This is a genomic window from Paracidovorax avenae ATCC 19860, assembly GCF_000176855.2.
GTDB lineage: Bacteria > Pseudomonadota > Gammaproteobacteria > Burkholderiales > Burkholderiaceae_C > Paracidovorax > Paracidovorax avenae.
The window spans coordinates 2,885,688-3,113,543 of sequence record NC_015138.1 but is presented as its reverse complement, the minus strand read 5'-3'; the positions used below and the strand labels follow the sequence as shown (position 1 = coordinate 3,113,543).

The following is a 227,856-nucleotide window of genomic DNA, read 5'->3' as shown; positions in this document are numbered from 1 at the left end:
GTCGTGGCCTTCAAGCGCGCGATCATCGCCGCCGGCTCGCAGGCCGTGCACCTGCCGTTCATGCCCCGGGACCCGCGCGTGGTGGATTCCACCGGCGCGCTGGAACTCAAGGAAGTGCCGAAGCGCATGCTGATCCTGGGTGGCGGCATCATCGGCCTGGAAATGGGCACCGTCTATTCCACCCTGGGTGCACGCCTGGACGTGGTCGAGATGATGGATGGCCTGATGCAGGGCGCGGACCGCGACCTGGTCAAGGTGTGGCAGAAGATGAATGCCCACCGCTTCGACAACATCATGCTCAAGACCAAGACGGTAGGGGCCGAGGCCACGCCCGAAGGCATCAAGGTCACTTTCGCCGCCGCGGAAGAGGGCGGCAAGGCGCCCGAGCCGCAGGTCTATGACCTGGTGCTGCAGGCCGTGGGCCGCACGCCCAACGGCAGGAAGATCGGCGCCGACAATGCCGGCGTGGCCGTGACCGACCGCGGCTTCATCGACGTGGACGTGCAGATGCGCACCAACGTGCCGCACATCTTCGCCATCGGCGACATCGTGGGCCAGCCCATGCTGGCGCACAAGGCGGTGCACGAGGCGCATGTGGCGGCCGAAGTGATTGCCGGCGAACTCACGGGCGACAAGGCGCTGGCCTCGGCAGCGTTCAACGCCCGCGTGATCCCGAGCGTGGCCTACACCGACCCCGAAGTCGCCTGGGTGGGCCTGACCGAGGACCAGGCCAAGGCCCAAGGCATCAAGGTGAAGAAGGGCCTGTTCCCCTGGACGGCTTCCGGCCGTGCCATCGCCAATGGCCGTGACGAGGGCTACACCAAGCTGCTGTTCGACGATTCGCCCGAGGCCCATGGCCACGGCAGGATCCTGGGCGGCGGCATCGTGGGCACCCATGCGGGTGACATGATCGGCGAGATCGCCCTGGCGATCGAGATGGGTGCGGACGCCGTGGACATCGGCAAGACCATCCACCCACACCCGACGCTGGGCGAGAGCATCGGCATGGCGGCGGAGATCGCGCACGGCTCCTGCACGGATGTGCCGCCGCAGAAGAAGTGAAGCCTGGAGCGTCGCGGCAGATACCGTGGCGCGTTCCGGAAAGCAGGGCGGCTCCGGCCGCCTTTTTCATTGGGAGCCGCCCTGTGGCCGAACCTGCTCGGGCCTCGGGCGAACTTGTCTGTCGCAGGAGATCGATGGGCTGAAGGCTGCGCGCATTGCCTTCTCGTCAAGACCGTCGCACGGGCAGGCCATCGGGAGCTGGAAATACGCATTCACTTGATGAATTTCATGGCCTCATCGATCACCAACTGCGCGCCTTTGTTGGACAGGTGATCGTCGTCGTAATAAAGCACCTCGTTTCCGATTTGCGTGACGCATCTGCCTGGAATGAGGGTGTCGCAGAATATCTTGTCCGGCCTGACGCGGATGAGGTTTTTCCTGTCGGGTATGGAGTCAAGTGTCGCTATGGCCGATTCATTCCTGGCTGCGAAGGAGGCATGGGAGGTGGTGAGGGGGGCGGCTTCCCTGCCATTGAATAATGATTTCTTGAGCTGGGTGACTGGCACATCCCACCCGACTTCCGGGATCGGGTAGATGATGATTACTTTTTTTCCGGATTGCAAGAGTTCTTCAATGGATGCGCGGTAATGCTGTTTTATTAATGATTTTCTTTCCGGCTCGTCGCTGGATTTCTTTTTGCCATTGACGACGACATCGACGAAACCATGCTCTCCATCTTCGATGCCACCTTCGCCATTGTCGTATTTTTTTCTTTCTAGGTATTGGGTCCATCTGGCTGATAGTATGACGTAATGGATGTTCTTGTTCTCTAGAAGAAATTTATACGTCTGCTGATTGTATTCAAAGCACCTGTTCGCCAAAGAGGTGTCTGCTCTGTAGATGCCTCGTATCGGTGGGCATCCACTGTAGGTAAGACTGAGGAATCCGATATTCTTCAACTTCAGTTCTTTCTCCAACTCAAAAGAAATGGCGTCAGCATGCGAGTCTCCAAGCAGTGCGCCTTGCAGATTTCTGGCGTCTCCCAGTATGCACGAATCCTGAGGTCGGGGAAATGTTGCCGCTCCGAAGTGGCATTCGGATTGTCTGGGATTCCTGTCGTTGATGGCAGAAAGGAATGGAGATGAGCTGGCAGGCAATCTCTGTGGGAATCCATCTGCGATATATCCGCAAACCCCCATAATGATGAAGAATGAGCTTCCGATGGCAGCATGAATGAATGTTTTCCTGCGGCTTCCGGGGCGCTGGGCTCTGAATGGCGTCTCGATGTATTTCCAGCTGATAAACCCAAGCAGGATGGACAGGAGGGTCAGCATTCCAAGCGTATAAATGCCTGGCTCGCTCATGCTCCTCAATCTCGCAAAGGCAAACAATGGCTGATGCCACAAGTATGCACTGTAGCTGACCAAGCCGATACCAACGAAAAACCTGCCTCCCAGCAGTCTTCCGACAAGGTTTCGCTGGCTCGAGAAAGCCAGGATGAGGGCAGCCCCTGTTGTGGGCAAGAGCGAGTACAGGCTGGGAGATGGAGTGTTTTCGTGGGATGAGAATATTGAATAAAGCACCAGTGCCAGCCCGCTCAGGCTGGCACATTCACTCATCGCATGGCCGGCTGGAGCGGAAGCATTTTTGTGTTTTGCATGCAATGATATCAATGCGCCAATAAGTATTTCAAACCCACGTGTCGGGAGCAGGTAGAATGTGAAAGACGGATGTGTTACCGCTCCCCATTGGGCGAGGAGCGTGCTGGCGACGACGGCCAGGAGAAGGAGGGATATAATCCATTTTTTGCCCAGTTTCCATGTCAGCATCAGGAAGGCGGGGAAAAGGATGTAGAACTGTTCTTCAACGGCCAGGCTCCACGTATGCAATAAAGGATTGAGCTTGGATGCTGCGCCAAAGTAACCGCTTGTCGGGTAGAAAAGAATATTGGAGACAAAAAGAGGGACAGCCACCAGGCTTTCCGAGAAGATTTTCAATTCGCGTGGCAGCATCCAAAACCACGCGAATGGAAGCGTGCACAGCATCATGAAGAAGAGGGCAGGAAGTATTCTTCGGATCCTGCGTTCGTAAAAACTAGACAAGGAGAACGTACCCTTGTCCATCTCTTCGACGATGATGGTGGTGATCAGGTAGCCGCTGATGACGAAGAAGATATCTACGCCTACAAATCCGCCACTGAATGCGGTAAATCCTGCATGGAAGAGGATGACAGGCAGAACGGCCAATGCCCTTAATCCATCTATTTCCTTCCTGTATTCCATCTGGCGGCAATCCTGTTAAGGCCTGGAAGCTTTCAAAGCAGCATGGCGGGCAATCACGCGCGTATTATGGCAAACGAGCGGTGAGGATTGGTGCGGATATCCGCGAAGACGGATGCCGCCGGGAAAGTCCGTAGAAATGAGGGACGGATTTTCAGAAAAGGAAAGCAGCGACGCCGTGCATGTATGCGCTTCTCTTGCGCGGCAAGGGCTTCGAGCCGGCCGGGCCCGCACGCGGTAGCCATCCCCCGGTGCGGAACGGGCGCTTCACGCCTCCGGACCCGCCGCAGGCGCCGCCTATGATGCTTGCGCATATCGCTTCCCCGGAGACAACCACCCATGCGCACTCGCCACTGCCTTCCCGCCTTGCTTCTGGCCCTTTGCGGTGCCGCCTCGGCCGCCTGGCCCGAGCGGCCCATCACCCTGGTCGTTCCCTTCCCCCCGGGCCAGGCCACGGACATCTTCGCGCGTGCCCTCGCGGAAAAGCTGGGCACCCGCCTGGGGCAGCCGCTGGTGGTGGACAACAAGGCGGGCGCCGGCAGCAACATCGGTACCGAGCAGGTGGTGCGTTCCAGGCCCGATGGCTACACGCTGGTGATGGCGGGCAGCGCCATGGCGGTGAACCAGACGCTCTACCGCAAGGTGAATTTCGACCCGCGCAAGGACCTGCAGGGCATCAGCCTGGTGGCCAAGGTGCCGCTGGTGTTCCTGGCCAACCCGGCGTCCGGCATCCGCAGCATGCAGGACCTGGTGGCCCGCGCGCGCGCGGAGCCCGGCAAGCTGAGCTATGCGAGCGCGGGCATCGGCGGCACGCAGCACCTGAGCGCGGAGATGGTGAAGGCGCGTGCCCGCATCGAGATCGAACACATCCCGTACAAGGGCAGCGGTCCCGCGCAGTCCGACTTCCTGGGTGGACAGGTACCTCTGATGGTGGATTCGGTCACGGCGGGTCTGGCCAACATCCAGGCGGGCAAGGCCGTGCCGCTGGGTGTGACCTCCGCCACGCGCTCCAGCCAGCTGCCCCAGGTGCCCACGATCGCCGAGAGCGGCCTGCCGGAGTTCAAGGGCTTCGAGGCCGTGGGCTGGCTCGGGCTGATGGCGCCCAAGGGCACGCCCCGGCCCGTCGTGGACCGACTGAACCGCGAGGTGGTCGACATCCTGAACAGTCCGGACATGCAGAAATTCATCCGTGACCGCGGCTCCGAGCCCGCGCCGACCACGCCCGAGGCGATGGACCAGTTCGTCGCCAGCGAGATCGTGGAGTGGGGCAAGGCGGTGAAGCAGTCCGGGGCCTCGGTCGATTGACGGTGGCTGATCGGGCAAGTGCCGGGCGGTGCCTCGGCACCTGCCCGGCACGGGGAACGCCGCCTGGCGGACCTTCTCAGGGAGTTTCCTTGCCGGGTGCCTCCGGCATGTGCGCTTGCAGTTGGCGCAGTGCACTGGAGAGCCGCTGCGACCGTGCCGTGGCTGCCGGACTTTCCGCCTGTGCTGTTTCGATGTCGGCCTCGATGGCCGCCTGCGCACGCTGCGCAAGTGCATGCCACGCGGGCGGGTCCAGCAACCGGTGCGCAGCCTGCAGCAGATCCATGCCGGGAGCGTAGGCGGCCGCGAGCTTGCGTACGGAGTTCAGCGCGAAAGGGGGGCATGCGAGGGCCTGGATGGCCACCGATCGGGCCACTGGGCGTGGTGAGTGTCCCTTGTCGCCATGCCGCCATGTCCACACGGCAGTCCATGCCGCAAAGAAGTAGATCATCCCTGCGGCAGCCAGTTGCACGGCCTCGCCAGGCCACACGAAAAGCGCTGATGGCAGCAGCAGGAACAGCGACGCGCCCAGCCCGTAGAGCGGCAGCACGAAATGGCGGAAGCTGTCGGCATGGGCCTGGAGGCGCCGAACCGCAGCGGCGTCGCCCGGCAGCCGGACCTGGTCCGGTTGCCAGCGCAGCTGGTACACGGGCTGGTGCGGAGACAACAGCGCAGGCCAGGCCAGATAGGCCCAGCGGACTTCGAAGCCCTGGGTGGCCAGCATGCCGCGCCAGCACGTGCGGCGGGGACGGCGTACCAGTCCGGCGCCTTCGGCCAGGGGCACGCAGGCGTCATACGCATAGAACGCGCAGATGGCCAGCATGACCTGCGCCTCGGGACTGATCAGCGGGAACACGGCAGTTTTTCAGACATCGGTGCTGCAATAAGCGGGAATAAGCGGGAACGGGACGCAGGGCCCGCCCCTTGCCGCTTCAGGCGTCTTTCTTGCGGCCGAAGAGCTTGCCGATGCCCGCCAGCAGGCCGGCCGCCCCGGCCAGCAGCAGCTTCCAGAACCCGGCGATGAAGCCGCCGATCACGGCCCACAGACCCTTTTTCGTGGCGACTGCGGCAGCGCCCCCCAGTACGAGAGCGCCCAGCCCGATCTGGGCGATCTTGTCGCCGTTCCTGAATTCGGCATAGGACTGGCCGCTGTTGTACTTGAAGCCGGTGAGCACCTGCTTGAATTCCTCGGTGTCCTGGGCGAGGGCATCGGGATCGGAAACGAGGACGGCGCTCATCACCCCAGTGCGCCCGAGAATGCGCGAGGTGTAGTTGATGGCTTTGTGGCCGCTTTCGTCGCGCAGGCGCAGGCCCCATTCCAGCCGCTTGCTCTGCGTGTCGTAATGCGGCTCGACCTGCCAGCCTTCCGTGTAGAGGGCCTCCATTCCCAGCTTCTTGCGTTGCTTGTTGCTCTGCACATCCGATGCCTTCATGGAGGACAGCAGTTCCGCGGCATTGATCTTCTCGTCGTCCTTGACGTAGCCGGTATCGTCGAAGGAGAACACGGCGAACCATTTCAGCGTGCCGGGCGCGATCAGGTAGTGGTCGGGTGACGGCGGGTTTCCGTAGAGTTCCAGCAGCTTGGCCGTGTCCTGTTCGCCCAGGAAGCGGTAGCCGCCTGGAATCCGGATCGTAGCCTGGCTGCCGATCTCGCCTTGCCCCTGGTCGATCCAGTGCAGCGCTTTCACTTTTGCCTCGATCTGCGCCTGCCGGTCCGATTCCGTGCCTTGCGCCCAGGCACCGATGGACAGGCCAATACCCATGATGGCCGCGGCCAACGTTTTTTTCATTGCTCTTCCCCTGTTATGGATTGGTTTTGGATGAGGGCGGCTCTTCGGAGCCGCTCCGTGGAACAGGCCGTGTCGGCCCGCGCCGCCAGCACTGTATCCGGTATGGCATGGCCGACTGCAGCGTTGTGTATCGCGCCCGTCCGCCATGGCCGCGGTAGCGCCTGCCGGATGCCGCGCTGCAGCGATATGAAAATGCTAGCGGTCCATCAAGGCAAAATCGATGCCCCAGCCACTTTTGCACCGGAACGCACTGCGCTTTCAGCGCGCGGCGAGCGACCGCCCCCTCCTTGATGGAACCCCTGCTGCATGCCATCGCCCACATGGCTCCGGGCCCGGACGCCCGGCGCATCTTCCACGGCCGGGGCGGCCTGTACCCGGGTTGCGAGCACTGGTCGCTGGATGCATATCCACCCGCCTTCGTGCTCACCAGCTTCCTGCCGATGGAAGAGGACGCCCTGGCCGCCATCGGTGCGGCGCTGCAGGCCCGCTGGGCGCAGATCGCTCCCGGGGAACCGTTGTGCTGGGTGTTCCAGTGCAGGTCTCCGGGAAAGACCGAAACGCGCCTGATGGCTGGCGAGGTGTCGGAGCCGCATGTGGTCACGGAGCAGGGCGCGCGCTATCGCGTGCATGTGCTGCGGGGCCAGAACCATGGCCTGTTCCTCGACATGGCCGAGGGCCGGCGCTGGGTGCGCGAATACGTGGCGGCGCGCCGGGCCGCCGATGGGCTCGGGCCGCGGGTGCTGAATCTTTTTGCCTACACCTGCGCTTTCTCCGTCGCGGCTTTGCAGGGCGGGGCGGTGCAGGTGGTCAACGTGGACATGGGGCAGGGCGCGATCTCCATCGGCCAGCAGAACCACCGGCTCAACGGGCTGGAGCAGGGCGCGAGTTTCCTGGCGCACGACGTGTTCACCAGCTGGGGCAAGATCGGCCGCGGCGGGCCCTATGACCTGGTCATCACCGATCCGCCGAGCTACCAGAAGGGCAGCTTCGTCGCGACGAAGGACTACGCGCGGCTCATGCGGCGCCTGCCCGGCCTGCTCGCACCCGGAGGGCATGCGCTGTTGTGCCTGAACGCGCCCGAACTGGGCACTGATTTCCTGCTGGGCCAGATGCGCGAGCAGGCGCCGGAACTGCGCTGGGTGGAGCGGGTCGCGAATCCGGCGGTGTTCGCGGACGTGGATGCCGAGCGGTCGCTCAAGGTGATGGTGTTCGCGCTGGATTGATCCGCCATCGGCGGGACCGTCAGTCCGTGCCGGCTTTCAGGCGGAAGATGGCGCCTTCGAAGGTGCCGCGCACCGTGCAGGACGGGACGCCGGCACCGGCGCCATCGGGGGCCATGTCCAGCCGGTAGCTGCCGGTTGCCACGGCACGGGCGCTCACCTGCCCATCCTTCGGAATCGTGCGGACCTCGGAGATGCGCAGTTCGCCCGTCCGGACGGCCCACGGCGGGGCGGGCTCGCGGAAGACGACCGCCGATCCGGTGCCGGGCTGTCGTTGTGTGCGGTCGGCACCGGATTCGGCGGCCAGCCGGAAAGTGCCTGCCAGTGATGCGATCTGGCCCGGACGCAGCTGGCCGGGCGAAGCCGTGAGATGGAATTGCACGCCCGTGGCTGCCGGCACGGCCTGATGTCCGGCGGGAATGCGCAATGCGATGACCAGTTCGTCGTCTCCGTCGAGCTGGGCTGCGTAGAGCGTGTCCCATCGGGTGTCGGTGTCCTCCCAGCGTTGAGGGACTCCGCACAGATGGATCGAGAAGCGGCTGGGGGCCGGCGGGGCATCGCATGCGGGAAGGGCGGCCAGAGGAAGGCTGGCCAGCATGCCGCGCAGTGCCCGGCGCGCGGGGTGTCGGGTCGGCTTCATGGGAACCAGCCTAGCAGGAACGACTCCCATCCGCAGGATGGTGGGGCCGCTTTCGCGGACCCGGTACCATCGCGCTCGCGGAATGTGCATCGGCAGCGTTGCCGTGCATGTCCCTTCCGCCGGGCCCGTCTGCCGCGATGCCGCGCCAGGCCGGCCCAACGCCCGCCCGCTGCGCCAATGGGTTTTTACCTCCTGACCGTGTGATTGCTTCCCTGCTCGCTTCCCTGCGCTCCTGGTTGTCCAGCGGGCCGTTTTCCTCGCTGGCCCGCCGTGCCGGCGCCGCGCTGCGCTGGTTCCTCGCCCGGCGGCCGGCCCGGATGCTGCTGTGGGCGCTGGCCGCCGTGCCGGCGGCGCTGGTGGTCTATACGCTGCTGCTCTGGCCCTTCACGCCCGCGATCAGCGACATCCGCAAAGCCAAGACCGAACAGCCGGCCCAGCTCGTGTCGGCCGACGGCCGCCTGCTGGCCGAGTACCGCTGGGTGAACCGGGAATGGGTGGCGCTGGAAGACATCGCACCGTCGGTGGTGGATGCGCTGATCGCTACCGAAGACCACCGCTTCTACGACCACTTCGGGCTGGACTGGCGGCGCACCGGTTCGGCCCTGATCCGCACCCTGGGGGGCGACAAGCAGGGCGGATCGACGATCACGCAGCAGCTTGCACGCAATCTCTACCCCGAGGACGTGGGCCGCGCCCCCACGCTGACGCGCAAGCTCAAGGAAGCGATCACGGCATTGAAGATCGAGGCGCTGTATTCCAAGGACGAAATCCTGGAAACCTATCTCAACACGGTGCCTTTCCTCTACAACGCCTATGGCATCGAGATGGCGGCGCGTACCTATTTCGACAAGTCGGCCGACAAGCTCACGGTGCTGGAGAGCGCGACGCTCATCGGCATGCTGAAGGGCACGAGCTACTACAACCCGGTACTGAATCCGGAGCGGGCCCAGGCGCGGCGCAACGTGGTGCTGGCGCAGATGGAAAAGCGCGGCAAGCTGTCGTCCAGGGATTTCGAGACCCTGTCGAAGCGGCCCCTGCGCATCCGGTTCGAGCGCCAGCTGGAGGCCGCGGGCCCGGCACCCCACCTGGCCCAGCAACTGCGCAAGCAGCTCATCGACTGGGCCGACCGCAATGGATACAGCCTGTACGCTGACGGCCTGGTGATCCGCACGACCATCGATTTCCGGTTGCAGACCCTGGCCAACCAGGCGGTGGCCCGGCAGGGCCGCCAGCTGCAATCCGTTGCCGACGGGGCGTGGGGGCCGCGGGTCTGGAATGCCAGGAGTCCCCTGGTGCAGGCGTTCGTGCGGGAGTCGCCCCAGTATGCCGCTGCCGTGGCGAAGGGCGCGTCCGAGGACGACGCCCTCAAGTCCCTGCTGGCGGATACGGACTTCATGCGCAAGCTGCGCCAGGAAAAGACCCGCGTGCAGGCGGGCTTCCTGGCAATGGATCCCCGCTCCGGCCAGATCCGCGCGTGGGTGGGCAGCCGTGATTTCGCGCAGGATCCGTTCGACCACGTGCAGGCGGCGCGGCGGCAGCCGGGCTCGACCTTCAAGCCCTTCGTCTATGGAGCTGCCTTCGCCAAGGGAGCGCTGCCTACCGATATGCTGATCGACCAGGCCGTGGAGATTCCGCTGGGTGGCGGCCGTGTATGGCGCCCCACGGACGAAGGCGCCGCGCCGAGCGGCGAGCCGATGACGCTGAGCGACGGGCTGGCCTATTCCAAGAACACGATCACGGCGCAGCTGATGCAGCAGGTCGGACCGGAACGCGTGGTCGACCTGGCGCGCGCCATGGGGGTGCGGGAATCCCCGCTGGATGCCGTGCCGTCCCTGGCGCTGGGCACAAGCCCTGTCACGCTCAAGGAAATGGTGGCGGCGTACGGAACCATCGCCGAAGCGGGCCGCTACATCGCACCCACGGTCATCACGCGCATCGAGGACAAGAACGGCAAGGTGCTGGAAGACTTCAGCCCGGCCGCCCCGGAGCGCGTGCTGGGGCTGGGGCCCGCGCAGATGCTGCGCAATGCGTTGCGCGCCGTGGTGGACAAGGGCACGGGCGCCGCCATCCGGTCGCGCTACGGCATCACCGCGGACGTTGCGGGCAAGACCGGCACGACGCAGGACGCCGCGGACGGATGGTTCCTGCTCATGCATCCGCAACTGGTGGCGGGCGCCTGGGCCGGCTTCAACGACGGGCGCGTGACGTTGCGCAGCGACTACTGGGGGCAGGGCGCGCACAGCGCGCTGCCGATGGTCGGCGACGTCTTCCAGCAGGCCCTGCGCTCGCGCGTGATCGACCCCGGAGAGAAATTCATCGACCAGGAGGAAAGCACCTGGGTCGGCCAGGCGGTGGACGGCGTGCGGCAGTGGGCACTTTCCGTCTATGACCTGTTCGGGCGGCGCACCGATGCGCAGGCGGGTGGACCGGGCACGGAGCCGCCGGCGAGGGCGCCTGCGCCGCCTTCCAGTGCACCGGCCAGCGCACCCGCGGATACGCGGCCCGAGATCACCGAGGCGCCATTGACGCCGCTGCAGGATGCTACGCCCAGCGTGCCGTATGTTCCCCCGGCAGAGGTGGACCTGCCCGCGGAAAACGGGGGCTCTGCGCCGCCCTCGGCCAACCCGGGCGGCAACGGAGCGCTGCCGCCCGTGACCACCGACCCGCCCGGGTCCACGGTACCGGGCACTGCGCCCGGGGGCGTGCCCGGGCCGTCCGGTGGTGCGGGTGGCTCGAACAGTCCGAATAATCCAAATGTTCCGAATGGTGCCGGTGGAGCCGGTGGAGCCGGTGGAGCCGGTGGAGCCGGTGCTGCGTCCAGCGTCGAGGTGGCTCCCGTCCAGCGCGGCACGGTCGTTCCGGGGGGAGCGCAGCAACCGTTCTTCGTCGAATCGCGCCCCTGAGGGTTCCGCAGGGCGGATCGGTGCCGGCGGAGGACGCCTCCTGCCCGGTGACTGCGTGTGTGTCGCGGTATGCTGGCGTTGCCCTTTCCTCCAACGCACCCACCCTGAGGCCCTTGCATGCAGCGCACGTCCGTCGCCACCCTCATTGCCACCGCTGCCCTGGCGGCCGCCGGCTTCCTGCAGGCCGCCCATGCCGGTCCCCGGCTCGACCGCATCATGGACAGCAAGGTGCTGCGCGTCGGCACGCCCGGCGACTACCGGCCCTTCGCGATCAAGGCCGATGGCGGCTATGCGGGCCACGACATCGACGTGGTCGAGGCCATGGCGAAGGAGCTGGGCGTGAAGATCGAATACGTCTCCACCACCTGGCCCAACCTGATGAAGGACATCCAGGCCGACAGGTTCGACGTGGCCGTGGGCGGCATCACGCGCAATGTCACGCGCATCCGCCAGATCGAAATGCTGCCGGGCTACGCGCCGTTCGGCAAGGTGGCGCTGGTGCGTGCCGCCGACAAGGACAGGTTCCGGACCCTGGCCGATCTCAACCGGCCGGGCGTGCGCGTCATCAAGAACCCGGGCGGCACCAATGAAGCCTTCGTGCTGGAGAGCCTGAAGGCGGCAGAAGTCAGCACGCACGACAAGAATGCCGAGATCCCCGCGCTCATCGCCGAGGGCAAGGGCGACGTGATGATCACCGAGACATACGAGGCCCTGTACTACGCCAAGGCCGATCCGCGCCTGTATGCGGCTTTCGTCGCCGCGCCGCTCACGCCGCAGAACACGCTGGGTTTCATGCTGCCCAAGGACGATGCGGACTATTCGCGCGTGATGGAGTTCGTCTGGGGCCTGATGGATGCCCGCGGCCAGCTGAAGCAGGCAGCCGACAAGTGGCTCAAGTGAGCTTCGACGGCATGCGCCTGTCGGCCGGGGCCTGCCTTCCGAAATAGGCTGCCGGCGTGCGGCCCAGTTCGCGCTTGAAGAGGGCGATGAAGGCGCTCACGCTGTCGTAGCCCAGGTCCAGCGCCACCTGCGTCACGGACTGGCCGTCTGCCAGCCACTCGAGCGATCGCAGCAGCCGCACACGCTGGGTCCAGGCCGTGAAGCTCAGGCTGGTTTCGGCCACGAAGCGCCTGCTGAGGGTGCGGGGCGACAGTGCCGCCCAGCCGGCCCATGCCTGCAGGCTCTGGCGCCGGGCCGGGTCTGCCAGCAGTCCACGCGCGATGCGCAGCAGGCGTGCATCGCTCGGCATGGGCAGGCCGAGCGGTCTGGGCACCATGCTTCGCAGTTCATCAAGGATGACGCCTGCCAGCCGATCCTGCACCGGATCGGGCAGGGCATTTGCGCGCTCGGCGCATCGCAGGGCGGCTTCCCACAGCAGCGGGCTGACGGCCACGGTGCAGGGGGAATCCGGCAGGCTCTGGCATGCGGGGCCCGCCACGTACAGCGACCAGCCGGTGAAGGGGCCATGCATACGCGACGAATGCGGCCGGCCCGGGGGCAGCCAGATCGCATGCCGCGCCGGAATCACCCAATGGCCGGTGTCGGCCCCGACGCTCAGCACGCCGCGCCTGCAGCCGATCAGCTGGCCGCGGCGGTGGCTGTGCGGGGCGGTATCGTGGTTCACCTGCGTGCCGGCGCGGCCGACCACGAGCGGGCCGGTGTCGTCGTCATGCAGGTCAATCCATGCGGCAGTGTCGGACATGGCGTGAGCGCGCTATCGAATGGCGCCGCGAGCTTAGCAGGCCGGCGAAGCGTTCCCTAGCATGGAGACATGACTTCTCAACCCGCCTCCCGTGCACCGGATGGTGCTCCAGCCATCGATCTGGACGCACTCTACAATCCTCCTTCCGACACCATCACCCGCAGCGTGCTGCCGGCGCTGACGCCCTTCCATGTCGAGTACCTGCGCGCCGCCACCTTCTTCTGTCTCGCAACGGCGGGCGGAGGCGGGCTGGATGCCTCGCCGCGGGGAGGGCCGCCCGGCTTCGTGCAGGCGCTGGATGAGCGCACCGTGGCCTTCGCCGACTGGCCGGGCAACAACCGCCTCGCCTCGCTGCGCAACCTGGGCGACGATGCGCGCGTGGCCATGCTGTTCCTGTTTCCGGGGCTGGATATCTTCCTGCGCATCAACGGGCGTGCGCAGCTGTCGCTGGCGCCGGACCTGCTGGCGAAGCTCGCGGAGCATGGCAAGCGCCCGAAGCTGGGGGTTGTCGTGGCCATCGACGAGACGCTGTTCCATTGTGGGAAGGCCATCCAGCGCGCGCAGTTGTGGACGCCGCAGTCCCACCTGGACCGCCGGTCGCTGCCCACGCCCGGTCGCATGAAGGCTGCGGTGCTGGGATGGAGCGAGGCCCAGGCCCTGGATGCGGATGCACATTACGCGCACGCCGTGCGACACGACCTGTATTGATCTTCCGGGGCGTCCGGTCAGCCGGCCGCCCACTGTGCGCAGCGCGCAGCCAGTGCCGCGGCATCGGGCCGTGCGGCCGGTTCCTCGTGCAGGCAGTCCCGGGCCAGGGCCGGGGCATCGCTTCCGGCCAGGGGATTATCGGCATGGGTGCACAGTTCGGCCAGGAGCACGCCGAACGCGCGCACATCCATGCGGCGCAGCGCGTCGCCCAGGGTTCCGGGCGGTGCGAAAGCGGCAGCGCCGAAATCCCCCAGCAGGCAGGTCGCCTGGCCGGCGGGGGCATCCGGGCGCCACAGCAGGTTGTGCGCGTACAGGTCGCCATGCACCAGCCCCTGGCCATGCAGGTGTGCCAGCGCCGAGGCCACATCCGCCGCGATGCGCAATGCCACGCTGGCCGGCAGCCGCAGGCCGGGCGGATAGACATCGCGTGTGCAGCTCTCGAAGCTGGGCGGACCGGCCAGCGTACGGTAGTCCGCGGAGATGCGTTCCATCACCAGGCCCTGTACGCCGTCCGGGTGGTCATCGAGCCTCCCCAGCACCGGGATCAGCCGCGGATGCTCCCCGGCGGCCAGGCTGGCAGCCATCTCGGTCAGTGGCCAGCCATCGCTCGTGACCTCGCCCTTGAACAGCTTGACGGCCACTTCCCGCATGCCGGTGGCACCCTCCAGCCTGCCCGCCATGATGCGGCCGGACGCGCCTTCTCCCAGCAGTTCGCCCAGTTGAAGGCGGCTCCAGCCCACAGGTCCGGCGGCCTGGCTGCAGCGCGCGAGTTCTTCGGCGGCTTCGTTGAACGCATTGCCACCGATGGCCAGCCAGGCGAGCAGGGGCAGGCTGGCCAGCCAGTCCGGCAGGGTTTCAATGCGGTTGGCGGCGATGCGCAGCAGTTCCAGTGACCTGCATTGCCCGAGCGTATCGGGCAGGGTGCGCAGCAGGTTGCCGGCCAGCATCAGCTTCTGCAGCCGGGGCCGTTCTCCCAGGGCACCGGGCAATTCCGTGATGGCGTTGTCCGTCAGGATCAGCCAGCGCAGCCGTTCAGGCAGCGCCCGGGCCGGCACGTGGGCGATGTGGTTGGCCTTGAAGCCCACCATCTCCAGCTGCGGGCAGTCGCCCAGCGCGGCGGGCAGTTCGGTGAACCGGTTGGACGAAGCGAAGAACACCTTCAGCCGGTGCAGCCGATGCAGGTCATCGGGCAGCGCCGAGAGGCGGTTGCCCGAGAGATCCAGCACCTCCAGCGTATCGGCCAGGTCGAAGACCTCGCGCGGAAAGTGTTCCAGGCCGGCAGCGATGCGCAGTACGCGCGCACCCGCGAGGTCGCCAGCGCGCAGGCGCTGCAGGTCATCGGTCATGGTGTCCGGGAAGCCGGGCCGCAGGGCGCCGGGTCAGTCAATCGATATCGACGCAGTGCATGCCGAAAGCGCCGGAGCGGCGGTCGGCGAAGTATTTCTCGAGCGTGACCTTGACCGTGCGGAAAGCGATCTCGTCCCACGGGATCTCGTCTTCCGCGAAGAGCCGGGCCTCGATGGTCTCGTACCCGGGGGCGAACTGGTCGCTGTCCAGGCGGGCGAGGTAGAACAGGTGCACCTGCCCCACGCGTGGCACGTTGAGCACGGAAAAGAGCGGTCCCATGGTGATCTGCGCGCCGGCCTCCTCGTCGGTTTCGCGGGCCGCACCCTCGGCGGTGGTCTCGTTCAGCTCCATGAAACCCGCCGGCAGGGTCCACTTGCCCCAGCGGGGCTCGATGTTGCGCTTGCACAGCAGCACCTTGTCTCCCAGCGCGGGCACCGTTCCGACCACGTTGAGCGGATTTTCGTAGTGGATGGTGTGGCAAGCCGGGCAGACGGCGCGCAGCTTGGTGTCGCCGTCGTCGGGCACGCGGTACTCCACGGCAACCCCGCATTCACGGCAGTGCTTGATCGGCCTGCGGGTGGTCATGTTCAGGCGATTTCCACGCGCAGGGTGCCCAGCCTGTCCACGCCGCCTTCCAGCACGTCGCCGCGCACCACCGCGCCCACGCCCTCGGGCGTGCCCGTGAAGATGAGGTCGCCGGGCTGCAGTTCCCAGGCGGCGGACAGGTGCTCGATGGTTTCGGCGATGTTCCAGATCAGCTGCGCGACCGTGCTGCGCTGCCGGTCGGCGCCGTTCACTTGCAGCCAGATGGGGGCCTTGGACACGTCGCCCGCCTGCGCGGCCGGCGTGATCGGACCGATGGGCGCGCTGTGCTCGAAACCCTTGCCGATGCACCAGGGGCGTCCCTGCTTCTTCATGTCGTTCTGCAGGTCCCGGCGGGTCATGTCGAGGCCGACGGCATAGCCGAAGATGTGCTGCAGGGCATCGGCCGCGCGGATGTCGCGTCCGCCCCGGCCGATGGCCACCACCAGTTCGATCTCATGGTGCAGGTTGGCCGTGAGCGTGGGGTAGGGCATGCGGCCCGTCTCGCCCGCCGCCACCGGGACGATGGCGTCCGCCGGCTTGAGGAAGAAGAACGGCGGCTCCCGGCCGGTGAAGCCCATTTCCTTGGCGTGCTCCTCGTAGTTGCGGCCGACGCAGTAGATGCGGTGCACCGGAAAGCGGTCAGTGGTGCCCGCCACGGGCACGCTGGGAATGGGCGCAGGAGGAATCACGTAGTTCATGGTGGATGTCAGGCCTTGTCTCGGTGGGGGGCGATGGCCTGTGCGCGCCGTGCTGGCGTCGGCAGGCCCCGGCCAGAGTGTGCCATGCACGGACGTTATGCTTGGCGGACCATGAAGCTGTTCAACTATTTCCGCTCTTCCGCGTCCTACCGGGTGCGCATCGCCCTGGCGCTGAAGGGGCTGCCCTACGAGTACGTGCCGGTGCACCTCGTGCGCGCGGAACACCGCGCACCCGGCTACGCGGACCGTGTCGGGGACGCGCTGGTGCCGGCGCTGGAACTGGGTGACGAGAGCACGCTCGTGCAGTCGATGGCGATCATCGAATACCTGGACGAAACGCATCCGCAGCCGCCGCTGCTGCCCGGCGACGCGCTCGGCCGGGCCCACGTGCGGGCACTGGCCCAGATGGTGGCCTGCGAGATCCACCCGGTCAACAACCTGCGGGTGCTCAAGTACCTCACCCAGACGCTGGGCCATGATGACGCGGAGAAGACCGCCTGGTACCGCCACTGGGCGCGCGGCGGCCTGGAGTCGTTCGAGCGGCAGCTCGGCCTGCTGGCCCGCGCCCGCGAGGCGGCGGGCCTGCCGCCATCGCGGCTGTGCTGGGGCGATGTCCCGACGCTCGCCGACTGCTGCCTGGTGCCGCAGATCTTCAATGCGCAGCGCTTCGAGGTCGATCTGGCCGGGCTGCCGCGCACCATGGCGGCCTGGGAGGCCGCATCCGCGCTGCCGGCTTTCCAGGCGGCCCATCCTTCCGCCTGCCCCGATGCCGGGAGCTAGCACCTTGCCGCCCGCGGCTGATTGCCTGCCGGACGGCTGGCTGCTGCCCGACTGGCCCGTGCCCGGCCACGTGCATGCGGTGTGCACGGCACGGCCGGGCGGCGTGAGTCGGGACGCATGGTCTGCGTTGAACCTGGGCGACCACGTCGGCGACGATCCGGATGCCGTCCTGGCCAACCGGGCGCACCTGCGCGCCCGCCTGGCGGACCTTGGGGGAGGGGCCGCGGTGGCACCCACCTTCCTGCGGCAGGTGCACGGGACGGCCGTGGCGGACCTGGACCGCGGCGTGCCGGACGGCACGGAGGCCGACGCCTGCATCGCCCGCCTGCCGGGCCGGGCCTGCACCATCATGGTCGCGGACTGCCTGCCCGTGCTGCTGACGGACCGCAAGGGTTCCGCCGTGGCGGCGGTGCATGCCGGCTGGCGCGGCCTGGCCGGTGGCGTGCTGGAACAGGCGCTCGCGCACCTGGATGCGGTTGGCGGCGTGCTGGCATGGCTGGGCCCGTGCATCGGGCCGTCCGCCTTCGAGGTGGGCGAAGAGGTCCGGGAAGCGTTCTGCGCACGGGATGCCGGGGCGACCACGCATTTTTCCCCGCAGGGCGGGAGCAAGTACCTGGCCGACCTGCCCGGACTGGCACGGCGGCGGCTCGGCGCGCTGGGCGTGGCGGGCGTGTGGGGCAACGACGGGGGGGACGGCTGGTGCACCGTGCGCCAGGCCTCACGGTTCTTTTCGCACCGCGCCTCCATGCAGCGGTTCGGCAGCACCGGCGGGCGGTTCGCCGCCTGCATCTGGCTCGGGCCGCGTGGCGGCTGAGGCCGCGTCCGCCGGAGGTGCTTCCCGACCCGCGGGGCGCGCGGCCCTTTCCCGCTCGTGCTGCTCCCTCTGCCGCAGGGCGCGCTTGCGGGCCGGTGTGCCGAGGATGTAGGCGACGATCGAGATGGGTACCAGCCCGTAGAGCACGAAGGTCACCGCCGCGCCCAGCAGGCTGCCCTGCGGACTGGCGGCCTCGGCGGCGGCCATCATCACGGTGACGTACAACCAGCCGATGATTACCAGATACATGGAGCCGTCTTCCCGAAAACTGAGCTATATCGTGAAAAAGCGAAAGTGGCATTGCTTCCGGACGTACCGCTCGGCAACAATGCCATGGCCATGGCGCGATTCCCTTCGGAAGCGCTGCCGGGATGGCATGATGGCTGGGTGTGAGGAGACACGTTCATGGATTTTGACGCAGGCTGGGCCGGCAATGCCCGGCAGATCCAGCAGAAACTGAGCGAAAGCTGGATGCAGGCGCTGGAAGCCTTCCGGCAGGCTGGCGGCCCTGCCGCTGCCGGCGCCGCTTCCGCGCAGGCCGGTCCGGCCATTGCCTTCTCCCCGGACAAGCTGGCCGGGCTGCAGCAGCAGTACCTGAAGGAAGCGTCCGAGCTCTGGAGCCAGGCGCTGCAGCCGGCCGCCATGAAAGACCGCCGCTTCAGCGCCCCCGCGTGGGCCGAGAGCCCCACGGCGGCCTTCGCCGCCGCGTCCTACCTGCTCAACGCCCGCACCCTGATGGGGCTGGCCGATGCGGTGGACACCGATCCCAAGACGCGCGCGCGCATCCGCTTCGGCGTGGAGCAGTGGATGGCGGCCATGGCACCCAGCAATTTCCTCGTCTTCAACCCCGAGGCGCAGAAGAAGGCCATCGATTCCCAGGGTGAGAGCCTGGCCAAGGGCATCGCCAACCTGCTGCACGACATGCGGCAGGGCCATGTGTCCATGACCGACGAAAGCGTCTTCGAGGTGGGCCGTAACGTGGCCACCTCCGAGGGTGCCGTGGTGTACGAGAACGCGCTTTTCCAGCTCATCGAGTACAAGCCGCTCACGCCCAAGGTGCACCAGCGCCCGCTGCTGGTCGTGCCGCCCTGCATCAACAAGTTCTACATCCTCGACCTGCAGCCCGAGAATTCGCTCATCCGGCATGCGGTGTCCGAAGGGCACCGCACTTTCGTGGTGAGCTGGCGCAATCCGGACCAGTCCCTGGCGAACGCCACCTGGGACGACTACATCGAGGACGCGGTACTCTGCGCCATCGACACCGTCCGCGAAATCTCCGGCAGCGACCAGATCAACGCGCTCGGCTTCTGCGTGGGCGGCACCATGCTGGCTACCGGCCTGGCCGTGCTGGCAGCCCGGGGCGAGGAGCCCGTGGCCAGCGCCACCTTCCTCACCACGTTCATCGATTTCGCCGAAACCGGCATCCTCGACGTCTTCATCGACGAGAGCTTCGTGCATTTCCGCGAACTGCAGATGGGGCAGGGCGGCCTGATGAAGGGGCAGGACCTCGCTTCCACGTTCAGCTTCCTGCGGCCCAACGACCTTGTCTGGACGTACGTGGTGGGCAACTACCTGAAGGGCGAGACGCCGCCTCCCTTCGACCTGCTCTACTGGAACAGCGACTCGACCAACCTGCCCGGGCCGTTCTACGCCTGGTACCTGCGCAATCTCTACCTCGAGAACAACCTCTGCAAGCCCGGCCGCCTGACCGTGTGCGGCGAGTCGATCGACCTGAACCTCGTGGACCTGCCCGTGTACATCTATGGCTCGCGCGAGGACCACATCGTCCCCGTCGATGCCGCGTATGCCTCCACCCAGGTCCTGCCCGGCGAGAAGCGCTTCGTGATGGGAGCCTCCGGCCACATCGCGGGCGTCATCAATCCCCCCGCCAAGAAAAAGCGCAGCCACTGGGTCCGCGAGGACGGCGCTCTGCCTGCCACGCTGCCCGAATGGCTGGACGGCGCGACGGAACAGCCCGGCAGCTGGTGGACCGACTGGGCCGCCTGGCTGCGCGGCCATGCCGGCCCGCTCGTGCCCGCGCCCAAGCGCTATGGCAAGGGCGCGCGGTTCTCGGCCATCGAGCCGGCACCGGGACGCTATGTACGCGAGCGGGCCTGAGGCGCCGCTCCACCCCTTTTCCCATCATTACCTTTGAGGATCGACATGGAAGACATCGTCATCGTTTCGGCTGTCCGCACGGCCGTGGGCAAGTTCGGCGGCGCGCTCGCCAAGACCCCGGCCACCGAACTGGGAGCCATCGTGATCAAGGAAGCGCTGGCCCGTGCCAACGTGCCGCTGGACCAGGTAGGTGAAGTGATCATGGGGCAGGTGCTCACGGCGGGCGTGGGCCAGAATCCCGCGCGCCAGGCCACGATGAAGGCCGGCGTGGCCAAGGAAACGCCGGCGCTGACCATCAACGCCGTCTGCGGCTCCGGCCTGAAGGCCGTGATGCTCGCGGCCCAGGCAGTCGCCACGGGCGACAGCGAGATCGTGGTCGCGGGCGGCCAGGAGAACATGAGCCTGGCGCCCCACGTGCTCAACGGCTCGCGCGAGGGCCAGCGCATGGGCGACTGGAAGATGACCGACTCGATGATCGTGGACGGCCTGTGGGACGTGTACAACCAGTACCACATGGGCATCACCGCCGAGAACGTCGCCCGGCAGGAGGGCGTGTCCCGCGAGCAGCAGGATGCGCTCGCCCTGGGCAGCCAGCAGAAAGCCGCCGCGGCGCAGGATGCAGGCCGCTTCAAGGACGAGATCGTCGGCGTGAGCCTGCCCCAGAAGAAGGGCGACCCCATCGTCTTCGAAGCCGACGAATACCTCAACCGCAAGACCAATGCCGAGGCGCTGGCAGGGCTGCGCCCGGCCTTCGACAAGGCCGGTACCGTGACGGCCGGCAATGCGTCCGGCCTCAATGACGGCGCGGCCGCCGTGGTGGTGATGAGCGCGAAGAAGGCCGCGGCCCTGGGGCTCAAGCCGCTGGCGCGCATCGCTGCCTACGCCACGAGCGGCCTCGACCCCGCCACCATGGGCCTGGGCCCCGTGCCCGCGACGCGCAAGGTGCTGCAGCGCGCCGGTTGGACCGCGGCCGACGTGGACCTGTTCGAGCTGAACGAAGCCTTCGCCGCCCAGGCCTGCGCCGTCAACCAGCAGTTGGGCATCGATCCCGCCAAGGTGAACGTGAACGGCGGGGCGATCGCCATCGGCCACCCGATCGGCGCCTCGGGCTGCCGCGTGCTCGTCACCCTGCTGCACGAACTGCAGCGCCGCGGCGCCCGCAAGGGTGTGGCCGCGTTGTGCATCGGCGGGGGCATGGGCGTCTCGCTCGCGGTGGAGCGGGTCTGAGTTTCCCGGACGGCCCGCCTTGCTGCAGCCGCACGTGGTGCGGCTTTTTTGCAGGCTGTGGCGGCGGGGCGCCATCCGGCGGCCACGTCTGTCCAGGAAGCTCGCGCACCAAGCCGCGGCTGGGTGTTTTCCTCAACCGTGGGGCGCGGAATCTTGGGTAGAGTGGTTGCGTGAATCGTTGACTAGGAGATAAATCACATGAATCAGAAAGTAGCGTATGTCACTGGGGGCATGGGTGGCATCGGAACGGCCATCTGCCAGCGGCTGCACAAGGATGGCTTCAAGGTCATCGCGGGCTGCGGCCCGACGCGGGACCACGCCAAGTGGCTGGCCGAGCAGAAGGCTCTGGGTTACACGTTCCACGCGTCCGTCGGCAACGTCGGCGACTGGGATTCCACCGTGGCGGCCTTCACCAAGGCCAAGGCCGAGCACGGCAGCATCGACGTGCTGGTGAACAACGCCGGCATCACGCGTGACCGCATGTTCGTGAAGATGTCCCGCGAGGACTGGGATGCGGTGATCGAGACCAATCTCAACAGCATGTTCAACGTGACCAAGCAGGTCGTGGGCGACATGGTGGAGAAGGGCTGGGGCCGCATCATCAACATCAGCAGCGTGAACGGCGAGAAGGGCCAGGCCGGCCAGACGAACTATTCTGCCGCGAAGGCTGGCATGCACGGTTTCTCGATGGCTCTGGCGCAGGAGCTCGCCACCAAGGGCGTGACGGTGAACACCGTCAGCCCGGGGTACATCGGTACCGACATGGTCAAGGCCATCCGGCCTGACGTGCTGGAGAAGATCGTCGCCACCGTGCCGGTCAAGCGCCTGGGCGAACCCAGCGAGATCGCCTCGATCATCGCTTGGCTGGCGTCGGAAGAAGGGGGCTACGCCACCGGGGCCGATTTCTCGGTCAACGGCGGCCTGCACATGGGCTGACGCCCTGGACTCCCCGGACGAAAAAGAACCCCGCCTCGGCGGGGTTCTTCATTGGGGGATGGGGTAGGAAGGGAATGGTACGAAGGTCAGGGTCCGCGCCCGCCGGGCTCGGCAGAACCCGTTGGGGATTCCGCCTGTGTCCGACTGCTGTCTGGTGCCTGCCTTTTCAGAAACGGCCGGGAGCGCGCTTGCGGTCGCGTTCGTCTTCAGGCCATGCGGACAGGATTGCAGAGGTGTTCATCGTTAGCTCCTTGGATGCATCCACAACGCGGCGTCTTCCTGGAGCGTTGACAGTAGAACGAAAAAAAATGCAACCAGCCGAAGGCTTTTCTTCTGCTCCTATAAAAGGAGCAATAAAGTTATAGGCTGTAACGTTGCCTGCAGGAAATTACAGGACGTCGTTACAGCATTTTACTTGTCCGCCCCTTGTTCCAGGGCCTCGATGGATTCGGAAAGTTCCAACCAACGTTCCTCCAGTTGCCCGGTTTCGTCCCCGCAGGCCTTGAGGCGGCGGCCGCAGTCGGCGATCTCGGCGGGGGGCAGGGGCTGGCTCAGGCGCTGCTCCAGGTCGGATTTCTCCGAGGCCAGGGCTGCCAGGCGCTGGTTGATCTGGTCGAGTTCGCGCCGCAAGGGGCGGGTCTTCTCCGCCAGCTGCTGCCGGGCCTGGGCCCCGAGCTTGCGTTGCTCCCGGGCATCCTTCTGTGCCACGGCGGGGGGGGCCGCAGGTGCGGGTACTGGCTGGGCCATCGGCTGAGGGTCGAGAGACCGGGCGGCAGCGTCTTCCCGGGGCGCCGGGGCCGAAGCCAATGCACGGGCCTCGTCGCGCAACCGCTTGGACTCGTCGAGCAGGTAGCGCTGGTAGTCGTCCAGGTCGCCGTCGAAGGGGCCCACGGCACCGCGTCCCACCAGCCAGAATTCGTCGCAGACGGCGCGCAGGAGCGCCCGGTCGTGGCTGACCAGCATCACCGTGCCCTCGAACTCGTTGAGCGCCATCGACAGCGCTTCGCGCGTGGCGAGGTCCAGGTGGTTGGTCGGCTCGTCGAGCAGCAGCAGGTTGGGGCGCTGCCAGACGATCATGGCCAGCACGAGCCGGGCCTTCTCGCCGCCGCTCATCGTGCCCACGGACTGCTTGACCATGTCGCCCGAGAAATTGAAGGTGCCGAGGTAGTTGCGCAGGTCCTGCTCGCGACTGGGCTCGCGCGACTGGGCGCCCAGTTCCTTCGCGAGGCGGATCATGTGTTCCAGCGGGTTGTCTGCGGGCCGCAGCACGTCGAGCTCCTGCTGCGCGAAGTAGCCGATGGACAGGCCCTTGCCTTCGGTCACGCTGCCGGCCAGCGGCCGCATGGTGCGCGCGATGGTCTTGACCAGCGTGGACTTGCCCTGGCCGTTCGCGCCGAGGATGCCGATGCGCTGGCCCGCCAGGACCGATCGGTTCACGTGGCGCAGGATGGTCTTGGGGGCGCCGCCGTCCTCGTCCAGGTAGCCGAAGGAGGCATCGGTGATCGCCAGCATCGGGTTGGGCAGGTTGGCAGGCTCCTTGAAGCTGAAGGTGAACTCCGCGCCCATGAGCACGGGCGCGATCTTCTCCATCCGCTCCAGGGCCTTGACCCGGCTCTGGGCCTGCTTGGCCTTGCTGGCCTTGGCCTTGAAGCGGTCGATGAACTTCTGCAGGTGGGCGATCTTGTCCTGCTGCTTGGCATAGCTGGCCGCCTGCAGTTCCATCTGCTGGGCGCGCAGTTCCTCGAAGCGGCTGTAGTTGCCGCCGTAGCGCGTCAGCCGCGCGTTGTCGATGTGCAGCGTGACCGTGGTGATGGCGTCCAGGAATTCCCGGTCGTGGCTGATGACGATCAGGGTGCCGGCATAGCGCTGCAGCCAGGCTTCCAGCCAGACGAGGGCATCGAGGTCCAGGTGGTTGGTGGGCTCGTCCAGCAGCAGCAGGTCGCTCGGGCACATGAGGGCCCGCGCGAGCTGCAGGCGCATGCGCCAGCCGCCGGAGAAGCTGTTCACCGGCCTGCCGAGTTCCTCCACCTTGAAGCCCAGGCCGAGGATGAGCGCCTGCGCGCGCGGCACGGCGTCGTGATCGCCGGCATCGCCGAGGTCCGCGTAGGCCTGGGCGATCGCCATGCCGTCGCCGGATTCTTCCGCGGCCTGCAGTTCGCCGCGCAGCGCGCTGAGGCGCGTGTCGCCGTTGAGCACGAAATCGGTGGCGGATTCCTCCGTCTCGGGCATGTGCTGCGCCACCTGGGCCATGCGCCAGGTCGGTGGCATCGAGAAGTCGCCGCCGTCCTCGTGGAGCGAGCCGTTGAGCAACGCGAAAAGGGTGGATTTGCCGGCGCCGTTACGTCCCACCAGGCCGACTTTCTCGCCGGGGTTGAGGGTGACGCTGGCGCTGTCCAGCAACACCTTGGCGCCGCGGCGCAAGGTGACATTGTTCAGAAGGATCATGATCGAATCACAGCGGGCCGCCCGTGGGGCCCGCGACAAAGCAACCGCGCATGGTAGCGGATGCGGTGGAATGCACGCCCGCGCGGACTGCGGCCTGCAGTCCGGGGGCGCTGGATGTGGGTCAGCCGGCGGAGGGCTGCGGGGCCAGCACGAGCGCCTCGCGCGTGAGCAGCAGGACCTGGTCCTCGCCCGCGCTGGTTTCGAGCCAGAAGGCCGGCAGGTGCGGGAAAGCGGCCTCGAAATGCGCGCGCTCGTTGCCGATCTCGAGGATGAGCACGCCGTCCTCGCGCAGTGCAGCCGGTGCATCCGCCAGCAGCCTGCGGACGAAATCCATGCCGTCGGCGCCGCCCGCCAGCGCCAGTTCCGGTTCGGCGCGGTACTCCTGCGGAAGCGCCGCCATGCTGGCCGCGTTCACGTAGGGCGGGTTGCAGAGGATGAGGTCCCACGGGCCGGGAACAGCCGAAAGGCCGTCCGAGAGGGCCAGCGCCACGCGGCCTTCGAGGCCGTGGCGCTCGACGTTGATGCGGGCCACATCCAGGGCATCCGGGGACAGGTCCGCGCCGGTCACGCGCACGTCGGGGTAGGCCATGGCCGCCAGCACGGCGAGGCTGCCGTTGCCGGTGCAGAGGTCGAGCACGTCGCGCGTGTGCTCTCCAAGGAAGCCGTCGATGCTGCCGTCCGCGAGCAGTTCGGCGATGAAGCTGCGCGGGACGATGGCGCGCTCATCGACGTAGAACGGCACACCCTGAAGCCAGGCCTCCCGCGTCAGGTAGGCCGCCGGCTTGCGGGTGGCGATGCGCTGCTCGATCAGCTCCGCGACCTGCGCCTGCCGGTCGGGCGCGACGCTGCCGGCATCTTCCAGCAGCGTGTCCAGCGGCAGGCCCAGGCGCCAGAGCACCAGCCAGGCGGCCTCGTCGTGCGCATTGGCGGTGCCGTGCCCGAAGGCCACGCCGGCGGCGTCCAGGCGCGCGGCCGCGCTCGCGACCAGTTCCGGCACGGTATCGCCGCGCACGGGGCCCCCGGGCGGGGCGGGGTGGGGCGTCATGTTCATGCTGCGGCGGCCTGTGCGTTCAGCCGCTCCAGCGTGCGGCGGTAGATGTTCTTGAGCGGCTCCACGTCGGCGACCACGACATGCTCGTCGATCTTGTGGATGGTGGCGTTGGGTGGGCCCAGTTCGATGACCTGCGGGCAGACGCGGGCGATGAAGCGCCCGTCGCTGGTGCCGCCCGTGGTGGACAGCTCGGTGGCGATCCCGGTTTCATCCGTGATCGCCTGCTGCACTGCGGCCACCAGTTCGCCGGGCGTCGTGAGGAAGGGCTGGCCTCCGAGCGTCCAGGTGAGGTCGTATTCGAGTCCGTGCCGGTCCAGCAGGTTGTGCACGCGGGTCTTCAGCCCTTCTGCCGTGGATTCGGTGCAGAAGCGGAAGTTGAAGTCCACCACCACGGTGCCGGGGATGACATTGGTCGCGCCGGTGCCGCCGTGGATGTTGCTGATCTGCCAGCTGGTGGGGGGGAAGTAGTCGTTGCCGCGGTCCCATTCCGTGGCGGCCAGCTCCGCAAGGGCCGGCAGCGCCTGGTGGATGGGGTTGCGGGCGAGCTGGGGATAGGCGATGTGGCCCTGGATGCCGCGCACGGTGAGCTTGCCCGACAAGGTGCCGCGGCGGCCGTTCTTGATCATGTCGCCGGTCTTGCGCACGGAGGTGGGCTCGCCCACGATGCACCAGTCCAGCGTCTCGCCGCGGGCGGCCAGTTGTTCCACCACCACCTTGGTGCCGTCCACCGAGGGGCCTTCCTCGTCGCTGGTCAGCAGGAAGGCCAGCGCGATGGATGGTTCGGGCGTGGCGGCCAGGAACTCCTCCACCGCCACGACGAAGGCGGCGATGGAGGTTTTCATGTCGCTGGCGCCCCGGCCGTAGAGCCGTCCTTCCCGGTGGGAGGGCGTGAACGGCGGGCTGCTCCACTGCTCCAGCGGGCCGGTGGGCACCACGTCGGTATGGCCCGCGAACACCAGGGTCCGTGCGGGGGCGGCACCGTCCGCCGCGGCGCGGCGTGCCCAGAGGTTGCTGACGCGGAAGCTGTCCGGCCCGCTGTCCATCCGCTCGCAGGTGAAACCCAGCGGGGCCAGCCGCTCGGCCAGCAGTTCGAGGCAGCCGGCATCTTCGGGCGTGATGGACGGACGGGAGATGAGCTGTTCGGCCAGGATCAGGGTACGGGACATCGTGGACGCGAAGCGCAATGGAACGCGCTCCGGGGGAAAGTTGGAGAAAACGTGCCGGCCGAGGCCCGCTCCACGGGCCCGGGACGGCGCACGGGATCACTGGGGCTTGACGTCCAGGACGATCTCGGTGAACGAGGGCTGGTCTTCGTCGTCCTGCGCGCCTGCGTCCTTGCGGTCGCGCGCGGCCTTGGCGGCGATCGAGAAATCGTTCTGCAGGCGCCACATCAGGTTGGTGGGCGAATCTGCGTAGGCCAGGCCTTCCTTGCGGTCGATGCGGCCTTCGATGACCAGGCGCGCCAGATCGTGCTCGAAGGTCTGCGAGCCCTCGGCCATGGATTTTTCCATGGCCTCGCGCACGCCGGAGAAATTGCCCTGCTCGATCATCTCGCCCACGAGCTTGGTGTTGAGCAGCACTTCCACCGCGGGCAGGCGCTCCCCGGCAGGCGAGCGCACCAGGCGCTGCGAGACGATGGCCTTCAGGGCCGAGGCCAGGTCGCCCAGCATGGTGGGGCGCACCTCGACCGGGTAGAAGCTGAGGATCCGGTTCAGCGCGTGGTAGCTGTTGTTGCCGTGCAGGGTGGCGAGGCACAGGTGGCCCGACTGCGCGTACGCGATGGCCGCGGACATTGTCTCGCGGTCACGGATCTCGCCGATCAGGATCACGTCGGGCGCCTGGCGCAGCGCGTTCTTCAGCGCCGTCTGCAGGGACTGGGTGTCGGAGCCGATCTCGCGCTGGTTGATGATCGACTTCTTGTTCTTGAACTGGTATTCGACCGGGTCTTCCACCGTGAGGATGTGGCCCGTGAGCTGTGCGTTACGGCTGTCGATCATCGAGGCGAGCGTGGTGCTCTTGCCCGAGCCCGTCGCCCCCACGACCAGCAGCAGGCCACGCTTCTCGAGGATCAACTCGCCGAGGATGGGCGGCAGGTTGAGGCTGGACAGCTCCGGGATGTGCTGCGCGATGAACCGCACGACCACCGCATAGCTGCCGCGCTGGCGCATGGCGCTCACGCGGAAGCGCCCCACGCCGGTGAGCGGCACGCCCATGTTGAGCTCGCCCGTTTCCTCCAGTTCCTCGATGCGGTCCGGCGGCACGATCTCGGCCAGCAGGTTCTTCGGTGCATCGAAGGGCAGCAGCTGGCTGTTGACGGGCACGCACTCGCCGTTGATCTTGATGAGGACCGGGGCATTGGCCGAGAGATAGACGTCCGAGGCCCGCTTTTCGGCCATCAGCCGGAGAATCCGCTCCATCGTGCTCATGGGGTGTCCCTTGCGAAGGTGGTGGAAGGGGCGGGTGGCCGCGGCCCGGCGGGTGCCGGGGGGCGCGGCGCCTGCCGTCAGTCGCGCAGCAGGTCGTTCAGGCTGGTGGTGGAGCGGGTCTTGGCATCCACCTTCTTGACGATGATGGCCGCGTACATGCTGTACTTGCCGTCGCCCTTGGGCAGGCTGCCGCTCACCACCACCGAGCCCGCCGGCACGCGGCCATAGCTCACGGTGTCGGTGGTGCGGTCGTAGATGGGAGTGCTCTGGCCGATGTACACGCCCATGGAGATGACGGAGTTCTCTTCGACGATCACGCCCTCGACGATCTCCGAGCGCGCGCCGATGAAGCAGTTGTCCTCGATGATGGTCGGGTTGGCCTGCAGGGGCTCCAGCACGCCGCCGAGGCCCACGCCGCCGGACAGGTGCACGTGCTTGCCCACCTGCGCGCAGGAGCCGACGGTGGCCCAGGTATCGACCATGGTGCCCTCGTCCACGTAGGCGCCGATGTTCACGTAGCTGGGCATGAGGATCGCGCCCCTGGCGATGAAGCTGCCGCGGCGCGCCACGGCCGGCGGCACCACGCGCACGCCGATGGCAGCCATCTCTTCGGCCGAGCGGCCTGCGAACTTGGTCGGCACCTTGTCGTAGAAGCCGAGGCTGCCGGCCTCGATCAGCTCGTTGTCCTTCAGGCGGAACGACAGCAGCACGGCCTTCTTGATCCACTGGTGCACGGTCCACTGGCCGACGCCCTCGCGGGTGGCCACGCGCAGCTTGCCGGCATCGAGTTCGGCGATCACGTGCTCGACGGCATCCTGCACTTCGCGCGGGGCGGCGGAGGGCGAGAGGCTGGCGCGGTTCTCCCAGGCGGTGTCGATGATGTTCTGCAGTTGTTGGGTCATGGTCCGTTCGGGAATCAGGGATGGGATTGGATGAATTGCACGATGCGGCGCGCGGCTTCGAGGCATTCCTCGACCTCGGCCACGAGCGCCATGCGCACGCGCCCGGCACCGGGATTGCGGTCGCCGGATTCGCGTGCGAGGTAGCTGCCCGGCAGCACGGTCACATTGTATTGAGCGAGCAGGGCGCGGGCGAATGCCGCGTCGTCCATCCCCAGGCGCTCGGGCACGCGGGCCCACAGGTAGAAGCCGGCGTCGGGCAGGGCGACGTCCATCACCTGCGCCAGCAGCGGCGTGACCTGCTCGAACTTGCGGCGGTACAGCTCGCGGTTCTCCTCGACGTGCGCCTCGTCGCTCCAGGCGGCGATGCTCGCGCCCTGTACGGCCGGCCCCATGGCGCTGCCGTGGTAGGTGCGGTAGAGCAGGAAAGCCTTCATGAGCGTGGCGTCACCCGCAACGAAGCCGCTGCGCAGGCCCGGCACGTTGCTGCGCTTGGAAAGGCTGGTGAAGGCCACGAGGTTGCGGAAATCCGTCCGTCCGAGCCGGGCGGCAGCCTCGAGCCCGCCGAGCGGGGGCTCGCCCTGGAAGTAGATCTCGCTGTAGCACTCGTCCGAGGCGATCACGAAGCCGTGGCGGTCGCTGAGCGCGAAGAGCTTTTCCCACTCGGCCAGCGGCATGACGGCACCCGTGGGGTTGCCCGGCGAGCAGACGAAGAGCAGTTGCGTGCGTTGCCATACGTCCTCGGGCACGCTGTCCCAGTCCACCGCGAAATTGCGCGCCGGATCGCTGGGGGCGTAGTACGGCTGCGCGCCCGACAGCAGCGCGGCGCCTTCGTAGATCTGGTAGAAGGGATTGGGGCAGACCACGGTGGCGCCTTCGCGCGTGGGGTCGATCACCGTCTGGGCGAACGCGAACAGGGCCTCGCGGGAGCCGTTCACGGGCAGGACCTGGGTCGCGGCGTCCACCGCGATGCCGTAGCGCCGGTGCAGCCATTGTGCGCAGGCTTCTCGCAGGCGGGGATCGCCTGCGGTGGCGGGGTAGCTGGCCAGGCCGCCCAGGTGGTCCGTCAGGGCCTGCTGGATGAAGGCTGGCGTGGGATGGCGGGGTTCGCCCATGCCGAGGCTGATCGCCGGAAGGCCGGCGGGGGGCTGCACCCCCGCGAAGAGCTGCCGCAGCCGCTCGAACGGGTAGGGCTGCAAATGGGTGAGCAGGGGATTCATGGGGCGCCATTATCGGTGCTGCGCGGAAGGCCGGCCGGGCCGGCTCGGCGTATTCCCTCCTTGTCAATCCGCCGTAAGTGCTCGCCAATACCATCCGGGGAGCACGAGCGATCCATAACCAGAAAGAGGAGACAAAGAGCATGGCTGCCTTCCTGCCGTTGCGCCCGGGCGTCCGGCTTCTGCGCGGACTGAGGATTCCCGCCAAGCTGGCGCTGTGCACGGGCTCGGCGCTGGCGGCGCTGGCCTTCACCGTGTGGGCCGGCGCTGCCGGGGGCGCGGCCGCCGGTGCCGGGGTGGCCTGTGCGTGCGGCCTGGTCCTGGTCTATCTCGGCCTGGCGCTGGCGGCGGGGCTCTCGGAAGACCTGGGCCGCGTGGCCGAGGCCATGGAGGCAGCCGCGCGCGGCGACCTGTCCCGCTCGGTGCCGGCCGGCGGGCGGGACGAGCCGGCGGTGCTGGCGCAGTCGCTGGCGCGCATGGTGGTGACGCTCTCCTCCATGGTGGCCGACATCCGGAGCAATGCAGCCCTGGTCGCGCATGCCGGCCACAGCCTGGCCGTGGACAACCGGGCCCTGGCCGAGCGCACGGAGCAGCAGGCCGCAAGCCTGGAGCAGACCGCCGCCAGCGTGGAGCAGCTGGTGGCCGCCGTGCAGCAGAACGCGCAGACGGCGCAGGCGGCGGACCGGCGGGCATCGGAGTTGCGCGCGGCGGCCGACGAAGGCACGCAGGCCATGGGCCGCGCGGTCGATTCGGTGCAGGCGATCCAGCAGGGCGCGCGGCGCATGGCGGAGATCACCGGCGTGATCGACTCCATCGCATTCCAGACCAATATCCTCGCGCTCAATGCCGCGGTGGAAGCCGCGCGGGCGGGCGAGCAGGGCCGGGGCTTCGCAGTGGTGGCGGCGGAGGTGCGCACGCTGGCGCAACGCTCGGGGCAGGCGGCGCGCGAGATCCGCGACCTGATCGGCGATTCGGTGCGGCAGGTGGAAGCGAGCGCCGCGCTCATGCGCGCCGCGGGCGATGGCATAGGCGGCATGGCCGAGGGCATCCGCGGCGTGGCCGCCCATGTGAGCGGGATTTCAGGCTCGGGCGCCCAGCAGAGTGCCGGCCTGGCGGAGATCAGTGCGGCCGTGCAGCAGATCGACGGAGTCACCCAGCACAACGCGCGCATGGTGGGACATGCCGTGCAGCAGGCCGAGGCGCTCGGCAGCCGCGCCGCCACGCTGGCGAAAGCGGTGCAGGCATTCCGGCTGCAGCAGGGCACGGCCGACGAGGCGCAGGCCCTGGTGGCGCGTGCCGCCGCGCAGCGCGCGGCCGCCGGGTCCCGGGAGGCCTTCCTGCGGCAACTGACCGATCCGGCCCAACCCTTCCATGACCGGGACATGTACGTCTTCGTGCTGGACCGGGCCGGCACCTACCTGGCTTTCAGCGGCAATCCCGCGAAGGTGGGCACCCGGGTGCAGGACATCCCCGGCATCGATGGCGCGCGGCTCGTGGAGGACATCGTGGCGCAGGCCGAGCGGGCCCCTGGCTGGGTGGAGTACGACATCACCAACCCGGCCACGGGCAAGGTGCAGACCAAGATGTCCTACGTGCAGGCGCTGGAGGGCGTGTACCTGGGGTGCGGCGTGTACAAGTCGCTCGCGGCCCGGGGATGAACCACGGCGCGCGCTCCGGCTGGTGCCCGGCGCGCGGTAGTCACTGCTGCCCGCCGCCCCGGCGCTCGCGGGCGCGTGCCATGGCCGCGGCGATGGCGGCGCGGCGGTCTTCGGCAGACGGCTGGGCGCTCGGGACCGGCGACGCAATGGGAGTGGCTTCCTGCACCGGCACATGGCCGGGCCGGAGCGCAGGCGCCGCGGCAGCAAGGGCCGGTTCCGGTGCGCAAGCCGCCGGGGACCGCTTTCCGTCCGATGCCTTGCGCAGGCGGTGTGCCTGGTAGCGCTGCCGGGCGTGGCCCGCCTGCGGGGCGGACCACGCGGCCCATCCCGTGGCATCGCCGGTGGCGTTCTCCATCGCGATGCAGTCCACCGGGCACACGGGGATGCAAAGCTCGCATCCGGTGCAATGCGCCTCGATCACGGTGTGCATGCGCTTGTGGGTGCCCAGGATCGCATCTGTCGGACAGGCCTTGATGCACAGGGTGCAGCCGATGCAGGCAAGTTCGTCGATCACGGCGAGGCCGCGGGGCCCTTCGGCGCCGCACTGCGGGTCAAGCGGTAGCGGATCGCGTCCGGTAAGGACTGCCAGGCGCGCGACGCCTTCGGCGCCGCCCGGCGGGCATCGGTTGATGTCCGCCGTTTCCCCGGCGATCGCATCTGCATAAGCGGCGCAATCGGGGTAGCCGCAGCGGGTGCACTGCGTCTGCGGCAGCGCCGCGTCGATCCGGGCCGCCAGGGCGCGCGTGGCGGCGGCTGCGGCAGGGGGCGCCGTCAAGCCTTCTTGGGCGCGCTGCGCCGGCTGCGCGCCTGCGGTGCTGCGGTGGCGGTCGGCAGTTCCTCGGACAACAGGTCCGCGGGCGCTGCGGCGGCTCCGGTGCGGCGGCGGGGCGCGTCTTCGCTGGGCACGGAGGCGCTGTCCACCGTGGTGGCGGGCTGCGGATCGTGGGCGAGGATGAAGTCGCGCACCTGCGGATAGACGATATCGCGCCACCGGCGGCCGCTGAAGATGCCATAGTGGCCCGCGCCCTTGACCTCGAAGTGGCGGCGGTCCTTCTCGGGGATGGCCGTGCACAGGCCGTGGGCGGCTTCCGTCTGGCCCGAGCCGGAGATGTCGTCCAGCTCGCCTTCGATGGTCAGCAGGGCGGTGCTGCGGATGTCCTGCGGGCGCACGCGCTCGGGCTGGCCCCCGGGCGAGCGCACGTCCCAGGTTCCGTTGACGAGGCTGTAGTCCTGGAAGACCGTCTTGATGGTCTCGAGGTAGTAGTCCGCGTCCATGTCGAGCACGGCGTTGTACTCGTCGTAGAACTTGCGGTGGGCCTCGGCGCTCGCATCGTCGCCCTTGACCAGGTCCTTGAAGTAGTCGTAGTGGCTCTTGGCGTGGCGGTCGGGGTTCATGGCCACGAAGCCCGTGTGCTGAAGGAAGCCCGGATACACGCGGCGCCCGGCACCAGGGAAACTGTCGGGCACGCGGTAGATGACGTTGTTCTCGAACCACTCGAAGCTGCGCTGGGTGGCGAGGTTGTTCACCGCCGTGGGGGATTTGCGCGCGTCGATCGGGCCGCCCATCATGGTCATGGACAGGGGCGTCTTCTCGCCGCGGCTGGCCATGAGGGAGACGGCCGCGAGCACCGGCACCGTGGGCTGGCACACGCTCATCACGTGGCAGTTGCCGTAGCGGGACTGCAGCAGGCGGATGAATTCCTGCACGTAGTTCACGTAGTCGTCGAGGTGGAACTCGCCTTCCGACAGGGGCACGAGGCGGGCATTCTTCCAGTCGGTGATGAAGACCTTGTGGCCCTGCAGCATGGTGCGCACGGTGTCGCGCAGCAGCGTGGCGTAGTGGCCGGACAGCGGGGCCACGATCAGCACCGCGGGCTGGCGCTTGATGGTCTCGAGCGTGCCGGGGTTGTCGCAGAAGCGCTTGAAGCGGCGCAGCTCGCAGAAGGGCTTGTCCAGCTCCACCCGTTCGTGGATGACCACCTCGTGGCCGTCCACCTGCACGGTGGAGATGCCGAACACCGGTTTCTCGTAGTCCTTGCCCAGCCGGTACAGCAGGTCGTAGCCGGCGGACATGCGCTGGGCATAGGTCGTGTGGCTGAACGGCGAGACCGGATTGCTGTAGATCTTGGAGACGGTCTGCGCGAGTTCCGCGAACGGCTCCATCAGGGAACGCTGCGTTTCGTAGAGGTTGTAGAGCATGGGGGCGGCTCGGCGAAAAAATGTTGCAGTGCAATATAGCAGCAGTTCGCGCCGGGCGTGTGGCGTGAAACTACGGATAAGGAGTCGCCAATGCGACAGTTGGATGTGCCCGCCCACCAACGGCTGCGCGCTATGGTTTCAATAGCTGTAAGCTGAAGTAACCACGCCGTGGGCGTGCCTTTTGGCCCTCCACGAGATCAGCCGTGGTCGCGCAGCCACGCTTCGAAGGCCTCGCGCGAGCTGTTGCGCAGCGCCCGCCGGAAGGTGGTGCGGTCGCCCAGATAGAGGCAGTGCCGTATCACCGTGTAGGCGTTGAAGCTGGTCTGCGGGTTGGCTTCCTCGAAATGCTGCTTGTAGCGCTTCACGGTGCCCAGCGTGGCCCGCAGCAGGGTGTTGAACCGCGCGCGGGTGATGCCGGGCGCCCAGCCCCGGATGTCCGCCACGAACAAGTCCACCTTGCGCGGATCGAAATCGCTGTCCTTGAAGAAATGGTTGGCGATCTTCAGGAAGGTGAAGGCGTTGAGTTCGCTGCCGGGGGAGGCCGGCCGCTCTTCCTGGGGCCCGGCCCCGGCGGCTTCCGGCCCCGTGGCATCCGGCGCCTCGGTCTCGTCCGGTGCGTGCCGCAGTCCGGCCTCGGTCTCGTCGCGGATCTGGCGGAACTCCCGGTCGGCGAGTTCGAACAGGGCCGAGAGCACGTTGATGCGGCGCTTGAGCTGGCCCGGAATGGCTTTCTTGTACTTGATCTTGTGGTCCAGCACGCTCCAGGAGTCCTGGATGATGGTGCGGACCTGCAGTTCGAAGGGCTGGGCGGCGTAGGCGGCATGTTCCGGCAGGCCGGCCTGGGCGGCGTTGAGGCGCAGGTCCAGGTGCAGCCCCTTGTAGCCGAAGGAGCCTTCGGTGCTTTCCATGGCCGATACCTTGTCGGTCACGTCGATCACGTCGAAGTGCGATCGCACGGCCTGGGCCACTTTTTCCAGCTCGTCCTCGTACAGGCAGACCACGCGCACCCCGATCAGGTCGGTGATGTAGTGCCGGATCTCATAGGGAGTGTTGCTTTCTTCCAGCGCCGCACGGTATTTGCGGGAGAACTTCGCGATACATTCCAGACGGTCCTTGACCCGGCCTTCCACTTTGGTGATGTCCAGGTGGGGCGTGCGCGAGAGGATGGACTGCAGCAGGGCGATATAGGAGGCGCAGGCATATTGCAGGGCGGGTAGCTCCTGCTCATAGAAGGCTTCGAAGCCTCTTTCTTCCCTGGAAAAATCGAGCGACGGCATGAAAAAGGCAAAAGTACCGGAACGAAGGCTCCAGGGCGAAGGATACCGCCTGCCGGAGGCAGGGCGCTGCAATCCATGCCGGGCACCCGCGCGTGCCGTTGCGCCGTTGCCCTGCGGGGGCTTGCCAGCGCAGGCCGGCCGTGCCACCCTGCGCTGCGCATGAGCCCCCTTCCATTCCTCCGCCGTCCGGGCCAGCCCTCCCCGAGCAGCCCGACGCGGTTCTGGCACGTGCGCCTGGCGTTCGCGCCGCTGCTGTCGGCGGCGCTGCTGGGAATCACCTACCTGTACTGGCACCACGCCGATCAGCTGCAGGAAACCCGGCGGCGCCAGAACTTCGACGCGGCGGCCGAGCGGGTGGTGTCGGCGCTGCGCGACCGCATGGGTGCCTACGAAATGGTGCTGCGCGGCCTCAAGGGCTACGTGGATGGCTCCACGGCCATCGAGCAGGGTGAATTCTCCGCCTACGTACATGCGCTGCAGATGGACCAGACACGGCCGGGGCTGCAGGCCCTGTGCCTGATCGAGCAGGTGCCGTACGACGGCCTGCGGACGCATGTGCAGACGATGCGGGCGCAAGGGCTGGACCGCTACGAGGTGCGTTCGCGCGGAGACCGCGGCTCCTATGCCGTCATCACCCGGGTGGAGCCGCGCACCCGGGGCAACCTGACCGCGCTGGGCTTCGACGTCGCCAGCCTGCCCGCCGCCCGCGAGGCCCTGGACCGCGCGCGCGATTCGGGTGCCCTGGCGCTGTCGGGCCTCTGGAGCGTGGCGGGCGAAGACGATCCTGGCCTCATGATGTTCCTGCCCGTCTATGCCGGCGGGGGAACGCCGGCCACGCAGGAAGCGCGGCGCGCGGCCATCCGTGGCTGGGTGGCCGCGCCGTTCCGCGTGGCGGCTGTGGCCGGTGCCCTGCTGGGCGAACTGGACCCGGGCGTGTCGCTGCGCATCCAGGATGGCCTGGCCGGCGGCGGTGCCGATGCGGACGCGGGGGAGCTCTACAACTCCCGCGACGCGGCAGAGCCGGCCCCGCATCTGTCCGGCGAGCGATTGCGGGCGGCGCGCGTGCTGATCGTGGGTGGCCGGCCCTGGACGCTCACCATGGAGCCCCTGCCGGCATTCGACCACCGCCTGGGCCGCGACAACTACGCGCTCATCGCCTGGCTGGGGGCCTTGTTCAGCGTGCTGGCGGGCTGGTTCATCGCCATGCAGGCCACCGGCCACCAGCGCGCGCTGGCCCTGGCCCAGTCGATGACGAGCGAACTGCGTACCGCGCGCGACAACCTGGAAGGCATCCTGCAGGCCGTTCCGGACCTGCTGTTCGAGCTGGATGCCGGTGGGCGCATCCATTACCACCGCTCGGCACGGTCCGACCTGTCTGCAGAATCCAGCCAGGCATTCGAAGGCCGGATGCTGGACGAGGTCCTGCCGCCGGGCGTGGCCTCGGAGTTCATGCAGGCACTGCACGAGGCCGAATCGCAGGGGGTGTCGCTGGGCCGGCAATACCACCAGGAAACGCCCATGGGACAGTTCTGGTTCGAACTGTCGGTGGCGCGCCGGCGCGGCGTGGGTGCTGACGCAGGGGAGGGCGGTGCGGCCTCCCGCTACGTGGCACTGGCGCGGGACATCACGGCCCGGCGCGATGCCGAGGCGGCCATGCACCGCATGGCCTACTATGACGCACTGACGGGCCTGCCCAACCGGCGCCTGCTTTTCGAGCAGTTGCAGGCCGCGCTGGACCAGGCCCGCAGCGGCGGGCGCATCGGCGCCCTGTTCTTCATCGACCTGGACAATTTCAAGCAGCTCAACGATGCCCGCGGGCATGCGGCGGGCGACCGCCTGCTGGTGCAGGTGGCGCGGCGGCTGGAGCGCCTGCTGCAGGGCTTCGGCAGCGTGGTGCGCATCGGGGGCGACGAGTTCGTGGTGCTCATCCCCCGCATCGCCAACGGCATGCAGGCCGGCGTGGATGCTGCAGGCGCCATGGCAGCGCGGCTGCGCGAGGGAATGGAGGCGCCGTACGACCTGGGCAGCACCTACTATTCGGTCACCGCCAGCACGGGGGTGACGCTGTTTCCCAAGGCAGGCGAAACCGTGGAGGATCTGCTGCGCGAGGCCGATACCGCGATGTACCGCGCGAAGTCCTCCGGCGCGCACCGCGTGCGCTTCTTCGAGGCCGACATGCAGGCCGCCGCGCAGGAGCGCCTGTCGCTGGAGCAGGACCTGGCGCAGGCGATCGCCGACGATGCGCTCGAGATCCACATCCATCCGCAGGTGGACCGGGACGGGGCCGTGTGCGGGGGCGAGCTCCTGCTGCGCTGGAGGCATCCGGCCCACGGCAACGTGTCGCCGGCCCGCTTCGTCGCCATCGCCGAGGAGTCCGGGTTGATCCTGCGCCTGGGCGCGCGCGTGATCCGCCGTGCCTGCGATGCCCTGGCACAGCTGCATGCCGCGGGGCTGGACATGACAATTTCCGTCAACGTGAGCGCCCGCCAGTTCCGCCAGGACGATTTCGTCGCCTACGTGCGCGATGCGCTGGCCTACAGTGGTGCGCCGGCGTCCCGGCTGATCCTGGAAGTCACCGAGACCCTGCTGGTGGAGAACTGGCAGGACACCGCGCAGCGCATGGCGGAACTGGTGCGCTTCGGGGTGCGCTTTTCCATCGATGATTTCGGCACGGGCTATTCGAGCCTGGCCTACCTGAAGCGGCTGCCGCTCTATGAGCTAAAGATCGACCGGAGCTTCGTGCAGGATGCGCCGGTGAACCCCAACGATGCGGCCATCGTGCGGGCCATCCTGTCCATGGCGCAGCACCTGCGCCTGCGCGTGGTGGCCGAAGGGGTGGAAACCGCGACCCAGGCGGAATTCCTGGCCCGGCACGGCTGTGACGCGATGCAGGGCTACCTGTATGCCCACCCCCTGCCGCTCAAGGAGTGGATTGATACGCAGGTGGGCGCCGCGGCGGTCTGATTCGCGGACCGCGGTGTTCAGCCGGCCAGCGCGTCCGCCGCCACCCGGGGCGGCGTGCGTGCGATGGCCATCACCTCGTGCGCAGGCAGGTGCTTGAGGCGGTGGTCGCTCCAGACCTGCCGCCACCGCCGTGCGCCGGGCAACCCGTTGCGCAAGCCCAGCATGTGGCGCGCGACGGAGTACCAGGAGGTGCCGTGCTGCGCCGCCTCGCGCGCCATGTAGTCCACCATGGCCTCTTCGGCGGCCTCCCGGGTGAGCCCGGAGGCGGCATCGCCGAAGTACAGCGCATCCCAGCGGGCAAGCCACCAGGGGTTGTGGTAGGCCTCGCGGCCGATCATCGCGCCGTCGAGTCCGCCGCCCAGCGCTTCCTGCACCGCGTCATCGGTCGCCAGGCCGCCGTTGATCGCGATCACGAGATCCGGGAACTCGGCCTTGAGCCGGTGCACCACGTCGTAGCGCAGCGGGGGGATTTCACGGTTCTCCTTGGGCGACAGTCCTTCGAGCCAGGCATTGCGCGCATGCACGATGAACACGCGGCAGCCGGCCTCGGCGACCGTACCCACGAAATCCCGCACGAAGGCGTACTCCTCGCTGCGGCCGATGCCGATACGGTGCTTGACGGTGACGGGAACGCTCACGGCATCCACCATCGCTTTCACGCAGTCGGCCACCAGCCGCGGCTCGTTCATGAGGCAGGCGCCGAAGGCCCCGCGCTGCACGCGCTCGCTGGGGCATCCGCAGTTGAGGTTGATTTCGCCGTAGCCCCAGCGTTCGCCGAGCCGCGCCGAATGCGCGAGGTCGGCAGGCTCGCTGCCGCCCAGCTGCAGCGCGACCGGGTGCTCCTCGGCATTGAAGCGCAGGTGCCGCTCCACGTTGCCATGCACCAGGGCGCCGGTCGTCACCATCTCGGTGTAGAGCAGGGCATGGCGGCTCAGCAGCCGGTGGAAGTAACGGCAGTGGCGGTCGGTCCAGTCCATCATGGGGGCGACGGACAGGCGCCAGGGACTGAACTCCGGCGGCTTTCCTTGTGAATGTACGGCTTGAGCCGGTTGCTGCAACATCTTGACCTGTTCTGTTTACCAAGGTTTCGCCATGGGCCGCCCCGTGCCGGATCACCGCCTGGCTTTCAAACAGGGACGGTCTCGAAGGAGAAGAGGGCAGTGGAGCCTTCGTGTGCGCACTGGTCCGTCCGGGAATGGCAACCGGTTCGCGCATACCGCAGGGGCCAGAGGCTCGTTCCTTCACCCAGCGTTGGTATCTACGCTGGCGGAAAAGCAGTGCGTGGCACGTGGCGCGCCCGCGGCTACCGGCCGAAGGACGGAAGGAAGAGCCGCGCCTGGGCGTTGGTGGCAGATTATGTCAGGCGGCGTGCCCGGATGCTGGCGGCTTCTGCGGAGCTTGCCGGGGCGGGGCCTGTTGCGGACCACAGGCGGGCATGGCGATTTCAGTCTGACGAGCCATCGTCTTGTCACGGAATGGTTACGTACTCTTTTCGAGAGAGTTGCACTGCAGGGTTTAATAACCTCGTTGCCTGATCAGATAACCTTTGACGTCTTGAGCAGAAGAGGTGCAATGTAGAAACCCTGTTGGGAGCGCGTGTTGCAGTCGAGTCGATTTTAAATTGAAAAATGCGCTTCCTTGGCAGGATGAATAATTAAATTCTCCATGGGAGGTCTGTCATGTTTCTGTCAAATTGGCCCCTGGCTCGCCGGCTTTCTCTGGCATTTGCTGGCGTGATCGGGATTTTTCTCACCGTCATCGGCGTGGCGATCAAGAGCCAGAACGAACTCAAGAAGGCTGACGAGATGAACCAGCACACCTATGTAGTGCTGGGCGTCGGGCAGGAGATGCTGCAGAGCATGGTGAACATGGAAACGGGCGCGCGAGGTTTCCTGCTGGCCGGGGAGGATCGATTTCTCGAGCCGTGGACCACCGGTATCAAGAGCTTCGATGCCGCCTGGAGCAAGGCAAAATCCCTCACTTCCGATAATCCGGCGCAGCAAAAGCGGCTGGAGGACATGCGGGCCCGGAAGGAAGAGTTCGTTTCCATTGTCGAGAAAATGCAAGGGCTGCGCAAGGAGGTCAATAGCGGCGCAGTTTCCTGGGATGATTTTCTGGCCGAGTTCAGGAAAGGTCTTGATAAAGCTGCCATGGATGGATTCCGTGCGCTCGAAGCGGATTTCAGCAAAATGGAGAGAGACCTGCTCGCGGTTCGCTCCGCCGCGTTGGACGGTGCCCGGCGCACGACGCTGATGCTCGAATTCGGAGGGTCGGCTCTGGCAGTGGCCATGGCTACTCTCCTGGGAATGTGGGTCATCCGGTCGATCACCAGGCCGGTTTCCCAGGCCCTCGGCGTCGCGCAGGCGGTGGCGGACGGCGACCTGACCACGCACATCGATGTCGCCGCCCGCGACGAGGTCGGCACCCTGCTGCTGAGTCTCAAATCCATGAACGAATCGCTGGCCCATGTCGTCACGCGGGTACGGGAGGGCAGCGAATCGGTGGCTGCCGCCAGCACCCAGATCGCCCAGGGAAATTCCGACCTTTCGGCCAGGACGGAACGGCAGGCGAGCGCCCTGCAGCAAACCGCCGCATCGATGGAGGAACTGGGCTCGACAGTCAAGCAGAATGCCGACCATGCCCGCCAGGCCAACCAGTTCGCCCAGGAAGCCAGCGTGGTGGCGACCCGTGGGGGCGAGGTCGTGTCGCAGGTGGTGCAGACGATGAAGGGCATCAGCGAGAGCTCGCGCAAGATCGCCGACATCATCAACGTCATCGATGGCATTGCATTCCAGACCAACATCCTCGCGCTGAATGCAGCGGTGGAGGCAGCCCGCGCGGGTGAGCAGGGCCGTGGTTTCGCGGTAGTGGCTGGAGAGGTGCGCAGCCTGGCCGTGCGAAGCGCCGAGGCGGCCAAGGAAATCAAGAATCTCATCGACACCAGCGTCGCGCGTGTCGAAATGGGCGAACAACTTGCGGACCGGGCTGGAACCACCATGGGGGAAGTGGCCGGCAGCATTCGCCGGGTGACCGATATCATGGGCGAAATCAGTGCCGCCAGCGGGGAGCAGAGCGCTGGCGTCAACCAGGTCGGCGAAGCCGTCATACAGATGGACCAGGTCACCCAGCAGAATGCCGCGCTGGTCGAAGAAATCGCGGCTGCAGCCGCCAGTCTCAAGGCTCAGGCGCAAGACCTGGTACACGCCGTTGGCATTTTCAAGCTGGACCACGCGGGCGTGGGCCAGCCCGTCTTTTCGAGCACTGAACGTGCGCTGGCGCCCTGGAGCAGCTGACACGACCCTTCTGGCCTCGTCGCCGGCTCCCGCCGCACCCTTGGGTTATTGCCTGCGATGCGACTCTCCGCCAGGGCCACGAACGCGCTCCGGCCGGTCCGCTCGTCCATATCCCACGGGGCGGTGATTCGCGAGTCACCTGTGTTGCATCCGCGGCGCCGGAAGGGGTTTGTCATCGGGAATCCAGTCGCGGGCGGTTACGCTCAGCCCGACTGTCGCATTGCATGTTGTCGATTCGGCTGCACTGGCGAATCGTCTTCATGTTCCTGTCTGCTTTTTCGCGCCTCCATCCGGCCTGCTATGCGCTGGTCGTCGATGACCATCCCATCGTCGCACAGGGCATGGCCGATTTTCTCGGCCTGCACGCTGCCATCGCCGAGACCCGCCATGCCTTGGATGCCACCAACGCGCTGCGCATCGTCGCCGCGCATGGCCCGCCCATGCTGGCGCTCGTGGATTTCTGGCTCGCCGAAGGTGCCTCGACATCGTTCGTCGCCAGCCTCCTGGCGATGTCTCCGGGAACCCGGGTGCTGGTGACGAGCGCGGACCCGCACCCGGCGATTGCCTTGAAAGCCCGTGCCAGCGGCGCCCATGGTTTCGTGCACAAGCGCGAATCGCCCGACACCTACCATGCTGCCGTGACATCGGTGCTCAGCGGCCAGGCCTGGTTCGATGCGGATGCGACAGCATTGCCTTCACGGCCTGCGGCCGGATCCATGGCACCTCGCGAGATACGCCTGGCGCCTGCCGACATCGGCCTGACGCCACGGCAGGGTGAAATCCTCGCGCTCGTCCTGGACGGCATGCCCAACAAGCCGATTGCTTCCGCGCTTCACCTCTCCGAGCACACCGTGAAGGAACACCTCACGGCGATCCTGCAGAAGCTCGAGGCCCGCAACCGTGTGGAACTCATCGCCAAGCTGCGCGGTGTCCGCGTCGATGGCACCTGAGCTGCCGGCGCGGCGTCAGGTGCGCGGCGGGCTAATATTTTACGAAGTAGGGTTCGGTGCATTCTGCGAACACGACGGCGCAGTTCGCTCTACCGCTGGCCTGGCAGTCCTTGAGGGCCCGGGAGCCGGCGACCTCCTTGTTCTTTCCCGTGTTCGTGAAAACGCCACGCTGGGCCGTAGAGCCCGAGACGGCAATGCACTGGTTGAAGAACGTCGCGTCCACCTTGCAGTCGGAGGCGCCCTGGGCCTGGCACCTTTTCAGGGCATCCTGGCGCGCGTCTTCTTCCGAGTCCCTGCCTTTGGAGGACCAGGCGCCGCCCGCCTGGTTGGAACTCACGAGGGCTCCCCAGGTTTTCACCCAGTGGCCAGTCGGCCGCGGAGGCGCGCTGTCTCCGCTGTCGCCGCTCGGACCGCAACGCGCGCTGCCCGCGGCCACGCCCGAGGGGCATGCGGTCTGGGCGTGCAGGTTCGAGGCCAGGAGGGCTGCGGCGAGAAGCAGCGGGCAGGTCGCCTGGAATTTCATGGACGGATTCTCCACTTCAGTCCTGCTTGGCTGTACCGGGTGCGGGAAGCTGGCACTGGGGGCTGCCTGCCTGCACGTGGCTGGCTTTCGCCTGGACCTGCACTTCCTTGAAACCCTCGCTGTAGAGGGCATCGAAGGTCGCCTGGGAGACGCCGTCCGCAAGGTAGAGCCGGCGTGCCTTTTCCTTGTGCGCATCGATCTGGGCCTGGTTGAGCTTGCCGCACACGAACGCCATCGCGGCGGCTTCGCCGGTGGACTTGATCGCCTCCTTGTTGAATTCGCTGGCGCCCTGTGCTTGCGCCAGTGGCACACAGGCGATCGTGAACAAGGCCATCAGGATGGGGCAGAGGTGGGACATCTGTAATTCCTCGGTGAACAGGTTGCGGTAGGGCTGTACAAGCCAGGCCCGGGGCCAGCGCTGCGCGGCATGTGCCGGTCGAAGGTGGGCATTAGAACCCGGGCGCTGGATGTGGATGCAACCAGATACAACAGAGATCCACCGCGTGCCCAGGCAGCCTGGGCGGTCTGTCGCTACCCCGGGCACGGGCAGCCCGGTCTTATCATGGCCCGAGACCATGACTACCATGCCACCCCATCGCTTTCCCTGGCCGACGGTATCGCGGATGTTTGCGCCGGTCGCCGTGGTGTTTGCCATGTCCTGGTCGGCCTGTGCGGGTGGTGCCACTGCGCAGCCTTCGGGCAGCCCGCAACCCCCGGAGCGCCCGTCGCCATCCGGAAGCGGTGGGTTGCAGCCGGGCGAGTACATGACGGAGTGGGGCTGGGGACGTCTTTTGATCCAGAGCGAGAAAGGCAAGGTGACTTTTTCGCTGGAAAGCACGACGGGGGACAGCCTGTGCACGCTCGATGGAAGCATCGACGGCGACCAGGGCATTGCCAGGCAGGACGGCGGGCGCTCTTCCTGCGTGGTGGGCTTTGGGCACAGCGCGCAGGGGATCGATGTCAAGGCGGCCACCCTCGCCGAGTGCAGGGATTTTTGCGGCTTTAACGGGAGTTTCGCAGGGCGTTATGTGCGGGTGAAGGAGGGTTGCGGCAGGGACGAAGTCGATCGCACGCGTGCCACCTTCCAGCGTCTTTATGACCGCAGGAATTTCAAGGCGGCCCTCGCCATCCTGTCTCCCGTGCTGGAGAACTGTTCGGTGACGCTGGACTGGGAAGACGAGGGAGCCATCCGCAACGACCTGGCCATCACGCAGTACCGCAACGGACTTCATGCGCAATGCCTGGCGACGCTCGCCAGATATGCAGGGGATGCCGCAAAGGACGATGATGCCGCGGTGGATGGCTGGGCGCCTGCCCTGGCGGAGCGCTATCTGGACATAGTGCGCGCAGCCCGGACGAACATCGGCCTGTGCCGCAAGGGGGCACAAAAGAGGGTGCCGTGATCGGCCTAGTACTTTCCGAAATAAGGATCGGTGCAGTCGGTACTGGCCCTGCCGTTCTGCCTGGCTTCCTGGCGGGGCCTGCCGGCGCGATGCGTCCTGGACCCGCCGAAACACTCTAGAATCCGCTCGCGAAAATCGCCTGCCCAGGAGCGCTGCCACGCGGCGCTCAGTGCAGTCCTGTGCAGCGTCCTGCCAAGGACTCTCGCCGCCAACGAAGCATTACCCCTCCTGACAATGGTTCGCCGGATCGTCATCGTCTTCATGCTGTTGCTGCTGCCGCTCCAATGGACGGCTGCGCAGTTCCATGAGTCGGCGTCGTCTGCCGGGTCCGTGGCGGCAGGGTACGCCTCGGCCCAGAAGAAAATCTCCGACGGGGCGAGCAGCCTTCATTTCTCCGAAGACCGCGGCGTTCCCTGCCCATTCCACAACGTCGCCCAACCTTCGTCGATCGGCGACCTGTGGAACCCGCGGTGCCCCGCGCAGCAGGCCTCGAATGCGTGGGTCGTTCCCAGGCATCTCCGGCACCAGGGCACCGGCGCCGCCAACGATATCGAGCGCCCCAAGTGGGCCTTCCACGCTCCATCGACGGTGGACGGCGGGGGAATGATCGCCTGATTGACTGCGCTCCTGTGGTCCACCGAAGTTTTCTTCACTTCGGAGACCCAGGTGTCCCATACCAGACCATTCATTGCAACGGCCTGCTCCGTCCTGCTGGCCGGCTTGCCCATCTTTCCTGCGCTCGCACATGCGCAGCCCCTGACCACCCCGCCCGGATCCACGTCCACTGAACCGGCGGCCCGTTCCCTGACGCTGGCGGAAGCCATTGCACTGGCGCTCGCAAGGAACACGGCCATCGCCGTGGCGCAGCGCGAGTTCGACGCGACGCGCGGCGCTGTCCTGCAGGCCGGTCTGCGCCCGAATCCCGAGCTGTCCGTCCAGCAGGAGGATTTCAAACATGGGCGGCGAACGTCCACCGTCCAGGTCACGCAATCGCTGGAGCTCGGCGGCAAGCGGACCCACCGAGCGGCCGTCGCCGAGCGGATCAGCGCGCAAGCTGCTGCCGACATCGAGCAGGCCCGCGCGGACGTGCGTTCCCAGGTCGTCGTCGCCTTTCATGAAGTGCTGGTCGGCCAGGAGCGATTGCGGCTGGCGCGGTCTTCGCTGCAGCTCGCCACCGGCGACGCGGAGATGGCCGGCAAGCGCGTGCAGGCGGGCAAGGTGGCCCCGCTGGAGGAAACGCGTGCGCAGGTCGCGCGCGCCGCGGCGGTGGCCGAGGTGGCCCAGGCGGAAGGGGCGCTGCGTGCCGGCCGCCAGAAGCTGTTCGCCCTCTGGGGCGATACGGGCCACCGCGAAACCACGCTGATCGGCCCTCTGGACCTGCCCGCAGAAGGCTTGGCCGACGAGGCCGTGTTCGCTCGGATGGCCACATCGCCGGTACTCCAGCGTGCGCGGCTGGAGCGGGAACGGGCCGAGGCTGCCGTGGCACTCGAGCGTTCGCGCCAGGTCGTGGATGTCGCGGTGTCCGTCGGTGTCAAGCGCAGCCAGGAGAACGGGGTGACGGCCGCCGTCGTGGGCCTGACCGTGCCTCTGCCGCTGTTCGACCGGAACCAGGGCAACCTCGCCGAAGCCCTGGCGCGGGAGGAGAAGGCCCGGGAGGAACTGAACGCGGCCGAGCTGCGGCTGGCGTCGGAGATCGCCCAGGTCCGCGAGCAGCTGCGGTCGGCCCGGGCCGAAGCGCAGACCCTGCAGCAGGACGCGATTCCCGGCGCGCGCGAGGCCTACCGCGTTGCATCGCAGGGCTTCCAGCTGGGCAAGTTCAGCTACCTGGAAACGCTGGATGCCCAGCGCACCCTGGTCGGCACGCAGGCCCAGTTCCTCCGTGCCTTGCTCGATACCTACCGCGCCGCAGCCGAACTGGAGCGCCTGCTCCACGTCACGGATGCGTCGTCCGGCCTCCTGAACCCCTCCAAGCCCTGAACGCCATGCAATCCCGTGTTGAAACTTCCGCCGGCAAGACCCAGAGCCGGCACGTCATCCTGGCCGTCGCGATCGTTGTTCTGGCGGCCATTGCCGGAGTTTTCATCCTCCGGCCCGCGAAACAACCCGGTGGCGCCGGCGGGCATGCGGCTGTCGCGCGGCCCGCCGACGAGCATGGCGAGGGCCATGCCGGGGAACCCGAGCAACACGGCCACGAGGATGGCCGTGAAGAGGGCCATGAAGAGAGCCATGAAAAAGGCCTCATCGCCTTCTCGGACGAACAGTTCGCGTCCTCCGGCGTGGTGGTCGAGACGAGCGCGCCGGGCGACATCGAAACCCGCACCCGGCTGCCCGGCGAAATCCGGTTCAACGAGGATCGCACGGCACACGTCGTTCCCCGCGTCGCTGGCGTCGTCGAGAGCGTCAATGCCGATCTCGGGCAGCGCGTACGCAAAGGTCAAGTACTGGCCGTCATCTCCAGCGTGGCGCTGTCCGAGCAGCGCAGCGAACTGCTGGCCGCACAGAAGCGCCTCGTGCTGGCGCGCACCACGGCGGACCGTGAGCGCAGGCTCTTTCAGGACAGGATCTCGGCCCAGCAGGACGTACTGCAGGCGGAGCAGGTCCTGCACGAAGCGGAGATCTCCGTCGCCAACGCCGGCCAGAAGCTGCGGGCCCTGGGCGCAACAGCCGTCTCTGGCGACCTGGCGCGCTTTGAACTGCGGGCTCCGTTCGACGGCATGGTGGTCGAGAAGCACATCGCGCTGGGCGAGTCGGTGAAGGAAGACGCGAATGTGTTCACCGTGTCGGACCTCTCCACGGTGTGGGCCCAGATCAGCGTGACGGCGGCCAACCTTCCGCTGGTGAAGGTCGGGGAGCCCGTGGCCATCCAGGCGACGGGCTTCCAGCATGAGGCGACGGGGAAGGTGTCGTATGTCGGCGCGCTCATCGGCGAGCAGACGCGCGCCGCCACGGCGCGCGTGACGCTGCCGAATCCCGAGATGGCGTGGCGTCCCGGGTTGTTCGTCACGGTGGAACTGGTCACCGGGAAGACGGCGGCCCCCGTCACCGTCGCGGCGGACGCGATCCAGATGGTGGAGAACCGCCCGACCGTGTATGCGAGGGTGGACGGCGGGTTCGAGGCGAGGCCCGTGAAGACGGGGCGTTCGGATGGCCAGCGCGTCGAAATCCTCGACGGCCTGGCCGACGGCACCGCATACGCCGGCAAGGGCAGCTTCGTCGTCAAGGCGCAGCAGGGCAAGGGCTCCTCGGGCCATGAACACTGAGATCCATCATGTTCGAGCGAATCATCCATTTCTCCATCGCCCATCGCTGGCTCGTGATGCTCGCCGTCGCGGGCATGGCGGCCCTGGGCATCTACAACTACCAGCGCCTGCCCATCGATGCGGTGCCGGACATCACCAATGTCCAGGTGCAGATCAACTCGGCGGCACCCGGCTATTCCCCGCTGGAGACGGAGCAGCGGGTCACCTATCCGATCGAAACGGTGATGGCGGGGCTGCCGGGACTGAAGCAGACCCGGTCCCTGTCGCGCTACGGGCTGTCGCAGGTCACGGTGATCTTCGAGGACGGCACGGACATCTATTTCGCCCGCCAACTGGTCAACGAGCGCATCCAGGCGGCGCGCGAGCAGTTGCCTGAAGGCGTGAGCCCCGTGATCGGACCGATTTCGACGGGCCTGGGCGAGATCTACCTGTGGACCGTGGAGGCCGAGGAGGACGCGCGGCGCCCGGACGGCAAGGAATACACGCCCACCGATCTGCGCGAGGTCCAGGACTGGATCATCAAGCCGCAGCTGCGCAATGTGAAGGGAGTGACCGAGATCAACAGCATCGGTGGATTCGCGAAGGAGTACCAGGTCGCGCCGAGTCCTGAAAAGCTCCATGCCCATGGCCTGACGCTCGCCGATGTCGTCACGGCCCTGGAGCGCAACAACGAGAACGTGGGGGCCGGCTACATCGAGCGCCGCGGCGAGCAGTACCTGATCCGGGCGCCCGGCCAGGTGCGGACCATCGAGGATGTGGGGAACATCGTCGTCAGCAACGTGGCGGGCGTTCCCATCCGCATCGGCGACGTGGGCGAGGTGATCGTCGGCAGGGAACTGCGCACCGGAGCCGCCACGGACAATGGCAAGGAAGTGGTGCTCGGCACGGTGTTCATGCTCATCGGAGAGAACAGCCGCACGGTGTCGCAGGCCGTGGACCGGAAGATGGAGGAAATCAACCGGACCCTGCCCGCGGGCGTGAAGGCCGTGACGGTCTATGACCGCACGGTGCTCGTGGACAAGGCGATCGCCACGGTGAAGAAAAACCTGCTCGAGGGGGCGTTCCTGGTGATCGCCGTGCTCTTCGCATTCCTCGGGAACATCCGCGCGGCGCTGATCACCGCCATGGTCATTCCGCTGGCGATGCTCTTCACGTTCACGGGAATGGTCTCGCAGAAAGTCAGCGCCAACCTCATGAGCCTCGGGGCCCTGGACTTCGGGATCATCGTGGACGGCGCAGTGGTGATCGTCGAGAACTGCATCCGGCGACTGGCCCATGCGCAGCACGCCGCGGGGCGCGCGCTCACCTTGAAGGAGCGGTTCTCCGAAGTGTTCGAGGCGGCCCGCGAAGCCCGGCGCCCGCTGGTCTTCGGCCAGCTCATCATCATGGTGGTCTATCTGCCGATCTTCGCCCTGGCGGGAGTGGAGGGCAAGATGTTCCACCCCATGGCCTTCACCGTCGTGATCGCGCTGCTCGGCGCCATGATCCTGTCGGTGACCTTCGTGCCGGTCGCGGTCGCGCTCTTCATCGGCAGGCATGTCGCGGAAAAGGAAAACCGGATGATGGCCTGGCTGCGCGCGCGCTATGAACCGCTGCTGGAGTGGGCGCTCGGCGCAAAGCTGGTGGTGCTCGCGGCGGCCATGGCGGCCATCGTGCTGTGCGGGCTCATGGCGACCCGCCTGGGCACCGAGTTCGCGCCGAACCTCAGCGAAGGAGACCTCGCGATCCAGGCCATCCGCATTCCGGGCACCAGCCTCAGCGAATCGGTCGCGATGCAGCAGAAGATCGAGATCGCCGTGAAGGCGAAATTCCCCGAGGTCCGGCGTGTCTTCGCGCGGACGGGAACCGCGGAGATCGCCTCCGATCCGATGCCGCCGAACATTTCCGACGGCTACATCATGCTGAACCCGGTGAGCGAGTGGCCCGAGCCGCGCAGGACCCCGGCGGAGCTGCGGGATGCCATCCAGGAGGAGGTCGAGAAGATCGCCGGCAACAGCTACGAGTTCTCACAGCCCATCCAGCTGCGGTTCAACGAGCTCATCTCCGGAATCCGCAGCGACGTCGCGGTCAAGATCTTCGGCGACGACATGGACGTGCTGAACAGGACGGCGGCCGAAGCGGCAGCGGTGCTCGCGCGGCTGGACGGCGCTTCGGAGGTGAAGGTCGAGCAGACCACGGGCCTTCCCGTCCTGACCGTGGGCATCGACCGCGCCAGGGCCGCGCGCTATGGCCTGAACATCGCGGATGTGCAGGCCACCCTGGCGACGGCCGTGGGCGGCCGGCGCGCGGGCACGATGTTCGAAGGCGACCGCCGCTTCGACATCCTGGTCCGCCTGCCGGAGAACGTCCGGACCGACCTGGAGGCGATCCGCCGGCTGCCCGTCGCCCTGCCGAGGAACGGCACTGCCGCGGCATCGTTCATCCCGCTGGGCGAGGTCGCTTCCCTGGACATCGCGCCGGGCCCCAACCAGGTGAGCCGAGAAAACGGCAAGCGCCGGATCGTCGTCAGCGCCAACGTGCGTTCGCGGGACCTCGGCTCCTTCGTGGCGGAGGCGCAGGCGGCGATCCGGCAGGTCGCGCTCCCCTCGGGCTACTGGGTGGAATGGGGCGGCCAGTTCGAGAACCTGCAGTCCGCGGCGAACCGCCTGAAGATCGTGGTGCCGGTATCGCTCGGCCTGGTGTTCGTGCTGCTGTTCGCCATGTTCGGCAACGCGCGGGACGGCCTGCTGGTGTTCACGGGGATACCGTTCGCACTGACGGGTGGTGTCCTGGCACTCTGGCTGCGCGACATCCCGCTGTCCATCTCCGCGGGCATCGGGTTCATCGCGCTTTCCGGGGTGGCGGTGCTCAACGGCCTGGTGATGCTGTCGTTCATCCGGCAATTGCGCGACGAGGGCATGCCGCTGCCCGAAGCCGTGCGGACCGGCGCGGTGCAACGCCTGCGGCCGGTGCTCATGACCGCCATGGTGGCATCTCTCGGCTTCATTCCCATGGCCCTGGCCACCGGGACGGGATCGGAGGTGCAGCGTCCGCTGGCGACGGTCGTGATCGGCGGCATCCTGTCTTCCACCGTCCTGACGCTGCTGGTGCTCCCGCTGATCTACAGCATGGCGCACCGCCGTGGCGGCATGGCCGGCAACGGCGGCCGGGAATTCGCGAACTGAAGGCGGGGCGCAACCTCGCTTGCGTCAATCGGCCCTGGAGGCGCCCCCGCCCGGCGCATCGGCAGTGTCGCTCCCGAAGCGCCGGCAGTGGTTCTTGCCATCCTGCTTGGCCTCGTACATCGCATGGTCGGCCTGCCGCAGCAGCAGGTCGGGCGTGTCGCCGTCGAGGGGGTAGAAGCTCAGGCCCATGCTGGCCGAGACGAAGCCCTGGCCCTTGGGCAGCGGCACGGGCTGGCGCACGGCGTGCAGGATGCGGTCGATGAGGGGCCTGCAGTCCCCGGGGGTCTGCAGGCCGTTGATGAGCACCACCATCTCGTCGCCGCCCAGGCGGGCGAGGGTGTCTTCCGCGCGCAGCTGGGACTGGATGCGCCGGCCCACCTCGATGAGGAGCTGGTCGCCGGCGGCATGGCCGTGCTGGTCGTTGACGCGCTTGAACCCATCCAGATCGAGATAGCACACGGCCAGGAGCTGGCGCCTGCGCTGCGCCTGCGCGATGCCCTGCACGAGGCGGTCCGCGAGCAGGCGGCGGTTGGGCAGGCCGGTGAGGCTGTCGTAGAGCGCGATGTGCTGCAGCTCCTGTTCGTGCGCCTTGATCTGGCTGATGTCGCTGATGACCACGATGTAGTGGTGCGGATGGCCTTCCTTGCCCAGCACGCTGGCGATGGAGATGCGCTGCGGCATGGCGATGCCCAGGCCGCGGCCCAGGATCTCGCCCTGCCAGTACCCTTGCGACTGGATGTTCCGCCAGATGGCCGCGAAACGGGGGCGTTCCGGCGTGCGGTCTTCCGCGGAGCCGTCCTCCGGGGCGTCTTCCGAGCCGGGATAGAGCTGTTCCACCGGCGTGCCGAGCAGGTCCTGCCGGCAGATGCCGGTCATGCGCTCGAACGCGGGGTTGGCATCCACGATGTGGTGGTCCGAGTCGAGGATCAGCACGGCCTCGTAGCTGTGCTCGAACACGCTGGCGGCGATGCCCAGGCGCATTTCGGCCTCCTTCACGCCGCGCAGGTCGATCAGGAAGCCGACGAACAGCGGGCCGTCGGGCGCATTGGCGCGTCCGATGGACAGGCGCAGCGGCAGGGCGCTGCCGTCGCGGTGCAGGCCCACCACCTCCCGGCCCGTGCCGATGATGCGGGCCTCGCCGGTGGCCAGGTAGCGCTGGAGGTAGCCGTCGTGGGCTTCGCTGTCGGGGGAGGGCATCAGCATGCGGATGTTGCGGCCCAGCACGTCGCCGGCGGTCCAGCCGAAGATGCGCTCGGCCGACTGGTTGAAGCTCTGGACGATGCCGCGCCCGTCGATGGTGATGATGCCGTCCACGGCCGTGTCCACCAGCGCGCGCAGGCGCGACTCGCTGCGGCGCACCTTGCGGTAGAGGTCGCGGTAGAGGACGAATCCGTTCACCGCGCCGGCGAACAGGCCCACGCAGGCGGTCACCAGGGTCACGGTGAGCGCGAGCATCTGCACCCATTCGCGGCCTTCGCCGCCGCCCGGCTCGGCCGTGCCGACGAAGCGGGCCGCGGCCATGGCGGTGTAGTGCATGCCCGAGATCGCGCAGCCCATGATGGCACCGCCGAGCAGGTTGGCCTTCCACGGCGCCATGCCGATGCGCCGCATGAGCATGAAGCGCACCCACAGCGCCGCATTGGCCAGCGCCACCGCGACCACCAGCGAGGCGGTGAACCACAGCGGGTCATAGCGTAGCAGCGGGGCCATGCGCATGGCCGCCATGCCCATGTAGTGCATGGTGCCGATGCCCGCGCCCACGAGCATGCCGCCGAGCACCAGCTGGCGCGGCCGCACGTCGGGGCGCGCCAGCAGCGACAGCGCCAGCCACGAAGCGCACATCGCGGGAAACATCGACAGCATCGTGAGCGCCACGTCGTAATGCACCGCGGCGCATAGCGTGAACGAGAGCATCCCGATGAAATGCATGGCCCAGATGCCTGCGCCGAGCGCCACGCCGGCGCTGGCCAGCGCGAGCACGCGCGACGAGGTGAACTGGGCGCCGCGGGCCTGGCCGGAGAGGTAGAGCGCGAGGGTGGAGGACAGCACCGCGACGGCCACCGAGAGGGCGACGAGCGCGGGATCGTGGCTGCCGGCGAGCAAGGCCCCCGCGGGCAGGCCGTCTGCCCCGTCCAGAAGAAAGAAACGCTCCAGTTCCAGCATGCGCAAGGCTCCTCCCAGGTGTCTGCGATGGCGGCAGGCCTCCTCGGGCGTGCCGCCGGCGGTGCCCCGTCCGCATCGCAGGCGGCGTTGCTTTTTCGCTCTCTGTCCCCAATGATGCGGGGAGCGCCGCCTCGCGACAAGTCATCGCCGCAATATCCCGTGCCGCGGCTTGCATGCACGCGACGCGGCAAGGTCCGCGTCAGCCACCGGGCCTAGGGAGATGGGGCGATCAGGCCGCGGCCTGCAGTCCCTGGCTGAAATGGTCCAGCATCGCGGCCGCGGCGCGGTCCCCGTCCCGGGCCTGCAGTGCGCCCAGGATGCCTGCGTGCTCGCGCAGCGACTCCGCAATGCGGCCCTGGCGCAGCAGGGAGTTGTGGCGGTTGAGCTTCATGACCTTGCGCAGGTCGGCGACCATCTGGTTGCGCCAGCGGTTGTCCGCCAGTTCGAGCAGGCGCATGTGGAACCGCTCGTTCACGCCGAAGAAGCGGTCCCGGTCGTCCACGCTCGCGGCCAGCTCGGCGTGCAGCGCCTCCAGTTCGCGCAGTTGCGCATCGGTGGCGCTTTCAGCAACCACGCGGGCGGCATCGCTCTCCAGCAGCGCCAGCAGGTGATAGACGTCGCGCAGGTCCTTGTCGGACACTTCGGTGACGTAGGCGCCGCGGCGCACCTTCATCGTCACGAGACCTTCGGCTGCGAGCACCTTGAGGGCTTCGCGCAGCGGCGTGCGGCTGATGCCGAATTCCTCCGCGATCTTCAGCTCGTCGATCCAGCTGCCGGGCTCCAGTTCGCGCCGGAAGATGCGCTGTCGCAATTGCTCCGCCACCTCCTCGTAGAGCGGGCGCGGCGTGAGCGGGGCAATGGACATGGCGCGGAATGGTACGACATAAAAATGATGAATTAATAATTACGGAATCGGCTAGACTAGTCTTTGCTTCCCGCGCTGCCCGGAGACAAGGCGGTGCGGAACCTCCGATCGACAAGCAAATCCCCGACGCGAGCCATCCATGAGCAGCAGCCAGACGCCCCCGCCCGAATTCCAGCCCGCCGATCTCGCCGCCTGGGCGAAGGCGGCGGCCAAGTCCGCACCGGGCGGCGATGTCTCCGCGCTGAACTGGGTCACGCCGGACGGGATCACCGTCAAGCCGCTCTATACGGCGGAGGACGTGGCGGGCCTGCCCCATGCCAACACCCTGCCGGGCTTCGAGCCCTACCTGCGCGGCCCGCAGGCCACCATGTATGCCGTGCGGCCCTGGACGATCCGGCAATACGCGGGCTTCTCCACCGCGGAAGAATCGAACGCCTTCTACCGCAAGGCGTTGGCCGCGGGCGGGCAGGGTGTCTCGGTGGCGTTCGACCTCGCCACCCACCGCGGCTATGACAGCGACCATCCGCGCGTGACCGGCGACGTGGGCAAGGCCGGGGTGGCCATCGACAGCGTGGAGGACATGAAGATCCTCTTCGACGGCATCCCGCTCGACAAGGTGAGCGTTTCCATGACGATGAACGGTGCCGTGCTGCCCGTGCTGGCCGGCTACGTGGTCGCGGCCGAAGAGCAGGGCGTGCGGCAGGACCAGCTTTCCGGGACCATCCAGAACGACATCCTCAAGGAGTTCATGGTCCGCAACACGTACATCTACCCGCCCAAGCCCTCGATGCGCATCATCGGCGACATCATCGGCTACACGGCGCGGAACATGCCGAAGTTCAATTCCATCTCCATCAGCGGCTACCACATGCAGGAGGCGGGAGCCAACCAGGCGCTGGAACTGGCCTTCACGCTGGCCGACGGCAAGGAGTACGTGAAGACGGCCATCGACTCGGGCCTGGATGTGGACGAGTTCGCCGGGCGGCTCTCGTTCTTCTGGGCGATCGGCATGAACTTCTACCTCGAAGTGGCCAAGATGCGCGCGGCGCGGTTGCTGTGGTGCCGCATCATGAAAGGCACGGGCGCGAAGAACCCCAAGAGTCTGATGCTGCGCACGCACTGCCAGACCTCGGGCTGGTCGCTCACCGAGCAGGATCCGTACAACAACGTGGTGCGCACCACCATCGAGGCGATGGCGGCCGTGTTCGGCGGCACGCAGAGCCTGCACACCAACAGCTTCGACGAGGCCATCGCGCTGCCCACCGAGTTCTCGGCCCGCATCGCACGCAACACGCAGCTGATCATCCAGGAAGAGACGCACATCACCAACGTGATCGACCCCTGGGCCGGCAGCTACATGATGGAGAAGCTCACCCAGGACATGGCCGATGCCGCCTGGAAGATCATCGAGGAGGTCGAGGCCATGGGTGGCATGACCGCCGCGGTGGACTCCGGCTGGGCCAAGCTCAAGATCGAGGCGGCTGCCGCGGAGAAGCAGGCGCGCATCGATTCCGGCAAGGACGTGATCGTGGGCGTGAACAAGTACCGCCTGGCCAAGGAAGACCCGGTGGACATCCTGCAGATCGACAACATGAAGGTGCGCGACGGACAGATCGCGCGGCTCGAACGCATCCGTGCCACGCGCGATGGCGCGGCAGTGCAGCAGGCGCTGGATGCCCTGACCGCGGCCGCGGAATCCGGCACCGGCAATCTGCTGGAGCTGTCCATCCAGGCGATCCGCCTGCGCGCCACGGTGGGCGAGGTGAGCGACGCGCTGGAGAAGGTATTCGGACGCCACCGTGCCGATACGCAGAAGGTGACCGGCGTCTATGCCGCCGCCTACGACTCGGCCGAGGGCTGGGAAAAGCTCAAGGGCGAGATCCACGCCTTCGCGGAAAGCGAGGGCCGCCGCCCGCGCGTGATGATCGCCAAGCTGGGCCAGGACGGCCACGACCGTGGCGCCAAGGTGGTGGCCACGGCCTTTGCCGACCTGGGGTTCGACGTGGACATGGGGCCGCTCTTCCAGACGCCCGAGGAATGCGCGCGCCAGGCGATCGAGAACGACGTGCACGCCGTGGGCGTCTCCACGCTCGCGGCGGGCCACAAGACGCTGGTGCCGGCCATCATCCAGGCGCTGAAGGAACAGGGCGCCGACGACATCATCGTGTTCGTGGGCGGCGTGATCCCGCAGCAGGACTACGACTTCCTTTATGAATCGGGCGTGAAGGGCATCTACGGCCCGGGCACGCCGATCCCGGCGAGTGCGAAGGATGTGCTGGAGCAGATCCGCAAGGCCGTGGCCGCCTGAGGATGCGTGCGCCCGCGATGCCTGTCGCCTCGTCGTCTTCACCACCGCCCGGACCCTCCGGGCTGGGCTGGGAGGCCGTCTCCGAAGGAGACTTTGCCGCCATGGCCGAGCTGCGGGCCGAGGCCCTGCGCGAGAGCCTGGAGCGGCTGGGCCGCTTCGATCCGGTGCGCGTGCGGGAGCGGCTGCGCGATGCCTTCGTGCCCGGAGGCATGCGCCACATCGTGCGGCACGGCGAGCGCATCGGCTACCTCACGCTGCTGCCGCGCGCGGCCGACGGCACGCTGCGGCTGCACCACCTCTACCTGCGGCCGGGCGCGCAGAACGCAGGCGCCGGCAGCTGGGCCATGGCCTGGGTCAAGGCGCAGGCCCTTGAGCGCAGCTGTGATGTGACGCTGTGCGCGCTCAAGGGCAGCGACGCCAACCGCTTCTACCTGCGCCACGGCTTCCGGCTGGTGGCCGAGGAGCCTTTCGACCTGGAGTACCGCTGGAGCCCGTCGTGGGACGGCCCTGCCCGGGGAGCGCGGCCATGAATGCCCCCCCGCATCCGCTCCTGGCCGGCATCACGGGCGAGCCCGGCCCCGTGCAGCGCCGCGCCATCGCCAAGGCCATCACGCTGCTCGAATCCACGCGCGCCGACCACCGCGCGCAGGGCGACGCATTGCTCACCGCGCTGCTGCCGCACACCGGCAAGGCCTTCCGCCTGGGCCTGAGCGGCGTGCCCGGCGTGGGCAAGTCCACTTTCATCGAGGCGCTGGGCCTGTACCTGATCGCGCAGGGCCATCGCGTGGCGGTGCTGACCATCGATCCGTCCTCCAGCGTGTCGGGCGGCTCCATCCTCGGCGACAAGACGCGCATGGAGCGCCTGTCGGTGCACGAGCAGGCCTACATCCGCCCGAGCCCTTCCAGCGGCACGCTGGGCGGCGTGGCGGAGAAGACACGCGAGGCCATGCTGGTCTGCGAGGCGGCCGGATACGACATCGTGATCGTGGAGACGGTGGGCGTGGGCCAGGGCGAGACCGCCGTGGCGGGCATGACGGACATGTTCGTGCTGATGCAACTGCCCAATGCCGGCGACGACCTGCAGGCCATCAAGAAGGGCGTGATGGAGATTGCGGACCTGGTGGCCATCAACAAGGCCGACATCGACGCCCATGCCGCCACGCGCGCCGAGGCGCAGATCACCTCCAGCCTGCGGCTGTTCAGCCAGCACGGCCACCCCGGGCATGCGCGGCACGACACGGCGCTGTGGCACCCGCGCGTGCTGCAGATCAGCGCGCTGCAGGGCCGCGGCGTGGACGCCTTCTGGGCAGCGGTGGACGACTACCGGCGCGTGCAGGCGGCCAACGGGCATCTCGCGGCGCGGCGCCGGCAGCAGGCGCAGTCCTGGATGTGGGAGCGCATCGACGCAGGCCTCAAGCAGGCGTTCCGCGCGCAGCCGCAGGTACAGGCGATGCTGCCGGGCCTGCGCGAGGACGTGCTCGCCGGGCGCGTCGCAGCATCGACGGCGGCCCGCAGCCTGCTGCAGGCGGGTGGGTTCGCACCCCCCTGACCAACCCCGCGCGTGCCACGGGCGCCACACGGACATCGCACAGACAACTTCACGGATCGTTGGAAGGAAGACCATGCAAGACATCCTGGAACAGCTGGAGAAAAAGCGCGAGCAGGCCCGCCAGGGCGGCGGCGCGAAGCGCATCGAGGCGCAGCACAAGAAGGGCAAGCTCACCGCGCGCGAGCGCATCGAGCTGCTGCTGGACGACGGCACCTTCGAGGAATGGGACATGTTCGTCGAGCACCGCTGCACCGACTTCGGCATGCAGGACCAGAAGATTCCCGGCGACGGCGTGGTGACGGGCTACGGCATGATCAATGGCCGGCTCGTCTTCGTCTTCAGCCAGGACTTCACCGTGTTCGGCGGCGCGCTGTCGGAAGCGCATGCCGAGAAGATCTGCAAGATCATGGACCAGGCCATGAAGGTCGGCGCCCCGGTGATCGGCCTGAACGACTCGGGTGGCGCGCGCATTCAGGAAGGCGTGGCGTCCCTGGGCGGCTATGCGGACGTGTTCCAGAAGAACGTGATGGCCTCGGGCGTGATCCCGCAGATCAGCATGGTGATGGGCCCCTGCGCGGGCGGCGCCGTGTATTCGCCCGCCATGACGGACTTCATCTTCATGGTGAAGGATTCGAGCTACATGTTCGTCACCGGGCCCGAGGTGGTCAAGACCGTGACGCATGAGGAGGTCACGGCGGAGGAGCTGGGCGGCGCCGTCACCCACACCACGCGCAGCGGCGTGGCCGACATGGCCTTCGAGAACGACGTGGAGGCGCTGATGATGCTGCGGCGCCTGTACAACTACCTGCCGCTCAACAACCGCGAGAAGCCCCCGGTGCGCAAGAGCACCGACCCGGCCGACCGCAAGGACCTGAGCCTGGACACCCTGGTGCCCGAGAACCCCAACAAGCCCTACGACATGAAGGAGCTGATCGCCAAGACGGTGGACGACGGCGACTTCTTCGAGCTGCAGCCCGACTACGCGCGCAACATCGTCGTGGGCTTCGGCCGCATGGACGGGCAGGTGGTGGGCATCGTGGCGAACCAGCCGCTGGTGCTGGCGGGCTGCCTGGACATCAAGTCCAGCATCAAGGCGGCGCGCTTCGTGCGCTTCTGCGATGCCTTCAACATCCCCATCGTGACTTACGTGGACGTGCCCGGCTTCATGCCCGGCACCAGCCAGGAATACGGCGGCATCATCAAGCACGGCGCCAAGCTGTTGTACGCATATGCCGAGGCCACCGTGCCCAAGATCACCGTGATCACGCGCAAGGCCTATGGCGGCGCCTATGACGTGATGGCCTCCAAGCACCTGCGTGGCGACGTGAACCTGGCCTGGCCCAACGCGGAGATCGCGGTGATGGGCGCCAAGGGCGCCGTGGAGATCATCTTCCGCGAGGACAAGAACGACCCCGCCAAGCTGGCCGCGCGCGAGGCCGAGTACAAGGCCCGTTTCGCCAACCCCTTCGTGGCGGGCAGCCGGGGCTTCATCGACGACGTGATCCTGCCGCACGAAACGAGGAAGCGCATCTGTCGCAGCCTGGTCATGCTGCAGAACAAGAAGATCGAGAACCCGTGGCGCAAGCACGGGAACATTCCTCTTTAAATGAGAGGTGCCTAGATGCGAGCTCAGGACCCTCAAGAACTGTTTAGGTTTGGTCAAGCTTTCAAGGCCTTGCAGTTGGCCGGAGCTGAAAGCAAATACAAAAATATAAAGAAGTATTTCGTCACAATTGAAGATTTCCTGGCGAAAAATGATTACAAAATCTCCAAGAAGGTTTTTTCGATTACGATGAAGCCTGTCTGGGATGATTTGGAGAAAAATTCGCCCAATGAGAAAATTGGTGATGCGCTAGACAGGCTTTCCACAGAGATGAGCAAGTTATTCCCCACCATCCGAGCAGAGTCTGAAAGCCAAAAGCTTTTCGCCATTGTTGAAAAGAGGTATAGCACAGATAAATTATTAAACGACGTCGGTAGCCTTTTTGCAAAAGATGTCTTTGTGGACTTGGATGAGATCGTCCGGTTTGATTTGAGGCAAGCATGCAAATGTATTGTTTTGGAATGCCCAACCGCAGCAGCATTCCATCTTATGCGTGCCTGCGAAAGCATAGTCGCGGCTTTATATCGAAAATTATCAGGGGATGCTGTTGTGCCAGGCAATGGAACCTGGGGAGACTATGAGAATAAGCTGAAATCTCTTCCAAACAAACCTTCTGACGAATATATGGAGCAATCCCGCCATATTAGAAAGAATTTCCGCAATCCAACGCAGCATCCCGACAAGATGTACGACATTGACGAGGCTCAGGATCTTCTTAACTTGGCGATTGACTTAATAAATCGAACGACAAAGGTTTGAAATGTTTAAAAGAGTCCTCATTGCCAACCGCGGCGAAATCGCCTGCCGCGTGATCGCCACCACCCGCCGCAGGGACATCGCTACCGTGGGCGTGTATTCCGATGCCGACAAGGAACCCCGTCACGTGAAGCTGGTCTACGAGGCCGTGCGCATTAGCGCGGCGCCCTCGCGTGAGTCGTACCTGCTTGCCGACCGGATCATCGCGGCCGCGAAGCAGATCGGCGCTCAGTCGATCTATCCCGGCCACTACTTCCTGATCGGATCATTTGACCGACGCAAAAAGGCTCGCCGCGCGAGAGTTCGAACTTTTTGTCAACCATTTCGTGGCCAGCAGCCAGGGGATCCATCGACGTGATCCTGTAGCAAGAGGCCCGTAAACGCCTTGCCGCAGCCTCCTGATGATACGGAAATAATGAGATTGAAAATCTGCGGCACAGACTCGTAAGAAATTTTTCGCAATTCAATAATTGATAAGTATATGAGGGCAGTGGTTTGCAAGAAAATCGAGTGACGGAAGAGGTAGGAAGGCCTGTTCCACATGCTGTTCCACCCGGCTTGGAGGATGTTTTTGAGATTCGTCCGCCCTCCGTGCCAAGGGAAGCCAATGCGATCGTTGACGAACGCATGGGCGGTTGTATCGGTTACGCCTATGAGGGCGCTCGGGGCGTATGGCATATATACAACTACCTCGGTGATGTGGTTGCAATGGAAGAGCTTCCGTTAGAGGAGCCCCTGGTTGATCCTCTCGATGTCTTAATCATTGGTGGAGTTGTCTTAAAGATCGGCCGGTTGGGTTGGATAGCTCGTAAAAGGGGGGTAACAGGAGTCACTACCGCTGGCGCCGCCATGATGCAGAGGTTTGCCCGACTGCTGACCCAAAAATTGCTCTCGCCTAGCGCGACGCAGTTGAAATTTACAGAAACGGCTGCACGGCATATGTTGGAGCCAGGTCGGTATGTGCCACTGCACATCCTCAGCGCGGCCATCAGATTTGGAGCAAGAAAAGCTGATCCTCAAGGGGTAAAGGGGTTGTTCATGTACCGTGCGGAAATGCTCAAGCTACGTAAAACTAAGGTGATGATCAATGGGCGATCCGAAGTGAGATACATACCTCAAAAATATAATCTAGAGGTTGTGGTTCGGGAGTCTGACTGGACAATCACCCATTTTTTGTATAAGTGATCATGCTAGATATCGACTTCGATGATTTGAAATTCAGCATGGAGCCTTTGTCCCGTCAAACGGAAGGGAATGGCGGACCATACATGGATTGGCTGAAATTGGATGTTAAAGTAATGGACGGAAATTTCAGTGGTAGGGTCAATTGGCTGGCTATGCCTTCTGAGATTGCTGAATTCAGAAGCAATATTTCTCGGTTTTATGAGTCACTGGCTTATGGGGGAAGGGATATTGACTCCATAACCTTCTCGGGCGTCGAACCTAATTTTTCTCTGACCATGTCGGTTGCTAATTCTGTGGGACATATTTTTGCGCATTACACTCTGAAGAATTCTCCCGATGGTCCGACGCTTCAAGGATCATTCGGCCTTGATCAAAGCTACTTGCCCCGTTGGATTGAGGCATTGGACGAGATGCTTGAATTTCGCGGATGATAGATTTTGTTTGAAAGAAAATTTGCCAAGCAAATAAATGATTCCGAAAAATTATGAAACCGCTTGCCATCGGCCATTGACCAGCTCGTAAAGAATTCTATGAAAACCGTCTGGATCGTCGATGGAGCCTACCTCTTCAACTACGGCAAGAGCAGGCCCTTCGACTACCTCAAGCTGAAGAACGAGATCACCCGGCTGAACGGCGGGCCGATCCGCGAGAGCTACTACCTGAACTCCGTGAGCGACCCTGCCACGGATGCGCAGAACGCGTTCCATTCGTGGATCAAGACCGCGCCGCCCCATGGGCCGAAGTTCCGCGTGCAGCTCTACAAGCTCAAGAGGATGCACATGAGCTGCGCGGCATGCGGCCACTCGTCCGACCGGTGGGTCCAGAAGGGCGTGGACGTGGGCATCGCCACGCTGATCATCAAGCTGGCCGCGCAGAACGTGTACGACCGGCTGATCCTTTCCGCGGGAGACGGCGATTTCGAGGACGCGATCTCCTACGTGAAGTCCGAACTGCACAAGGAGGTCTGGGTGTCCGGTTCCGCAGCCAGCCTGTCGCCGGACCTGCAGTCGTATTCGGACAACGTCCTCTGGATGGAGGACATGAGCCCGACCATCGACCGGACCTCCTGATCGCCTGCCCGCCACCTGCATCCACGTCCGCCCGCAACCCCATTTTCGACGCACCATGTTCACCAAAATCCTCATTGCCAACCGCGGCGAGATCGCCTGCCGTGTCATTGCCACCGCCCGCCGCATGGGCATCGCCACGGTGGCCGTGTATTCCGATGCCGACAAGGACGCCCGCCACGTGAGGCTGGCAGACGAGGCCGTGCACATCGGCGCGGCGCCCTCGCGCGAGTCCTACCTGCTGGCGGACCGCATCATCGCGGCCGCGAAGCAGACGGGCGCGCAGGCGATCCACCCGGGCTATGGATTCCTGTCGGAGAACGAGGCCTTCGCGCAGCGCTGCGAGGACGAAGGCATCGCCTTCATCGGCCCGAAGGCGCATTCGATCGCGGCCATGGGCGACAAGATCGCGTCCAAGAAGCTCGCCAACGAGGCGAAGGTCAACACCATCCCGGGCTGGAACGACGCCATCGAGTCGGCCGAACGCGCGGTGGAGATCGCGCGCGACATCGGCTACCCGGTGATGATCAAGGCCTCGGCCGGCGGGGGCGGCAAGGGCCTGCGCGTGGCCTACAACGACAAGGAAGCGCTCGAAGGCTTCACCGCCTGCCAGAACGAGGCCCGCAACAGCTTCGGCGACGACCGCATCTTCATCGAGAAGTTCGTGCAGCAGCCGCGCCACATCGAGATCCAGGTGCTGGGCGACGCACACGGCAACGTGATCTACCTGAACGAGCGCGAATGCTCGATCCAGCGCCGCCACCAGAAGGTGATCGAGGAGGCGCCGTCGCCCTTCATCAGCGATGCGACGCGCAAGGCCATGGGCGAGCAGGCCGTGGCGCTGGCGAAGGCCGTGAAGTACCAGAGCGCCGGCACGGTGGAGTTCGTGGTCGGCAAGGACCAGGACTTCTACTTCCTGGAGATGAACACCCGCCTGCAGGTGGAGCATCCGGTGACGGAGTGCATCACGGGGCTGGACCTGGTGGAGCTGATGATCCGCGTGGCGGCCGGCGAGGCGCTGCCCCTGGCGCAGCAGGACGTGAAGCGCGACGGCTGGGCCATCGAGTGCCGCATCAATGCCGAAGACCCGTTCCGCAACTTCCTGCCCTCCACCGGCCGGCTGGTACGCTTCCAGCCCCCGCTGGAGAGCATGTTCCAGGCCGATACCGAGAAGAAGCTCGGCGTGCGGGTGGACACGGGCGTCTATGAGGGCGGAGAGATACCGATGTTCTACGACTCGATGATCGCCAAGCTCATCGTGCACGGCACCGACCGCGAGGATGCGATCCACAAGATGCGCGCGGCGCTCAACGGCTTCGTGATCCGCGGCATCAGCAGCAACATCCCGTTCCAGGCGGCGCTGCTGGCGCATCCCAGCTTCGTGTCCGGGCAGTTCAACACGGGCTTCATCGCGGAGCATTACGGCCAGGGCTTCCACGCCAAGGACGTGCCGCACGACGATCCGCTCTTCCTCGTGGCGCTGGCGGCCTACATGCACCGCCGCTACCGCGCGCGCGCCAGCGGCATCAGCGGCCAGCTGGCGGGGCACCAGGTGAAGGTGGGCGAGCAGTTCGTGGTGGTGGTGCTGGGGGCCGGGGGCGAGAACGTGCACCACGAGGTGTCGGTGACGGACTTCCAGGATCCGTCCGGTGGCAGCAGCGTGCGCGTGGGCGGCAAGGACTACCAGATCGGCAGCGCCGCCACCCTGGGCCAGATCCGCGTACAGGGCCAGTGCAACGGCGTGTGCTTCACCGCCCAGGTGGAGCGGGGCGCGGGCAAGAATCCGCTGGCGCTGCGCATCGCGCACAACGGCACCCAGATCGAGGCCATGGTGCTGTCGCCGGCGGGTGCGCGGCTGCACCGGCTCATGCCCTACAAGGCGCCGCCGGACCTGTCGCGCTTCCTGCTTTCGCCCATGCCCGGCCTGCTGGTGGACGTGGCGGTACAGGAGGGCCAGAAGGTGCAGGCCGGCGAGAAGCTGGCGGTGATCGAGGCCATGAAGATGGAAAACATCCTGTTCGCCGCGCAGGATGGCGTGGTCGGCAAGGTAATGGCCACCCGCGGCGCTTCGCTGGCCGTGGACGACGTCATCCTCGAGTTCCAGTGAGGACGGCGACGTCCGCTGCCGCCGGGCCAGGATGGCGCCTGCCCGGGGCGCGCCTGCCGCTGGCCCTGGCCGGCGCGGTGCTGCTCGGCGATGGCCTGTGGCTCATGGCGCTGCGCCAGTTCAACCTGGGCGTGGCGCTGCCGGCGGTCTGCGGTGCCGGGCTGCTGGTGCTGGCGCTGCGCTGGGAGCAGGCGGCCCGCTGGCGCCGCGGGCACCGGGGCCGCATCCTGGCGTGGCGCATGGCCTGGTGCGCGGTCGGCCTGTGGCTGGTATCGGTGGCGTGGTTCTGGTCCTGGCTGCGGGACTACGGCGTGCCGCCGGCCGAGGTGCCGCCCGTGCAGGCGATCGTGGTGCTGGGCGCCGGCACGCTGGACGGGCAGCCGCGGCCCACGCTGGCCGCGCGGCTGGACACGGCCGCCGAGCTGGCGCGCCGGCAGCCGCAGGCGCTCGTGGCCGTGTGCGGCGGCATCGACCTGGGCGAGACCGAGAGCGAGGCAGCGATCATGGCCCGCTACCTGCGCGAGCGCCACGGCATCGCGCCCGGACGGATCGTGCAGGAGCGCGAGAGCACCAGCACGGAACTGAACATCGCGCTCAGTCGCCCCCTGCTGCAGGCGCGCGGCGTGGGCGCGGCGGCGCCCACGGCCATCGTCACGAGCGACTTCCATCTCATGCGTGCCACGCGCATCGCGCGCCGCCAGGGGCTGGCCGGCGTGGTGCCCGTCGGTGCCCCGACGCCGATCACCACGCGCTACAACGCCTGGCTGCGCGAATACTTCGCCATGCTCAGCAGCTGGGCGCTGCGCGAGATCTGAACCCGCCACGGCCCCGCAGGGCCGGCTTTTTTCCAGGAGCCCCTTCATGACTTCCGACACGCGCCCCTTCAAGGTCCTCGGCATCCAGCAGATCGCCATCGGCGGCACCGACAAGCAGCGGCTCAAGACGCTCTGGGTGGACATGCTGGGCCTGCAGCAGACCGGGACGTTCCGCAGCGAGCGCGAGAACGTGGACGAGGACATCCTCTCGATGGGGCAGGGCGCCCATGCCGTGGAGGTGGACCTGATGCAACCGCTCGACATCGACCGCAAGCCCGCCGTGCACGCTACGCCGCTGAACCATGTGGGCCTATGGATCGACGACCTGCCGTGTGCCGTGGAATGGCTCACGGCGCGGGGCGTGCGCTTCGCACCGGGCGGCATCCGCAAGGGGGCGGCGGGCCACGACATCACGTTCCTGCATCCCCGGGGCAACGAGGAGTTCCCCATCGCCGGCGAAGGCGTGCTGATCGAACTGGTGCAGGCGCCGCCGGAGGTGATCGCCGCGCTGGGCTGACGGACTGCGCCCGTGCCGCCGTGCCGGGCGGCGGTTGCGGGCGCTGTGTGGCGCTGCGCGGCGGACGTGTTGGCCGGTCAGGTGCCGGCCCGTCCGCGCGGCGGCCGCACGTAGGCGCCGCTGGCGTGCAGGTGCTGTTCCGCGTGGCCGATGGCCCGTGCTGCCGCGGCGCCCGCGCGGCTGGCGAGCAGTTCCACCAGGGCCTCGGCCAGCGCCAGGCCCGCGGCCACCGAGGGAAAGAACGAGGGACTGTGGATGCTGAAGAGCAGCGTCTGCTGCGCCAGCAGCGAGAGGGGCGAGGCCAAGCTGTCGGTCAGTGCCACGATGCGCGCACCCGCATCGCGCGCGGCCTCCGCCACCTGCAGTGCCTCGTGGGAATAGGGCGAGAAGCTAGCTACCACCAGCACGTCGCCCTTGCCCATGGCGCGCTGCTGCATTTCCAGCGTGCCGCCCTGGCCGTCGAGCAGGTGCACGTCGGGGCGGAACAGGCGGTATTGGTACACCAGGCCGAAGGCGATGGGGTAGCTCGCCCGGAAGCCAGCCACGTGCACGGTCTTCGCCTTCTCGATCAGCGCGCAGGCCTTGTCCAGCCGCGCGCCGCTCTGGGCCTGGGTGGCCTCCAGGTTGCGCCGCTGCACCCCGAACATTTCCTCCGTCAGCCCGCCGGGTTCGCCGGCCCGGGCCACGAGGTGCTGCGCCCGAGCGCCGTAGGCGTCGCCCCCCAGCCCCAGGTCGGCCGCGAAGGCGGCCTTGAGGGCCGGCCAGCCGTCGAACCCCACCTGCTGCGCGAAGCGCACCAGCGTGGGCGGCGTCGCACCGGACTGCACTCCCACATGGCGCATGGACGAGGTCACCACCTCGGCCGGATGGTCGAGCAGGTAGCGCGCGATGTCCTGCAACGCGGGGCTGAGTTCGGGGTAGCGCTGGCGGATGTGTTCCTGGATGGAGGGGGGCATGGACGGAGGCGTGGGGGGCAGGCGGGGCGGATGCGGCGACTGTACCGAAACGGCAGGTGCTCCAGGTGTTCTGAAAATCATGTTTGACGAAACGAATGTTCCAAATCACAATGCATGGAACATTTGATCCACAAACGTTGAAGATGACACACGTATTCCACCGGCACCTGCACCACACGCCACCCGTCGCCGTTGCCGCCCAGGGCATGACCATCGTGGATGCCGAAGGCCGCCGCTACCTCGATGCCTCGGGCGGTGCCGCCGTGTCCTCGCTGGGCCATGGGCATCCGGACGTGATCGCCGCCATGCATGCGCAGATCGACCGGCTCGCCTATGCCCATACCAGCTTCTTCACCACCGCGGTGGCGGAGGAACTGGCGGACGTGCTGGTGGCCGGGGCGCCCGCCGGCATGGAACACGTGTACCTGGTCAGCGGCGGATCGGAGGCCGTGGAGGCGGCGCTCAAGATGGCGCGCCAGTATTTCGTGGAGATCGGCCAGCCGCAGCGCACGCATTTCATCGCGCGGCGCCAGAGCTACCACGGCAACACGCTGGGTGCGCTGGCCGTGGGCGGCAATGCCTGGCGGCGGGAGCCTTTCGCGCCCCTGCTGGCGCCTGTCACCCATGTGTCGGCCTGCTATCCCTACCGCGAGCAGCGCGCGCAGGAAACGCCCGTGCAGTACGGCCAGCGCCTGGCGGACGAGCTGGAGGCCGCCATCCTCGCACAGGGGGCAGAACGCGTGATCGCCTTCGTCGCCGAGACGGTCGGCGGCGCCACGGCCGGCGTGCTCACGCCCGTGCCCGGCTACCTGCGCGCGGTGCGTGCGGTGTGCGACCGCCACGGCGTGCTGCTCATCCTCGACGAGGTCATGTGCGGCATGGGACGCACCGGTACGCTCCATGCCTGCGAGCAGGAGGGCGTGGTGCCCGACATCGTCACCATCGCCAAGGGCCTGGGCGGGGGTTACCAGCCAGTGGGGGCGGTGCTGGCGCACAAGCGCATCGTCGAGGCGATGTCGGCCGGGAGCGGCTACTTCCAGCACGGCCATACGTACCTGGGCCATCCGATGGCCTGCGCGGCGGCGCTGGCCGTGCAGCGCGTGATCCAGCGCGACGGCCTGCTCGCCAAGGTGCGGGACGACGGCGTGTTCTTCGGGGAGGCGCTGCGGCAGGCGCTCGGCGGCCATGCCCACGTGGGCGACATCCGCGGGCGCGGTTTCTTCTGGGGCGTCGAGCTGGTGCAGGACCGGGGCAGCAAGACGCCGTTCGATCCGGCGCGCAAGGTGCACGCTGGCACCAAGAAAGAGGCGATGGCCCGCGGGCTGCTGTGCTATCCCATGGGCGGCACGGTGGACGGGCGCGTGGGCGACCACGTGCTGCTGGCGCCGCCCTTCATCGCCTCGCGCGCGGAACTGCAGGACATCGCGGGCCGCCTGGCCGACGCGGTGGACGCCGCCACCTCCGCCGCCTGATTGCCCACCGTTTCCATCGTTTCCGCAAGGAGTCCTTCCATGTCCCGTTCCCGTCGCGCCATGCTGGCGCTCACCGCCGCATGCGCGCTCGCCACCCAGGCCCCTGCGCAGGAGGCCGCCTCCACCCTCCACAAGATCAAGGACTCCGGCGCCATCACGCTGGGCCACCGCGAATCGTCCTTCGGTTTTTCGTACAACGCCGGCACGGGCACGCCCGTGGGCTACAGCATCGACATCTGCATGAGGATCGTGGATGCGATCAAGGCCGAGCTCCAACTGCCGAAGCTGGACATCCGCTACCAGCTCGTCACTTCGCAGAACCGCATTCCCCTGGTGGCGGGCGGCACCGTCGATATCGAGTGCGGCTCCACCACCAACCTGGTGGAGCGCCAGAAGCTCGTGGCGTTCTCGCCGGACATCTTCCGCTACAACGTGCGCATGCTGGTGCGCGCCGATTCGGGCATCCGCAGCATCGCCGACCTGCAGGGCAAGACGGTGGTGGCCACCAGCGGCACCACGTCGCTGCGGCTGCTGCGAGAGGCCGACAAGGGCCGCAACCTCGACATCCAGCAGATGGCCGGCAAGGACCATGCCGACTCCTTCCTGCTGGTCGAGAGCGGGCGCGCCCAGGCCTTCGTGCTGGACGACATCCTGCTGGCCGGCCTGGTCGCCACGGCGCGCAATCCCAAGGATTTCCTCATCACCGGCGAGCCGCTGCGCACGGAGAACCAGTCGCTCATGTTCCGCAAGGACGATCCGGCCTTCAAGGCCCTGGTGGACCGCGTGGTGACGGGCATGATGCAATCCGGCGAGATGGAACGGCTCTACCGGAAGTGGTTCATGTCGCCCATTCCGCCGCGGGGCGTGAACATCGGCTATCCGCTCAATGCCGAGACCCGGGACGCCTTCGCCCAACCTTCCGACAAAGGACTCTGAGTTCCCCATGCCCCGCATCGCCCTGATCCACGCCCTGGCCCATTCGGTGGCCCCCATCAATGGCGCGTTCGAACGCGACTGGCCGCAGGCCGTGCGCATGAACCTGCTGGACGACAGCCTTTCTGCCGATCTCGCGGCCGGAGGAGGGGGGCTCGACGGCGCCATGCACGAGCGGTTCGTGCGGCTGGCGCGCTACGCGGTGGACACGGGCGCCGAGGGCATCCTGTTCACCTGCTCGGCTTTCGGCCCCTGCATCGACGCGGTCGCGCGCACGCATGCCCCCATGCCCGTGCTGCGCCCCAACGAGGCGATGATCGACGAGGCCGTGCAGGGCGCGGGGCCACTGGGGCTGGTCGCCACCTTCGCGCCCACGCTGCGCTCCATGCCGGCAGAGTTCCCGCCCGGTACCGCGCTCGAGACGGCACTGGCCGAAGGAGCGCTCGATGCATTGAATGCCGGGGACGGCCCGGCCCACGATGCGCTCATCGCCCGGCAGGCCCGTGCGCTGGCCGAGCGTGGATGCACCCGCATCGCGCTGGCCCAGTTCAGCATGGCGCGGGCACGCGACGCCTGCGCGCAGGCGAGCGGCCTTCCGGTCCTGACCACGGTGGACAGCGCCGTGCGCAGGCTCCGCGGCCTGCTGGGGGGCTGACAGCGGCGCCCATCGTGGCGCCAATTGCGGCGATTTCCAGCCGCCGCCGTCCGCCCTGGGCGGGAGGTTGGCGGCAGATGGCAGCGTGATCGGCGCCGATGGCAGTGGCGCGAAGCGGTGGTTTCCCAAGTCCGGCCAAAGCGCCGGTTTCTGGTTGCATCCTGCTGCCAACGTCCTTCGAAAATGCCGGCCGTTCTTCCATGCGTCGAGCGGACGGGTTTTTCGTGGCAAAGGCTTGGCATACGGCCCCGTTCTCTTCCAGAATCCAGCCGAAACGCCCTGCGTGCAACTTGTGTCCGTACCCACTGCCATGACTGCCACTCTTTCCGATACCCGCTCCGAAGCCCCCGCCATTCCCGTGCAACTGCACCGCCCCGCACGTGCTCCCGCTGCCGCGGCCGGCACGTGGAGCGTGCAGGCCGTGCAGGAACTGCTGGACCTGCCGTTCATGGATCTGCTCTGGCGCGCGCAGTCCGTGCACCGCGAGCACTGGCCCGCGGGCGACGTGGAACTGGCCACGCTGCTGTCGGTGAAGACCGGCGGCTGCCCCGAGAACTGCGGCTACTGCCCGCAATCCGCGGAGTTCGACACGGGCGTGAAGGCGCAGAAGCTCATGAGCGTGGACGAGGTGACCACCGCCGCCCGCGCCGCCCGCGACGCCGGGGCCACGCGCTTTTGCATGGGCGCCGCCTGGCGCGCCCCCAAGGACCGGGACATCGAGAAGGTGGGCGAGCTGATCGCCGCCGTGAAGGGACTGGGAATGCAGACCTGCGCGACCCTGGGCATGCTGGAGCCGCACCAGGCCCAGGCACTCAAGGGTGCGGGCCTGGACTACTACAACCACAACCTGGACACCGCGCCCGAGTACTACACCGACGTGGTGAGTACCCGCGCCTACCAGGACCGGCTCGACACCCTGCGCCATGTACGCGAGGCCGGCATCAGCGTCTGCTGCGGCGGCATCATCGGCATGGGGGAGGCGCCGGTGCACCGCGCGGGCCTGATCGCCCAGCTCGCCAACCTGGATCCGTATCCGGAATCCGTGCCCATCAACAGCCTGGTGCGCGTGCCCGGCACGCCGCTGGCCGATAGCGATCCCGTCGATCCGCTCGATTTCGTGCGGGTGATCGCGGTGGCGCGCATCACCATGCCCCGCGCGCGCGTGCGCCTCTCGGCGGGCCGCCAGCAGATGGGCGATGCCGTGCAGGCGCTGTGCTTCCTGGCCGGGGCCAACTCGATCTTCTACGGCGACAAGCTGCTGGTGACCGGCAACCCCGACGTGGAGGCCGACGTGCAACTGCTCGCCAGACTGGGAATGAAGGGCCGCCAGGTGGCCTCCACCGAGCCCCACGACCTGCACCACCACGCCGCCTGAAGGCAGGCGGGGCGGTCAGCGCCCGCCGCGCGGCGCCTCGTACCCGAGCATCTTCATCGCCTGCGTGATGGAGACGGCCGCCTTGTCGTAGCCCTCCCAGGACGCGTTGCCTTCGCGCAGCCGCTCTTCCACGGTGGCCACGGTCCATTCGGTGCTGCTGGAGAGCGCGCCCAGTTCATCCCAGCGCAGCGGCACGGAAATGCCCAGGCCGGGCCGGGCGCGTGCGGACCATGCGCTCACCGTGGTGGCGCCGAAGCCGTTGCGCAGGTAATCCACGAAGATTTTCCCCACGCGATTGCGCGGCCCGCTCTTGGCCACGAACAGCTGCGGGATGGTGCGCGCCATGTGCTGCACCACCGCCTGCGAAAAGCCCTTCACCGCATCCCAGCCGTGCAGGCGCTTGATGGGCACGACCACGTGCAGCCCCTTGCCGCCGCTGGTCTTGAGAAAGCCCGGCAGTCCCAGTTCCGTGAGCATCACGCGCATCAGCGTGGCGGCCTCCTGCACCTTGTCCCAGGGCACGCCTTCGCCGGGGTCGAGGTCAAAGGCGATCCGGTCGGGCCGGTCGATGCGGTCGCTGCGGGCGTTCCAGCTGTGGAACTCGATGGTGTTCATCTGCGCCCAGGCAGGCAGGCCTTCGGGCCCCGCGATCTCGGCCAGGGGCGGATGGCCGGGATCCAGCGCCGGATCCAGCGTGCGCACGCCGTCCACCGAGCCGTGCTCCGGATGCTTCTGGAAGAAGAGTTCCCCACCCACGCCTTCCGGAGCCCGCACGACCGAGACGGGGCGCTGGAGCAGGTGTTCCATCATCAGGGGCGCGACCAGGGCGTAGTAGCGCACCAGCTCCAGCTTGGTGGTCCCGCTCGCGGCATCGATCACGCGGTCGCCGTGGGTCACGCGCAGCGAGGAGGTCGGGGCGGCCGGCGAAGGAGCGGATGCGGTTCGGCGGGAGGTCATGGTGGAGCGTGCCCTGGAGGGCGTGGCGTCGGATGAAGCACGGCGCGGGGCCGCCGGCGGGGTGGACGGCGTGCCCGCCACCGCGGCGGCCGGTGCGGGCGTCTCGCGCACGATCTCGCGCGGAGGCTTGTCCTCGCGCAAGCCGCGGAAGACCGCCTGGCGGACATGGCGCGTCTGCGTCCAGCCCGCGAAGGCCACCTCCGCCAGCAGTTGCGGCTTGACCCAGTGCGCCTTGCGGCCCACCTGCGTGCCTTCGGCGAAGGGGCTGCGGTCTGTGGCCAGCGAGCGCAGCTGCGCGTGCAGTGTCGCCAGGGTGCGCTCGCTGAAGCCGGAGCCTACGTTGCCCGCATAGTGCAGCTGTCCGTCGTCGCCGTGCACGCCGAGCAGCAGCGAGCCGAGGCCGGTGCGCGTGCCCTGCGGGTCCGTATAGCCGCCGATCACGAACTCCTGCCGCTGTCCGCACTTGAGCTTGATCCAGTCGGCCGACCGGCCGGACATATAGGCCGATGACACGCGCTTGCCGATCACGCCCTCGAAGCCGAGCCGGCAGGCGGAGGCGATCAATTCGCCGGGCGACGCCTCGAACGCGTCGCTGAAGCGCACGGTGTCGCTGCCCGCCTCGGCCACGAGCGTGCGCAGAGCCTCCCTGCGCTCCGCCAGCGGCAGGCCCCGCAGGTCGTGGCCATTGAGGAAGGGCAGGTCGAACACGTAGAAGACCAGGCCGCTGCGGTCCACCGCGCCGCCGTCCGGGGTGCCCGCCGCGCTGCTTCCAGGCCGGCGCCCGCTCTCGAAAGCATTCTGCAGCGCCTGGAAATCGGGGATGCCATTCCGGTCGGGCACCACGATCTCGCCGTCGATCCAGCCGGACTCCACCGGCAGCGCGCGCACGGCGCGCGCCAGCCCGGGCATGCGGTGGGTCCAGTCGTTGCCGTTGCGGGTGATGAGGCGCACCTCGCTGCCCTCGATGCGCGCGAGGATGCGGTAGCCGTCGAATTTGAGCTCGAACATCCATTCGGCCAGGCCGGTGGGCGGGCCATCCACCAGCGTGGCCAGTTGCGGCGCCAGTGCCGCGGGCAGCGGGGCCTTCTTGGGGCGCCGGGAAGTACCGGCCCGAATCGTCCGGCCTGAAGTCGTCTCCAGGGACTGCGCGGAAGCCGGAGCCTTGCCGCGGGCGGGCGTCCGGCGGGTGCCGGATGGGGCAGGGCCGCGGGCCTGCCTGCCGTGCGCGGGCGGGGGCACAGGCAGGTCAGGCAGCGACTTCACGCTGTCCGGCATGGCGTCCACCACGCTGTACTCGACGGCGTCGCGTTCCAGCCCGTCGCGCTCCTTGATGAGCAGCCACGGCGGCTGGCGCTCGTTGCCCCGGCCGTGCATGCGCACCAGCGTCCACCGACCCTGGAGCTTGTGGCCGTGCAATTCGAACTTGAGCTTGCCCGCGCGCCACGCACGGGCGGGGTCTTCCAGCGGCACCCAGTAGCCCTTGTCCCAGATGATGACGCGGCCCGCTCCGTACTGCCGCGCAGGGATCTGGCCTTCGAAGCGGTTGTAGGCGACCGGGTGGTCCTCCACCTGCACGGCCATGCGCTTGTCCCTGGGGTCGAAGCTCGGGCCCTTGGGCACCGCCCAGCTCTTCATGGTGCCGTCGATTTCCAGCCGGAAGTCGTAATGCAGGCGGCTCGCCCAGTGCTTCTGCACCACGAAGCGCAGCGCGCCGCGCGGCAGGGCGTCGCCCGGCTCCGCTCCGGGCTCGGGGGTGCTGCGGAAATCGCGCTTGCGGGCGTAGTCCGCGAGGGCATCCGGTGCCGCCTTTTGCGGCGCTTTTTGCGGTGCGCCCTGCGCAGTGCCGGAGGCTGTGGAGCGTCGTGCCATGGCGTACGGGCTCAGGCGGCCTTGCGGCCCGCCGGGGCGCCTTTCGCGGAGGACCTGGAGGTCGCGCGCTTCGCGGGGGCCTTGGCCTTGCCCTTCGCGCTGCCGGTGGATGCCGAGCGTGTCCTGGCGGACTTGGCGGGCAGGTGCCGCACGCTGGAGGTCTTGCGCCCCTTCGCGCCATCGTCTGCTTCATCCTCGCCTTCCTCTCCCTTTCCATCCGTCCCGGCCACGGCCTTGCGCCGCCCGCCTTCAAGGCTGCGGCGCAGCAGGGCGGTGAGGTCCACCACGTCCGCACCGCCCGCGTCCGACGGTGCCTCCAGCGGCTCGACCTCGGCGATGTCGCCAGCCTGGGCGCGTGCTTCCACCAGCTTCATGATCTCTTCGGAAAACGAATTGCGGAACTGGTCCGCATCCCAGCCCTGTGTCATGTCGTCGATCAGCTGCCGCGCCATGCGCATCTCGGCATCCTTGAGCCCGACGGCCTTGCCGCCGGCCGGGGGCAGGTTCAGCTCCTGGAAGGAGCGGATCTCGCCGCCCCAGCGCAGCAGGTTGAGCACCAGCGCCCGTCCGCAGGGAATGAGCACCGCCAGATGCTGCTTGGTCTGGATCACCACCTTGCCCACGCCCACGCGGTGGCTCGCCTTGAGCGCCTCGCGCAGCAGGGCATATACCTTCTCGCCGCGGGGCAGCGGCGCCGTGTAGTAGGGCCGCTCCAGATAGACGAACGGGATCTCGTCGGCATCCAGGAAGGCCTCGATCTCGATGGTCTGGGTGGTCTTCGGATAGGCCTGCGCGATCTCCTCGGGCGTGAGCACCACGTAGCGGCCGTCTTCGTATTCCACGCCCTTGACGATGTTCTCCGCCGTGATCTCCTTGCCGGTCTTCTTGTTGATGCGCTTGTAGCCGACCGGATCCATGCTGCGCTTGTCGAGCCAGTCGAAGTCGATGCCGCTGTCCCGCGTGGCCGAATACAGGCCCACCGGCACATGGACCAGGCCGAAGCTGATCGCGCCCTTCCAGAGCGCGCGGGTGGAGGTGGGGGCCTGCCCGCCGGGCGCCGTGTCGGCCTCGGCGGACTTCGCGGACGCTGCGGGAGCGGAGGCGGTGCGGGAACGGGTGGTTCGGGTTTTCTTCTCGGCCATGCGGACTCTCCTGGGCGAAGCGGCGGCGATGTGCCGGCACACGGGGTGCGGTTGACGTTAGCCCTGCCGCGGCACGCAGGCTGTAGGACGTGCACCGGCCACGGCGCCGGTGGCGGCAGGCGATCGCTCGCCATGTGCAACACCGCCGCTGGCCGGCACGCAAGTGCGCCGGGATCAGCTTTCGCCGCTGTCCGAAGGCGCGCTGGCCCCCGTGCCGGTCGCGGGGCTGGGCGGCGCGGAGGCCACCACATGGTGATCGCTCTGCAGCGTGGGCACGAAGCCGAGCTGACCCTTCATGCGCCGGAACGGCGTGGAGAACTTCTCCAGCGTGATGGCCGTGATCTTGTCGAAGAACGCGCTGTTGGAGCCGGTCGTGGAATACACCGACTCCTTCTGGTTCCAGCGCACGCGCCAGTGCGTGCGCGATTTCTGGATGCCCACGCGGATGTGCTCGTCCAGGCAGTGCCCGTCCGTGCGGAAGAAGAGCGTCAGGCCGAAATAGAAAAACCCGTCGTCGCCCAGCTGCAGGCGCGGCCAGAGGGATGTGCGCTCGTCGGCGATGCGCTCCAGCCGCTCGTCCAGTGCGTGGAACTCCACGTCGCCGGAACGCGCGCCCAGGTGGGCGATGAACTCTACGCGCAGGCGCTGCGCCAGGACGACGCATTCGTCCTTGTATTGCTCGAAGTCCTTGCACCAGGCGATGGCCTTCGCCTGCAGGTCTTGGAAGTTGGTGGTCATGGATGGGAGTCCTTTCCAGAAGCGCAACGCCGCGATCCCGACGGCGGGCTTCCCTCGCGCGGCCCGGCGGATGGCCGCGGGTCTAGCAGGTTATGTAGCTCGTCCATCGTCGATACGTGCGGCAGGAGCGCATGTGGGTGATGCGGCACGTTATTGCGTAGGCTTGGGCCTACATGCGCTATGGTTGGGGGAGGGCTGAAAGGTTTCGAGGCATCCTTGGCGTTTTGTTCCTCACAGGGCGGCAGGAAATGAATGTTGGAATGGCTATTGCTATGTTTTAAATACCCCTTCAGCTCTTCTGGAAGTGGTTGTTGTTGAAAAGAACGGAATGTTGTTTGTTGTTCTGATAAATTTAGATTGAATAAAGTGCCCGCCGATCACTCCCGTGTCAATTTTTCAGAAACTGTGAAAATACTCTCTGAAATGATTGGATTGCACATGGCGGATTTGAGTGATTTTCAAAAATTTGTTGAAAAACAACCTGGCTGGAGGCATATGGCCGGCTGGATGGATATGAGCGATTTGCAAATTTTTGAAAATTTCAAATTAGATGCTGGATTGGGTAATTTGATCTATTTTGTCAATGACGTTTCCTATTTGGATGGTCGAGGCGCATTTGAGGTGAGTGGTGAGGATGTCGTACGCTTCGTCTCGGGCTTCCTTGATGTATTCGGAGAGAATTTATTCAACGGCGATGTTCTCGTTGCATGCCCTGATCTGAGTATTATTTGGGCCTTTCATCATGACGGCTGGACGATTCGTGCAGACCTTCCCTAGCGTACGCCTTGTACGGCAGTATGCCTGCAAGACGAGAATATCTTGATTGGTGACGGTGGTGTCATCGCTGGGGTTGAGTGCGAACTGCTCAACTGCACGGTGACAAGCGTTGATAATGGTGGTCTCAAACCTGAAGTGCAACACCTGAACCTCAGGTAGCTTGCACAGATGACTTCGCGATACGCGCACTTGCAGCCCGAAGAACGTCTCACGCAGGTCTCGCGCTGGTCCAGCAAGTATGGATCGGGCGGTCCATCGCCGACTGCTCGGGCGTAGCCCCAGCACCGTATGCTACGAACTGAAACATAACAGTGGCATTGGTTCGGGTGGAGAAAACAGTCCGCAATCTGTGAGCGGTGTGCTCATGCTTGGTGGCCAGCCTATTGGTCAAGTCCAAGAAAGTGCTACGCCAGACATTCGAACCGTGACCACGGTCAATTGGATGCCATCATTTATGAACTCAAAAGACTAGGGGCAAGCCTAGTCAATAGACCTCTATATTAGGGAAAATGGTATGAGCTGCCGAATAATCAAGGTGGGTTTGCGATCGCAATGGCAGCAACAATGGAATAATTGTCGATATTATTATTTAATTCCTGTCCGATATAATAAAATTTCATCAAAAGTGAAGTAATCATGAAAAACCATATTGAATTCGGCACCTCGAAATCTGAGTGGATTGAGAAATCTATCGAGGAGTCGCGGACCGACCCTGTTGGATTGTGGCAGATAGTGAAGAATGGTCGATATGGTTTTGGTTTGACGGGCAGCGAGCTCGAAAGCTTTGTGACGGACCACATAGTCGGCCTGATGCGAAGCGGAGCGCAGCCGATAACGGGAGATGACGGCTCTGCTTCCGGCTGGCGGTTGACGGCGGATGTTGGCAATGACCCTGAGGAGTTCGCGAAATCAGTCATCGCTGAATGGAGACACGCTCAAGTTGACCCAAATGTGGAAGGTATATGGTTCGCCTTCCCGATAGTCTGGATGGTCTGACTACTTCCTCCGCTCGCGGCATGAAGGCGGTCCGTGCTGGCTGGCAACGGCACTAGAGCGTGTTATGAACTTCCCGCCGCAGCCAGCACCCGCGCGGCGGCGGGCAACATGAGCACCGCAAACACCAGGAAATGCATCCCGCCGAGCACTTCGGGTAGCCGCTCGTAGTCCCGGGAGAGCCTGCGAAACCTTGCCAGCCAGCCGAAGCTTCTCTCCACCACCCAGCGGCGCGGCAGCAGCACAAAGCCCTTCTTCGCCTCGGGCAGCTTCACGATCTGCAGGTCAATTCCGCTGTCCTGCGCCGCCTTGGATGCCGCTTCACCCGTGTAGCCCTGGTCGGCCCAAGCCAGTTGTACCGTGTGGCCCGTAGCCTGCTGTACGTCTTCGCACAGGCGCTGCACCTGCGCACGCTCCTGTTCGTCTGCCGGCGTGACATGCACCGCCAGCAGATGACCCAGCGTGTCCACGGCCATATGCACTTTGCTGCCGCGCTTGCGTTTGTAGCCGTCGTAGCCCGCGCGCGGCCCGCTCTCGCAGCTCGATTGCAGTGTGCGCCCGTCCATCACCATGGCGCTGGGCTGGCCCTGGCGCCCCTGTGCCACGCGGATGATGGAGCGCAAATCCGAGACCATCGCCTCGAAGCAACCCGCATCCAGCCACCGGCGGCTCTGCTGGTAGACCGCCTCCCAGGGTGGCAGATCGTTGGGCAGCATCCGCCAAGGTGCTCCCGCGCGCACCAGCCAGCGCAGGGCGTTGAAGACTTCGCGCAGGTCGTGTCCACGCTGAGGCGCATGCGGGTCCATCAGGGTCAGGTACGGCGCAGCGAAGCTCCATTCTTCATCGCTCACGTCCGTCGGGTAGGGCTTGCGGGGCATCTGCAAACTCTACCCTCGGCTCCGCGCTCAGGGAGCAAAGTTCATAACACGCTCTAATGTTGAGGAGCTCCTGTCCCGGCGGCGCGCCGCAGCGCTGAAGGGACAGGTTGGGTCGAAGCGCAAGCGCAGATAGAGGCGGGCGCCTATTACAGCTGGCAGCAGAGCGCGGCCCTCACGCGCCGCGGCGGCGACGTGGTGGGCACGATCACGCAGCGCGACGCCAACGGCTTCGTGGTGGGCATCCGCCAGCCGAAGGTGACGGGCAGCGCGGCGCAGGCCCCGGACGGAAGCCTGGCGGCGGCGCTGACGAACCAGGCGACGCAGGCCACGAGCAACGACGCACGCTACGACCGCACGTTCGTGAACGACGCCAACGGCACGGCGGTGTTCGTGAGCCAGGGCGGGTTCAACGCGCAGGGCGAGGTAAACAGCAGCATCGCCAACCCGGCCTCGGGCTACCAGGGCGGGGTGACGGGCAGCGCCCTGACCCCCGGCCATGTGCAGCGCCAGCTGGTCGCCAACGGCGAAGTGCTGGCGCGCTACGGTGACGCGCCCACTCAGGAGGAGAACACGCCCCAGACCAACAACCCGGCATACGTGGACACGGCGGACTTCCGCCTGCAGGCCGCGCAGATCCGCCCGCGCCACAAGAGCCTGGACCCGGTGGCCTACACGGTGGTGGGCGGCGAGACGCTCAAGGACATCGCGCGCAACGTGCTGGGCGACGCGAGCCTGTGGTGGCGCATCGCGGACGCCAACAGCCTGGCGGTGTCGGGCGACGGGGCCCTGACGGCGGGGCAGACGCTGACGGTGCCCAAGCTGGCGCTGAATGCGAACAGCGTGGAGACGTTCCAGCCGTATGACCCGAGCCAGGCGATGGGGAGCATGGATCCGGTGTTGCCGGTGCCGGCGAATGGAGGCGGATGCGGGGGAGTCGGCGCGATCATCATGATCGTCGTGGCAATTGTGGTGACGATCTACACCGCAGGTGCTGCTGCGAGTGCATTAAGTGCGATGGGAACAACCACGGGTGCAGGCGTAGCCGCCGGGACTGCTGCAGGGGTCACCGCTACAACGGCTGGCACGTTCGCCGTCGGATCGGCCGCCCTTGCGGGCAGCTACGGAGCAGCAGGTATTGCAGCGGCTGCCATAGGGGGGGCTGTCGGCTCCATCGCCAGCCAGATGGTGGGCAACCTGATTGGTACGCAGGACGGCTTCAGCTGGAAGAGCGTGGCCCTCAGTGCACTGGGTAGTGGCATCACGAGCGGTCTGGGCAGTTCCGGATGGTTGCCGAAGATGGACAGTGCCTTCGCGAATGCAGCAGTCAGGCAGGCCGTCTCGGGCACGATTTCCCAAGGCGTAGGCACGGTGACGGGGCTGCAGCAGCGTTTCGACTGGAAATCCGTGGCGGCAGGTGCGATTGGTGCTGGAGTTGGCGCTTCTGTCGGCGGAGCGCTGGACAAAGTCAACGTGTTCGGAAGTTGGGGAAGCGATTTCGCGACGGGGTTGGCCCGTGGAACCGTGTCGGGCTTCGCTGCAGGGATGACCACGGCGGTGCTGAAGGGCGGGCGTGTCAGCGTGCAGCAGGTGGCGACCGATGCGTTTGGCAACGCCCTTGGGCAAAGCCTGGCGGCTGCAAGTGGGCCGCAGCTCACCTTTGCACAGGACACTGCGGCAAGGACATATGCTCTTGATCCCCTGGGCCTGCGTCAGATGGTACCCACCGCGGCGTCGCCTGACGGTGAAGGCGCGGTTGCGTATCCGGTGCGGATGCCTGGTGACATCGAGATGCAGCCACTGCCGGCCCAAGTAGAAGATGCGCTTCGCACAGTGCGTGCGGGGGACTTCGGTGGTTCGCTGGAGCGGATTGCGCGCTCGCAGTTGGGCACTGGAGCCAGCCAGCGTGCCATCAACAACTACGTAGGCCAGCTGTTTGAGATCAACGGCATCGGCAATGCGCGGCGCATCATGGCCGACCAGTCCATCATGTTGCCCGGCGCGGACACGGCGGCTGCCACGACGGGGTTGAGGCTCTATGGCAATGACATAGCGATTGGTGAGCAAGCCGCCGCCGAACAGGCTGCGCGTCAAGCAGCCGCGCAGGCCTCCACTCTGGCCAATCAAGACGCTAGAGACATTCGTGCGGGGTTCCGTTACCAAAGCATGATGTCGAGAGGATTGAGTGAGGCAGAGCTTCTAGCGCCCGCCAACGACGGCAGCCGCCCAGTCCAGTACCTTTCTCAATGGGATGGTGTGACCCGCCAGGCACCGGTCGTCAACTACCTGCAGTCCACGCTAGGCGGGATGAATCCCGTGCTTGGTAGCCAGTGGTGGGTTCAAGCTGCGAAAGGCTTGCCGGAAGCAGCTATAAACGAATTCGGAGGCTTTGCCCTGGCCAAGGTGCTGGGTGCGGGAGCCCGGATCTTCAATGTCGCGCGCAGTGAGACATCGCTGCTGAATGCTGAGTTGAAGGCTGCGATCGATAGTCAGCTGGCACGGGATTTTGCGCCGAGTGCGCCTATGGAGGGGGTTGGGGTTGGGCAGATTGGCAATGCCGGGACCGCGTGGGGCGCCGGTTGAACTGGGCTGATTGACTTCGGCGCCGGTGTAGACATCCCTCCAGGCTTCTATCGCGCGGACCCGGCTAAACTTCGCTTCACGCAGTCCGATGCAAGCCCGTTCTTCTCTAAGGGAGGCACAATCGATAGCCTTGTGTCCGATCTCAGGTCCGGGAAGGTCACGGTGGACCAAGTCGGTGATCCGCTTCAAGTCGTAATGCACGACGGGCTGCCGTTCTCAATCGACAATCGTCGTCTCGTCGCGTTCAACTTGGCGGGTGTCAAGGACGTTCCGATCCAGGTCATGAGCCTCGAAGATCAGGTTGTCGCAACGCGCTTCTTTGACCGATTCGATCCGATTGGCGGCATTGGTCAGAACATCGTGATCACGCCGAGTTCTGGGCGGACACCGGCACAATTGATCCTTCGGGACCCTGGCCTAATTAAGGGGGTTCAACTTGACCATTGATGCAAAGAAGGTTGCCACTGCTGCAGACTTCGCGGCTTGTCCGATTTGGCGCTACGACGACGAAGACGATCACTACCACCCGGTAATGATTGGGAACGAGCTTCCGGAATCGGAACGAGCGCTATCGACCAGAGCTGCGTTCACGGCGCCCGATGGGAAGTCGTTCGACGGCTACGTCGTTGGGATCGAGCGCGTGTTTTCTTTCGGCTTATTCGGCGGAGGGCGCACATTCCACGTGAATATGAACTTGGCCGATCTCTCAAGGAAGCAGTTAAAAGCCTTTCTCGAAACGCAGCCTGGCATGGCGGGTGTCTCGGTCGAGGCCTTGTTTCCGCTGGAGTTCAGGACGAAGATCAACAAGGACCCATTCGTTGATTTCGGAGGACGCTTTGAATGTCTTGGCAAGGCGAAGCTGCCTTGACCGTTGAAGAACGCGAGCCTGTCCGGAATTTTGTGAAGTTGCCCCGCTTCTACAGACGGTAATCGGCTTGCTTTTCAAATTCAAGTTATCGATTTGATGGGTCCTTCCATCCCAAAACCCCCCTCAAAAAATCCACAAATACCCGCACTTTCGGCGACAACTGCCGGCTCGTCGGCCACACCGCCCGGAACCGCCCCGCCGGTCGCCCCTCCGGATCCGGCAGCACCTGCCGCAATGCCCCTTCCCGCAAAGGCCCCTCCACCAGGAAATCCGGCATGCAGCCGATCCCCAGGCCGCCCAGCGCCGCGCCGCGCACGGCCTCCATGTTGTTGAACCCGAGGACCCGGCGCAGGCGGGGCAGGGGGGATGGCGATGGCGCCGACGACATCGACAGCGGTGGGGGCGGCTCTTCTGGCACGGTGGCCCCGCCGGTTTCCGGCAGCGGCCAGGGCAGCCACTGCCCTGAATTGGGATAGCGGAACGCAATGCCGTCGTGGTCCGCGAGGTCGCCCACGGCGGCCGGGGTGCCGCGCCGCGCCAGGTACTCGGGCGATGCGCAGAGCAGGGACCGGTAGTGCCGCAGGGGCAGGCTCATGAGCCGTGAATCGGGCAGGTCGCCGCTGCGGATGGCGATGTCCACGCCTTCGCCGATCAGGTCCACGATGCGGTCGTTGAAGTCGATGTCCAGTTCCACCTGGGGATGGCGCTCCAGGAACTCCGGCAGCCGGGGCAGGAGGAGGTGGTAGGCAACGATGGGCACGCTCACCCGCAGGCGGCCGCGTGGTGCGGCGGCCGCCTGCGACACCATGGCGCGGGCGTCGTCCAGGTCGTCCAGGATGCGGCGGCAGCGTTCGTGGAACTGCCGGCCTTCTTCCGTCAGGGCGATGCGGCGGGTGCTGCGCTGGAGCAGGCGCACGCCCAGTTCCTGCTCCAGCTTCGCGACGGCCTTGCCGACGGCCGAGGCCGAGATGCCGAGCGCGCGGCCCGCCGCGACGAAGCTGCCCAGCTCCGCGGTGCGCACCAAGGCGAGGAGGGCGGAGAGGCTGGAGGGGGTGTCCATGGGGAGGTTTCGGTAGGAATGCGATGGAGCGCATTGATTGCGGAATTTTCTTCCGGATTGATCGGAGGCGATGCCTGTTTTTCACCGAATGCGGAAGTTCTATCTTCACGGCATCGGGCTTGGCACCTCTTGGTGCCGTGGCCTCGTTCTTCCTGTCTTCGCCGTTTCGCATTCCTGTGCCGCCTTCGGGCGCTCTTCCACAATGTCCTTACTGTCCTCCGGTACCCCGACCATTTCGCCAGCTTCCCCCGGCAACCCGCCGGATCCGGACCGCGGCCGGCGCCTGCGCGTGCTCGCCTCCGTCTGCATGGCCTCGGCGACGATGCCGATGGTGTTCACGGGGCCGGCCGTGGCGCTGGGCGGCATCGCCGATACGCTGCATGCGTCCGCCGCGTCGCTGGCCTGGGTAACGAATGCGTTCATGCTGGCCTTCGGCAGTTGCCTGCTGGCGGCCGGGGCGCTGGCGGACCGCATGGGGCGGCGCCGGGTGTTCATGGCGGGGGCGTGGCTGTTCCTCGTGGCGTCGGCGGCGCTGCCGTTCGCCACGGGCATGGCGGTGTTCAACGTGCTGCGCGGCCTGCAGGGGCTGGCGGGGGCGGCGGTGTTCGCGGGCGGTGCCGCTGCGCTGGCCCAGGAGTTCGAGGGCGATGCCCGCACCCGCGCGTTCAGCTGGCTGGGCACGGCGTTCGGCATCGGGCTGGTGCTGGGGCCGGTCACGGCCGGCGCGCTGGCGGGGGCGTTCGGGTGGCGGGCGATTTTCGGGCTGGTGATGGGGGTGATGGGGGTGGCGGTGTGGCTGGGCCGGGGCGCGTTGCGGGAAACGCGGGCGCCTGCAGCGCACGCCTTCGATACGGGCGGCGCGGTGGCGTTCACGCTGGCGCTCAGCGTGCTGACCTGCGCCGTGCTGGCGGCGGCGCAGGCGGGATGGGCGGAGCCCCGTGTGATCGGCGGCCTGGCGGTGGCAGGGCTGCTGTTCGCCGTCTTCGCGCACATCGAGCGGCGGAGCCCCGCGCCGTTGCTGGATCTGTCGTTGCTGCGCTACCGCCGCTTCCTCGGCATCCAGTTGCTGGCCGCTGCGCCGGCCTATGCCTTCGTCGTGTTGCTGGTGCTGCTGCCGATGCGTTTCGCAGGCATCGAAGGGATGGGCGCGGGCCGAGCGGGGTGGATGATGGCGGCCCTTTCTGCGCCGCTGCTGGTGCTGCCGCTCGCGGCCGGGCGGCTGGCGCGCCGGTGGCCGCCGGCCGTGCTGTGCGGCGTGGGCCTGCTGGCCTGCGCGGCCGGGCTGCTGTGGCTGGCGGCGGCGCGGACGGGGCTGCAGGCCCTGCCGGCGATGGTGGTGATCGGTGCGGGCATCAGCCTGCCCTGGGGATTGATGGATGGGCTCGCCGTCAGCGTGGTGCCGCCTGAGCGTGCGGGCATGGCGGCGGGGATTTTCAGCACCACGCGCGTGGCGGGGGAGGGCGTGGCGCTGGCAGTGGTCGGCTCCGTGCTGGCGGGGCTGATCCAGGCCCGGCTGCCCGGCGCCGCAGAAGGCCTGCCGGTGGCGCAGTTGCTGGGGGCGGGGCGGCTGGAGGATGCGATGGCCCTGGTGCCGGCGGTGGCCCCGCACGCGCTGGTGGAAGCTTATGAAGCGGCGTTCGCGCGGCTGGCGCAGGGCCTGGCGGTGGTGACGGCCGTGACGGCGCTGGCCGTGTGGGCCTGCCTGGGGCGGGGCGGCCTGCGGCAGGAGGGCAGTGCGCCCGCGGAAGGGAGGAGGAAAACTGGAGCGGGTGAAGGGAATCGAACCCTCGTATGAAGCTTGGGAAGCTGCCGTTCTACCATTGAACTACACCCGCGCGTGGCGCCATTGCGGCGCACGACGGGCTGGATTCTAGCGCTACTTTCACGTGGGCCAGTGCAGGGAGAGCACGGAGCCTCCGCCGGGCGCGGCCTGGCAGGTGGCGTGGCCGCCATGGGCCTCCGCGATGGCCTTGACCACGGCCAGGCCCAGGCCGCTGCCGCCGGCCTGCTGCGGGCGGGTGGGGTCCCCGCGGTGGAAGGCCTCGAAGACCTGGGCGGCGAGTTCATCGGTCATGCCCGGGCCCTCGTCCTCCACGCCGAGGTGGCACTGGCCGTCCGCCACGCGGGCGTGGATGCGCACCAGGCCCGGGTCGGCATGCTTGCGCACGTTCTCCAGCAGGGCGATCAGGGCCTGGCGGATGCGCACCGGGTCGCAGGTCACGGTGCAGGGCGCTGCGATGTCGGCCTGCACGGTGAAGCCGCGCGCATGCAGGTCGGGCCCGAAGGCATGCACGACGGAGGCGACTTCCTGCGCGAGGTCCGCCTGCATCTGCTCCAGCTCCAGGTGCCCGCTGTCGCGCAGGCCCAGCATGCGCAGGTCTTCGATCAGCCTGCTCAGGCCCTGCACGTGCCGCAGCAGGCCCTGGAACAGTTCGGGCCGCGGCTCGAACACGCCTTCCGTCAGTCCCTGCAGGCGCCCGTGCAGGATGGTGACGGGGGTGCGCAGTTCGTGGGCGATGGCGGCGTTCCAGAAGGTGCGCTGCTTCTCCATGGCCTGCAGGCGTTCGGCCATGGCGTTGAAGTCGCGCACCAGCTGGGCGGTCTCGCCCATGGAGTGGTCGTCCGTGGCGGCGCGGGCCTGCAGGTCGCCCTGGGCCACCTTGCGCAGGCTCTCGGCCACCGCGTTCAGCGGCGTGAGGATGCGGCGCGAGAGCCGCACGGCGACGGCGATGGCGATGGCCAGCGCGGCGAGCAGGGTGGCCAGCATCCAGGCCAGTTCCACCCGCGACGGCACCCAGGTCTCGGAAATGCTGGACGGCGAATAGGCCATGAGCACGGCGTAGAAGCCGTACGAGCCGATCATCGAGATCAGGATGATGCCCAGTGCCATGACACCCAGCGACAGCATCACCTGCCGGCGCAGGCCGGGAGAACTGCTCATTCGCCGCTCCCGAGGCGATAGCCCACGCCGCGCACGCTGACGGGAAGGCCCTCCACGCCCAGCGGCTCCAGCTTCTTGCGCAGCTTGCTGATGTGGCTGTCCACCGTGCGCTCCAGGGTGTCGCCCTCGGGCAGGCAGGCTTCCAGCAGTTCGAGCCGGGTGAAGACGCGGCGGGGCGAGCGCATGAGGCAGGCGAGCAGCTTGAATTCGGTGAGCGTCAGGTCCAGCAGGTGGCGCTGCCCGTCCAGGTGCACGCTGGCCTCGTGGGTCTCGGGGTCGATCTGGAAGATGCCGGCGCGCAGCACCGCCTGGGCGTTCGCGCCGCCCCCGGCGCCACGGCTGCGGCGCAGCACTGCCTGCACGCGGGCCACGACCTCGGCGGCGTTGAAGGGCTTGACCACGTAGTCGTCCGCGCCGATGCGCAGGCCCATGAGCTTGTCGATGTCCTGGTCCATGGCCGTCAGCATGACCACGGGCGTGTCGCCGCGGTGGCGGATTTCGCTGAGCACCTTCCAGCCGTCCACGCGGGGCATCTGCACGTCGAGCAGGACGAGGTCGGGCTTGAGTGCCTGGTGCATCGCGAGCGCGGCCTGGCCGTCCGGCGCATGCACGGTCTGCAGGCCGTCGCGTGCCAGGTAGGCGGCGAGGATCTCGGCGATTTCGGGTTCGTCCTCCGCGATGAGCACGAGCGCCTGGGACGCGGATTCCCGGAAGATGCGGTGGGGTGGGATCGACACGCAGCGCACTCTACCGAGATTTTCCGGCTCCATCGCATCTCCACACAATGCCCAATCCTTCGCAGCCGTGGGACGCCACAGTAGCGCCTTTTTCGCACGCGAAGGATTCCCTGGATATGCACACCCCCCGACGGCGGCAGGCCGCGATGATGGCGGCGGCGCTGGTATTGGCGGGCTGCGGCACCGACGAGGCGCAGGACGCCCCCGCGCCGCCGGCGCAGGTGTCCGTGGCCACGCTGGTGCCCGGCGATCTCGTGGTGGCCGACGACCTGCCCGGCCGCGTGGCCGCGGTGCGCACGGCGGAGATCCGGCCGCAGGTCGGGGGCATCGTGCAGCGCCGGCTGTTCGAGCAGGGCGCGGAGATCCGGCAGGGCGCACCGCTCTTCCGGATCAACCCCGCGCCGTTCCAGGCCGATGCCGACCTGGCGGAGGCGGCGCTGCAGCGCGCGCAGGCGGCCTGGGCCCGGGCGCGCCTGCAGGCCGGACGGCTGGAGCCGCTGGTGCAGGCCGATGCCGTGAGCCGGCAGGCCTACGACGACGCGGTCTCGCAGCGCGACCAGGCCGCAGCCGAGGTGGCGCAGGCCCGCGCCACGCTCGCGCGCCGGCGGCTGGACCTGCGGTTCGCGACGGTGGAGGCGCCGATCGCGGGGCGGGTGGACCAGGCGCTGGTGACGGAAGGCGCGCTGGTCTCGCCCACCGATGCCTCGCCCATGGCGCGCATCCACCAGATCGGGCAGGTGTACGTGGACGTGCGCCAGCCGGCGTCGGCGCTGGACGGCCTGCGGGCGGCGGCGGGGCCGGAGGGCGGTGTGCAGGAGGCCGCGGTGCAGATCCTGCGCGGTGACGGCGAACCCTTCGGGATGCAGGGGCGCATGCTGTTTTCCGGCATCACGGTGGATGCCGGCACCGGCGAGGTGCTGCTGCGCATCCTGGTAGACAACCCGCAGCGGCGCCTGCTGCCCGGCATGTTCGTGCAGGCGCGCGTGCCGCGGGCGGCCTATGCCCGGGCGCTCACGGTGCCGCAGCAGGCGGTGGTGCGCACGGGCGGTCAGGCCAGCGTCTGGGTGGTCGATGCACAGCGGCGCGCGCATGCGGTGCCGGTGCAGCTGGGTGAACTGGTGGACCGGCGCTACCGCATCGCGGCCGGGCTGCAGGAAGGGCAGCAGGTGGTGGTGGTGGGTGCGGAGCGCCTGACCGGCGGCGCGGAAGTGCAGCCGCGCAACTGGGCGGTGCCCGGCGCGGCAGCCGCATCCGCGAGTGTACCCGCATCGTCCCCCGCGCCCGCGGCCAGCCGCTGAACACCGAGCCGAGCCATGCCCCAGTTCTTCATTCGCCGCCCGGTATTCGCCTGGGTGATTGCCCTGTTCATCGTGCTGTTCGGCGCCATCGCCATTCCGCAGTTGCCGATCGCGCGCTACCCGGCGGTGGCGCCGCCGGCCGTGAGCCTGTTCGCGTCCTATCCGGGCGCCACGCCCCAGACCCTGAACGATTCCGTGGTGAGCCTGATCGAGCGCGAGCTTTCGGGCGTCAAGAACCTGCTGTACTTCGAGTCCTCGGTCGATACCTCGGGCTCGGCGCAGATCACCGCCACCTTCAAGCCGGGCACCAACCCGGAACTGGCGCAGGTGGACGTGCAGAACCGCATCAAGGCCGTGGAACCGCGCCTGCCGCAGGCCGTGCGCCAGAGCGGCCTGCAGGTGGAATCCGCCTCGTCGGGTTTCCTGATGCTGATCGGCATGACCTCGCGCGACGGCCGCTACGACGAGGTGGGGCTCAACGACTACATGGCCCGCAACATCGTGCAGGAACTGCGCCGCATCGACGGCGTGGGGCGCGTGCAATTGTTCGGCGCCGAGCAGGCGATGCGGGTCTGGGTGGATCCGGCCCGGCTGCTGTCCTACGGCCTGGCGATGGGCGACGTCACCCAGGCGATCGAGCAGCAGAACGCGCAGGTCGCTCCCGGGCGCGTCGGCGATGCGCCGACGCTGCCGGGCCAGCGCGTTACCGTGCCGCTCACGGTGCAGGGCCAGCTGTCCACGCCGGAACAGTTCGCGGCGATCGTGCTCAAGGCCGGCACCGACGGCTCGAAGGTGGTGCTGGGCGACGTCGCCCGGGTGGAGCTGGGCGCGCAGTCGTATGCCTTCGCCAACCGAGAGAACGGGCGGGTGGCCACCAGTGCCGCCATCCAGCTCTCGCCCGGGGCGAACGCGGTGCGCACCGCGCAGGCCGTGCAGGACCGGCTGGCTGAACTGGCGCGCACCATGCCCGCGGGCATGGAGGTTTCTGTTCCGTTCAATACCGCGCCCTTCGTGAAGATCTCCATCGAGAAGGTGCTCCACACACTGGCGGAAGCCATGGTGCTGGTGTTCGCGGTGATGTTCCTGTTCCTGCAGAACGTCCGCTACACGCTGATCCCGGCCATCGTGGCGCCCATCGCGCTGCTGGGCACGTTCACCGTGATGCTGGTGGCCGGGTTCTCGATCAACGTGCTGACCATGTTCGGCATGGTGCTGGCCATCGGCATCATCGTGGATGACGCCATCGTGGTGGTGGAGAACGTCGAACGGCTGATGGCCGCGGAGGGCCTGTCGCCCCGGGACGCGACAGTCCGGGCCATGCGGGAGATCACCGGGGCGGTGGTCGGCATCACCCTGGTGCTCACGGCCGTGTTCATCCCCATGGCCTTCGCCACCGGATCGGTGGGCGTCATCTACCGGCAGTTCACGCTGTCGATGGCCGTGTCCATCCTGTTCTCGGCCTTCCTGGCGCTGACGCTCACGCCCGCGCTCTGCGCCACGCTGCTGCGGCCGGTCGCTGCCGGCCACCATGAGCGGCGCGGCTTCTTCGGTGCCTTCAACCGTGGTTTCGAGCGCCTGTCGCAGGGCTATGCAGCCCGCGTGGCGCGCCTGGCGGGGCGCAGCGGCCGCATGATGGTCGCCTTCGCACTGGTCTGCGCGGTGCTGGTGCTGGCGGCGCGCCAGCTGCCCTCGTCCTTCCTGCCCGAGGAGGACCAGGGCTACTTCATGACCTCCATCCAGTTGCCCACTGGCGCCACCAGCGAGCGCACGCTGGACGTGGTCAAGGCTTTCGAGTCGCACGTGGCCTCCCGCCCGGGCCTGGCGTCCAACCTGGTGATCCAGGGGTTCAGCTTCTCGGGTTCGGGGCCGAATGCCGCGATGGCGTTCACCATGCTCAAGGACTGGAGCCAGCGCGGCGGCGCCAGCGCGCGCGATGAGTCGGAGCGGGCCCAGGAGGCGATGCGCCACACGCCGGAAGGCACGGTGATGAGCCTGCTGCCGCCCGCCATCGACGAGCTGGGAACCTCGTCGGGCTTCACGATGTTCCTGCAGGACCGCGCCGGCCGCGGGGCGGAGGCCCTGGCGGCCGCGCAGGCCCGGCTGATGGAGCTGGCGGCGCAGAGCCCGCTGCTGCGCAACGTCTATCCCGACGGCCTGCCGCCGGGGGGCAGCGTGCGCCTGGACATCGACCGGCGCAAGGCCGAGGCCATGGGCCTGTCGTTCAATGCGATCAGCACCACGCTCTCGGCGGCGATGGGCTCGGCCTACGTCAACGATTTCCCGAATGCCGGGCGCATGCAGCAGGTGATCGTGCAGGCCGACGCCCCCGCGCGCATGCAACTGGGCGACGTGCTGAAGCTGCGCGTGCGCAATGCCGCGGGCGGCCTCGTGCCGCTGGGCGAGGTGGCCACGCCGGTTTGGACCGAATCACCCCAGCAGATGATGCGCTTCCAGGGCTTCACCGCCGCGCGCATCGCCGGGGGCGCGGCGCCGGGCGTCTCCAGCGGTGCGGCCATGGCGGAGATGGAGCGCCTGGTGGCGCAACTGCCCCTGGGCTTCGCCGCGGCATGGACGGGCCAGTCGCTGCAGGAGCGCCAGTCGGCCGCGCAAGCGCCGCTGCTCATGGCGCTGTCGGCCCTGGTGGTCTTCCTGGTGCTGGCGGCGCTCTACGAGAGCTGGTCCATCCCGCTGGCGGTGATGCTGGTGGTGCCGCTCGGTCTGGTCGGGGCAGTGGCGGCGGTCATGCTGCGCGGCATGCCCAACGACGTGTTCTTCAAGGTCGGCATGATCACCATCATCGGCCTGTCGGCCAAGAACGCGATCCTGATCGTGGAGTTCGCCCGGCAGTTGCACTCGGAAGGGCGCGGGCTGCTCGATGCGGCGGTCACCGCGGCCCGGCTGCGGCTGCGGCCGATCCTGATGACCTCGCTGGCCTTCGCGCTGGGCGTGGTGCCGCTGATGCTCGCTTCGGGCGCCAGCGCCGAGACGCAGCACGCCATCGGCACCGGCGTGTTCGGCGGCATGGTGAGCGGCACGCTGCTGGCGGTGTTCTTCGTGCCGGTGTTCTTCGTCTTCGTGATGGGGTTGCAGGAGCGGGTGGCCGCGTGGCGCGCGCGCCGCAACCCGCCGGAGGCCCTTCCGGCACCGGCCGGTGCACCCGGTGCTCCCACCACGGGAGGGCAGTGAGCCATGCGTATCCTTGCGATGATGCCCTTCCTGGCGCTGCTGTCCGCCTGCACGCTGGCTCCTCCGCTGGAGCGGCCGGCTCCCCCGGTGCCCGCTGTATTCCCCGACTACGGCGGCCGTGCTGGCGCCGCCGCCGCCTCGCCCCCGCCGGGCACCGCCGTGCGTCCGGATGTCGCCGCGTCCGACCTGGGCTGGCGCGACATGTTCGAAGACCCGCGGCTGCAGCAACTGATCGCGGCCGCGCTGGAGCACAACCGCGACCTGCGGCTGGCGGCGCTGCAGGCCGAAGCCGTGCAGGCGCAGTACCGCATCCAGCGCTCCGCGCGCTGGCCCGAGGTGGCGCTGGACGCCTCCGCGTCGCGCGAGCGCGGGGCACGCGCCGGCACCGGATCCGACCCAGCCGGGGGCGCCGGTGCGGCCGTCTCCGGGCAGGCGGCCCTGAGCGTGGGCGTGAGCGCGTTCGAGCTGGACCTGTTCGGCCGCGTGCGGTCACTGTCCGATGCGGCGCTGGCGCGGTACCTGGCCAGCGAGCACGGCCACCGCGCCGCGCGGATCGCCCTGGTCGGCGCGGTGGCGGACGCGTACTTCGCCCAGCGGCTGGCGCAGGAGCAGCTCCGGCTCACTGGGCACACCCTCGCCGACTGGCGGCAGTCGCTGGAATTGGCGCGGCTGTTGCGGCAGGCCGGGCAGAACAGCGGGCTGGACGTGGTGCAGGCCGAAGGGCAGGTCGCCTCCGCGGAGGCCGACCTGGAGGCCCGCCAGCGGGCGCTCGACCAGGCGGACAACGCCCTGCGGCTGCTGCTGGGCTCCGATCCTCCGGCAGGCCTGCCGGATCCGATGCCGCTGGAGGCGCGGCCCGTCGCGGCCCGTCTTCCGGCGGGGCTGCCCTCCGGGCTGTTGCTGGCGCGGCCGGACCTGCTGCAGGCCGAACAGGCGCTGGTTGCCGCGCATGCCGATGTCGGCGCGGCGCGGGCGGCGTTCTTCCCGCGGATCGCGCTCACCGCGTCCGTCGGCCGCGCCAGCGATTCGCTGGGCGGCCTGTTCGATGCGGGCTGGGGCACCTGGCGCTTCGCGCCGCAGATCACCCAGCCGCTGTTCGACCGGGGGCGCCTGCGCGGCGAACTGCGCCTGGCACAAGTGCGGCGCTCCGAGGCGGTGGCGCAGTACGAGCGGGCGATCCAGGTCGCCTTCCGCGAAGTGGCCGATGCGCTCGCGGGAGCGGCCACCTACGGCCGGCAGGTCGACGCCCAGGCGCGCACGGTGGCCAGTGCCACCCGGCGCGTGGAACTGTCGGAACTGCGCTACCGGGCGGGCACGGAAGGGCGGCTGGAGCTGCTCGACGCCCGGCGCCAGCAGTACGCCGCGCAGCAGGCGCTGCTGGACCTGCGCCGCGCGGAGCTCGGCAATGCCGTGGCGCTCTACAAGGCGCTGGGCGGTGGGTTGGCCGAGCAACGCGAGCAGTGAATGAGCTTCGCCTGTGAGCCTTCTGCTTCGCGTCAACACGGTATGCAGGCAGTGCAACGGGGCATATTTCTTGTCATAGCCGAAAAGGCCTGCATGACTGTATGCAACTGCATTGCGTGGCTGTGAGCTCGCAGGTCCAGTCCGGCATTCGCAAAAGGAAGATTCATGAAAAAGTGGTTCAAGTCAAGTCATAGCTCCTCGTCCAGCAGCTCCTCGGCGGCCTATTCGCGTGCGGGGGTGGATCCCATGGCCCTCTCCGCAGGGAATGGGTCCAAGGTCAGCGTCAGTACGCCGACACGTCGGCATCAACTCGGCTTGCTGCAGGACCTCCCGAGAAGGCAGGTCCAGGTGCATTCGCAGGTCCTGCGCAATATGGAGATTGGCCAGATGGCCAATGACGTGGTGGACGGAGTCATGCAGTCGGGGTCCGGCTGTCAGGCAGTGGACATCGCCGGAACGGGCGGGGAAAGCTGGGCCCGCCGGAAGCTGGGTTATGACCGTGCGCCCCGGGGAAACATGGAGAGCCAGCTGGAGCGCGTGAAGCATTCCCAGGGAGGCAACTGTCCGGAGCACGCGTCCGCAACAACGGCTGTTCTTCTGCGCCTGGGACGGCAGGGCAACGCAACGGAACTGAATGCGCCGGTCGTGCGTGTATGGGAAGGACAGCGGACCCTCAATACCACATACACCATGATCGGTGACCCCCGAGTTCCAGGCTGGGGAGAACGCAACACGGTCGTGATTGATCCGTGGCCAGTGGTTCCGGCCACCATGACCCTCTCGGAAGCTCGCATGCAGGACGCCCGCACAGGTTCCTGGACGCCTTATCAACCCTCCGAGGGACGCATGGTGGACACGTTCGCGCCGGGCAGTTCCGAGTGGGACAGGATGGCGGAAAACTTCGAGCAGATTCAACCCATGTCGTCGGCGGAGGTCGCCAGCCAATTGCCGAGGTCGAGTGCCATGCGTCGGGCGGGTGCGGAACCGTTCGGTGACCGCCTCGCCATGCATGCCTTGAGGGAGGATGCCGAGTTGATCTTTGATGCACGTGTCAGTACCGACCCTGCCACGGTGTACACGGATGGCGAAAGGGCGGTGCGTTTCGATGAAGTGTCGCAAAGGACGGCCGACCGTCTGGCCCGAGGCGTGGAAGCGCTGGGACGGTTCGCATAGTCCCAAAAATACTGAAACTTTGCGTGCGCGTCAGGCCGGGCGCAGCGCGGCCAGCAGGCCCGCGCATGCATCCTCCACCACGTCCACCACGTCCAGCACGTGCTCGAAGCCGTCGGCCCCGCCGTAGTACGGGTCCGGCACTTCGTGCGCTGCCAGGGCCTGGCGGAAATCGGTCAGGCGGTGCAGGCGGCCGCGCCGTGCCGGCGGGCACAGTGCGCGCGCCGCGGCCTCGTTGCGGGCGTCCATGACCAGCACGAGATCGAAATCCTCGAAGTCCTGGCGGCCTGGGGCCTGTTAACACTATGCAAGGGGTCGCGAAGCCCATCACAGCCCGCCCATCAAGGCGCGCGACGCCGTGCGTGTGTCCACACGTACAAGGAGCGCAACGCCGGGGGGCGGGCTGTGATGGGCTTCCCTTCGGGTTGCTTCGCGAAGGGGCCGCTTGCAGCGTTGCCCGTGCTTGCAAGGCCCCGGCCTTGCTACGCCCAGGCGCCTTGCACCCAGCCCCTTCGCGAAGCAACGCGATCCCCTTGCATAGTGTTAACAGGCCCTGGGTGGCGGGCGCGCTGGGCAGACAGGTCGTAGCCCCTGCGCCGCGCATGGGCCTGGGCGCGCTGGTCGGGCGGCTCGCCCACGTGGTAGTCGTGCGTGCCGGCGGAGTCCACTTCGATCCTGCCGGCCAGGCCCGCGTCCGCGGCCATTGTCTCGAGCACGCCGTGGGCCGTGGGGCTGCGGCAGATGTTGCCCATGCAGACCATGAGGATGCGAACGGGGGCGGAGTCGGCGCGGGCCGTCCGCTTCCGCAGCGGGGCCAGGTCCGGAAGGGTGGACGGGGTGGGGGAGTCGCTCATCGTCGTGGCCGCAAGGATGGGCTGGATGGTGCCACGCGCCGCGCCTGCATGCCGGCGATCGACGGAATCGCTTCGCGCATCGCCTCCAGGAAGACGCGCAGGCGCGCCGGCGGGTGGCGGGTGGGCGGATAGACCAGATGCACGGGCAGGGGGGCGGCCGTCCAGCCCGGCACGACGTGGACCAGCCGGCCCGCGCGCAGGTCGTCCTGCACCACCCAGGCCGACACCAGGGCCGCGCCCAGGCCCGCCAGTGCCGCGTTGCGCAGCGCATGGAGGCTGTCGGTGGCCATCCTCGGGCGGATGGCGATGGCCTGCGGCCCGGCGGTACCGTCCGGCTTCGCCGCGGAGGTCGGCGTGGAGGCGTCGCCCGCCTCCGGATGCAGTTCCACCTCGCGCAGGTAATAGGTGCGCAGGGCCAGCCAGGGCAGGGCGCCCAGGCCCTGCGGGTGCGGCGGGGCGCCGCCGTGCGCCTCCAGCAGGCCTGGCGAGGCCACCACGATGCGGGGCACCTCGGCCACTTGCGTGGCGACGACGGACGGATCCCGCACCGGCCCCACCTGGATCGCGCAGTCGATGCCTTCGGCGATGAAATCCGGCTGGCGGTCGTGCAGCAGCCATTCGACCGAGACCTCGGGGTACCGGCGCAGGAAAGCCGCCAGCGGCGCGATCAACTGGTCCTGCCCGAAGGCATGCGGCGCCTGCACGCGCAGCAGGCCCCGGGGCGTGTCGTGCGCGCCGCGCAGGTCCGACTCCATGGCCTGCCACTGCGCCAGCAGTTCCCTGGCGTGGGTGAAGCAGCGCTCGCCATCTTCCGTGAGCTTCATGCCGTGGGTGGAGCGCTGCAGCAGCCGCAGGCCCATGCCGCGCTCCAGCGCCTGCAGGCGCCGGCTGACGGTGGGCTGGGTGGTGCCGAGCTGCCGCGCCGCCGCGGACAGGCTGCCGCTGTCCACGATGCGGACGAAGGTCTGCAGCAACTCGATGCGGTCGGCACCGTTCAGGAGCAGGGACGGATTTGTCATGCGTATGGCGTATATCTGATCTGCGCACCGGCAGGCTACCGCATATCCTAAGGAGCGGGGACACTGCAGCCATTGTCTTTCCCAGGCGTATTCCTATGACTTCCATTCATCCCACGCATAACTCTGCCGGCATGGCCCCTGCAGCCCCCGGCGGCACCGCGCAACCCGCCGAGGTACCGGCGGCATTGGTCCTGCTGCTGGCCACTACCGCCGGCGTGAGCGTGGCCTCGCTCTACTACAGCCAGCCGATGCTCGGCGTGCTGGGCCCGGACATCCATGCGGACGGGCGCTCCGTCGGCCTCGTGCCCACCCTCACACAACTGGGCTATGCGCTCGGCATCCTGTTGCTCGCCCCGCTGGGCGACCGGTACGACCGGCGCCGCATCATCCTGGCCAAGGCGGCCATGCTCGCCGCGGCGCTGCTGGCCAGCGCCGCGGCCCCCGGCATCGCCGCGCTGCTGGCCGCCAGCCTCGCCATCGGCCTGTCCGCCACCCTCGCGCAGGACGTGGTCCCGGCCGCGGCCACCGTGGCGGCCCCGCATGCGCGCGGCAAGGTGGTGGGCACGGTGATGACCGGCCTGCTGCTGGGCATCCTGCTGTCGCGGGTGGTGAGCGGCCTGGGCGCGGCAGCGTTCGGCTGGCGCACCGTGTACGGTGCAGCGGCTGCTGCTGTCGCATTGCTGGGCGTGGCCGCCTGGCGCTGGCTGCCGCGCTTCGCGCCCACCACCCACCTGGGCTATGGCGCGCTGCTCGCCTCCATGGCCGGGCTGTGGCGGTCGCAGCGCCCGCTGCGCCGCGCGGCACTCGCGCAGGGGTTGCTGTCGGTCGCGTTCAGCGCTTTCTGGTCCACGCTCGCCGTGATGCTGCACAGCGAGTTCCATTGGGGCAGTGCGGCGGCGGGTGCCTTCGGCCTTGCCGGAGCGGCCGGCGCGCTCGCCGCGCCCCTGGCCGGCCGGCTGGCCGACCGCCGCGGGCCCGGCCTGGTCACGCAACTGGGATCGGGGCTGGCCCTGGTGTCGTTCGCCTCGCTGCTGGCCGCGCACTGGCTCCCCGGCTGGGCACAGCTCGGCCTGCTGGTGGCCAGTGCCATCGGTTTCGACTTCGGCATCCAGGCGGCGCTGGTGGCCCACCAGACCCTCGTCTATGGCCTGGAGCCCGCCGCGCGCAGCCGCCTGAATGCCCTGCTGTTCACCGGCGTGTTCATCGGCATGGCCACGGGTTCCGCGCTCGGTGCGCTGGCCATGGCCCGCTGGGGCTGGTCCGGCGTGGCCGTGCTGGCCACGCTGGCCTGTGCGGCAGCGCTGGCCGTGCGCATGGGCGATGCGCACGGTCGGGCCGCCCGGGCCTGAACGCCGCCGGGCTTGGGCAGAAAGGCGCACGGCTCGGCCGTGTTCCGGTCGGCGGAACAGCCCCTCGTGCCCCTGCGGGCGCAATGGCGGTTGGTGCGGAGGGGCGCTTTGGCCATGTCATCATCGCCCCCGACATGAGTGTTCCTTCCCCCACGCATTCCGACTTCCTGCGGACCGCCGGCGAAATGAGCGAGCGGGTGCGCAGGCACGACTGGTCCTCCACGCCGCTCGGCCCCATGGCATCCTGGCCCGAGGCGTTGCGGGTGGCGGTGCAGATGGTGCTGGCGTCGCGCTTCCCCAAGTGCCTGGCCTGGGGGCCGGAAATGGTCTCCATCTACAACGATGCCTTCCGCGTCATCCTGGGGGCCAAGCCGGAAGCGCTGGGCCGGTCTTTCTACGATGTCTGGGCCGAAGCGTGGGAGACAATCGGCCCGCTGGCCGAGCGCGCGCTCGCCGGGGATTCCGTGTTCCTGGAGGATTTCCCGCTGGTGGTGCGCCGCCAGGGCTACGACGAACAGGCCTACTTCACCTTCTGCTACAGCCCGGTCTGCGATGGCTCCGGCACCGTGGTGGGCTTCATGGACACGGTGGTCGAGACCACCGGCAAGTTCCTGGCCCAGCAGCGGCTGCAGGACCTGGCCGCCACGCTGGAGCAGCAGGTGGCCGACCGCACGGCCGACCGCAACCGGCTCTGGCTGCTGTCCGACGCCATGCTGGTCGTCACGCGGCTCGACGGCACCATCGCTGCCGTCAACCCCGCCTGGCAGGCCACGCTGGGCTACTCCGAGGACGAGACCATCGGCCGGCGCATCCTGACCTTCATCCACGACGATGAAGCAGTGCGCGTGCCGGGCGACGTGCAGCGCCTCGCCGAGGCCGTGCGCCACCAGGCCACGCTGCGCTTTCGCCACCGCAACGGCGCGGACCGCTGGATCGACTGGACGGCAGTGCCCGGCGACGGCTTCGTGCAGGCCGTGGGCCGCGACGTGACCGACGAGCGCGCCCGTACCGAGGCACTGCTGCAATCGCAGGAGCGCGTACGGCACAGCCAGAAGATGGAGGCGATCGGGCAGCTCACGGGCGGCATCGCGCACGACTTCAACAACATGCTGCAGGGCGTGGTGCTGCCCCTGCAGCTGATCGGCCAGCGCCATGCGCGCGGCCACATGGACGACATTCCCCGCTACGTGGAGGCCGGCCTGTCGTCGGCCCGGCGCGCCGCCGCCCTCACGCAGCGGCTGCTGGCCTTTTCGCGGCGCCAGCCGCTGGACGTGCGGCCCGTCGATGTCGCCGCATCCATCCGCAATCTCGAGCCCATGCTGGCCAATACCTGCGGCGAGAACACGCGGCTGGACATCGACGTCCCGGCAGAGCTCTGGCCCGTGCTCACCGACGTCCACCAGCTCGAGAGTGCGGTGCTCAACCTCGCCATCAACGCCCGCGACGCCATGCCCGAGGGGGGCCGGCTGCGCATCACCGGGGGCAACCTCGGCGCAGCGCAGGCGCTGCCGCCGCAGGAGCGCGAGGCGCTCGGGCTGCCGCCGGGCGACCTGGTGCGCCTGCAGGTGAGCGATACGGGGCACGGCATGTCCAAGGAGGTGCTGGACCTGGCCTTCGATCCTTTCTTCACCACCAAGCCGATCGGCCAGGGAACGGGGCTGGGGCTGTCGATGATCTACGGCTACATGCGCCAGTCGGGCGGCGCCGTGGCGCTGGAGAGCGAAGTGGGCCGCGGCACTTGCGTGTCGCTCTACTTCCCGCGCTCGTCCGAGCAGGTCAGCGGCGAGGCGCCGGCCGGGCTGGACAGCGCCGAGGCAGGCAAGCGTCCGGACTCCGTCCTGGTGGTGGAGGACGACGCCACCGTCCGCGAATTCGTCTGCGAACTGCTGCGCGACCTCGGCTTCCAGGTGATGTCGGCCCGCACGGGGGCCGAGGGCATGGCGATGCTGTCGGGCGCGATCCACTTCGACCTGCTGGTGTCGGACGTGGGGCTGCCCGGGCCCAACGGCCGGCAGGTGGCGGACTTCGCGCGCGAGCGCCTGCCCGGCATCCTGGTGCTGCTCATGACGGGCTATGCCGAGCAGGCGGCCATGGACCCCGGCTTCCTGTCCACCCACCGGATGGAGCTCATCGTCAAGCCCTTCGACGCCCAGGCGCTGGTCAAGAAGGTGCTGGACATGGTGGGCACGCCCGGCCACTGAACGCGCTGGCCGGCGAAACCCCGGGAAGTCCGCGAAACCCCGCTGCGGCGCCAGGGCGGGCCGGGTGTTGCACAATCCCCTCCCTCATAACCGCGGCGTCTTTGCATCGAACCTCTGGTTCTTTGGCATTCCGCCGCACAGGCCGTAGAGTCGCGGGTTCCGCGCCCGGGGCACCGCCATGGTTCCGTCCACGGCGCGGTGCTCCTTTTCTCTTCACCGTTTCCTTTTTCTCCAGAACCGATCCTGCTCCCACGCGCCGGCCCCCGGGCCGCCCGCTGCCGGAAAAACAAGGGATCGCATTGCCATGATCGACTTACGGGGCATCACCCAGATTTACCAGGGGCCTAGCGGTCCCGTGGAAGCCTTGCGGGGCATCGACCTGCACATCCAGCCGGGCGAAGTGTTCGGCATCATCGGGCGCAGCGGCGCGGGCAAGAGCTCGCTGGTGCGCGTCATCAACCTGCTCAACCGCCCCACGGCCGGCGAGGTGATCGTGGCGGGCCGTGATCTCACGCAACTCGGCGATGCCGAGCTGCGTGCCGCGCGGCGTGACATCGGCATGGTGTTCCAGCATTTCAACCTGCTGTCCTCGCGCACGGTGTTCGGCAATGCCGCGCTGCCGCTGGAACTGGCCGGCATGGACAAGGCCGCCATCCGCGAGCGCGTGAACCCCCTGCTCGAACTGGTGGGCCTGTCGCACCTCGCGGACCGCTATCCGGCGCAGATCAGCGGTGGGCAGAAGCAGCGCGTGGGCATCGCCCGGGCGCTGGCCAGCCGGCCGAAGGTGCTGCTCTCCGATGAGGCCACGTCGGCGCTGGATCCGGAAACCACGCGCTCCATCCTGGCCCTGCTGCGGCAGGTGAACGAAGAACTCGGCCTGACGGTGGTGCTCATCACCCACCAGATGCAGGTCGTCAAGCAGATCGCCGACCGGGTGGCCGTGATCGACGCCGGGCGCATCGCGGAAATCGGCCCCGTGCTGGACGTGTTCACGCGGCCCCGCCAGCCCATCACCAAGAGCCTGATCGACGAGATCGTCCCGCAGGAGCTGCCCGCCAGCGTGCTCGACCACGTGCGCCACCTGGCCGCGCAACTGCCCGAGGGCGAGACGGGCGAACTGCTGCGCCTGTCGTACTCGGGCGAGCGGGCCTACCAGCCGATCCTCTCCGGGCTGATCCGGGAGCATCGCCTGGACCTGTCCATCCTGCACGGTCAGATCGACGAGATCCAGCGCCAGACCTTCGGCTCCCTCGCGGTGTACGCGAGCGGCGAGCCCCCGCGCCTGGCGGCCGCCGTGGCGCAGTTGCGCGCCCAGGGCGTGGTGGTGGACGAAGTGAAAGTGGAAGCGGGAGTCTGACGCGATGTTCGAGAACTTTACGGAAATGATGCTGGAGCTGTTCGCCACCTCGCTGTGGGAGACGCTCGTCATGGTGGGCATCTCGGGCGTGGTCGGGGCGCTGATCGGCATCCCCCTGGGCGTGTTCCTGCGCCTGACCGACCGCGGCGGCGTGCTGGAGAACGGCCCCGTCAACAAGACCGTGGGCTGGATCGTGAACGCCGTGCGCTCCACGCCCTTCATCATCCTGCTGGTGGCCATCATCCCGTTCACGCGGCTGATCACCGGGTCGTCCATCGGCACTGCGGCGGCCGTGGTGCCGCTCACCATCGCCGCAGCGCCCTTCGTCGCCCGGCTGGTCGAGGCCTCGCTGCGCGAGGTGGACCCGGGCCTGATCGAGGCCGCCCAGGCCATGGGCGCGACCACGTCCCAGATCGTCTGGAAGGTGCTGCTGCCCGAGGCGCTGCCCGGCATCGTGGCCGGCCTGACAATCACCTTCGTCAGCCTGACCGGCTATTCGGCGATGGCGGGTGCCATCGGCGGCGGCGGGCTGGGCGACCTGGGCATCCGCTATGGCTACCAGCGGTTCCTGCCGGACATCATGCTGGCCGTGGTGGTCGTGCTGATCTTCTTCGTGCAGGCCGTTCAGAGTTTGGGCGACTGGGCGGTGCGCCGGTTGAGCCACCGCTGATGAACGTGGTGGTGGCGGCCGCCCGCTGCGTGCGCCGCCAGCGAGCGCGGCGGCGAACGCGCTTCACGCCCGCCCCGCGCGGAACTCGCCTGGCGTGAGGCCCAGCCGGCGCCTGAATGCGCTGCTCAGGTGGGCCTGGGTGGCGAACCCGCACTCGGCGGCAACGTCCGCCACGGAGCGGCCCGGGTCGAGCAGCAACTGCCTGGCCCGCTCGATGCGCCGCTCGATCACGTACTGGTGCGGCGACTTCTGGAAAGACTGTCGGAACAGCCGGGCGAAGTGGTGCGTGCTGTAGCCGGTCGTGCGCGCCATCTCGGCCACGGAGATGGGCTGCCCGATGTGTTCGTCGATGTAGAGCCGCAGGCGCTCCCATTGCCCGCGCAACTGCGGCACGCCAGCGGATGCCGCCGGGCGTCCTTGGCCGGAGCCATTCCCGTAGCGTCCGCGCAGGTAGCTGGCCAGCGTGAGCGCGAGGGCCTGCACATAGGCCGCGCCCAACGGCATGCCCGCTAGGGCCTCGGCCTGCAGCCGCTGCAACAGGTCGGTGATGTGCGGGTCCTGCACGCCGGTGCGTGCCGGCATCCCGTCCCGGCCCGGCGACAGGGCGCCGTCCAGGTGGAGCCAGGTGCATTCCATGGCATCGCCCCGCCAGCGCACGTCGCTCACCACCGTGCCCGCGGGCAGCAGATCCACCATCCCGCTCGTGCGGCGCCAGCTGCGGCGCTGGCCGTCGCAGCGCATTTCGACATCGCAGGCGCCTCCGGTCCAGAGCGTGACCGTGTCCACCGGCACCATGCCGATGTGCGTGGTGCCCGACCGATCGAGCCGGAAGCAGCCCATGGGCGGGCCGGGCCATGCGGCGGGCGTGCGTTCCACCGGGTTCGCGCAGGGCGTGGCGGAGCAGATGGCGGGGGCGTCCATGCACGCATATTAGGAAGCCAGGCTTTGCGGAAGCTGACAGCGCCACCGCAACCGGATCAGGGTGTTCCCTGGGGGAATTTTTGAACGCGGCCGCACGTTTTTGAAAGACCGGCCCGCGGAGCCGCTGCTACCGTGCCTGCCACCGGATTCCGGTGAACAACGACAGCAACCATCTTGAATGACTAGCTCAAAGACGCTCAGCAAAGTCATCGCGCCAGGGCGACCTGGTGCGAGCGATCGCGTTCAGGATGACCAGCAGCTTATGCATGCAGGCCACGAGGGCGACCTTCTTGGCTTTGCCCGCGGCCAGCAGCTTGGCGTAGAACACCTTGAGGACGGGGTTGAAGCGCGTGCCGACCAAGGCTGCGACGTAGAGCACGCGCCGCACGTCGGCGCGGCCACCGAAGATGTGGCGCTGGCCCCTGAGCGTGCCCGAGTCGCGGTTCATGGGCGCCAGACCGACCAGGGCCGTGATCTGCTTGCGATTGAACTGGCCGAGTTCGGGAAGTTGCGCCAGCAGCGTGCAGGCGGTCGTCGGCCCCACGCCCTTGACCGAGGTCAGCAGTTTGGCCAGGTCGGCGTGGTGAGTCTGGACATGCGCCTTGAGCTCGTCATCGACATCGTGCAATTGCGCCGCGATGGCATCCATGATCGCCAGGATGCTGGGCTTGGCCTTGCGGTGGGCCACGCCCAGGCGCTGGCGCTCGGACACCAGCATGGTCAGCAGTTGCCTGCGGCGCACCACCAGGGCCGTGAGCTCGCGGCGCTCGTCGTCGGCCAGGGCACGAGGCTGGTGGCCTTGCGCATCGAGCATCGAGGCAAAGCTGCGCAGAGCTTGCGCGTCGATGCGGTCGGTCTTGGCCAGCTTGCCCACGCAGCGCGCGAAGTCGCGTGCCTGGCGAGGGTTGACCACCGACACGCGCAAGCCCGCGCCCGCCAAGGCCAGCGCGAGGTCTTGCTCATAGCCGCCGGTGGCCTCCATCAGGATGAGCCTGGGCGCCAGCGGTGCGAGCCATTGGCACAGCTGGGCATGGCCGGCTTCGTCGTTGGCCAGATTGAGCGTCTGCAGTTCGCCCGTGACAGCCACTTCGAAGCTGTTCTTGGCGATATCGATGCCCACGTAGACGAGTTCACTCATAGCGGTTCTCCAACTCCCAGCCTTACGAATACGAAATGTGTTCGGTCAACCATTCGGGATGCGGCAGAACAAAGGGACCACCACCGTGCGCCCTGGGCTGTCATTCGAGCTCGCGCTCGCAGGAGACACAGGCTGCGCGGCGGTGAGTCAACCCGTTCAGTGGCCAAGGCCGGCCGGCCTGCCTTGACGACTGAAGTTTGAACCAACTGAGACATATAAGGAGACACTTCATGGCGACTGCGCAGCTTTCTTCCTCCTCCCTGCCCATCCGTCGGCGCACCCTGCTGGGTGCGCTGTGCGCGGGCGCGATCCTGCAGGGCTGCGGCGGGGGAGGGGGCGGCGGGAGCAGCCTGCCGGTCCTGCAGTCCGCCTGGAGCGCTCCGGTCTCGGACTACAACGCCGTCTCGGTGCTGGGCAGCCCGGCGCCGGCGTTCGTCCAGGACCGCACCATCCGGCAGGTGATGCGCCTGGCCGCGGGAGGCGACGGCGTGCGGGTGCGCATCTCCAACCTGTTCGGCCCCGGCGCGCTGGCGGTGGGATCGCTGCGCATCGCGCGCAGCGCCGGCGGCACGCGCATCGCGCCGGGAACCGACGTGGCACTGACTTTCGGTGGGCAGGCGTCGGTCACCATCCCGGCCGGACAGGAACTGTGGAGCGACGTCGTCGCGATGCCGCTCGACAGCCTGTCCGATGTAGCCGTCTCGCTCTACGTCGGGCCGCGCACACCCCTCGGCACCTACCACCAGCTCGGCATGCGCAACACGTACATGGCCACCGGCAATGTGGCTTCGGCCGAGGACGTGGCGCCCGCGGACGCGCCCACCACTTCCTATTACTGGGTCAGCGGCATCGACGTGCGCAATACATCCGCGCAGGGCACGATAGTCACTTTCGGCGATTCGATCACCGACGGGCTGGCCTCCACGCTCGACGGTTCGCGCCGCTATCCCGATGCGCTGGCTCGCCGCCTGGCGGCGGATCCGTCCCTGCGGGGCCTCAGCGTGGCGAACGCGGGCATCTCGGGCAACCGCATCCTGCACGACGGCGCCGGCCCCCGCGCCCTCGGCCGGTTCGACCGGGACGTGCTGCAGCTGTCCGGTGCCACGCACGTGATCGTGCTCATCGGCATCAACGACATCGGCTTCTCCAACATCGTGCCCTCCGAAGCGGTCACCGCGGACGAGATCATCGCGGGGCTCGCCACCCTGGTGCAGCGCGGGCGGGCCGCACGGCTCAAGGTGATCCTGGGCACGCTGCTGCCCTTCGACCACGCCCTGGGGCCCGACGGGCAGCCGTCCCCGTACTACGACCTGGCGGGAGACGCCAAGCGCGCCCGCGTGAATGACTGGATCCGCTCCGGCGCATCGCAGGCCGACGGCGTCATCGATTTCGACGCCGCCGTGCGGGACCCTGCCGCTCCGTCCAGAATGCGGGCAGCCTACGACAGCGGCGACCATCTGCATCCGGGCGATGCCGGCTACCAGGCCATGGCCGATGCCATCGATCTTTCGCTGTTCCGGTAGCCCCGGATAGCCGCTGCCGATGTGCGTGATTGAAAACCCGCCGCACACGCTGCCTTCCGCTTGCGTAACATTGAGTCACATTTAATCAAGCAGGTGAGACGCAATGGGTTTTTCTCGCATGACGGTCGCCAGGCGCCTGACCGTCGCTTTCGGGATTGTGGTCGGGCTGCTGGTCGTGGTGGCCGCCATCGCCCTCTTCAAGGTACAGGCTATCGACAGGGCGCTGGCCGCCAACGGCTCCGAACACGTGCCGATCCAGCGCTACGCCATCAATTTCCGGGGCTCCGCGCACGACCGCTCCATCGCCGTGCGCGATGTCGTCCTCGCGGCCACGCCGCAGGAGCGCGAACGCGAGGTGGCGGTCATCGCTTCGCTCGCGGCGTTCTATGCGCAGTCCGCCGGCCCGCTGGAACGCATCATCCGATCGCCCGGGGCGGGCCCGGAACTGGCGCCCCTCTACGCCGACATCCAGCGGGCCGAGGCCCAGGCGGTGGCGACCACGCAGCGCATCGTGGCGCTCGCGGGCCAGGACAACGCCCAGGCGCGCGAAATGCTCTGGACGCAGGCCAAGCCCCAGTACGTGCAATGGCTGGCGGCCATCAACCGGCTGATCGATTTCGAGGAAGCGCGCATCCAGGCCGAGAACGCCACGGCCATGGCGCAGGCGAGCGGCTTCCGCGCCGTGATGGTGGGCGCGCTGGTCCTGGCGCTGGCCACGAGCGTGCTGGTGGCCTGGGCCGTGTCGCGCAGCATCGCGGGCCAGCTGGGCGCGGAGCCGCAGGCCCTGGCGGAGGTCGCGGGCCTGGTGGCGTCCGGCGACCTGGGGTCCGTGCGGGGCGCAGCCACGGCGCGCGCAGGCAGCGTGCTGGCCTCCCTGGGCAGCATGCAGCAGAACCTGTCGTCGGTGGTCGCACGGGTGCGCAGCGCTTCCGAGTCCATGGCGCACGGGGCGCTGCAGATCGCCGAGGGCAACTCCGGCCTGCTGCAGCGCACCGAGGCGCAGGCGCGGCACCTGGAGCACACGACGGCATCGATGGAGCGCATGACGCTGTCCGTCAACGGCAATGCCGAATCCTCGCGGCAGGCGGCGCAACTGGCGGCATCGGCCAGTGCCGCGGCCGGCAAGGGCGGCGTGGTCGTGGGCGAGGTGGTGGCCACCATGACCGCGATCGCCGAGAGCTCCGGCAAGATCGCCGACATCATCGGCGTGATCGACGGCATCGCGTTCCAGACCAACATCCTCGCGCTCAATGCGGCGGTGGAAGCGGCGCGCGCGGGCGAGCAGGGCCGCGGGTTCGCGGTGGTCGCCAGCGAGGTCCGCAGCCTTGCCCAGCGCAGCGCCCAGGCCGCCCGGCAGGTGAAGGCGCTCATCGAGGACAGTGTGGCGCGCGTGGACGACGGCTCCCGCCTGGTGGGCCAGGCGGGCTCCACCATGGCCGACATCGTGGGCCAGGTGGAACGCGTCGCCCAGCTCATCGCCGAGATCAACGCCTCCACGGCGGAGCAGACCGGCGGCATCGCATCGGTGGGCGAGGCCGTCGCGCAGCTGGACGAATCGACGCGGCAGAACGCCGCGATGGTGGAGCAGGGGGCCGCAGCCTCGCGCACGCTGGAGCAGCAGGCCGCCCACCTGGCGCAGGCCGTGGGCGTCTTCAAGCTGGCGGCCTGACCGGGCCGGGCTGGCGAAGGCCGGCGGCGGCCCGGTGGTTTCCGGCATGAGGAAATGACAACCCGTTCTTTGGCGGAACGGGCCCGTGCCGATACGATCCGCCTCCACACATTTCGAATGGAAAGTCACTCCTGTGAACAAGCGTTTTCTGCTCCGCTCCCTCATTGCCTCGTCGATCGCCCTGATGCTGGCCCCTGGCGCCATGGCCCAGGACAAGCCGATCAAGGTCGGCGTGACCGCCGGCCCGCACGCGCAGATCTTCGAGCAGGTCAGGAAGGTGGCCGAGAAGGACGGCCTGAAGATCCAGATCGTCGAATTCAGCGACTACGTGCAGCCGAACGCGGCGCTGGCGGCCGGTGACCTCGATGCCAACAGCTACCAGCACAAGCCCTATCTCGACGCCCAGGTGAAGGACCGCGGCTACAAGCTGGTGTCCGCGGGCTACACGGTCAATTTCCCCATCGGCCTGTATTCGAAGAAGGTGAAGAAGCTCGAAGACCTGAAGGAAGGTGCGCGCTTCGGCATTCCCAACGACCCGACCAACGGCGGCCGCGTGCTGCTGGTGTTGCAGGACAAGGGCCTCATCAAGCTCAAGGACGGTGCCGGCCTCAAGGCCACGCCGCTGGACGTGACCTCCAATCCGAAGAAGCTCAAGTTCGTGGAGCTGGACGCCGCCCAGCTCGCCCGATCGCTGGACGACCTGGATGCCGCCGCGATCAACACCAACTTCGCCCTGTCCGCGGGCCTCAACCCCAAGACCGATGCCATCGCCCAGGAAAGCGCCAAGAGCCCCTATGTGAACATCATCGCCGTGCGCGAGGCCGACAAGGACAAGCCCTGGGTGGCCAAGCTCGTGAAGGCCTACCACTCCGACGAGATCCGCCAGTACATCGACACGCAGTTCAAGGGGGCGGTGCTCGCTGGCTGGTAAGAGGCGGCGCCCCGAATGCGCGCTTGCCTGACAGGCAGGCTGCCCCGGGGCCGTGATCATGGAGAACTGCCGGGCCGCGCCACAGCGCGGCCCGGCTGCTTCTACCAGCCACTCAAGGAGTCTCCATGAGCCAATACACCATCGCCGTCCTCGTGGGCAGCCTGCGCAAGGATTCGTTCAACCGCCGCATGGCCGATGCCCTGGCCAGGCTGGCGCCGCCCGATTTCACGCTCACGCAGGTGCGCATCGACGACCTGCCGCTCTACAACCAGGATGACGACGGCCACCAGAGCGAATCCGTGCTGCGGCTGAAGTCCGAGATCTCCAAGGCCCAGGGCCTGCTGTTCGTCACGCCCGAGTACAACCGCTCCATCCCGGGCGTTCTCAAGAACGCCATCGACCATGCTTCCCGACCCTATGGCCAGAGCGTCTGGGGCGGCAAGCCGGCGGGCGTGATCGGGGTGTCGGTCGGTGCCATCGGCACCGCGCTCGCCCAGCAGCACCTGCGCAACGTGCTCGCCTACCTCGACGTTCCCACGCTGGGCCAGCCCGAGGCCTTCATCCAGGCCAAGGATGGCCTGTTCGCCGACGACGGCAGCATCGGCGAGTCGAGCCGGCAGTTCATCCAGACCTGGATGGACAAGTACGCGGCCTGGGTGCGCCGCCACGCGCAGGCCTGACAGGGGCCTCGCGTCCGGACGCCCCGGACGCCCGCTGCAGCGGCGGCCCGCTGCAGGTGCCTGCCGCAGGCCGGAGCGTGGTGTTCAGGCCGCTTCGGCCAGCGTGGCGGCAGGTACCGCGGCATGTGCCTGGATGTCGGCATCGGCGCTCGAGAGCGCCTGGGCGCGGGCGTCCGGGCCCATGGCCACGCCTTCTGCACGCACGAAGCGCACGTCGGTAACGCCGAAGAAGCCGAACACCGTCTGCAGGTAGCTCTCCTGGTGCTCCAGCGCCCGGCCGGCATCGCTCGTGGAATACACGCCGCCGCGCGACGACACCACGATCACCGTCTTGCCTTTTGCCAAACCTTCGGGGCCGTTGGCGCCGTAGCGGAACGTGCGGCCGGGCTGGGCGATGCGGTCGATCCAGGCCTTGAGCTGCGTGGGGATGCCGAAGTTGTAGAAGGGTGCGCCGACCACGACCACATCGGCCGCGAGGAACTGGCTCACCAGCGATTCGGACACGGCGTTCTCACGCTGCTGCGACTCGCTCAGCCCGTCGGTCTGGCCCGTGCGGGGAGCCATCGCGTCCATGGTGAAATGCCCCGGAGCCTGCGCCACGAGATCGAGGTATTGCACCTCGGTGCCGGGGTGGGCGGCCACCCAGGCGGCCACGGTCTTGGCGGTCAGCTGGCGCGAAACGGATGCGTTGCCGGTGATGGCGGAGTCGATGTGCAGCAGTTGCATGGTATTTCTCCTGATGTCGGGTCAATGGCCACACCATGTGGCGTTGATTGGATTGTGCGGCGGTGTGGATGCATTGATAAGGCAGAGCATTTACGATAGATCGTTCCATCCATGAGACGATGGACAGGGAGCCATGGCCATGCAAGACCTGAACGACATGCTGTACTTCGCCGAGGTGGTGGAGCGGGGCGGCTTCGCGGCCGCGGGCCGTGCGCTCGGCATCCCGAAATCCCGGCTGTCGCGGCGCGTGTCCGACCTCGAGGCGCAACTGGGCGTGCGCCTGCTGCAGCGCACCACCCGCAAGCTGTCGCTCACGGAGATCGGCGAGTCCTACCTGCGCCACTGCCAAGCGGTGCGGGAGGCAGCGCAGGCCGCCTCCGACGCGGTGGCCGAGGTCCAGACGGAGCCGCGCGGCACGGTGCGCGTGAGCTGCCCGGTCACGCTCGCCCAGACAGTGCTGGGCGAGCTGATGCCGATCTTCCTGGAGCGCCATCCCCAGGTGCGGGTGGAGATGCAGGTCACCAACCGGGCCGTCGATCTGGTGGAAGAGGGCGTGGACGTGGCCCTGCGCGTGCGGCCCAACCTGGACGATAGCGGCAGCATGGTCGTCAAGCGGCTCGACGATGCCCGGCAGGTGCTGGTGGCCAGTCCCGCGCTGCTGGCCCGGCAGGGCACGCCGACGAGCGTGGCCGGGCTGGCGCGGCTGGACAGCATGGCCATGTCCGCCATGGACGGCCGCTCCAGCCTGCGGCTGGTCGGACCGGAAGGCCAGGAAGAGGTGGTGCAGCTCACTCCCCGGTACGTGGCGGACGACCTGCTCACCCTCAAGTTCGCCGCGCTCGCCGGCACCGGCCTGTGCTGGCTGCCCGACTATATGTGCCAGGCCGAACTGGGTGAAGGGCGCCTGGTGCGCATCCTGCCCGGCTGGTCCACCCCGCGCGGGGTGGTGCACGCCGTGTTCCCGTCGCGCCGCGGCCTGGCCCCGGCCGTGCGGCGCTTCCTGGACTTCCTCGGTGAAACCGTTCCCGGGCACAACGAGGTGGTCTGCCGGCGCGGCGACACGCGCACTGCCTGATCCCCTGCGCGCGTTGCATTACACGCGCTTTACACACGTGCCGTACACTGTTTCGTAACTGATCGGTCACTTTGTGGACTCTTCGGTAAATCACGTACGCGCAGCGACATCCCTGGTGATGGGGATGCAAGGGCTGCCGCCCCGCCGCGCGTGTGCACCCCTGCCATGCAGGGCCTTCGTTGCCGTCCCTCCGTCCGTCCATGAACACCGCTGCTTCCGCGTCCCCGGTGACGTTCCACGTTCCTCCGCAATCCGTCCTCTGGCGCCGGCTGTGGCTGGCCTTCATGCTCCTGGGGCTGGCGCTCAGCGGCGCGGTCGCGTCCGTCCTTCCCGTCTCAGCCGGTTGGGAAAACGGCCTGCTGGAAGACTCCCAGGTGGTCCTTCTGCTGGCGGGTGCCTGCATGGCCGTGCTGGTCGCCCGCGGGCGCATGGCGGGCCCGGTGGCCAAAGGGCTCGCGCTGGCCTCGGCGCCGGTCTGGTGCCTGATGGCGGCACGCGAGCTGAGCTGGGGCGCAGCGTTGCTGCCCCCGATAGGCTTCTCTGCAGAGGGGCCTGTCTATTCCTCCTCGGTGCTCTGGTACAAGCCCGCGGTGGCCCCGTTGGCGCTCCTCGTACTCGCGTGGTGTGCCTGGGTGCTCCTGCGTTCGCGGGTCCTGCAGGCCGTGCCGGCCTTGCTACGCTCCCGGCAATTCGCATGGCCGGAACTGGCCGTCCTGTTGCTGGCTGCCGCGCTCAGCACCTATGCCGAAGGGCATCTGGGCATTCCGGTGGCTGGCTTCCTGCAGGGCCGGGCCGTGGTCGTGGAAGAGTGGGCGGAACTATTCGCCTACCTCGCCCTGGTGGCGGCGCAATGGCAGGTTCTCCTGCTGCTGTGGGATGCGGGTGATCGTCGGCAGCCCCTCTGAATAGATGAGATATTCATAAATTCAGAACCAGATATTCGTTTGGGTTTTATAGCTGCCCCACCAGAATCGCTCCAATTCATGCATGCAAAGGAGCGATGCCCATGGCTGCAGCAGTCCCCCACAGCGAACCTCCGTGTCGGCAGTACCCCTGCCGTCCCATGGCGGCGGCGCCGGCCGCCCGGACGTCTCCTCCCGTGCGGAGGCTGCCATGACCGGCACGGACCGCTCCATCATCGTGGTGCCGGGTTGGCGCGACTCCGGTCCCGGCCATTGGCAGACCCTCTGGGCCGATCGCCTGCCTGGAGCGCGCAGGGTCGTGCAGGACGACTGGATCACCCCGACGCGCGAGGCCTGGGTGCGGACGCTGGAGCGCACCGTGCTGGAGGCGCCCCACCCGGTGGTCATCGTCGCACACAGCCTGGGCTGCATCGCATCGGCACACATGGGCCCGCAGGCACGCTCCCGCGTGACGGGTGCCCTGCTGGTGGCGCCCGCCGACCCGGAGCGCCGGGCCGTGCTCAGCGATTTCGCACCCGTGCCCTATGCGCCCTTGCCCTATCGCAGCATCCTGGTGGCCAGCAGCAACGACCCGTATTGCCCCATCCGCCTGGCCGGCGCCTACGCCCGGGCCTGGGGCAGCGAATTCGTCCGGCTGCAGCAGGCCGGGCACATCAACGTGGATTCGGGCCACGGAGAGTGGCCGCTCGGCTGGGCCCTGCTGCACTCCCTGACGGAAGACGTGGCCTGGGGAGCGGGCGGCGGCGTGGAGCCGGTGCGCTCGGCGGCATGAGGGCAGGGCTCGTTTCGCGATGCCTTATGCGCCACGCTGATTAATTAACAAGAATCTATTCTTTTGAGTTGGAAGCAGGGGCGTTCACAATGGGTTGCATTCACAGACAACCTGGGCGACGCACACATGAATTCCCGGACGAGACTCAAGACCCTGCTGGCCGCACTGGCCCTTGCCGCCACGGCCGGCGTGGCGTCCGCGCAGACGGCCACGCTGCTCAATGTTTCCTATGACGTCGCCCGCGAGTTCTACAAGGACTACAACCAGGCCTTCGTCACCCATTACAAGAAGACCACCGGCAAGGACGTGCGCATCGACCAGGCCCATGGCGGCTCCAGTGCGCAGGCCCGTGCGGTGAACGATGGCCTCGCCGCCGACGTGGTCACGTTCAACACCACCACCGACATCGACTTCCTCGCGGCCAACGGCGTGGTGGCGAAGGACTGGGCGAAGAAATTCCCCAACGACGCATCGCCCACCACCTCCACCATGCTGTTCCTGGTGCGCAAGGGCAACCCGAAGAACATCAAGGACTGGGACGACCTGGTCAAGCCGGGCGTACAGGTGGTCGTGGTGAACCCCAAGACGGGCGGCAACGGCCGCTATGCCTACCTGGCCGCCTGGGGCGCCGTGCGCGAGAATGGCGGCACCGATGCGCAGGCAGCGGAGTTCGTGGGCAAGCTCTACAAGAACGTGCCGGTGCTGGGCAAGGGCGGGCGCGATGCGACCAGCATCTTCCTGCAGCGCAACACGGGCGACGTGCTCATCACGTTCGAATCCGAGGTGCTGTCCATCGAGCGCGAATTCGGCAAGGGCAAGGTCGATGCCGTCTATCCCTCGGTGAGCGTGGTGGCCGAGAACCCCGTCGCCGTGGTGGAGCGTACCGTGGCCAGGAAGGGCACGGGCGACCTCGCCAAGGCCTACCTGGACTACCTGTATTCCGACGAGGGCCAGGAAATTGCCGCCCAGCATGCCCTGCGTCCCCGCTCGGAAGCCGTGCTCAAGAAGCACGCCGATGTCTTCAAGCCGGTCAGGCAGTTCACCGTCGCCAAGTACTTCGGCTCGCTGGGTGAAGCGCAGAAGGTGCACTTCAACGACGGCGGCCAGTTCGACAAGCTCTACACCCCCGGCGGCCGCTGATCCATGGGCGCGGCCATTCCTTCCCCGGGCGCCCGGGCGCCTGCGTCCGGCCGTGCCCGGAGTGGCGGTGCCCGCCGCGTGCTGCCCGGCTTCGGACTCACGCTGGGCTACACGCTCTTCTACCTGAGCATCATCGTGCTCATCCCGCTGTCGGCGCTGGTCTTCAAGACCTTCACGCTGACCTGGGAGCAGTTCTGGACGGCGATCAGCGCGCCGCGGGTGCTGGCGTCGTACCGGCTCACGTTCGGCGCGTCCTTCCTGGCGGCGCTGGTGAATCTCGTGTTCGGCCTGCTGATCGCCTGGGTGCTGGTGCGCTACCGCTTTCCCGGCAAGAAGATCGTCGATGCGCTGGTCGATCTGCCATTCGCGTTGCCGACGGCCGTGGCGGGCATCTCGCTCACTGCGCTGTTGGCCGGCAACGGCTGGGTGGGGCAGTACCTGGAGCCCCTGGGCATCCAGCTCGCGTTCAAGCCCGCGGGCGTGGTCATCGCCCTGATCTTCATCGGCCTGCCTTTCGTGGTCCGCACCGTGCAGCCCGTGCTGGAGGACGCCGAGAAGGAACTCGAGGAAGCCGCCACCAGCCTGGGCGCGACCCGGTGGCAGATCTTCACCAAGGTCATCCTGCCTTCCATCACGCCCGCGCTGCTGACCGGCTTTGCCATGGCCTTCGCGCGTGCGGTGGGGGAATACGGCTCGGTGATCTTCATCGCCGGCAACATGCCCATGGTGTCCGAAATCACGCCCCTCATCATCATCGGCAAGCTGGAGCAGTACGACTACGCAGGCGCCACGGCCGTGGCCGTGGTGATGCTGGTCATTTCCTTCGCGCTGCTTTTCATCATCAACGCGCTGCAGGCCTGGCAGCGCAAGAGCACATGAATTCGACACGCATCGTCCGCCGAGCCCAGGCCGGCACCACCGAAGCCCCCTGGGTCCGCTGGACACTGATCGGTATCGCGCTGGCCTTCCTGCTGCTGTTCCTCGTGCTGCCGCTCGCGGCCGTGTTCACCGAGGCGTTGCGCAAGGGTGTCGGCGCCTACCTGGATGCGCTGCGCGAGCCCGATGCCTGGTCCGCCATCCGCCTGACGCTCATCACGGCCGCCATCGCGGTGCCGCTCAACCTCGTCTTCGGCGTGGCGGCTGCCTGGGCCATCGCCAAGTACGAGTTCCGTGGCAAGGCCTTCCTCACCACGCTGGTGGACCTGCCGTTCTCCGTCTCGCCGGTGGTCGCCGGCCTGGTCTATGTGCTCATGTTCGGCGCCAACGGCTGGCTGGGCCCGTGGCTCGCCGCTCACGACATCAAGATCATCTTCGCCGTGCCGGGCATCGTGCTGGCGACCGTGTTCGTCACGTTCCCCTTCATCGCGCGTGAACTCATTCCCCTGATGCAGGCGCAGGGCAGCGACGAGGAGCAGGCCGCGATCGTGCTGGGCGCGAGCGGCTGGCAGACCTTCTGGCACGTGACGCTGCCCAACATCAAGTGGGGGCTGTTGTACGGCGTGATCCTGTGCAATGCGCGCGCCATGGGCGAATTCGGCGCCGTGTCGGTGGTCTCGGGGCATATCCGCGGGCAGACCAACACCATCCCGCTGCACGTCGAGATCCTCTACAACGAGTACCAGTCCGTCGCGGCGTTCGCTGCGGCCTCGCTGCTGGCGCTGCTCGCCCTGGTCACCCTGGTGATCAAGACCTTCGCCGAGTGGCGCAGCGAGCAGGAGCGCAAGGCCGCCGCGCAGCTTCCGCCCGAGCGGCCCACCCCCACCCCTGCCGCCGCGTCCATGGCGCGGGGCGCACCTGCCGCTTCCGCCACGACGACCCGCTGATCCAGGACCGGAGACACACATGAGCATCGAAATCCGCAACATCAGCAAGCAGTTCGGCGACTTCCAGGCCCTGCGGGACGTGAGCCTGGACATCCAGTCCGGCGAACTCATCGCGCTGCTCGGGCCGTCCGGCTGCGGCAAGACCACGCTGCTGCGCATCATCGCGGGGCTGGAGACGCCCGACACGGGCAGCATCCACTTCTCGGGGGAAGACACCACCGACGTGCACGTGCGCGACCGGGGCGTGGGCTTCGTGTTCCAGCACTATGCGCTGTTCCGGCACATGACGGTGTTCGAGAACGTGGCGTTCGGCCTGCGCGTGAAGCCGCGCTCCGAGCGTCCGTCCGAGGCGCAGATCCGCCAGAAGGTGATGGACCTGCTCAAGCTCGTGCAGCTCGACTGGCTGGCCGACCGCCATCCCTCGCAGCTGTCCGGCGGGCAGCGCCAGCGCATCGCCCTGGCGCGCGCGCTCGCCGTGGAGCCCAAGGTGCTGCTGCTGGACGAACCCTTCGGCGCGCTGGATGCCAAGGTGCGCAAGGAACTGCGCCGCTGGCTGCGCCGGCTGCATGACGAACTGCATGTGACCTCGATCTTCGTCACCCACGACCAGGAAGAAGCGCTGGAAGTGGCCGACCGCGTGGTGGTCATCAACCAGGGGCGTATCGAGCAGAGCGGCTCTCCCCAGGAAGTCTGGGACCAGCCGGCGAGCCCCTTCGTCTACGGCTTCCTGGGCGACGTGAACCTGTTCCACGGCCGCGCGCACGAGGGCCTGGTGCATGTGGAGGGCATGGCCATCGATTCGCCCGAGCACGCCTCCGCCCAGAATGCCGCCGCCTTCGCTTACGTGCGCCCCCATGACCTGGACGTGGAGCGCTATTCGCCAGGGCAGGGCGTGGGCGCTGACGGCCGCCCCCGCGGCATCGTGGCGCAGCTGTCCCGTGCCATCGTGGTCGGCCCGATCGCGCGCCTGGAACTTATCCCGGATACCGATCACAAATCAGCGGACAATGCGGAGCCCGACGCCCTGATCGAAGCGCAGATACCGGCGCAGCAGTTCCGGGAGGCGGGCTTCAGGGAGGGTGAAACGCTGGTGGTGACGCCGCGCCGCGCCCGCGTTTTTCTGGACCACGCCGCGGGCATCTGACACGCTGCATCCTTGCCGGATGCCGCCTGCGACGCCCGGGTTTTCAAGGACAAGGATTCCATGGTTTCGAACTGGTTGGATGCCGCACCGCGCCGCGTGCTGGCCCTCATCTCCGCGGCCTGCATCGCGATGCTCGCCTTCGGCATGTACCTGCAGCACGTGGTCGGCCTCGAGCCGTGCCCCATGTGCATCGTGCAGCGCTACGCGCTCATCGGCGTGGCGGTGTTCACGGGCCTGGGCAGCCTGCGCGGCGGCCGTGGCTGGTGGATGACCTGGGGTGTGCTGGCGCTGCTGATGTCCGGATTCGGCGCCTTCGTGGCGGCGCGCCAGAGCTGGCTGCAGTGGTATCCGCCCGAGATCGCCACCTGCGGCCGCGACTTCTACGGAATGATCGAGAACTTTCCGATCAGCCGCGCCATTCCGATGATCTTCCGCGGCTCCGGTGATTGCGCCGCCATCGACTGGACCTTCCTGGGAGGCAGCATCGCCAACTGGTCCTTCGTGTGCTTCGTCCTGATGGCCCTGGTGCTTCTGGTAATGCTGGTCCGCGCCCCGCGTCGCAGCCGCGGCGGTTTTTCCGCAGCCTGAGCCTCTCCGGGCTCTCCGGGCTGCCGGATCCCGCGGCCCGAGCACTGGCAGCGTCCTGCCGGGCGCGGTCGGCAGCCTTCAAGCGGCGCTGTCGCGGGCCTGTCCGGGTGGAAAGTACTGCACATCCTGCCCTTCGCGCCATGCCGGGGCCTTGTGCATCACCTCTTCGAAGAGCACTCCGCTTTCCCACGCCGCCAGCCACGCCTGCAGGCGGGGCCAGGGCAGGGATTGCCAGGCCGTGCGGTCGATGGCCGCGTACTGGCGCACGAAGGGCATGAGCGCGACATCAGCCAGCGCAGCGCGGCTTCCGCACAGGAATGCACTGCGCCCCAGCCTGTCCTCCAGGCCTTCGAGCCATGCCCGGGCCTGCGACTGCGCCGCTTCGGGCGGCACCTCCGGATGGCGTTCCGGATACTTGCACCGGTCCAGCGCCTGCTTGAACGCGCCGTCGCAGGCGGCGATCAGTGCTTCCACGTCGTCCGGCTCGCCCGCCTGCAGCCAGCCCGCAGGATCATGGTGCGCCAGGGCCCACCGCATGATGTCCAGGCTCTGCTCCAGTACCCGGCCGCCGGGCAGCACCAGGACGGGCACCGTGCCTTTGGGCGAAGCGGCCAGCATCGCGGCCGGTTTGTCGCGCAGCACCACTTCCCGCCATTCGCAGCGCTGCCCGCTGGCGGCAATCGCCATGCGCGCCCGGATGGCGTATGGGCACCGGCGGAAGCTGTAGAGCACCGGCAGGGATGCGTCGGCTTGCGCGGGCCCCGGACCATGGTCTTGCGCAGCGGAGCCTGCGACCGGGCCGGCACGGGACGGCGTGGGCAGGCGGGCGCCCAGGTGCTCCGTACCACGCTGCCGCGCCAGGGCCATCTGCCGCTCCCGCTCGGCCAGCGCACGTTCTTCCCCGGCGGCCCGCGTGCCGCGGCAGTGCGGGCACCGCACGCCCGGCAGGTAGTCGGGCGAGGCCAGGTCCTGCGGGCCGAGCGGCATGCGGCAGGACCGGCACAGGTGCCGGTGCGTTCCGGGCACGAGGCCATGGGACACGGAGACCCGCTCATCGAACACGAAGCAGTCGCCTTCCCAGCGGCTGCCTTCGGCGGGCATGTCTTCCAGGTACTGCAGGATGCCGCCTTCGAGGTGATAGACCTCGCCGAAACCCTGCATGCGCAGCAGCGCCGTGGATTTCTCGCAGCGGATGCCGCCGGTGCAGAACATCGCCACGCGCGGCTTGCCTGCCAGCAGGCCGCCGGGCGCGGTCTGCGCCTCGACCCAGGCGGGAAATTCGGTAAAGCTCCGGGTGTCGGGCCGCACCGCACGCGCGAAGCTGCCGATGGCGCTCTCGTAGCCGTTGCGCACGTCGATCACCACCACCTCGGGGTCATCGATGAGCGCGTTCCAGTCCCCGGGCTTCACGTAGGTGCCGGCATCGCGGGCCGCATCCACGCCGGGAACGCCCAGGGTGACGATCTCGCGCTTGACGCGCACGCGCATGCGGTAGAAAGGCATGCGGTCGCCCCAGGCTTCCTTGTGCCGCAGGGCGGCCAGCGGCGGCTGGGCGCGGAGCATGGCCAGCACCGCCTGCACTCCCTCCGCGGTACCGGCAATGGTGCCGTTCACCCCCTCCGGGGCCAGCAGCAGCAGGCCGCGCACGCCATGGCGCTCGCATTCGGCCTGCAGGGGCCCGCGCAGCGCCTCGCAGTCGGGAAGCGTCGCGAAGTGGTAGAGGGCGGCGGTCAGGATCTGGGGCATGGGGCGGGGATGATAAGCCGGGGCTACGGCACCATGGCTGGAGACGCCGACGGCTCCACGGGTGCTCCGCCCACGGCGCAGGCCTGCAGCAGCCATTCCCGGAAAGCCGTGAGCGCGGGCGACGCGGCGCGCGACCGCAGGCGCGTGAGCCAGTAGGCCCCGAGCGCGATCTCGTGGTGGAACGGCCGCACCAGCCGGCCCTGGCGCAACTCGCGCTCGAACAGGCGCGCGGGCAGCAGGGCCGCGCCCGCGCCCTGGGCCGCCGCTTCGGCCAGGGCCAGGGACGAGTCGAATACCGTACCCCGTACCACCGGGCATGCCACGCCCGCTGCACCGAACCAGGCGGCCCATTCATCGGCGCGGTACGAGCGCAGCAGCGGCTCCCGCGCGAGGTCGGCCGGCGCGCGCAGCCGAGCGGCGAGCGCGGGCGAGCACATGGGCGAGAGGGGCGCTTCCAGCAGGCGGTCCGACTCCGTGCCGTGCCAGGCGCCGTCGCCGAAGCGGATCGCGCAGTCCAGCCCTTCGCCCGCAAGGTCCACCCGGTTGTTGTTGGTCAGCAGGCGCAGGTCCACGAACGGACACTGCTGCTGGAACGCCTGCAGCCGCGGCAGCAGCCATCCCACGGCGAAGGTGCCCACGGCGCCCACGGTGAGCACCTCGCGCGGGCGCGTGTCGCTGCACTGCGCCAGTGCGCGCTCGATGCGACCGAACGCGTCCGCCAGCGCCGGCAACAGCGCCAGCCCTTCATCGGTGAGTGCCAGCCCGCGGGGCAATCTGCGGAACAGCGGCTTGCCCAGGCGCTCTTCGAGATTGCGGATGTGCTGGCTGACCGCGGTCTGCGTCACGTGCAGCTCTTCCGCCGCGCGGGTGAGATTCAGGTGCCGCGCCGAGACTTCGAAAGCCCGCAGGGCATTGAGCGGCAGATGCATGGGCGCGAGGGTGAAGTTTTTCTGGGGGAAGACGCCAATTATTGTCGATGGTCACCGGCCGTGCAGGCCGATATCGTTGCGGCCATTGTTCAATGACGGAGTGATGAAATGGCAATGCTGAGAAGGACGTGGATGGTGGCGGCGGTGTGTGGGGCGGCTGCGCCGTGGGTGCCGGATGCATGGGCCGGGGGCAAGAAATCCATGGGTTCCGGGTCGGATGCGCTCGCCCGCGCGGTGCAGGAGATCGAGGCGTCGGTCGGGGGCCGCCTGGGCGTGGCGCTGCTCGACATGGCCACCGGGCGCCAGCGCGCACACAGGGGCGATGAGCGGTTTCCCCTGTGCAGCACCTTCAAGCTGGTGCTGGCGGCCCATGTGCTGCGGCGCGTGGACCAGGGGCAGGAACGGCTGGACCGCCGCATCACCTACGGTAAATCCGACCTGATGGAGTATTCGCCCGCTACGGAGCGCCACGTGGGCGGCGATGGCATGACCGTGGAGCAACTGTGCGAGGCAGCCGTCACGCTCAGCGACAATACGGCCGCCAACCTGCTGCTGGGCACGCAGGGCGGGCCGCTCGGGCTCACGGCCTGGCTGCGCTCGCTGGGCGACTCCCAGACCCGGCTGGACCGCATGGAGCCCGCGCTCAACGATGTGCCGCCCGGGGAGGTGCGCGACACCACGACGCCCCGTGCCATGGCCCGCACCGTGTGGGCCGTCACCCAGGGGGAGGCGCTGTCCTCCGCGGCGAGAGCGCAGATGCTCGCCTGGCTCGTGGGCAACCGCACCGGCGACCGTCGGCTGCGGGCCGGCATGCCGGAGGGCTGGCGCATCGGCGAAAAAACCGGCACCGGCCCGCGCGGCACCAGCAACGACATCGGCCTGTTCTGGCCGCCGGACCGCGGTGCGGTGATGGTGAGTTGCTACCTGACGGGCAGCCCGGCGCCTGCGGAGCAGCGCGATGCTGCGCTCGCCCGGGTCGGCGCGCTGGCCGCACGCTGGGCCCTGGAGGGCACAGCCCCTGCAGCCAAGGGCTGACCGTCCCCCAGGAAGACTTCAGAGCGTTTTCACCAGCACCTGGCTGCGACGGTCCCAGTTGTATTTCTTCTTGCGGGCCTCAGGCAGCCACTCCGGGTCCACCGGCTGGAAGCCACGCTTGATGAACCAGTGCATCGTGCGGGTGGTGAGCACGAACAGGCTTTTCAGGCCCATGGCACGGGCGCGCTGTTCGATGCGCTTGAGCAGCTTTTCCCCGTCGCCCGTGCCCTGGCTCTGCGGCGACACCGTGACGGCGGCCATCTCGGCCGTGCCGGCTTCCGGGTACGGGTAGAGCGCGGCACAGCCGAAGATCACGCCGTCGTGCTCGATGATGGTGTAGTTGGCGACATCGCGTTCTATCTCGGTACGGTCGCGCTTGACCAGCGTGCCGTCCTTCTCGAACGGCTCGATGAGCTGCAGGATGCCGCCCACGTCGTCCGGAGTGGCCTCGCGCAGTTCCTCGAGCTTTTCGTCCACCACCATGGTGCCGATGCCGTCGTGCACGTAGATTTCCAGCAGCAGCGCGCCGTCTACCGCGAACGGGATGATGTGGCTGCGCTCCACGCCGTTCTGGCAGGCCTTCACGCAGTGCTGCAGGTAGAACGCCGTGTCCGTCGGCTTCTGGCCCGGGGGGACGCGGGCCAGCATCTGCCGTGCCTGGGCCAGCGGCAGTTCGGTGTCGATCGGGTTGTCCTCGCTTTCGGGCTGCTCGGGGTCGGTGCGGATGCCCGGCACCTCGCAGACGAACACGAGCTTGTCCGCCTTGAGCGCGATGGAGACGGACGTCGCCACTTCCTCCATCGTGAGGTTGAAGGCCTCGCCGGTGGGCGAAAAGCCGAACGGCGAGATCAGCACCAGCGCATCCATCTCCAGCGACCGGCGGATGCCCGCCACGTCCACCTTGCGCACCAGCCCCGAATGCTTGAAGTCCACGCCGTCCACGATGCCCACGGGGCGTGCGGTGATGAAGTTGCCCGATATCACGCGCACCGTGGAGCCCGCCATGGGGGTGTTGGGCAGCCCCTGGCTGAATGCGGCTTCGATCTCGTAGCGCAGTTGCCCGGCCGCTTCCTGCGCGCAGTCCAGCGCCACCGAATCCGTGATGCGGATGCCGTGCGAATACCGCGCCGCATGCCCCTTGGCCGCGAGCTGCTCGTTCACCTGCGGGCGGAAGCCGTGCACCAGCACGATCTTCACCCCCATGGCCTGGATCATCGCCAGGTCCTGCGCGATCGCCTGCAGCTTGCCGGCCGCGATTGCTTCGCCCGTGAGCGCGATCACGAAGGTCTGGTGGCGGAACTTGTGGATGTAGGGCGCCACCGACCGGAACCAGGGCACGAAGGTGAAATTGAAGACAGCGGACATGGCGGGAAGATGAAGAGGCGGGGCCGGAAGCCTGCGTGGTCGGGCAGGCGGTGGTTGTCGGGGAGGCGGGCGCCGTGCGGTGCGCGCCGGATTATCGTCGCCAGCGCCCCGGGCTGAAAGGCACGATGTCGATCTCTGGCGGGCAGCCGTCCAGCAGCTGCGCCACCACGCGGCCCGTGCGTGCCGAAGAACCCAGCCCGACATGGCCGTGCCCGTAGGCGTGGATTACGTCCGCGCAACCCGTCGCGGGGCCGATGCAGGGCAGGCCGTCGCTGGTGCTCGGGCGCCGGCCCAGCCAGAACCGGGCACTGCTTTCCAGCGCAGGGCGCGGCAGGGCGGGGTAGAGCGTGAACAGGTGCTCCAGCAGGATGTGCGCGCGGCGCCAGTCCGGCGCTGCCTGCAGGCCGGCGATCTCCACCTGGCCCGCCACGCGCAGGCCGTGCTCCATCTGGTGGACGATGAGCTTGCGGTCCATCACCATCGTGGAGGTGCGCGGTCCGGGAGGCGGCGCTTCGCCCGGCCGGGCGCGCAGGTCCAGCATCGCGTGGTATCCGCGTTCGGTGTCGAGCCACACCCGGTCACCCGCGTCGCGGGCCAGGGGGCGGGAGTAGGCGCCGGCGGCGATCACCGCAGCATCGCACGGTATGTCGCCCGCGTCGGTCCGGACGGCGGCCAGGCGGCCCGACACGATGCGCAGGCCGATGGCGCGTGCGGCGACGCGGCGCGCACCCAGGGACTGGGCATGCGCGGCCAGTGCCCCCAGATAGGCGCCCGGGTTCGCGCAATGGCCCGCCTCATCGACGCGCACGCCGAAGCCGTAGCCCGGCATCAGCTCGGGCTCCTGCGAGCGCAATTCGCCGGCTTCCAGCGTCCTGAAGGCGATGCCTTCCTCGCCGCGCAGGCGCCATCCGAGCGCGTCGGCCTCGAAGTCCGCGCGCGAGCGATAGACATGCAGCAGGCCCCGCTGCGCGACCAGGTGCGGCACGCCGGCTTCGCCCGCCAGCCGCGCGTGCAGCGCTGGCGCGTCCCGCAGCAGCTGGCGCAGCGCATGCGCGGTGCGGGCCACCCGGGCCGGCGTGCGACCGGAACGCAGGAAGCGCCAGAGCCAGGGCAGGGCGCGGGGCAGGTAGCCCCAGCGCACGGTGAGCGGACCCTGCGGATCCAGCAGATAGCCCGGCAACTGCTTCCACATGCCCGGGCCGGACGGTGGGAGGATGGAATGGGACGACAGCCAGCCGGCGTTGCCGTAGCTCGTCGCTTCCGGCCCGCCGGGCGCATGGGGATCGAGCAGCGTCACGGAGCGGCCGGTGCGCAGGATCTCGATCGCGCATGCCGTGCCCACGATGCCTGCGCCGATCACGGCGACATGGCGCCGCCGGTCGGCCTGGGCCGGCATCGGGAATGCGGATGAAGACGTGGAGAGATCGGGGGAGAGGGGGACGGGCATCGCGGCGCGGCATGGGACCGGTGGGCGTCCCGGTGCTGCCATTGTCCACGGAATCGGTGTGGCGCCGCCGCCCGGCAAAGGCCTGGCGGCGGCGCGCGGGGCCTCAGCTGTCCCAGCCGCTGCGCAGCGCGTGCTGCAGTGCCATGCGGTCGGCGCGGCGCTGTGCGCCCTGGCTGCGGATGTGGCGTCCTCCGCCGCCGCCCAGGCTGCGTGCCGCCAGGGCGCGCGCTACGGGGTTGCGGGGCGGCGCGCTGGCCTCGACATGCAGCGCGATCGGCTGCTTCATGCGGCGCAATGCCTTCACCCGGCCCGCCTCGTAGGCGCGGGAGCGTTTCTGTGCACTCATGCGTGCGGTTCCTCACAACGAAAAAGCCCCGGCTGGACGGCCGGGGCTTCGCGTGCCTGCCACTCCATGGGAGGGCAGCGCGGCCTCGTGCCGGACGGTGTGTGAAACGGAACACACGGTCCAGCCGGGGCGTGGGGAACCGTGGTCAGTCGATGCGGTGGAACGAAAGGGTCATGGGGGAAAGCTCCTGTCCTGTGGGGTGCCGCGGCAAGGTTGCTCGTTGCCGCGGCGAAATGGGGCGGATGCAGGTCGAAGGCGGGCCAGGGCAGGCCGGCGCAGGCGACGCGGCGGATTTTCCCCGGTACCGCCGCGTGCGCGCAAGGCTGCGGGATGGCCTGCGTTGCACCACGCCAACGGATCGTTCGGATAATGCGGGTCTCTATGACAGGTTCCGCGCCCCCGAAATCCCCCACCCCCCAGCCCGCCCCGTCCGCACCGCCACGCCGTGAGGCCCAGGCAGCACCGCTGCGCATCGACTTCCCGCCCGGCCTGCCGGTATCGGGCAAGCGCGAAGAGATCATGGCCGCCATGCAGGCGCACCAGGTCATCATCGTCTGCGGCGAGACCGGCTCGGGCAAGACCACGCAGCTGCCCAAGATCGCGCTGGCGCTCGGCCGCGGCAAATGCAATGCCAAACCGGGTGAGAAGGGCCGCCTGATCGGCCACACGCAGCCGCGGCGGATCGCGGCGAGCAGCGTCGCCAAGCGCATCGCCGAAGAGCTGCAGACGCCGCTGGGCGACGTCGTGGGCTACAAGGTGCGCTTCCAGGACCGCCTGTCGCGCGATGCCTCCGTCAAACTGATGACGGACGGCATCCTGCTGGCGGAAACGCAGACCGACCCGCTGCTGACCGCCTACGACACCATCATCATCGACGAGGCGCACGAACGCAGCCTGAACATCGACTTCCTGCTCGGCTACCTGCGCCAGATCCTGCCGCGCCGGCCCGACCTGAAGATCGTGGTCACCTCGGCCACCATCGATGCAGAGCGGTTCGCGAAGCATTTCGAGTCGGCCAAGGGGCCCGCACCCGTCATCTACGTGTCCGGCCGCACGTTCCCTGTGGAGCAGCGGTACCGGCCCTTCGAGGACAGCCGCGACTATGGCCTGAACGAAGCCATCGCCGATGGCGTGGACGAACTCTGGGCCGGCAACGCGGCGGGCGACATCCTTGTCTTCCTGCCCGGCGAGCGCGAGATCCGCGAAGCTGCCGACCACCTGCGCAAGCACCTGGCCCACCAGCCGGTTATGCGCGGCGCCGAGGTGCTGCCGCTGTTCGCGCGCCTCTCGCAGGCCGAGCAGGATCGGATCTTCGAAGGCCACACCGGCCGCCGCATCGTGCTGGCCACCAACGTGGCCGAAACCTCGCTCACGGTGCCGGGCATCCGCTACGTGATCGACGCCGGCACCGCGCGCGTGAAGCGCTACAGCTTCCGCAGCAAGGTCGAGCAGTTGCTGATCGAGCCCGTGAGCCAGGCGGCGGCCAACCAGCGGGCGGGCCGTTGCGGCCGGATCGCCAACGGCATCTGCATCCGGCTCTACGACGAACCCGACTTCAACGGCCGGCCGCGCTTCACCGACCCGGAAATCTTGCGCTCCTCGCTGGCGGGCGTGATCCTGCGCATGAAGTCGCTGCACCTGGGGGATGTGGCGCAGTTCCCGTTCATCGAGGCCCCCTCGGGCCGGGCCATCGCAGACGGCTACCAGCTGCTGGCCGAACTGGGCGCGGTGGACGATGCCAACGAACTCACACCCATGGGCGTGGAGCTCTCGCGCCTGCCGCTCGATCCGCGCGTCGGCCGCATGATCCTGGAGGCGCGCGACCGCCAGGCGCTGGATGAGGTGCTGGTGATCGCCTCGGCCCTGTCGGTGCAGGACGTGCGCGACCGGCCGCTCGAGGCCCAGCAGCAGGCCGACCAGGCGCACGCCAAATTCGACGACGAGAAGAGCGAATTCAGCGGCTACCTCAAGCTCTGGAAGTGGATCAACGAAGCCCGTGGCGGCGCGCCGAGCCTGCCGTCCGCTCGGGCGCAGCGCGATGCCGCGCGCAAGGGCGCGCCCTCGCAGGCCGTGCTGCCGGTGGCGCAGCGCCAGGCGCGCGGCAGTGCCGACGCGGCCGCACCCGCAACGGCCGCTGCGGCGTCCGTGCCGGTCCCCACGCCTACCCACAAACTCAGCAACCGGCAATACGAATCGCTGCTGCGCCAGAACTTCATCAGCGTGCGGCGGCTGCGCGAGTGGCGCGACATCCACACGCAATTGCTCACGGTGGTCACCGAGCACCGCTGGCGCCTGAACATCCAGCCGGCCAGCTACGAACAGATCCACCGGTCCATGCTCGCCGGACTGCTCGGCAACATCGGCGTGAAGAGCGAGGAAGAGGACTGGTACCTTGGCGCGCGCGGCATCAAGTTCTACAAGCATCCCGGGGCGCACCTGTCGAAGAAGCCCGGGCGCTGGATCGTGGCGGCGGAACTGGTCGAGACCACGCGCCTGTTCGGGCGCGGCATCGCGGCCATCGAGCCGCAGTGGATCGAGGAAATGGGCGGCCACCTGCTCAAGAAGCAGATGCTGGACCCGCACTGGGAACGCAAGTCAGCGCAGGTGACGGCGCTGGAGCGCGCCACCCTCTATGGCATCGTCATCTACAACAACCGGCGCGTGAACTTCGGCAAGGTGGACCCGCGCACTGCGCGCGAAATCTTCCTGCGCGAAGCGCTGGTCGGCGACCAGTGGCCCCAGGACTGGGAGCGGCGCCTGCCGTTCCTGCCGGCCAACCGCAAGCTGATCGCCAAGGTGGAGGAACTGGAGCACAAGTCGCGCCGGCAGGACGTGCTGGTGGACGAGGAGCTCATCTACGCCTTCTACGACCAGCAGGTGCCTGCCGACATCTGCACTGGCGCCGATTTCGAATCCTGGTACCGCGAGGCCAGCCGCGCGAAACCGGACCTGCTCAAGCTCACGCGCGACGAACTGATGCGCCACGAGGCTGCCGGCATCACCACCAGCGCCTTCCCGCGCATGGTCCGGCTGGGCGGGGTGGATTGCGCGGCCACCTACCTGCACGAGCCCGGCGACCCGCGTGACGGCGTCACCGTCACGGTGCCGCTCTTCGTGCTCAACCAGGTCAGCGAAGAGCGCTGCGAATGGCTGGTGCCGGGTATGCTCAAGGACAAGATCCAGGCGCTGCTCAAGAGCCTGCCGCAGCGCCCGCGCAGCCGTTTCGTGCCCCTGCCGGACAATGCCGCGCGCCTGGCCGAACTGCTCGGCACGCCCGAGCGCTTCGGGCAGGGCAGCCTGGTGGACGTGCTGCTCAAGCAGGTGCGTGACGAGACCTCGCTGGACGTGAAGCGGGCCGACTTCAAGCTCGACATGCTCAGTCCGCACCTGTTCATGAACTTTCGCGTGGTCCACGAAGACGGCCGGCAGCTCGGCCAGGGGCGCAACCTGGGTGCGCTCAAGGCCGAATGGGGGGCCAAGGCCCGGGGCGCGTTCCAGGCTTTGGCGGGGCTCAAGCTCGCAGGTTCCGCGCCGGAGACCGGGGGCGACGCGTCGCCTGCGGAAACGGCCCCGGCTGCGCGACCCGGCAAGGGTGGCGCGCAGGGCAGGCCTGCGGACAGCCGTGCGGCTTCCGCCGCCGGCAAACCGCCCAGCGGCGGTCCGGCGGCCGCTCCCGCCCCGGCAGCCGTGCCGGCGGGCCAGCGCTACACGGCCTGGACCTTCGGCGAGCTGCCCGAACTCATGGAGATCCGCAAGGGCGGACAGACGCTGATCGGCTTCCCGGCACTCATCGATGGCGGCGATGCCGTGACCATCGAAGTGTTCGACGAACCCGGCGTGGCCGCGGCGCGCCACCGCGCGGGCCTGCGCCGCCTGTTCGCGCTGCAGATCAAGGACGCGCTCAAGTACCTGGAAAAGAACATTCCGGACCTGCAAAAGATGGCGGTCGCCTACATGCCGCTGGGTACGCAGGAAGAGCTGCGCGCACAGGTCATCGATGTGGCGCTGGACCGCGCCTTCCTGGTCGATCCCCTGCCCACGACCGAGGCCGACTTCCAGCGCCGCGTGCAGGAGGGCCGCGGCCGGCTCACGCTGATTGCCAATGAAGTCGCGCGCCTGGCCGGTGCGATCCTGCTCGAATACGCTGCGGCGGCACGCAAGATCAAGGACACGAAAGGCGCGCCCGAGGCCACGCAGGATGCGCAGCAGCAACTGCAACGGCTCATGCCGAAGAACTTCCTGGCGGTGGCGCCCTGGTCGCAGCTCGCGCACTTCCCGCGCTATCTGAAGGCCATCACCCTGCGCCTGGACAAGGTGCGAGCCGATGCTGCACGCGACGCCACGCGGCTCGCGGAACTGCGCCCCCAGGAGCAGCGCTACTGGCGGCTCGTGGCCGAGCGCAAGGGGCAGGTGGATGCGCGCATGCAGGAATTCCGCTGGTTGCTGGAGGAACTGCGGGTGAGCTTCTTCGCACAGGAGCTTCGCACGCCGCAGCCCGTGAGCGTGAAGCGCCTGGACAAACTCTGGGCGCAGATCAACAGCTGAGGCCGCAGGCGGCGGACCACGGCCGGGGGCAGCCGTTGCAGGTCATTGCAGCACGGCTTCTGCAGCGGCCCAGCGCTCCAGTTCTGCCCGCACATCGGCCATCCGGCCGGAGATCACGAATCGCTCCGGCGTACCTGCCTGCCGGCGCTGCACCACGCGCACGGCGCCTGGCGCCCGCGCCGCGCAGGTGCGCTGGCTGCCGGCCGGGGAGCGCGCGGGGCGCTCCATGGTGGCCGCCAGCACCGCGGTCGAGGAATCCGCGGGCAGTGCCATGGATGTTGCAGTGCTGGCCTCTGCTCTGCCATGGGCCGTGGCGACAGGCGGGCCGTCGGATGGGCGGTGGCTGGCGGTGGACGTGTCGGACGCCCCGCGACTGTGCGCCGGGCAGTCCGGCCATCGCGACCATGCGGCGGATCGGCCAGATAAATTCCCCGAGGAGGTACCCCGCAGCCAGCGGACGAGGCCGTGCAGCGGCTGCAGGCAGGACGAGAGGGTGGTGAGATCGAGCAAAGCCTTTGCCATGGAAAAACTCCAGCGGTCAGAATGGGTTGAACACTGGCAGGATTGGCTTTAGACAGGCAGGGCGATGCCGCAGGGTTGACCATCCACGCGAAGCGGAAAGCCAGACGCCCGCCACCTGGGCAACGCCAAACGGGGAACCAGGGCGCGAACCATGCTCCGGCGCCATGCGCCGGGCGGCCCGCAGCCGGCTACATCAGCATGGTGTTGCGGATGAGGCCCACGGCCAGCCCTTCGATCTCGAACGATTCGCCGGGCTGCACGGTGATGATGGGATAGTCGGGGTTCTCGGGCAGCAGCTCGATGGCACCCGCGGTGCGCCGCAGCCGCTTGACGGTGACTTCGTCACCCAGGCGGGCGACGATGATCTGGCCATTGCGCGCCTCGCGCGTGGACTGCACGGCGAGCAGGTCGCCATCCATGATGCCGGCATCGCGCATGGACATGCCCCGGACCTTGAGCAGGTAGTCGGGCTTGTGCTGGAAGAGGCTGCCTTCCACGCTGTAGGTCTGGTCCACGTGTTCCTCGGCGAGAATCGGTGAGCCTGCAGCGACGCGGCCGATGAGCGGCAGCATGAGCTGCGAGATGCCGGGAATGGGCAGGTGGAACTGGGTGCCGCGGGCCGCATTGATGGACCGCACGGCCTCGCCGCGCAGCCGGATGCCGCGCGACGTGCCGCTCACCAGCTCGATGACGCCCTTGCGTGCCAGTGCCTGCAGGTGTTCTTCGGCCGCGTTGGCGGACTTGAAGCCGAACTCCGCGGCGATTTCCGCCCGGGTGGGGGGCGCGCCGGTGCGTGCAATGGCGGTCTGGATGAGATCCAGGATCTGCTGCTGGCGGGCGGTGAGCTTGGGGCTGTCGAGCATGCGGGGCACTCCAGTGAAGGAAGATCGCGCCGGACGGGCGCTGGGTGGATCGAATCACCTGTGGATCGATCCAGTCACTGTATTTTTAAACAGTTTTCAAAGGCAATGCAAGTGTTTGCAGGAAAAATCCTGGTGCTGGGCACCGGTGGAACCATCGCCGGCACGGCGGGGAGCGCGGAAGACAACATCGGCTACACCGCCGCGCAGGTCGGCATCGACCAGTTGCTGGCAGCGGTGCCCGGCCTGGCGCGCGCTGCCGGCGGCGCGCGGCTGGAAGCGGAGCAGGTCGCGCAGATCGACAGCAAGGACATGGACGGCGCCGTATGGCGAGCCCTGGCCCTGCGCTGCGAGGCCGCATTGGCGGATCCCGGCGTGCGCGCCGTGGTGGTCACGCACGGCACCGATACCCTCGAAGAAACCGCATGGTTTCTCCACCGCATGCTCGCGGGCGCGCGGGACAAGCCCGTGGTGCTTGTCTCGGCGATGCGCCCTGCCACCGCACTGGCGCCCGATGGCCCGCAGAACCTGCTCGACGCCGTCGCCGTGGCCGCCACGCCGGGTGTGCGCGGGGTGGTGGCCGTGGCCGCCGGTGAATTGCACGGGGCGCAGCGGGTGCAGAAGGTACATCCTTACCGGCTGAACGCCTTCGCGTCCGGCGAAGCGGGGCCCCTGGGCTGGGTGGAAGAGGGCCGCGTGCGGCTCGCCGCCGGCTGGCCCACGGCGGAATCATCGGAATCATCGGCCGAGGCTCGCGCCGCGCTGGAGGCGCTGCGCAACGGAGCGGAGTGGCCGCGCGTCGAGGTCGTGGTGTCGCATGCGGGCGCGAGCGGACGCATGGTGGATCTGCTGGTGGCCGACGGAGTGCACGGCCTGGCCGTGGCCGCTACCGGCAACGGCACGCTGCACCACCAGCTGCAGGCAGCCCTGGAGCGGGCGCAGGCCGCCGGCGTGGCCGTCAGGGTGGCCACGCGGTGCCCCCTGGGCCAGTTGCTGCCCCGTCCGGGCGACACACTGCCTGCCACGCAGGGGCTGAGCGTGGTGAAGGCGCGGGTGGAGTTGCTGCTGGAGCGGCTGGCGAAGCTCCAGGCATAAGACGCCAGCGATTCGATCCGGAAACGAAAACGCCGCCCGGGGGCGGCGTCGGTCACGGGCCGGCCGGGTGCCGGCCCTGCGCCAGGAACTCAGTCCGCCAGGGCGGCCAGCGCGCGCTGGGTGATTTCCTCCACCGTGCCGGTGCCGCTGATGGCGCGGTACTTGGGCGCATTGGCCGGGTCGTTCTTCGCCCAGGTGGAGTAGTACTCCACAAGCGGGCGCGTCTGCGCGCTGTACACCTCCAGGCGCTTCTTCACCGTGTCTTCCTTGTCGTCCTCGCGCTGGATCAGGTCCTCGCCGGTGACGTCGTCCTTGCCTTCCACCTTGGGCGGATTGAACTTCACGTGGTAGGTGCGGCCGCTGGCCGGGTGCGAGCGGCGGCCGCTCATGCGCTCGATGATGGCATCGAACGGCACGTCGATCTCCAGCACGTAGTCGAGCTTGACGCCTGCGGCCTTCATGGCATCGGCCTGCGGAATGGTGCGCGGAAAGCCGTCGAACAGGAAGCCCTTGGCACAGTCCGGCTGGGCGATGCGGTCCTTCACGAGATTGATGATGAGGTCGTCGCTCACCAGCTTGCCGGCATCCATGACGGCCTTGGCCTGCTGTCCCAGCGGCGTGCCGGCCTTCACGGCAGCGCGCAGCATGTCGCCGGTGGAGATCTGCGGAATGCCGTATTTCTGGCAGATGAACGCGGCTTGCGTGCCCTTCCCGGCGCCGGGCGCGCCCAAAAGAATCAGTCTCATGGAGGTCCTCTAAGTGTTGAAATCAGCCAGCGCCGGAAGCCCGGGCTTGCCGTAGGCCCGGGTTGGCGCTTCAATCGCGGGCAAGGATAGCATGCGGGTCCTTCCGTCTGCCTGACAGCCGCGACACCATCGTGACGGCACCGGGCCCGCGCTTTCAGCCCAACAGCGAACGCACCCGTTCGAGGTCTTCCGGCGTGTCCACGCCCGGCCCCGGTGCGGTGTCCGCCACATGCACGGCGATGCGGTGCCCGTGCCACAGTGCACGCAACTGCTCCAGCGCTTCCAGGGCTTCCGTGGGGGCCGGCGCCAGGGCGGAAAACGCCCGCACGAACGCTGCCCGGTAGCTGTAGATGCCGATGTGGCGCAGCGGCGCGCAACCTGCAGGCACGCCTGCGTGCCCGCCTCGCCACCAGGCCGTGTCCGCATGGCCACGCGCGTGCGGAATCGGTGCCCGGCTGAAATAGTGCGCGAGGCCGCGGGCGTCGAGCACCACTTTCACCACGTTGGGGTTGGCGAAGTCCTCCACCGAATGGATGGCATGCGCGGCCGTGCCCATGTCCGCTTCGGGGCGGGCCGGCAGCAGGGCCGCGACCGCATCGATGAGGGCCGGTGCGATCAGCGGCTCGTCCCCCTGCACGTTCACCACCACATCATCGTCGGCCAGCCCGAGCTGCACGCAGGCCTCGGCCAGCCGGTCGCTGCCGCTGGGATGGTCCGCGCGCGTCGCGACGGCCTGCACGCCATGCGCCGCGCAGGCCTCCAGGATGCGGGGATGGTCGGCTGCCACGACCACGCGGGCGGCCGCGCTGCGGGCGGCCTGCCGCGCCACCCGCACGACCATCGGGACGCCGCCGATGTCCGCCAGCGGCTTGTCGGGCAGGCGGGTCGATGCCAGCCGGGCGGGAATCAGGACGGTGAAGCCAGCGGATGCGGCCGGGCCGCTCACGCCTCCAGCTCCGCGTCGGTCAGCGTGCGGGCCTCGGTCTCCAGGAGCACCGGAATGCCGTCGCGCACCGGGTAGGCGAGCCGTGCGCTGCGCGACACCAGTTCGTCGCGCTCGCGGTCGTAGGTCAGCGGACCCTTGGTGACCGGGCAGACCAGCAGTTCGAGCAGTTTGGGATCCATGGCGTAGCGGATAGGTTCGGAAAATGGAGCCCGATCATAGCGAGGGCTGGCGCAGCGCCTGCAGCCGTGCGTGCAGCCGGTCGAAGAAGGCCGGCGCGATGTCCACCACCAGCGGCACCGCCAGCGCCTGCGGGTGCGTGCGCCAGAGCTTCGCCGCGTCTTTCTCGGTGCAGACCAGCGGCACGCCGGGCGGCGTGTCCGGATGCCAACCCGAGAAGTCGGCATGGTCGGGCAGGGCGGTGGCCTCCTGCAGGACCAATCCTTGGGCGCGCAGCATGGCGAAGAAGGCGGCGGGCCGGGCGATCGCCGCCACGGCGTGTACCGGCACGCCGCGCAGGTGCGACAGTGGCGTGGCGCGTCCGGAGGCGTCCACAGCATGGGCGGCAAGCGATCTGTGCAGGGCGAAAACCCCCATGGGCGCGCGCTCGGCGCCCTCGGGCACAGCTCCGGCATGCAGCACGGCATCCACGGGCCGCGGCCAGCGCTCGCGCAGCGGGCCCGCGGGCAGCAGCCAGCCATTGCCGACGCCTTCCTCGCTGAACACGCACAGTTCCACATCCCGCGCCAGCGCCCAGTGCTGCAGGCCGTCGTCGCAGACGAGTACGTCGGTCTCCGGATGCCGTTCCAGCAGGGCGCGGGCTGCCTGTGCACGGCGCGGCGCGACGAACACCGGCACGCCGGTGGAGCGCGCGAGCAGCAGGGGTTCGTCGCCGGACTCGGAGGCGCTGCTGTCCGCCCGCACCTCACGGCAGTCGGAAGTGCTGCGCCCGTAACCACGGGAGACCACGCCCGGATGCCAGCCGCGCTGCCGCAGCGCGTGCACGACAGCCTGGGTCACGGGTGTCTTGCCGGCGCCGCCGGCCACCACGTTGCCCACCACGACCACGGGAACAGGCATGCGCTCTGCCCGCAGGACGCCCCGCTCATACAGCAACCGGCGCATGCCGGCCAGGGCGCCGTAGAGCAGGGAGACGGGCGACAGCAGCCAGGCGACCGCGCCGCGGTGGCGCCAGGCCCGCTGGATCCCCGGCGTCGCGTCCGGCACCGGCAGCCCGCGGCGGCGTGGCTGCGCCATGCGGGTCAGCGGCCCGCGCTGGCGGACGATTGCGTGGCGAAGGTGATCTGCGACAGGCCCACGCGGCGCGCGGCTTCCATCACGGAAATCACGGCCTGATGTGGAGCGTTGGCGTCGGCGCTGATGATCACCACGCTGTCGCGCCCGGCCTGCGCGGCGGCCCCGAGGGCCTGGGCGATCGCTTCCACGCCCTTGCCTTCCACGGCGGCCTTGTTGACGGCGTAGCGCCCGTCGGCGGCCACCGCGACGATCACTTCCTTGGGATGGTCGCGCTGCTGCTCGGCGTCCGCCACCGGGAGCGTGAGCTGCAGTTCGGTGAACTTGCTGTATGTGGTCGAGAGCATCAGGAAGATGAGGATCACGAGCAGCACGTCGATGAAGGGGATCAGGTTGATCTCCGGCGCTTCCTTCGGGCGGGGGCGGAAATTCATCGCGCCGCTCACTTGCGCAGGCGCAGCAGGTGGCGGACGAACTGCTCAGAGGCGAGCTCCAGCGTGAGCAGGTAGGCGTCCACGCGGCTGCGGAAATACCGCCAGAAGATCAGCGTCGGGATGGCGACGATCAGGCCGAAGGCCGTGTTGTAGAGCGCGATGGAGATCCCGTGCGCCAGTTGGGCCGGGTTGCCCTGGCCCGTGGCGGACGACCCCTGCGAGCCGAAGATCTCGATCATGCCGATCACCGTGCCGAGCAGGCCCAGCAGGGGAGCGGCCGAGGCGATGGTGGCGAGGGCGTTGAGGTATTTCTCGAGCCGCTGGGCGATGGCACGGCCCGTGCCTTCCATGGCGGCCCGGACGTCCGCCTCGCTGCTCTGGGGATGGCTGTTGAGCGTGCGCAGCCCGCTGGCCAGCACTTCGCCCAGGGCGGAGTTCTGCGACAGCTGGTTCACCACGTCGGGCGTGGGCAGCCCGCGGGAGGAAACGGAGATGGCCTCGTCCAGCAGCTTCGGGGGGGCGACCTTGGCGGTTTTCAGGGCGACGAAGCGCTCCACCACCAGTGCCAGCGCCAGGATGGAGCAGGCTATGAGGGGCCAGATCGGCCAGCCTGCGGCTTGTATGATCGACAGCAATTCTCTCTCCGCGCAGATGGAAGCAGTCCGCGATTATGGCCCAGTGCCATGGCGGTCCGGCGGCGGCGCAGGCACCGGCCGGGCTCACCGGCCGCATCGGCGCCGTTTTTCACAGCCACCCACATTTTCTGTGGATAACTTTGTGGGCAACCGGGTGTGTAACACCTGCTACATGGCGCCAAATCGACACTTTGACAGATTGATGAAAAATTGCGCAGCAAAAAAACGTTGTAAATCAACAGGTTGCACGGCATCTCGTGGCTTGCGCGCGCATCCGGGCCACCCGCCCAGCCCATCCGCTGCTCCGTGCGGCTTGTGGACTATTGGGAGTGCCCTGTTCCCCGCAAACCCTGGCGGCGCCGATGTTTGAACGTCCGGACCCAGCATCGGCGCCGCGAATCTGGGACGTCGGGGCGCTGTGCCGCGCCGTTGCTGATGCTCTGGAGGCGCGGTTCAACCCTGTCGCGGTGCGCGGGGAGATCACGGGCTTCTCGCGCGCGTCCAGCGGGCATTGCTACTTCTCCATAAAGGACGGCCAGGGGCAGATCCGCTGCGCCATGTTCCGACGGGCAGCCATGCTGCTCGACGGCACCCCGCGGGACGGGGAAATGGTCGAGCTGCGGGGGCGGCTGGCGGTCTATGAAGCCCGCGGCGACCTGCAGCTCATCGTCGAGAGCCTGCAGCGCGCAGGGCAGGGGGCGCTGTTCGAGCAGTTCCTGCGGCTCAAGGCCCGGCTGGAATCCGAAGGCCTGTTCGATTCCGCCCGCAAGCGTGGCCTCCCGGTCATGCCCCGCTCGATCGGCCTGGTCACCTCGCCGGGCGCCGCGGCACTGCACGACGTGGTGACCGCCCTGCGGCGGCGTGTTCCGCACCTGCCCGTGGTACTGGCCCCGGCCCTGGTGCAGGGGGCGGCCGCGCCGGCCTCGATCTGCGCCGCCCTGCACGCGCTCTACCGCATGGCCGAACCCTCCGGCGATGGTGCAGGGCATCCGCCGGTGGAGGTGATCCTGCTGGTGCGCGGGGGCGGCTCCATCGAGGACCTGTGGGCCTTCAATGACGAGCAGGTCGCCCGCACGCTGGCGAAGAGCCCGGTGCCGGTGGTCTCAGGCGTGGGCCACGAGACCGACTTCACCATCGCCGATTTCTGCGCGGACCTGCGGGCACCGACCCCCACGGCCGCGGCGGAACTGGTCGCGCAGCCCCAGGCCACCTGGCTCGCGGGCATGGACGCGCTGGCCGGCCGCCTGTCGGACAGCCTGCAGCGCCAGATCGACGGGCGCCACCAGCGGCTGGACATGGCGGCGCAGCGGCTGGGGCGGCCTTCCGGGCTGGTGGCGCGCCAGGAACTGCGCCTCGCGCGCCTCGCGCAGCAACTGCGCCATGGCGCGGCCTGGACGGCCCGGCGGTGCGCCCAGCGGCAGGATGGCCTGGCGGATCGCCTCCCCAAGGCCGTGGCGCAGGGCGTGGCCCGGCAGGCGCAGCGGCTGGACCATGCGGCATTGCGGCTGGAGCTGCTCGATCCGCGCCTGGTGCTCCAGCGCGGCTACGCGCTGCTCACCGACAGCGAAGGCCTGCCCGTGACCCGCACCGCCCAGGTACGTACCGGGGACGCCGTGCGCGCCGCCGTATCGGATGGCGAGATCGATCTGACGGTGTCCGCTCCGCGCCTGCTGTGAGCCCGGCATTCTGGGCCGTCGCCTACACCGCGGGGCGCGATTAACTTCCTACAATGCCCGCCTGTTGCGCTGCATGTCACATTGCGGCGCTGCACACGCAAGAATCACCAACCACCCACGAGGACCGCACATGGAACATACCCTGCCACCGCTGCCTTACGCCATCGACGCCCTGGCTCCGCACTACAGCCAGGAAACCCTGGAGTACCACCATGGCAAGCACCACAACGCCTACGTGGTGAACCTCAACAACCTCCAGAAGGGCACCGAATTCGAGAACATGCCCCTCGAGGAGATCATCAAGAAGTCCAGCGGCGGCATCTACAACAACGCAGCCCAGATCTGGAACCACACCTTCTTCTGGAACTGCATGGCCCCCAACGGCGGCGGCGAGCCTTCCGGCGCGCTGGCCGATGCCATCAAGGCGAAGTGGGGCAGCTATGCCGCGTTCAAGGAAGCCTTCGTGAAGAGCGCCGTGGGCAACTTCGGCTCCGGCTGGACCTGGCTGGTAAAGAAGGCCGACGGCAGCGTGGACATCGTGAACACGGGCGCCGCCGGCACGCCCCTGACCACCGCCGACAAGGCGCTGCTGACCGTGGACGTCTGGGAACACGCCTACTACATCGACTACCGCAACCTGCGCCCGAAGTTCGTCGAGACCTTCCTCGACAAGCTGGTGAACTGGAAGTTCGCGGAAAGCAACTTCGCGGGCTGATGCCGCGGCCCGGCCTGCCGGGTTCCATGAAAAAACGGCCCTTGATGGGCCGTTTTTTTGTCCGTTTTCAGGGGCCGGGGCGTCAGCGCCTGGCGAACGGAGCGCCGGCCAGCTTCGAGCCCGGCTTGATGCCGCGCTTGGCGAACCATCCCTGGTTCATCTCGAGCACGAAGCGCACGGGCTTGTCGGAGCAGTGGGAGTCCAGCGTCTGCGGCTTCATGTCGGCCAGGTTGACGATGGTGCCGTCGTCAGCGACGAAGGCGGCGGTGAGTGGCAGCAGGGTGTTCTTCATCCAGAAGCACTGCACGGCCGGTACCGAGAACACGAACAGCATGCCTTCGTTGGAGGGCATGTCCTTGCGGTGCATGAGTCCGGTTTCGCGCTCCTGAGGCGTCACCGCCAGTTGCGCGTCGATACGGTGCATGCCGGCGGCCAGGTCCACCCGCTGCAGGTCGAGTTGCGGCCCTTCCTGGGCCTGTGCCGTGCCGAGGCAGGCAGCGGCGAGGGCCAGCGAAGCCGCCAAGCGGCGAAGGGGGCGGGGCGTCGGGCCGGACAAAAGAGCGTGGTTCATGGCGGGTGGGGCATCCATCGGGAAAGGGCTGTTCCAAAGCCTATCAGCCAAAAGCAAAGCCCGCGTAAAGCGGGCTTCGGAGCGGGGACGGCGCCAGGGCGGTCATCCCGTTGCACGGGAGGCGGCAAACCTCAGGCGGCAGCCTTGTGCTTCTTGCTCTTCTTGTGGGCGGTCTTGTGCTTGGCACCCTTGCCGGCCTTCTTGGCCTGGGCCGTGGGAGCGGGCGCAGCGGTGTCGGCGGCCATGGGAGCGGACGTCGTGGCGGGGGCCTGGGCCGGAGCTTGGGCGAAAGCGCCGGCGGTGAACAGACCGGCGATCAGGACAGCGAGGAGTTTTTTCATTTGGCCGTTTCCTTGAGAGTTTCGGAAGGTTTGCGAGCCCCGCGTAGGCCCGCGAAGCCCTGACACAACGATACCGCAGCCCGGGGCGTTGACAGACAAGACCTACAAATTTTTATCGCTAAAATCATTGCGTTTTGTGCCTGTCGCACAGGCCGGCCGGGCGCCGCCCCGGACGCCATTCCACCGGAGATAACCGTTCCATGACCAGCTACCAGCACATCAAGGTCCCTGCCGAAGGCCAGAAGATCACCGTCAATGCCGACATGTCCCTGAACGTGCCGGACCAGCCCATCATTCCCTACATCGAGGGTGACGGTACCGGCTTCGACATCACCCCCGTGATGCTGAAAGTGGTGGACGCTGCCGTGGCCAAGGCCTACGGCGGCAAGCGCAAGATCCACTGGATGGAAGTCTTCGCCGGCGAGAAGTCCACGAAGGTGTACGGCCCCGACGTCTGGCTGCCGGAAGAAACCCTGCACGCCGTGCGCGACTACGTCGTGTCCATCAAGGGCCCGCTGACGACGCCCGTGGGCGGCGGCATCCGCTCGCTGAACGTGGCGCTGCGCCAGGAGCTCGACCTCTACGTCTGCCTGCGCCCCATCCAGTACTTCAAGGGCGTTCCCTCGCCCGTGAAGGAACCCGAGAAGACCAACATGGTGATCTTCCGCGAGAACTCGGAAGACATCTATGCCGGCATCGAGTTCGAAGCCGAGTCCGACAAGGCAAAGAAGCTCATCAAGATCCTGCAGGAAGAGTTCGGCGTCAAGAAGATCCGCTTCCCCGAGACCTCCGGCATCGGCGTGAAGCCCGTGTCCAAGGAAGGCACGCAGCGCCTGGTGCGCAAGGCCATCCAGTACGCCATCGACAACGACAAGCCCAGCGTGACCATCGTCCACAAGGGCAACATCATGAAGTTCACGGAAGGCGGCTTCCGTGACTGGGCCTACGACCTGGCTGCCAAGGAATTCGGCGCCGAACTCATCGACGGCGGCCCGTGGATGAAGTTCAAGAACCCGCGCACCGGCAAGGAAATCACGGTCAAGGACAGCATCGCCGACGCGTTCCTGCAGCAGATCCTGCTGCGCCCCGCCGAGTACAGCGTGATCGCCACGCTGAACCTGAACGGCGACTACGTCTCCGACGCGCTGGCAGCCCAGGTGGGCGGCATCGGCATCGCCCCCGGTGCCAACCTGTCCGACTCCGTCGCCATGTTCGAAGCCACGCACGGCACGGCGCCGAAGTACGCCGGCAAGGACTACGTGAACCCCGGTTCCGAAATCCTTTCCGCCGAAATGATGCTGCGCCACATGGGCTGGACCGAAGCGGCCGACATCATCATCAGCTCGATGGAAAAGTCCATCCTGAGCAAGAAGGTGACGTACGACTTCGCCCGCCTGATGGAAGGCGCGACGCAGGTGAGCTGCTCGGGCTTCGGCCAGGTGATGATCGACAACATGTAAGGTTGTCCCGCGGCGGCGTTGCCTGACGCCTCGCAAGCCCTCGATCTTCTTTGGAGGTCGGGGGCTTTTTCGTTTGTGTGCCGGCACCGGCATGCGTTCCTGGGCGATGCGGCCTGGCACTCGACATCAGGCGACCAGCCGTCGGGCTGGGCCTGCCTTCAGCGTGACGCCGGCATGTCGAACACCAGGCACGTGGTGGTGGCATGGGCGTAGAGCGTGCCGTCCGCGCCCACCAGGCGCGCCTCGGCCGTGGCCAGCTGGCGGCCGCAATGCAATACACGGCCTTCGGCGCGCACCCGCGGAACGCGCGGCGTGAGGCCCTTGACCAGGTTGATGCTCAGTTCGGCCGTGGTGTAGCTGCGGCCCGGCGGCATGCGGGTATGGACTGCGCAGCCCAGCGCTGAATCCAGCAGCGTGGCGAACCAGCCGCCATGCACGCCGTTCATGGGATTCAGGTGCGCCGTGCCGGGCCGGCCCTGGAATACGGCGCTGCCGTCGCCCACGGAAATCAGCAGGAAGTCCAGCGTCTGCGCGATGGGCGGGTAGGGGACTTCGCCGCGCAGCATGGCCTGCATCAGTTCCAGTCCGTTGCGGCCTGCCGCCTGTTCCGGCCGTATCACGCCAGGACCGGGGCCGGCATCAAGGCGGGCCTGGACGGCCCGTTCCTCGTCCAGCCAGGCTTGCAGGGCGGGCGATGGCGTGGCCTCCGGAAGTTGGAAATGGGTGTGGGTATGGGTGTCCATGGCGTCGCTCGCTCTCTTCCTTGCGTTGATGCCTCCGGATGCGAGGCATAAAATTATTGTATCTACAATATTTGTATATGCAATAATAAAGTCCATGCCGAGCAACTGCAACCGTTCCACCGTGCCATCGGGCTGCACCAACAACCGTGTGCGCCAGCTCATGCGCAGCGTGGGCCTGATCTATGACGCCCATCTCCATGCCGCCGACATGCGCATCACCCAATACACGCTGCTGAGCCACGTGCTTGCCGCCAGCCCCGTGCGGCCGGTGGATCTCGCGCGGCTCATGCGCATGGATGCATCGACGCTGACGCGCAACCTCAAGCCGCTGATGGGCGCAGGATGGGTGCGCATGGGCCAGGGGGATGACCAGCGCAGCCGCCTGGTTCACATCACCGAAGCGGGCCGCGCCAAGCGCGACGAAGCCAAGCGAAGCTGGAAGGCCGCGCAAAGCGAACTGAATGCCCGGTTGGGCCCCGAGCGTGTGGCGGCCCTGCACGTTCTGATCGATGAGTGCCTGTCCCTGCTCGATGGCGGAGATGACGGCACGACCGGCCTGTCTGGCTAGACCTGCCCCACAGGCATTCCTCTCGAGAAAGGAACTGGCATGTTCTCCATCCCCACGGCGCGCTGGCTGCAGCGGCGCGGCATCCACTACGGCTGGCTGGTCGCGGCCATCACTTTCCTGACCATGCTGACCATGTCGGCTGCCCTGGGCCTGCCGGGCGCCATGCTGCAGCCGCTATCGCGCGAGTTCGGCTGGAGCACCGAGCAGATATCGGGCAGCCTGGCTCTGCGCTTTGCGCTGTTCGGCCTGCTGGGCCCGTTTGCTGCGGTATTCATGGAGCGATTCGGCCTGCGTGCCGTCATGGTGACGGGGTTACTGCTGGTCGGCGCTGCCATGGCCCTGGTCACGCAGGCCACGCAGCTGTGGCAGCTGTTCATGCTCTGGAGCCTGCTGCTGGGCATCGGTACGGGTCTGACGGCCCTGGTGCTGGGCGCCGTGGTCGCCAATCGCTGGTTCGTGGCGCGCAAGGGGCTGGTCGTCGGCGTGCTCACGGCCAGCGCGGCCACGGGCCAGCTGGCCTTCCTGCCGATGGCGGCCTGGATGATCGAGCACTGGGGCTGGCGCTCGGCCACGATCCCCGTGTGTGCAGGCAGCGCGCTGGTCGCGCTCCTGGTCGTTGCCTTGGTGCGCGACCGGCCCTCCGATCTCGGCCTGGCGCCTTATGGCGGCGAGCCCACGTCCATACCCGCAGGAGCGGCCCCGCATTCGGCCATGACGCTGGCCACGCCGTTCAGGGTGCTGGCCGAAGCCGCGGGCCACCGGACGTTCTGGCTGCTGGCGGGCACCTTCTTCATCTGCGGCCTGTCCACCAATGGCCTGGTGCAGACGCATTTCATCTCGCTGTGCGGCGACCGCGGCATGTCGGCCGTGCCGGCAGCCTCGGTGCTGGCCATGATGGGGGCCTTCGACTTCGTGGGCACGGTGCTCTCGGGCTGGCTGTCGGACCGCTATGACAACCGCAAGCTGCTGTTCTGGTACTACGGGCTGCGCGGGCTGTCGCTGTTCTGGCTGCCGCATTCGGAGTTCACCTTCTACGGCCTGGGCCTGTTCGCCATGTTCTATGGCCTGGACTGGATCGCCACCGTGCCGCCGACGGTCAAGCTCACGGCGCAGCACTTCGGTCCCGAGAAAGTGGGCCTGGTCTTCGGATGGATTTTCGCCGCCCATCAACTGGGCGCCGCCACGGCCGCATGGGGGGCGGGCCTGACCCGCACGCTGCTGCTGACCTATACGCCCGCGCTGTATGGCGCGGGGGCGGCCTGCCTGGCGGCGGCCGTGATGGCGATGGTGATCGGGCGGACGCGTGCGATGGCCCAAACAGGGCGGCAAGGCGCCTAGTCCCGGGTGGAGGCCTCCCATGCCCACACCTCCCGAACTCCTGGCTTCCCTGGAAGGAAGCGATGATCCAGACGCTCTGGTGCTGCTCCAGATGGCTCATGTCGGCGCGGATTTGCGCCAGCCGCACTCGCCGGAGTTCGCGTTCGAGGCCGATGACGAAGCGTCGGCGCTGGCGTTGGCCCATGAACTGGCGGCGCTCGATTACTCGGTGCAATTGCATGCACCCGACGCGGAAAATCCTGGCTACCAGGTCATTGCCCAAAAACACATGCTGCTCGAGCTGAGCGCTTTGAACATTCTTTCGCAGGAATTCGAAGCGCTGGCAGAACGGCATGCGGCGGTCTATGACGGGTGGGGTGCGGAGATCGTCGAGTGAGAGGCGATCGGTCCGTCGCCTGACGCGCTTGCCGGGTCACGCTGGCGGGTATTGCTTGAAATGCTGTATTTAAATACAGTATTCGGGTGCGACGTTGCACACCAACACTTGAGGAGCCCCACATGCTTGACCACATGACCTTCCGCGTGACCGATATCGCCCGCACCAAGGCGTTCTACAGCGCCGCCCTGGAGCCCCTGGGCTACAGCGTGTGTTTCGAAGGGCAGTACGGCGCGAACATGCTGGGGTTCGCCTATCCCGATGCGTCCGAGCCCGATGGCAAGAAGGCGGACGTGTGGTTCATCGACGGGCCCTCGCCGCATGGCGGGCCCGCGGCCACGGCCGGTTGCCACCTCGCCTGGAGGGCCGGCAGCCGCGCGCAGGTGGATGCCTTCCACAAGGCGGCGATCGCAGCGGGCGGCAAGGACAACGGGGCTCCAGGACTGCGGCCCGACTACCACGCCCACTACTATGGAGCCTTCGTGATCGACCCGGAGGGCAACAACATCGAGGCGGTCTGCCATCTGCCGGAATAGCGTGTTCGTTGCGGGCCCCGTTGGGTGGGCCTGGGTCTTTTCGCACGGGCGGGATTTCGCACGCGATGGTGCGGAGATGGATCGGCCACTGACCGGTGCGTGCCGCTGCCAACGGTGACCGCCCTGGCTAAGATGCCGACCACCTATGACACGCCTGCTCATCATCGAAGACAACCCCGAGCTGGTGGCCAACCTGTACGGTTTCTTCGAGCCGCTGGGCTATGTTCTGGACGATGCACGCGATGGCGCCACCGGCTTGCGCATGGCCACGCAGCACGATTACGACGCCATCCTGCTGGACCTGATGCTGCCGCGGCTCGATGGCATGGCGCTGTGCCGCAAGCTCCGCGAGGAATACCAGAACCCCGTGCCGGTGCTGATGCTGACCGCGCGCGATCCGGTGGACGACCGCGTGCAGGGCCTGGCGGCGGGGGCGGACGATTACCTGGTCAAGCCGTTTTCGCTCAGGGAACTGGACGCCCGCATCCAGGCGCTGGTGCGCCGCGCCCAGGGCCGGCAGGTGCAGGGCATGCTGGCCTGGGAAGACCTGCAGGTGGACACACGGACGCCGCGTGCGTGGCGGCAAGGCCGGACCATCCACCTGACGCCCACCACCCACCAATTGATGATGTGCCTGGTGCGTGCCGCGCCTGTGGTGGTCCGCAGGCAGGAGATGGAATACCTGCTCTGGGGGGAGGAGCCGCCCGAGGGCGGGGCCTTGCGCACGCACATCCATGACCTGCGCCAGCAGGTTGACAAAAACTTCACGCACGCGCTCATAGAAACGGTGCACGGCATCGGCTGGCGCCTCAAGGGGCGCCTGGAGGCCGCGCCATAGCGACATGCCCGGAGCGGAGTGATTTCATGCGACCCACCTTCCACCAGATGACGCTCAGGACACGCATCACGGTGTCGTTCGTGCTGCTGATGGCGGCCGTCATGGCCTTCGTGGTGCTGGCGGAGCAGGTGGACTACGACGAGTTGCGGGCCTACGGCGTTTCTGAAAGCCTGCACCGCGAGGCGCGGCGGCTGGAACCGGACATCGCCCGGGGCATCGTCCCCATCATGCCCGAGGGCAGCGCACTCCACGACACGCGCACGGTGCCCGATGCCCTGCGCGATTACGCCCCGGGCTACCACGGCGCGGACGAACCGGGCGGCCGTCACCTGCTGGTGTTCGAGTTCGGCGGCCAGCGCTATTACCTGCTCCGGGACCGGGCGCACTACCTCTACCTGGAGCGCATGATCGACGGCTTCGCACCGTTGGTCATCCTGCTGTGCATGCTGGGTGCGTTCTGGATGGGGCGATGGACGTCAGAGCGGGTCACTGCTCCCATCAAGCGCCTGGCCGAAGCCGTGCAGCGCAAGCAGCAGCCCTTTCCCTTCCAGGACGCGCCCAACGAGATCGGCGTGCTGGCGCGGGCCTTCGCCCGGCACAGCGACGAGGCGGAGCAGTTCCTGCAGCGCGAGCGGTGCTTCGCGGGCGATGCCAGCCACGAGCTGCGCACGCCCCTGGCGATCATCGCCGGCGCCGCGGAAACCATCGCGCACCAGTTGCCTGCCGGCAGCCACCTGGCATCCAGTGCCGAGCGCATCGTGCGCACCACGGAGGAAATGCAGCACCAGCTGGCCTGCCTGCTGCTGCTCTCGCGTGATCCTCAGGGCCTGGCCCGGACCGACGTGCCCCTGCGCCCCCTGATCGAGGAGTGCATGGCGCGCTGCGCCCCCTGGCTGTCGAAAAAGCCCGTGGCCCTGGTACTGGACGCGCCGGTGGACATCCATGCGCACACCCATGCCGGACTGGCGCGCAGCGTGGTCTGGAACCTGCTGCGCAATGCCTGCCAATACACCGATGAAGGCGAGGTGCGCATCGCCCTGCATGGCAGTACGCTGGTTGTTTCGGACACGGGGCCCGGTTTGCCGCCCAGCATCGACCCGCGGCATTTCCAGCGTTTTCTGCCCAGTGCCCGCCAGAGCGGCGAAGGGCTCGGCCTGTCCATCGTGCAGCGCATCGTGGAGCACCTGGGCTGGCACATGGAGGTCGCAAGCTCGGACAGGGGCTGCCGCTTCACGCTGGACATGCGCGGCCCGGCCTGAAGTCCCTGCCGGGCCAGGAGGTCGTCCGGGGATTTTCAGGAGACGAGCAGACGCACCTTTTTCTGCACGCCATGTTCGGTGACATCCATCGACGAGGCATAGGGCGAGCCCGATTTCCAGGCCTGCAGAATGGCATGGACATCCATGCCGCGATCTTTCGGGTGGGTGAGCGCGGATGCTGGAAGCACCCAGGCGGCCACGCGGACGAGCAGGCCGGGCACCTCGAAGCTCCGTTCGAGCGTGCCGGCGACATATTTTTCCACGGTGATCCTTGGCATTTGGTGGTTCAGGCGCCTTGTGCGGCCCGTGCTGTTGCGATGGTGTGCGGAGCTGCAGGTGCCGGCTGGCGGCAGGGAGCGAAGAGGTCCAGCCCGGTCTGGTACACACTGCTGCGGACATCCAGCAGCCCCAGCACGGAGTGATAGAGGTTGTCGTGGCTGTAGTCCTCGCGGGACGCATTGGCGCGCAGGCAGGCCAGATCGAGGCGGGCCCGCTGCGCGAAGGCCGGGGAGAACCACATCACCATGGGCACCTGCGTCTGTTCGCCGGGCGCGATGGGGTAGGGCGTGCCATGCAGGTACATCCCGCGTTCTCCGAGCGATTCGCCGTGGTCGGAGACGTAGAGCATGGCCACGTCGCGCTCATCCGCATGGCGTTGCAGCAGGTCGATGGCCATGTCCAGCACCCTGTCGGTGTGGACGAGGGTGTTGTCGTAGGTGTTGACCAGTGCCTCGCTGCTGCACTTCTGGATCTGGTTGGTATCGCAGGTGGGGGCGAAGACCTTGTCCTGCGCGGGATAGCGCTCGAAGTACGCGGGCCCGTGGCTGCCGAGCTGGTGCAGAACGATGAGCGCGTCGCCCTGCATGGCATCGATGCGCGCGCCCAGCTGGTGCAGCAGCACATCGTCATGGCAGGTGCCGTCCGGGTTGGTGCAGTGTCCGGAGGGCTTCAGGGCGGGCATGTCGTCGGTGTCCACGCGCTCGCACACTCCTTTGCAGCCGCCATTGTTGTTGTTGCGCCAGAGGATGTGCATGCCGGTGCGGCGCAGGATGTCGAGCAGGTTTTCCTCGGTCGCCGCACGCACGCCATCGTATTGGCCCCGTCCCATGCGGGAGAACATGCAGGGCAGGGAAATGGCCGTGGCAGTGCCGCAGGACGCCACATGCCTGAAGCTGATGATGCCTTCGCGCCGCGACAGCGACGGATTGGTCGCACGCGGATAGCCGTTGAGCTGGAAGTTCTGCGCCCGCGCGGTTTCTCCCACCACGATCAACAGGAGCAGGGGCCGCCCGCCCGCGGCGGCCGCCGGGCGCACGGCGTCTTCGCCGACGGAGCGCAGCACCTGCCGCTTCGCGATGAACCTGCGTTTCAGGTAGCCGTTGGCGTTGCGCACGAAGTTGAACGGCAGTACCTGGTCCCTGATCTGCCGGTGGTTGCGCAGCAGCGAGGCGTAATCCTTGTAGAACGCCATGGTCACCGCGGCCAGCACGGCCAGGGTCGCGAGGACATTGCCCAGCCACCACAGCGCGCCGTGCAGCGGGCGCCCGTTCGATCCGGTCGGCGGCAGGACCATCGCGGCGGCGGGCAGTACACCCAGCACCAGGATGGTGAGCACCAGCGGGGCGGAGATGTACGACGTGAGTTCCGCCCGGTTGGTCTCGAAGGCGTTCTGCACCATGCCGCGGTCGATCAGCACGTTGTAGTGCAGCATGAAGTAGCTGCAAACCGCGCTCACCACGACCAGCAGCGCCAGGAGCGGCTTGCGCACATACGGCACGGCGAGTACCGCGGTGAGCAGCAGGTTCAGAAGACAGAACAGGAAGACCGGCAGGCTGATGAAGAACCACAGGCTGCGCAGGCTGTCCACTTCCACGGTGGACCACAGCGTTCGCCACAGCACGGCGTTGCCCAGGGTGGCGAAGAACAGGGCGGCGAACCAGCCCAGTTGCACCGGGTGGAGCCGGAGGGATGTCAGACGTTGGAGCACGCGCAATTTCCAGAAAGTGAAAACTGCGCGCAGTGTCGGAAAGCGCCCGTCAGGAAATCGTCAAGGACTGCCTGCGGCCATGGACGCCTGTGCCCGGTGCGTGGCGATCGGCATGCGCGATATGCATGGGCGCACGCGCGCGGCAAGGCCGGGCCATGCAGGCCCGGGACCGAGGCGGCCTGGCTGCCGCCGTGTGGATGGGTGCTGGTTCAGGGCAGGGCCTGAACCTGGAAATGCACGGGAGGCCGGATCAGCGCCGCTGGTTCCGGGCCGCTGCTGCAGCCGCCGCCATTTCGGCGAGGAAGGGCCCTTGCTGGGCCGGCTGCGTCACTGTCTTTTCGATCAGGAACTGGTCGCGGTCCTTTCCGGCGATCCAGGCGGGCGGCTTGCCGCGGCCCGTCCAGGTGGCTCCGGTTTTCGGATCCAGGTATTTGGCGGGCACGTGCTTCTTGACGGGCTGCCAGGGAAAAACCTGCTGGGCGGTGAAACCGAACTCGGCAATCAAGGCCTGGATCTGGCTCAGCGCCTGTGCGGCCGCCTGCTTTTTCTCGCGGGCGATTTCTGCATCCAAGGCTGCTTGCTCTGCAAGCAGCGTTTTCAAACTCTTCATGCTGTCTTTGTGGCGGGCTGTAGGGGGCGTGAACGCGCTGGATCATAGCGCCAACGCCACCCCCAGGGCCTGCCGCCGGGCAGAATTCCGGGCTGCCCTAGCGTACTTCGATCAGATAGAGGCCCCAGGGAGCCAGCGCGAAACGCTCCTTGAGCGGCTTGTCCTTGAACTGCGGCAGGTTGTCCGCATCGTAGACCGCCCACTGGGGGCCCAGCCCGCCGAGGGGCAGGGGGGCGCCGTCCATGCGCAGCGCGACGATCATGCGGTAACGGTCCGCGTCGGCGACGGTCAGGGAGGCGTTGTAGCCGTCCACGGCGCGCAGCACCACGGTGGCCGAGCCCTGGGTCGGTGCGCCGGCTGCCGCGAGCACGGTGGAGAGCAGCGGACCTTCGAGGGTGTGGCGCTGGCCGTCGTACTCGAGCGTGGGGGTGATGGAGACGGCCGGCAGGTGCTGCAGCGCCGCGGCATCGAAGCTGCGGGCCTGGCTGAACTGCACTCCCTGCTTGGCGGCCAGCAGGTCCGCCGTGGGGTTCAATGCCCCGCGGTTGGGATGCTGGATCGCACCGGCCACGGTGAGCAGCGCGGGCTGGGGCTGGGCAGGCGCATGGGCCAGCGCCGAACCGGCGGGCAGCATGCCGGCGAGGCCGAGGTGGGTCAGGAAACTGCGTTTGCGCATGGGCATTCGTTCGCGGTCTTGTGGAGGGGGCCAAAGCATCGCATGGAACCGGGGCCGCAAGCCAGTCGCACAAAAACGGTGCGGAATGCGATGTATGCACGGTGATGCGTTGCCAACCGGATGGCCATTTGCTAGGGCGATTTTTGACGAATCGTCTGCAGCCTCCGCGCACCTGGCGCGGGAGGCATTCGGCACGGTGGCGGTGCGGATGCGAGACAGGAAAATGGAATCGTCAAATAGACGCCATTCATGGAAAGGAAGACGTACCGATACTTACCTCACGGGAGCGAGCATGCTCCCCGTGGGTTGCACAAGGGGGTTCGTATGCGCTTTTCCGCCCGTCTGACCATCTGCTTCATCGCGCCCGCTGCGCTGTTCGCTGCAGCGATAGGTGCGAGCGTGTGGGGTTCCTCGCGCACGCAGGGCGAATTCGACAGATACATGGCCACCGACCAGAAGGTGTCGGATGGCCTGTCGGAGATGTACGCGCAGGGTCTCCAGTCGGGACAGGCGCTGCGCAATGCCGTACTGGATCCCGCCAACGCACGCGCCTACGAAAACCTGAATGCCGCCAAGGAGGCGTTCCGCAAGGCTCTCGAGGAAACGGCGGCGGCTGCCGCCGGCACACCGTTTTCCCGCAACCTGGAGTCGATCGCGACATTGCGCGAACGGCAGGTCGTGGCAGCGGACAAGGTGCTGGCGCTGCTCTCCAGCGACCAGCGCGCCGCCGCTGCGCTGCTGAACACCGAAGAGACCCCGGCATGGCGGAAGTTGCGCGCAGAGCTCGTGGAGCAGCGCGAGAAGGCCCGGGCGGCAGCCCGGGAGGCCCATGCCGAAGCGCAGGCACGTGGCCGCGAGGCGGTGGCCTTCGCGGCCATCCTGGCCGTGCTGGCCGTCGCAGTCGCCGTGGCGCTGGGACGGCTCATGCACCGCAACGTGCAGAAGGAACTGGGTGGCGAGCCCGCGGATGCACGCGACGCGCTTCGCCGCATCGCGGCAGGCGATCTGTCGGTTTCCGTGCCTGCGACGCGGTACGCCGGCAGCCTGATCTCGGAGCTGGCCCAGATGCAGGAGAACCTGCAGAAGCTGGTCGGGCAGATCAGGCAGGCGTCCGACAGCATACAGACGGCCAGCACCGAAGTGGCCACCGGCAACGTCGATCTGAGCAGCAGGACCGAACAGGCCGCCAGCAGCCTGCAGCAGACCGCCGCCTCCATGGAGGAAATCACGAGCACGGTGACGCAGAGCGCGGCGTCTGCCGCGACGGCCACCCAACTGGCTTCGGCGGCCAATGAAGTGGCCCAGCGAGGCAGCCATGTGGTCTCGCGCGTCGTGGCGACCATGGGCGAGATCAACGCCACTTCCACCAAGGTGGCGGACATCATCGGCGTGATCGACGGTATCGCGTTCCAGACGAACATTCTTGCGCTGAATGCCGCGGTGGAGGCCGCGCGGGCCGGAGAGCAGGGACGCGGTTTCGCCGTGGTGGCGGGCGAGGTCCGGCAGCTGGCGCAGCGATCTGCCGTAGCTGCGAGGGAAATCAAGCAACTGATCGAAACCAGCGTGGCCAGCGTCGGAAGCGGTGCCCGGCTGGTGGAGACTGCCGGCACGACGATGTCTGAACTGATGGACGGTGTGCGCAAGGTCGGCCACCTGATCGGCGAAGTCAGCACCGCGGCGAACGAGCAAAGCCAGGGCATCGGACAGGTCAACCTGGCCCTGGGGCAGCTGGACCAGATGACGCAGCAGAACGCGGCCCTGGTCGAGCAATCGGCGGCCGCGGCCGAGAGCATGAAAGACCAGGCCCAAAGGCTGGCAGAAATGGCCTCGCGCTTCCGTCTGGGTCACTGATCCCCGAGGCGCACGGCTACCCCTGCACGGGCGCCGCGGTCAGGTAGCCCATGAGCACCTGCACGATGGCGGCCTCGACCGCTTCGGGCGGGAACATCGCCGGCGGGTCGATGGCTGCCGCGTGGACCAGCGATTCCATGGTTTGAAGGACCATCCAGGTGGTGAGGTCGAGGTCGGCGGGGGCGATCTCGCCCCGGTGGGATTCGAGCAGCGCGCGCACCTGCCGGAAGATGCCGCCGTCGGCCGCGCTCTCTTCGCGCGGCGCGTCGAAGAACGGGAATTCCTTCTCCAGCACGCGGTGCAGGTCCGGCGCCACGCGGTGGGCGGCCAGCAGGGCCCGCACCATCGCCTGCACATGCCCGCGCAGTCCGTCCGGGCGCTCGGCCGCCAGCACGTCGGCGATGGCTGCATACATCTGTGCGCCATGCCGTTCGTGCAGGGCCGTGACCAGCGAGTCCTTGTTCGGAAAGTACTGGTACACCGAGCCGATGCTCACTCCCGCGCGCTCCGCCACGAGGTTGGTGTTGGTGCCCGCATAGCCGCGCTCGGCCAGAACGCGAGCCGTGGCTTCGAGGATGGCCTCGACCATGGCTTGGGAGCGCGCCTGGCGCGGCGCCTTGCGGGGCTGTGGCAGCGGTCGGTGCGCTGCCGGTGAATGCGAGTTTCCGGGACGGGCCATGGCTCCTATTCTCCCTGGCATGTGAAATGAGTTTTTACTCGCATTGAAAGGGAGTGCCACATGCCTTCATTGAGAACGACACAACAGTCCCACGCGCCCGGCGCCGCGGTGCCGGCCAGGGTCTTCATCCGGCTGCTGCCGCTGGCGCTGGCGGTCTTCATCGGCTTCATCACCATCGGCCTGCCGATGCCCGTGCTGCCATTGCACCTGAGCCGCCACCTGGGGCTCGGCGCGCTCGGGGTCGGCGTGCTCGTGGGCGCCCAGTTCGTGGCGGCCCTGCTGTCGCGGGCCTGGGCCGGCACGCTGGCCGACACCCGGGGGACACGGCGGGCCATGGTGGCGGGCCTGCTGGTGGCGGCGGCGTCGGGCCTGGCCTACCTGGTGTCGCTGTCTTTCGGCAACACGCCTGCGGCAGTGTGGACGCTGCTGGCCGGCAGGCTGCTGCTGGGCTGCGCGGAGAGCCTGGTCGTGACGGGCGCGCTGGGCTGGGGTATCGCGCAGGTCGGGCCGCAGCATGCGGGCAAAGTGATGGCCTGGGTCGGCATCGCGATGTATGGCGCCTATGCGGCCGGCGCCCCTGCGGGCGTGGCGGTGGATGCGCGCTGGGGCTTCACGGGCATCGCGGTGGCGACCGCGCTGATTCCCCTGGCGGCGCTGGCCGTCGTCGCGGGGCTGCCGGCCATGCCGCCTGCGGCGCACCGGCGGACCCCGTTCTACAAGGTGCTGGGAGCCGTGTGGTTGCCCGGCCTCGGGCTGGCGCTCTCCAGCACGGGATTTGGCGTCATCACCACGTTCGCGGCGCTGCTGTTCGCCGCGCGCGGATGGGGACCGGCATCGTTGGCGTTCACCGCTTTCGGCCTGGCCTTCATCGGGGCGCGGCTGCTCTTCGGGCATCTGCCGGACAGGCTGGGCGGCGCCCGGGTGGCCCTGGCCTGCATTCTGGTGGAGGTGCTGGGCCAGCTGTTGCTCTGGGGTGCCGACGGCCTGCCGGTCGCTGCAGCGGGGGCTGCGCTGACCGGCTTCGGCTATTCGCTGGCCTTCCCGGCGTTCGGGGTCGAGGCTGTACGGCGCGCGCCATCCCACGCGCGGGGCATGGCGATGGGGGCCTACGTGGCCTTCCTGGATATCTCGCTGGGCATCACCGGCCCTGCTGCCGGGCTGCTGGCGGCCGCGCATGGCGTGGGCTCGGTCTATCTTGCCGGGGCGGTGGCGGTGGCCCTTTCGCTGGCCGTGGCGCTGTGCCTGCTGGTGCGGCCTGGCTGAGTGGCCGCAGGCGCCGGCTCACGCGAACCAGTCGTGGAAGTGCCCGATGCCGCACGAAGCGACCAGGGGCTGGCAGGGGAAGACCTTCCAGGGCGCCTGCGGGTCCACTTCTGCCATGCGGGAGAGCACGGCGTCGCGCATGGCCGGCTTGACATGCTGGCGCCAATCCAGCACCTGCCCCCAGGTGGAACTGCCGGTCAGGTGCAGGGGAAAGTCTGCGGGGCGCGCGGAATGGCCGTACTGCGGCGGAAACAGCCGCCGATAGGCCGCGAGATGGTAGAGCCACGAGATGCCCCGTACCGACCGCGCGTGGGGATGTTCCTGCCGCACCTGCCGGAAGAGGGCCCGCAGTTCGTCCATGCGGTCGGCCATGCTGGCGAAGGCCAGCGGGCTGCGGTCGATGCCGGGCGGCGGCATGAAGTGGATGCGCAGCACGCCCGACGGATCGGGGCTGTCGTGCGAAAAGCAGCCGAAGGTCCGGGGTCGCGGAGGCGGTGGTTCACCTTCCTGGAATGCCATGTACAGGTGGAACCCGGGCGGGAGGTCCGGACCGGATGCCCGGATGGTCGACAGGAATGCCTCCCAGCGGGATGCTCCGGCCGGCCCCCACAGGTTCATGCGCCGGCGCAGGTTGGTGCACCGGGCGATGGCCTGGTCCAGCGGAAGGTGGGCGGCTTCCGCGTAGTGCCGCGCGAATCGCCACTGGAGATCGAAATAGTCTTTCCGCAAGGACATGGCGGTGAGAATACCCGGCACCGTCGCCGGCGCGGCGGCCGATCGGGCGGCAGGACCGGGACGGATCAGGTGCTGGTGGAGGATGCCTCCTTCTTCCAGGCGCCCAGCGGCAGGGCGAATGCTTCCGGGGCGCGCCGGTAGAGGTGGCGCAGCGTGGCCATCAGGGCCACGGAGCCGCCGCCGGCCACCAGCAGCAACCCCAGGTAGATGGCCAGCGCATGCTGGAAGGGCATGACGTGGTTCCACGAGCGCGCGATGCCCAGGAACGAGGCGTAGAGCCAGGAGACGGAGGAGACCGTGGCGAACAGGGTGAGGCCGAGCATTCTTCCGGGCGGGAACTCCAGGAAGATGCCGCCCTGCATCATGAGCGGAAACGCGAAGCGGTGCATGAGCATGCCGTTCAGCGTGAGCACGCTCACCGCCAGGATCTTCATCCAGAGCTTTTCGTTCATCACATAGGCGGGATCCTGGGCGTAGCCGGTATAGACGAACAGGGCGCCCGTGGCCCAGAGCAGCCACAGCGCGCCCGTCATGACGGCCTTGGTGCGCTGCAGTTCTTCGCGGCGTTCGGGGGTCATGGGGCGGTGGGCCATGCCGAGGAATCGGAAGTCGTATTCCAGCATCTTCGCGATGGCGACGGCCATGGCCAGCAGGTGGAGGAAAACCAGTGCGTTCTTGATAAACATGGGAGGGGTCGGCAATCAAAAGGGACGGTCGTGGGTGCTGCCTTTTGCTGCCTTGCGCGCGGGGTGGTCGATCGGTTTCCTTGATCGCACCCATTGGCTGGCTCAATGCCGTGGAGGGGGCGCTGGGCCCGGCTGCGGCGTCATTCCGGGCCGCCTGCCGGAAGCCGCGCTGCGGCTCGCCGCGCGCCTCAGCGGGCGGCGAAGCGCGCGGTGGAGGAGGACAGGGTCGCCAGGGCACGCTCCGCATTCACCATCGGGGGTTGCATGCCGTCCTGGACTTCGCTGCGCAGCAGCAGCCGCTCGATGGTGTCCCGGTCCAGGCGCGGCTCCACCGACTGCAGCAGCGCGATCATGCCGCTCACATGGGCCGCGGCCATGGAGGAGCCCGTGGCGAAGTCATACCGGCCCTGCGGCTGGAGGGTGAGGATGTCCCTGCCAGGGGCGAGCAGGATCCCTTCCGTGGACGGCGTACGCACGGCGCCTGCGGAGTCCACGGCCAGGACGCCGGGCACGCCCGCGGGAAAGCCGCTGCGCTGGCCGCCCGGGGGCACCGCGGCGACGATGATCCGGCCCTGGCCGACCAGCTGGGACAGCAGTTGACCTAGCAGGGGATCGCTCGGGCCGCCGAGGCTCATGTTGACGATCCGCGCATCCGAAGACATCACGGCGACGAGCGCCTTGGCGAGGGTGAAGGAGTTGCAGCGCGCGCTGCTGCCCGGCGGCTGCGCGGGGTACCAGCAGGCCTTGTAGAGGCTGAACCGGGCCCCCGGGGCCAGGCCGACGATGCCCTGCAGATTGTTGCCGGTGGCCGCCATGATGCCCAGCACCTCGGTGCCATGGCGGTCTTTCTGAAAGGCTACGGCATCGTCGTCCACGACGTTGTGGGTTTCGAGTGTGCGGCCCTGCAGGTCCGGGTGCCCGGTCTGCGCGCCGGTGTCGATGACCGCGACATGCGTGCCCCGGCCCGTGGTGACGCGGTGGGCCTGCGCGGCGGACATGCCGATGAAGCCGCGCTGCAGGGGGGCGTAGGGATCGTTGTAGGCCACGGCGGAGGCATCCGCCGCCGCCGGCTGCGCCTGGACGGAAAAGTCCTGCAGGGGTTGCGCGAGGGCGATGCGGGTGTCCTTCGCCAGGGCCGCGAGCACCTCGTCGCGAGGACGGCTGCCCAGGATCTCGAACACGATGCAGTGCACGTTGAGCGAGGGGATCGGCCAGGCATCGGCCTGGGCGAGCCCATGTTCGCGGGCAATCTGTTCCACCAGCGTGGCGGCCTGCATCCCGGTGGTGTATCTCGGTGGTGATCCATAGCCTGCCAGGCTGGTGGCGGCCCGCACGGGCACCCGCTGCAGCGGGTTGGCGAGTGCGACGATGACGTAGCGGCTGCTGTCTTCCCGCATGGCGAGGTCTGCCGCCTGCGTCCCTTGGGCCGCCGCTACCCTGGATGGCGTATCCACGGCTCCGGGAGGCGGGCCCGCGCAGGCCGCCAGCAGCACCAGCGCCGGCAGCAGCGCGGCCCGGCGCAGGCTTTGCGCGGCGCGCTCCAGGGCGTGTTTCACGGCGCGTCTCCCGCGGGCTCGACGAGCCGCATGCCCGGCATGGCCCGCAGCTGCGCGAGCGCCTGCGTGCCGGAGGTGCCGGGCAGGGGCGCCAGCATGTAGGCCCCCATGGCGTTGGGGCCGGCCACCACCTGCAGGCCCGAGCCTGCCAGCGCCGCGTTCCAGGCAGCCAGCGTGAGCCGGTCGTCCGGAACCGCCCGGATGGTGCCCTGGGCCTCGCCGCCCGTGCCGGCAGTGGCTTGCGGGCTGCTGAACATGCGGTACTGCGCGGGATCCTGGTCCGCCGTGCGCCAGCCGACGAGCGCCAGGGCGGCGGTCTGGAGCACGGCCACGGCGGCCAGCGCGTAGGTGGACCATCCGTGGCGGCGCGGCTGCGGTGCGGGCTGCGATGCCTGCGGAGCCGGCTGGTCGCACAGCGCGTCCAGATCGATGCGCTGCATGAGGCGATGCAGTCCCTCTTCGGTGTCGGGGATGTGGGTGGCTGGCTGCAGCTGCAGGCCCGACTGGATGCGCTCCTGCAATGCCAGTTCGGCCTGGCAGTCGGCACAGGCCGCGAGGTGGCCCGCCACTGCGGCGCGCTGCTCTTCGGTGGCGGTGCCGTTCACGATCCATGGAAGCAACTCCTGCGTGAGCAGGTGGGACCGGTCCTGGTCCGGGCCGTGGGCGGATACGGGGGGAAATGTCGTCATGGTTGGATATCCTGGGTACCGGTGCTGCCCACCGCCAGGCCGGGCAGCAGGTTGCGGAGCTTCACGCGCGCGTGGAACATGCGGGCCTTCACGGTGCCCACGGGGGCCTGCGTGATGACGGCGATCTCCTCGATCGAGTGCCCGTGGGTGTAGGCCAGCTCGAGGACGAGGCGCTGGTCCGCCGACAGCCGGGCGAGACCCTTGGCCAGCCAGTCCCTCAGTTCTCGGTCGTCGCCGGGGTTGATGCCGGGGTGGCCCCGTTCCGCGGCCGTTTCGTCGCCCACGTCGTCGCTCGCATCCAGCGGGCCGCTCTGCCGCAGCACCTTGAGCCCGCAGCGGTAGGAGATGCCCATGATCCAGGTGGACACGCGGGAATCCCCGCGGAAGGTGCCTGCCTTCTGCCAGACCACCCAGAAGCAGTCGTTGATGATCTCCTCGATCAGGTCGGTGCGGCGCGTGAGGCGGGTGAGGAACTGGCCCAGGCGCCGATGGTAGCCGCGGTAGAGGGTGGCCAGCGCGTCGCGGTCGCCAGCCGCGATCGCGTGCAGCAGCGCGAGGTCGTGGGAATTGTCTGGATAGTGAGCGGTCATGGGCCACCAGAGGTAAAACGTGCCGTTCTGGCTGCGGTGGGTGCGTCTGCGCGGCGGAAAGGTTGCAGGCCGGTATCAGAAGCTGCGGATGACGGTCACGGCCCAGCGGCCCGGGGTGGCCCCCAGGATGTGGCGCTGCGCCCAACGGTCCGAGGCGAGGTAATTCAGTTCGGCACGCCAGGGGCCGGTGGCCCAGGCGGCCCCCACGCCGCCGTACAGGTACTGGCCGCGGGGGCGCACGGCCGAGACCCCGAGCGAGCCGACCAGGGACAGCCGCAGCGTCAGGGGCCAGCGCGCGCCGGCATCGAGTGCCCAGCGCATGGGAGAGATCTCGTCGCGGGTATGGACGTAGTGGAAGGCGGACAGGCCGACGGTGAAGACATCGCGGAAGCTGGCGCTCAGCGTGCCCTCTGCGCGGTCGTACAGCCGGAAGAACGCATCTCCGGGGTAGGCGTAATACTGCAGCGACGCCTGGTATTGCCAGTCGTTGTCGATCACGCCGTCGTAGGCGCCCCGCACGATGGCCCGCGTGGATTGCGACCCATAGGTCTGCATGCCCAGCGCGGTGGTGACGGACCAGCCGCGGGCGTCGTAGAGGCTGAGCAGGCCCTGGACGATGGGGCGGGGACGGCCCACGACAATCCCCCGCTCGACCAGGTCGCTGCTGATGGCCAGTTCGCCGGTGACGTCGCGCGTCTGGGCGATGCCCGCCGCCGGAAGCGCGCAGGCCAGCACCAGCCAGATGCGGCAGGCGGTGGGCGGTGTCTGGCGGGAACGCGCGTGGCAGGGCATGCGCGCAGTTTAGAGCGGCTTGCAGGGGCAGCTGCCGTGTTGGCGGCTCCCGCGGCAGCCTCGTGCGACACGCGGCGGGTCGAGGGGCCCCGGGCGGGGCCTCCGGCCGGAAGCGGGCGGCCTGCCCGCTGCCCGGCCATGGCAGTCCGGGTTACTGCGGCCCGAGCTGGTCGATGAGTGCCTTGAGGGCGGCCATCTCGTCGGCCTTGAGGTCGGTGAGCGGCGCGCGAACCGGGCCCGCATCGTGGCCGACGATCTTCGCTCCAGCCTTCACGATGCTCACCGCGTAGCCCGGCATGCGGTTGCGCAGTTCCAGGTAGGGCATGAAGAAGCTGCGCAGCAGGCGGTGCTGCGTGGCCTGGTCGTCGTTCGCCACCGCGTGGTAGAAGTCCATGGCGGTCTTCGGGATGAAGTTGAACACCGCCGAGGAATACACGGGCGTGCCCAGGGCCTTGTAGGCCGCCGCATACACCTCGGCCGTGGGCAGGCCGCCCAGGTAGGCGAAGCGGTCACCCATCTTCATGTAGATGGAGTTCATCAGCTCGATGTCGCCCACGCCGTCCTTGAAGCCCACGAGGTTGGCGTTGCGCTCGGCCAGGCGTGCGAGCGTCTCGGGCGTGAAGCGGCTCTGGCCGCGGTTGTACACGATCACGCCGAATTTGACGCTCTTGCAGACGGCCTCGACGTGCGCTGCCAGGCCTTCCTGGCCGGCCTCGGTGAGGTAGTGCGGCAGCAGCAGGATGCCGTGGGCGCCGGCCTTCTCGGCGGCCTGGGCGCACTGGATGGCGAAGCGCGTGGGGCCGCCGGCACCCGCGATGATCGGCACCTTGCCGCGGCAGGTCTGTACGGCGGTCTCGATGATGGCGGGGTACTCGTCGGCGGTGAGCGAGAAGAACTCGCCCGTGCCGCCGGCCGCGAAGAGCGCGCTGGCACCGTAGGGAGCGAGCCATTCGAGGCGCTCGGCGTAGCCGCGGGCATTGAAGTTGCCTTCGCTGTCGAAATCCGTCAGCGGGAAGGACAGCAGGCCGGAGCCCATGATGGTCTTGAGTTCTTGAGGTTGCATGGCGAAAGCCCGGAAGGTGGTTCGGAAAGCGGGTGGGGTGGCGGGGATCGGGAAATTCCAGCAGGCAGCGACCGTCAGTCCAGCCGGATCTGCGCCGCGGACACGACGCTGGCCCAGCGTGCCCGTTCCTTCTCGAAGAAACGGTCCTGCTCGGCGGGCGCCATCGTGACCACTTCGGCGCCCTGGCCGGTCAGGCGCGAGCGGATGTCGGGGGTGCGGATGACGGAAATGAGTGCGGCATTGATGCGCTGGACGACCGCCTCGGGCGTGCCGCGGGGCACCAGCACCCCCTGCCAGGTGCCTGACTCGAAGCCCGGGACACCCTGCTCGGCGATGGTGGGCACGTCGGGCAGCAGGGGCATGCGTGTGCCCTTGGAAAGCCCGAGCACTTTCAATTTGCCGCTCTGCACGTGGGGCAGGGTGGCGAGCATGCCGTTCATGAGGACCTGGGTCTGGCCGGCCATGGTGTCCTGGATGGCCGTCACGCCGCCCTTGTAGGGCACGTACTGCCAGCGCGCGCCGCTGGCTGCCGCGAGGGCCACGCCGGCCAGGTGCGGCGCGCTGCCCGTGGCCGTGACGGCGAAGTTCAGGTCGCTCGTGCGCGACAGCGCGATCAGCTCCTTCAGGTTCCGGGCCGGCACGGAAGGGTGCACCACCAGCATGTGGGGAGAGTAGGCGAGCATCGTCGTGCCGCGCAGGTCCCTGGAAGGATCGAAGGGCAGCTTGGTATAGACCGAAGGGCTGATCGCCAGTGCGCCCACGTCGCACAGCAGCATCGTGTAGCCGTCCGGCGCGGCCTTGGCGACGAAGTCCGCGCCCAGGTTGCCGTTGGCACCCGGCTTGTTTTCCACCACGACCGGCTGCTTCAGGGCTTCCGAGAGGGGCTGGCTGATGGCGCGGGCGATGATGTCCGAGCTGCCGCCTGGCGGGTAGGGAACGACGATGCGCAGCGGCTTGGCGGGCCAGGGCGCAGCCGTCTGCGCAGCGGCGGACGAGCAGGCGAGGGCCAGGGCGGTGGCGTGCAGCAGGGTGCGGCGGGAAAGGGGCATGGTCTCTGTCTCCTTGTTTTGTTGTACGTCATCATACAACTTGATTCGAAAGGAAAACAAGGGGGCGCCACCCTTGGGCGTTTCGTCACATGGAAGGTGGCGCAACGGGCCCGGTGTCGGCCTGGCTCTTGGCCGCTTCCTGCGCGAGGCGCAGGCGTTCACGGCTGTTGGTGAGGTGGATGCGCATGGCTGCGCGCGCGGAGTCGGGGTCCTGCCGCGCGATGGCGGAGTAGATTTCCTCGTGCTCGCGGTTCACCCGGTCCAGGTACTCGGTGCTGCGCTGCACGCGCAGGGCCGCGATGCGGGTGCGCGGTATCAGCGTGGTGCCGAGGTGGTTCATGATGTCCGCGAAATACGGGTTGCCCGTGGCTTCCGCGATCTGCAGGTGGAAGCGGAAATCGTGCGCCACGGTGTCTCCCCCGCTGCGGACGTTGCGCTCGAAATCGTCCAGGGCCTGGGCCATGGCCTGCAGGTGCGCCTCGCTGCGCCGCATGGCGGCCAGGCCCGCGGATTCGGTTTCCAGGCTGATGCGCAGCTCCAGCACGGCGAGCACGTCGGCCGAGGTGCTGAGCTCGGAAGGATCGAGGCGGAAGACGCCGCCCGCCCGGGGCTGGAGCACGAAGGTCCCGATCCCGTGGCGGGTCTCCACGAGGCCGGCGGCCTGCAGCCGGGAGATGGCCTCGCGCACCACCGTACGGCTGACATCATGGGCGCGCATGATCTCGGACTCCGTCGGCAGCTTGTCGCCCGGCACCAGGATCCGGTCGCGGATCCTGCCCGAGAAATCCTCCACCACCGCATGGGCCAGGCCCCGTACACGGCGCACGGGCGGGGCGACCGGCGCGGGCCGGTCGGCGGGGGCGGTGGATGAGGGTAATCCCTTTGTCGAGGCGGCCATGGCCATGATCATAATCCCGTCGCGTTGTACGACAACATATGACAAATACCTGTAAAGAAAACGCCATGAGCCAGTCTTCCCGATTCCAACGACTGCTGCTGACCGGTGCTGCCGGTGGCCTGGGGCACGTTTTGCGAGAGCGCGTGCGGCCTTTCGCGGAGACCGTGCGGCTCTCCGACATCGCGGAGATGGAGCCTGCGCGGGACGGCTGCGAAGAGGTGGTCGTCTGCGACCTGGCCGACAAGGCGGCCGTGGATGCGCTCGTGGCCGGCTGCGACGCCATCGTGCACCTGGGTGGGGTATCGGTGGAGCGGCCCTTCGAACAGATCCTCGAAGCCAACATCAAGGGCGTCTTCCATATCTACGAAGGAGCCCGCCGCCACGGGGTGAAGCGGGTGGTGTTCGCCAGCTCCAACCACGTGATCGGCTTCTACCGGCAGGACGAGCGCATCGATGCCCTGTCGCGCCGCCGGCCCGATGGCTACTACGGCCTCTCGAAGTCGTTCGGGGAGGACATGGCGAGTTTCTATTACGACCGGTATGGCATCGAGACGGTGAGCCTGCGCATCGGGTCGTCGTTTCCCGAGCCCCGCGACCGGCGCATGATGAGCACCTGGCTGAGCTACGACGACCTGACGCAGCTGGTGCAGAAGGCGCTGTTCACGCCGGACGTGGGCCACACGGTGGTGTACGGGGCTTCGGCCAATCGCGACCTGTGGTGGGACAACCATGCGGCGTCCCACCTCGGATATGTGCCCAAGGACAGTTCCGAGCCGTTTCGCGCGAAGGTGGAGGCGCAGCCGGCTCCCGCTGCGGATGATCCCGTGGCTGTCTACCAGGGTGGCGCTTTCACGGCCCAGGGGCCGTTCGAGGGATGAGCGGCATGCAGGCCACGCCTTCGAACCGGGCCGAACTGGTGCTGGACGCGCGCTGCGCCACGGGCGAGAGCCCGGTATGGCGCACGGCGGAGGAATCGCTGTACTGGACCGACATTCCCCGCGCCGTGCTGCATCGCTGGTCGGCGCGCACGGGAACCAGGGCGCAGTGGACGTCGCCGGAGATGGTGGCCTGCATGGCCGCCTGGGCCGGCCGGCCGGGCCGCTGGATCGCCGGCCTGGAGACCGGGCTGTTCGCACTGGACCTTCCGCAGGCCGGCGGTGCGCTGGCGGCCGAGCGCCTGGCCGGCGTGGCGCATGCGTCGCCCGGAATGCGCTTCAACGATGGCCGCTGCGACCGGCAGGGGCGTTTCGTCGCGGGCACCATGCTGATGGACATGGCGGCCGCCTCTCCGGTGGGTGCCGTTTTCCGCTTCGGCGGCAGGGAACTGGCTGCAGGCAGCGCCACGGACCTCGGCCTCGGCCCGCTGATCGTGCCCAACGGCATCGCCTTCAGTCCGGACGGGCGGACGATGTACCTGTCGGATTCGCATCCGCAGGTTCAAAAGATCTGGGCGTTCGATTACGACACCGCCACGGGAACCCCGCATGGCCGCCGCCTGTTCGTGGACATGGCGCCGCTGCCGGGGCGCCCGGACGGCGCGGCGATCGACGTGGATGGCGGCTACTGGATCTGCGGCAACGATGCCGGTCTGGTGCACCGCTTTACCCCGGACGGCCGGCTGGACCGCTCTCTGGCGGTGCCGGTCAAAAAGCCGGCGATGTGCGCGTTCGGCGGCCCGCGGCTGGACACGCTCTTCGTCACCTCGATCCGGCCCGGCGCGGAGGTGGACCTGGCGGACCAGCCACTGGCCGGCGGCGTGTTCGCGCTGCATCCGGGCACGCAGGGCCTGCCGGAGCCCGAGTTCGATCCCGCGGCGGAGTGACCCCTTTTTTCAGCTGACAGACAACTCCAAGAGGTAGCAAGCATGAAGTTCATCAAGACCACTCTGGCCGCCGTAGCGGCCTGCCTGACGGCTTTCACGGCGCAGGCGACGGAGTTCCGCTCCGCCGACATCCATCCCGACGACTACCCCACCGTGACCGCGGTGAAGTTCATGGGAGAGCGCCTCAAGGCGCTGTCGGGCGGCAAGCATTCCATCAAGGTGTACAGCAGCGGTGCCCTGGGCAACGAGAAGGACGCCATCGAGCAGGCGAAGATCGGCGCCCTGCAGATGGTGCGCATCAACATCGGTGCGATGAACAACATCTGCCCCGAGACCGTGGTGCCGACCATGCCCTTCCTGTTCCGCTCGGTGGATCACCTGCACAAGGTGCTGGACGGCCCGGTGGGCGAGGAGATCCTCAAGGCCTGCGAGCGCCAGGGCTTCGTGGGCCTGGCCTATTACGACAGCGGCGCGCGCTCCATGTTCACGGCCAAGAAGCCGGTGCGCAAGTTCGAGGACATGAAGGGCATGAAGGTGCGCGTGCAGCAGTCGGACCTGTGGGTGTCCATGCTGGAGGCCATGGGCGCCAACGCCACGCCGATGCCGATGGGCGAGGTGTACACGGGCCTCAAGACCGGCCTGATCGACGCCGCCGAGAACAACTATCCCACGTACGAAAGCTCGCGCTCCTTCGAGGTGGCCAAGTACTACACCAAGACCGAGCATTCCATGGCCCCGGAAATGCTGCTCTTTTCCAAGCGCGCCTGGGACCGCCTCTCTCCGCAGGAGCAGGGCTGGATCCGCCAGGCCGCGAAGGAGTCCGTGCCCTACATGCGCAAGCAGTGGGCCGAGCGCGAGGTGAAGTCGCTCGCCACCGTGAAGGCCGGCGGCGCGGAGATCATCGAGATCGACAAGGCCCCGTTCCAGGCCGCGATGAAGCCCGTCTATGACAAGTTCATCACCGACGCGAAGCTGAAGGACCTCGTCAAGCGCGTGCAGGACACGCAGTGATCCCACCATCCCCGGGCCGTCCCCACGGAAGCCCGGGGATTTTTTCATCCCTCATCAACATGTACACCCAAATTTGCCGCACGCTCGCGCGTGCCTGCATGTGGCTGGGCATCCTCGGGCTCGTGGCGGTGATCTGCGCCGTGAGCTGGCAGGTGTTCGGCCGCTATGTCCTCAACAACACGCCCACCTGGGCGGAAAGCCTGGCCCTGCTGCTGGTGCTCTACGTGACCATGTTCGGCGTGGCCGTGGGCGTGCGGGATGCCGGGCACATCGGGCTCGAATCCTTCCTGGTGCTGGCGCCCGACTGGCTGCGCCTGAAGATGGAGTACCTGATCCACGTGCTCATCCTGGTGTTCGGCGCCGCCATGGCCTGGAACTGCGCATCGCTCGCCCAATCGGTGTGGGAATACCGCCTGCCCACGCTCTTCATCTCCGAAGGCTGGAAATACGTTCCGGCCAGCATTGCCGGCGTGCTCATCGTGCTGTTCTCCATTGAGCACATCATCGCGCTGGCCCAGGGCCGCGAAGTCGAACCTGCCTGGGGCTGATCCATGACCGTGCCACTCCTGATCCTGTGCGTGACGTTCACGCTGTTCCTGCTGCTGGGCGTGCCGGTGGCGTTCTCCATCGGCCTGTCGGCCCTGGCCACGCTGGCCTACGAAGGCCTGCCGCTGGAAGTGGGCTTCCAGCAGATGACCTCCGGCATGGGGATTTTCTCGTTCCTGGCGATCCCGTTCTTCATCTTCGCGGGCGAGCTCATGCTGTATGGCGGCATCGCCGACCGCATCGTCAATTTCGCGCGGGCCCTGGTGGGCCACGTGCGCGGCGGCCTGGGCATGTCCAACGTGGTGGCCTGCACGCTGTTCGGCGGCGTCTCGGGCTCGCCGGTGGCCGACGTGTCCGCGATGGGCGCGGTGATGATCCCGATGATGAAGAAAGAGGGCTACCACGCCGACTACGCCGTGAACGTGACGACGCACGCGGCGCTGGTGGGCGCGCTGATGCCCACGAGCCACAACCTCATCATCTACTCGCTCGCCGCAGGCGGCAAGGTGTCGATCGCGGCGCTGATCCTGGCGGCGCTGATCCCGGCCCTGGTGCTCACGATCAGCAACCTTGCGGCGGCGTACCTCGTGGCCGTGAAGCGCGGCTACCCGAAGGGCACGTTCCCGGGCTGGCACATCGTGGCCCGCTCGTTCGCCGCGGCGTTGCCGGGCCTCTTCATCGTCGTGCTGATCCTCGGGGGCATTCTCTCGGGCATATTCACGGCGACGGAGTCGGCGGCGGTGGCGGTGCTCTACGCGCTGGCGCTCACCATCTTCCTCTACCGCACTTTGACGCGGGAGCACTTCATCAAGGCCGCCTCCAAGGCCGTGCGCACCACGGGCGTGATCCTGCTGCTGATCGGCATTTCCAGCACCTTCGGCTACCTCATCAGCCTCTACGGCGTGGCGGAGCTGACGGGCGAGATGCTGTCGCAGGTGACCAGCACGCCCTGGGTGATCTTCCTGCTGATCAACATCATCCTGTTCGTGCTGGGCACCTTCCTGGACATGGCGGCGACCATCCTGCTGTGCACGCCCATCTTCCTGCCGATCGCGCAGCACTACGGCATGAGTTCGGTGCAGTTCGGCATCGTGATGCTGATCAACTGCGCGCTGGGCCTGAATACGCCGCCCGTGGGCACGACCCAGTTCGTGGGCTGCGCGATCGGCGGGGTGTCGGTGGGCACGGTGATGCGCACGATCTGGCCGTTCTATGGTGCGCTGATCTTCGCGCTGGCGCTGGTCACCTTCGTGCCGTCGTTCTCGACCTGGCTGCCCGGCATGTTCATGGTCGTGCGCTAAAGGACGGACACAGCATGGCGACGCCCCTGACCATCCGCATGCACGAGGCCGACAACGTCGCCATCGTGGCCAACGACGGCGGCCTGCCCGCCGGCACGCCGCTGCCCTCGGGCATCACGCTGCACGAGCACGTGCCGCAGGCCCACAAGGTGGCGCTCGCGGACATTCCCGAAGGCGGTGTCGTGCGCCGCTACAACGTGCCCATCGGCTATGCCATCCGGCCGATCGCGGCCGGCAGCTGGGTGCACGAGAAGCTGCTGCACATGCCCGACGCGCGCTCGCTCGAAGGCCTGCCCATCGCCACGGTGAAGCCGCCGGCCCTGCCGCCGCTGGAGGGCTACACCTTCGAGGGCTACCGCAACGCGGATGGCTCGGTGGGTACGCGCAACATCCTGGCCATCACCGAGACCGTGCAATGCGTGGCCGGCGTGACCGAATTCGCCGTGCAGCGGATCAAGGCGGAACTGATGCCGAAGTACCCGAACGTCGATGGCGTGGTGGCGCTGGCCCATACCTACGGTTGCGGCGTGGCCATCGATGCGCCCGATGCGGTGATCCCCATCCGCACGCTGCGCAACATCAGCCTCAACCCGAATTTCGGCGGCGAGGTGATGGTGGTCAGCCTGGGCTGCGAGAAGCTGCAGCCCGAGCGCCTGCTGCCGCCCGGCGCCATACCGCTGGTGGACGAACGCACGCTGCAGGAAGCCCCGCTCGACGTGGTCTGCCTGCAGGACGAGGCCCACGTGGGCTTCATGTCCATGGTCGATTCGGTGATGCGCCAGGCAGAAGTCCATCTGGAACGCCTGAACCGCCGCCGCCGCGAAACCGTGCCCGCCAGCGAACTGGTGGTGGGCGTGCAGTGCGGTGGCAGCGACGCCTTCAGCGGCGTCACCGCCAACCCGGCCGTGGGCTTCTGCACCGACCTGCTGGTGCGCGCCGGGGCCACGGTGATGTTCAGCGAGGTGACCGAGGTGCGCGACGGCATCGACCAGCTCACCTCCCGCGCGGCATCGCCCGAGGTGGCCGAAGCCATGATCCGCGAGATGGCCTGGTACGACGCCTACCTGAGCCAGGGCCGCGTGGACCGCAGCGCCAACACCACGCCGGGCAACAAGAAGGGGGGGCTGTCCAACATCGTCGAGAAGGCGATGGGCTCCATCGTCAAGAGCGGCAGCGCGCCCATCAGCGGCGTGGTGGCACCTGGCGAGAAGGCGCGGCATAAAGGGCTGCTCTATGCGGCCACGCCTGCCAGCGACTTCATCTGCGGCACGCTGCAGCTGGCCGCGGGCATGAACCTGCACGTCTTCACCACCGGCCGGGGCACGCCCTATGGCCTGGCCGAAGTGCCGGTCATCAAGGTGGCCACGCGCAGCGACCTGGCGCGGCGCTGGCACGACCTGATGGACGTGAACGCCGGGCGCATCGCCGACGGCGAGGCCACCATCGAGGAGATGGGCTGGGAGATGTTCCGCCTGATGCTGGATGTGGCGAGCGGCCGCAGGAAGACCTGGGCCGAACACTGGAAGCTCGCCAACGCGCTGGTACTGTTCAATCCCGCGCCCGTGACCTGACTGCGCACGTGGCGCTTTCCATCATCACGAACAGGGAGAGAGAAACATGACGCCACGGCATCCACCCACTTACTCCGGCGGCAGCCGCCGGGCCTTTCTCGGAGGAATGCTGGCAGCCGGCGGCGCGGCCGCCTGGCCTGGCGCTGCGGGCGCGCAGGCCTTCGATTTCAAGCCCAACCAGCGGTACCCCGATCCGGCCGTGCAGGTGTTGGATCCTTCCTTTGCCAAGTACCGTCTCTTCAGCAGCACCGTGGAGCAGGTCGCGACCGGTCTGCGCTGGGCCGAGGGCCCCGTCTGGTTCGGCGACGGACGCTACCTGCTGGTCTCGGACATTCCCAACAACCGCATCGTGCGCTGGGACGAGGCCACGGGGCAACTGGGTGTCTTCCGCCAGCCCTCCAACTTCTCCAACGGCCTCGCGCGCGACCGCCAGGGCCGGCTGCTGGCCTGCGAACACCTGACGCGCCGCATCACGCGCACCGAGTACGACGGCAGCATCACGGTGCTGTCGGATGGCTACGGCGGAAAGCGCTTCAACTCGCCGAACGACATCGTCTGCAGGAGCGATGGCTCCGTCTGGTTCACCGACCCGCCTTTCGGTATCTCGGGCCACTGGGAAGGGGACAAGGCGACCCCGGAATTGCCGCATTCGGTCTACCGCATCGATCCGCAGAGCGGCAGGACCGAGATGGTGCTGGACGACCTCGCCGGCCCCAACGGCCTGTGCTTTTCGCCGGACGGGCAACGGCTCTACATCGTCGAGTCGCGTGCGCAGCCGCACCGCGTGGTGTGGGCGTTCGATGTCGCGGCAGGCGGCCGGCTTGCCAACCGGCGCGTACACATCAAGGCGGCGGGAGGCGGCGCGCTGGACGGCATCAAGTGCGACGAGGACGGCCACCTCTGGTGCGGCTGGGGCAGCGACGGTTCGGCGGGGGCCAACGCCGCCGACCTGGACGGGGTGATGGTGTTCAACCCGCAGGGCCAGCCGATCGGACACATCCACCTGCCCGAACGCTGCGCGAACCTCGCGTTCGGCGGCGCCAAGCGCAACCGCCTCTTCATGGCCGCCAGCCATTCGATCTACGCGCTTTACGTCGAGGCACGCGGCGCGGCCTGAGACGCCGCGGCCCGGAATCTTTTCACAACAAGGAGACAAACAGCATGCAGCGCAGAACCTTCACCTTCCATGCCCTGGCCCTCGGTGCAGGCACCGCCCTGGGCACCGTGCCGGCTTTCGCCCAGGCGCCCTGGCCCACGGGCAAGACCATCACCTACCTGGTGCCGTTCGCCGCGGGCGGCACGACCGACACGCTGGGCCGGCTGATCAGCCAGCAACTGGGCACGGCCCTGGGCACCACGGTGGTGGTGGACAACAAGGGCGGGGCGGGCGGCAGCGTGGGCTCCGAGATCGCGGCGCGGGCGGCCCCGGACGGCTACACGCTCCTGGGAGGCACCATCAGCTCGCATGCGATCAACGTGAGCCTCTATCCGAAGCTGGGCTACGACCCGGTCAAATCCTTCGCGCCCGTGACGCTGATCGGCACCAACCCGGTGGTGCTGGTGGTGGCCGCCGGCAGCCCCTACAAGACGCTGCAGGACGTGCTCGCGGCGGCGAAAGCCAAGCCCGGCGGGCTCTCTTCGGCCTCGGCCGGCACGGGCACCTCGCAGCACCTGGCCCTGGAACTGCTGGCCTACAAGTCGGGCGTGAAGTTCACCCATGTGCCCTACAAGGGCAGCGGGCCGGCGATCCAGGACGTGATCGGCGGCCAGGTGGACATGATGTTCGACACCACCGTGGTCGCGGCACCGCACATCCAGAGTGGCAAGCTGCGGGCGATCGCCGTCACCTCGGCAAAGCGCCTGGCATCCATGCCCGAGGTGCCCACGGTGGCCGAATCGGGCGTGGCCAGCCTGAAGGACTTCGAGGTGGTGTCCTGGCAGGCGATCTTCGTGCCCACGGGAACGCCCGCGCCCATCGTCAACCGCCTGCACGACGAGATCCGCAAGATCCTCGCCCAGCCCGACATGCAGGCCAAGCTCAAGGGTTTCGGCATGGAGCCGGCGGACCTGACCACCGCCCAGATCGCGGCCTTCCAGAAGGCCGAGGTCGAGAAATGGGCCCAGGTCATCAAGGCCGCGAACGTGAAGGTCGATTGAGACCAGGGCACGGGGCAGGGGGGCGCCAGCCGTGGGGGCGGCCCCACCCGTTCAAAGCAGCTGCGCGCGCAGTCCCACCATGATGCGCCGGCCGGCCGCGGGCTCGAAGAAGCGTCCGTTGCCATCGTTGACGATCAGCGATCCTGCGTAGCGGCGGTCGAACAGGTTGTCCAGCCGCGCCCAGGCCTGCCAGCGCACGGTGCCTCCGGTCTTCCATCCATAGCCCGCCTGCAGTCCGGCGACGGCATAGCCGGGGGCCGCCTCGGTGTTGGCGTCGTTGGCCTGCACCCGGGAGGAGAAGTCCACCGCGCCGCCCAGCGTCCATCGTGCGTCGGGCGCGTAATCCAGCGACAGGCGGGCCGTGTGGCGCGCCGTTCCCGGCAGGCGGTTGCCCGAAGGCACTGCCACGCCGCCCGCGCCGGTGTAGGGACTGGCGAAGAAGGCGTCCAGGTAGGTGTAGGTGGCCCGCGGGACGAAGGCGCCCATGCGCGCGCTCCAGCCCAGCTCCATGCCGCGGCGGCGCACGCGGTCGGCATTCTGGTACACCGTGCGGCCATTGACCGTCGCCGCGGGAACGATCTCACCGCGCGTGCGGGCATCGAACCAGGCGGCCTCCAGGCGGTGTACCCCGTCCTGCCACTTGGCGCCCACCTCGAACTGGCGGTTGCGCGCGGCTTCCAGCCCGTAGTTCGGCCCGCCGTTGGTGCGGCTGTAGGCCATCTCGGCCAGCGTGGGCGTCTCGATGCCTCCGCCGGCATTGGCATACAGGTTCAGGTGCTCCGACGCGGCCCAGACCAGGCCGACGGCCGGGCTGGTGCGGTGCCAGGTGCGCTCGCCGCTGTCGTCGGGGTTGGCGGCGCTGGCGGGAAAGCGGTCATCCACGGCCAGCCGGACCCGCGTCGCGCGCAATCCCGCGATCGCGCGCACGGTGGGGGCGATCCAGGCATCCACCTGGGCGAACAGGTCGGTGTTGCCCGCGCGGTCCTGCTCGTCGCGCCGCAGCGCGCCGGGCACGCCCGCATCGTTGACGAAGCCCTGGCGATGTTCCGAGAGCCGGTCTGCGTCCAGTCCCACCGTCCAGGACCAGGGCAGGCCGGCGGCGGTACGGTCGCTGTGCGTCCATGCGGCCCCGAGGCCGTAGTAGTCGCGGTCCAGGTCCACGACGCCGCCGGCGCTGTTGGCGGCCGATCCGGAGAAGGACAGGGTCTGGAACAGGCTGCGGGTGCCGCCATAAAGCCTTGCGCGCACGCTGTCCGTGGCGCTCAGCGCGTGCTCCACCACCAGGCCGAGCTGGTTCTGCCGCACGGTCTTGCGGGTGTCGAAGCTGTACGCCACCGCCGGGGCCTGGCGGGGATCCGCCCGCCACTGCTCGCGCGTCAGGCCGAGCGGGTCCTGCGCCAGCGGCTGGTCGAACAGGTTCACCAGCACCGTGACGCGGGTGTCGCTGGAAGGCCGTGCCACCACCTTGGCGTTCAGGTGCGTGCGGCGTGCGGCGCCGTGCTCCCGCCAGCCGTCGGTCTCGAAGCGGGAGATGTCCACCAGCCCGCCCAGGGTGCGGTCGCCCGCGTCGAACGATGCCTCGGCCATGCGCTGGCCGTAGGATCCCGCGGCCACCGAGGCAGAAGCACCGCCGCCTTCCCGCGGATCGCGCGTGGTGACCTGCAGCACGCCTCCCGCCGCATTGCCGTACTGCTGGGCGAGCGGACCGCGCAGCACTTCCACCTGCGACGCGGACGGCAGCTGTGCCGTGGCGGCCTGGCCCTGGCCGTCCGGCATCGTGGCCGGAATGCCATCGACGAGGATGCGCACGCCCCGCACGCCGAAGGTGGAGCGCGACCCGAAGCCGCGCACCGCGATCTGGAGATCCTGCGCGTAGTTCTGGCGTTCGGACACCGCCACACCGGGCTGGCCGGCGAGCAGTTCGGACAGGTTCACGAGCGGCGTGGCGGCCGTGAAGGGGTCCAGGGCGATGGCCGTATGGCTCGCGGCGGCGTCGAAGCGGCGCTGCGCTGCCGCCTGGCCGCCGGACACCTCGATGGCCGGAAGCGCGGGGTCGGGGCCGGCTGCCTGGGCCATGGCCTGCGGCGGGATGCCCGCCCATAGCGCGCAGCCGGCCACGACCGCCCAGACCGGTGCCGAAGCGCGGACGGCGGCGGGGCTGGAGGGTGCGGGGGGCGGAAGGGCGGGGGCCGCGGGGTTCGGAGGAGGGGGCAGGCCGCGCATGCGGATCAGTTGCGCGGCGCCGGTGCCTGGCCGACCACGCTGCTGGGCTGCGCAGGCTCGATCACGCCGCACAGTACGCGGCCGCCGGAGTTGCCGGCCGGATTGCTCTTGTAATCGTCCTCCTTCTCGTGCACCACGAGGGCGCGGCCCATGATGGATGCCTTGCCCGGGGTGAGCGTGACATTGGCATTCAGGTAGCGCAGCGTGCCGCGTCCATCCGCGCCGACGGTGATGTTGGGCAATTCGCCGGCATGGGCCTTGTCGATGGGCGCTCCGGGCTGGCCGTGCTGGTGGGACATGCCGGGGTCGAAGTGCCCGCCCGCTGCGCCGAAGGGGATGGTCTTGCCGGTGGCGGCGTCCGGCCCGGGAGCGCACTGGCCATTGGCATGGATATGGAAACCGTGCAGGCCGGCGGAAAGCCCCTGGACCTGCGCGGCGATTTCCACGCCGCTGGGTGTTTCGGTCAGGACAGCCGTGCCGGCGGGCTGGCCGTCCGCGGTCATCAGGCGGGCCGAGGCCGTGGCGCGCTCCGGGCCGGGGACCGGCATCTTCGTGGCGCTGCTGGCGGCTTCCACGGCGTGGGGGGCGGGCGTGCCCTGGGTCTTGGTGCCCTGGGCGCCGCAGCCCGCGAGGGCGAGCGTGGCACCCGCGGCCGCCAGCGCGGTGGCCAGGCGCAGGGGGCGGGGAGTGGAGTGGGTCGGGCGGGACAGGTGCAGGATCATGGTCGGCGGTTTGTGTAGAAGGACGAAGGCCCTGCGATGCAGGGCCGCGGCACCCGGCAGCATGCGGCGCGATTTCCGCGTGCCGCGTAGGACAACCGCCCGGGGAGCCCGGTCGGGCCCTGGCAGCGGCAGGCGAGCGATCCCGAATGGGCTCAGGCGCCGGGTTTGCGGACGAGCCGCAGGATACTGGAGAAATCCAGCCCGCCGTGGCCCGCCAGGCTATGCGCCGCATAAAGACTGCGCGCAAGTCCTCCGAGGGGCGTGGACGCTTTCACGGCGGTGGCGTTCTCCTGCGCGAGCCCCAGGTCCTTGAGCATCAGGTCGGTGCCGAAGCCTCCTGCGTAGTCCTTGCTCGCCGGGGCCTGGGGCATGACACCGGGCCAGGGGTTGTATTTTTCCAGGGCCCAGTTGCCGCCCGAGCTGCGGCGCATGATCTCGCTGAGCACCGCTGGATCCAGGCCGTTGGCGACGCCCAGTGCGAGGGCCTCGCTCGTGCCTGCCATCAGGATGCCCAGCAGCATGTTGTTGCAGATCTTGGCAGTCTGGCCCGCGCCCACCCCACCTGCGTGGAATATGTTCGCGCCCATTTTCTCCAGCACCGGGCGGGCGCGCTCCAGATCGGCTGCATCGCCGCCCACCATGAAGGTCAGCGTGCCCGCGACGGCACCGCCCGTGCCGCCCGAGACGGGCGCGTCGATGAAGGCGATGCCGCGCCCCCGCGCAGCCTCGGCCACCTTGCGCGATGTGGCTGCCGCGATGGTCGAGCAGTCGATCACCAGCGTGCCGGCGGCCAGTTGGGGCAGCAGGCCGGGCTGCTGGCCGTTGCCCAGGAAAAGCGCTTCCACATGCGGGCTGGCCGGCAGCATGCTGATGACCACCTCGGCACCCGCCACGCAGGCGCCGGCATCGGTGGCGATGCGCACCCCGTCGGCCGCCAGCCTGTCGCAGGCGGGCCGGGACAGATCGAACGCGCCGACGTCATGGCCGGCCTTGTGCAGGTTCAGGGCCATGGGGCCGCCCATGTTGCCCAGGCCGATGAATGCGATTTTCATGTGTTGTCTCCTTGGGGTTGGTGAATCGGTGTGTTAGTCATCGGCCTCGAAAATGCTGTGGCGCCGCCGGGCTGCCTTGGCCGGCGGTGCTTTCTGGGCCGTGGCCACAGTCGTGGCAGCCTTGCGGCGCTTCGGGCTCGCCTTGGCGCGCGGGTTGTAGGCGAGGGCTTCATCCAGCCAGAAGGCCCACTGCGCGGCACGGGCGTAGCCGTGCGGCTCGACCCAGAAGTAGCCCTGCATGCCGCCGCCGGGAGAGAGCTCGCGCGTGTTCTGCATTTCCTGGAATTCGCCGTGGCGCTCCGGCGGCAGGCGCACCAGCAGTTCCGCGCCTTTCACGCCGATGCAGAGCTTGCCGTCCACGAAGAAGGCCCGGCAGCCGAACAGCGTGCGTTCTTCCATCGCCGAGGCGCCGCACCGCTGCGCGAGCGCATCGCGCACGGCGTCGATGAGGTGCAGTGTCTCGTCGGAAAGGGGGCGGGCAGGCATCTGAAGGCGCTTCAGCCGGTGGTGCGGCAGGGCTCAGCGGATCGCGTCCGGCGCATCGCCGTCCAGCATGCGCCGGGCGATGATGACGCGCATGATCTCGTTCGTGCCTTCCAGGATCTGGTGCACGCGCGCATCGCGCAGCAGGCGCTCCAGCGGGTATTCGCGGATGTAGCCGTAGCCGCCGTGCAACTGCAGCGCCTCGTTCACCACGTCGAAGCCCGCATCGGTGGCGAAGCGCTTGGCCATGGCGCAATAGGTGGAGGCGTCGCGCGCACCGGCATCGAGTTTGCTGGCGGCCAGCCGCACCATCTGCCGCGCAGCGACCAGTTCGGTCGCCATGTCGGCCAGCTTGAACTGCAGCGCCTGGAAGCTGGCGATGGCCTTGCCGAACTGCCTGCGGTCCTGCATGTACTGCTGCGCCGCGTTCAGCGCGCCCTGTGCCGCGCCCACCGAGCAGGTGGCGATGTTGATGCGGCCCCCGTCCAGGCCCTTCATGGCGATCTTGAAGCCCTCGCCCTCGGCCCCGAGCAGATGGTTGGCCGGGACGTGCACGTTGTCGAAACTGATGGTGCGCGTGGGCTGGCTGTTCCAGCCCATCTTCTCTTCCTTCTTGCCATAGTGGATGCCTGCCGCATCCGCCGGCACGGCGAAGGCGCTGATGCCTCCCGCGCCGGAATCGGGCGCGCCCGTGCGGGCCATGAGTACCAGCACGTCGGTGCTGCCGGCGCCGCTGATGAAGGCCTTGGAGCCGTTGATGACGTATGCGTCGCCCGACCGCTCGGCGCGCGTCTTGAGCGAGGCCGCGTCCGATCCCGCACCCGGCTCGGTCAGGCAGTAGCTGGCGAGCTTCTCGCCGCTCGTGAGCAGCGGGCCCCAGTGGTCCCGCACCGCATCGGTGGCCCAGGTGCCCAGCATCCAGGTCGCCATGTTGTGGATGGTGATGAAGGCGGTGGTCGACGGATCGACGGCCGCCATCTCCTCGAACACCAGCGTGGCGTCCAGCCGGGGCAGGGCGAGGCCGCCGGCGTTCTCGGGCGCGTAGAGGCCGCAGAAGCCCAGCGCGCCCGCCTTCGCGATCGCCTCGCGCGGGAAGATGCCTTCCGCGTCCCATTGCGCGGCATGGGGCGCCAGTTCGGCCCGCGCGAATTCGCGGGCGGTATCGGCGAAGGCGCGTTGCTCTTCGGTCAGCTCGAAATCCATGGTGCGTGTCTCGTCCTGCTCGTTGTTCTGTCTCTGTCGTCGCCCTGGGGGCGCTGCGGATGCATCGCGCTCGCTAGGGTTTCGCGGATGGATGCTCCAGCGTCAGCCAGCGCATCAGGCCCCGGCGCCGCGCTTCGGTTTCCGCCGCCAGGCACTCGTGGTAGAGGCGCGGCCCCTCGGGCAGCGCTTCGGTCGCCCGCGTCGCCTGCTTGCACCGCGTGACGCGCTCGCGCTGCCATGCGGCCTGCTCCTGCCGCAGCTGCGGCCGCTCGTGCGCCGACAGCGCCCGCATCACGTCGCCGTACAGGATCGCGATGGCCGTGTCCGCCTGCTGCCAGGCCTGCACCGCACAGGCATTCGTCTCCGCCACGGTGCCTTTGGGATCGCAGGCCGCGCCAGCCTGGGCATGCGCGCCGGCACTGCACATCCACAGGGCGAGGGCGCCTGCGGCTCCGAATATCCCGGCCGGTCGTTGCCAGATTTTGAGAATTTCCATCCTTCGCTTGTACCACTGCGCCAGATACCGGCGCGGCCCAGGCCAGCGGCAGCCGCGCAAGGGCCGCCCCGCCGCGCTGGCTGCGTCCCCCTTCCCGCGCGCCAGCGCGAGAGAAGGGGGAAGGCGCGCAGCGCCTCAGGGGGATGTCACTTCATCAGGGATGTCACTTCAAGCTTATAGTGGTGTTCACCCCATGGCCGATCGTGCTGTCGTCGAACCACCGCGCGGTTACCGTCTTGGTCTGCGTGTAGAACAGCACCACCTGCTTGCCATACGGCCCCAGGTCGCCCAGCTTGGAGGCGCGCGAGCCCGAGAACGAGAACAGCGGCACCGGCACGGGGATCGGTACGTTGATGCCCACCTGGCCCACGTCGATCTCTTCCTGGAACTTCCGGGCCGCCGCGCCCGACTGCGTGAAGATGGCCGTGCCGTTGCCGTTCGGGTTGGCGTTGATGAACCCGATCGCCTCGTCGATGTCCTTCGCTGCCGCCAGGCACAGCACGGGGCCGAAGACCTCCTGGTCGTAGATGGCCATGCCGGGCTTCACGCCGCTGAAGATGGTCGGCCCGACGAAGTTGCCCTTCTCGAACCCCGCCACCTGGGGCTTGCGGCCGTCCAGCTCCAGCGTCGCGCCATCGGCGATGCCGCGCTCGATCAGGCTCTCCACGCGGTCCCTGGCGGCGCAGGAGACCAGCGGTCCCACGTCCGTGCCTTTCTCGGTGCCGGCATTCACCTTGAGCGTCCTGGCCTTGGCGACCAGGTCGGGAATCCACTGCTGCGCTTCGCCCACCAGCACCACCACCGACAGCGCCATGCAGCGCTGGCCCGCGGCGCCGAAGGCCGCACCCGCCAGGGCGTTGAGCGTCTGCTCCTTGTTGGCATCGGGCATGACGATGGCGTGGTTCTTCGCGCCCATCATGCATTGCACGCGCTTGCCATTCAGGCTGGCACGGTTGTACACATGGGCGCCCACCTTGGTGGAGCCCACGAAGCTGATGGCCTTGATGTCCGGATGGTCGCAGATGGCGTTCACGGCATCCTCGCCGCCGTGCACCACGTTCAGCACGCCGGGCGGGACGCCGGCCTCCAGCGCCAGTTCGCACAGGCGCATGGTCACCATCGGGTCCTGCTCGCTGGGCTTGAGCACGAAGGTGTTGCCGGTGGCGATGGCCATGGGGAACATCCAGAGCGGAATCATGGCCGGGAAGTTGAACGGGGTTATGCCCGCGCACACGCCCAGCGGCTGCATCAGCGTGTAGGTATCGACACCGCCGGCCACGTTGTTGGCCAGTTCGCCCAGTTGCAGGTTGCCGATGGCGCTGGCGTGCTCCACCACCTCCAGCCCGCGGAACACGTCGCCGTCGGCGTCGGGCAGGGTCTTGCCCTGCTCGGCCGTCAGCAGCGTGGCCAGCTCGGCCATGTTCTCGCGGATGAGCTGCTGGTATTTCAGGAAAATGCGCGCCCGGGCGCCGATGGCGGTCTTCTTCCAGGTCTTGAAGGCTTCCTTGCCGGAGGCCACGGCGGCGTCGATCTCCTCCGGCGTGGCGAAAGGCACGCGCGCCAGCACTTCCTGCGTGGCGGGGTTCACCACATTGCGCCACTGGGTGGTCTTCGATTCGACGAACTGGCCGCCGATCAACAGCTTGACCGTCGGCGCCAGGACGGCCGTGGATTGGGGGGCATTCATGCGCTTGTCTCCTTATATGTCTCAGTTGGTTCAAACTTCAGTCGTCAAGGCAGGCCGGCCGGCCTTGGCCACTGAACGGGTTGACTCACCGCCGCGCAGCCTGTGTCTCCTGCGAGCGCGAGCTCGAATGACAGCCCAGGGCGCACGGTGGTGGTCCCTTTGTTCTGCCGCATCCCGAATGGTTGACCGAACACATTTCGTATTCGTAAGGCTGGGAGTTGGAGAACCGCTATGAGTGAACTCGTCTACGTGGGCATCGATATCGCCAAGAACAGCTTCGAAGTGGCTGTCACGGGCGAACTGCAGACGCTCAATCTGGCCAACGACGAAGCCGGCCATGCCCAGCTGTGCCAATGGCTCGCACCGCTGGCGCCCAGGCTCATCCTGATGGAGGCCACCGGCGGCTATGAGCAAGACCTCGCGCTGGCCTTGGCGGGCGCGGGCTTGCGCGTGTCGGTGGTCAACCCTCGCCAGGCACGCGACTTCGCGCGCTGCGTGGGCAAGCTGGCCAAGACCGACCGCATCGACGCGCAAGCTCTGCGCAGCTTTGCCTCGATGCTCGATGCGCAAGGCCACCAGCCTCGTGCCCTGGCCGACGACGAGCGCCGCGAGCTCACGGCCCTGGTGGTGCGCCGCAGGCAACTGCTGACCATGCTGGTGTCCGAGCGCCAGCGCCTGGGCGTGGCCCACCGCAAGGCCAAGCCCAGCATCCTGGCGATCATGGATGCCATCGCGGCGCAATTGCACGATGTCGATGACGAGCTCAAGGCGCATGTCCAGACTCACCACGCCGACCTGGCCAAACTGCTGACCTCGGTCAAGGGCGTGGGGCCGACGACCGCCTGCACGCTGCTGGCGCAACTTCCCGAACTCGGCCAGCTCAATCGCAAGCAGATCACGGCCCTGGTCGGTCTGGCGCCCATGAACCGCGACTCGGGCACGCTCAGGGGCCAGCGCCACATCTTCGGTGGCCGCGCCGACGTGCGGCGCGTGCTCTACGTCGCAGCCTTGGTCGGCACGCGCTTCAACCCCGTCCTCAAGGTGTTCTACGCCAAGCTGCTGGCCGCGGGCAAAGCCAAGAAGGTCGCCCTCGTGGCCTGCATGCACAAGCTGCTGGTCATCCTGAACGCGATCGCTCGCACCAGGTCGCCCTGGCGCGATGACTTTGCTGAGCGTCTTTGAGCTAGTCATTCAAGATGGTTGCTGTCTGGGGTGGAATGGGTGCGCCGGCGCCGGACCAGCGCGCCGACACATGCTATCCGTGCGAAATTGCAAGATCAATAGAGAAAAATCGCACGGGTGCTTTGCGAAATTGCACAACACAATCCCCGCATCGAACACCACGCGAACGCCTTATGGATTGGGAGAACCTGCGCTATTTCCTGGAACTGGCCCGTACCGGCACGCTGGCCGCCGCGGCGCGCCGCACCGGCGTGGAACACACCACCGTCGCGCGCCGCATCCAGGCCCTGGAGAAACAGATGGGCGAATCCCTGTTCGCCCGCGAGGCCGGCGGCCATCGCCTCACCGAAGCAGGCCGGCACCTGCTTCCGGCCGTCGAGGCGATGGAAACGGCCGTGCTCGGCGTCGAGCGGGTGCGGCCCACCGGCATCGGCCCGGCAGGCCTCGTGCGCGTGGGCGCCACGGAGGGCTTCGGCACGCAGGTGCTCGCTCCGCACCTCGCGCGGCTCACGCTGCAGTATCCCCACCTCAGCGTGGACCTGCTGGCCTTGCCCCGCATGCTGCACCTGTCCCGCCGGGAGGCGGACATCGTCATTTCACTGGAGCGGCCCACGCGCGGCGCCGTGATCGTCTCCAAACTGGCGGACTACACCCTGCGCCTGTATGGCCAGAAGGAATACCTGGCCCGCAGGCCGCCCATTGCCCGGCGCGAGGACCTGCGCCACCACGCGTTCGTCAGTTATGTGGACGACCTGCTGTTCACCAAGGAGCTGCAGTTTCTCGACCAGCTCGTGCCGCCCGAGCGCTTCGCGTTCCGCAGCACCAGCGTCGCGGCGCAATACGAGGCGGTACGTGCCGGTGCGGGGCTGGGGGTGTTGCCGGCTTTCCTGGCCGGCAGCGACCCGCTGCTGGAACGCGTGCTGCCCGACGAGGCACGCTTTACCCGCACGTTCTGGATGAGCATGCCGGCCGAAGCGAAATACCAGGCGCGCACCCAGGCCGTGTGGGATTTCCTCAAGGAAGTCGGCCAGCAGGAGGCTGCCAGGCTGGTGCCACCGTGATACGGGGTGTTTCAATTCAAAGAAACATTAATGGCGTGCATGACCTGTCAGATCAAGGTCTGCCCACGGAGGCGTGCAATCATCCCTGCATTGCAGTCCAGAAGATTTCGAGGGTGGGGCAGGGGAAGCGTTGCGCCTGATGGGGCGGTGCACTCCTGAAGGAGCCTGCTGCGTGCGTCGGCGCCAGCATGCCGCGTGCCGTGCCGCAGCGGCGCCTGGGCCATGCGCCGTGCAGGTCGGTGTGAGACGTGCATGCGCTGCCAGGTGCCATCTCCCGGCCGGAGGCGCCGCCCGCATGCCATGGCTGTCGAGATCGCGGTCCCATGAACATTCTCATCTTCCATTCCATTCCCTATCCGCACGTGGAGTACCACCGCGGGATCGACCACTCCCGGCACGACGTGACCTATTTCGGCCCTGCCGAGGCGCTGGCAACCGTGCCCGAAGGGTTGCGCTGCAGCAAGGTCGCGCGCCCTGGCGCCGCCGGGGCGTGCGAAGAGGCGCGCTCCTGGATGGCGGCCCATCCTTGCGTGGCGTTCGACCGGGTCATCGCCCTGTCCGAGGGCGAGCGCCTCGAGGCCGCCCGCCTGCGCGAATGGCTGGGCCTGCCGGGCGACCGGTCCGAGAAGGTCGCGGCCCTGCGCAACAAGCTCTGGATGAAACAGGCCGTCGCCGCCGCTGGGCTGCGGGTGCCGCGCTTCGCCTCCCTTCCCGCATTCCTCGCCCGCAGGGACGGCCCGCCCTGGCAGGGGCGGACCGTTCTCAAGCCCCACAGCGGTGCGGCCAGCGAGGACGTGGCCGTCTTCGCAACCGCCGCGGAGGCCCGTGCCGCCGTGCTGGGTTTCTGCTCCGGCATTCCCCGGCTGGACGCCCTGCAGGCCGTGGACGTCTGCGGCGACTTCGAGGTGGAGGAGTACGTGGAGGGGCCCGTCCTGCACTTCGATGGCGTGGTCGCGGGCGGCACGGTCTTCGCGCTCGCCGCCAGCCGCTACCTCAATACCTGCCTGGACTATGCCCGCGGAGCGCCGCTGGGCTCCATCCACATCCCGCTTGACGAGCGCATGCGCCATTGGGTCGCCCGTGCCCTAGAAGGGCTCGGCATGCGCGACGGCTGCTTCCACCTGGAGGCGATCGAGCAGGGCGGCGACCTGGTTTTCCTGGAGATCGACCATCCCGTCGATGTGCCCCACGGCATCGCCACGTTCGAGCGGGCCACGGGCATCCACCTGCCGTCGGTGGAGCTGCACCGGCTGCTGGGTGAGGCCGGGGAGAACGAAGCTCCTCCCCTGGGCCGGGAGGCAGGTTCGGCCGATCCGGGGCGGTGCTGGCACGGCTGGTTCGCCGTGCCCGGGCACCACCTGGGCTGCGCCACCCATCCTGGGCTGGAGGGCATCGCCGTGTTCCGGCGCAGCGAGGCGGTGGTCGGCTGGAGCGAGCTCCCGGCAGGTGCGCCACTGCCCGGAAGGGTTACCTACCGGACCGATGCGCTGCCGCTGGCAGGCATCGTCGCCACGGCGGCACCGCCGCAGACCCAGGCCTGGATGGAGTCGCTTTTCGCGGCGGTGCAATGGAAGCCCGCCGAGCCGCGTGCCGTGCCGGAAGCCGCCCCCGTTCCCGCGGCCGCCCTGCCAGCCACTGCATGAGCTGCCGGGTGCCGCGGACCGGGGTGCCGCCAAAAGCGGCACCAGTTGCGTCTAAGATCCGCGCTTTCCGACCAGCGGAACCGCACGCCGCCCGCATTTTCAGGCGGCTTCTTTCCGGCCCTTGTCCTGCCTCGTACGCCTCGAGCGGCGATGCACGCGGGCCGGTTTCCCCAGTCTCTTCCATTGGAGTTCCCTGAATGACACCTCAGGCCACGCCCCCAGGGCACGACCCCGCGGGGCACGACCATCTGCAGCGCAATCTCACCAACCGGCACATCCAGCTCATCGCCATCGGCGGCGCGATCGGCACCGGGCTGTTCATGGGGTCCGGCAAGACCATCAGCCTCGCGGGTCCGTCCATCGTGTTCGTGTACATGGTGATCGGCTTCGTGCTGTTCTTCGTGATGCGCGCCATGGGCGAACTGCTGCTCTCCGACCTGCGCTACAAGTCCTTCATCGATTTTTCCGCCGACCTGCTCGGGCCCTGGGCAGGATTCTTCACCGGCTGGACCTACTGGTTCTGCTGGATCGTCACGGGCATCGCCGACGTGATCGCGATATCGGCATACACCCAGTTCTGGTTTCCGCACATTCCGCAGTGGGCGCCGGCCCTGGCCTGCGTCGGCCTGCTGCTGTCGCTCAACCTCCTCACCGTCAAGCTCTTCGGCGAGATCGAGTTCTGGTTCGCCATGGTCAAGATCGTCGCCATCGTGGCGCTGGTGGCCACCGGCCTGTACATGGTGGTCACGGGCTTCGTCGCCCCGGCGGGGCACCAGGCCAGCCTGGGCAATCTCTGGAACGACGGCGGCATGTTCCCGCACGGGCTGATGGGCTTCTTCGCGGGCTTCCAGATCGCGGTGTTCGCCTTCTCGGGCATCGAACTGGTCGGCACCACCGCGGCGGAGGCGCAGGATCCGGAGCGCAGCCTGCCGCGTGCCATTAACTCCATTCCCGTGCGCATCATCGTCTTCTACGTGCTGGCGCTCGTCGCCATCATGGCGGTCACGCCATGGCGCGAGGTCGTGCCCGGCAAGAGCCCGTTCGTGGAACTGTTCGTGCTCGCCGGGCTGCCGGCCGCCGCAGGCGTCATCAACTTCGTCGTGCTGACCTCGGCCGCCTCGTCGGCCAACAGCGGCGTGTTCTCCACCAGCCGCATGCTCTACGGACTGGCGCTCAAAGAGGATGCGCCCCGGGCCTTCCGCCACCTGTCGAAGCAGAGCGTCCCTTCGCGCGGCCTGCTGTTCTCGTGCACCTGCCTGCTGGCCGGGGCCCTGCTGATGTGGGTGATTCCCGACCTCGTGGAAGCGTTCACCCTGGTCACCACGGTGTCGGCCATCCTGTTCATGTTCACCTGGTCGCTGATCCTGCTGTCCTATATCGCCTACCGGCGCAACCATCCTGAACGGCACGCCGTGTCCATCTACAAGATGCCCGGCGGCGCGGCGATGTGCGCGGCCTGCCTGGCGTTCTTCGTGTTCATCCTGGGGTTGCTGGCGCTGGAATCGGACACGCGCAAGGCGCTCATCGCGACCCCGCTCTGGTTCGTGCTGCTGGGAGCGGCCTACAGCCTGCTGCGCCCCGGCTCCCGCCGGGCGGCCGCTCAGGCCGCCGGGACGGGGATGGCTCCGGGCTCGGTGCCCGGGCCGGCTTCCAGCCGCTGACCGCGCCGGGTGTTCCCCGGGGGGCGGCGGCACGTGGCCCATGCGGAGCGCGGCTGCGTGCCGCGCTGCCCGAAAAGCCGGGCGCTTGCCGCCTTCTTCCGGGGATCGGCGCGCCGCAGGCTGCGTAACCTTCCGGGGAGCGCATGCGGTTTCGCTCCGGGCAGGGTGCCGGGAGCGGCGGGCGCCATTCCTGAGGAGCCTGCGGCCATGTCCCCCATCATTTCCGGTCTCGCGTCCGTCGCGTCCATGCTGTACAACGCGGCCTCGTCGTCCAGGGCATCCTCCGGCCCGGCAGGGAAGAGCGCCGACACCTCGTCCCAGCCCGACCCCTCGGCAGTCGTGACGCTGAGCCAGGATGCGGGTGGCCTTGCCCGCCTGGCCGGCCAGGGCGTGATGGCGTCCACGGCACAGGCGCACGCCGGCCTGCTGGCCACGGGCGGATCGGCGGGTGGTGCGCTGCAGGCGCTGTCGTCCAACCGCGCCGTGCCGAAGGAGGACTTCCAGGCGCTGCTCACGCGCTTCGGCGCGACGGACGCGCAGAAGGAGCAGCTCACGGCCGGATTCGACACCGACAAGGACGGCACCATCACGCGCGACGAGTTCCTCCAGGGCCTCGCGCAGACGGCGGGCCCGCAGGGTTCGGGGGAGTTCGCGAAGTCCCTCCTGGCGCTGCTCGACCGCGGCGCCGCCGGCAATGCCGACGGGACCGTGGGCGCCAACGAGTTCAGCGCGCTGACCACCGCGTTCGCGGACATGTCCCGGCGCCCGCGCAACATCCTCTGAAGGCTGCGGGGATTGGCCGGCCGTCCGACACGGCACCCGGGTGAGGCTACAATTGGAGGCTTTCCCGCAAAAACGTCGCCCGGCCGCAACCAAAGCAATCCTTCCATAAAGAGCAGTCCTCAGGTCCATCCCGAGGGCTCCGGGCGACCCGTAACCATCCGGAGAACCCAGTGCTTTTGTCTCTCAAGGGAACCTTCCCTCCCGCCATCCTGGCGCTCGCAGACGGCACGGTCTTTATTGGTCGCTCGATCGGTGCCACCGGCACCACGGTCGGTGAAGTGGTGTTCAACACCGCCATCACCGGCTACCAGGAAATCCTCACAGACCCCAGCTATTGCCAGCAGATCGTCACGCTGACGTATCCGCACATCGGCAACTACGGTGTCAACACGGAGGACGTCGAGGCCGACAAGATCCATGCCGCAGGTCTCATCATCAAGGACCTGCCCCTGCTGGCCAGCAATTTCCGCAGCACCGAAACGCTGTCGCAATACCTCGTGCGCGGGAGCACGGTGGCCATTGCCGACATCGACACCCGCAAGCTCACCCGCCTGCTGCGCGACAAGGGCGCGCAGAACGGCGCGATCCTGGGCCTGGCGGCCGGCGAGACGGTGACGCAGGCGCGCATCGACGAAGCCCTGGCCGCCGCGAAGGCGGCGCCCAGCATGAAGGGACTGGACCTCGCCCAGGTGGTGAGCACCCCGTCTTCCTACGTCTGGGAGCAGACCGAGTGGAAGCTGGGCGAAGGCTACGGCCGGCAGGAGTCTCCCCGCTTCCACGTGGTGGCGTACGACTACGGCGTGAAGAAGAACATCCTGCGCATGCTGGCCGAGCGCGGCTGCAAGCTCACCGTGGTGCCGGCGAAGACCCCTGCCGCCGACGTGCTCGCGATGCGCCCGGACGGCGTGTTCCTGTCCAACGGCCCCGGCGATCCGGCGCCCTGCGACTACGCCATCGAAGCCACGCGCCAGATCATCGACGCCGGCGTGCCCACCTTCGGCATCTGCCTGGGCCACCAGATCATGGCCCTGGCCAGCGGCGCGAAGACCTTCAAGATGGACAACAGCCACCACGGCGCCAACCATCCCGTGAAGGACCTGGACAACGGTCGCGTGAGCATCACCAGCCAGAACCACGGCTTCGCCGTCGAGGCCGGTTCGCTGCCCGCCAGCCTGCGCGCCACCCACGTGAGCCTGTTCGACGGCACGCTGCAGGGCCTGGAGCACACCAGCCAGCCCGCATTCTGCTTCCAGGGCCACCCCGAGGCATCGCCAGGCCCGCACGACATCGCCTATCTGTTCGACCGCTTCACGGCGCTGATGGAAAAGCACAAGACGGAGAACAAGAATGCCTAAGCGCAGCGACCTCAAATCGATCCTCATCATCGGCGCCGGCCCGATCATCATCGGCCAGGCCTGCGAGTTCGACTACTCCGGCGTGCAGGCCTGCAAGGCGCTGCGCGAAGAGGGCTACAAGGTCATCCTGATCAACAGCAACCCCGCCACGATCATGACCGACCCGGCCACGGCCGACGTCACCTACATCGAGCCCATCACCTGGCAGACGGTCGAGAAGATCATCGCCAAGGAGCGCCCGGACGCCATCCTGCCCACCATGGGCGGCCAGACCGCGCTCAATTGCGCGCTCGACCTGTGGCGCAACGGCGTGCTGCACAAGTACAAGGTGGAGCTGATCGGCGCCACGCCCGAGGCCATCGACAAGGCCGAGGACCGCCTGAAGTTCAAGGACGCGATGACCCGCATCGGCCTGGGCTCCGCCCGCTCCGGCATCGCCCACTCGATGGACGAGGCCTGGGCCGTGCAGCGCAGCGTGGGCTTCCCCACGGTGATCCGCCCCAGCTTCACGCTGGGCGGCACCGGCGGCGGCATCGCCTACAACCCGGAAGAGTTCGAGACCATCTGCAAGCGCGGCCTCGAAGCCTCGCCCACCAACGAACTGCTGATCGAGGAATCGCTGCTCGGCTGGAAAGAGTACGAGATGGAAGTGGTCCGCGACAAGAAGGACAACTGCATCATCGTCTGCTCCATCGAGAACCTGGACCCGATGGGCGTGCACACGGGCGACTCGATCACGGTCGCACCCGCGCAGACGCTCACCGACAAGGAATACCAGATCATGCGCAACGCCTCGCTCGCGGTGCTGCGCGAGATCGGCGTGGACACGGGCGGCTCCAACGTGCAGTTCTCGGTGAACCCGAAGGACGGCCGCATGATCGTCATCGAGATGAACCCGCGCGTGTCGCGCTCCTCGGCACTGGCCTCCAAGGCGACGGGTTTCCCGATCGCCAAGGTGGCCGCCAAGCTGGCCGTGGGCTACACCCTCGACGAGCTGCGCAACGACATCACTGGCGGCGCGACGCCGGCCTCGTTCGAGCCCTCGATCGACTACGTGGTGACCAAGATCCCGCGTTTCGCGTTCGAGAAGTTCCCCGCGGCCGACAGCCGCCTGACCACGCAGATGAAGTCCGTGGGCGAGGTGATGGCCATGGGCCGCACCTTCCAGGAGTCGTTCCAGAAAGCCCTGCGCGGCCTGGAAGTCGGCGTGGACGGCATGAACGAGAAGACCCAGGACCGCGAGCTGCTCGAGAAGGAACTGGGCGAGCCCGGCCCCGAGCGCATCTGGTACGTGGGCGATGCATTCGCCATGGGCCTGTCGGTGGACGAGGTGCACGACCTCACCAAGATCGACAAGTGGTTCCTGGTGCAGATCGAGGAGATCGTGAAGATCGAGCTCGACCTCGACCGGCTCTACGAAGAGAAGGGCGAGGGCGCGCTGGCCGCGATCGATGCCGGCACGCTGCGCGTGCTCAAGAAGAAGGGCTTCTCCGACCGCCGCCTGGCCAAGCTGCTCAAGACCAACGAGAAGGCCGTGCGCGAGGCGCGCCGCGCGCTGAATGTGCGCCCCGTGTACAAGCGCGTGGACACCTGCGCCGCCGAGTTCCCCACCAACACCGCCTACATGTACTCGACCTACGAGGAAGAGTGCGAGGCCGCGCCTTCCTCGAAGAAGAAGATCATGGTGCTGGGCGGCGGGCCGAACCGCATCGGCCAGGGCATCGAGTTCGACTATTGCTGCGTGCACGCCGCGCTCGCCATGCGCGAGGACGGCTACGAGACCATCATGGTCAACTGCAACCCCGAGACCGTCTCTACCGACTACGACACCTCGGACCGCCTGTACTTCGAGCCGCTCACGCTCGAAGACGTGCTCGAGATCGTGGACAAGGAAAAGCCCACCGGCGTGATCGTGCAGTACGGCGGCCAGACGCCGCTGAAGCTCGCGCTGGGCCTGGAGGCCGAGGGCGTGCCGATCATCGGCACCAGCCCCGACATGATCGATGCCGCGGAAGACCGCGAGCGCTTCCAGAAGCTGCTGGGCGACCTGGGGCTGCGCCAGCCGCCCAACGCCACGGCCCGCACCGAGGCCGAGGCTCTGGAGAAGGCCGCCACCCTGGGCTACCCGCTCGTGGTGCGCCCCAGCTACGTGCTGGGCGGCCGCGCGATGGAGATCGTGCACGAGCAGCGCGACCTCGAGCGCTACATGCGCGAGGCCGTCAAGGTAAGCAACGATTCCCCGGTGCTGCTGGACCGCTTCCTCAACGACGCGATCGAGTGCGACGTGGACTGCCTGCGGGATCCCGAAGGCAAGGTGTTCATCGGCGGCGTGATGGAGCACATCGAGCAGGCCGGCGTGCACTCGGGCGACTCCGCCTGCTCGCTGCCGCCGTATTACCTCTCCAAGGCGACGGTCGATGAGCTCAAGCGCCAGACCGCCGCCATGGCCGAGGGCCTGAGCGTGGTGGGCCTGATGAACGTGCAGTTCGCCATCCAGGAGCGCGAAGAGAACGGTGCCAAGCAGGACGTGATCTACGTGCTGGAAGTGAACCCTCGCGCCTCGCGCACGGTGCCGTTCGTCTCCAAGGCCACGGGCATCCAGCTGGCGAAGGTGGCCGCGCGCTGCATGGCCGGCCAGTCGCTCGCGTCCCAGGGCATCACCGAAGAGGTGACGCCGCCGTACTTCAGCGTGAAGGAGGCCGTGTTCCCGTTCGTGAAGTTCCCGGGCGTGGACACCATCCTCGGTCCCGAGATGAAGTCCACCGGCGAGGTGATGGGCGTGGGCAAGACCTTCGGCGAAGCCTTCGTCAAGAGCCAGCTCGGTGCCGGCACCAAGCTGCCCACCTCGGGCAAGGTGTTCCTGACGGTGAAGAACAGCGACAAGCCGCGCGCGGTGGCGATCGCGCGCGAGCTCGCGGCGATGGGCTTCGACCTCGTGGCGACCAAGGGCACGGCTGCGGCCATCGCCGACGCCGGTGTGCCGGTGAAGGTGGTCAACAAGGTCACGGAAGGCCGGCCGCACATCGTGGACATGATCAAGAACGACGAGATCGTGATGGTCATCAACACGGTGGAGGAGCGCCGCAACGCGATCGCGGATTCCCGCGCGATCCGTACCAGCTCGCTGCAGGCGCGCGTGACCACGTTCACGACCATCTTCGGCGCGGAAGCGGCCGTGGAAGGCATGAAGCACCTGCAGAACCTGGACGTGTATTCGGTGCAGGAACTGCATGCGCAGCTGACGGCCGCGTGACGGTGCCCGCATGCCTGTCCCGCACGGGCCTGCCCCGTGCGGCGGCCGGTGTGGACGGGCATGAAAAACCGGCATAATTTGCCGGTGACCTATTCAAGACCGCCGCGCGGCAACGCGCGGCGGTTTGCTTTTGGGGCGCAGCCAAACCCGTTCGCGGTCTGCTGCGCCGGTAGGCCGCGCGTGTGCGCGGCATGAGTTGAACGTGGAGACTGATTCAATGGCCACCATTCCCATCACCAAGCGCGGCGCCGAAAAGCTCAAGGAAGAGCTGCACCGCCTGAAGACCGTCGAGCGGCCCGCCGTCATCAACGCCATCGCGGAAGCCCGCGCGCAGGGCGACCTGAGCGAAAACGCCGAGTACGAGGCTGCCAAGGACCGCCAGGGCTTCATCGAAGGCCGCATCCAGGAAGTGGAAGGCAAACTGTCCGCCGCCCAGGTGATCGATCCTGCGCAGCTCGACGCGGGCGGCAAGGTGGTGTTCGGCGCCACGGTGGACCTCGAGGACGAGGAGTCCGGCGACCCGGTGACCTACCAGATCGTGGGCGAGGACGAGGCCGACCTCAAGCAGGGCCTGATCAACGTGTCCAGCCCGATCGCGCGCGCGCTCATCGGCAAGGAAGAGGGCGATACGGCCGAAGTACAGGCACCCGGCGGCCTGCGCCGCTACGAGGTGGTGGCCGTCCGCTACCAGTAAGCCACCTGCTTCCCGCGACGCTGCCGACGACACGCCATGCGCCACCACCTGCCCATCCTGCTGGCCGCCCTGTGGTGGGGCAGCCTTTCCGCGATCGGCTTCCTGGCCGTGCCCATGCTGTTCGCGCACCTGCCGACGCCGGTGATGGCCGGCAACATGGCGGCCCGGCTGTTCGAGGCGCAGACCTTCGTCTCGGCCGCCTGCGGCATGGGCCTGCTCCTGGCCTCGCAGCGCAGGGGTGACGCGCCCCAGGAGGCCTGGGCGAAGGAGGCGATGCCCTGGATCATCGGCGGCCTGCTGCTGGCCCTGCTCGTGCAGTACGGCGTGGCACCGCGCATCGTGGCGCGCACCCAGCTCAAGCTGTGGCACAGCGTGGGGACTGTGATGTATGCCCTGCAGTGGCTGTGCGCCCTGCGGGTGCTGTGGCGTGCTTCCGCGCCGCGATAGAACGAACGGGTCAGGGCCGCCACGGCACCCGGTGCCTGCCGGGTCTCGCGCAGAAGGCAGGGCGGCCGGTGGATGCGCCCTGCCGCGGCGTCATTCCCGCCAGTGCTCCGCCACCCAGGGCGTGGGCTCGATATGGCGGAACCGGCGGTTGCGCCGGCCGGCGAGGGCGTCCGGCGGATTGCATTCCCCGTGGAAGATCACCACGCGCGCTCCCGGTGGAATCGCCGGTGGCCGCCAGTAGTTGGCGGGCCAGCGCGGGATGCTGTGGTACTTGAAGCTCGGGCACCAGGCCGCAGGCCAGTAGCTGAGCTTGCCCTGGCGGTGCAGGAAGTCCGACAGGTAGGCCTGTTCATTGCGGAACTGCGCGCGGATCGCCTCGAAATTCTCGCGAAAATATTCCAGCACGCCCGGGTGCGCGCCGATCTCGAACCGGTACACGGACGAGTTGCCGGTGATGCGCCAGGGGCGCTTGTAGTCGTGGATGATGACGAATTCGCCCGGCTGGGTGAAGAAATCGTCCAGCGGGCCGACCACCACCACGTCCACGTCGAGGAACAGCGCCGTTCCGCGCAGCCCGTACAGCTCGGGGTGGAAGGTGGCCAGCTTGGTCCAGCCGCGCTCCGGGATGCCCGCGGGCAGCTCGAGCGCGGGAATGGGAAAGCACTCCACCTCCTGCCGGATGCCCTGGGAGTCGTCGGTCAGGCAGATGAAGCGGAACGGGCCCGTGAGATGCCGGCGCACCATGGCGTACAGCCGGTTCACGTATTCCGGCCCGTACTTGGTGCCCCACTTCATGCAGAGGATGTGGCGCTGGGGGGCGTGCGCCTGTCCCTGCACCTGGGCGGCGCCGATGTCCGTGCCCATCGCGTCAGTGTCCCCGCATCAATCCACCTGCCGCTTCTTCACGGAAGTCTGCTTCGGTTTCTTGGCGCGCTTGATCTGGCCGCCGGGCGTCAGGCGCTGGTTGCCCAGCACGCGCAGTTGCTTCACTTCCGGCCGCTGGCCGCCGCGCTTGCTGAACTTGAGGACCTTCACGTCGCGCGGGCCGGGCATGCGGTCTTCGTCGATCGCCTTGGCCTTCTTCGCCGGGGGCCGCCAGAGCACGATCAGCTTGCCGATGTGCTGGATCGGCGCGGCATCCAGTTCGTCGGCCAGCTGCTGGTAGATCTGGTCGCGCGCGGCCCGGTCGTCGCCGAGAATGCGCACCTTGATGAGGCCGTGGGCCGACAGCGCGGCATCGACCTCTTTCTGGACCGCTGCGGTGAGGCCGTCGCCGCCGATCATCACCACGGGGTCCAGGTGGTGGGCGTTGGCGCGGTGTTCCCGGCGCTCCGCGGGGGTCAATTGGATTTGGGGCATGGGCCGTATTATCGAGGCAGGATGAAAGCCAACACGAAAAGCAAGAAGGTGAACAAGGCGTGGCTGCATGACCACGTCAACGACACCTACGTCAAACTCGCCCAGAAAGAGGGCTATCGCGCACGTGCCGCCTACAAGCTCAAGGAGATCGACGAAACCCTCGGCCTCATTCGCCCCGGGCAGGTGGTGGTCGATCTCGGCTCCGCGCCCGGCGCCTGGAGCCAGTACCTGCGCCGGCGCATGGCGCCTGCCGGCGCCGCCACCGGCCAGCTCAACGGTACCCTGATCGCGCTCGACATCCTGCCCATGGAGCCGATCGAGGGCGTCACCTTCCTGCAGGGCGACTTCCGCGAGGAGGACGTGCTCGCGCGGCTGCAGGAGACCGTCCAGGGCCGGCCGGTGGACGTGGTGGTGTCGGACATGGCGCCCAACCTGTCGGGAGTGGAGTCGGTCGATGCCGTGCGCATCGCCCACCTGATCGAGCTGGCGGTGGATTTCGCGCAGCAGCACCTCAAGCCGGACGGTGCGCTGGTGGTGAAACTCTTCCACGGTAGCGGATACACCCAGCTGGTGCAGCTTTTCAAGGAAAACTTCCGCACCGTGAAACCGATGAAGCCCAAGGCATCGCGCGACAAATCGTCCGAAACCTTTCTCGTCGGAATGGGTTTGCGCAAATAACCCGGCGGGAATTTTTCCCGCTTCCGTGCAGGCGGCCATGCCGCGGGCCGGCCGGCCGGATGCCCGAGCTATGGTGACCATAGCCGCGGTTGGGGTAAAGGCAAGGCGGCGCTCGCCTTGAAAGGCCTAAAATGCGCCCTAAATGCGCTGGAACGTGCCCCCGGTGAGCGTCCGATCCGGCCATTGTTCTCCCCCTCGATTCTGGAGCCCCGCTTTGAACAATCAATGGTTTTCGAAAATTGCCGTGTGGCTCGTGATCGCCATGGTGCTTTTCACGGTGTTCAAGCAATTCGACACCCGTGCGGGCGCCAGTGCCGGCAACATCGGGTACTCGGAATTCCTGGAAGAAGTACGTGGCGGCCGCATCAAGAACGCCACCATCCAGGAAGGGCAGGGCGGCACCGAGATCGTCGCCACCACCAATGACGACCGCAAGGTCCGCACCACGGCCACCTACCTCGATCGTGGCCTGGTCGGCGACCTCATCAACAACAACGTCAAGTTCGACGTCAAGCCCCGCGAGGAAGGCTCGCTGCTCATGACCCTGCTGGTCAGCTGGGGCCCCATGCTGCTGCTGATCGGCGTGTGGGTGTACTTCATGCGCCAGATGCAGGGCGGCGGCAAGGGCGGTGCCTTCAGCTTCGGCAAGAGCAAGGCGCGCATGCTCGACGAGAACAATAACACCGTCACCTTCGCCGATGTGGCCGGCTGCGACGAGGCCAAGGAAGAAGTCAAGGAAGTCGTCGATTTCCTGAAGGATCCGCAGAAGTTCCAGAAGCTGGGCGGCCGGATCCCGCGCGGCCTGCTGCTGGTCGGTCCTCCCGGCACCGGCAAGACGCTGCTGGCCAAGTCCATCGCCGGCGAGGCCAAGGTGCCGTTCTTCAGCATCTCCGGTTCCGACTTCGTCGAGATGTTCGTCGGCGTGGGCGCGGCCCGCGTGCGCGACATGTTCGAGAACGCCAAGAAGAACGCCCCCTGCATCATCTTCATCGATGAAATCGACGCCGTGGGCCGCCAGCGCGGCGCCGGCCTGGGTGGCGGCAACGACGAGCGCGAGCAGACCCTCAACCAGATGCTGGTCGAGATGGACGGCTTCGAGACCAACCTGGGTGTCATCGTGGTCGCCGCCACGAACCGCCCGGACATCCTGGACGCCGCGCTGCTGCGCCCCGGCCGCTTCGACCGCCAGGTGTACGTCACGCTGCCGGACATCCGCGGCCGCGAGCAGATCCTGAACGTCCACATGCGCAAGGTGCCCGTGGGCCAGGACGTGAACGCCGGCGTGATCGCCCGCGGTACGCCCGGCATGTCCGGCGCCGACCTGGCCAACCTCTGCAACGAGGCCGCGCTGATGGCCGCGCGCCGCAATGCGCGCACGGTGGAGATGCAGGACTTCGAGAAGGCCAAGGACAAGATCATCATGGGCCCCGAGCGCAAGAGCATGGTCATGCCCGAGGAGGAGCGCCGCAACACGGCCTACCACGAGGCCGGCCACGCCCTCATCGGCAAGCTGCTGCCCAAGTGCGACCCGGTCCACAAGGTCACGATCATCCCGCGCGGCCGCGCGCTCGGCGTGACGATGAGCCTGCCCGAGAAGGACCGCTACAGCTACGACCGCGAGTACATGCTCAACCAGATCAGCATGCTGTTCGGCGGTCGGATCGCGGAAGAGGTCTTCATGAACCAGATGACGACCGGCGCCAGCAACGACTTCGAGCGCGCGACCTCGATCGCCCGCGACATGGTGACGCGCTATGGCATGACCGAGGCCCTGGGCCCCATGGTGTATGCCGAGAACGAGGGTGAAGTCTTCCTCGGCCGTTCCGTCACCAAGACGAACAACATGAGCGAGCAGACGATGGAGAAGGTGGACGGCGAAGTCCGCCGCATCATCGACGAGCAGTACGCCCTGGCGCGCAAGCTCATCGAGGATAACCAGGACAAGATGCACGCCATGGCGAACGCACTGCTGGAATGGGAAACCATCGACACCGAGCAGTTGGACGACATCATGGCGGGCAAGCCGCCCCGTCCTCCCAAGGACTGGACGCCCCGCACGCCTTCGTCCGGCGGCGACAACTCCTCCGGCGGCGGAACGCCCGCACCGGTGACCACCGACCCTTCGCCCACCGTGGCGTAAGGCGCCGCAGCCTGCCGCGGGGCAGTGCACGGAAACGGGGCCTCGGCCCCGTTTTTGCGTTTGCACCCTCCCGTTTTGTCTTCACGAACTTTCCCCACGCCGGCGACCTTCCTTCATTCCATGCACTGGCAGACATCCCGTTTCCGTATCGATCTCGCGCGCCCACAGGTGATGGGCATCCTGAATGTGACGCCGGACTCGTTTTCCGATGGCGGGCGCCATGCGTCGCTGCAGGATGCCCTGCGGCGCGGCGAGGCCATGCTGCGGGACGGTGCGGACATCCTGGACATCGGGGGTGAATCGACCCGCCCCGGCAGCCCGGCGGTGCCCCTGGAGGAAGAGCTGGCCCGCGTGGTGCCGGTGGTGAAGGAAGCCGTGGCCTGGGGAGTGCCCATTTCGGTGGACACCTACAAGCCTGCCGTGATGCAGGCGGTGCTGGACCTGGGCGTGGACATCGTCAACGACATCTGGGCACTGCGGCAGCCGGGCGCGGTGGAGGCGGTGGTGCGCCACGGCGCATGCGGCGTCTGCCTGATGCACATGCACGGCGAGCCGCAGACCATGCAGGTGGCGCCCATGGAGGGCGACGTGGTGGCGCAGGTAAGGGCCTTCCTCGACCGGCAGGCCGATGCCCTGCACGGCCAGGGCGTGGCCAGGGACCGCATCGTGCTGGACCCGGGCATCGGGTTCGGCAAGACGGTGGAGCAGAATTTCGCGCTGCTGGCGCAGCAGGCGCAACTGGCGGCGGACGGGCATGCCTGGCTGGCGGGGTGGTCACGCAAGTCGTCGCTGGGCGCGGTGACGGGGTTGCAGGTGCAGGACCGGCTCGTGCCCAGCGTTGCCGCAGCGCTGTTGTCCGTGGAGCGGGGCGCCCGCATCGTGCGCGTGCACGATGTCGCGGAAACGTCCGCGGCGCTCAGGATCTGGTGCGCGGCCCGGATACCATCGGGGGATTCCGGCGCAAGCCGTGCGCCCGGGCCGGCGCGGCCGCAGCCATAGCCGCCTGCGCGGCGCGACCCGGCGGAGGGCACGGGGACAGGCCGGCAAAGCAAGAAGAAACCAGCAGGAACATGACCATGGCTCGCAAGTATTTCGGAACGGACGGTATCCGTGGAACCGTGGGGCAGGCCCCCATCACGCCGGATTTCGTCCTGCGGCTGGCACACGCGGTGGGCCGGGTGCTCCGTCGCACGGAGGAGCGGCCGACGGTGCTGATCGGCAAGGACACGCGGATTTCCGGCTACATGCTGGAGAGCGCGCTGGAGTCCGGCTTCAATTCGGCCGGTGTCGATGTCGTGCTGCTGGGGCCGCTGCCCACGCCGGGCGTGGCCTACCTCACGCGCGCGCAGCGGGCCAGCCTGGGCGTGGTGATCAGCGCCAGCCACAACGCCTATCCCGACAACGGCATCAAGTTCTTCAGCGCCCAGGGCACCAAGCTGCCCGACGAATGGGAGCTGGCGGTCGAGGCCGCCCTCGACGAAGCCCCGGCCTGGGCGGATTCGGCCTCCCTGGGCAAGGCCCGGCGCCTGGAGGACGCGGCCGGCCGCTACATCGAATTCTGCAAGAGCACCTTTTCCCAGGATCTCACACTCAGGGGCACGAAGATCGTGGTGGATGCGGCGCACGGTGCGGCCTACCACATCGCGCCCAAGGTGTTCCACGAACTGGGGGCGGAAGTGCTGGCCATCGGCTGCTCGCCCGACGGGCTCAACATCAACCACCAGGTGGGCGCCACCCATCCCGACGCGCTGGTGCGCGCGGTGCGCGCGAACCGTGCCGACTACGGCGTGGCGCTGGATGGCGATGCGGACCGCCTGCAGATGGTGGATGCCGCCGGCCGGCTCTACAACGGCGACGAACTGCTCTACCTGCTGGCGGCGGACCGCCTGTCGCGGGGAGAAAGCGTCCCTGGCGTGGTCGGCACCCTGATGACCAACATGGCCGTGGAACTCGCCCTCAAGGCCGACGGCGTGGAATTGGTCCGTGCCAAGGTGGGCGACCGCTATGTGCTGGAGGAACTGGCCCGGCGCCGCTGGCTGCTGGGCGGCGAGAGCTCCGGCCACCTGCTGGCGCTGGACCGGCACACCACGGGCGACGGCCTGATCAGCGCGCTGCAGGTGCTGCAGGCCTGCGTGCGCGGCGGCCGCAGCCTGGCGCGCACGCTGGAGCACGTACGCCTGTTCCCGCAGGTGCTGGTCAACGTCCGGCTGCTTCCCGGCCAGGACTGGAAGGCCAACGCCGTGCTGCAGGACGCCCTGAAATCGGTGGAGGCCGAACTGGGCGCGCAAGGGCGCGTGCTGGTGCGGGCGAGCGGAACCGAGCCGCTGCTGCGCGTGATGGTCGAGACCTCCGACGCGGACCGCGCCAGCCATTTCGCCCACCAGCTGGCCGACGCGGCCCGGGCGGGCTGAAAAGGCCCCGTCCGGCGCAGCCGGAATGGGGCGGGGCAGGGCGGTGCTGAAGCGCTCGCGGCTCAGCCCGCAGGCTGGATCTTGCGCTGCCGCAGCAGCGGCGTGATGGCCTCTGCTGTCTGCGGCCGGCTGAAATAGTAGCCCTGCGCCTCGTCGCAACCCTGCTGCCGGAGATACTCCAGCTGTTCGGCCGTCTCCACGCCCTCGGCGGTGGTGCGCATGCCCAGGGCCTGTGCCATGCGGATGATGGCGCTCACGATGGCCCGGTCATTGCTGTCCACGCCCAGGTCGCGGACGAAGGACTGGTCGATCTTCAGCTTGTAGATCTGGAAGCGCTTGAGCTGGCTCAGGGATGAGTAGCCGGTACCGAAGTCGTCCATCGACATCCGCACCCCGCGGGCATGGAGCTGGTCCATGGTGGCGATGGCCGACCGCGGATCGTCCACGGCGACGCCTTCGGTCAGCTCCAGCTCCAGGCGCTGGGGATGCAGGCGGGTTTCGTCCAGGATGCGGCTGACCAGTTCGGGCAGCAGGGGCTGCCGGAACTGCAGGGCCGACAGGTTGACGGCCATGGACAGCCATTCCAGGCCCATGGCATGCCATGCCTGCAACTGGGCCAGGGCCGTGCGCATCACCCATTCGCCGATCTGCAGGATCTGGCCGCTGTCCTCCGCGATCGGGATGAATTCGGCCGGGGACACGGGCCCGAGTTCGGGGTGGTCCCAGCGCAGCAGGGCCTCCACGCTGCGGATCTCGCCGCTGGCGATCGTGATCTGGGGCTGGTAGTGCAGGCGGAGCTGGTCGCGTTCCAGGGCCCGGCGCAGCGCGTTTTCCAGCAGCAGGGCGCGCACGGACTGCGCCTGCATCTCCGGCGTGAAGAAGCGGTAGGTGTTGCGCCCGTCGAGCTTGGCGCGGTACATGGCCACGTCCGCGGACTGCGTCAGCGTGTCGAAGTCGCTGCCGTCGTCGGGGAAGAGGGCGATGCCCATCGAGGGCGCCATGGTGAGTTCGTGGTGGCCGATCTGGTAGGGCTGGCGCGAGGCCTCCTGCAGCTTGGTGGCCACGCGGGCCGCGCCATGGGCGTTGGCGCCCGGCAGCAGCAGGATGAATTCGTCGCCGCCCAGGCGGGAGACCGTGTCGCGGTCGCGCACCACGGCGCGCAGGCGCTTGGCGATTTCCACCAGCAGTGCGTCGCCGACGCGGTGCCCCAGCGAATCGTTCACATGCTTGAAGTGGTCCAGGTCCAGGAAGACCACCGCCAGCGGCGTGCCGTTCTCCTGCGCGACCCGGATCGCATGCTGGGCGCGCTCGGCCAGCAGCGTGCGGTTGGGCAGGCCGGTGAGCGGGTCGTAGTGCGCCAGCCAGTAGATGCGTTCCTGGTCGTGCTTGCGGTCGTTGATCTCCCGGTGCAGGCTCTCGACGGTTTCGCTGAGCTGGCGCGTGCGCTCCTGCACCTGGTGCTCCAGTTCGGCATGCATGCGCGCGAGTTCCGCCTGCGTCTTGCGCTGAGCGGTCACGTCCATGGCAATGCAGATGCAGCCCTGCTCGGGAAAGAGCGGATCCAGCGGCTGGCTGCGCACTTCGCAGGTGACCGTGCTGCCATCCTTGGCGAGCAGGTCCATCTCGCCGGTGAAGCCCGCGCCCGCGCCGTTCGTCTCACCGTGGCCGTGGCGTTCCATGACCTCCCAGTCGGCATCGCTGAAATGCTGCTGGCGGGCAGAGCCCTCGGACAGCTCGCCCGGCGCATAGCCCAGCATCTGCTCGAAATGCCGGTTGCAGCGGGTGAGGCGGTTGTTGCGAACGAACGCGATGCCCACCATCGCGTGGTCGAACAGCGCCTGCTTCTCCCGGATGGCCGCGTGCAGGCGGATCTGCGCATGGCGCTGTTCGTCGATGTCATCGACGATCCAGATCGATCCTTCGGACGTGTCCAGCGGGTTGATGAGGCGGCCCGTGAGGCTGGCCCAGAACAGGCGGCCGTTCTTGCGCCGCATCTGGCATTCGCAGCGGTACGGCAGCCCGAGGGACAGGGTGGGATAGGCCGCCCGGCCGAGGGCGCGGAAGGCCGCGGAACTGGGGTAGAGGCTCTGGCTGCTCAGCCCGATCGCCTCGCGGGTGGAGGCATAGCCGAATATTTCCGCGTAGCGGGGATTGCAGCGCACCACCTGCCGCTGCCGGATGAACACGATGCCTACGCCGGCACTGTCCAGTAGCGTCTGCTGCTCGCGCAGGAGTCGTTCCACGGCAGGACCGTCAGATGTTCCCAGGACAGGCAGGGACCGGACTTTGGTGAAGGGCATGACGAGGGGAAGCCGGCCTAGGGCGGCAGGCAGAGGCTACAAAGTGTAGCAGCGGGCCACTGCCGGGCGGGCAGGGCAATCCAGTAGAGCAAGGGGTTGTGCCGTGCGCGGGATCACTCGGACCCGTGGGGGCAGGGCCGGCGGTGACGAGCGGCTGTCATGGATGCGCCATCGCCGCGACACCGACATGTCATGCGCCGCTGCGACATTGTCCAGCGCGGCCTTGCTGGGCAGGGCCGCGATGGTTCAACGGTTCACCGGGAGTAATTCGTGAGCGACCTTCCTGTCCCCACCCTGTCTCTGTCCCCAGACATGCCTTTCCGGAGGTCGCTTCATCGACCGGGTCCTGGGGAGGTTCCAGCGCCACGGCAAGGCAAAGGCGCGTTGGCGCCCATCGAGGCTTCCTGGGCGCGCGACGCTGCCGAAGTCCGGGAAGCCCAGCGACTGAGATACCTCGTGTTCGCAGGGGAAATGGGCGCGCGCCTGAGCACGTCCGTTCCCGGCCACGACGTGGATGCGTTCGATGCGTACTGCGAGCATCTGCTGGTGCGCGACGTGGAAACCCGGGCCGTGATCGGCACCTACCGCGTGCTCACGCCCGCCCAGGCGCAGCGGGCGGGTGGCCTGTACAGCGACACCGAGTTCGACCTGTCGCGCCTCGCCCACCTGCGCGGGCGCATGGTGGAGCTGGGCCGCAGCTGCGTGCATCCCGACTACCGCCACGGCGGGGTCATCATGACCCTGTGGGGCGCGCTGGCCGACTTCATGGTGCGCAACGGGCTGGACATGATGATCGGCTGCGCGAGCATCCCCATGCTGCACAACGGCGTGCTCAGCGGCAACGCCGCCGCCAGCATCTGGAACCAGCTCAAGGCCGGCTACATGGCGCCCCCCGAATACGAGGTGCAGCCCCGCCTGCCGCTTCCGGTGGACCAGCTCGACGGCTCCCTGCCGGTGGAGCCACCAGCGCTGATCAAGGGCTACCTGCGCCTGGGCACCCGGGTGCTCGGCGCGCCCGCCTGGGATCCGGATTTCAACACCGCCGACCTGCCGATGCTGATGCGCATCGAGGACCTGCCTCCCCGCTATCGCAAGCATTTCCTCGGATGACCGCTGTCCCGGCGCTGGATGATCGTTGCAAATCTGTTCGTGACAGCGTCGATGACATGTCATGAAAATGTCATGGTCGAGACTAATACTAAAACTGATTCCGGTACTGACAATTTGCCTTCCATGCACTCTTCGTCCACGCTCTCCCCAGAACCGGCTTCCTCCGCAGGTGCGCAGGACCTCCTGGCGGTCCCCGAGCCCCTGTCCGATGCGTCCGGCATCGCGTTCCTCAACCGCGACCACAGCATCCTGGCATTCAACGAGCGGGTATTCGACTGGGCGACGCGCATCGACGTGCCCCTGCTGGAGCGGCTGCGCTACCTGTGCATCGTGTCGTCCAACCTCGACGAGTTCTTCGAGGTGCGCGCCGCGCCGCACATCACGGCGGCGCAGAGCGGAGAGACCAAGGGACCCTACACGGTGGCTTCCTTCGAGGCGCTGTCCAACAAGGCGCACGACCTCGTGGCCCGCCAGTACGCGCTCTACAACGAGTCGCTGATGCCGGCCTTCGCGGAGCAGGGCATCCACATCGTCTCCCATGGCGAGCGCTCGCCCGAGCAGCGCCGCTGGGTGCGCGACTACTTCGAGCGCGAGGTGCGCCCGCTGCTGGTACCGGTGGGGCTGGATCCGGCCCACCCCTTCCCGCAGGTGGCGAACAAGTCGCTGAACTTCATCGTGCGGCTCAAGGGCAACGACGCTTTCGGGCGCGAGAACGAGATCGCCATCGTCAAGGTGCCGCGCGTGCTGCCGCGGCTGGTGCGGCTGCCCGTGAAGGTGGCGCCGCAAGGGGCGCAGTGCGTCAGTCTGTCCAGCATTGTGCGGGCACATCTGAGCGAACTGTTCCCCGGGCGCGATGTGACGGAGTTCTCCCAGTTCCGCGTGACGCGCCATTCCGACCTGGCCGTGGACGAGGACGACGTGCGCAACCTGCGCACGGCGCTGCGCCAGGGCCTGCAGCACCGCCATTACGGCCAGGCGGTGCGCCTGGAGGTGTCGGCCAGTTGCTCGCGTTTTCTCTCCGATTTCCTGCAGTCGCAGTTCGCGCTGCCCGATGCGGCACTGTTCCGCGTGCATGGTCCCGTGAACCTGGTGCGGCTCACGCAGCTGGTGGACCTGGTCAACGAGCCCGCGCTGCTGTTTCCGCCCTGGCGCGCGGCCTGGCCCCGGCAGGTGCAGGCGGGCGCTCCGCTCATGGAGCAGATCCGGCGCCGCGACATCCTGGTGCACCAGCCGTTCGAGAGCTTCGACTCGGTGCTGCAGTTCCTGCGCGAGGCCGTGAACGACCCGCAGGTGCTGGCCATCAAGCAGACGATCTACCGCACGGGCGCGGATTCCGAGATGATGGAACTGCTGCGCGAGGCCGTGCGCCGCGGCAAGGAAGTGATGGCCGTCGTCGAGCTGAAGGCCCGCTTCGACGAAGAGGCGAACATCAACTGGGCGGAGGCACTGGAGTCCATCGGTGCGCAGGTGGTCTATGGGGTGGTGGGCCTCAAGACGCACGGCAAGATGCTGCTGGTGACCCGCCGCGAGGGCAAGCAGCTGCGCCGCTACGGGCATCTCTCCACCGGCAACTACAACCCCCGCACGGCACGGCTCTACACCGACCTGAGCTATTTCACCGCCGATGCGGACACGACGGCCGACATGGATGCCGTGTTCAACCACCTGGCCAGCCAGAACAAGCTGCCCCGGCTCAAGCGCCTGGTGATGGCGCCTTTCCACCTGCACCGGCAATTGCAGGAAATGATCGCGGCCGTGGGCGATGCCGCCGCGCGCGGGGAAGACGCGCGCATCGTGGCAAAGATGAATGCACTGACCGACGAGGCGCTCATGAACGCGCTCGTCGCCGCCGGGCAGAAAGGCGCGCGCATCGACCTGATCGTGCGCGGTGCCTGCATGCTGCCGGCGCAGCGCGAGGGCGTGACCGACAACATCCGCGTCCGCTCCATCATCGGACGCTTCCTGGAGCACACGCGGGTGTTCTATTTCCGCGCGGGCGGCCAGGAGCAGCTGCTGCTGTCCAGCGCCGACTGGATGAACCGGAACATGCTGCGGCGCGTGGAGCTCGCCTGGCCGGTGGACGACCCCGAACTGCGCCAGCGGATCATCGACGAGTGCCTGGTCGCCTACCTGCACGACGACAAGGATGCCTGGACGCTGCAGTCCGACGGCTCCTATGCGCGGGCACCGCACCCGGTGTCGGGCAACGGTGCCCAGCAGGCGCTGATGCTGCGCTACGGCCCGCCCGGCACTGCGCCCTCGGCGGCCAGGGCATGATGGACCTGATCCTGTGGCGGCACGCCGAGGCGGAGGAGCCCCGCGAAGGCGATGAGGACCTGCAGCGGCCATTGACGCCCCGGGGCGAGAAGCAGGCCGCACGCATGGCGGCCTGGCTGGACCGGCGGTTGCCGGACGGCCTGCGCGTGCTGGCGAGTCCGGCCCTGCGGACCGAGGCCACGGCCAAGGCGCTGGGGCGCAAATACAAGCTGCGTGCGGAACTGCTGCCCGGAGGCACCGCGGCGGACCTGCTGGAACTGGTGCAGTGGCCGCACGCGCGCGGCGCGGTGCTGGTCGTGGGGCACCAGCCCATGCTGGGGCAGGCCGCGGCCGAACTGCTCGGGTTGCGCTCTCCGGATTGCGCCATCCGCAAGGGCGCGGTGTGGTGGCTGCGCCGGCGCGCGCGCGCCGAGGTGGCGGAAACCATCCTCATGGCCGTGCAGGCGCCGGATTTCCTGTAGTCCGGGCAACGGCGCCCGCATGCGCCCGGTACTGCACCGGGCATGGAGGGTGTCAGGCCTTGCCGGCGGCGCGCGCCTTCGGGGCCTTGGCAGGCTTGGCGGCGGCTGCGGTCTCTGCCGGCTCGGACTTCGGGCGGCCCGTCTTGATGGACGGAATGGCCTGCATGGCCTTGGCCAGCGCGGCATCCGACAGGCTGGCCAGCAGCACGAGGCCGGCGCGCAGCAGCTCGCTCTTCTTCGCGGGTGTGCCCAGCAGGGCCAGGCGCTGCTTCAGTCCTTCGATCGCGGCGTACTCTTCCTTCGGGATCGTGAAGCTGTCGCGCACGAGCTTGGGCTTCTTCGCCTTGGCCTCGCGCGCGGCGGGTGCCTGTTTGGCGGCGGGCTTGCTCTTGGCCGCCGCGGGCGCGCTGCTGCGCTTGCCTGCCGCACGGGGGGGCTTGGTGGCCTTCTCGTTCTTGACGGACTTGGCCGGCTTCGCGGCGGATGCCGGTGCGGCTGCCGGCGTGGAGGCCGCTTCGGCGGCAGCTGTGGCAGGGGCGGAAGAAGTGGTGTCGGACATGGCAGGCCATCCAGAGTAAAACGATATAAACAGTTTATACCGTTATGGATGAGCCTGCATGTTTTTGCGGCTTTGCGCCACCGGGACGTCAGGGCAATTCGGCCACGAATTCCCAGGCGGTCCGCTGCCAGGCAGTGCCTTCCTCGCGCAGCAGGTGGGCCGATTGCGGATAGGCTGCGGCCCAGCCAGGGCGGGCGGACGCGACGAAGCGGTGGCCGTCCCGGACCAGGGCCACGCCTTCCAGGTCCGGATCGCGGCGGGCGTGGCACAGGGCGACGGCCATGCGCAGGCACGCCAGCTGGTGGGCCAGCCGCGGATCGTCGATGTCGGCCTCGAGCTTGCGCACCTTGCCCCGGTGGCCCTGCACGAGCCGGGCGAGGTGGCGCAGTTCCGACACGGAAAAGCCCGCCGCGTCGGTGTGGTCCAGCAGGTAGGCGCCGTGGTGGTGGTGGTCGCCATGGGAGACGATGCAGCCGATTTCGTGCAACTGCGCGGCCCAGACGAGTTCCCTGTGGCTTTGCTCCGCGCCGCCGGGGCAGGCCTGCTGGTGGAGCAGGGCGGCCGTGCGGGCCACGCGCTCGGCATGCCGCACGTCCACGCGGAACCGCTCCATGAGTCCGATCACGGTGGAGGAGCGCAGGTCGTCGGCATGCTGTTCGCGGTCCAGCAGGTCGTACAGGGCACCCTGGCGCAAGGCGCCCTGGGCCACCTGCATCTCGCGGATGTCCAGCAGGTCGAATACGGCGCGCAGCACGCTGAGGCCGCCGCCGATCACCGCCCGGCGGTCTTCCTTCAGGCCCTCCAGCCGCACCTTGTCCACCGTGCGGGCGCGCAGCAACTGCTCCTGCAGCCAGTCCAGCCCGGGCCGGGTGATCAGGCCGGGCGGGCCGCCCAGCACGGCCAGGATGTCGCCGATCGCGCCGGCGGTGCCGGAGGAGCCGTAGGCCACGTCCCAGGCCTGGGGCCGGTAGGTGTTGAGCGCCTCGTCCAGCACGGCCTTGGCCGCGATCTCCGCGGTGCGGAAGGATTCCGGGGTGAAGGCACCGTCAGGGAAGTACCGGGTGGACCAGGCCACGCTGCCCACGCGGAACGAGGCCACGGTATCGGCCGAGAAGCCATGGCCCAGGATCAGCTCGGTGGAGCGGCCGCCGATGTCCACCACGAGCCGGCGTTCGTCCGACTGCGGCAGCAGGTGGGCCACGCCCTGGTAGATCAGGCGGGCCTCCTCGGGGCCGGAGATCACGTCGATCGGGTGGCCCAGCAGGGCGCTGCCGCGCTGCAGGAAAGCGTCGCGGTTGCGCGCCTCGCGCAGCGTCTGGGTGGCGACGGCGCGCACCCTTTCGGCCGGGAAGCCCTTGAGGCGCTCGGCGAACCGTGCGAGGCAGTCCCAGCCGCGCTGCATGGCGTCGGGCGTGAGGTTGCGTTCCTCGTCCAGGCCGTTGCCCTGGCGAACGGTTTCCTTCAGGTATTCGATCCTGCGTATCAGTCCGTGCTCGAAGCGTCCGATTTCGAGGCGAAAGCTGTTGGATCCGAGATCCACCGCGGCAAGCAATGTTCCGTCGTGCATGTTGTCGCGCCTTGCGCGCTGGTTTTTCTGGCGGCGCAGCATAGCACTCCCTTTTTTCCACGCCCGGGCGAAGCGGGCGCGCACCCGCGGGCAAGGCCTGCCCGGGGGTGATCGGTGGGTGCTGCACGGGCGGGCGGGCCAGGCGGCCGGCACCGGCATGCAGCCTTGTCGCGGATGTCCAGAGTAAGGCGGAATCATGACATTCGCGTGACTTCCGGGGCCGCGAAAGCGGCCGGTTTCCCTGGGGAGGCCATCCATGACAGGCTGGACGGCGCGTCACAGTCCTGTCATAAAGCGCTCCTACAGTCCGCACCACTGATTCTTTTCAACCAAGAGGTTCCCTCATGAAACTGTCTGTGATTCGGATTCTGGTGTCGGGTGTCGTCTCGGCGGGTGCGTTCTCCGCCGCGTGGGCCCAGCAGGAGGCCACGGGCGCCGGCGCCAGTTTCCCCGCTCCGCTGTACTCCAAGTGGGCGGCCGATTACAACAAGGCAACCGGTGTCAAGATCAACTACCAGTCCGTGGGTTCGGGCGCCGGCCTGCGCCAGATCGAGGCGAAGACGGTGGACTTCGGCGCGTCCGACGCCCCCCTGAAGGACGAAGACCTGGCCAAGAAGGGCCTGGTGCAGTTCCCCACCGTCATCGGCGGCGTCGTGCCGGTGGTCAACATCAAGGGCATCGCCCCCGGCCAGATCAAGCTGAGCGGCCAGGTGCTCGGCGACATCTACCTGGGCAAGGTGACCAACTGGACCGACCCGGCCATCAAGTCCCTCAACCCCGGCGTGAACCTGCCGGACGCGCAGATCGCCCCGGTGCGCCGTGCCGACGGCTCCGGCACCAGCTTCATCTTCACGAACTACCTGTCGAAGGTGAACGAGGAGTGGAAGACCAAGGTGGGCGAAGGCACGGCCGTGAACTGGCCCACGGGCGCGGGCGGCAAGGGCAACGAGGGCGTCGCCGCCTTCGTCGGCCGCCTGCCGAACTCCATCGGGTACGTCGAGTACGCCTACGTCAAGCAGAACAAGCTGACCTACGTGCAACTGCAGAACGCCGAAGGCAGCTTCGTCTCGCCCGACGATTCCGCCTTCAAGGCCGCTGCCGCCGGCGCCGACTGGTCCAAGAGCTTCTACCAGATCCTGACGAACCAGAAGGGCAAGGAATCGTGGCCCATCACCGGCGCCACCTTCATCCTGATGCACAAGGTCCAGGACAAGCCCGCCCAGGCCGCCACGTCGCTGAAGTTCTTCGACTGGGCCTACAAGAACGGCGACAAGACCGCCGCCGATCTCGACTACGTGCCCATGCCCGACAGCGTGAAGGCCGTCGTGCTCAAGTCCTGGGATGAGATCAAGGACGCTTCCGGCAAGGCCATCCCGCTGAAGTAAGTCCCCGGGCCACCCCCGCCGCGCAGGCGGGGGTGGCCGCAAACCTGAAAAGGCCACCCTCCGTGTCCAGCACCATGTCCGCACCTCCCGCGACGCCGCTGCAGCGCAGCGCCAGCGCTCCCCGAACCACTCCACCGTCCCGCGCGCCACTGCTCTCCGGAGCGGTGGCGGACCGCATTTTCGCGTGGCTCGCCCGGGGCGCTGCCATGCTGACCCTGGCGCTCCTGATCGGCATCCTGGTCTCGCTCGTGATCGGCGCGTGGCCGTCCATCCACAAGTACGGCGTGAGCTTCCTCGGCCGCAGCGTCTGGGACCCGGTGCAGAACGACTACGGCGGCCTGGTCATGATCTACGGCACGCTGGCCACGTCGATCATCGCGCTGCTTATCGCCGTGCCCGTGAGCTTCGGCATCGCGCTCTTCCTCACCGAACTGTCCCCCGCCTGGCTCAAGCGCCCGCTGGGAACGGCCATCGAACTGCTGGCCGCCGTGCCCTCCATCGTCTACGGCATGTGGGGGCTGATGGTGTTCGGCCCCATCCTCGCCACCTGGGTGCAGCAGCCCCTGCAGTCGCTGCTGTCGGGCGTGCCCTACCTGGGCGCCCTGGTGTCCGGCCCGCCCGTGGGCATCGGCATTCTTTCGGCCGGGATCATCCTGGCCATCATGATCATCCCGTTCATCGCCTCGGTGATGCGCGACGTGTTCGAAGTCACCCCGGCGCTGCTCAAGGAATCCGCCTACGGCCTGGGCTCGACGACCTGGGAAGTGGTGTGGAAGGTGGTCCTTCCCTATACCAAGACCGGCGTGCTGGGCGGCATCATGCTGGGCCTGGGCCGCGCCCTGGGCGAGACCATGGCCGTCACCTTCGTGATCGGCAACATGAACCAGCTCGATTCGCTGTCGGTCTTCCAGGCCGCCAACAGCATCACCTCGGCGCTGGCCAATGAATTCGCGGAAGCCGGCGAAGGCCTGCACCAGGCGTCGCTGATCTACCTGGGCCTGGTGCTGTTCTTCATCACCTTCGTGGTGCTGTCGATGTCCAAGATCCTGCTGTCGCGCCTGCAGAAGAACGAAGGAGCCCGCTCGTGAGCACCTCGCAGCAACTCATTTCCGCGGCCGAGCTGGCCAGCAGCCGCCAGGCGCGCTATGCCCGCCGCAAGCGCGTGAACACCATCGCCCTGGCCCTGTCGCTCGCGGCCATGGCGTTCGGGGTGTTCTGGCTGATCTGGATCCTCTGGGAAACCGTCCGCCTGGGCGTGGGCGGCCTGAGCGTCACCCTCTTCACCGAGATGACCCCGCCGCCCAACGAGGCCGGTGGCATCTCCAACGCCATCTTCGGCTCGTTCGTGATGGTGATGCTGGCCACGTTCGTGGGCACGCCCATCGGCATCATGGCCGGCGTGTACCTCGCCGAATACGACCAGCGCAGCTGGCTCGCATCGTGCACCCGCTTCGTGAACGACATCCTGCTGTCGGCTCCCAGCATCGTGATCGGCCTGTTCGTGTATGCCGTGGTGGTCGCCCGCTTCAAGAGCTTCTCCGCCTATGCCGGCATCCTGGCCCTGGCGCTCATCGTCATCCCGGTGGTGATCCGCACGACCGAAAACATGCTGATGCTCGTGCCTGCCAGCCTGCGGGAGGCCGCCTACGCCCTGGGCACGCCCAAGTGGAAGGTGATCACCCTGGTCACGCTGCGCGCCGCCCGCGCCGGCGTCATCACCGGCGTGCTGCTCGCCGTGGCCCGCATCGCCGGCGAGACCGCTCCGCTGCTGTTCACCTCGCTCAACAACCAGTTCTGGAACGCCGACCTGTCCAAGCCCATGGCCAGCCTGCCGGTGACCATTTTCAAGTTTGCGATGAGCCCCTACGAGAACTGGCAGGAGCTGGCATGGGCCGGCGTGTTCCTGATCACCCTCGCCGTGCTCGGCCTCAACATCCTGGCCCGCGTGCTGACGCGCCAGAAGTCCTGAGACAAACCCATCCGCCACAGATCGGACCCATTTCCCATGTCCACGAAAAACACCGGCGCCGCCGGCACCTCCAAGATCACGGTTCGCGACCTGAACTTCTACTACGGGAAGTTCCATGCCCTGAAGGGCATCAACCTGGACATTCCCGAGAAGAAGGTCACGGCGTTCATCGGCCCGTCGGGATGCGGCAAGTCCACGCTGCTGCGCACCTTCAACCGCATGTACGAGCTCTACCCCGAGCAGCGCGCGGAAGGGCAGATCCTGCTGGACGGCGAGAACCTGCTGACCAGCAAGCAGGACGTGGCACTGATCCGCGCCAAGGTCGGCATGGTGTTCCAGAAGCCGACGCCGTTCCCGATGTCGATCTACGACAACATCGCCTTCGGCGTGAAGCTGTTCGAGAGCCTCAACGCCACGGACATGGATGATCGCGTGGAGTGGGCGCTGCGCAAGGCGGCCCTCTGGAACGAGGTCAAGGACAAGCTGCACCAGAGCGGCTCGGGCCTGTCCGGCGGGCAGCAGCAGCGCCTGTGCATTGCACGCGGCATCGCCATCAAGCCCGAAGTGCTGCTGCTCGACGAGCCGTGCTCGGCGCTGGACCCGATCTCCACGGCCAAGGTCGAGGAACTGATTGCCGAGCTGAAGAACGAATACACCGTGGTGATCGTCACGCACAACATGCAGCAGGCAGCCCGCTGCAGCGATTACACGGCCTACATGTACCTGGGTGACCTGATGGAGTTCGGCGAGACCGAGCAGATGTTCTTCAAGCCCCAGCGCAAGGAAACCGAAGACTACATCACCGGCCGTTTCGGCTGAACGGACCAGGAGACTCCGCATGCCCGAGAAACACCTTTCCTCCCAGTTCGACAGCGAACTCAACAGCATCTCCGCACGCGTGATGGAGCTCGGCGGGCTGGTCGAATCCCAGATCCGCCAGGCCATTTACGCGCTGTCGCAGTTCAGCGTGGAGGCCGCCGACCAGGTCGCCACCACCGAGCACCGCGTGAACGCGATGGAGGTCGAGATCGATCATGAGCTCTCGTCCATCATCGCGCGCCGCCAGCCCACGGCCCGTGACCTGCGCCTGCTGATCGCCTTCTCCAAGGCGACCGCGAACCTCGAGCGCATGGGCGACGAGGCCAACAAGATGGCCCGCATGGTCAAGTCCATCATCGAGAGCGGCTCCGCCCGCTCGCTGCCCACCACCGACCTGCGCGTCGCGGCCGACCTGGCGTCGGGCCTGCTGCGCAAGGCCCTGGACGCGTTCGCCCGCCTCGACACCAAGGCGGCCGTGGCCATCCTGAAGGAAGACGACCTCATCGACCGAGAGTTCGACGGCTTCGTGCGCAAGCTCATCACCTACATGATGGAAGACCCCCGCACGATTTCCGCGAGCCTGGACCTGCTGTTCCTGGCCAAGGCCATCGAGCGCATCGGCGATCACTCCAAAAACGTGGCCGAACTCATCATCTACCTCGTCAAGGGCAAGGACGTGCGCCACACGGCCCTCGAGGAGATCGAGTCGGCCGTGCTCTGAAAGGCCTGCCCCTCCATGAAGAGACTTCCCCGCGTACTCATCGTCGAAGACGAATCCGCCATCGCCGAGCTGATCGCCGTCAACCTGCGCCACAACGGATTCCAGCCCATCTGGTCCGAGGACGGCGAATCCGCCCAGCGCGAGCTGGATGCGGTGCTGCCGGACGTCATCCTGCTGGACTGGATGCTGCCCGGCCAGAGCGGCCTGCAACTCGCGCGCAAGTGGCGCGCGGATGCGCGTACCAAACCCATTCCCATCCTCATGCTCACGGCGCGCGGCGACGAGCCCGACAAGGTGGCCGGCCTCGACGCGGGGGCGGACGACTACATCACCAAGCCGTTCTCCACCCAGGAACTGCTGGCGCGCATCCGTGCCGTGCTGCGGCGCCGGGCGCCCGAGCAGGCCACCGATACCGTGGCCATCTCCGACCTGATCCTCGACGCCGGCACCTACCGCGTGACCTACCAGGGACAGCAGCTCAAGATCGGTCCGACCGAGTTCAAGCTCCTGCACTACCTCATGAAGCACCCCGAACGCGTCCACAGCCGGGCGCAGCTGCTCGACAAGGTGTGGGGCGACCATGTCTTCATCGAGGAGCGCACGGTGGACGTGCACGTCAAGCGCCTGCGCGAGGCCCTGGGCGTCGCAGGCGCCATGGTGGAGACCGTGCGCGGCGCGGGCTACCGGCTCACGGCCCAGCCTGCCGCCCTGATGCGAGCCTGACCGGCGGCCGGGGCCGCCCGCCGGTGGCCTCCCTTTTCGTTATCTGACAACAAGGCAGCGGAGTGCGGACGGGGAGGGGCCCCGCGGGGCCCTCCCGGATTCCATGGTTTGGCGTTGCATTTTCTTCCTGTCCTTCCAGGCCGCCGGTCTCCTGCTCGGGTGGCTCTGGGGCGGCTTCCATGGCGCGGTGGCCACGGTTTTCGCGGGCGTCTGGCTCTGGTTCCTGTGGGATCTGTGGCGCGGCTCCCGCGTGCTGCGCTGGCTGCGCGATGGCGACCTCGCCAGCTGCCCCTCGCTCAGGGGCGTGTGGGGCGAGGCTGCCGACAGGACGCGCCGCCTGCTGCGCCAGAACCAGGCCGACATCGCCGCCAGCGATGCGCGCCTGCAGGAGATCCTCGCGGCACTGCAGGCGACGCCCAATGGCGTGGTGCTGCTCGATGCCGAGGGCCACATCGAGTGGTGCAACCAGATCGCGGTCACGCAGTTCGGCCTGGATGCCGCGCGCGACATGGGCCAGTCGATCGGCAACCTGCTGCGCGATCCCGAATTCAGCGCCTACTACGCCGCCCAGGATTTTTCCAGGGACGTGGTGCTGCAGGGGCGCGAGAGCACGGCTTCCCGGCCGGTGCGCATTTCCGTCCACCTGCACCCCTACGGAGACGGCCGCAAGCTGCTGCTGTCGCGCGACGTGACGGCGCTGGAGCAGGCCGAGGCCATGCGCCGCGATTTCGTGGCCAACGTGTCGCACGAGATCCGCACGCCGCTCACCGTCCTCATGGGCTTCGTGGAAACCCTGCAGACGTTGCCGCTGTCCTCGGAAGAGCGCGCACGCTACCTGAACATGATGTCGCAACAGGCCGGCCGGATGCAGAGCGTGGTGCAGGACCTGCTGACCCTTTCGCGCCTGGAGGGCAGCCCGCCGCCCGGCTTGACCGAATGCACGCCGGTGGATGCGCTGCTGCGCCGCTGCGAGGACGAGGCCCGAGGCCTGTCCGCGCTGCTCACCCGCAGCCAGTCGGCGGGCCATGTGCTGGAGTTTCCTCCGGCCGAGGCATTGCAGGGCGCCGGCCAGCTGGTCGGGGTGGCGGCCGAACTGCAGAGCGCGCTCGCCAACCTGATCGGCAACGCGGTGCGCTATACGCCCGCAGGCGGCCGCATCACCGTGGCCTGGGAGACGCTGGCCGACGGCAGCGGCCGCTTTTCCGTGCGCGACACGGGCCCCGGCATCGAGGCCGTGCACATTCCGCGGCTGACCGAACGCTTCTACCGCGTGGACCGCAGCCGTTCGCGCGACACCGGCGGCACCGGGCTCGGACTGGCCATTGTCAAGCATGTGGTGCAGCGCCATTCGGCGTCGCTGGGCATCGAAAGCACCGTGGGCAAGGGCTCCGTGTTTTCCGTCACGTTCCCGGCGCACCGCATCCAGCGCAGCGCGGCAGTGCGTGGTGCACAGGCTAAGCCCGCCCTCGCCCTGCCGAAGCCGGGTGCGGGCCCGGCGAGCGGGCCTTCCGCAATGCCCTCGCCAGCATCGCAATGAACACCGCGGCCGTCATGCCCAGCGCCAGCGCCCCGCCGATCCAGAAAGCGGCGGGCGACTGTTGCGGCGGGTGCCCGGCCAGGCCCACGTAGGCCAGCACATAGCCTGCCGGCAGTCCGGCGCCCCAGAGCAGCACCCCATAGGTAGCCAGAGGGGCGATGGTGATCCGGTAGCAGCGCAGGGCGAACGCGCAGAAGGTCTGCAGCGCATCGGCGACATGGTAGGCCGCCACCCAGGCCAGCAGCCCGCCGGCCATGGCCAGCACGTCGGGCGAGGAGGTGTAGAGGCTCGCCAGGCCGTGGCGTGCCAGCAGGACCAGGCCGGACAGCACGAGGGCGATGGTGCCCGCCATGCGCAACCCCATCCACGCCACCTTCCGGGCGATGGCCTCGTCCGCGCGCCCGCGCCAGTAGCTGACCCGGGCGCTGGTGGCTATGGCCAGCGAAAGCGGAACCATGTAGAGCACGGCGGCGAGGTTCGAGGCGATCTGGTGCGCCGCGGCGGCGACCGTGCCCTGCCGGGCGATGAACAGCGCCATCAGCGTGAAGGAGGTGACCTCCACCATCACGGCCAGCCCGGCGGGAACGCCCAGCCGCGCGAAGCGCCCGATCTGGGCCGGGTCGGGGCGCTCCATGCGCTTCCAGAGCGCGAGCGGCGCATACATCGCCGACGAGCGGACCAGCCACAGCGCGATGCCCAGCAGCAGGTAGTTCACGACCAGCGTGGCCCAGGCGCATCCGACGGCGCCCTGTGCGGGCAGCCCGGCGAACCCGAAGGTAAAGCCGATGGACAGGGGGATCTTCACTGCCAGCGAACCCAGTTGCAGCCAGGTGACCAGCTGCGGGCGCCCCAGGGCCTGGTTGAGCGTGGTGTAGAGCCGGAAGGCCAGGGCCGGCGGCAGGGCCGCGGCCAGCACCGTGAGGTAGCGGCCCACCTCCGCGCGCAGGCCGGCGGGAACCTCCGTCCAGCGCAGGATGGCGCCGGGCGACAGCAGCACAGCCATGCCCAGCAGGCTCGCCAGCGCGCAGAGGTACAGGGACTGGCGCACCGTGCGGCCGATCTCGGTGGTGTGGCCCGCGCCGCGCTGCTCCGCCCAGATGGGCAGCAGCGCCTGCAGTACGCCCATGAGGGCGACATAGACGCTCACATAGACGGCCGAGCCGATCGACAGCGCGGCCAGGGAGGAGGGCGCATGGCGGCCGGCGACGATGGTGTCGGTCACGCCGAACGCCATCACGGCGAGCTGCCCCGCCAGCACGGTGGCCGCGTGGCGCGCGACCTGGGCGCGCTCGGACGGCATCAGGGCTGCCCGGCCACGGAGGGCCGGCGGCGCAGCACCAGGAGCTGGTCGTTCTTGTCGGTGGGGCGGGGCAGCACCGCGGTGCGGTGCCAGCCGCGGCCGCGGGCCAGTTCGTGGACCGTGGCCTGCACGCCGGCATCGGCCACCAGCCACTCGCAGCGGCTCTCCCGCACTTCCGAGGGAAGCGCCACGGGCTGGAGGTTCCAGCCACCGTGGTATTGCAGCCCGGCGATCTGGGCGCGGCTCAAGCCATAGACGAGCACGCAGCCCGGCTCGGGACCGAGCACGCGCGCAAGATTCTCCACCTGCGGCCGGTAGCTGCGGCCGTAGTCCAGTATGGGAAGAAAGAGCGTGTTGAGCAGCAGCCACGCGAGCGTGGCACCGCTGGCCGGCAGCACCAGGCTCTTCCAGATTTCCGTGCGGTTGCGCGCGGCGCGCCACCATGCCAGCGCGCACCACACCGCGGTGGCGGCCAGCGCCACGCCGAACGCCACGGCGGAAAACCCTGTGGGATAGCCGGGCGCGAGCTTGGCGACGTTGGCTGCCGGCTTCGCGGGCACGCCCGTCTGCACGGACACCCAGATCACCCAGATGGTGATGGCCGACACGCTGAAGAACAGCAGGGTGAACCAGTCGATCAGCGAAGCGATGGCGCGGCGCAGCGTGGGCAGCGCGAACGCGGCCAGCGTGGCCAGGGCCGGCAGCCCGAGCAGCAGGGCCCGGTCGGCAGGGCTCGTCGTCAGGCAGCCCGCGACGGTGACGCCGACGAACCACAGCGGCAGCAGCAGGTGGCGGTGGAGCGTGCGGCTGAAAATCTGCCGGCGCCAGCGCCAGACCGTCCACAGCGCCAGGGGCCAGGCGGGCCACGCGAACCAGACCAGCAGGCGTGCGAGGCTGCCCCATTCCTTGACCTCGCTCGCCGGAAGGACGCGCCAGCGCCACAGGTCCAGTGCCGTGGACAGCGCCGCCACCAGCAGCACCGGCACGGCCAGCGCCAGCCCCCACACCCATCCGGGCCGTGCGGCGCCCCGTGGATCCGGCTCGGCAGGATCGCGGGCGGTCAAGGCCACCAGCAGCGCACCGCCGCCGCCGAGCAGGGCCGCCATGGTCGGCGCGCCGCTCAGGGCCAGCCCGAGCAGGCCGAGGCTGGCGGCCGCCAGGGCGATGAACGGGCGGCGCGGCAGGCTGGCTGCGGCAAAGAACAGCAGTGCCGTGCAGGCCAGTTGCGAGAGATAGCTGGTGACCTCGTGGGACAGCTGGGCGAGCCCCAGGCAGGCCAGCAGCGCGAGCAGCGCGCCGTCGGCCATGGCCCGCGCGTAATCGGAGGGGGAGGCCTCCCCGCCGAAGGCGAAGGCCACCGGCTGCGCGCCAGGGCTGCGCGCGAGGTGGTACATGCCCCACCAGGTGGCGGCGAGCGTGAGCGCCAGCAGCGCGACGAATGGCAGCCGGGCGGCCATGTCCGCGGACAGCCAGGCGGGTGCGGCCCGCACGGCCAGCGCGCCGAGCCAGTAGGGCAGCAGCCCGTCGGTGTCGGGCGCCATGCCGCCCAGGGTCGGCGACATCCAGGGCGTGTTCCCCCGCGCCAGTTCCATCATGTAGCCGAACGCGGTCACGTCCGCGTTCTTCCAGGGCGAGCGGGCCACGAAGCCGGGCACGACATAGGCCAGGCACAGCAGCAACAGCGCCCAGCGCGGCAGCGGCCGCACGGCGTCCTGGGTCACGATGGCAGGGGTCGGAGGATTCACGCGTTCAGTGCCGAAGAAATCGATCGAGAATAAAGGCAAAAACCTGCGCGGAGCCAGCCGGCGGGCCGGGCAGCAAAAAAGGCAGCGCGGACGTGCCGGGCTGCCTTTGGCGGGATGCGGGTGCGGAATGCCGTGCGGCCATCCGTGCCACCCCGGGTCCGGTGGACCGCTGGATTACTTCGCGGCGGCCGTCTTGCCGAAGCGGTTGCGGAAGCGCTCGACGCGGCCGCCCATGTTGTCCACCGACTTCTGCGTGCCGGTGTAGAAAGGATGCGATTCGCTGGAGGTATCCAGCTTGAAGAGCGGCAGTTCGCGGCCGTCGTCGGTCTTGCCGGTTTCCTTCGTGTTCACGCAGGAACGGGTGACGAACTTGAAGCCGTTGGACAGGTCCACGAAGAGCACTTCGCGGTAGTTGGGGTGAATGCCTTCTTTCATGGCATGGTCCTTTCAAGGGGGCTGCTGCGGTAGCCACGCCGCACCCATTGCGACGCACTTTCCGCTTCGAAAAAGCCTACCATTATCGCATACCCGCGCAAAGAAGCGCCAGCCCCGAGTGCGGGGCCTTCCATGGGAACCCTTCCATCTTGCGTCTGCTGCACACTTCCGACTGGCACCTGGGCCAGCATTTCATGGGCAAGAGCCGCCAGGCCGAGCACCGTGCGTTCATCGACTGGCTGGCCGCGCAGGCGGCAGATTGCCAGGCGGATGCCGTGCTGCTGGCCGGCGATGTGTTCGACACATCGGCACCGCCCAGCCATGCGCGCGAGCTCTATCACCACGCCGTGCTGTCGCTGCGCGAGGCCGGGACGGCACTGGTCGTGCTGGGCGGCAATCACGATTCTGCCGCGGTGCTGGGCGAGAGCCGCGCGCTGCTGGCCGAACTGGGCACCCGCGTGGTGCCCTGCGCGGCCGCCACGCCCGCGGAGCAGGTGCTGGTGCTGCATCGGCGCAGCGGCGGGCCGGGCGCGGTTCTGTGCGCGGTGCCGTACCTGCGCCCGCGGGAGCTGCTGCTCAGCCTGCCCGGCGAGAGCGCCGCAGACAAGCGGATGGCGCTGCAGCAGGCGATCCGCGCGCACTACGCTGCGCTCTTCGATATGGCACGCGAACGCAGCGCGTCGCTGGGCGGACTGCCGATCGTGGCCACCGGCCACCTCGCCACCGTGGGCGCCACGGGCGGCGACGCCGTCCGGGACATCTACGTCGGCACGCTGGAGGCCTTCCCGACCGATGCATTTCCTGCGGCGGACTACATCGCCCTCGGGCACATCCACCAGCCGATGAAGGTGGGCGGGAACGAGCACATCCGCTACTGTGGATCGCCGATACCGCTGGGCTTCGACGAGGCCGCGCAGCGCAAGGAGGTGCTGCAGGTGGATTTCGACCTGGCGGGCCTGCAGTCGGTCGCGCCGCTGCCGGTGCCGTGCTTCCAGCCGATGGCTTCGCTGCGCGGCAGCCTTGCCACCCTGCCAGCGGCGCTTACCGCCGCGGCGCGGGCCGGCACACAGGAAACGCCCGCCTGGCTCGACGTGGAGGTGGCCGGCGACGACTACCTGCCCGACCTGCAGGCGCGCGTCACGGCGATGGCCGACGGCCTGCCCGTGGAGGTGCTGCGGGTGCGCCGCGCGCGCGGCGGCGCCGCTCCCGCCCTCGTGCCCATCGCCCGCGAGACGCTCGACGAACTGGCCCCCGGCGACGTGTTCGAGCGCCGCCTGCAGGAGGAATCGCTGGACGAGGCGCTGCGGGAGCGGCTCTCGGCCATGCACCGGGGCGTGCTGTCCGATCTGCAGGAAGAGGGGGCGGCATGAGGATTCTGTCGCTGCGATTGAAGAACCTCAATTCGCTGAAGGGCGAGTGGCGCATCGATTTCACGCAGGTGCCGTTCTCGGACGGCGGGCTGTTTGCCATCACCGGGCCCACGGGCGCGGGCAAGACCACACTGCTCGACGCGATCTGCCTGGCGCTCTACCACCAGACGCCGCGCATCGGCGGCGTCTCGCAGGGGGGCAACGAACTGATGACGCGGCACACCGCCGAATGCCTCGCCGAGGTGGAGTTCGCCGTGCCCGGGGGGCGCTATCGGGCCTTCTGGAGCCAGCGGCGTGCCCGGGACCGGCCCGACGGCGCGCTGCAGCCCGCGCAGGTGGAACTGGCGGAGATCCTTGCAGCTGATGGCACGGCCCGCCCGGTCACGAGCAAGGTGCAGGAAAAATTGAAGCACGTCGAAACGCTGACGGGGCTGGATTTCGGGCGCTTCACCAAGTCGATGCTGCTCGCCCAGGGTGGCTTCGCGGCCTTCCTCGAGGCGCCGGCCGGCAAGCGTGCGGAACTGCTCGAAGAGCTGACGGGCACGGACATCTACGGACGTATCTCGCAGCGCGTGCACGAGCGCGCGCGCGACGCGAGGGCCGCGCTGGAGACGGCGCGCGCCCGGGCCGGAGGCGTCGAGCTGCTGGACGCGGCGGCCCGCGGCGCGCTGGAGCAGGAAGCGGCGGGCCTGGAGGCGCAACTGGGCGCTCTGCGTGCCCGGCGCGCCGAGGCCGAGAAGGAGCGCGAGTGGTTCGGTGCGGTGGAGCGGGCGCGGCAGCGCAGTGCTGCCGCACAGGCCGGCGCCATCGCCGCGGAAGGTGCCTGGGCCGCGCGGGATGCCGACGTTCAGCGCCTGCGGCGCGCCGAGCCGGCCATGCGCCTGTCACCCGTCCACGCGGCGTGGCAGTCGGCGCAGCAGGCGGAGGCCACCTGTGCGCTGCGGCTGCGGGAAAGCACCGACCGGCTGGCCGAAGCCGCCACGGCGCATGCCCTGGCGCTGGGCCGTGCGGCCGCGGTGAGCAGGCATCTCGCGGTGCTGCGGCTCGGCGAGTGGCAGGCGGGCCGCGAGGCCCTGGCGGCGCTGGAAGCCGGGGGCATCGACGATCCGCGCCATACGGCGCTCGCCGAGCGGCTGGGCGACTGGCGAAGCCGTTTCCAGGCCCGGGCCCGGCTACAGGAAGAGATCGGGCGGACGCAGGCACAGCGGCAGGAGATGGCCGACCGGTGCGCCGGGCAGGAACGGCTGCTGCAGGCCGCGGGTGAGGCTGCGCGGCATGCCGACGCCGTGCAGGCCGATGCGCAAGTGGGCGCAGAGCAAGCCCGCGGCGCCTACGTGGAGCGCCTGGCGGGCCGGGATGAGGCCTATTGGCGCGAAGAGCCACTGCGGCTCGCCAGGCTGGGGCATCTCTGGGGGCAGGCGCGGGAATGCCGGGATCGCATCGCAGCACAGCGGGTGGAACAGGCGCGGCGATCGGCGGAACAGTCGGAGCGGCAAGGGCGGGTGGTTGCGCTGGAAGCATCGCTGCAGCAGCTCGCCATGCGGCATGCCGACGGCCAGCAGCGCGTGCGCGACCAGGAACGCCTGCTTGCGCAGGAGCGGCGCATCCAGTCGCTGGAATCCCACCGGCAGCAACTGCGCCCCGGCGAATCCTGCCCGCTCTGCGGTGCCACCGAACACCCGGCCCTGGCGGCCTACGAAGCCCTGGACGTGTCCGCCACCGAAGCGGCGCTGGAGAGCGCAAGGCGCGCGCTGGACGCCATCGCCGACGAGCGGCGGCAGTCCGAAGCCACGCTGGCCGCGCTGCGTGCGCAGCAGACGCGCGCCCAGGAGGACGCAGCGGCTGGCGAGCGCGCGGTGGCAGAGCTGGAGGACCGGTGGCAGACGCTGTGCGCAGCCCTGGAATGGCCCGCCGATCGCACCGACAGCGTGTTGCTGGAAGACGCGCAGCGCCGGCATGCCGGGACCGCGGCCGAGGTGCAGGCCCATGGCGCTGAATTGGCCCGGACGCGCGAGCGCGGCGAAGCGGCGCAACGCGCGCTGCAACAGGCCGAGCGCGATGCCGGCGCGGCGCGGCAGGCACGGGCGCTGGCCGAGCGGGACCTCCAGGCCCAGAAGCAGCAACTGCAGTCGCTGGCAGAGGCGCTGGATCGGTTGGCGGCAGACTTGAAGAACATTGAGGGCGAACTGGCGCGGGAACTCGCCGACCACGGGTACGACCTGCCTGCACAACCGGGGCGCTGGCTGCAGGATCGGACGCGCGAACTGGAGGCATGGCAGGCCGACTGCGCCCACAGGCAGGGCCTGCTGGCGCAACTGCCGCTGCAGCAGCAGAGGGCGGAGCATGCAGACGCCGTGGCGCAACAGTGGGCGCAGCGGCGGGATGCGCTGCTTGTGGCCTCGGAAGGCAACACCTTGCGCAAGGAGGGCGTCGGGCATCCGGACGGCGAAGGGATGGCACCCGAACGACTGGAGGATCTGCTGCAGCAAGCGGCACAGGCCGTGCAGACCCATGCCGCTGCCCTGGCCACCCTGGGCGGCACGCGGGATGCACAGCAGCAGGCACAGGTCCTGGCGGCCGAAGAGGTGACACGCAGCGCTGCCGCCTGGACCACCGCGCTGGCAGAAAGTCCCTTCACGGACGCCGAAGACTTCCTGGCGGCGCGGCTGGATCCGGCAGAGCGCCAGGCCCTGCAGGATGGCGTGGAAAGCGCCCGGCAGGCGCTCACCACTGCGCAGGCGCTGCACCACGAAGCCGCAAAAGGTCTGGACGCGCTGCTGTCCGCACCGTTATCGGACCGCCTGTTGCCTGAGGTGGAGGCAGAGTTGGCCGATCTGGAGGCGCAGAGCACGCAGGCCGCCCAGCGCCAGGGAGAGATCGCCGGCAGGCTGCGGGAAGACGCGCGCCGGCGCGAGAGCTTGCAGGCGTTGCTGACGGAAATCGCGGCGCTCGAGGCCGATGCCGACGCGTGGCAGCACCTGAACGGCCTTATCGGCTCCGCCGACGGAGCGAAATATCGCAAGTTCGCCCAGGGGCTGACGCTGGATCACCTCGTGCACCTGGCCAATCTGCGGCTGCAGCGGCTGCACGGCCGCTACCAGCTCGCTCGCCGCGCCGGAGGCGAACTCGAGATGGAGGTGATCGACACCTGGCAGGCCGACGTGGCGCGCGACACGCGCACGCTGTCGGGTGGCGAGAGCTTCCTCGTCAGCCTGGCGCTGGCACTGGCGCTCTCCGACCTGGTGAGCCACAAGACCCGCATCGACTCGCTGTTCCTCGACGAAGGTTTCGGCACGCTCGACCCGGACACGCTGGAGATCGCGCTCGATGCGCTGGACAGCCTGCAGTCCGGCGGCAAGACCATCGGCATCATCAGCCATGTGGAAGCCGTGAAGGACCGCATTCCCGTGCAGATCCGCGTGCGCAAGGGCGTGGGCCTGGGCTACAGCGCGTTGGATCGGCGCTTCGCCGTGGCCGGCGGCGCCTGACGCCCGGATGCCGGAATACGAAAGGGCCCCGCCGCGTTGCCGTGGCGGGGCCCCGGGGCCCTTCGCAGGAGTGCGCAGCGCGGATCAGCCGCCGCGGCGCATCATGTCGAAGAAATCGACGTTGGTCTTGGTGGCCTTCATGTTCTTGATCATCAGTTCCATGCTTTCGATCTCGTCCATGTTGTAGAGGAACTGGCGCAGGATCCGCGTCTTCTGCAGGATTTCCGGGGGCAGCAGCAGCTCTTCGCGGCGCGTGCCGCTCTTGTTGAGCTCGATCGCCGGGAACACGCGCTTCTCGTAGAGGCGGCGGTTCAGGTGGATTTCGCTGTTGCCGGTGCCCTTGAATTCTTCGAAGATCACTTCGTCCATGCGGCTGCCGGTGTCCACCAGGGCCGTGGCGATGATGGTGAGCGAGCCGCCTTCTTCCACCTTGCGCGCGGCGCCGAAGAAGCGCTTGGGGCGCTGCAGCGCAGCGGCGTCCACGCCGCCCGACAGCACCTTGCCGGAGGAGGGCACGACGTTGTTGTAGGCGCGGGCCAGGCGGGTGATGGAGTCCAGCAGGATCACCACGTCCTTCTTGAGCTCCACGAGGCGCTTGGCGCGCTCGATCACCATTTCGGCCACGTGCACGTGGCGGGCGGCGGGCTCGTCGAAGGTGGAGGCGATGATCTCGCCCTTGACCGTGCGCTGCATTTCGGTCACTTCTTCGGGGCGCTCGTCCACCAGCAGCACCATCAGGTGCACGTCGGGGTTGTTGGCCGTGATGGCGTGGGCGATGTGCTGCATCATCATCGTCTTGCCGCTCTTGGGCGGCGCGACGATCAGCGCGCGCTGGCCGCGGCCGATGGGGGCGATGATGTCGATGATCCGGCCCGTGATGTTCTCGTCGCCCTTCATGTCGCGCTCGAGCTTCATCTGCTCCTTGGGGAACAGCGGGGTCAGGTTCTCGAACATGACCTTGTGCTTGTTCTGCTCCGGCGGGCCGCCGTTCACGGCGTCGAGCTTGGTCAGCGCGAAGTAGCGCTCGCCGTCCTTCGGCGTGCGGACCTCGCCCTCGATCATGTCGCCCGTGTGCAGGTTGAAGCGGCGCACCTGGCTGGGGGAGATGTAGATGTCGTCCGTGCTCGCGGTGTAGCTCGTGTCCGGGCTGCGCAGGAAGCCGAAGCCGTCGGGCAGGATTTCCAGCACGCCGTCGGCGAAGACCTGCTCGCCCGCCTTTGCGCGCTTCTTGATGATCGCGAACATCAGCTCCTGCTTGCGCATGCGCCCGGTGTTCTCGATCTCCAGCTCTTCGGCCTGCTTCAGCACTTCGGACACGTGCAGTGCCTTGAGTTCGTTTAGATGCATGGGGGTGACTCCGGAACGGAGTAAATAGGAATTCAGGAGGAGACCGCATGCCGTGGGGACTGCTCATGGCGTCCAGGCGGGTCTGGGGGATCTGCGACGGGGGCCGTTGCTGGGCTGGCCCGGTGATCGATGCGGATTATGACAGGAAAAGACGACCGCTCATCAGGGTCTCTGCGCGGGTGCCGACAGCAAGTGTCTGCCGGAAGGGGGCGGGCCGGTGCGCAAGCGGCATGCAGGCCTGGCGCACCGGGAGCTGAAAGCGGCTCAGGCGAGCTGCTGGTCGATGAAGGACGTGAGTTGCGCCTTGCTCATCGCGCCGACCTTCGTGGCGGCGAGCTGGCCGTCCTTGAACAGCATGAGCGTGGGGATGCCGCGGATGCCGAACTTGGCGGGCACTTCGCGGTTCTCGTCCACGTTCATCTTGGCGACGGTGAGCTTGCCCTGGTAGGAGTCCGCGACCTCGTCGAGGATGGGGGCGATCATCTTGCACGGGCCGCACCATTCGGCCCAGTAGTCCACCAGTACCGTGGTGCCGGGTTGCAGCACGTCGGCTTCGAAGCTGGCGTCGGAGATGTGTTTGATCAGTTCGCTGGCCATGGCGCGTTCCTTGTGGAGGCGAAGAAATGGATTGTGGGGAAAGGTGCGGATACAGTCCTGGGATTGTGACAGAAAGACATTCCCTGCTCGATGTGGTGGATAGCGACTCAGGCGCTATGACAGTCATAGCGAAAACCGAATCGCGGGACGATGCGTGGAAGGTGTTGCTCGGCCGCCTGGAGCGCTTCATGCGCGGCACCGGGCAGCCCGCGGGCGCGGCGGTGGTGCTCGTGCCCTATGCCCAGCTCATGGGGGAGGCCCAGCGCCGCTGGGCGAAGGCCTTTCCGGACGGCTTCGCACCGCGCTTTGAGACCACCCGCAACTGGGCCGCGCGCCTGGCGCCTTTCGTGCCCGAGGGCGACGACCTGGCGCGCGACACGGCGCGGGACACGCTCACCGCCCGTTCCCTGCTGGACCGCGCGGGACTGGGCGGGCAGCGCGACGTGCTGGCGGGGCCGCTGCTCGATGCCGCCTGCCAGCTGGCGCCGGCGGTCGCGGCGGTGCCTCCCGCGGACCGCGAGGCCTGGGCCGGCAGGGTGCGGCCGCTGCTGCCCCCCGCGGCCGAGGGCGCGGCACTGCGCTACGAATCGGCGGTCGCCCGCATCGCGCTGGAATGGGCCCTGGCCACGCGCCACGCCACCGACGTGCTGTTCGAGCCTCGCGTGCGCGCCTCGGCCCCGGTGCTGGTGGTGCTGGATGGATTCCAGCCCGATCCGCTGGCACATGCGCTGTGCGCCCTCTGGGGAGCCGACCGTGCCTGCGTGCTGCCGCTGTGTCCCGCCCCCGGAGCAGGCGGCCCGGATGGGCCCCGTGCGGCGTTTGCCGCTGGCGACGTGGCGCTGCATGCCGCTGCAGATGCGGAAGACGAGGCCCAGAGGGCGGCCGCGTGCGTGCTGCGGCACGTGGCCGAAGGCCGCACGCCGGTGGCCCTGGCGGCCATCGACCGGGCGCTGACGCGGCGCATCAGCGCGCTGCTGGCAGGGCGGGGCGTGGGCGTGCACGACGAGAACGGCTGGACGCTGTCCACCACCCGGGCGGGGGCGCAGGTGATGGCGGCCCTGCGCGCCTGCATGGCGCATGCCTCCGGCGATGCGGTGCTCGACTGGCTCAAGCACGTGCCCGCCGCCGATGCCGAGGCGCTGCGGCAGGCCGAGCGCTGGCTGCGGCGCACGGGCATGGGCGACTGGCCGGCGGCCGTTCGCAGCGCCGGGCTGGCTGCGGGGCCGGCGCAGGACACGACCGGTGCGGAAGGCCTGGACGTTCCGGGCCCCTGCGCCTTGGAGGGCTGGCGCACGCTGGTGCGGCGCACGGAGGCGTGGCGCGCTGCGATGCAGGCACCGCGCGACCTGCCGGGCTGGCTCGCGGCGCTGCGGGCGCTGCTGCAGGCCACGGGCCAGCGGGAGCGGCTGCAGGAGGATGCGGCAGGACTGCGCGTGCTGGCGGAATTGCGGCTCGACCTGGCCCAGGAAGGCGAGTGGCGCGGGCTGGATGTCTCCGGCCGGCCAATGGCACTGGCCGAGTTCGTGCATTGGGCGGACGAGGTGCTGGAGGCGGGGCGCTTCCGCCCCGAATTCGGCGGCGATGGAACCCCGGATGCTGTCGTGGTGCCCCTGCCGCAGATGCTGGCGCGGCCGTTCGCGGCACTGGTCGCTGCCGGATGCGACGAGAAGCGCCTGCAGGCCGCGCCGGAGCCTCCTGGTGCCTGGACGCGGGAGCAGCGCGAGATTTTGGGACTGCCCATGCGCAAGGACCTGGAGGCCGCGCAGCGCGCTGCCTGGGCGCACGCGCTGTCGGTCGGCCACGTGGACGTGCTGTGGCGCATCGGCGACGAGGGGGGCGAGCCGCTGCTGGCCAGTCCGCTGGTGCTGGCCCTGCAGGCCGAAGGGGGCCGCCGCGCGGGAATCGATCCGCGCGAACTGCGTACCGTAGCGCCATCGCCGGTGCCCCGGCCCCTGCCGCGCGGCGACGCGCTGCCCCTGGCGCGGGTGTCTTCGTCGGCCTATTCGGACCTGCGGCACTGTCCTTACCGTTTCTTTGCCCTGCGGCTGCTGGGCCTGCAGGAATCGGACGAACTGGGCGCGGAGGTGGACAAGCGCGACTTCGGCAACTGGCTGCATGCCGTCCTGCAGCGCTTCCACGAAGGCCTGCGCGATGCCCCGGTGGAGGACACCGCCACGCGCCGCCAGTTGCTGGATGCCGCGGCCGAGGCCACGACCCGGGCCCAGCGGCTGTCGGCGGGCGAGTTCCTGCCGTTCGCGGCTGGCTGGCCGGCCCTGCGCGAAGGCTACCTGCGCTGGCTGGCGGGGCACGAGGCCGGCGGCGCGCGGTTCCGCGAGGCGGAGCGGCGATGCGTACAGCCGCTCGGGCCCCTCGAATTGATCGGCACCCTGGACCGGGTGGACGCGGTGCGCGGCCAGGCACCCGGCGAGCCGCCCACGGTGATGGTGATCGATTACAAGACCGAGGGCGAGTCCGCGACCCGGCGCCGCATCGCTGCCGGCACCGAAGACACGCAGCTTGCCTTTTATGCCGCTCTGCTGGGCGACGACACGCTGCGCGCCCTCTACGTGAATGTCGGCGAGCGGGGCGAGACCCGCAGCTTCGAGCAGGAAGACGTGGTGGCGCTGCGCGACCAGCTGGTCGAGGGCCTGTTGCACGACTTCGCCCGCATCGCGGAAGGTGCCCCGCTGCCCGCGCTCGGCGAGGGAGCGGTGTGCGACTACTGTGCCGCCCGCGGGCTGTGCCGAAAGGATTTCTGGAGTGATTGAAACCACTCCCCTGGGGCGCTGCGCGCCTCCGTGCAGCCGCCAGAGGCGACAGCCCTTCGGACACGTCCGACCCTGCGCCGGCAGGCTCGGAGCCGCGGCCCTCAGCCCCCGCTCTCGCTACGCTGCGCTTCGCGGGCAGGAGGACGACGCCAGCGCGGCGGGGCGGCCCTTGCGCGGCGTCTGCTGGCCTGGGTCGCGCCGGTCTCAAGCGCCGCTGGCGTTGGCGATTGCCGCAGTGATGAACACCCATGATGGAGATGCGTGTGCAGGCCGCCTATGAACACAACGGCCAGCCCGTGGAGCGGGAGGCTTTCTACGCCATTGCCTGCGATCCTGCCCGCAGCGTGGCGGTGGAGGCCTGCGCGGGCGCGGGCAAGACGTGGATGCTGGTGTCCCGCATTCTGCGTGCGCTGCTGGAGGGCTGCGAGCCGCACGAGATCCTTGCGATCACGTTCACCAAGAAGGCCGCGGGCGAGATGCGGCAGCGCCTGCTGGAGTGGCTGGAGGCTTTCTCCCGCACGCCGCTGCCGGCGCTGCGGGGGGAACTGCAGGCCCGCGGCATTCCGGCGGAGCAGGCCACGGAAGAAGCCTGCGCGCGCCTGCAGGGCCTGTTCCTGCAGGTGCTGGGCGCGGGTCGGCCGGTGCAGATCCGCACCTTCCACAGCTGGTTCGCCGCGCTGCTCGGTACCGCGCCGCTGGCGGTGCTGCAATCGCGCGGGCTGCCGCTGCATTACGAGCTGCTGGAAGACGATGCCGAGGCCGTGCGCCGGGTGTGGCCGCTGTTCCTGCAGCAGGTGGCCGCCGATGCCGGCCTGGGGGGGGATTTCGCCGATTCCGTGTCCCTGCATGGCCGCTCCCAGACCCGCAAGGCGCTGGAGTCGGCCCTGTCCAAGCGCGTGGAGTTCGAACTGGCGGAAGAGGGCGGCGTGGTCGATGCCTCGGTCCCGCCGTTCCATGCGCAGTCCCCGCAGTGGGCGGGCCTGGAGCATCCCGCACAGGCACTCGCGGCCGAGGACTGCCGCGCACGCTGGCTGGCCTGGGCCGCGGCGCTGGGCTCGGAGTCCGGAAAGACGCCGCAGAAGGCCGCGGACGCCATCGTCACGGCGTTCTGCGACACAACGGACCTGGAGGAGCGGCTGGAGGCGCTGCGGGGCGCGCTCTTCGTCGCCAGGGAGGACCGGCTCACCCGCCATCTCGAGAAATTCGCCGCGGCGCAGGAGGCAGAGCGGGAGCTGCAGGCCCTGTGCCTCGCGCGGCGCCAGCACGAGGCATGGCTGCACCAGCAGCGCATGGCGCGGCTGACCCGGGCGCTGGTGGCGGCGTTCGGCGCGCTCAAGCGCGACCGGGGCTGGGTGGACATGAACGACGTGGAGCGCACCGCGCTGGTGATGCTGTCCGACCCCGTGCTCAGCGGCTGGGTGCAGGAGCGCCTGGACGCGCGCGTTCGCCATCTGCTGATCGACGAATTCCAGGACACCAACCCGCTGCAGTGGCAGGCGCTGCATGCCTGGCTCGCCAGCTACGTGGGCACCGGAGGAGGGCAGCATCCGCCCAGCGTGTTCATCGTGGGCGACCCCAAGCAGAGCATCTACCGCTTCCGCCGCGCCGAACCCCAGGTGTTCCGTGCGGCGCAGGCTTTCGTGCGCCAGGGCATGGGCGGCGACCTGCTGGCCTGCGACCACACGCGCCGCAATGCCCCGGAAGTGATCGCCGCGGTCAATGCCGTCATGGGCGCTGCCCAGGCTCAGGGCGACTACGCGGGCTTCCGCGACCATACGACCGAATCGCGGGACGCGGGGGGGCTGCTGCGCCTGCCGCCGATCGAAGACGCCGCGGACGATGACGAAAACGAGGCCGGGGGGCCGGATGCCCGGCCCGACCGGCTGGCCTGGCGCGACAGCCTGGTCCAGCCCCGCCACGAGGCGGAAGAGACCCTGCGCATGCGCGAGTGCCAGCAGGCTGCCCGCTGGGTGGCCGGCCAGATCGCAGCCGGCGTGCCGGCGAGGCAGATCATGGTGCTGGCGCGCAAGCGCGACCGCCTGTCGGCCCTGCAGGATGCCCTGCGCGACCTGCACCTGCCGTGCGTGCAGCCCGAGAAGGTGGAACTGTGCGAGGCCCCGGAAGTACAGGATGTGGTGGCCCTGCTGGATGTGCTGGTCTCTCCGGGGCACGATCTGTCCCTGGCCCGCGCCCTGCGTTCTCCCTTGTTCGGCATGGACGATGCATTGCTGGTGCGCGTGGCGGTGGCCCGCCGGGACGCGGAGCGCGGCGCGGCCCGCGGACTGCAGGAGGGCGGCGTGCCGGGATGGCTGGAACTGCTGGCGGACCGGGCCCTGCTGGACGCCGAGATGCCCGGCCTGTCGCACGATTTGCGGCTCTACCGCCACTGGGTGGAGCAATGGCCGCCCCACGATGCACTGGACGCGATCTACCGGCACCGCGACGTGCTGGCCCGGTATGCGGCCGCTTCCCCCGCGCCGCTGCGGTCCGGCGTGCTGGCGAACCTGCGCGCACTGCTGTCGGCGGCGCTGCAGCAGGACGGTGGCCGCTACCTGACGCCCTATGCCTTCGTGCGCGCCCTGAAGCGGCCGGGACAGCGGGCGCCGGGCCGCGTGGACGCGGATGCCGTGCGCCTGCTGACCATCCACGGTGCGAAGGGGCTGGAGGCGGACGCCGTGCTGCTGCTGGACACCGATGGCCGCGCCCAGAAGGCCGAGACCATGGGCGTGCTGGTGGACTGGCCCGGCGAACTGCCGGCCCCGCGCCGCTTCGTGTTCCTCGCGAGCGAGGCGTCGCCCCCGCCGAGCGCTGCCGATGCGCTGGCCGCCGAGCAGGCGGAGCGCCAGCGCGAGGAGATCAATACCCTGTACGTGGCCATGACGCGCGCGCGCCACTGCCTGGCGCTGTCGTGCGTGCGCGCGTCGCAATCCGCACCGGGCAGCTGGTGGAACCGGGTCGCACCCCTGGCGGCCGACGTGCCGCAGGACCTCTCCGGACCGGCGGGCGGCGCGGAGGACGGACTGCGCGCCGTGGTGGATGCGCAGTTGCCGGAACTGCCCGGCTGGCAGGACGCCCCGCCGCTGCCGATGGGGCCACCGCCCGGGGCAGAGGCAGAGGCCGGTGCACAGGCCGAAGCCGGAGCGGCGGTTGCCGGGCTCCCCCGGGAACGCCGTGCGCCCTCCACGCCGGCATCCCGGCAGGGCGAGGCCATGCACCAGCTGCTGGAGCAGGCGGGACTGGCGGGCAGGCTGCGCGGCGGGGCCGCGGGAAGCTCTGCCGGCTGGCCGCGCGCGCGCCTGCTGCAGCTGGCCCGGGATTTCGAACTGCCTCCCGAACTGGCCGAACGCGCCGCGGTGATGGCGGCCCGCATCCTGCAGGGCGAGGGCGCCTGGGCCTGGAACAGCGCCGACATCGAACTGGCCATGGACGAAGCTCCCATCGTCCACCGCGGACAGACCCTGCGCATCGACCGGCTCGTGCGCCGCTCCACCGGCGGGCGCGGAGAATGGTGGGTGCTGGACTACAAGAGCGCGGCGAACCCCGAGCGGCAGGCGGAACTGGTGGAGCAGATGCGCCGCTACCGCCAGGCCGTGCAGGGCCAGTTCCCCGGAGAGCCCGTGCGCGCGGCCTTCCTGACCGGCGATGGCCGCATGGTGGAGGTGGATTCTTCCGCCCGGGGCGTGCCGGCGCCCGCGCAGCCCTTACCATCGCCCACCCCGGCGGCCGGCCCGTCGCCCGCGGCCGCCGCGCCGCCTCCACCGGGGCCCAAGCCCGTGCAGGGCTCGCTGTTCGATTGATACCCGCCCGTTCCCTTCCACCCCACGCCCACTGTCCGCACCGCCATGTCGTCTTCTTCCGCTTCCCTGCCGGCCACCGGCCTTCCGACCTGTGATGTGGCCGTGGTCGGCGGCGGGCCGTCGGGCCTGATGGCGGCCGAGGTGATGGCCGCGCGCGGCCTGTCCGTGCATGTGTTCGACGCCATGCCTTCGGTGGGACGCAAGTTCCTGCTGGCAGGCAAGGGCGGGCTCAACCTCACGCACTCCGAGCCGTTCGGCCCTTTCCTGGAGCGCTATGGCGACCGCGCCGGTACCCTGGAGGCCGGGCTGCGCGCCTTCGGTCCCGACGCCCTGCGCGACTGGGCGCGGGCGCTGGGCGTGGAGACCTTCGTCGGCACCTCCGGCCGCGTCTTCCCGGTGGACATGAAGGCCGCGCCGCTGCTGCGGGCCTGGCTGCACCGGCTGCGCGGCATGGGCGTGCAGTTCCACATGCGGCACCGCTGGCTCGGCTCCGAGGGCGCCCCGGAAGTCGCAGCTGCCGCCGGCTCCGCGCCCGGGCCGGTCGCGCTGCGCTTCGCTGCACCCGCGGGCGAAGTGCAGGTACATGCCTGCGCTGCGGTGCTGGCGCTGGGCGGCGCAAGCTGGCAGCGCCTGGGCTCCGACGGGGCCTGGGTACCGTGGCTGGAGGCCCGGGGCGTGGCGGTGGCGCCGCTGCGGCCTGCGAACTGCGGCTTCGATGTGCTGGGCCCCGGCGCACCGGCCGACGCCAGCCGGCGCGAGTTCCTGCAGGCGCTCCTGGGGCGTGGCGCTCCGCCGGTGGGATGGACGCCGCACTTCGCCGAGCGCTTCGCCGGGCAGCCGTTCAAGTCGGTGGCCCTGCATTTCACCGACAGCCAGGGACGGTCTTTCCACCGCCGCGGCGAGTTCGTGGCCACCGCGTCCGGTGT

At 68.3% G+C, this 227,856-nt stretch carries 194 protein-coding genes, 1 tRNA gene and 2 pseudogenes (2 of these 197 running past the window's edge); 112 read left to right on the top strand and 85 right to left on the bottom strand.

What is annotated here, in order from left to right:
- Positions 1–1,062: the 3' portion of a dihydrolipoyl dehydrogenase gene (lpdA, locus tag ACAV_RS13630; protein ID WP_013595158.1), read on the top strand. Its footprint begins 795 nt before the window's first position; the window shows 1,062 of its 1,857 coding nt (coding positions 796–1,857); its start codon lies beyond the left edge, outside the window; the stop codon is at positions 1,060–1,062.
- A gap of 212 nt (positions 1,063–1,274) precedes the next feature.
- Here lpdA and ACAV_RS24130 read toward each other — a convergent pair whose 3' ends face one another.
- Entirely contained in the window at positions 1,275–3,284 is a 2,010-nt protein-coding gene (locus ACAV_RS24130; protein ID WP_013595157.1) for an acyltransferase family protein, read from the bottom strand.
- A gap of 336 nt (positions 3,285–3,620) precedes the next feature.
- Here ACAV_RS24130 and ACAV_RS13620 point away from each other — a divergent pair, with 336 nt between their 5' ends.
- On the top strand, positions 3,621–4,586 hold the full coding sequence (locus tag ACAV_RS13620) for a tripartite tricarboxylate transporter substrate binding protein (RefSeq protein ID WP_013595156.1): 966 nt from the start codon (positions 3,621–3,623) through the stop codon (positions 4,584–4,586).
- Between the two features lie 76 nt (positions 4,587–4,662).
- Here ACAV_RS13620 and ACAV_RS13615 read toward each other — a convergent pair whose 3' ends face one another.
- The gene (locus tag ACAV_RS13615) at positions 4,663–5,439 is read right to left on the bottom strand and encodes a hypothetical protein (protein WP_013595155.1); all 777 of its coding nucleotides are present in this window, start codon (positions 5,437–5,439) and stop codon (positions 4,663–4,665) included.
- Positions 5,440–5,515: 76 nt separating this feature from the next.
- Positions 5,516–6,373, bottom strand: a complete 858-nt coding sequence (locus ACAV_RS13610; protein WP_013595154.1) for a DUF2167 domain-containing protein — start codon at positions 6,371–6,373, stop codon at positions 5,516–5,518.
- Between the two features lie 290 nt (positions 6,374–6,663).
- Here ACAV_RS13610 and ACAV_RS13605 point away from each other — a divergent pair, with 290 nt between their 5' ends.
- Positions 6,664–7,596 carry a class I SAM-dependent methyltransferase gene (locus tag ACAV_RS13605; protein ID WP_013595153.1) on the top strand — a complete coding sequence of 311 codons (933 nt, stop codon included), beginning with the start codon at positions 6,664–6,666 and terminating at the stop codon, positions 7,594–7,596.
- 19 nt (positions 7,597–7,615) lie between these two features.
- Here the strand turns inward: ACAV_RS13605 and ACAV_RS13600 are convergent, their stop codons facing one another.
- Entirely contained in the window at positions 7,616–8,233 is a 618-nt protein-coding gene (locus tag ACAV_RS13600; protein WP_013595152.1) for a hypothetical protein, read from the bottom strand.
- A gap of 317 nt (positions 8,234–8,550) precedes the next feature.
- Between ACAV_RS13600 and ACAV_RS13595 the strand changes: the two genes are divergently transcribed.
- A complete protein-coding gene (locus ACAV_RS13595) occupies positions 8,551–11,136 on the top strand; it encodes a penicillin-binding protein 1A (protein WP_041829216.1) in 2,586 nt (861 codons plus the stop codon).
- A gap of 117 nt (positions 11,137–11,253) precedes the next feature.
- On the top strand, positions 11,254–12,036 hold the full coding sequence (locus tag ACAV_RS13590; RefSeq protein WP_013595150.1) for a transporter substrate-binding domain-containing protein: 783 nt from the start codon (positions 11,254–11,256) through the stop codon (positions 12,034–12,036).
- Here the strand turns inward: ACAV_RS13590 and ACAV_RS13585 are convergent.
- Entirely contained in the window at positions 12,029–12,838 is an 810-nt protein-coding gene (locus ACAV_RS13585; protein WP_013595149.1) for an AraC family transcriptional regulator, read from the bottom strand. The genes ACAV_RS13590 and ACAV_RS13585 overlap by 8 nt on opposite strands.
- A gap of 69 nt (positions 12,839–12,907) precedes the next feature.
- Between ACAV_RS13585 and ACAV_RS13580 the strand changes: the two genes are divergently transcribed.
- Positions 12,908–13,546 (top strand): MSMEG_1061 family FMN-dependent PPOX-type flavoprotein, encoded by a 639-nt coding sequence (locus tag ACAV_RS13580; protein ID WP_013595148.1) that lies wholly within the window; start codon positions 12,908–12,910, stop codon positions 13,544–13,546.
- A 17-nt stretch (positions 13,547–13,563) separates the two neighbouring features.
- Here ACAV_RS13580 and ACAV_RS13575 read toward each other — a convergent pair whose 3' ends face one another.
- Genes ACAV_RS13575 through ACAV_RS13565 form a run of 3 tightly spaced genes read right to left on the bottom strand, consistent with a single transcriptional unit; the run spans position 13,564 to position 16,176 of the window.
- Positions 13,564–14,892 carry a leucine-rich repeat-containing protein kinase family protein gene (locus tag ACAV_RS13575; RefSeq protein WP_013595147.1) on the bottom strand — a complete coding sequence of 443 codons (1,329 nt, stop codon included), beginning with the start codon at positions 14,890–14,892 and terminating at the stop codon, positions 13,564–13,566.
- A 37-nt stretch (positions 14,893–14,929) separates the two neighbouring features.
- Positions 14,930–15,478, bottom strand: coding sequence for an NUDIX hydrolase (locus tag ACAV_RS13570; protein ID WP_013595146.1), 549 nt, complete (start codon positions 15,476–15,478; stop codon positions 14,930–14,932).
- A gap of 2 nt (positions 15,479–15,480) precedes the next feature.
- On the bottom strand, positions 15,481–16,176 hold the full coding sequence (locus tag ACAV_RS13565; protein WP_013595145.1) for a fumarylacetoacetate hydrolase family protein: 696 nt from the start codon (positions 16,174–16,176) through the stop codon (positions 15,481–15,483).
- 111 nt (positions 16,177–16,287) lie between these two features.
- Between ACAV_RS13565 and maiA the strand changes: the two genes are divergently transcribed.
- Positions 16,288–16,956: a maleylacetoacetate isomerase gene (gene maiA / locus ACAV_RS13560; RefSeq protein WP_013595144.1), complete on the top strand. Its 669-nt coding sequence runs from the start codon at positions 16,288–16,290 to the stop codon at positions 16,954–16,956.
- A 4-nt stretch (positions 16,957–16,960) separates the two neighbouring features.
- Positions 16,961–17,770 carry a peptidoglycan editing factor PgeF gene (pgeF, locus tag ACAV_RS13555; protein WP_013595143.1) on the top strand — a complete coding sequence of 270 codons (810 nt, stop codon included), beginning with the start codon at positions 16,961–16,963 and terminating at the stop codon, positions 17,768–17,770.
- On the opposite strand, the gene ACAV_RS13550 is transcribed toward pgeF, so the two are convergent.
- The gene (locus ACAV_RS13550; protein ID WP_013595142.1) at positions 17,675–18,019 is read right to left on the bottom strand and encodes a hypothetical protein; all 345 of its coding nucleotides are present in this window, start codon (positions 18,017–18,019) and stop codon (positions 17,675–17,677) included. The two genes, pgeF and ACAV_RS13550, sit on opposite strands and share 96 nt — an antisense overlap.
- Positions 18,020–18,175: 156 nt before the next feature.
- On the opposite strand from ACAV_RS13550, the gene ACAV_RS13545 reads away from it, so the two are divergent.
- The 3 genes from ACAV_RS13545 (at position 18,176) to phbB (ending at position 22,051) form a co-directional block, all read left to right on the top strand.
- Positions 18,176–19,888, top strand: coding sequence for a PHA/PHB synthase family protein (locus tag ACAV_RS13545; RefSeq protein WP_013595141.1), 1,713 nt, complete (start codon positions 18,176–18,178; stop codon positions 19,886–19,888).
- Positions 19,889–19,933: 45 nt separating this feature from the next.
- A complete protein-coding gene (locus ACAV_RS13540) occupies positions 19,934–21,115 on the top strand; it encodes an acetyl-CoA C-acetyltransferase (protein WP_013595140.1) in 1,182 nt (393 codons plus the stop codon).
- Positions 21,116–21,313: 198 nt separating this feature from the next.
- Positions 21,314–22,051 (top strand): acetoacetyl-CoA reductase, encoded by a 738-nt coding sequence (gene phbB, locus ACAV_RS13535; protein WP_013595139.1) that lies wholly within the window; start codon positions 21,314–21,316, stop codon positions 22,049–22,051.
- A 411-nt stretch (positions 22,052–22,462) separates the two neighbouring features.
- Here the strand turns inward: phbB and ACAV_RS13530 are convergent, their stop codons facing one another.
- The 6 genes from ACAV_RS13530 to dapC all read right to left on the bottom strand — a co-directional run bounded on the left by ACAV_RS13530 (position 22,463) and on the right by dapC (position 30,092).
- Positions 22,463–24,496: an ABC-F family ATP-binding cassette domain-containing protein gene (locus ACAV_RS13530; RefSeq protein ID WP_013595138.1), complete on the bottom strand. Its 2,034-nt coding sequence runs from the start codon at positions 24,494–24,496 to the stop codon at positions 22,463–22,465.
- Positions 24,497–24,617: 121 nt separating this feature from the next.
- Complete coding sequence (prmB, locus tag ACAV_RS13525) at positions 24,618–25,547, bottom strand: 50S ribosomal protein L3 N(5)-glutamine methyltransferase (RefSeq protein WP_013595137.1); 930 nt, start codon at positions 25,545–25,547, stop codon at positions 24,618–24,620.
- Positions 25,544–26,713 carry a succinyl-diaminopimelate desuccinylase gene (dapE, locus tag ACAV_RS13520; protein ID WP_041829215.1) on the bottom strand — a complete coding sequence of 390 codons (1,170 nt, stop codon included), beginning with the start codon at positions 26,711–26,713 and terminating at the stop codon, positions 25,544–25,546. The genes prmB and dapE overlap by 4 nt, the downstream gene beginning before the upstream one ends.
- Positions 26,714–26,809: 96 nt before the next feature.
- The gene (locus ACAV_RS13515) at positions 26,810–27,973 is read right to left on the bottom strand and encodes a PilT/PilU family type 4a pilus ATPase (protein WP_013595135.1); all 1,164 of its coding nucleotides are present in this window, start codon (positions 27,971–27,973) and stop codon (positions 26,810–26,812) included.
- Positions 27,974–28,050: 77 nt separating this feature from the next.
- Positions 28,051–28,875 carry a 2,3,4,5-tetrahydropyridine-2,6-dicarboxylate N-succinyltransferase gene (gene dapD, locus ACAV_RS13510; protein ID WP_013595134.1) on the bottom strand — a complete coding sequence of 275 codons (825 nt, stop codon included), beginning with the start codon at positions 28,873–28,875 and terminating at the stop codon, positions 28,051–28,053.
- Positions 28,876–28,889: 14 nt separating this feature from the next.
- Positions 28,890–30,092 (bottom strand): succinyldiaminopimelate transaminase, encoded by a 1,203-nt coding sequence (gene dapC / locus ACAV_RS13505; protein WP_013595133.1) that lies wholly within the window; start codon positions 30,090–30,092, stop codon positions 28,890–28,892.
- A gap of 140 nt (positions 30,093–30,232) precedes the next feature.
- On the opposite strand from dapC, the gene ACAV_RS13500 reads away from it, so the two are divergent.
- The gene (locus ACAV_RS13500; protein WP_013595132.1) at positions 30,233–31,747 is read left to right on the top strand and encodes a methyl-accepting chemotaxis protein; all 1,515 of its coding nucleotides are present in this window, start codon (positions 30,233–30,235) and stop codon (positions 31,745–31,747) included.
- Between the two features lie 40 nt (positions 31,748–31,787).
- Here the strand turns inward: ACAV_RS13500 and ACAV_RS13495 are convergent, their stop codons facing one another.
- From ACAV_RS13495 to ACAV_RS13485, 3 genes are all read right to left on the bottom strand, one after another.
- Positions 31,788–32,522, bottom strand: coding sequence for an RnfABCDGE type electron transport complex subunit B (locus tag ACAV_RS13495; RefSeq protein WP_013595131.1), 735 nt, complete (start codon positions 32,520–32,522; stop codon positions 31,788–31,790).
- Positions 32,519–33,946, bottom strand: coding sequence for a polyhydroxyalkanoate depolymerase (locus tag ACAV_RS13490; protein ID WP_013595130.1), 1,428 nt, complete (start codon positions 33,944–33,946; stop codon positions 32,519–32,521). Before ACAV_RS13490 ends, ACAV_RS13495 begins: the two co-directional genes overlap by 4 nt.
- A gap of 197 nt (positions 33,947–34,143) precedes the next feature.
- Positions 34,144–35,223 (bottom strand): GTP pyrophosphokinase, encoded by a 1,080-nt coding sequence (locus tag ACAV_RS13485; RefSeq protein ID WP_013595129.1) that lies wholly within the window; start codon positions 35,221–35,223, stop codon positions 34,144–34,146.
- Between the two features lie 159 nt (positions 35,224–35,382).
- On the opposite strand from ACAV_RS13485, the gene ACAV_RS13480 reads away from it, so the two are divergent.
- A complete protein-coding gene (locus ACAV_RS13480; RefSeq protein ID WP_013595128.1) occupies positions 35,383–38,187 on the top strand; it encodes a bifunctional diguanylate cyclase/phosphodiesterase in 2,805 nt (934 codons plus the stop codon).
- Positions 38,188–38,204: 17 nt separating this feature from the next.
- Here ACAV_RS13480 and dusA read toward each other — a convergent pair whose 3' ends face one another.
- Positions 38,205–39,248, bottom strand: a complete 1,044-nt coding sequence (gene dusA, locus ACAV_RS13475) for a tRNA dihydrouridine(20/20a) synthase DusA (protein ID WP_081463129.1) — start codon at positions 39,246–39,248, stop codon at positions 38,205–38,207.
- Between the two features lie 618 nt (positions 39,249–39,866).
- On the opposite strand from dusA, the gene ACAV_RS13470 reads away from it, so the two are divergent.
- Positions 39,867–41,480, top strand: a complete 1,614-nt coding sequence (locus ACAV_RS13470) for a methyl-accepting chemotaxis protein (RefSeq protein ID WP_013595126.1) — start codon at positions 39,867–39,869, stop codon at positions 41,478–41,480.
- Between the two features lie 260 nt (positions 41,481–41,740).
- Positions 41,741–42,430 carry a response regulator transcription factor gene (locus ACAV_RS13465; RefSeq protein WP_013595125.1) on the top strand — a complete coding sequence of 230 codons (690 nt, stop codon included), beginning with the start codon at positions 41,741–41,743 and terminating at the stop codon, positions 42,428–42,430.
- Positions 42,431–42,461: 31 nt separating this feature from the next.
- On the opposite strand, the gene ACAV_RS13460 is transcribed toward ACAV_RS13465, so the two are convergent.
- A complete protein-coding gene (locus ACAV_RS13460; RefSeq protein ID WP_013595124.1) occupies positions 42,462–42,953 on the bottom strand; it encodes a DUF4189 domain-containing protein in 492 nt (163 codons plus the stop codon).
- A 16-nt stretch (positions 42,954–42,969) separates the two neighbouring features.
- Positions 42,970–43,311 (bottom strand): hypothetical protein, encoded by a 342-nt coding sequence (locus ACAV_RS13455; protein ID WP_013595123.1) that lies wholly within the window; start codon positions 43,309–43,311, stop codon positions 42,970–42,972.
- Positions 43,312–43,537: 226 nt separating this feature from the next.
- On the opposite strand from ACAV_RS13455, the gene ACAV_RS25105 reads away from it, so the two are divergent.
- The 5 genes from ACAV_RS25105 (at position 43,538) to ACAV_RS13430 (ending at position 50,780) form a co-directional block, all read left to right on the top strand.
- Entirely contained in the window at positions 43,538–44,356 is an 819-nt protein-coding gene (locus ACAV_RS25105; RefSeq protein WP_244875467.1) for a hypothetical protein, read from the top strand.
- A gap of 234 nt (positions 44,357–44,590) precedes the next feature.
- Positions 44,591–44,971, top strand: a complete 381-nt coding sequence (locus ACAV_RS13445) for a hypothetical protein (RefSeq protein ID WP_013595121.1) — start codon at positions 44,591–44,593, stop codon at positions 44,969–44,971.
- Between the two features lie 51 nt (positions 44,972–45,022).
- On the top strand, positions 45,023–46,333 hold the full coding sequence (locus tag ACAV_RS13440; protein WP_013595120.1) for a TolC family protein: 1,311 nt from the start codon (positions 45,023–45,025) through the stop codon (positions 46,331–46,333).
- A gap of 5 nt (positions 46,334–46,338) precedes the next feature.
- Positions 46,339–47,616 (top strand): efflux RND transporter periplasmic adaptor subunit, encoded by a 1,278-nt coding sequence (locus tag ACAV_RS13435; protein ID WP_013595119.1) that lies wholly within the window; start codon positions 46,339–46,341, stop codon positions 47,614–47,616.
- A gap of 8 nt (positions 47,617–47,624) precedes the next feature.
- Positions 47,625–50,780 (top strand): CusA/CzcA family heavy metal efflux RND transporter, encoded by a 3,156-nt coding sequence (locus ACAV_RS13430; RefSeq protein WP_013595118.1) that lies wholly within the window; start codon positions 47,625–47,627, stop codon positions 50,778–50,780.
- Positions 50,781–50,804: 24 nt separating this feature from the next.
- On the opposite strand, the gene ACAV_RS13425 is transcribed toward ACAV_RS13430, so the two are convergent.
- Both ACAV_RS13425 and ACAV_RS13420 read right to left on the bottom strand, forming a co-directional pair.
- Positions 50,805–52,943 carry a sensor domain-containing diguanylate cyclase gene (locus tag ACAV_RS13425; protein WP_013595117.1) on the bottom strand — a complete coding sequence of 713 codons (2,139 nt, stop codon included), beginning with the start codon at positions 52,941–52,943 and terminating at the stop codon, positions 50,805–50,807.
- Positions 52,944–53,172: 229 nt separating this feature from the next.
- A complete protein-coding gene (locus ACAV_RS13420; RefSeq protein WP_013595116.1) occupies positions 53,173–53,808 on the bottom strand; it encodes a GntR family transcriptional regulator in 636 nt (211 codons plus the stop codon).
- A gap of 139 nt (positions 53,809–53,947) precedes the next feature.
- Between ACAV_RS13420 and scpA the strand changes: the two genes are divergently transcribed.
- The 12 genes and pseudogenes from scpA to ACAV_RS13375 all read left to right on the top strand — a co-directional run bounded on the left by scpA (position 53,948) and on the right by ACAV_RS13375 (position 65,715).
- Entirely contained in the window at positions 53,948–56,116 is a 2,169-nt protein-coding gene (scpA, locus tag ACAV_RS13415) for a methylmalonyl-CoA mutase (protein ID WP_013595115.1), read from the top strand.
- Between the two features lie 101 nt (positions 56,117–56,217).
- A complete protein-coding gene (locus ACAV_RS13410) occupies positions 56,218–56,646 on the top strand; it encodes a GNAT family N-acetyltransferase (RefSeq protein ID WP_013595114.1) in 429 nt (142 codons plus the stop codon).
- Entirely contained in the window at positions 56,643–57,665 is a 1,023-nt protein-coding gene (gene meaB / locus ACAV_RS13405) for a methylmalonyl Co-A mutase-associated GTPase MeaB (RefSeq protein ID WP_013595113.1), read from the top strand. The genes ACAV_RS13410 and meaB overlap by 4 nt, the downstream gene beginning before the upstream one ends.
- A 73-nt stretch (positions 57,666–57,738) precedes the next feature.
- Positions 57,739–59,271 (top strand): acyl-CoA carboxylase subunit beta, encoded by a 1,533-nt coding sequence (locus tag ACAV_RS13400; protein ID WP_013595112.1) that lies wholly within the window; start codon positions 57,739–57,741, stop codon positions 59,269–59,271.
- 15 nt (positions 59,272–59,286) lie between these two features.
- Positions 59,287–60,027: a hypothetical protein gene (locus ACAV_RS24650; protein WP_013595111.1), complete on the top strand. Its 741-nt coding sequence runs from the start codon at positions 59,287–59,289 to the stop codon at positions 60,025–60,027.
- 1 nt (position 60,028) lies between these two features.
- Positions 60,029–60,283, top strand: a pseudogene (locus ACAV_RS13395) (biotin carboxylase N-terminal domain-containing protein); the annotation flags it as partial.
- Between the two features lie 251 nt (positions 60,284–60,534).
- On the top strand, positions 60,535–61,209 hold the full coding sequence (locus ACAV_RS24645) for a hypothetical protein (protein WP_157768772.1): 675 nt from the start codon (positions 60,535–60,537) through the stop codon (positions 61,207–61,209).
- 2 nt (positions 61,210–61,211) lie between these two features.
- On the top strand, positions 61,212–61,640 hold the full coding sequence (locus tag ACAV_RS24640) for a WapI family immunity protein (protein WP_157768771.1): 429 nt from the start codon (positions 61,212–61,214) through the stop codon (positions 61,638–61,640).
- Between the two features lie 99 nt (positions 61,641–61,739).
- On the top strand, positions 61,740–62,279 hold the full coding sequence (locus ACAV_RS13390; RefSeq protein ID WP_013595108.1) for an NYN domain-containing protein: 540 nt from the start codon (positions 61,740–61,742) through the stop codon (positions 62,277–62,279).
- Positions 62,280–62,334: 55 nt separating this feature from the next.
- Positions 62,335–64,383, top strand: a complete 2,049-nt coding sequence (locus tag ACAV_RS13385) for an acetyl-CoA carboxylase biotin carboxylase subunit (RefSeq protein WP_013595107.1) — start codon at positions 62,335–62,337, stop codon at positions 64,381–64,383.
- The gene (locus ACAV_RS13380) at positions 64,380–65,198 is read left to right on the top strand and encodes a YdcF family protein (protein WP_013595106.1); all 819 of its coding nucleotides are present in this window, start codon (positions 64,380–64,382) and stop codon (positions 65,196–65,198) included. The genes ACAV_RS13385 and ACAV_RS13380 overlap by 4 nt, the downstream gene beginning before the upstream one ends.
- A gap of 46 nt (positions 65,199–65,244) precedes the next feature.
- A complete protein-coding gene (locus tag ACAV_RS13375; protein WP_013595105.1) occupies positions 65,245–65,715 on the top strand; it encodes a VOC family protein in 471 nt (156 codons plus the stop codon).
- Positions 65,716–65,792: 77 nt separating this feature from the next.
- On the opposite strand, the gene ACAV_RS13370 is transcribed toward ACAV_RS13375, so the two are convergent.
- On the bottom strand, positions 65,793–66,671 hold the full coding sequence (locus ACAV_RS13370) for a MurR/RpiR family transcriptional regulator (protein WP_013595104.1): 879 nt from the start codon (positions 66,669–66,671) through the stop codon (positions 65,793–65,795).
- Between the two features lie 143 nt (positions 66,672–66,814).
- Between ACAV_RS13370 and ACAV_RS13365 the strand changes: the two genes are divergently transcribed.
- The 4 genes from ACAV_RS13365 to bioB all read left to right on the top strand — a co-directional run bounded on the left by ACAV_RS13365 (position 66,815) and on the right by bioB (position 71,106).
- The gene (locus ACAV_RS13365; protein ID WP_013595103.1) at positions 66,815–68,143 is read left to right on the top strand and encodes an aspartate aminotransferase family protein; all 1,329 of its coding nucleotides are present in this window, start codon (positions 66,815–66,817) and stop codon (positions 68,141–68,143) included.
- Between the two features lie 39 nt (positions 68,144–68,182).
- The gene (locus ACAV_RS13360) at positions 68,183–69,079 is read left to right on the top strand and encodes an amino acid ABC transporter substrate-binding protein (RefSeq protein WP_013595102.1); all 897 of its coding nucleotides are present in this window, start codon (positions 68,183–68,185) and stop codon (positions 69,077–69,079) included.
- A 7-nt stretch (positions 69,080–69,086) separates the two neighbouring features.
- Positions 69,087–69,731 carry an aspartate/glutamate racemase family protein gene (locus ACAV_RS13355; protein WP_013595101.1) on the top strand — a complete coding sequence of 215 codons (645 nt, stop codon included), beginning with the start codon at positions 69,087–69,089 and terminating at the stop codon, positions 69,729–69,731.
- 310 nt (positions 69,732–70,041) lie between these two features.
- Positions 70,042–71,106, top strand: a complete 1,065-nt coding sequence (gene bioB / locus ACAV_RS13350; protein ID WP_013595100.1) for a biotin synthase BioB — start codon at positions 70,042–70,044, stop codon at positions 71,104–71,106.
- Positions 71,107–71,121: 15 nt separating this feature from the next.
- On the opposite strand, the gene ligD is transcribed toward bioB, so the two are convergent.
- The 3 genes from ligD to ACAV_RS13335 form a co-directional block, all read right to left on the bottom strand.
- A complete protein-coding gene (ligD, locus tag ACAV_RS13345; RefSeq protein WP_013595099.1) occupies positions 71,122–73,932 on the bottom strand; it encodes a DNA ligase D in 2,811 nt (936 codons plus the stop codon).
- An 11-nt stretch (positions 73,933–73,943) separates the two neighbouring features.
- Positions 73,944–75,074 (bottom strand): non-homologous end joining protein Ku, encoded by a 1,131-nt coding sequence (gene ku / locus ACAV_RS13340; protein WP_013595098.1) that lies wholly within the window; start codon positions 75,072–75,074, stop codon positions 73,944–73,946.
- 174 nt (positions 75,075–75,248) lie between these two features.
- Entirely contained in the window at positions 75,249–75,812 is a 564-nt protein-coding gene (locus ACAV_RS13335) for a hypothetical protein (RefSeq protein ID WP_013595097.1), read from the bottom strand.
- A gap of 366 nt (positions 75,813–76,178) precedes the next feature.
- On the opposite strand from ACAV_RS13335, the gene ACAV_RS24635 reads away from it, so the two are divergent.
- Together ACAV_RS24635 and ACAV_RS24630 are read left to right on the top strand one after the other, a co-directional pair.
- Positions 76,179–76,589, top strand: coding sequence for a hypothetical protein (locus tag ACAV_RS24635; RefSeq protein WP_157768770.1), 411 nt, complete (start codon positions 76,179–76,181; stop codon positions 76,587–76,589).
- Between the two features lie 636 nt (positions 76,590–77,225).
- Positions 77,226–77,585, top strand: coding sequence for a hypothetical protein (locus ACAV_RS24630; protein WP_157768769.1), 360 nt, complete (start codon positions 77,226–77,228; stop codon positions 77,583–77,585).
- Positions 77,586–77,647: 62 nt separating this feature from the next.
- Here the strand turns inward: ACAV_RS24630 and ACAV_RS13330 are convergent, their stop codons facing one another.
- Positions 77,648–78,460 (bottom strand): IS5 family transposase, encoded by an 813-nt coding sequence (locus tag ACAV_RS13330; RefSeq protein WP_013592780.1) that lies wholly within the window; start codon positions 78,458–78,460, stop codon positions 77,648–77,650.
- A gap of 195 nt (positions 78,461–78,655) precedes the next feature.
- Here ACAV_RS13330 and ACAV_RS13325 point away from each other — a divergent pair, with 195 nt between their 5' ends.
- The 3 genes from ACAV_RS13325 to ACAV_RS13315 all read left to right on the top strand — a co-directional run bounded on the left by ACAV_RS13325 (position 78,656) and on the right by ACAV_RS13315 (position 81,908).
- Positions 78,656–81,040, top strand: coding sequence for a LysM peptidoglycan-binding domain-containing protein (locus ACAV_RS13325; protein ID WP_157768768.1), 2,385 nt, complete (start codon positions 78,656–78,658; stop codon positions 81,038–81,040).
- A gap of 195 nt (positions 81,041–81,235) precedes the next feature.
- Complete coding sequence (locus ACAV_RS13320; protein WP_157768767.1) at positions 81,236–81,487, top strand: hypothetical protein; 252 nt, start codon at positions 81,236–81,238, stop codon at positions 81,485–81,487.
- The gene (locus ACAV_RS13315) at positions 81,477–81,908 is read left to right on the top strand and encodes a hypothetical protein (protein WP_157768766.1); all 432 of its coding nucleotides are present in this window, start codon (positions 81,477–81,479) and stop codon (positions 81,906–81,908) included. The genes ACAV_RS13320 and ACAV_RS13315 overlap by 11 nt, the downstream gene beginning before the upstream one ends.
- A gap of 85 nt (positions 81,909–81,993) precedes the next feature.
- On the opposite strand, the gene ACAV_RS13310 is transcribed toward ACAV_RS13315, so the two are convergent.
- Positions 81,994–82,968 (bottom strand): LysR family transcriptional regulator, encoded by a 975-nt coding sequence (locus ACAV_RS13310; RefSeq protein WP_013595094.1) that lies wholly within the window; start codon positions 82,966–82,968, stop codon positions 81,994–81,996.
- A gap of 202 nt (positions 82,969–83,170) precedes the next feature.
- Between ACAV_RS13310 and ACAV_RS23835 the strand changes: the two genes are divergently transcribed.
- Entirely contained in the window at positions 83,171–84,763 is a 1,593-nt protein-coding gene (locus tag ACAV_RS23835; protein ID WP_081463128.1) for an MFS transporter, read from the top strand.
- On the opposite strand, the gene ACAV_RS13295 is transcribed toward ACAV_RS23835, so the two are convergent.
- The 3 genes from ACAV_RS13295 to ACAV_RS13285 form a co-directional block, all read right to left on the bottom strand.
- Positions 84,730–84,803: transfer RNA gene (locus tag ACAV_RS13295), tRNA-Gly, on the bottom strand. The two genes, ACAV_RS23835 and ACAV_RS13295, sit on opposite strands and share 34 nt — an antisense overlap.
- A gap of 47 nt (positions 84,804–84,850) precedes the next feature.
- Positions 84,851–85,909 (bottom strand): ATP-binding protein, encoded by a 1,059-nt coding sequence (locus ACAV_RS13290; protein ID WP_013595093.1) that lies wholly within the window; start codon positions 85,907–85,909, stop codon positions 84,851–84,853.
- Positions 85,906–86,679, bottom strand: a complete 774-nt coding sequence (locus ACAV_RS13285) for a response regulator (RefSeq protein WP_013595092.1) — start codon at positions 86,677–86,679, stop codon at positions 85,906–85,908. Before ACAV_RS13285 ends, ACAV_RS13290 begins: the two co-directional genes overlap by 4 nt.
- 83 nt (positions 86,680–86,762) lie before the next feature.
- Here ACAV_RS13285 and ACAV_RS13280 point away from each other — a divergent pair, with 83 nt between their 5' ends.
- The 4 genes from ACAV_RS13280 to ACAV_RS23830 all read left to right on the top strand — a co-directional run bounded on the left by ACAV_RS13280 (position 86,763) and on the right by ACAV_RS23830 (position 93,767).
- Complete coding sequence (locus ACAV_RS13280) at positions 86,763–87,944, top strand: efflux RND transporter periplasmic adaptor subunit (protein WP_013595091.1); 1,182 nt, start codon at positions 86,763–86,765, stop codon at positions 87,942–87,944.
- Positions 87,945–87,959: 15 nt separating this feature from the next.
- Complete coding sequence (locus ACAV_RS13275) at positions 87,960–91,130, top strand: multidrug efflux RND transporter permease subunit (RefSeq protein ID WP_013595090.1); 3,171 nt, start codon at positions 87,960–87,962, stop codon at positions 91,128–91,130.
- Between the two features lie 3 nt (positions 91,131–91,133).
- Positions 91,134–92,594, top strand: a complete 1,461-nt coding sequence (locus tag ACAV_RS13270) for an efflux transporter outer membrane subunit (RefSeq protein ID WP_013595089.1) — start codon at positions 91,134–91,136, stop codon at positions 92,592–92,594.
- A gap of 165 nt (positions 92,595–92,759) precedes the next feature.
- Entirely contained in the window at positions 92,760–93,767 is a 1,008-nt protein-coding gene (locus tag ACAV_RS23830; RefSeq protein ID WP_013595088.1) for a hypothetical protein, read from the top strand.
- 30 nt (positions 93,768–93,797) lie between these two features.
- On the opposite strand, the gene ACAV_RS13260 is transcribed toward ACAV_RS23830, so the two are convergent.
- The 3 genes and pseudogenes from ACAV_RS13260 to ACAV_RS13250 form a co-directional block, all read right to left on the bottom strand.
- Complete coding sequence (locus ACAV_RS13260; protein WP_434799805.1) at positions 93,798–94,013, bottom strand: arsenate reductase/protein-tyrosine-phosphatase family protein; 216 nt, start codon at positions 94,011–94,013, stop codon at positions 93,798–93,800.
- A 311-nt stretch (positions 94,014–94,324) separates the two neighbouring features.
- Positions 94,325–94,525 (bottom strand): annotated as a pseudogene (locus ACAV_RS13255) (arsenate reductase/protein-tyrosine-phosphatase family protein); the annotation flags it as partial.
- A gap of 89 nt (positions 94,526–94,614) precedes the next feature.
- Positions 94,615–95,637 (bottom strand): LysR family transcriptional regulator, encoded by a 1,023-nt coding sequence (locus tag ACAV_RS13250; RefSeq protein ID WP_013595087.1) that lies wholly within the window; start codon positions 95,635–95,637, stop codon positions 94,615–94,617.
- A 95-nt stretch (positions 95,638–95,732) separates the two neighbouring features.
- Between ACAV_RS13250 and ACAV_RS13245 the strand changes: the two genes are divergently transcribed.
- From ACAV_RS13245 to ACAV_RS13230, 4 genes are all read left to right on the top strand, one after another.
- A complete protein-coding gene (locus ACAV_RS13245) occupies positions 95,733–96,986 on the top strand; it encodes an MFS transporter (protein WP_041828768.1) in 1,254 nt (417 codons plus the stop codon).
- A 134-nt stretch (positions 96,987–97,120) separates the two neighbouring features.
- A complete protein-coding gene (locus ACAV_RS13240) occupies positions 97,121–99,187 on the top strand; it encodes a hybrid sensor histidine kinase/response regulator (protein WP_041828767.1) in 2,067 nt (688 codons plus the stop codon).
- Between the two features lie 304 nt (positions 99,188–99,491).
- Positions 99,492–100,544 (top strand): methionine ABC transporter ATP-binding protein, encoded by a 1,053-nt coding sequence (locus ACAV_RS13235; protein WP_013595084.1) that lies wholly within the window; start codon positions 99,492–99,494, stop codon positions 100,542–100,544.
- A gap of 4 nt (positions 100,545–100,548) precedes the next feature.
- Positions 100,549–101,214 (top strand): methionine ABC transporter permease, encoded by a 666-nt coding sequence (locus ACAV_RS13230; protein ID WP_011795636.1) that lies wholly within the window; start codon positions 100,549–100,551, stop codon positions 101,212–101,214.
- 63 nt (positions 101,215–101,277) lie between these two features.
- Here ACAV_RS13230 and ACAV_RS23825 read toward each other — a convergent pair whose 3' ends face one another.
- Complete coding sequence (locus tag ACAV_RS23825) at positions 101,278–102,135, bottom strand: helix-turn-helix transcriptional regulator (protein WP_013595083.1); 858 nt, start codon at positions 102,133–102,135, stop codon at positions 101,278–101,280.
- A gap of 187 nt (positions 102,136–102,322) precedes the next feature.
- A complete protein-coding gene (locus ACAV_RS13220) occupies positions 102,323–103,273 on the bottom strand; it encodes an IS110 family RNA-guided transposase (protein ID WP_013595082.1) in 951 nt (316 codons plus the stop codon).
- 230 nt (positions 103,274–103,503) lie between these two features.
- Between ACAV_RS13220 and ACAV_RS13215 the strand changes: the two genes are divergently transcribed.
- The 4 genes from ACAV_RS13215 (at position 103,504) to ACAV_RS13200 (ending at position 108,076) form a co-directional block, all read left to right on the top strand.
- Positions 103,504–104,796 carry an SGNH/GDSL hydrolase family protein gene (locus tag ACAV_RS13215; protein ID WP_013595081.1) on the top strand — a complete coding sequence of 431 codons (1,293 nt, stop codon included), beginning with the start codon at positions 103,504–103,506 and terminating at the stop codon, positions 104,794–104,796.
- A gap of 103 nt (positions 104,797–104,899) precedes the next feature.
- Positions 104,900–106,465, top strand: coding sequence for a methyl-accepting chemotaxis protein (locus ACAV_RS13210; RefSeq protein ID WP_013595080.1), 1,566 nt, complete (start codon positions 104,900–104,902; stop codon positions 106,463–106,465).
- A gap of 133 nt (positions 106,466–106,598) precedes the next feature.
- Complete coding sequence (locus tag ACAV_RS13205; protein WP_041828766.1) at positions 106,599–107,396, top strand: MetQ/NlpA family ABC transporter substrate-binding protein; 798 nt, start codon at positions 106,599–106,601, stop codon at positions 107,394–107,396.
- Between the two features lie 125 nt (positions 107,397–107,521).
- Positions 107,522–108,076 carry an NADPH-dependent FMN reductase gene (locus ACAV_RS13200; RefSeq protein ID WP_013595078.1) on the top strand — a complete coding sequence of 185 codons (555 nt, stop codon included), beginning with the start codon at positions 107,522–107,524 and terminating at the stop codon, positions 108,074–108,076.
- A gap of 84 nt (positions 108,077–108,160) precedes the next feature.
- Here ACAV_RS13200 and ACAV_RS13195 read toward each other — a convergent pair whose 3' ends face one another.
- Positions 108,161–108,802, bottom strand: coding sequence for an FMN-dependent NADH-azoreductase (locus ACAV_RS13195; RefSeq protein ID WP_013595077.1), 642 nt, complete (start codon positions 108,800–108,802; stop codon positions 108,161–108,163).
- 139 nt (positions 108,803–108,941) lie between these two features.
- On the opposite strand from ACAV_RS13195, the gene ACAV_RS13190 reads away from it, so the two are divergent.
- From ACAV_RS13190 to ACAV_RS13155, 8 genes are all read left to right on the top strand, one after another.
- Positions 108,942–109,877 carry a LysR family transcriptional regulator gene (locus ACAV_RS13190; protein WP_013595076.1) on the top strand — a complete coding sequence of 312 codons (936 nt, stop codon included), beginning with the start codon at positions 108,942–108,944 and terminating at the stop codon, positions 109,875–109,877.
- A 200-nt stretch (positions 109,878–110,077) separates the two neighbouring features.
- Positions 110,078–110,782, top strand: a complete 705-nt coding sequence (locus tag ACAV_RS13185) for a hypothetical protein (protein ID WP_013595075.1) — start codon at positions 110,078–110,080, stop codon at positions 110,780–110,782.
- A gap of 208 nt (positions 110,783–110,990) precedes the next feature.
- Complete coding sequence (locus ACAV_RS13180) at positions 110,991–111,572, top strand: RBBP9/YdeN family alpha/beta hydrolase (RefSeq protein ID WP_013595074.1); 582 nt, start codon at positions 110,991–110,993, stop codon at positions 111,570–111,572.
- A gap of 126 nt (positions 111,573–111,698) precedes the next feature.
- Positions 111,699–112,712 carry a sulfate ABC transporter substrate-binding protein gene (locus ACAV_RS13175; protein ID WP_013595073.1) on the top strand — a complete coding sequence of 338 codons (1,014 nt, stop codon included), beginning with the start codon at positions 111,699–111,701 and terminating at the stop codon, positions 112,710–112,712.
- A 3-nt stretch (positions 112,713–112,715) separates the two neighbouring features.
- Positions 112,716–113,591, top strand: a complete 876-nt coding sequence (cysT, locus tag ACAV_RS13170) for a sulfate ABC transporter permease subunit CysT (RefSeq protein WP_013595072.1) — start codon at positions 112,716–112,718, stop codon at positions 113,589–113,591.
- Entirely contained in the window at positions 113,588–114,535 is a 948-nt protein-coding gene (gene cysW, locus ACAV_RS13165; RefSeq protein WP_013595071.1) for a sulfate ABC transporter permease subunit CysW, read from the top strand. Before cysT ends, cysW begins: the two co-directional genes overlap by 4 nt.
- 19 nt (positions 114,536–114,554) lie before the next feature.
- The gene (locus ACAV_RS13160; RefSeq protein WP_013595070.1) at positions 114,555–115,679 is read left to right on the top strand and encodes a sulfate/molybdate ABC transporter ATP-binding protein; all 1,125 of its coding nucleotides are present in this window, start codon (positions 114,555–114,557) and stop codon (positions 115,677–115,679) included.
- 60 nt (positions 115,680–115,739) lie between these two features.
- Positions 115,740–116,267 (top strand): disulfide bond formation protein B, encoded by a 528-nt coding sequence (locus ACAV_RS13155; protein ID WP_013595069.1) that lies wholly within the window; start codon positions 115,740–115,742, stop codon positions 116,265–116,267.
- 78 nt (positions 116,268–116,345) lie between these two features.
- On the opposite strand, the gene trhO is transcribed toward ACAV_RS13155, so the two are convergent.
- Together trhO and ACAV_RS13145 are read right to left on the bottom strand one after the other, a co-directional pair.
- Entirely contained in the window at positions 116,346–118,013 is a 1,668-nt protein-coding gene (gene trhO, locus ACAV_RS25235) for an oxygen-dependent tRNA uridine(34) hydroxylase TrhO (RefSeq protein WP_013595068.1), read from the bottom strand.
- Positions 118,014–118,036: 23 nt separating this feature from the next.
- Positions 118,037–118,942: a LysR family transcriptional regulator gene (locus tag ACAV_RS13145; RefSeq protein ID WP_013595067.1), complete on the bottom strand. Its 906-nt coding sequence runs from the start codon at positions 118,940–118,942 to the stop codon at positions 118,037–118,039.
- A 114-nt stretch (positions 118,943–119,056) separates the two neighbouring features.
- On the opposite strand from ACAV_RS13145, the gene bla reads away from it, so the two are divergent.
- On the top strand, positions 119,057–119,977 hold the full coding sequence (bla, locus tag ACAV_RS13140) for a class A beta-lactamase (RefSeq protein WP_041828765.1): 921 nt from the start codon (positions 119,057–119,059) through the stop codon (positions 119,975–119,977).
- A gap of 18 nt (positions 119,978–119,995) precedes the next feature.
- Here bla and argA read toward each other — a convergent pair whose 3' ends face one another.
- The 3 genes from argA to ACAV_RS13125 form a co-directional block, all read right to left on the bottom strand.
- The gene (gene argA / locus ACAV_RS13135; RefSeq protein WP_013595065.1) at positions 119,996–121,342 is read right to left on the bottom strand and encodes an amino-acid N-acetyltransferase; all 1,347 of its coding nucleotides are present in this window, start codon (positions 121,340–121,342) and stop codon (positions 119,996–119,998) included.
- Between the two features lie 91 nt (positions 121,343–121,433).
- Complete coding sequence (locus ACAV_RS13130; protein ID WP_013595064.1) at positions 121,434–122,738, bottom strand: NAD(P)/FAD-dependent oxidoreductase; 1,305 nt, start codon at positions 122,736–122,738, stop codon at positions 121,434–121,436.
- A 154-nt stretch (positions 122,739–122,892) separates the two neighbouring features.
- Positions 122,893–123,135, bottom strand: coding sequence for a hypothetical protein (locus ACAV_RS13125; protein WP_013595063.1), 243 nt, complete (start codon positions 123,133–123,135; stop codon positions 122,893–122,895).
- 381 nt (positions 123,136–123,516) lie between these two features.
- Here ACAV_RS13125 and hrpA point away from each other — a divergent pair, with 381 nt between their 5' ends.
- Positions 123,517–127,680, top strand: a complete 4,164-nt coding sequence (gene hrpA / locus ACAV_RS13120) for an ATP-dependent RNA helicase HrpA (protein ID WP_041828764.1) — start codon at positions 123,517–123,519, stop codon at positions 127,678–127,680.
- Between the two features lie 42 nt (positions 127,681–127,722).
- Here hrpA and ACAV_RS13115 read toward each other — a convergent pair whose 3' ends face one another.
- Together ACAV_RS13115 and lexA are read right to left on the bottom strand one after the other, a co-directional pair.
- Positions 127,723–127,953 carry a hypothetical protein gene (locus ACAV_RS13115; RefSeq protein WP_013595061.1) on the bottom strand — a complete coding sequence of 77 codons (231 nt, stop codon included), beginning with the start codon at positions 127,951–127,953 and terminating at the stop codon, positions 127,723–127,725.
- 437 nt (positions 127,954–128,390) lie between these two features.
- Positions 128,391–129,065, bottom strand: a complete 675-nt coding sequence (gene lexA / locus ACAV_RS13110; protein ID WP_011795657.1) for a transcriptional repressor LexA — start codon at positions 129,063–129,065, stop codon at positions 128,391–128,393.
- A 105-nt stretch (positions 129,066–129,170) separates the two neighbouring features.
- Between lexA and ACAV_RS13105 the strand changes: the two genes are divergently transcribed.
- Positions 129,171–130,157 (top strand): asparaginase, encoded by a 987-nt coding sequence (locus ACAV_RS13105; protein ID WP_013595060.1) that lies wholly within the window; start codon positions 129,171–129,173, stop codon positions 130,155–130,157.
- Between the two features lie 89 nt (positions 130,158–130,246).
- Here ACAV_RS13105 and adk read toward each other — a convergent pair whose 3' ends face one another.
- The 6 genes from adk to ACAV_RS13075 form a co-directional block, all read right to left on the bottom strand.
- The gene (gene adk, locus ACAV_RS13100) at positions 130,247–130,903 is read right to left on the bottom strand and encodes an adenylate kinase (protein WP_013595059.1); all 657 of its coding nucleotides are present in this window, start codon (positions 130,901–130,903) and stop codon (positions 130,247–130,249) included.
- A gap of 154 nt (positions 130,904–131,057) precedes the next feature.
- A complete protein-coding gene (gene kdsB / locus ACAV_RS13095) occupies positions 131,058–131,849 on the bottom strand; it encodes a 3-deoxy-manno-octulosonate cytidylyltransferase (RefSeq protein WP_013595058.1) in 792 nt (263 codons plus the stop codon).
- Entirely contained in the window at positions 131,846–132,028 is a 183-nt protein-coding gene (locus ACAV_RS13090) for a Trm112 family protein (protein WP_013595057.1), read from the bottom strand. The genes kdsB and ACAV_RS13090 overlap by 4 nt, the downstream gene beginning before the upstream one ends.
- A 34-nt stretch (positions 132,029–132,062) precedes the next feature.
- Complete coding sequence (lpxK, locus tag ACAV_RS13085; RefSeq protein WP_013595056.1) at positions 132,063–133,103, bottom strand: tetraacyldisaccharide 4'-kinase; 1,041 nt, start codon at positions 133,101–133,103, stop codon at positions 132,063–132,065.
- Between the two features lie 5 nt (positions 133,104–133,108).
- Positions 133,109–133,534, bottom strand: coding sequence for an ExbD/TolR family protein (locus ACAV_RS13080; RefSeq protein ID WP_013595055.1), 426 nt, complete (start codon positions 133,532–133,534; stop codon positions 133,109–133,111).
- An 8-nt stretch (positions 133,535–133,542) separates the two neighbouring features.
- Positions 133,543–134,169, bottom strand: coding sequence for a MotA/TolQ/ExbB proton channel family protein (locus ACAV_RS13075; protein ID WP_013595054.1), 627 nt, complete (start codon positions 134,167–134,169; stop codon positions 133,543–133,545).
- Between the two features lie 362 nt (positions 134,170–134,531).
- Here ACAV_RS13075 and xseA point away from each other — a divergent pair, with 362 nt between their 5' ends.
- Both xseA and ACAV_RS13065 read left to right on the top strand, forming a co-directional pair.
- Positions 134,532–135,845 carry an exodeoxyribonuclease VII large subunit gene (xseA, locus tag ACAV_RS13070; RefSeq protein WP_013595053.1) on the top strand — a complete coding sequence of 438 codons (1,314 nt, stop codon included), beginning with the start codon at positions 134,532–134,534 and terminating at the stop codon, positions 135,843–135,845.
- Positions 135,846–135,975: 130 nt separating this feature from the next.
- Positions 135,976–136,560, top strand: a complete 585-nt coding sequence (locus ACAV_RS13065; RefSeq protein WP_013595052.1) for a superoxide dismutase — start codon at positions 135,976–135,978, stop codon at positions 136,558–136,560.
- A gap of 82 nt (positions 136,561–136,642) precedes the next feature.
- On the opposite strand, the gene ACAV_RS13060 is transcribed toward ACAV_RS13065, so the two are convergent.
- Positions 136,643–137,131: a DUF192 domain-containing protein gene (locus ACAV_RS13060; protein ID WP_013595051.1), complete on the bottom strand. Its 489-nt coding sequence runs from the start codon at positions 137,129–137,131 to the stop codon at positions 136,643–136,645.
- Positions 137,132–137,262: 131 nt separating this feature from the next.
- The gene (locus tag ACAV_RS13055; RefSeq protein ID WP_013595050.1) at positions 137,263–137,472 is read right to left on the bottom strand and encodes a hypothetical protein; all 210 of its coding nucleotides are present in this window, start codon (positions 137,470–137,472) and stop codon (positions 137,263–137,265) included.
- Between the two features lie 200 nt (positions 137,473–137,672).
- Between ACAV_RS13055 and icd the strand changes: the two genes are divergently transcribed.
- Positions 137,673–138,932 (top strand): NADP-dependent isocitrate dehydrogenase, encoded by a 1,260-nt coding sequence (gene icd, locus ACAV_RS13050; protein WP_013595049.1) that lies wholly within the window; start codon positions 137,673–137,675, stop codon positions 138,930–138,932.
- Positions 138,933–139,090: 158 nt separating this feature from the next.
- Here icd and ACAV_RS13045 read toward each other — a convergent pair whose 3' ends face one another.
- On the bottom strand, positions 139,091–139,675 hold the full coding sequence (locus ACAV_RS13045) for a PaaI family thioesterase (RefSeq protein WP_013595048.1): 585 nt from the start codon (positions 139,673–139,675) through the stop codon (positions 139,091–139,093).
- Between the two features lie 94 nt (positions 139,676–139,769).
- On the opposite strand from ACAV_RS13045, the gene ACAV_RS13040 reads away from it, so the two are divergent.
- From ACAV_RS13040 to ACAV_RS13015, 6 genes are all read left to right on the top strand, one after another.
- A complete protein-coding gene (locus ACAV_RS13040; protein WP_013595047.1) occupies positions 139,770–140,243 on the top strand; it encodes a MarR family winged helix-turn-helix transcriptional regulator in 474 nt (157 codons plus the stop codon).
- A gap of 39 nt (positions 140,244–140,282) precedes the next feature.
- Entirely contained in the window at positions 140,283–141,581 is a 1,299-nt protein-coding gene (locus ACAV_RS13035) for an MFS transporter (RefSeq protein WP_013595046.1), read from the top strand.
- A 19-nt stretch (positions 141,582–141,600) separates the two neighbouring features.
- Positions 141,601–141,957: a ribonuclease E inhibitor RraB gene (locus tag ACAV_RS13030; RefSeq protein WP_013595045.1), complete on the top strand. Its 357-nt coding sequence runs from the start codon at positions 141,601–141,603 to the stop codon at positions 141,955–141,957.
- 122 nt (positions 141,958–142,079) lie between these two features.
- Entirely contained in the window at positions 142,080–142,493 is a 414-nt protein-coding gene (locus ACAV_RS13025; protein WP_013595044.1) for a VOC family protein, read from the top strand.
- A 145-nt stretch (positions 142,494–142,638) separates the two neighbouring features.
- Positions 142,639–143,331 carry a response regulator transcription factor gene (locus tag ACAV_RS13020; RefSeq protein ID WP_013595043.1) on the top strand — a complete coding sequence of 231 codons (693 nt, stop codon included), beginning with the start codon at positions 142,639–142,641 and terminating at the stop codon, positions 143,329–143,331.
- A gap of 26 nt (positions 143,332–143,357) precedes the next feature.
- A complete protein-coding gene (locus ACAV_RS13015) occupies positions 143,358–144,590 on the top strand; it encodes a sensor histidine kinase (RefSeq protein ID WP_013595042.1) in 1,233 nt (410 codons plus the stop codon).
- A 35-nt stretch (positions 144,591–144,625) separates the two neighbouring features.
- Here the strand turns inward: ACAV_RS13015 and ACAV_RS13010 are convergent, their stop codons facing one another.
- From ACAV_RS13010 to ACAV_RS12995, 4 genes are all read right to left on the bottom strand, one after another.
- Positions 144,626–144,868 (bottom strand): hypothetical protein, encoded by a 243-nt coding sequence (locus ACAV_RS13010; RefSeq protein WP_013595041.1) that lies wholly within the window; start codon positions 144,866–144,868, stop codon positions 144,626–144,628.
- 8 nt (positions 144,869–144,876) lie between these two features.
- Positions 144,877–146,577 (bottom strand): phosphoethanolamine transferase, encoded by a 1,701-nt coding sequence (locus ACAV_RS13005; RefSeq protein WP_013595040.1) that lies wholly within the window; start codon positions 146,575–146,577, stop codon positions 144,877–144,879.
- A 250-nt stretch (positions 146,578–146,827) separates the two neighbouring features.
- Entirely contained in the window at positions 146,828–147,187 is a 360-nt protein-coding gene (locus ACAV_RS13000; protein WP_013595039.1) for an H-NS histone family protein, read from the bottom strand.
- Between the two features lie 97 nt (positions 147,188–147,284).
- Entirely contained in the window at positions 147,285–147,863 is a 579-nt protein-coding gene (locus ACAV_RS12995) for a putative pterin-binding protein (RefSeq protein ID WP_013595038.1), read from the bottom strand.
- Positions 147,864–148,187: 324 nt separating this feature from the next.
- On the opposite strand from ACAV_RS12995, the gene ACAV_RS12990 reads away from it, so the two are divergent.
- Complete coding sequence (locus ACAV_RS12990) at positions 148,188–149,714, top strand: methyl-accepting chemotaxis protein (protein WP_013595037.1); 1,527 nt, start codon at positions 148,188–148,190, stop codon at positions 149,712–149,714.
- 16 nt (positions 149,715–149,730) lie between these two features.
- On the opposite strand, the gene ACAV_RS12985 is transcribed toward ACAV_RS12990, so the two are convergent.
- A complete protein-coding gene (locus tag ACAV_RS12985; RefSeq protein ID WP_013595036.1) occupies positions 149,731–150,393 on the bottom strand; it encodes a TetR/AcrR family transcriptional regulator in 663 nt (220 codons plus the stop codon).
- Between the two features lie 60 nt (positions 150,394–150,453).
- Between ACAV_RS12985 and ACAV_RS12980 the strand changes: the two genes are divergently transcribed.
- Positions 150,454–151,656, top strand: coding sequence for an arabinose transporter (locus ACAV_RS12980; protein ID WP_013595035.1), 1,203 nt, complete (start codon positions 150,454–150,456; stop codon positions 151,654–151,656).
- A gap of 18 nt (positions 151,657–151,674) precedes the next feature.
- On the opposite strand, the gene ACAV_RS12975 is transcribed toward ACAV_RS12980, so the two are convergent.
- From ACAV_RS12975 to ACAV_RS12935, 9 genes are all read right to left on the bottom strand, one after another.
- The gene (locus ACAV_RS12975; RefSeq protein WP_013595034.1) at positions 151,675–152,391 is read right to left on the bottom strand and encodes a hypothetical protein; all 717 of its coding nucleotides are present in this window, start codon (positions 152,389–152,391) and stop codon (positions 151,675–151,677) included.
- Positions 152,392–152,456: 65 nt separating this feature from the next.
- Positions 152,457–153,077, bottom strand: coding sequence for a hypothetical protein (locus tag ACAV_RS12970; protein ID WP_013595033.1), 621 nt, complete (start codon positions 153,075–153,077; stop codon positions 152,457–152,459).
- A 188-nt stretch (positions 153,078–153,265) separates the two neighbouring features.
- Positions 153,266–154,633, bottom strand: a complete 1,368-nt coding sequence (locus ACAV_RS12965; protein WP_013595032.1) for a S8 family peptidase — start codon at positions 154,631–154,633, stop codon at positions 153,266–153,268.
- Positions 154,630–155,322, bottom strand: a complete 693-nt coding sequence (locus ACAV_RS12960) for a zf-HC2 domain-containing protein (RefSeq protein ID WP_013595031.1) — start codon at positions 155,320–155,322, stop codon at positions 154,630–154,632. Before ACAV_RS12960 ends, ACAV_RS12965 begins: the two co-directional genes overlap by 4 nt.
- Positions 155,319–155,912 carry an RNA polymerase sigma factor gene (locus ACAV_RS12955; protein WP_013595030.1) on the bottom strand — a complete coding sequence of 198 codons (594 nt, stop codon included), beginning with the start codon at positions 155,910–155,912 and terminating at the stop codon, positions 155,319–155,321. Before ACAV_RS12955 ends, ACAV_RS12960 begins: the two co-directional genes overlap by 4 nt.
- A 75-nt stretch (positions 155,913–155,987) precedes the next feature.
- The gene (locus ACAV_RS12950; RefSeq protein WP_013595029.1) at positions 155,988–156,704 is read right to left on the bottom strand and encodes a TorF family putative porin; all 717 of its coding nucleotides are present in this window, start codon (positions 156,702–156,704) and stop codon (positions 155,988–155,990) included.
- Between the two features lie 151 nt (positions 156,705–156,855).
- Positions 156,856–157,767 carry a 5-dehydro-4-deoxyglucarate dehydratase gene (gene kdgD / locus ACAV_RS12945; RefSeq protein WP_013595028.1) on the bottom strand — a complete coding sequence of 304 codons (912 nt, stop codon included), beginning with the start codon at positions 157,765–157,767 and terminating at the stop codon, positions 156,856–156,858.
- Positions 157,768–157,841: 74 nt separating this feature from the next.
- Positions 157,842–158,816 (bottom strand): Bug family tripartite tricarboxylate transporter substrate binding protein, encoded by a 975-nt coding sequence (locus ACAV_RS12940; RefSeq protein WP_013595027.1) that lies wholly within the window; start codon positions 158,814–158,816, stop codon positions 157,842–157,844.
- A gap of 85 nt (positions 158,817–158,901) precedes the next feature.
- Positions 158,902–159,714, bottom strand: coding sequence for a FadR/GntR family transcriptional regulator (locus tag ACAV_RS12935; RefSeq protein ID WP_041829206.1), 813 nt, complete (start codon positions 159,712–159,714; stop codon positions 158,902–158,904).
- Positions 159,715–159,779: 65 nt separating this feature from the next.
- Between ACAV_RS12935 and ACAV_RS12930 the strand changes: the two genes are divergently transcribed.
- Genes ACAV_RS12930 through ACAV_RS12895 form a run of 8 tightly spaced genes read left to right on the top strand, consistent with a single transcriptional unit; the run spans position 159,780 to position 168,122 of the window.
- Complete coding sequence (locus ACAV_RS12930; protein WP_013595025.1) at positions 159,780–160,592, top strand: NAD-dependent epimerase/dehydratase family protein; 813 nt, start codon at positions 159,780–159,782, stop codon at positions 160,590–160,592.
- 5 nt (positions 160,593–160,597) lie between these two features.
- The gene (locus ACAV_RS12925; RefSeq protein WP_013595024.1) at positions 160,598–161,536 is read left to right on the top strand and encodes an SMP-30/gluconolactonase/LRE family protein; all 939 of its coding nucleotides are present in this window, start codon (positions 160,598–160,600) and stop codon (positions 161,534–161,536) included.
- 42 nt (positions 161,537–161,578) lie between these two features.
- Positions 161,579–162,547: a TRAP transporter substrate-binding protein gene (locus ACAV_RS12920; protein ID WP_013595023.1), complete on the top strand. Its 969-nt coding sequence runs from the start codon at positions 161,579–161,581 to the stop codon at positions 162,545–162,547.
- A gap of 59 nt (positions 162,548–162,606) precedes the next feature.
- On the top strand, positions 162,607–163,095 hold the full coding sequence (locus ACAV_RS12915) for a TRAP transporter small permease (protein WP_013595022.1): 489 nt from the start codon (positions 162,607–162,609) through the stop codon (positions 163,093–163,095).
- A gap of 3 nt (positions 163,096–163,098) precedes the next feature.
- A complete protein-coding gene (locus tag ACAV_RS12910) occupies positions 163,099–164,394 on the top strand; it encodes a TRAP transporter large permease (RefSeq protein ID WP_013595021.1) in 1,296 nt (431 codons plus the stop codon).
- Positions 164,395–164,408: 14 nt separating this feature from the next.
- Positions 164,409–165,965, top strand: coding sequence for a galactarate dehydratase (gene garD / locus ACAV_RS12905; RefSeq protein ID WP_013595020.1), 1,557 nt, complete (start codon positions 164,409–164,411; stop codon positions 165,963–165,965).
- Between the two features lie 46 nt (positions 165,966–166,011).
- Entirely contained in the window at positions 166,012–167,082 is a 1,071-nt protein-coding gene (locus ACAV_RS12900; protein ID WP_013595019.1) for an SMP-30/gluconolactonase/LRE family protein, read from the top strand.
- A 44-nt stretch (positions 167,083–167,126) separates the two neighbouring features.
- Complete coding sequence (locus ACAV_RS12895) at positions 167,127–168,122, top strand: Bug family tripartite tricarboxylate transporter substrate binding protein (RefSeq protein ID WP_013595018.1); 996 nt, start codon at positions 167,127–167,129, stop codon at positions 168,120–168,122.
- A gap of 51 nt (positions 168,123–168,173) precedes the next feature.
- Here the strand turns inward: ACAV_RS12895 and ACAV_RS12890 are convergent, their stop codons facing one another.
- From ACAV_RS12890 to ACAV_RS12860, 7 genes are all read right to left on the bottom strand, one after another.
- Positions 168,174–170,345: a TonB-dependent receptor family protein gene (locus ACAV_RS12890; protein WP_013595017.1), complete on the bottom strand. Its 2,172-nt coding sequence runs from the start codon at positions 170,343–170,345 to the stop codon at positions 168,174–168,176.
- A 5-nt stretch (positions 170,346–170,350) separates the two neighbouring features.
- Positions 170,351–171,067, bottom strand: a complete 717-nt coding sequence (locus tag ACAV_RS12885; protein WP_013595016.1) for a superoxide dismutase family protein — start codon at positions 171,065–171,067, stop codon at positions 170,351–170,353.
- A gap of 152 nt (positions 171,068–171,219) precedes the next feature.
- Positions 171,220–172,119 carry a 3-hydroxyisobutyrate dehydrogenase gene (gene mmsB, locus ACAV_RS12880; protein WP_013595015.1) on the bottom strand — a complete coding sequence of 300 codons (900 nt, stop codon included), beginning with the start codon at positions 172,117–172,119 and terminating at the stop codon, positions 171,220–171,222.
- A gap of 33 nt (positions 172,120–172,152) precedes the next feature.
- A complete protein-coding gene (locus ACAV_RS12875; RefSeq protein ID WP_013595014.1) occupies positions 172,153–172,605 on the bottom strand; it encodes a TfoX/Sxy family protein in 453 nt (150 codons plus the stop codon).
- A 33-nt stretch (positions 172,606–172,638) separates the two neighbouring features.
- On the bottom strand, positions 172,639–173,805 hold the full coding sequence (locus tag ACAV_RS12870; protein ID WP_013595013.1) for an acyl-CoA dehydrogenase family protein: 1,167 nt from the start codon (positions 173,803–173,805) through the stop codon (positions 172,639–172,641).
- 73 nt (positions 173,806–173,878) lie between these two features.
- Entirely contained in the window at positions 173,879–174,301 is a 423-nt protein-coding gene (locus tag ACAV_RS12865; RefSeq protein WP_013595012.1) for a lysozyme inhibitor LprI family protein, read from the bottom strand.
- A 163-nt stretch (positions 174,302–174,464) separates the two neighbouring features.
- Entirely contained in the window at positions 174,465–175,988 is a 1,524-nt protein-coding gene (locus ACAV_RS12860) for a CoA-acylating methylmalonate-semialdehyde dehydrogenase (protein WP_013595011.1), read from the bottom strand.
- A gap of 231 nt (positions 175,989–176,219) precedes the next feature.
- Between ACAV_RS12860 and ACAV_RS12855 the strand changes: the two genes are divergently transcribed.
- From ACAV_RS12855 to ACAV_RS12815, 9 genes are all read left to right on the top strand, one after another.
- Positions 176,220–177,170 carry an IS110 family transposase gene (locus ACAV_RS12855; RefSeq protein ID WP_013595010.1) on the top strand — a complete coding sequence of 317 codons (951 nt, stop codon included), beginning with the start codon at positions 176,220–176,222 and terminating at the stop codon, positions 177,168–177,170.
- Between the two features lie 173 nt (positions 177,171–177,343).
- Positions 177,344–178,231: a LysR family transcriptional regulator gene (locus ACAV_RS12850; RefSeq protein WP_013595009.1), complete on the top strand. Its 888-nt coding sequence runs from the start codon at positions 177,344–177,346 to the stop codon at positions 178,229–178,231.
- 323 nt (positions 178,232–178,554) lie between these two features.
- Entirely contained in the window at positions 178,555–179,874 is a 1,320-nt protein-coding gene (locus ACAV_RS12845) for an ATP-grasp domain-containing protein (protein ID WP_013595008.1), read from the top strand.
- Between the two features lie 197 nt (positions 179,875–180,071).
- Positions 180,072–181,535 (top strand): D-serine/D-alanine/glycine transporter, encoded by a 1,464-nt coding sequence (cycA, locus tag ACAV_RS12840; protein WP_013595007.1) that lies wholly within the window; start codon positions 180,072–180,074, stop codon positions 181,533–181,535.
- A gap of 207 nt (positions 181,536–181,742) precedes the next feature.
- On the top strand, positions 181,743–182,318 hold the full coding sequence (locus ACAV_RS12835; RefSeq protein WP_013595006.1) for an EF-hand domain-containing protein: 576 nt from the start codon (positions 181,743–181,745) through the stop codon (positions 182,316–182,318).
- A 170-nt stretch (positions 182,319–182,488) separates the two neighbouring features.
- Positions 182,489–183,673: a glutamine-hydrolyzing carbamoyl-phosphate synthase small subunit gene (gene carA, locus ACAV_RS12830; protein ID WP_013595005.1), complete on the top strand. Its 1,185-nt coding sequence runs from the start codon at positions 182,489–182,491 to the stop codon at positions 183,671–183,673.
- Positions 183,666–186,926 (top strand): carbamoyl-phosphate synthase large subunit, encoded by a 3,261-nt coding sequence (gene carB / locus ACAV_RS12825; protein ID WP_013595004.1) that lies wholly within the window; start codon positions 183,666–183,668, stop codon positions 186,924–186,926. Before carA ends, carB begins: the two co-directional genes overlap by 8 nt.
- A 217-nt stretch (positions 186,927–187,143) precedes the next feature.
- Entirely contained in the window at positions 187,144–187,620 is a 477-nt protein-coding gene (gene greA, locus ACAV_RS12820) for a transcription elongation factor GreA (protein WP_013595003.1), read from the top strand.
- A 36-nt stretch (positions 187,621–187,656) separates the two neighbouring features.
- Positions 187,657–188,067 (top strand): DUF4149 domain-containing protein, encoded by a 411-nt coding sequence (locus tag ACAV_RS12815; RefSeq protein ID WP_013595002.1) that lies wholly within the window; start codon positions 187,657–187,659, stop codon positions 188,065–188,067.
- A gap of 90 nt (positions 188,068–188,157) precedes the next feature.
- Here the strand turns inward: ACAV_RS12815 and ACAV_RS12810 are convergent, their stop codons facing one another.
- Positions 188,158–188,931, bottom strand: coding sequence for a hypothetical protein (locus ACAV_RS12810; protein WP_013595001.1), 774 nt, complete (start codon positions 188,929–188,931; stop codon positions 188,158–188,160).
- An 18-nt stretch (positions 188,932–188,949) separates the two neighbouring features.
- Positions 188,950–189,426, bottom strand: a complete 477-nt coding sequence (locus tag ACAV_RS12805; protein ID WP_013595000.1) for a YhbY family RNA-binding protein — start codon at positions 189,424–189,426, stop codon at positions 188,950–188,952.
- A 21-nt stretch (positions 189,427–189,447) separates the two neighbouring features.
- Here ACAV_RS12805 and ACAV_RS12800 point away from each other — a divergent pair, with 21 nt between their 5' ends.
- From ACAV_RS12800 to glmM, 4 genes are all read left to right on the top strand, one after another.
- Positions 189,448–190,104, top strand: a complete 657-nt coding sequence (locus tag ACAV_RS12800; protein ID WP_013594999.1) for an RlmE family RNA methyltransferase — start codon at positions 189,448–189,450, stop codon at positions 190,102–190,104.
- A 214-nt stretch (positions 190,105–190,318) separates the two neighbouring features.
- Positions 190,319–192,244, top strand: coding sequence for an ATP-dependent zinc metalloprotease FtsH (gene ftsH, locus ACAV_RS12795; protein WP_013594998.1), 1,926 nt, complete (start codon positions 190,319–190,321; stop codon positions 192,242–192,244).
- 120 nt (positions 192,245–192,364) lie between these two features.
- Positions 192,365–193,243, top strand: coding sequence for a dihydropteroate synthase (folP, locus tag ACAV_RS12790; RefSeq protein WP_013594997.1), 879 nt, complete (start codon positions 192,365–192,367; stop codon positions 193,241–193,243).
- Between the two features lie 77 nt (positions 193,244–193,320).
- Positions 193,321–194,655 (top strand): phosphoglucosamine mutase, encoded by a 1,335-nt coding sequence (gene glmM / locus ACAV_RS12785; protein ID WP_013594996.1) that lies wholly within the window; start codon positions 193,321–193,323, stop codon positions 194,653–194,655.
- A 62-nt stretch (positions 194,656–194,717) separates the two neighbouring features.
- Here glmM and ACAV_RS12780 read toward each other — a convergent pair whose 3' ends face one another.
- Entirely contained in the window at positions 194,718–196,955 is a 2,238-nt protein-coding gene (locus ACAV_RS12780; protein WP_013594995.1) for a bifunctional diguanylate cyclase/phosphodiesterase, read from the bottom strand.
- A gap of 270 nt (positions 196,956–197,225) precedes the next feature.
- Between ACAV_RS12780 and ACAV_RS12775 the strand changes: the two genes are divergently transcribed.
- The 3 genes from ACAV_RS12775 (at position 197,226) to ACAV_RS12765 (ending at position 200,803) form a co-directional block, all read left to right on the top strand.
- Entirely contained in the window at positions 197,226–198,065 is an 840-nt protein-coding gene (locus ACAV_RS12775) for a GNAT family N-acetyltransferase (protein WP_013594994.1), read from the top strand.
- Between the two features lie 123 nt (positions 198,066–198,188).
- The gene (gene ppk1 / locus ACAV_RS12770) at positions 198,189–200,342 is read left to right on the top strand and encodes a polyphosphate kinase 1 (RefSeq protein WP_013594993.1); all 2,154 of its coding nucleotides are present in this window, start codon (positions 198,189–198,191) and stop codon (positions 200,340–200,342) included.
- Positions 200,339–200,803, top strand: a complete 465-nt coding sequence (locus tag ACAV_RS12765) for a SixA phosphatase family protein (RefSeq protein WP_013594992.1) — start codon at positions 200,339–200,341, stop codon at positions 200,801–200,803. Before ppk1 ends, ACAV_RS12765 begins: the two co-directional genes overlap by 4 nt.
- 52 nt (positions 200,804–200,855) lie before the next feature.
- Here the strand turns inward: ACAV_RS12765 and ACAV_RS12760 are convergent, their stop codons facing one another.
- Both ACAV_RS12760 and ACAV_RS12755 read right to left on the bottom strand, forming a co-directional pair.
- A complete protein-coding gene (locus ACAV_RS12760) occupies positions 200,856–201,362 on the bottom strand; it encodes a hypothetical protein (protein ID WP_013594991.1) in 507 nt (168 codons plus the stop codon).
- A gap of 88 nt (positions 201,363–201,450) precedes the next feature.
- Positions 201,451–202,929 (bottom strand): Ppx/GppA phosphatase family protein, encoded by a 1,479-nt coding sequence (locus ACAV_RS12755; RefSeq protein WP_041829205.1) that lies wholly within the window; start codon positions 202,927–202,929, stop codon positions 201,451–201,453.
- A gap of 344 nt (positions 202,930–203,273) precedes the next feature.
- On the opposite strand from ACAV_RS12755, the gene pstS reads away from it, so the two are divergent.
- The 7 genes from pstS to phoR all read left to right on the top strand — a co-directional run bounded on the left by pstS (position 203,274) and on the right by phoR (position 210,083).
- Entirely contained in the window at positions 203,274–204,314 is a 1,041-nt protein-coding gene (pstS, locus tag ACAV_RS12750; RefSeq protein ID WP_013594989.1) for a phosphate ABC transporter substrate-binding protein PstS, read from the top strand.
- A gap of 74 nt (positions 204,315–204,388) precedes the next feature.
- The gene (gene pstC / locus ACAV_RS12745) at positions 204,389–205,402 is read left to right on the top strand and encodes a phosphate ABC transporter permease PstC (RefSeq protein ID WP_013594988.1); all 1,014 of its coding nucleotides are present in this window, start codon (positions 204,389–204,391) and stop codon (positions 205,400–205,402) included.
- Positions 205,399–206,283, top strand: coding sequence for a phosphate ABC transporter permease PstA (gene pstA, locus ACAV_RS12740; protein ID WP_013594987.1), 885 nt, complete (start codon positions 205,399–205,401; stop codon positions 206,281–206,283). The genes pstC and pstA overlap by 4 nt, the downstream gene beginning before the upstream one ends.
- 36 nt (positions 206,284–206,319) lie before the next feature.
- Positions 206,320–207,102: a phosphate ABC transporter ATP-binding protein PstB gene (gene pstB, locus ACAV_RS12735; RefSeq protein WP_013594986.1), complete on the top strand. Its 783-nt coding sequence runs from the start codon at positions 206,320–206,322 to the stop codon at positions 207,100–207,102.
- A gap of 19 nt (positions 207,103–207,121) precedes the next feature.
- A complete protein-coding gene (phoU, locus tag ACAV_RS12730; RefSeq protein WP_013594985.1) occupies positions 207,122–207,823 on the top strand; it encodes a phosphate signaling complex protein PhoU in 702 nt (233 codons plus the stop codon).
- A gap of 15 nt (positions 207,824–207,838) precedes the next feature.
- Positions 207,839–208,546, top strand: a complete 708-nt coding sequence (phoB, locus tag ACAV_RS12725) for a phosphate regulon transcriptional regulator PhoB (RefSeq protein ID WP_013594984.1) — start codon at positions 207,839–207,841, stop codon at positions 208,544–208,546.
- A 103-nt stretch (positions 208,547–208,649) separates the two neighbouring features.
- Positions 208,650–210,083, top strand: coding sequence for a phosphate regulon sensor histidine kinase PhoR (phoR, locus tag ACAV_RS12720; protein WP_013594983.1), 1,434 nt, complete (start codon positions 208,650–208,652; stop codon positions 210,081–210,083).
- Here phoR and ACAV_RS12715 read toward each other — a convergent pair.
- The 3 genes from ACAV_RS12715 to ACAV_RS12705 all read right to left on the bottom strand — a co-directional run bounded on the left by ACAV_RS12715 (position 210,001) and on the right by ACAV_RS12705 (position 213,563).
- On the bottom strand, positions 210,001–211,383 hold the full coding sequence (locus ACAV_RS12715; protein ID WP_013594982.1) for an MATE family efflux transporter: 1,383 nt from the start codon (positions 211,381–211,383) through the stop codon (positions 210,001–210,003). The two genes, phoR and ACAV_RS12715, sit on opposite strands and share 83 nt — an antisense overlap.
- Positions 211,383–213,128, bottom strand: coding sequence for a hypothetical protein (locus ACAV_RS12710; RefSeq protein ID WP_167539390.1), 1,746 nt, complete (start codon positions 213,126–213,128; stop codon positions 211,383–211,385). Before ACAV_RS12710 ends, ACAV_RS12715 begins: the two co-directional genes overlap by 1 nt.
- A gap of 174 nt (positions 213,129–213,302) precedes the next feature.
- Positions 213,303–213,563, bottom strand: a complete 261-nt coding sequence (locus ACAV_RS12705; RefSeq protein ID WP_013594980.1) for a type B 50S ribosomal protein L31 — start codon at positions 213,561–213,563, stop codon at positions 213,303–213,305.
- A 149-nt stretch (positions 213,564–213,712) separates the two neighbouring features.
- On the opposite strand from ACAV_RS12705, the gene sbcD reads away from it, so the two are divergent.
- Together sbcD and ACAV_RS12695 are read left to right on the top strand one after the other, a co-directional pair.
- Positions 213,713–214,933, top strand: coding sequence for an exonuclease subunit SbcD (gene sbcD, locus ACAV_RS12700; RefSeq protein WP_013594979.1), 1,221 nt, complete (start codon positions 213,713–213,715; stop codon positions 214,931–214,933).
- Positions 214,930–218,421 carry an AAA family ATPase gene (locus ACAV_RS12695; protein ID WP_013594978.1) on the top strand — a complete coding sequence of 1,164 codons (3,492 nt, stop codon included), beginning with the start codon at positions 214,930–214,932 and terminating at the stop codon, positions 218,419–218,421. The genes sbcD and ACAV_RS12695 overlap by 4 nt, the downstream gene beginning before the upstream one ends.
- A gap of 84 nt (positions 218,422–218,505) precedes the next feature.
- Here the strand turns inward: ACAV_RS12695 and rho are convergent, their stop codons facing one another.
- Together rho and trxA are read right to left on the bottom strand one after the other, a co-directional pair.
- Positions 218,506–219,768, bottom strand: coding sequence for a transcription termination factor Rho (gene rho, locus ACAV_RS12690; protein ID WP_013594977.1), 1,263 nt, complete (start codon positions 219,766–219,768; stop codon positions 218,506–218,508).
- Positions 219,769–220,032: 264 nt separating this feature from the next.
- On the bottom strand, positions 220,033–220,365 hold the full coding sequence (trxA, locus tag ACAV_RS12685; RefSeq protein ID WP_013594976.1) for a thioredoxin TrxA: 333 nt from the start codon (positions 220,363–220,365) through the stop codon (positions 220,033–220,035).
- Between the two features lie 116 nt (positions 220,366–220,481).
- Between trxA and ACAV_RS12680 the strand changes: the two genes are divergently transcribed.
- The 3 genes from ACAV_RS12680 to ACAV_RS12670 form a co-directional block, all read left to right on the top strand.
- Positions 220,482–223,133, top strand: coding sequence for a PD-(D/E)XK nuclease family protein (locus ACAV_RS12680; protein ID WP_041828763.1), 2,652 nt, complete (start codon positions 220,482–220,484; stop codon positions 223,131–223,133).
- Positions 223,134–223,381: 248 nt separating this feature from the next.
- Positions 223,382–226,930, top strand: coding sequence for a UvrD-helicase domain-containing protein (locus ACAV_RS12675; RefSeq protein ID WP_013594974.1), 3,549 nt, complete (start codon positions 223,382–223,384; stop codon positions 226,928–226,930).
- A gap of 45 nt (positions 226,931–226,975) precedes the next feature.
- Positions 226,976–227,856, top strand: partial view of a TIGR03862 family flavoprotein gene (locus ACAV_RS12670; protein ID WP_013594973.1) — the 5' portion only. Its footprint extends 499 nt past the window's final position; only the first 881 of its 1,380 coding nucleotides appear in the window; the start codon lies at positions 226,976–226,978; the stop codon falls past the right edge of the window.

Bases quoted from the DNA above. Each gene is read 5' to 3' on its own strand.
- ACAV_RS24130 (WP_013595157.1), bottom strand. From the start codon at position 3,284: ATGGAATACAGGAAGGAAATAGATGGATTAAGGGCATTGGCCGTTCTG.
- ACAV_RS13620 (WP_013595156.1), top strand. From the start codon at position 3,621: ATGCGCACTCGCCACTGCCTTCCCGCCTTGCTTCTGGCCCTTTGCGGT.
- ACAV_RS13610 (WP_013595154.1), bottom strand. From the start codon at position 6,373: ATGAAAAAAACGTTGGCCGCGGCCATCATGGGTATTGGCCTGTCCATC.
- ACAV_RS13605 (WP_013595153.1), top strand. From the start codon at position 6,664: ATGGAACCCCTGCTGCATGCCATCGCCCACATGGCTCCGGGCCCGGAC.
- ACAV_RS13600 (WP_013595152.1), bottom strand. From the start codon at position 8,233: ATGAAGCCGACCCGACACCCCGCGCGCCGGGCACTGCGCGGCATGCTG.
- ACAV_RS13595 (WP_041829216.1), top strand. From the start codon at position 8,551: ATGCTGCTGTGGGCGCTGGCCGCCGTGCCGGCGGCGCTGGTGGTCTAT.
- ACAV_RS13590 (WP_013595150.1), top strand. From the start codon at position 11,254: ATGCAGCGCACGTCCGTCGCCACCCTCATTGCCACCGCTGCCCTGGCG.
- ACAV_RS13585 (WP_013595149.1), bottom strand. From the start codon at position 12,838: ATGTCCGACACTGCCGCATGGATTGACCTGCATGACGACGACACCGGC.
- ACAV_RS13580 (WP_013595148.1), top strand. From the start codon at position 12,908: ATGACTTCTCAACCCGCCTCCCGTGCACCGGATGGTGCTCCAGCCATC.
- ACAV_RS13575 (WP_013595147.1), bottom strand. From the start codon at position 14,892: ATGACCGATGACCTGCAGCGCCTGCGCGCTGGCGACCTCGCGGGTGCG.
- ACAV_RS13570 (WP_013595146.1), bottom strand. From the start codon at position 15,478: ATGACCACCCGCAGGCCGATCAAGCACTGCCGTGAATGCGGGGTTGCC.
- ACAV_RS13565 (WP_013595145.1), bottom strand. From the start codon at position 16,176: ATGAACTACGTGATTCCTCCTGCGCCCATTCCCAGCGTGCCCGTGGCG.
- maiA (WP_013595144.1), top strand. From the start codon at position 16,288: ATGAAGCTGTTCAACTATTTCCGCTCTTCCGCGTCCTACCGGGTGCGC.
- ACAV_RS13550 (WP_013595142.1), bottom strand. From the start codon at position 18,019: ATGTATCTGGTAATCATCGGCTGGTTGTACGTCACCGTGATGATGGCC.
- ACAV_RS13545 (WP_013595141.1), top strand. From the start codon at position 18,176: ATGGATTTTGACGCAGGCTGGGCCGGCAATGCCCGGCAGATCCAGCAG.
- ACAV_RS13540 (WP_013595140.1), top strand. From the start codon at position 19,934: ATGGAAGACATCGTCATCGTTTCGGCTGTCCGCACGGCCGTGGGCAAG.
- phbB (WP_013595139.1), top strand. From the start codon at position 21,314: ATGAATCAGAAAGTAGCGTATGTCACTGGGGGCATGGGTGGCATCGGA.
- ACAV_RS13530 (WP_013595138.1), bottom strand. From the start codon at position 24,496: ATGATCCTTCTGAACAATGTCACCTTGCGCCGCGGCGCCAAGGTGTTG.
- prmB (WP_013595137.1), bottom strand. From the start codon at position 25,547: ATGAACATGACGCCCCACCCCGCCCCGCCCGGGGGCCCCGTGCGCGGC.
- dapE (WP_041829215.1), bottom strand. From the start codon at position 26,713: ATGTCCCGTACCCTGATCCTGGCCGAACAGCTCATCTCCCGTCCGTCC.
- ACAV_RS13515 (WP_013595135.1), bottom strand. From the start codon at position 27,973: ATGAGCACGATGGAGCGGATTCTCCGGCTGATGGCCGAAAAGCGGGCC.
- dapD (WP_013595134.1), bottom strand. From the start codon at position 28,875: ATGACCCAACAACTGCAGAACATCATCGACACCGCCTGGGAGAACCGC.
- dapC (WP_013595133.1), bottom strand. From the start codon at position 30,092: ATGAATCCCCTGCTCACCCATTTGCAGCCCTACCCGTTCGAGCGGCTG.
- ACAV_RS13500 (WP_013595132.1), top strand. From the start codon at position 30,233: ATGGCTGCCTTCCTGCCGTTGCGCCCGGGCGTCCGGCTTCTGCGCGGA.
- ACAV_RS13490 (WP_013595130.1), bottom strand. From the start codon at position 33,946: ATGCTCTACAACCTCTACGAAACGCAGCGTTCCCTGATGGAGCCGTTC.
- ACAV_RS13485 (WP_013595129.1), bottom strand. From the start codon at position 35,223: ATGCCGTCGCTCGATTTTTCCAGGGAAGAAAGAGGCTTCGAAGCCTTC.
- ACAV_RS13480 (WP_013595128.1), top strand. From the start codon at position 35,383: ATGAGCCCCCTTCCATTCCTCCGCCGTCCGGGCCAGCCCTCCCCGAGC.
- dusA (WP_081463129.1), bottom strand. From the start codon at position 39,248: ATGTTGCAGCAACCGGCTCAAGCCGTACATTCACAAGGAAAGCCGCCG.
- ACAV_RS13470 (WP_013595126.1), top strand. From the start codon at position 39,867: ATGTTTCTGTCAAATTGGCCCCTGGCTCGCCGGCTTTCTCTGGCATTT.
- ACAV_RS13465 (WP_013595125.1), top strand. From the start codon at position 41,741: ATGTTCCTGTCTGCTTTTTCGCGCCTCCATCCGGCCTGCTATGCGCTG.
- ACAV_RS13460 (WP_013595124.1), bottom strand. From the start codon at position 42,953: ATGAAATTCCAGGCGACCTGCCCGCTGCTTCTCGCCGCAGCCCTCCTG.
- ACAV_RS13455 (WP_013595123.1), bottom strand. From the start codon at position 43,311: ATGTCCCACCTCTGCCCCATCCTGATGGCCTTGTTCACGATCGCCTGT.
- ACAV_RS25105 (WP_244875467.1), top strand. From the start codon at position 43,538: ATGCCACCCCATCGCTTTCCCTGGCCGACGGTATCGCGGATGTTTGCG.
- ACAV_RS13445 (WP_013595121.1), top strand. From the start codon at position 44,591: ATGGTTCGCCGGATCGTCATCGTCTTCATGCTGTTGCTGCTGCCGCTC.
- ACAV_RS13435 (WP_013595119.1), top strand. From the start codon at position 46,339: ATGCAATCCCGTGTTGAAACTTCCGCCGGCAAGACCCAGAGCCGGCAC.
- ACAV_RS13430 (WP_013595118.1), top strand. From the start codon at position 47,625: ATGTTCGAGCGAATCATCCATTTCTCCATCGCCCATCGCTGGCTCGTG.
- ACAV_RS13425 (WP_013595117.1), bottom strand. From the start codon at position 52,943: ATGCTGGAACTGGAGCGTTTCTTTCTTCTGGACGGGGCAGACGGCCTG.
- ACAV_RS13420 (WP_013595116.1), bottom strand. From the start codon at position 53,808: ATGTCCATTGCCCCGCTCACGCCGCGCCCGCTCTACGAGGAGGTGGCG.
- scpA (WP_013595115.1), top strand. From the start codon at position 53,948: ATGAGCAGCAGCCAGACGCCCCCGCCCGAATTCCAGCCCGCCGATCTC.
- ACAV_RS13410 (WP_013595114.1), top strand. From the start codon at position 56,218: ATGGCCGAGCTGCGGGCCGAGGCCCTGCGCGAGAGCCTGGAGCGGCTG.
- meaB (WP_013595113.1), top strand. From the start codon at position 56,643: ATGAATGCCCCCCCGCATCCGCTCCTGGCCGGCATCACGGGCGAGCCC.
- ACAV_RS13400 (WP_013595112.1), top strand. From the start codon at position 57,739: ATGCAAGACATCCTGGAACAGCTGGAGAAAAAGCGCGAGCAGGCCCGC.
- ACAV_RS24650 (WP_013595111.1), top strand. From the start codon at position 59,287: ATGCGAGCTCAGGACCCTCAAGAACTGTTTAGGTTTGGTCAAGCTTTC.
- ACAV_RS24640 (WP_157768771.1), top strand. From the start codon at position 61,212: ATGCTAGATATCGACTTCGATGATTTGAAATTCAGCATGGAGCCTTTG.
- ACAV_RS13390 (WP_013595108.1), top strand. From the start codon at position 61,740: ATGAAAACCGTCTGGATCGTCGATGGAGCCTACCTCTTCAACTACGGC.
- ACAV_RS13385 (WP_013595107.1), top strand. From the start codon at position 62,335: ATGTTCACCAAAATCCTCATTGCCAACCGCGGCGAGATCGCCTGCCGT.
- ACAV_RS13375 (WP_013595105.1), top strand. From the start codon at position 65,245: ATGACTTCCGACACGCGCCCCTTCAAGGTCCTCGGCATCCAGCAGATC.
- ACAV_RS13370 (WP_013595104.1), bottom strand. From the start codon at position 66,671: ATGCCCCCCTCCATCCAGGAACACATCCGCCAGCGCTACCCCGAACTC.
- ACAV_RS13365 (WP_013595103.1), top strand. From the start codon at position 66,815: ATGACACACGTATTCCACCGGCACCTGCACCACACGCCACCCGTCGCC.
- ACAV_RS13360 (WP_013595102.1), top strand. From the start codon at position 68,183: ATGTCCCGTTCCCGTCGCGCCATGCTGGCGCTCACCGCCGCATGCGCG.
- ACAV_RS13355 (WP_013595101.1), top strand. From the start codon at position 69,087: ATGCCCCGCATCGCCCTGATCCACGCCCTGGCCCATTCGGTGGCCCCC.
- bioB (WP_013595100.1), top strand. From the start codon at position 70,042: ATGACTGCCACTCTTTCCGATACCCGCTCCGAAGCCCCCGCCATTCCC.
- ligD (WP_013595099.1), bottom strand. From the start codon at position 73,932: ATGGCACGACGCTCCACAGCCTCCGGCACTGCGCAGGGCGCACCGCAA.
- ku (WP_013595098.1), bottom strand. From the start codon at position 75,074: ATGGCCGAGAAGAAAACCCGAACCACCCGTTCCCGCACCGCCTCCGCT.
- ACAV_RS13335 (WP_013595097.1), bottom strand. From the start codon at position 75,812: ATGACCACCAACTTCCAAGACCTGCAGGCGAAGGCCATCGCCTGGTGC.
- ACAV_RS24630 (WP_157768769.1), top strand. From the start codon at position 77,226: ATGAAAAACCATATTGAATTCGGCACCTCGAAATCTGAGTGGATTGAG.
- ACAV_RS13330 (WP_013592780.1), bottom strand. From the start codon at position 78,460: ATGCCCCGCAAGCCCTACCCGACGGACGTGAGCGATGAAGAATGGAGC.
- ACAV_RS13320 (WP_157768767.1), top strand. From the start codon at position 81,236: ATGCACGACGGGCTGCCGTTCTCAATCGACAATCGTCGTCTCGTCGCG.
- ACAV_RS13310 (WP_013595094.1), bottom strand. From the start codon at position 82,968: ATGGACACCCCCTCCAGCCTCTCCGCCCTCCTCGCCTTGGTGCGCACC.
- ACAV_RS23835 (WP_081463128.1), top strand. From the start codon at position 83,171: ATGTCCTTACTGTCCTCCGGTACCCCGACCATTTCGCCAGCTTCCCCC.
- ACAV_RS13290 (WP_013595093.1), bottom strand. From the start codon at position 85,909: ATGAGCAGTTCTCCCGGCCTGCGCCGGCAGGTGATGCTGTCGCTGGGT.
- ACAV_RS13285 (WP_013595092.1), bottom strand. From the start codon at position 86,679: ATGGAGCCGGAAAATCTCGGTAGAGTGCGCTGCGTGTCGATCCCACCC.
- ACAV_RS13280 (WP_013595091.1), top strand. From the start codon at position 86,763: ATGCACACCCCCCGACGGCGGCAGGCCGCGATGATGGCGGCGGCGCTG.
- ACAV_RS13275 (WP_013595090.1), top strand. From the start codon at position 87,960: ATGCCCCAGTTCTTCATTCGCCGCCCGGTATTCGCCTGGGTGATTGCC.
- ACAV_RS13270 (WP_013595089.1), top strand. From the start codon at position 91,134: ATGCGTATCCTTGCGATGATGCCCTTCCTGGCGCTGCTGTCCGCCTGC.
- ACAV_RS23830 (WP_013595088.1), top strand. From the start codon at position 92,760: ATGAAAAAGTGGTTCAAGTCAAGTCATAGCTCCTCGTCCAGCAGCTCC.
- ACAV_RS13260 (WP_434799805.1), bottom strand. From the start codon at position 94,013: ATGGACGCCCGCAACGAGGCCGCGGCGCGCGCACTGTGCCCGCCGGCA.
- ACAV_RS13250 (WP_013595087.1), bottom strand. From the start codon at position 95,637: ATGACAAATCCGTCCCTGCTCCTGAACGGTGCCGACCGCATCGAGTTG.
- ACAV_RS13245 (WP_041828768.1), top strand. From the start codon at position 95,733: ATGACTTCCATTCATCCCACGCATAACTCTGCCGGCATGGCCCCTGCA.
- ACAV_RS13240 (WP_041828767.1), top strand. From the start codon at position 97,121: ATGAGTGTTCCTTCCCCCACGCATTCCGACTTCCTGCGGACCGCCGGC.
- ACAV_RS13235 (WP_013595084.1), top strand. From the start codon at position 99,492: ATGATCGACTTACGGGGCATCACCCAGATTTACCAGGGGCCTAGCGGT.
- ACAV_RS13230 (WP_011795636.1), top strand. From the start codon at position 100,549: ATGTTCGAGAACTTTACGGAAATGATGCTGGAGCTGTTCGCCACCTCG.
- ACAV_RS23825 (WP_013595083.1), bottom strand. From the start codon at position 102,135: ATGGACGCCCCCGCCATCTGCTCCGCCACGCCCTGCGCGAACCCGGTG.
- ACAV_RS13220 (WP_013595082.1), bottom strand. From the start codon at position 103,273: ATGAGTGAACTCGTCTACGTGGGCATCGATATCGCCAAGAACAGCTTC.
- ACAV_RS13215 (WP_013595081.1), top strand. From the start codon at position 103,504: ATGGCGACTGCGCAGCTTTCTTCCTCCTCCCTGCCCATCCGTCGGCGC.
- ACAV_RS13210 (WP_013595080.1), top strand. From the start codon at position 104,900: ATGGGTTTTTCTCGCATGACGGTCGCCAGGCGCCTGACCGTCGCTTTC.
- ACAV_RS13200 (WP_013595078.1), top strand. From the start codon at position 107,522: ATGAGCCAATACACCATCGCCGTCCTCGTGGGCAGCCTGCGCAAGGAT.
- ACAV_RS13195 (WP_013595077.1), bottom strand. From the start codon at position 108,802: ATGCAACTGCTGCACATCGACTCCGCCATCACCGGCAACGCATCCGTT.
- ACAV_RS13190 (WP_013595076.1), top strand. From the start codon at position 108,942: ATGCAAGACCTGAACGACATGCTGTACTTCGCCGAGGTGGTGGAGCGG.
- ACAV_RS13185 (WP_013595075.1), top strand. From the start codon at position 110,078: ATGAACACCGCTGCTTCCGCGTCCCCGGTGACGTTCCACGTTCCTCCG.
- ACAV_RS13180 (WP_013595074.1), top strand. From the start codon at position 110,991: ATGACCGGCACGGACCGCTCCATCATCGTGGTGCCGGGTTGGCGCGAC.
- ACAV_RS13175 (WP_013595073.1), top strand. From the start codon at position 111,699: ATGAATTCCCGGACGAGACTCAAGACCCTGCTGGCCGCACTGGCCCTT.
- cysT (WP_013595072.1), top strand. From the start codon at position 112,716: ATGGGCGCGGCCATTCCTTCCCCGGGCGCCCGGGCGCCTGCGTCCGGC.
- cysW (WP_013595071.1), top strand. From the start codon at position 113,588: ATGAATTCGACACGCATCGTCCGCCGAGCCCAGGCCGGCACCACCGAA.
- ACAV_RS13160 (WP_013595070.1), top strand. From the start codon at position 114,555: ATGAGCATCGAAATCCGCAACATCAGCAAGCAGTTCGGCGACTTCCAG.
- ACAV_RS13155 (WP_013595069.1), top strand. From the start codon at position 115,740: ATGGTTTCGAACTGGTTGGATGCCGCACCGCGCCGCGTGCTGGCCCTC.
- trhO (WP_013595068.1), bottom strand. From the start codon at position 118,013: ATGCCCCAGATCCTGACCGCCGCCCTCTACCACTTCGCGACGCTTCCC.
- ACAV_RS13145 (WP_013595067.1), bottom strand. From the start codon at position 118,942: ATGCATCTGCCGCTCAATGCCCTGCGGGCTTTCGAAGTCTCGGCGCGG.
- bla (WP_041828765.1), top strand. From the start codon at position 119,057: ATGCTGAGAAGGACGTGGATGGTGGCGGCGGTGTGTGGGGCGGCTGCG.
- argA (WP_013595065.1), bottom strand. From the start codon at position 121,342: ATGTCCGCTGTCTTCAATTTCACCTTCGTGCCCTGGTTCCGGTCGGTG.
- ACAV_RS13130 (WP_013595064.1), bottom strand. From the start codon at position 122,738: ATGCCGGCCCAGGCCGACCGGCGGCGCCATGTCGCCGTGATCGGCGCA.
- ACAV_RS13125 (WP_013595063.1), bottom strand. From the start codon at position 123,135: ATGAGTGCACAGAAACGCTCCCGCGCCTACGAGGCGGGCCGGGTGAAG.
- hrpA (WP_041828764.1), top strand. From the start codon at position 123,517: ATGACAGGTTCCGCGCCCCCGAAATCCCCCACCCCCCAGCCCGCCCCG.
- ACAV_RS13115 (WP_013595061.1), bottom strand. From the start codon at position 127,953: ATGGCACTGCCCGCGGATTCCTCGACCGCGGTGCTGGCGGCCACCATG.
- lexA (WP_011795657.1), bottom strand. From the start codon at position 129,065: ATGCTCGACAGCCCCAAGCTCACCGCCCGCCAGCAGCAGATCCTGGAT.
- ACAV_RS13105 (WP_013595060.1), top strand. From the start codon at position 129,171: ATGCAAGTGTTTGCAGGAAAAATCCTGGTGCTGGGCACCGGTGGAACC.
- adk (WP_013595059.1), bottom strand. From the start codon at position 130,903: ATGAGACTGATTCTTTTGGGCGCGCCCGGCGCCGGGAAGGGCACGCAA.
- ACAV_RS13090 (WP_013595057.1), bottom strand. From the start codon at position 132,028: ATGGATCCCAAACTGCTCGAACTGCTGGTCTGCCCGGTCACCAAGGGT.
- lpxK (WP_013595056.1), bottom strand. From the start codon at position 133,103: ATGGCGCAGCCACGCCGCCGCGGGCTGCCGGTGCCGGACGCGACGCCG.
- ACAV_RS13080 (WP_013595055.1), bottom strand. From the start codon at position 133,534: ATGAATTTCCGCCCCCGCCCGAAGGAAGCGCCGGAGATCAACCTGATC.
- xseA (WP_013595053.1), top strand. From the start codon at position 134,532: ATGTTTGAACGTCCGGACCCAGCATCGGCGCCGCGAATCTGGGACGTC.
- ACAV_RS13065 (WP_013595052.1), top strand. From the start codon at position 135,976: ATGGAACATACCCTGCCACCGCTGCCTTACGCCATCGACGCCCTGGCT.
- ACAV_RS13060 (WP_013595051.1), bottom strand. From the start codon at position 137,131: ATGAACCACGCTCTTTTGTCCGGCCCGACGCCCCGCCCCCTTCGCCGC.
- ACAV_RS13055 (WP_013595050.1), bottom strand. From the start codon at position 137,472: ATGAAAAAACTCCTCGCTGTCCTGATCGCCGGTCTGTTCACCGCCGGC.
- icd (WP_013595049.1), top strand. From the start codon at position 137,673: ATGACCAGCTACCAGCACATCAAGGTCCCTGCCGAAGGCCAGAAGATC.
- ACAV_RS13045 (WP_013595048.1), bottom strand. From the start codon at position 139,675: ATGGACACCCATACCCACACCCATTTCCAACTTCCGGAGGCCACGCCA.
- ACAV_RS13040 (WP_013595047.1), top strand. From the start codon at position 139,770: ATGCCGAGCAACTGCAACCGTTCCACCGTGCCATCGGGCTGCACCAAC.
- ACAV_RS13035 (WP_013595046.1), top strand. From the start codon at position 140,283: ATGTTCTCCATCCCCACGGCGCGCTGGCTGCAGCGGCGCGGCATCCAC.
- ACAV_RS13030 (WP_013595045.1), top strand. From the start codon at position 141,601: ATGCCCACACCTCCCGAACTCCTGGCTTCCCTGGAAGGAAGCGATGAT.
- ACAV_RS13025 (WP_013595044.1), top strand. From the start codon at position 142,080: ATGCTTGACCACATGACCTTCCGCGTGACCGATATCGCCCGCACCAAG.
- ACAV_RS13020 (WP_013595043.1), top strand. From the start codon at position 142,639: ATGACACGCCTGCTCATCATCGAAGACAACCCCGAGCTGGTGGCCAAC.
- ACAV_RS13015 (WP_013595042.1), top strand. From the start codon at position 143,358: ATGCGACCCACCTTCCACCAGATGACGCTCAGGACACGCATCACGGTG.
- ACAV_RS13010 (WP_013595041.1), bottom strand. From the start codon at position 144,868: ATGCCAAGGATCACCGTGGAAAAATATGTCGCCGGCACGCTCGAACGG.
- ACAV_RS13000 (WP_013595039.1), bottom strand. From the start codon at position 147,187: ATGAAGAGTTTGAAAACGCTGCTTGCAGAGCAAGCAGCCTTGGATGCA.
- ACAV_RS12995 (WP_013595038.1), bottom strand. From the start codon at position 147,863: ATGCGCAAACGCAGTTTCCTGACCCACCTCGGCCTCGCCGGCATGCTG.
- ACAV_RS12990 (WP_013595037.1), top strand. From the start codon at position 148,188: ATGCGCTTTTCCGCCCGTCTGACCATCTGCTTCATCGCGCCCGCTGCG.
- ACAV_RS12985 (WP_013595036.1), bottom strand. From the start codon at position 150,393: ATGGCCCGTCCCGGAAACTCGCATTCACCGGCAGCGCACCGACCGCTG.
- ACAV_RS12980 (WP_013595035.1), top strand. From the start codon at position 150,454: ATGCCTTCATTGAGAACGACACAACAGTCCCACGCGCCCGGCGCCGCG.
- ACAV_RS12975 (WP_013595034.1), bottom strand. From the start codon at position 152,391: ATGTCCTTGCGGAAAGACTATTTCGATCTCCAGTGGCGATTCGCGCGG.
- ACAV_RS12970 (WP_013595033.1), bottom strand. From the start codon at position 153,077: ATGTTTATCAAGAACGCACTGGTTTTCCTCCACCTGCTGGCCATGGCC.
- ACAV_RS12960 (WP_013595031.1), bottom strand. From the start codon at position 155,322: ATGACGACATTTCCCCCCGTATCCGCCCACGGCCCGGACCAGGACCGG.
- ACAV_RS12955 (WP_013595030.1), bottom strand. From the start codon at position 155,912: ATGACCGCTCACTATCCAGACAATTCCCACGACCTCGCGCTGCTGCAC.
- ACAV_RS12950 (WP_013595029.1), bottom strand. From the start codon at position 156,704: ATGCCCTGCCACGCGCGTTCCCGCCAGACACCGCCCACCGCCTGCCGC.
- kdgD (WP_013595028.1), bottom strand. From the start codon at position 157,767: ATGCAACCTCAAGAACTCAAGACCATCATGGGCTCCGGCCTGCTGTCC.
- ACAV_RS12940 (WP_013595027.1), bottom strand. From the start codon at position 158,816: ATGCCCCTTTCCCGCCGCACCCTGCTGCACGCCACCGCCCTGGCCCTC.
- ACAV_RS12935 (WP_041829206.1), bottom strand. From the start codon at position 159,714: ATGGCCGCCTCGACAAAGGGATTACCCTCATCCACCGCCCCCGCCGAC.
- ACAV_RS12930 (WP_013595025.1), top strand. From the start codon at position 159,780: ATGAGCCAGTCTTCCCGATTCCAACGACTGCTGCTGACCGGTGCTGCC.
- ACAV_RS12925 (WP_013595024.1), top strand. From the start codon at position 160,598: ATGCAGGCCACGCCTTCGAACCGGGCCGAACTGGTGCTGGACGCGCGC.
- ACAV_RS12920 (WP_013595023.1), top strand. From the start codon at position 161,579: ATGAAGTTCATCAAGACCACTCTGGCCGCCGTAGCGGCCTGCCTGACG.
- ACAV_RS12915 (WP_013595022.1), top strand. From the start codon at position 162,607: ATGTACACCCAAATTTGCCGCACGCTCGCGCGTGCCTGCATGTGGCTG.
- ACAV_RS12910 (WP_013595021.1), top strand. From the start codon at position 163,099: ATGACCGTGCCACTCCTGATCCTGTGCGTGACGTTCACGCTGTTCCTG.
- garD (WP_013595020.1), top strand. From the start codon at position 164,409: ATGGCGACGCCCCTGACCATCCGCATGCACGAGGCCGACAACGTCGCC.
- ACAV_RS12900 (WP_013595019.1), top strand. From the start codon at position 166,012: ATGACGCCACGGCATCCACCCACTTACTCCGGCGGCAGCCGCCGGGCC.
- ACAV_RS12895 (WP_013595018.1), top strand. From the start codon at position 167,127: ATGCAGCGCAGAACCTTCACCTTCCATGCCCTGGCCCTCGGTGCAGGC.
- ACAV_RS12890 (WP_013595017.1), bottom strand. From the start codon at position 170,345: ATGCGCGGCCTGCCCCCTCCTCCGAACCCCGCGGCCCCCGCCCTTCCG.
- ACAV_RS12885 (WP_013595016.1), bottom strand. From the start codon at position 171,067: ATGATCCTGCACCTGTCCCGCCCGACCCACTCCACTCCCCGCCCCCTG.
- mmsB (WP_013595015.1), bottom strand. From the start codon at position 172,119: ATGAAAATCGCATTCATCGGCCTGGGCAACATGGGCGGCCCCATGGCC.
- ACAV_RS12875 (WP_013595014.1), bottom strand. From the start codon at position 172,605: ATGCCTGCCCGCCCCCTTTCCGACGAGACACTGCACCTCATCGACGCC.
- ACAV_RS12870 (WP_013595013.1), bottom strand. From the start codon at position 173,805: ATGGATTTCGAGCTGACCGAAGAGCAACGCGCCTTCGCCGATACCGCC.
- ACAV_RS12865 (WP_013595012.1), bottom strand. From the start codon at position 174,301: ATGGAAATTCTCAAAATCTGGCAACGACCGGCCGGGATATTCGGAGCC.
- ACAV_RS12860 (WP_013595011.1), bottom strand. From the start codon at position 175,988: ATGAATGCCCCCCAATCCACGGCCGTCCTGGCGCCGACGGTCAAGCTG.
- ACAV_RS12855 (WP_013595010.1), top strand. From the start codon at position 176,220: ATGAGTGAACTCGTCTACGTGGGCATCGATATCGCCAAGAACAGCTTC.
- ACAV_RS12850 (WP_013595009.1), top strand. From the start codon at position 177,344: ATGGATTGGGAGAACCTGCGCTATTTCCTGGAACTGGCCCGTACCGGC.
- ACAV_RS12845 (WP_013595008.1), top strand. From the start codon at position 178,555: ATGAACATTCTCATCTTCCATTCCATTCCCTATCCGCACGTGGAGTAC.
- cycA (WP_013595007.1), top strand. From the start codon at position 180,072: ATGACACCTCAGGCCACGCCCCCAGGGCACGACCCCGCGGGGCACGAC.
- ACAV_RS12835 (WP_013595006.1), top strand. From the start codon at position 181,743: ATGTCCCCCATCATTTCCGGTCTCGCGTCCGTCGCGTCCATGCTGTAC.
- carB (WP_013595004.1), top strand. From the start codon at position 183,666: ATGCCTAAGCGCAGCGACCTCAAATCGATCCTCATCATCGGCGCCGGC.
- greA (WP_013595003.1), top strand. From the start codon at position 187,144: ATGGCCACCATTCCCATCACCAAGCGCGGCGCCGAAAAGCTCAAGGAA.
- ACAV_RS12815 (WP_013595002.1), top strand. From the start codon at position 187,657: ATGCGCCACCACCTGCCCATCCTGCTGGCCGCCCTGTGGTGGGGCAGC.
- ACAV_RS12810 (WP_013595001.1), bottom strand. From the start codon at position 188,931: ATGGGCACGGACATCGGCGCCGCCCAGGTGCAGGGACAGGCGCACGCC.
- ACAV_RS12805 (WP_013595000.1), bottom strand. From the start codon at position 189,426: ATGCCCCAAATCCAATTGACCCCCGCGGAGCGCCGGGAACACCGCGCC.
- ACAV_RS12800 (WP_013594999.1), top strand. From the start codon at position 189,448: ATGAAAGCCAACACGAAAAGCAAGAAGGTGAACAAGGCGTGGCTGCAT.
- folP (WP_013594997.1), top strand. From the start codon at position 192,365: ATGCACTGGCAGACATCCCGTTTCCGTATCGATCTCGCGCGCCCACAG.
- glmM (WP_013594996.1), top strand. From the start codon at position 193,321: ATGGCTCGCAAGTATTTCGGAACGGACGGTATCCGTGGAACCGTGGGG.
- ACAV_RS12780 (WP_013594995.1), bottom strand. From the start codon at position 196,955: ATGCCCTTCACCAAAGTCCGGTCCCTGCCTGTCCTGGGAACATCTGAC.
- ppk1 (WP_013594993.1), top strand. From the start codon at position 198,189: ATGCACTCTTCGTCCACGCTCTCCCCAGAACCGGCTTCCTCCGCAGGT.
- ACAV_RS12765 (WP_013594992.1), top strand. From the start codon at position 200,339: ATGATGGACCTGATCCTGTGGCGGCACGCCGAGGCGGAGGAGCCCCGC.
- ACAV_RS12760 (WP_013594991.1), bottom strand. From the start codon at position 201,362: ATGTCCGACACCACTTCTTCCGCCCCTGCCACAGCTGCCGCCGAAGCG.
- ACAV_RS12755 (WP_041829205.1), bottom strand. From the start codon at position 202,929: ATGCACGACGGAACATTGCTTGCCGCGGTGGATCTCGGATCCAACAGC.
- pstS (WP_013594989.1), top strand. From the start codon at position 203,274: ATGAAACTGTCTGTGATTCGGATTCTGGTGTCGGGTGTCGTCTCGGCG.
- pstC (WP_013594988.1), top strand. From the start codon at position 204,389: ATGTCCGCACCTCCCGCGACGCCGCTGCAGCGCAGCGCCAGCGCTCCC.
- pstB (WP_013594986.1), top strand. From the start codon at position 206,320: ATGTCCACGAAAAACACCGGCGCCGCCGGCACCTCCAAGATCACGGTT.
- phoU (WP_013594985.1), top strand. From the start codon at position 207,122: ATGCCCGAGAAACACCTTTCCTCCCAGTTCGACAGCGAACTCAACAGC.
- phoB (WP_013594984.1), top strand. From the start codon at position 207,839: ATGAAGAGACTTCCCCGCGTACTCATCGTCGAAGACGAATCCGCCATC.
- phoR (WP_013594983.1), top strand. From the start codon at position 208,650: ATGGTTTGGCGTTGCATTTTCTTCCTGTCCTTCCAGGCCGCCGGTCTC.
- ACAV_RS12715 (WP_013594982.1), bottom strand. From the start codon at position 211,383: ATGCCGTCCGAGCGCGCCCAGGTCGCGCGCCACGCGGCCACCGTGCTG.
- ACAV_RS12705 (WP_013594980.1), bottom strand. From the start codon at position 213,563: ATGAAAGAAGGCATTCACCCCAACTACCGCGAAGTGCTCTTCGTGGAC.
- ACAV_RS12695 (WP_013594978.1), top strand. From the start codon at position 214,930: ATGAGGATTCTGTCGCTGCGATTGAAGAACCTCAATTCGCTGAAGGGC.
- rho (WP_013594977.1), bottom strand. From the start codon at position 219,768: ATGCATCTAAACGAACTCAAGGCACTGCACGTGTCCGAAGTGCTGAAG.
- trxA (WP_013594976.1), bottom strand. From the start codon at position 220,365: ATGGCCAGCGAACTGATCAAACACATCTCCGACGCCAGCTTCGAAGCC.
- ACAV_RS12680 (WP_041828763.1), top strand. From the start codon at position 220,482: ATGACAGTCATAGCGAAAACCGAATCGCGGGACGATGCGTGGAAGGTG.
- ACAV_RS12675 (WP_013594974.1), top strand. From the start codon at position 223,382: ATGATGGAGATGCGTGTGCAGGCCGCCTATGAACACAACGGCCAGCCC.